Consider the following 228637-nt stretch of genomic DNA (forward strand, 5'->3'; position numbering starts at 1 on the left):
CACCCGAAACCGCGCATCCTCGGCAGCCAGAGCGCCGTGGTCACCGGCCCCAAAGGTGAAGAAATCCACTGCGATCAATACGGCCGCGTCAAAGTGCAATTCCACTGGGACCGCGAAGGTCAGGCCGACGACAAAACCAGCTGCTGGCTGCGGGTTTCCTCAGCGTGGGCCGGCGCGCAATACGGCGGCATCGCTATCCCGCGCATCGGCATGGAAGTCCTCGTCACCTTCCTCGAAGGCGACCCCGACCAACCGCTGATCAGCGGCTGCCTGTACCACAAGGAAAACACCGTCCCCTACGCCCTGCCGGCGAACAAGACGCGCAGCACCTTCAAGACCTTGAGTTCGATGGGCGGCGGCGGCTTCAACGAACTGCGTATCGAAGACAAAAAAGGCCAGGAACAAATCTTCCTGCACGCCCAGCGCGACTGGGACGAAAACATCGAGCACGACCAGAAGATTCGCGTCGGCAACGAGCGCCACGACACCGTCGAAAAGAACAGCTACACGGAATTCAAAGCCGAAGAACATCACACGGTTTATGCAGATCGCAAGGTCGAGGCGCAGGCCAGTGATCACCTGACGGTGGGTGTGAATCAGCACATCAAGATCGGCACCGGACAGTTCATCGACGCGGGTCAGGAAATCCACCTGAGCAGCGGCATGAAAGTGGTGATGGAGGCTGGCGCGGAGCTGACGCTGATTGGTGGTGGGAGCTTCATCAAGATCGACAGCGGCGGCGTGACCATGAGCGGGCCGGTGATCAACATCAACTCTGGGGGTGGACCGGGTAGCGGGACTGGCGCGGCACCGTTGTTGCCGGGGCCGTTGAAGCAGGCGGATGCGGATAAGGCTGGGCAGGTATTGGTGCCGGCGCAACGGCAGGCGTTGATGCGAGGAACTCCGCGTTGTGAAATTTGTGAAAAAGCCGCCGCTGAAACTGCGAAGGAAGCCGCAAAGTGAGTAATGCATCCAACGCCAACTTCCTGTTGATCGACGGCGTATTGCGCCCCGACGCAATCGCCAGTCTGTATCAGCTCGGCGAACCGTTAGAAATTGAACCTTTGTACATCGGAACGCGGTGGACGGATCTGAAAGACTTGGGGCCGATATTGGTGAAGCCTTCAGGCTCAACCAGCATGATTAACCAGACGTATCAGAACACTTCCAATCAGATGGACGCGACCCTTATATCCAGCCGCGCCACCATGAGTGTCGTCGCGGATCACCTCAGACGGTTCATCGCGCCTCCCGATGTATTGGGAGGCAGCGCGATGCTCCGCTTTGCTGACCCGTTAGTAACACGGCATTGGCTAGGTAGTTATCAAGGTGAGCACCTCAATGCGGTACTCGGCCCGGTCGAATCGTGGTCAGTGCCCAGAAAATCGCACTCATGGGAGTCATCCACGCCGACTCAATGGATTAATTTTCTCCGCTCCTCCCGACCAGCGGACTGGCAGGACAAATACGCCCATTTGGGACCAGCTCAACTGGATTCACTTGGTCGGGCCGCGCGCTGGCAGTTCATGGAGCGCCTGCACGAAAACCTTGAGCAATATCATCCTCGACCTCTTTCGAGTCTGGAAGTTAGCGAGCGCACCCTGTGGTTTGATGAACGACTGGATGAAGCCGAAGCTTGGGGACTATCAAGCGAACGCAGCCTCGCTATCTGGGTCGAATACAGCCTGCGCTGGGGTGCAGGATTTACCGAGCGCCCCAGTGGGCCTTATCAGGATTGGTTGGCGCGCACCCCTGACGCCCCCCGACTAGCGCCAGAAATACGTATCCAGCAGATGGACGACGACTGCCTGGACATCGAAATCGACAAGGAAGTGTGATGACTCAGCCCGCGACTGACGCCCAACTGAAACAGGCCAACCGCAACCAGAAGTTCACCAATGCCCCGATGGGGTCGGGACAGTGCTCACTGATGGCCGGTGAAGTCGCCATATTCCCGGTGCGCTACGCGGTGGATGAATCGCCAGCAAAAGGTAGCAGCCAAGGCCCAAATCCACTTCCGCAAAAATGGTCAGGCAAGCCGTCCGAACTCAAGACCCGCAGTTATACCCTTCGCCAACTTCGTGATGGTTGGCTGTATGTGTGGGACAGTGCCGACAAGACCTTCCACGAGTACGAGGTCAAAGGGAATCAGTTCACGCGGCACAAATGGACCGACGGACAACTGAATCAGGATGCGCGGAACAACCCGGGCGAAACACATCCGTACCTGCTCTATCCCCGCCGTAATCAATTACGCATCGCTTATTCGCCCGTCCAATGGACTTGGCGCATGTGCGAACTGATGCGAAATAGCAAGACGGAACAGAACCAATGGATGCGGAAAGTCGATCTGGCGGGCTTCTGCACGAGTGGCAACGTCGGCCATGGCGGCCCGATAACCGAACTCGGTAAAAGCGTGTCGGACATCCTCGCCGCTGGCGAAAGTGCCCCCACCTTCGCAACCACCCTTCTGCCCACCAAAGCCCCGGAAAAGGGTGGCCCGTTTAAGCCAGCATTCGAAGAAGCACTTGTACGTGGCAAAGTCCCTGAACAGGACACAGCGTTATTCGTGGCACTGGACGACCCGCTGGCGATTATTGATGACTTGACCATGAACTTGGCCGGCAGACTCATGGAGCAGAGTCAGTTCGAAAGTCTCAATCAACACAAGCTGCAAAGTGCGATCGCGGTACAAAATCTGTGTGGTTTTGATACCGATGCCTTTACACCTTCTTCCATCAAGGATCCGATCAAGCGGCAAGCCTACGCCGATGATCTCTATGGTCTCCTCCGCACAAATGATGAAATGGAGCGCGGTAAGGATCTGGTAGGCGGAGATCAAGCCGCAATGGTGGAGATGGGTTCGGCGTCAGCGACCACAGCTGCCCAGATCTCATTCAAAACCAAGTGGGGACACTTACCCGATCAAAAAAAGTGGCAAACAGCTCTCGATGAATGGAACTCCAAACGCTACTGGCGTGAGGATGTGCGCTTTGACGAGGTACAGAAGTACCTGAGTCAGACCACTACCGAAGCACAACGGCTTCAAGAACATTGCAAACGTAGCGAACAGGACCTGATCACTTGGCTGGACCAACTTAGCCCCAGCGCCGAGGCGGTTTACCACGACACCGTCAATGAGGAACAATCCTGCCAACTTTTGGAAAGCGCCCATGCGCTTTACACCGTGCTGGGCAATGGAGAAAAAGGCCAGGAATGGTTGTGCAAACAGGCAAAGCAACCGAGCACACTGTTCGGCATGGCATTATTCAACTTCACTCCTGAATTGGCCAAGCTGATCAAGCAGGTGACGCACAACTTCAGTACCACCGGCAATCTGGATGACCAAGGCCGCCAAGGCGACGGTAGCGCTGCCACGTTGACGCTGGCTTCGTCCGGTGATGCCACAAGCATCGCCACACGAGTCGCTGAAATCAAAGCGGTTCTGGATCTTGAGGCGATCAAAAACAGCAAGCTCTACAAGGCCATGAGCACTGGCGCCAAGCAATCCATGACCACGCTGATCAAGGTTGCGAACAATAAGGCCAAAGACGCATGGCACGGATTGAGCATCTCGCTATTGCCAGCAATGAAACAAGATGTCGCGCTGACACTCGCAGTGCCGCAAGTGCTGATTTCCACCGAAATATCCAGCGCAACCCAGCTCGCCTTCAACTCGACCTACCAACGTGATTATCAAGCCTGGCAGTTGAAGCTCGTAACCTTGAACAAAAAAATCACGGGCGCCAAAGGTGTACTGTCCCGCCCTGGCTCAGCGTACGATCAGCGTTCGGCACGCATCTCTATTCAAGCCTTTGAAGAAGAACTGAAAGCCCTGTTCTTGACGCGCCCCAATCAAATCGTGGCAAAAGCATCGGGTAGCACTCGTCTGGATGCAGGCATTCCGAAAATCAACAACTGGCTCGCCGACCTTGGGCAATCAGAGTTGGTGGGACAGCTCAAAATTGCAGGGACACACGAGTATTTGGTGCGCACCAAAAGCTGGATGGGGCAAAACTTGGGTAATGCTTTGCCAGCGTTGCTGGTTGGTCTAAATGTGTGGAATGTTTACAACACTATCAAACAGGCACAAAACGACGGTCAATTTTCTGCCGATGATGCGCGGTTAATGGGGTCAAGCGCCGCATACGCGGCCAATGCGATTGCTGCATTATGGGTTGGGCCAGCTTGGAGCCGAGCAGGACTTATGACGGCTGAATTAGGTCAAAAAACTCGGAGTGTGGCTCAAGCATCCTATAACACTTGGTTATCAGCAGCTAAAAAAGCAGCGGCTTCCGGTGATAGTGCCAAAGCAGCGATAGCAAACGAGTTTGCAGCGACCTCGAAAGGTCTGATGTTCCGTACCATGACATGGGCCGTTTTTGGAGTTATTGCGACTGGGCTCGAGGCTTGGCAGATATCCAAAGACGTAGCAGGCGCCACTAGTGGCGAAGAAAAAACACTACTTTGGGCGAAATTTGGTGTGACTTTCGGAATGTCTTTAGTTGCAACGGCTCAATTGGCTGGTATGGCGCTCGGCCCTTTGTTCGGCTTCGCGTGGGTAATGTCCAGTCCTGTAACGATCATTTTGGCGATCCTCGGAATCGCTTATTTGATGATTACAATGGCGGCCAATCGCTACAAGCGCGATGGATTGCGGCTATGGCTATACCGTTGTAATTGGGGACACGGCGCGGAACTGGAGTGGTCAGGTGACGAGGGCCATCAAAAACAGACGCAAGCATTGTTAGAAACCTTACAGCGCCCCAGCGTATTGGGTAGAGCTTTGTATTATGGTGGCGGCAGCACGCCGCGAAAATGGCTGGGCTTCTGGGTCCAGATTCAATTGCCGTCTACATTGCAGGGACAAGAAGTGACCCTGCAACCAGCAATGGTCGAAATCAACTATTTCTCGCCAAATGAGCTCCAGATCACGAAAGAAAGCTTTTACGAACAGTTTCTCAACGGAAATTGGGTGGACCCAAAGCAGCTAGGTAAATTACCCGATGGCCCAAGCATCCAACCCAGCCCAGCGGACTTCTCTAGCTCCGACACTGACCCCCATCGTCTGTGGCAAGTGTGGATCAACTCGTCGACAGAAAGCCCTGTTCTTGAGATAGAGGTCAAATACCCGCCAGGAGTACTCCAACGCAAAGATAAACGCGGCTACATGTTTCGAGTAGCGCTCGAGTGGTCTCCAAATGACGCCGACCGAGCCAACAACGCCTTCAGCGGCGAGTTAAAGGACGACATCGTGCTAAGTAAAAAAAACACCGCCCTTTTGAAATTAGCCGTGCCTAATGGAATAGAAAAATGATTTGTACGATATTTAACAAAGCACCTGATTTGCCGCCGCAACTTCAATGGAAGTATCTTGCTGAACCTGAACTTTTGGAGTGGGCTATTCGCGCACGAAACTACAACACATTCGCGGCTAATTGCATGCTTGCGTTTATGGCCGCGCTCACTCTCGGTGGCTCATTCATTATGTATTCGGTCTATGAAGGGATGAGCCAACCATGGCGAACCCTATCTTGTGTATTTTTCTTCACTTTCATAATGTTTACGATTTCGTGCATGACCCACCAACGAGTGAATTTTGCTTATCGCTTTACCAAGTCCGGAGTTGAGTATTGCGAGTGGAAGTCCCCCGCTAAATGGACATTGACGCTCGTAAAGTGGTTTTCCGGTATCACTGCGATTATTTTCATCTTCTTGGCAACGATTGATCCAGCTTTTTTAATCGGAGCGATGATAGGCCCTGGGGGAATGGGTTTGATGTATCTAGCGATGGGGAACTCCAAAAGCTATCAGGAGTTACACACGGAATATCATCACCATTTTCTACTATGGAAAGAACTAAAAAAATTAATAATATCAACAAACAGAAACATGATCGAACTCGAATATGGTGTACCGAAGAAAAACTCCGAACATCTGGCATTAGGTAGCCTCTATATTTTCTTTGGTTCACAAAAAAAAGAAGCGATCGCTATCATTAAATCCAATTTATCACCACACGCCACTTGCACAACAGAAAAAATCGATGTTTTAAATTAGAAAATTAGATTGCCCCCCCCAAACAAGAATAACGCCACTCTTTTTCTACCCCGTATTATAGAAGGCCATTTAGATTAAAGGGGACCAGATTAAAGGTGACGAATTTATTTTTATTCACACCTATTTCTGCAGACAAATAGACCCATTCCTTTTGCTAGTTGAGCTAGCAGTTAAATATCCCGCAGGAACATTTCAGCAGAAAGGTAAAACCAGTTACCCGCTTAGGATAGCGCTGGAGTGGAGCACAAGTGAAGCTAACCGAACCGATGGGGCGTTAAGCGGTGAGTTGAAAGAAAATGACGATATCATTTCGATCAAAAACGGCATTCCAACTCTAAAACTGCCAATCCCAAATTAGATCGCGAGTCACACAATGCTCAAATTTTACAAATCGCCGCCCCTACCTCCAAGACTTCAATGGACGTATTCCGACGAACCAGAACTATTGGGCTGGACAATTCGAGCACGCAACTACAATACATTCGTCGCGAATTGCATGTTCTTCTTTATGGTGACAATCACCCTGGGCGCCTCTTTCATCATGTACTCGGTCTATGAAGGAATGAGTCAACCTTGGCGCACTTTATCCTGCATATTATTTTTCAACTTCATCGTATTTACGATTTCCTGCATGACTCACCAAAAGATGAATTTCGCATATCGCTTTACTCAATCCGGTATCGAATGCTGCGAATGGAAGGATCTCTCAAAGTGGCCCATAACCCTTTTGACATGGCTGATCGTGACCACAGGTATCACTTTCATTTTTCTCGCAACAACTGATCCAACTTATTTGATCGGAGCAATAATAGGCCCCGGGGGCATGGGATTAATATATCTAGCAATGGCCAACTCAAAAAGCTACCGAGACATGCACACTCAGCACCACCATCTTATATACGAATGGCAGGATTTCACGCAACTAGCCATTGCAATAAATCGCGAGTTAGTCGACTTGAAATTCACGCACTTCAATCAGCGCCTCGGCCGCAAAATAAGCTTTAGCATCAATATTTTTTGCGAATCGAAACAGAAAGAGATAGTTGCCAATTTCATCAAGCCTTATCTTTCACCAGGCGTGCCTTTCATCAACGCTAAGGTCAACGTCCCAATGAGCACTGACTGATTATCGACAGTCCAATCCTTGAATTAGAGGTCAAGTACCCGATAGGTACACTTCAGCGTAATGATGGACGTGGCTATCTATTTCGGTTGAAACTTGAATGGACGGCGAGTGAGGCCGACCGGGCGAGCAACGCTTTTAGTGGTGAGTTGAAGGAAAAGGACGGCGTTGTGTTGAGAACGAAGAGCACGCAATTCCTAAAGTTAGCGATCCCAAAGCGAAATATTCAATGAGCAATACAATTTTCACAGCCAGCAGAGATCCTAGCCTACCACCTAAATTGCATTGGAAACATGCCAACGAACCGGCTCAATTGGAGTGGACGGTCAGAGCACGCAATTACAACACGGTCGTGGCTAACTGTATTTTTTATTTTATGGCAGCACTCATATCCGGGGTCACTGCCATTATGTATGGCGTATACGAAGGTATGAACCAACCTTGGCGCACGCTATCCTGCGCCTTCTTCTTCATAGTTATGTTATTTATAATTTCATGCATGACCCATCAGCAAGTAAATTTCGCCTGCCGGATTTCAGAGTCTGGATTAGAGTATTGCAAATGGAAAGATTTTCCTAACTGGACTTTAACCTCATTGAAATGGCTTTCCATTGCTACAGCCATTATTTTCATTTTCCTAGCCACTATAGACCCTTCATTTTTATTCGGCGCTCTGCTTGGACCAGGAGGCATGGGATTGACGTACTTTTTTATGATAAACTCAAAAAATTATCGAGAGATGCATTCCCAATATAATTACTATGCATTTAAGTGGAGCGACTTTACACAACTTGCTATCGCGACAAACAGGGAAGTTGTCGACCTACAATACAGCGTAATACAAGATGGGCATGATCACAAAACAGAGTGGAACCTTAATATCTTCTGCAAAAAAAACCAGAAAAACCTAGTAGCAAACGTCATGAAAATCTATCTTCCCTCGGAAGTTCCATTCATTAATGCGAAGGTCAACGTACCGCTAAGCACAGAGTGAGCCCAAGATTCGCTCATTACAGATGCGCCAACACAAAACCACATCAAAAAAAGGTAATTTATTTATGCTCGTATTTTTCCAGGTAGACAAAACCGTAGCCATGGATGAATGCGGGCAAGTTAAAACGGGTGAGCTCGCTACGTTACGTTTCAAATGAGTAATTTTGATACTGGGGGGCTCCTACTGCATCGACAACGCACTCAAACACTGAACCTTGCAATACCGATTTTAGTAGTATCATGAAAAAAAACCTATTCAACTTCCATACTAAATTTGCTCTCCCCTCGCGACTCCAATGGAAATATTCAAATGAAAACGAATTACTAGCCTGGACTATTCGCGCTAGAAACTACAACATTCTCGTAGCCAATATAATGTTCTGGTCGTGCTTGACTGCAATTACGATTGGATCAGCATTAATATATAAAAGCATGGACGATGATCCTCTTTTCAGCGGAACGCTGACATTATTATTCTTCACAACAGTTAACATCGCCCTAGCATCCATGACCCATCAAAGAATGAACTTCTCTTATCGCTTCACCGAATCAGGACTGGAGTGCTGCGAGTGGAAAGACTTTCCTAAATGGATGCTGACCTTCCTAAAATGGCTAACAGCAATAACGGCTATCATGTTCATTATTCTGGCAAGCGTTGATCCTGCTTTTTTGATCGGAGCAATAGTCGGTCCTGGATGCATCGGATTAACGTACCTAGCAATGGCCAACTCAAAAAGCTACCGGGACATGCACACTCAGTACCACCATCTTACATACGAATGGAAGGATTTCACCCAGCTGGCCATTGCAACAAATCGTGAGGTAGTAGACTTGAAATTCACGCACTTCAATCAGCGACTTGGCCGCACGATAAGCTATAGCATCAATATTTTTCGCGAAAAAAAACAGAAAGAGATAGTTGCCAATTTCATCAAACCTTATCTTTCACCAGGCGTGCCTTTCATCAAGGCCAAGGTTAACGTTCCGATGAGTCATTAGCTTACGGGACGACCCGACACCGGAACTGGATCGTGTGCCAAGCTATCCGTTCGGCGACGGCAAGCCCGGCGGTCTTTACTTGCAACCCAAGGACAAAGCATGAGCACGCCACCGGCAGGCACCACGAAAAAACGGATATTTTCGCAAAACGATTACTTATCACCACTACCGATTCCCACGGGGGAGAAACCGCAAGACGTACTCAATACAATCTGGCGCAAGAACGAAAGTTTTCTCGACATCGGCAACTTTAGCGTTGGATCGGCGGCAATGGCCATGTGGCCAGCACTCATCTTGTTTTTGTCTTTGGCTTTCGTATTTAGAAATATATCACCCGACCTCAGTGTTTTTATTCTGATTGGCGGAGGGATCATCATTGGAATTCCTTCCATATTTGTAGTTCAAGGTTTATTGCGCGATGTGCCTTTACCTGTTCGCTTCAACCGCCAGCGTCGTGAGGTGTGCGTCCCGCGAGAGGGCGGCGAATACTGGATCGTCCCTTGGGAAAGCGTAACCGCAGCAGCAACGCAACAATCCTCAGTAAGTCAGGCCGGCAAAGCCACCATGGGCTTGTTAATCATTGGTTTTGAGAACCCTGATCCGCAGGCAAAAGAAGAAAACAAACATTTTTCGCTCGGTTTCAACTGTGGCGGCGGTACGACAGCTATGGCGTTGTGGGAGTGCACCCGCAGCTATATGGAAGTCGGGCCGGACGCTGTGCCTGATAGCCGAGTAGGCATTGCACCCTATGAAGAAACACAGATCGGTTCAATTATTACCGACTTGCGCAAGGGAGATCTGTTGAGTGTTTTATGGGGATATTCTGCATCACGATTCTGGGAACCTATCTCGCAGAGAAACTGCAGGATCTGAAGCTGTCGCATCCGCCCGAACTCACCTACCCCGCCATCATCGAATGGTCCAAACCGTTGCCCCCCGAGCAATGGGCCAATCGCTCCCCGGAGTTGGAGGCGGCCATCGCCAAACGAGAAGCGGAACTGCAGGCCAACGCACAAGCCGCATGACTGATGGAGGCGTCCAAACCACCGACGCCCCCAGCAACCCGCAAGATTTAAGTCAGAGCCTGCCGCACCTGCTTCTCCAACTCCACCTTCAACCCCGGCTCCAGCTTCAACTGCCGCGCCAGTTCATCCAGATAGCTCTTCTCCATGAAGTTCTCCTCATCCACCAACATCACGCTCGCCACGTACATCTCAGCCGCCATTTCCGGTGTGCTTGCCGCGCGGGCGACGTCGGTCGGGTCGAGGGGTTTGTTGAGTTCGGCGTGTAGCCAGTTCTTGAGTTCTACGTCGTTGTCGAGTTTGGTGAACTCGCCTTCGATCAGTTGACGTTCGCGGTCGTCGATGTGGCCGTCGGCTTTGGCGGCGGCGACCAGTGCCTTGAGGATGGCCTGGCTGTGTTGTTCGACTTGCGCGGGTGGTAGGCGGTCGAGAGTCTGTGGTTCTGACTGCGGGGCCTTGCCCTGTTGGGCGTTCCAGTTGCCGTAGGCTTTGTAGGCGATGACGCCCAGCGCGGCGAGGCCGCCATAGATCGCGACTTTGCCGCCGACCTTGCGCACTTTCTTGTTGCCGAGCAGCAGGCCCATGGCCCCGGCTGCCAATGCGCCGCCACCGGCGCCGGAGAGCAGGCCACCCAAGCCGCCGCTGCCGGAAGACCCGCCAAGCAAGCCGCCGAGGCCACCGGCAGAGGATTTGTTCTGAGTGCCGCCAGTCTTGTTCTGCAACATGTCCTGGCCGGACTTGAGCAGTTGATCGAGCAATCCACGGGTGTTCATGTTCCGCCTCCAAACAGGGGTAATCCGGATCAATAAGGCCGTCAGACTAGTTCGAAAGTGCCGCACACCTCAGGGCGAGTGTGCTTCCAGATGTTGCTAGAGCTGCACTTACTCGCACAACCGCAAATCGATCACTGGCGGCATGTGATGCTCAAGCACTGATGCTCGCGGGAGGGGGTGGTCAATTTGATTTCGACGTGCTTTTCGGCCAGATTACCCGTCGCGTCGAAAGGCACCGAATTCAAACTTTCAAGGAAGTCACACATGCAGATCAGCCAGGGCCAACGGTTGCCGTTATCAAAGATTCTTCAGGGACGCGCACTGACGCTCTCGATCAGGATCGACGCCGCGCAAGTGATCGACTTCGTGTGCTTTGGCGTCGATGCGCAAGGCAAGCTTTCGGATGACCGTTACATGGTCTTTTTCAATCAGCCGAGCACGCCCTGCGCCAGTATCAGAATCGCCGATGGCGGTCGGTTCGAGATCAGCCTGGATTCGCTTCCAGCGTCTATCGACCGTTTGGTGTTTACCGCCTCGATCGATGGCGCTGGCGCCCTGAAAGACATTCGCGCCAGCAGCTTCGAAGTCATCAGCCCGACCGGCGAGTCGGTTGCCAGTTCCGCATTCTCGGGTGCTGACTTTACCGGCGAGAAAGCGATCATGGTCGCCGATCTTTATCGCAAGGACGGTGAGTGGCGCCTCGCGGCCAACCTTCAGGGCTATGCCGAGGGACTGGATGCGCTGGTCAAGCACTTCGGTGGCGAAGTTGCCGAGGAAGCGTCACCCATACCGGCGAAAGTCTCTCTGGAGAAACGTGTTGGCGACGCCGCGCCGAAATTGGTCAGCCTGGCGAAGAAAGCTCAAGTCAGCCTCGAAAAAGCCAATCTCACTGAAACCAAGGCCCGCGTGGTGCTGGTGCTCGACGCAACCGGTTCCATGAACGGCCAGTATTCCCGTGGCCGGGTACAGGAAGTGCTCGACCGGGTGATCCCGCTTGCCGTTTCGTTCGATGAAGATGGCGAACTGGATTGCTGGGCATTCGCCGAGAAACCACTGCAACTCTCCCCCGTCACACTCCGCAACTATGAGCGCTTCATCGACACCGACAGCCAGGGCTGGAAAAAGTGGAATGTCGGCGGTCGCTTCAACGATGAACCGCGAGTCATTGAAAAGGTGTTGGCGTCGTTCCAGCAGTCCAATGACCAGACGCCCATGTTTGTGATCTTCATCAGCGACGGCGGCGTTTCGAAGAATCGCGAGATCACCAAGCTGATGGTGGACGCTGCCAACCTGGGGATTTTCTGGCAGTTCGTCGGCATTGGCGGCTCCAACTACGGCGTCCTGGAAAAGCTCGACACCCTGACCGGACGCGTGGTCGACAACTGCGGTTTCTTCGCGCTGGATGACTTGCATGACATCAGCGAGGAACAGCTGTACGACAAGTTGATGGCTGAATTCCCGTCTTGGCTCAAGGAAGCCAAGGCCAAAAGCATCATTCGCTGACCCGCGAAACGCTCAAAGCACATCGCGAACGCGGTGTGCTGCCCGTTTATCCATGGAATAGGGATCTCAATTGAATCAGTCTCTCAAGCCCGGCGAAAACACCACCCTCAGCAGCCCGCAGGGACAGGTGGTGGTCACGCACGCGGCAGGCGCCAATCTCGACGTCAATCTGACCGCGTTTCTGCTGACTGACACCGGCAAGGTGCTGGATGACAGCGGCATGGTGTTCTTCAACGTTCCTGAACATCCGTCCGGCGCGGCGACTTTCGCCGCGCCGGTCGTTCAGGGCAGCGTGATCAGTCACAGCATCAGTTTCGATCTGGCGCGCCTGCCCGCCAACATCACCAAAGTCGCCATCACCCTGACGCAGGACGGCAGTGCTGGCGGGTTCGAGGTGGTCAAGGAGCTGCGAGCCACAGTGATTGCCGGTGCTCAGGTGCTGGAGTTGGCACCCGAGCCATTCTCCAAAGAGACCGGGATCATCGTGCTCGATCTGTACGTGCGCAATGGCCAGTTCAAAGCGCGCTCGGTATGGCAAGGTTTCGCTTCGGGCTTGGCTGGTCTGTGTGGGTTGTACGGAGTTGAAGTCGAAGAAGAAGCGCCACCTCCGCCTCCAGCCAAACCCGTCAGCATGCAGAAGTCGCTGATCACCCTCGACAAGGTCGGCAGCAGCCACAAGGTCTCGCTGGAAAAAGGCCCGTCTGCGCCGAAAGCCATTCGAGTCAGCGCCACTTGGGTGGATAACGGTGACGACTGCGACAACGACGACCTCGATTTGCGCATCGGCATCCTGCGCCCGGATGGGCGGATGTCGATCATCCAGGCACCGGACAAGCGCGGCGAGTTTGACCTCGACCCTTACGTGTTCCATACCGGCGATGTGGTCAGCGCCAGTGCCAACGAACCGGCGGTGGAAACCGTCGACATCAATCCGGCGATCTCGCAACTGATGGGCGGCAAAGTGGCGCTGGTGTGCAGCGTGTACTCAGCGGTCGACAACGGTGCGGTTTCAGTGGCTTCCCTGAAACCGAAAATGCGCATGGAGTACGGCAACCAGATCGTCGAGTGCGCCTTCGAGTTTCCCCAAGGTCGTGATGATGACGATGATGACTTCAGCGACATGATCTACACCTACGTCATCGGTCTGATTGAAATCGACCAGGATCACATCGTACTCAGCCCGTCCGGAGCTACCTCCGAGTCTTGCAGCGAAGCCACGCCGTGGCTCACCCGCAATGGCGACAAACTCAAGCTGACGATGGACGGCCCGGAAGTGTTCAAAGGCGAGCCACTGCAAAACAGCGGTTCGAAACGCTACGTCTGATCGTTGTCGCCGATCAGTTATCTGCAAGCAAAAAAAAGCCCCCGGCAAACGCAGGGGGCTCTAGCAACCCTTTCGGGTTAGCCGATGTTCACGCCGTGTTCTTTAGCCAATGGCGCCAAGCCGCCAGCGAAGCCCTGGGCGATCGCTTTGAACTTGAACTCCTCACCGTTGCGATACAGCTCGCCGAAGATCATCGCGGTTTCGGTCGAAGCGTCTTCGCTCAGGTCGAAGCGTGCCAGCTCTTTGCCGTCAGCTTTGTTGACGACGCGGATGTAGGCGTTTTGCACCTGGCCGAAGCTCTGCTTGCGTGATTCAGCCTCGTGGATGGTCACAGCGAACACCAGCGTCTTCACTGCTGGCGCCAGGCCGGTCAGTTTGACGGTGACTTGTTCGTCGTCGCCTTCGCCTGCGCCCGACTTGTTGTCGCCCATGTGCTCGACCGAGCCATCAGCAGACTTCTTGTTGTTGTAAAAAATGAAGCTGTTGTCGTCGAGCACTTTGCGGTTTTCCCCAACGACGAAAACCGAAGCGTCGAGGTCGAATTCGGCACCGTCGGTGACGCGTGCGTCCCAGCCCAGGCCAACGATGACTTCAGTCAGGCCTGGAGCTTCTTTGGACAGGCTGACATTGCCACCCTTGCTCAGTGATACCGCCATGTTCAGATTCCTCTTGGTTGTGTGAGTCAGGCCCTGAATTCAGGGCCTTGCAAATCAATTGGCAAAATGCCGGATCTTAGAAGTTCAGACCGAAAGAATTAGCGACAGCCTTCAGGCCACCAGCATAACCCTGGCCCACAGCGCGGAATTTCCACTCGCCGTTGTTGCGATACAGCTCGGCAAACATCATAGCTGTTTCGGTGGAAGCGTCTTCAGCCAGGTCATAGCGTACGACTTCAGCACCAGATACTTCGTTCACGACACGAATGAACGATCCGCCGACCTGGCCAAAGCTCTGCTTGCGGGCTTCGGCGTCATGGATGGTCACGACAAACACGACTTTTTCGACGTCGGCCGGGACACGGCTCAGGTCAACCTTCAGTACTTCGTCGTCGCCGTCGCCAGCGCCGGTACGGTTGTCACCGGTGTGCTCAACCGAACCGTCGGCGCTCTTCAACTGGTTGTAGAAGATGAAGTCTGCGTCGCTGCGAACCTTGCCGCTTGCGCCTACCAGAAACGCGCTGGCGTCCAGGTCAAACTCGGCACCGTCGGTAGCGCGCGGGTCCCAGCCCAGGCCAACCAGAATTTTGGTCAGGCTCGGGTCGGTTTTGGTCAGGGACAGGTTGCCACCTTTTTGAAGTGTCAAAGCCATCGGTACATCTCCTTGTGGTTGATGCTGCTACTCAATTGTTTTCGGTTTGGGTTTCTTCCTGACCCGGGAAGATCAGGCTCGCCACTACGCCGATTGCCAGGACAACCATAACAATCAACAGGCTGGTGTTGGCGTCAATGGTGTAGCCGTGGTGGAACATGTGGTCGGTGGCGTTCAGGCCAAGTTTGACTGCGATGAAGAACAACAGCGCAATGACCGATTTTTCCAGATGCACCAGGTAGCGTTTCAGCGCTTCGAGCACGAAGTACATGGTCCGCAGGCCAAGAATCGCGAACAGCATGGCCGAGTAAACGATCAGCGGTTCACGGCTGACCGCGATCACTGCCGGCACCGAGTCGAACGCGAAGAGGATATCCGACACTTCCGCGACCACCAGGCACAGGAACAGCGGCGTGGCGAACAACGTGCCTTTGGCCGCCAGGGTCATGCCCTGATTTTCCGGTTTCTGCAGCTCACCTTCGAGCACCTTGCGGGTCACGAAGAAGTTATGGCCGTGCAGTTTTGGCCACACCGGGAACAGCTTCTGTGCGAAGCGATACGCCATGTGCTTGGAGTAGTCTTCTTCCTCGTCATCGTCCCCACCGGCGCGCAACATCATCACGGCCGTCCAGGCAACGATCACCGCGAAGACAATTTCCACCCACGGACCGAAAGCCAACAGGCCGGTGCCGATCGCCACGAACACGCCACGGAACACGATGGCGCCGATGATGCCCCAGTACAGAACGCGGTGACGCAGGCCATCCGGCACTTTGAACCAGGCAAAGATCGCCATGAAGACAAACAGGTTGTCGACACTCAGGACTTTTTCCAGCGCATAACCGGTGACGAACAGGCTGGCCACTTCAGCGCCGTGCTGCACGTACAGGAAACCTGCGAACGCCAGCGAAATCGCGATCCAGAAGATCGACCAGATCGAGGCCTTCATCAGCGAAATGGGCTTGTCTCCACGGTGCGTGACCATGTCCAGCAGCAGGGCGCCAACCGCCAGCCCTACAAACACCGCCATGGTCAGCGGGGGAAATCCGATTTGCGTTTCCACAGGTACCGCTCCTTAAAGATCGAAGTCAGCCGGGTTCAGACCCAGCTCGGCGCAGATCAAACGGCACGCCGCTTTTTCTTTGTCATCGAATGAGCCGTCCGATGCGCCAATGGAGCAGGCAACGCGAACCAGCAGGCGCGCAGCACCCGGGTCGTTCTTGATCTTGCCGATGACTTTCAGTGCTTCGGCCTGACCGATCTGGAAGTCGAACTCGAACTTCTCGCAATGCGTCGAGAAGGACTTGATCACATCAGCCGTATTGAACACTTTCAATTCAGGCGAGATGTTGATGAAGCCGATCATCTTCTGCTTTTCAGCCGAAGAAATATCGCCGTCCGCCGCAGCGACGATGGCACAACTGGCCGTCATCGCTTCCATGAACTTCTGGTTCTTGAATTTACCGACCTCAGTTGTCAGTTTGTCGCGAGCCGCTGCCGCGTTTTCTTTAAGCCATGCAAGCATTTGCAAATCTCCTCAAGGGGCGGGGCCGAAAAGCCCCGCCATCCGTATTATTTCGAACCGGCGCGCCAGTTCATGCCCCAGCCGTAAGCCTTGTCGACTGCCGCATGCCCACGATGGAAGTCGACGCGGCGTGAAACCTTCACCGCACCGTCAACGTTCTCGAGCATGGCAATCGCACACATGCCTTCGCGGCCACCTTCTTCATTGAGGCGTACCTCGATGTCCGGCTGGCCGGGAATGTAGATGGTCACAATGCCGTCAGTCTCTTTCCAGTTCGGCGCGCCTTCGTAGATGAAGGCGAAAATCAGAATGCGTTTGACCTCGCTCCACTTCGCGCCGTTGATGTGCATCCACTCGCCACCGGCCACCGAACCGGTGCGGTCATCGCCCTTGAGCTGGATGTAAGGCCGGCCACTGAGGCTGCCGAAGCAGTTGCCCAAGGCTTGCACCACACCTTTGTCGCCGTCCTGCAGTTCGAACAGGCAGCCAACGTCCAGGTCGACGGATTTGTTGCGGCTGAAGAAGCCGCCACCGCTGCCCTTGTTCCAGTTCAGGTTGACCTTGATCTCGCCGAAACCGCCGGCGGTTTTCTCCAGGCTGATCGACGAGCGAGTCTTGTCGAGCGTGATCTTGCTCAGACTGATCGTCGATTTCGCTGCCGGAGGTGCCGGTGCAGGTGTTGGCGCAGCCGGAACTGGCGCAGGCGTCGGCGCAGCGGCCGGAGCCGCTACTTCAACACCGAAATGCTTGGCCAAGGGTTCCAGACCACCGTTGAAACCTTGCGCAACGCAGCGGAATTTCCACTCACCCTGGCGACGATAAAACTCGCCAAGAATCAACGCGGTTTCCTTCATGCCGGTAGTCGGTAATTGGGCTTCGATGCCGCCCGAGACCGCCACGGACAATTGCGAGACGCGCTCGAAACTGGCCTTGTTCTCGTGGATCGTCGCCGACAGCGCAACCTTTTCGACCGCAGCTTCAAGCCGGCTCAGATCGACGGTGAACACCGCGCGCCCGGCTGCCGCCTCGGTCATCTGCAACACGCCACCGAGCACGCTGGTCTGGCCGTAGAAGCACATGTCGCCATCGCCACGGACTTTGCCCGAAGCGTTCAGAACGAACGCCGACACATCAATGTCGACGCCCGGAATGGGCGTGTAGTTGATATCAACGCGAAGCTGGCCGCTGGCAACCGGCGCATTACCACCAGGTACGAGAGTGGCCATCAGCGCAGCGCCTGTACGGCCAGATTGACCAGGTCGTCAGCGGTGCGCCCGCGGGTGGTTTCGCCGATGGCCTTGAAGTCCCAATCGGAACCTTTGCGCGACAGGCTCGCCATCACGATGCCGGTGTGACCGCCCTTCTCGGACAGGTTGAAACGTGCCAATTCCGATTTTTTGTCGGCATTGACGACGCGGCAGTAGGCTTTTTCGACTTTTTCGAAGGTCTGCCCGGTGAAGCTGTTCACGGTGAAAATCAGATGCTCGACGCTGGCCGGCAGACGCGACAGATCAACGTGGATGGTTTCGTCATCGCCATCGCCTTCACCGGTACGGTTGTCGCCGGAGTGCTGGATCGAGCCGTCCTGCGACTTCAACTGACGGAACCAGACCAGGTCGATTACTTGCAGGCTGCTGTCGAGCAGGATGCACGAAGCGTCGAGGTCGACTTCCCCGCCGCCGCCCATCAATTTGCCGAGAAAGCCTGCTTTCACCGGGTCCCAACCGAGGCCAAGGCTGATGCGGGTCAACGCGCTGCCGGCCGTTTTTTCCAGAGAAATACTTTGCTGTTTGCTCAGGGTAAGTGCCATCGTTACGCTCCTTGTTGATCGTCAGTGTTCACGTCGCGATCAGGTTTGACCGCGCTTTTTGCTGTCCGCAGACGTCCACGACGCCATGCAGGATGAAAGTGTCGCCAGTGCGCGTCTTGCGCCGCAGCAAGCAATTCGTGATCGCCACGGGTGTCGCCCCAGGCTTTGAGCCGGTATTCGGTCAGCGGCCCGTAGACCTCCTCCAACCGCAGAACCTTGTTCTCGCAACGGCAGTTGTTGCCGGAGATACGTCCGGTCAACTTGCCGTCGATCACTTCGAGTTCGGTACCGATCAGCTTGATGCCCAGGCGATCGGCGAAGGGTTGCAGCACCAGCGCCGGCGAGGCCGAGCACAAGGTGACTTGCGAACCTGCGGCGATCTCGCTGGCAATCGCCATCAAGCCTGTCGGGCGCATCAGTTTGGTCCAGAATGCCTCGCAGTACTTCGCCGCTCGCTGGCTCACCCACTCCGGGTCAACGCCGCTGAGAAAACGGCTGATCAACTGCGCCTTGAGCTCGTCACGGCTCATGCGGCGCGCGAGGAATCGAATGCTCGGCAGCGCAAGCGTCAGCACCCGCCGGGCGAATTCGCGTTTGCCGAATGCAAACTTCAGGAACGGTACGAAGCTGTCATGGCGGGTCAGGGTGCCGTCGAAGTCAAAGACGCAGAGCACTTTTTTCCCCGGCCGGTCAGGCCCGGTATTTGGCTGGGTCATCGAATGGCCTCGGCTAGTCGGATGGGTGTTTCACCGTGGGCAGCATCGGGTTGGCGCACGCCATGCCACTCGGCGCGTTCGAGGATTTTCATCGCCCACTGGTAATGGGTCGCCGGCTCGCACATCACATCGTTATGTTTGAACACGGCCGGGGCCACGTCGCTGACGATCAACTTTGCACTGTTGAGGTCTTCGAGGCTGACCCGCAGCGCATCCTGAATGATGCTGATCTGGCTCGGGTGAATCGCGGTCTTGCCCACCAGGCCGTGGGCGATGTCCAGTTCGAGCTCTTCACCCAGCAAATTCGGCATGGCGAGTTGTTCGAACACCGGCGCGGTCAGCGCAAAACCTTGCGAGCCCATGACCCCGGCCAACATCGGAATCACGTAGCCCATCGGCGTGCTGTACAGCGTGGTGGCCGGATTGCGCCGCAGACCGAGGCTGCCCATCAGATCGTTGCCGCCGATACGCAGAGCAATGATCCGGTGATTGAGATTGGCCTTGAGCGCCTGGCCCAGTTCGACCATCGCCACCGGATTGAACACGTCGACGGTTTCCAGGGTCGGCATCAGAAACAGCTCGGGACTGGTCACCGCCTGCTCCCAGGCGTCGAGGTTGCGCAGCGTCAGCTTCGGCACCACAAAGCCGTCGACGTGTTTCATCAATGGCCAGTCATTGAGCACCGCCGCCATCGCCGAATCGCGTGGACGCACAAACAGCACCGGGCCTTCGGCAGGCCGCCCGCCGCGCTCATCGATTGTCGACAGCAGGCGATGCAGGTTGCTCAGTGCGGTGCTGACATCGATGTCGGCAACCGCGTCTTCGAGGCATACCACCAGGGAGCGCAGTTCCGGCAGTTTGGTGGCGAACACCACATCCAGCAGATCGGCGCGCGTGGCCGGCATATACAGCGTGGCGCCCAGGGCATACGGAGAAAGCTTCTTCATCAGCTCACGCTCCGGATGATGGTCACGGCTCGGTACGGGCCGAGTGCGGCGCCGACTTCTTCAACGCAGACGCCAGCGCCTTCGGTGAGGTGCAAAAGCAATTGCACGTCGCTGTCATTGCGATCCCGCACCAGCACATGATCCGGCACCCGGCGCAGTACCGCGCGAGTCGCCTCGGCGATGCCCGGTTTGACCCGGTTCAGATTGCTGATATCGAAACGTGCGGCCAGCGACTCCACGACTTGCGTGGCGGCGGCTTGCAGTTCGCTGCGCTCGGTGGCCGTCCACGGCTTGGCTGGATGCACCGGGCCAAGCGCTTCGCGCTGCTGGTCGATGTGTTCGATGAAGTCACGGGTCACATCGTGCTCGGTCAGGTGGTCATAGACCACGCAGCCATGCAGTCCGCCATTCGCCGGCCAGATCGAGCGGGAAACCAGTCCCGAGACGGTGGCGCCCAAGATGCCCGACGGGATGACCCAGTCTTCTGCCGAGGCCGACAGCCAGGCGCGGCCGCACGGGTCGGCCAGCACCACCAGCCGCGGTTCTTGAGGGAATCGCGCGTCACCCTTGAGGCTGTGCTGGATTTCACCGGAGATCGCGCCTTTGCCGGTCCAGCCGTCAACGAACACGATGTTGTCTGCGCCGTGGGCCTGAATGATTGCTTCCAGCGCCACGATGTCGATGCCGCGATCACGCACAATGCTGATCCCGTAATGATGAGCCTCGCGGCCCATGTCGATCAGCGCCCGGCGCAGCAGCACGCCCAGCGGCAGGCCGGCGCGAACGAAGGACACCAGAACAATCGAGGGCCCTGTGCAAGACTCATTCAACGCCAGCGCCAGCGCCTGAACGTCGCTGGCCATGCGCACGCCGTTTTGCGCGAGCGCGCGCTGGTACAGCGCCTTGTGCACATCCGTCGGCGCGCTCTCGAAGCTGATCATCTCCGAATAGTGCTTCTGCTTCGTCTGAATCAGCCGCTCTTTCTCTGCGACGTCGGTGACTTCCATCTGCACCGGCTGGAGCAGAAAGTGCACGTCGTCCTGCAAATAGCTGCCGCTACCGACAGTCTTGAGCTCAGCGATAGACTCAGTCATTGAGCGCATGCCCCACAAACCGCGCCAGTTGGCTACGCGACGGGGTTGCCCACATATGGCAGGCATCCATGAAGCCGAGGTCGGTAATACTGTCGCCAAAACCCAGCACCGGTCGTTCACCGTTGATTTCACGGTCACGGCGCAACAGTTCTTCAACGGCCACGCGCTTCGACAGACCGGCAGGCAGGAAGGCCAGATTGTTGCTGTTGCCGTGGATGTGCATCCCCTCCAGCAAGCCGCGCGCCTGGACTTCAGCCAGTACGGTTTGCAGGACTTCGTCGTTGGATTCGTTGTGCTTGGTCACCACGTAGTGGCGCAGATTTTCTTCTTCAACCACCCATCCGCGCAGCGAAATGCCCAGCTCTTTACCAATGGCCAGGGTCGCGGCGCTCAGATCCGGCAGACGGCTCTGGAAGTCGGCCAGAATGACAGTCATGTGCGCCTGCCATTGCTCATCGATCTTGCCGTCGGCGCCGAGAATCACTCCGCCGTGGGAGCAGACAGCGCCCTTGTCGAAAGGCAGTTTGACCCGACTGAACGCTTCGACGCTGCGCGCAGTCACGGGCACCACGTCAGTCGAGGACAACAACCATTCCACCAGGGTCTTCTGCACCGGGTTCATGTAACCATTCGGTTGGCCTTCGATGTCGAAGGTCGCTGGATGGCGTGGCGTGCCTTCGGGCATTTTGCGCGCGGTCTGAAACAGCGTGTCGTCGAGGTCGACCAAGGCCAGCGGGCGATTACTGAGCATCGACAATCACCTCGGCATTCAGGGCGGCAACCAGTTCGGCGGGGACTGCCTGCGCCGGAGTTTCCGAGCAGATCAGCACGCGATCAAACTCGCCCGGGCGCACGTTGTAGAGAAAGTTGGGAATGCCCAGTCCGTAGTTGTCCGAGAACGACAATGCGTGACCGATGGCATGACCCAGCGCGATCGGCGAACGGCTGGTCGAGCTGAAGTGCACATCGGCGCCGGCACGTTCCAGACGTTCGGCGAGCAGGAACGGACGCCAGACAAACTCGCTGGTGCCGACTACCAGCACCCGCTCACCAGCCTTGATCTGCAGATCGGGGGCCAAGGTGTCTTCCACCTTGCGCACGCCGAGCCGGCCCCAATCGTTGTGTGCCGACAACGGCCACTCACCGGCGGCGACGGTGCCGACGGCCGGCATCTCCGGCAACGGCGCTTCGAGGTCTTCATGGAAGTCGTACGAGCCTTGCAGCAACGACACTTGATGCGCAGATTCGCCAATCGTGTCGCGCACCGCGTTCCGCGACCAGTCGGTCAGCACGCAGGTCACGACACGCTCGACCTGGGTCAGACCCGAGTCAACCAAGGCGCGGTGCAGATTGATGAAGGTCTTGCCGGTGGAGGCTTCGTCGTCGACCAGCACCAGTGAGCGCGCATTCAGCATCATTTCGCGCACATCGGGATCGACCGGCAAATGGATCAAATGGGCGCTGGCGTGGCTGTGCTCTTCTTCAAAACGAGTGAACAGTTCAGTGCCAGTGGGGTGCCGCGTGCTGACCATGTACACCGTATCGGGGCGGGTCGCACTGAACGCGCGATGCACGCCTGCACCGAGGCCGACTGCGGTCTCGGCCATGCCGATCACCAACACCGGGCCGGGCAGATCCGCTGGAATCTGCGCCGCGAGGCTTGCGAAACTTGTATTCATTGCAGAGGGGCGCACCGGGATATGGCGGCCCAGCACTTTGGACACGAACAGAAACGCACGCTTGGGATTACGGCGCTCGGCAAAGCCGAACAAGGCGTTCGGAGCGATGAGCGAATCATCTACTTTGACATCGAGTCGCCCGCGCATCAGTTGCGCGCTGAGCGTTTGTGTAACTGCGTTACTTTCCATGAGCAAATTCCTAAATCAGCGCCGTATGTTCAACCGCACGCCGGTACCAAATGTTTCAAATCAAGAGAAGTCAGAAATTCCGCGCTTCGACACGCCACATTGAAGCTTGGGCTTCACGCGCCAGTTCCGCTGTTGTGAAAGTCTTGCCGACAGATGTCTTGCTGGCCTCGACGCGGCAAGCGCCAAGGAATGAGAGGAGCAGTGGCGCCTTGACCGCAAAATTCATGTTTTGCGCATCCGGCAGGCTTGAGGTCACCAGACCGACCACCGCTCCTGAAGAGTCAAACAGTGGGCTGCCACTGGAGCCGGGTTGAATCGGGGCAGTGAACTGCAGCAGGCTCGAATCGTTGTGCAGCCCAAACAGACCTGACACCCCGCCTTGCGTCACTTGCACGCCGCCCCCGGCAAAACCGGCGAGGGGAAAGCCCAACGCCACGACATTATCGCCGAGATCGCAGCCAAAGCCTTCCTTGAACGCCACCGGCTTCAGCGGCGGACAGTCCAGCACCCGGAGCAAAGCGATGTCGTTGCGCCGATCGACCACCACGGGCTCGACACGGTAACGCCCCTCGAAGGAGGAGATGTGAATTTCCTGCATGTCCTCGATGACGTGCGCGCAAGTCAGAACGTGATTGTTCGAGACGGCAAATCCGGTGCCGGTAGCACTGCTGCGGCCGGACTCGGAGGGACTCGAGCGTCCCTTCGGATGAGCATCGTTGATTTCGAGGCCGATTCGCCGGCCGAAAGCCGCCAGACCATAGGCGGATCCTTCAGCCAGAGCGCGGAATTTCCATTGCTGATTGCGCGTGTAAAACTCGCCGATGATGATTGCCGATTCGCCGTTGTCGCGCAGATCGAGGCTGTAGTCGAGTTGGCCATCAACCTGAAAACGCAGGGTTTTGAGGTCGCTGACCGGGCCTACCGCCGAGAAGGTGTAGACGATGATCAGAACGCGATCGCTGCCGGCCGGCAATTCAGCGAGGTTCAACGCACAACCGACGTTTTCCTGATCGCCTTTCCATTCCATCCAGCCATGGGAGGTCTGGAACAGGGCGGGATCACCTGTCGGGCGGCGTTTCTCGTCCACCGGCAATATAGCGACTGCTGCATAGTCCCCGAAGGCCGAGGACTTGCCGCACTCCAGAGTCCATTGACTCCGTGCGCTCGATATTGCGGCATTTGCGCCAGGCGCCAGCACCATCATTCCCTGATCTCTCCTTGACTGCTAACGACTTGCTGCCTCATGTGCAGCGCGGCAAATTGTATCAAAAATCAATATCGCTTTAATATCAGGATGCCACAGCCGCCACAGTCACGCCTTTTACCCGGACATTCGGTCGCCAGACGGTCGCAGGCTCCGGCAAGCCCAGGCGTCGAGCCGCGAAAATGCCCGGCAGGTTGGTCCCGGTCGCCCGCGTGTAACCTATGCCACCCGAGTAGCGCGGGTTGATTTCCAGCAGATGCGGTTGGCCATCGGCGTCATCACGAGTCTGCACATTGACGATTCCGTCACAACCGAAATGCTCGGCAGCCTTGAGCGCCAGCTCGACAGCGGCGCCCTCGCGCTCGAAGGTCTGATGCACACCCGCCTTTCGACGGCTGACGAACGCTACGGGACGGCCGCCTTCGCAGACCATGTCCACCGAACACTCACTGCCTGCCATATACGGCATCATCAGCATCGGTGCCGGAGCTTCGGCTTCGCAGTAAGCACGCATGTACGTTTCAAAATTGGCTTCACGGGCATCCGGATTGGCAAAACAGCGGAACGGATCGGTATCTGCCTTGAATCGCCAGAAACCCTGACCATAGATACCGACCGCAGGTTTGACACAGACCTCACCGCTGGCGGAGAGGGTTTTATAAGCGGCGAACATTTCTTCGGCGTTCACCGCAGTGATTGCCGGCACACAAGCCAGGCCGACGCGTTCTGCTTCAGCGGTGAATCGGCTCTTGTCGTCGACCATGTCGAAGGTCGCCATGGACGTGCCGCCCGTCACCAGTTCAAGACCCGCCCGCTCGAAGCGCGCCCGTTCGATCTCGAAGACATGGCCGACGCGGCCAGCCAGAATCACTTTGATGTTGTGCTCTACTGCGGTGGCGATAACCCAGTCGATACGCTCTTCGTTATCGGTCGGCTCCATGAAACTGACGTCGGCAAGCGACGTGATTTCAGGGCGATCCTGACGATGAGAGGCAAAGATTTTTACATCCGCCGGGAGTGCCTCGCGCGCGCCGATAATGACGTCACGCTGACTCGATTGCCCTTCTAGAAACCAGATCATTTGATACTCGCTGATTGATACGCCCGCACAATAGTAACTGGATGAATATCAACTGACGGCAGATTCGCGTCATCGGGCCGCAAGATCAGTGCACGAAGGCTTTGTGAAACGGTTCGGTTGTGGAGTTTCTGCACAGGGCTTCGCATCAAGTGGGCTGCTATCTCTTGATATTCTGGTGGCGAGCCAAACGGAGCGTCCACCAGCAATACATTTCTGCATGTGAAAATTCGCCGCCACTCCCCGCCGAGGCAACGCTCGTGCGCCCGGAACGCAAACCAAAAAAAGGGGGGCAGACTCAATGTCTGCCCCCCTTTTTGCGTCACACCATCAGAACCGCGAAACACTCCGCATCGCATCCACCAGATACCTCATCGCGATCCGGTCGCTCTCCGACAACTCGCGATAGCGTTCAACCAGTTTCCGCTCTTCAGAATTCAGTCGCTTCCTGCGCCGGCCACCCAGGCACGGAAAAATTCCCAACATTTCGGTGATGCATTGCACTTTTGCCATGGACGATGTCCTTTTCAAATACTTCAGAATTTTTCGAAAACCGCATCGCCCTGCTCCTTTAAGCAGCGATTTGAGCCCTGCCGGTTGAAAGGGTTGTGACCGGCGATGCCTATAGAATAGAAAGTTAATCGGCGCTGAAAAGCAGTTTTTAGAGTAATTAGTCGAAAAAAGCAGAAATGCCCTATAAATCAGAAAAGCCTGTCGGATAAATTAACCGTAATGTCTTGTTTCATTGAGACGCTGGCACCTGCAATCAACGAATTTTGCAATCGGCGCGAACGGTTTAAGCTATCGGGCATCTGTTAATAGTCCGTTGCGTTTGGCCGAAGGCATGTCCGAACCGTAAATTCTGATCCAGCACGTGCCAGGAACGGCGCGGGATTGCTCACGACAGGTTGTACTTATGCATCGCAGGAATTTGCTCAAAGCATCCATGGCCATTGCGGCTTACACCGGTCTGTCCGCGTCCGGACTGCTCGCCGCCCGCGCCTGGGCCGCCAATGGTGGCGCCGCCGACGGCGAAGCACAGGCGTTCGATTTCGACGCCTTGAAGCGCCTGGCCAAGCAACTGGCCGGCAGCGCTTATCAGGACACCAAACAGGTGCTGCCGCCGACCCTGGCCACCATGACCCCGCAGAACTTCAACGCGATCCGCTACGACGGCGATCATTCTCTGTGGAAGGAAAACAAGGGTCAGTTGGATGTGCAGTTCTTCCACGTCGGCATGGGTTTCCGCCAGCCGGTGCGCATGTACAGCGTCGATCCGAAAACGCGGATGGCGCGTGAGGTGCATTTCCGCCCGTCACTGTTCAACTATGAAAATACTTCGGTAGACACTCAACAGCTCAAGGGTGACTTGGGTTTTGCCGGGTTCAAGTTGTTCAAGGCGCCGGAGCTGGATCGCCACGACGTAGTCTCGTTCCTCGGCGCCAGCTACTTTCGAGCCGTCGATGCCTCTGGCCAATATGGCCTGTCGGCACGCGGTCTGGCAGTCGACACCTACGCCAAGAAGCGCGAAGAATTCCCTGACTTCACCAAGTTCTGGTTCGAGACACCGGATCAGAACGCCACACGCTTCGTGGTCTATGCCCTGCTCGACTCGCCGAGCGCCACCGGTGCCTATCGCTTCGACATCGATTGCCAGGCCGAGCGCGTGGTGATGGACATCGACGCCCACATCAACGCGCGTACCGCCATTGAACAACTGGGCATCGCGCCGATGACCAGCATGTTCAGCTGTGGCAACCACGAACGGCGCATGTGCGACACCATTCACCCGCAGATCCACGACTCGGATCGTCTGGCCATGTGGCGCGGCAACGGCGAATGGATCTGCCGCCCGCTGAACAACCCGGCGACCCTGCAGTTCAACGCCTTTGCCGACACCAACCCGAAAGGTTTTGGCCTTGTGCAGAACGACCACGAGTTCGCCAACTATCAGGACACGGTCGACTGGTACAGCAAGCGCCCGAGCCTGTGGGTAGAACCGACCACCGAATGGGGCGAAGGCTCGATCGATCTGCTGGAAATTCCTACCACCGGCGAAACCCTCGACAACATCGTCGCGTTCTGGACACCGAAGAAACCGGTGGCCGCTGGTGATTCGCTGAATTACGGCTACAAGCTCTACTGGAGCGCTCTTCCGCCGGTCAGCACGCCGCTGGCTCGAGTGCAGGCTACTCGCTCCGGCATGGGCGGCTTCACCGAAGGCTGGGCACCGGGTGAGCATTATCCGAAGGTCTGGGCTCGCCGTTTTGCCGTGGACTTCACTGGCGGCGGTCTGGAGCGTCTGCCACAGGGCACCGGGATTGAGCCGGTAGTCACCTGCTCGAACGGCAAGGTGCAGGACTTCAGCGTGCTGGTACTGGATGACATCAAGGGTTACCGGATTTTGTTCGACTGGTACCCGACCAGCGACAGCGTCGAGCCGGTAGAGCTGCGGTTGTTCATCCGCACCAATGACCGCACGTTGAGCGAGACCTGGCTGTATCAGTACTTCCCGCCAGCGCCAGACAAGCGCAAATACCCGTAACAAAAAAAGCCCCGACCACTACTGGCCGGGGCTTTTACTTTTCAGCGCTGTGCTCAATCGCGCAGATCAGATTCATGGATCGGTTGATCGCGATGCGTCGCACGCTGGTATTGCGCGGGCCAGATCGCTTTGCGTCCACCCAGATCATCATCCGCATGCAGCGGCCAGTACGGATCGCGCAGCAGCTCACGGGCGAGGAAGATAATGTCAGCCTGGCAGGTTCGCAGAATGTGCTCGGCCTGCGCCGGTTCGGTAATCATGCCCACAGTGCCGGTGGCAATGCCTGACTCCTTGCGCACACGTTCGGCGAAGCGCGTTTGATAGCCCGGGCCGACCGGAATCTCGGCATTCGCCGCAGTCCCGCCCGACGACACGTCGATCAGATCCACGCCCAGCGCTTTCAAGCGTCGCGCCAGCTCCACGGTTTCGTCCGGATTCCAGCCGTCCTCGACCCAGTCGGTGGCCGACACGCGGACGAATACCGGCAATTCTTCCGGCCACACTGCCCGCACTGCTTCGGTGACTTGCAGCACCAGACGAATGCGGTTTTCAAACGAACCACCGTATTGATCGCGGCGCTGGTTACTCAGCGGAGAAAGAAACTGGTGCAACAGATAACCGTGCGCAGCGTGCACTTCGACCACGGAGAAACCGGCAGTCAAAGAACGTTTTGCGGCGTCGACAAAAGCCTGAATAACGTCGGCGATCTGCTCTTCATCCAGGGCTTTCGGTTGTGTGTGCTGCGGATCAAAAGCAATCGGCGAAGGCCCAACCGGGGTCCAGCCGCCATCATCCAGTTTGACGCTGCCATGCTTGCCGAGCCATGGCCGATGGGTGCTGGCCTTGCGCCCGGCGTGCGCCAGTTGAATGCCGGCGACGGCGCCTTGGGCGGTGATGAAACGCGTGATGCGTTGCAGTGGTGCGATCTGTTCGTCGTTCCACAGGCCAAGGTCTTCGGCGGTAATCCGTCCATCGGCGGTGATCGCCGTTGCCTCGGTAAAGACCAGTCCGGCGCCGCCAATCGCACGGCTACCGAGGTGCACCAGATGCCAATCGTTGGCCAGGCCGTCGACGCTGGAGTATTGGCACATCGGCGACACGGCGATGCGGTTGGGTAAGGTCAGTTGGCGCAGGGTATAGGGTTCAAGCAGCAGACTCATGGGGCACCTCTCAAATCAGTGGGCAGGCTCCAGGGTTCTGTTTGAAAAGTCGACGAGTGACAGGAAAGAGGTGCAGCACCCGCCCCCGCGGGCAAAAAATTCGACAAGACGTCACAAGGCCAATCAAGCAGTGCTTAGAGCCTAGTCGACAACCGGGGATCTCGGGGGGTTCCAGATGTTTCTGTGTGCGCCACCGAACCTGTGGCGAGGGAGCTTGCTCCCGCGGGGCTGCGAAGCGGCCCCAATATCGGCGCTCGGACGAATCGGGAGTCCTTCGGCCTCCAGCGGGAGCAAGCTCCCTCGCCACAAAAGCACTTTGCGCTTAACGCGGTTCGATATGGGCAATCATCAACTGCACGGTTTCATTGCCGCGAAACTCGTTCAGATCGAGCTTGTAAGCCAATTCAACCCATTTGATCGTTGGATTCGGCCAGATTTCACGGTCGATACCAAACGCGATCCCATCCAGCTTCACCGAGCCACATTCGGTTTTCAGCACCACTTTCAGATGCCGCTCACCGACCACCCGTTGCTCGACCAACTGGAATACGCCGTGGAACAGCGGCTCCGGGAAGTGCTGACCCCAAGGCCCGGCATTGCGCAGCGCACGCGCCAGTTCAAGGTGAAATTCTTCGACCGCCAGGGTGCCGTCCGACAGCAGGCGCCCGGTCAGATCTTCTTCGCGAAGTTGCCTACGCACTTCGGCGTCGAAGGCCTGCGCAAACAGCGGAAAATTCTCCTGCGGCAACGTCAGACCCGCCGCCATCGCGTGACCACCGTACTTGGCGATCAGGTCCGGATGCTGCGCGGCGACCACGCTCAACGCATCGCGAATATGAAAACCCTGCACCGAACGTCCCGAGCCTTTGAGCAAGCCGTCGCCGGCATCGGCAAAGGCAATGGTCGGACGGAAATAGCGCTCCTTCATGCGCGACGCGAGAATACCGATCACACCTTGGTGCCACTCCGGATCGAACAGGCACAGCCCGAACGGCATCGACTCGACCGGCAAGTCCTTGAGCTGCGCCAGCGCTTCACGCTGCATGCCCTGCTCGATGGATTTGCGATCCTGGTTCATGCCGTCCAGTTGCGCGGCCATTTCCCGCGCCAGCGCGGCATCGGAAGTCAGTAGGCATTCGATGCCCAGACTCATGTCGTCCAGCCGCCCTGCCGCGTTGAGGCGCGGGCCGACAATGAACCCCAGATCGGTCGAGGTGATGCGCGAAGCTTCGCGCTTGGCCACTTCGAGAATGGCTTTGATCCCCGGCCGTGCACGCCCGGCGCGAATCCGCTCAAGGCCCTGATGCACCAGAATCCGGTTGTTGGCGTCCAGCGGCACCACGTCGGCAACGCTGCCCAGCGCGACCAGATCCAGCAACTCACCGATGTTCGGCTGCGCTTGGGTCTCGTACCAGCCGAGGCTGCGCAGGCGTGCGCGCAACGCCATCAACACATAGAAAATCACCCCGACCCCGGCCAGAGATTTGCTCGGAAACTCGCAGCCAGGCTGGTTCGGGTTGACCAGCGCATCGGCCAGCGGCAGTTCATCGCCGGGCAAGTGGTGATCTGTAATGAGGACTTTAAGCCCCGCACGTTTCGCCGCCGCCACGCCTTCGACGCTGGAGATGCCGTTGTCGACGGTGATCAACAACTGCGGCTCGCGGGCCAGCGCAACTTCGACGATTTCCGGTGTCAGGCCATAGCCAAACTCAAAGCGATTAGGCACCAGATAATCGACATGCGCCGCGCCCAGCAGGCGCAGACCGAGCACACCGACGGTGCTGGCGGTCGCACCGTCAGCGTCGAAGTCGCCGACAATCAGAATGCGTTGGCGCTGCTCCAGCGCCGTCACCAGCAGATCCACCGCCGCCTCGATGCCCTTGAGCCGGGTGAACGGGATCAACTGCTTGAGGCTCTTGTCCAGTTCCGCTTCGGACTGCACGCCGCGCGCCGCGTACAGGCGGGTCAGCAGTGGCGGCAGGTCGCCGAGAAACGGCAATGTGGCGGGCAACGGACGAGGATCAATACGCATGGGGTGACAGAGGCTTCTCTTGAATACGTGGGATAAATCGGCGGTGCTGCGGACTCAGCGCTCGCCTTGCAGCCAGTTGAGCTGGACTTCGTGCTGACCACGGTCGTCGGTGACGAAAATCGTTCCTTCGCTGATCATCACGTCCCACTTGATAACGCGGGGCATGTCCTTGGCCAGGGTTTCCAGCACTTCCTGCGGCACGGATGCAATGTTGACGTTCTTCAGATTCTTGATCGCCGGAATCACCTTGGTTTCCCACACGCGCAGGCTGCCGTAAGCCAGCAGGCTGGTGCGTTCGGTGCGACGCGAGCACCAGGTCAGACGATCAGAATCAGGCTGACCGACTTCGATCCAGTGCAGAACGCGGTCGTCCAGGCTCTTTTCCCACAGCGCAGGTTCATCCACGTCCGACAGACCACGACCGAAAGACAGTTGCTCGTTGTACCAGAGCGCGTAGGCCAACAGGCGCACAGTCATGCGTTCTTCGGTCTCCGAAGGGTGACGGGCGATGGTCTGCTTGACGCTCTCGTAGACGCTGCGGTCGAGGTCGGTGAGGTTCAGTTCGAATTTATAGGTGGTGGACGGCTGGGCCATGAACGGGCTTCTAGATACGGAGAAAGTCGGCAAGTCTAACCGATGCCGTAGGCAATCAACCAATTGATGGCGATCATCCTTGCACGACTGACAGCCGGCTATGTTAAAACTCTGTATCCGCTCAGCCTTGTCCTACAGGATCTCGCATGCCGTTCGCCAACAAACCGCTCAGCGGTCTGAAAGTCATTGAATTGGGCACCTTGATTGCCGGCCCGTTTGCTTCGCGCATCTGCGGCGAATTCGGCGCCGAAGTGATCAAGATCGAATCGCCGGACGGCGGCGACCCGCTGCGCAAATGGCGCAAGTTGTATGAAGGCACCTCCTTGTGGTGGTTTGTTCAGGCGCGCAACAAGAAGTCGCTGACCCTCAACCTCAAGCACCCGGATGGGCTGGCGATCCTCAAACAACTGCTCGCCGATGCCGACATCCTGATCGAGAACTTTCGCCCCGGCGTCCTGGAAAAACTCGGGCTGGGCTGGGAAACCCTGCACGCGCTGAATCCGAAACTGGTCATGGTGCGGCTATCCGGTTTCGGCCAGACCGGGCCGATGAAGGATCAACCGGGGTTCGGCGCCGTCGGCGAATCCATGGGCGGCCTGCGCTACATCACGGGCTTCGAAGATCGCCCGCCGGTGCGCACCGGGATTTCCATCGGCGATTCGATTGCGGCGCTGTGGGGCGTGATTGGTGCGTTGATGGCGCTGCGTCATCGCGAGGTCAACGGTGGCCTTGGCCAAGTGGTTGACGTGGCATTGTACGAAGCGATCTTCGCCATGATGGAAAGCATGGTTCCGGAGTTCGATGTGTTCGGTTTTATCCGCGAGCGTACGGGCAACATCATGCCGGGCATTACGCCGTCGTCGATTCACACCAGTGCCGACGGCAAGCATGTGCAGATCGGCGCCAACGGTGATGCGATCTTCAAACGCTTCATGCTGATCATCGGCCGCGAAGATCTGGCCAATGATCCGACGCTGGCCAGCAACGACGGACGTGATCTGCGCCGCGACGAGTTGTACGGGGTGATCGATCGCTGGGTCAATTCGCTGCCGCTGCAAAACGTGCTGGACCTGCTGAATCAAGCCGAAGTGCCGGCCAGCCGAATTTTCAGCGCCGAAGACATGTTCAGCGATCCGCAGTATCTGGCCCGGGAAATGTTTTTAGAGGCCAAGCTGCCGGACGGCAAACCCTTCAAGATGCCGGGAATCGTGCCGAAACTCTCTGATACACCCGGCACCTCCGAATGGGTCGGACCGCAATTGGGTGAGCACAACGCGCAGGTACTTCACGATCTTGGCTACGACGAACAGCAGATCGCCAAATTGCGCCAAGACGGAGCCATTTAAGCTGACCTCCCCGCAGCCATCGGCCAACAACCGCGCTCACCACTGGTGGACGTGGCGCTTGTTCGGCCTGCTTTTCCTGTTGACGCTACCGAGCTGGGCGCAGGCGAAACCGACCTTGATCTGGTTGCTGCGCGACCTGCCGCCATTGACGATTTTCGAAGGCCCGAAAAAAGGTCAGGGCGTAATCGATCAATTGATGCCGATGCTGATTGCCGGCATGCCGCAGTATGAACATAGCCTGATGCGGGTCAATCGCGCCCGCGGTCTGCAAATGCTCCACGAAGCCTCTTTCACTTGCGACCCGTCGCTGATGTACAGCCAGGAACGCGCACAATGGATTGCCTTCTCGATTCCGGCATTTCGCGCCGTCACCAATGGCGTGGTCATCCGCAAGAAGGACAGCGCTGTGCTCAGTCCTTTTCTGGTCGACGGCGAAGTGGACCTCGCGGCATATCTGGCGAATGGCGAGAAGAAAATCGGAGTGGTCGCCGAGCGCAGTTACGGAGAGGTCATCGACAACTTGCTACGCCAGGCACCAGCTGATGCGCTGACCAGGCATTACGGCAATGATGCGCTGAGCAACTTGCTGTCCATGCAACGCCTCGGCCGCTTGCAAATGGTTCTGGGGTACTGGTCGGAAATCCGCTATCAGGCGCATCAGGCAGAAATCGCCGAAAACGAGCTGGAGTTCTTTCCGATTCGCGGCACGGCCAAATATCAGTCGGGACATGTCGGTTGTTCCGACACTGCCCAGGGCCGGCAGGCGATCAATGAGATCAATCAACTGCTGCGCACCCTGCCCCATGAACATCTGAATCAGCTTTATGCCGACTGGCTCGACCCGAAGATGCGCACGGATTATCTGGAGCAGGCGCGGATTTTCTTCCAGCAACAAGCCGAACAGTGAAATCCGGGCAAAAAGAAACCCCGAGAAGTGGGGAGACGACTCGGGGTTAAACGTGGCCTATATCAAAGACCCGTAACAGCAAGCGACAAGCACCGGAGCACAATGCTTGATCCTGCTGTTACGAAGTCTGACTGACCTTAGTGCAGGAAGGTTCCCACAAAAAACAAATCGGTTTCAGAGCACCGGACGCTTGTCCGCGGCCGCATTACGCAACGCCGCGATCACACAGGGCTCCAGCCGTCCTTCGGCGATCAGCACGTCGCGATGCAATCCGTCGACCACATCGGTCAACTGGCGTTTGTCGCTCAACTGCGCCTGGTTGAATTCGCGCTCCACCACGATGGCGCCGCTCCCGTTCTTCAGTGTCACCAGGCATTCGCCTTGCAGACCGCGCGGGGTCAACGTCACCTGATACGGGCTCAGAGCCTCACCGAGCAATAGACTGATACTTTCCATCTCGATCTCCACTCAATAGTCCGAAAACACAGTGCCATGGGCGTGTCCACAGTAAATGACCACCGGCCGGAGAAGAAAGTTCTGCCTGCCTCTGCGTGAAGAGTCACCGGTCTGTCAGAGCATGCATGGTGAACATGACAGAGAAATAACCAATGCTCTCAGACTTCGAGCGGATCTCGGGTGGACGCCAGGTAGTCGTCCAGCAGATCTCTCATCAACACCGCGGAGACCGGAGTGTGCAGGCGCCCGAGAAGGCTGATTCGGTGCTCGCGCAGGAACAGCTCCAGATCCGCGATCAGGCTCTGGGCTACCGGACCCAACAGAATCAACGCCAACGCCTGGTGTTGCGCGCTCAGGTGCTGGATCAGGGCCAATCCGTCACCACCCTTGATCTGTGGATTGCAGATCGCGATATCGACGGTTCCGCGACGTGCCAGCGCGCGTTTGGCCGAGGTCAGCGACGGCGCGGTCAGCACGTTGTAGATACCGATGGCATTGAGCATCTGATGCAACGCCATCAACTGAAACGGGTTGGGTTCAAGAATCAGGATTTTGAGCGAACGCATTGGACGGCCCCTGGAACGACAATTGCGCAATCTCTGCGCACTTGCCAATCACTCTAGGGCAGTCGTCTTCAGCCTCCCATCAGAAAAGTAGCCGCGCCTTATAGGACTTTTCCTATCTTCAATGCGGACATTTGCACCCGCTATCGGCGCGGCGCTGGCTGATGTCTGTCCAGCCGCCAAGTAAACCGCGCAATTTTCCATCAGCGCTGTAAAACGGCACCGTCCACTGGTAGATGTGCCGCGGGCCGCTCTTGAACAGCAACTGACGCTGACTGAAACGGGTTTTGCGCGTGTGCAGCTGCGCCATGAATTCATCATGCAACATCAAGGCTGTGGCTTTGGGCATTGCATCGACCTCAAACAGCATTCGTCCCTGCACTTGTTCCAGGCGAACCGAGAGCGCCTCTTCATAGCTGCGATTGCACATGACCAATCGGCCTTGCAAATCACGCACGAACACCGGATCGGGCATCGCGTCGATCAGTGCGCTCTGGAACGCCAACTGATCGCCCAGACCCTTTTCCGCCTCGCGGCGGTGCTTTATCTCAGCTGCCAGGCGACGGTTCCACAGCAGAGACAGCAGCCCGAATACCCCAAGCACGCCCATCGCCCAGCATCCCAATTTGATTACCCGTTCCCAGATCGAAGGGGTCGGCACCGGTGAAACACCGTCCAGCCATTTCAGGCGAATGGCGCGCAGTTCGGCCGCAGAAAAAGCCCCCAGCGCCTTATTGAGAATGCTCAACAGCTCGGGCATGCCCTTACGCACAGAAAGATGATCGGCCTCCCACTTGCCCTCCACCAGACCACCGACCTTGAGCAGGCCTGACGGAAACAGCTGCGCGCCGATCTCGTTTTCGATGGTGGCGTAAGCCTCGCCGCTTTCGACCAGTGCCCGAGCCTCGGCGTGAGTCTTCACCGAGAGAATCTGAATCGACGGATAATCGCGGCGGATCGAGTGCTCGAGCGCATGCCTGGCCGGTAGCACCAGCACGCGCTTGGCCAGTTCGCCCAGCGAGTGCACCGCCGGCTCGCCCGCTCGCCAGACAAATACCCAGCCTGCGCCACCGAACGCATGGCTGAAATCCAGAAACGCCTTGCGCTCATCGTTCACCGCCAGCGTGGTGCTGATATCAGCCTGGCCACTTTGCAGCTGTTCGAGCATGTGATGGGTGGAAAACGACTCTTGATGCACAAACTGCAGCCCGGTCATGGCGCTGATGCGTTTGAGCAGATCGTCATTCAAACCGCTCCACTGACCGCGCTCATCCTGAAACAGATACAGCGGATATTGCAGCGACGCCACCGTCACGCGGGGATTGTCGCGAATCCACTGAAGCTCCTGAGCATCCAGTTCAATGGGCTGGATATTCAGCTCCACATCATCGGCACGCATCGATAATTGCGCTGCCTGCGCGCCTTGCATACATGCCCACAGGCCCAACAAAAACAACCAGACCAGCGCTGGCTTCAATCCTGAATAAAACCGCATTGCCACTTCCTTCGTGATCGACTCACCCGTCCTTCGTGGGCGAAAACGCGAGCAGTGTGGCATGCAAAAACAACAAAGCCCGTCAGGAGACGGGCTTCAAAATGTGACAGCTTTGCGGGCTTAAAGTGGCTTGCCGCGGTTGCCATGCTGACTGACAAAGGCCTGCACGGCTTTCAGCTCGTTTGGCAGGACGGTGCAGCGCTCTTGTCTCTCAAACAAATCAGAAAGATGTGCAGGTAGTTCGAGAGCTTTTCCTACGCCGGCTTTCTCCACTGCGTCCGGGAATTTGACCGGATGCGCGGTGCCGAGGATCACCATCGGGATATCCAGACTGCGACGGCATTCGCGCGCGGCCCTGACGCCGATAGCAGTGTGCGGATCCAGCACTTCACCGGTCTGCTCGTAAACTTCGGCAATGGTTTCGCAGGTTTGCGCGTCGTCTACTGCCAGCGAATCGAACAGCTTGCGCGCTTCAGTCCAGCGTTCCTGTTCGACGCTGAAGCCGCCGCCCTGCTTGAACGAATCCATCAGCCCGGCAATCGCCGCGCCGTTGCGACCGTGCAGGTCGAACAGCAGGCGTTCGAAGTTCGACGAAACCATGATGTCCATCGACGGCGACAGCGTGGCGTGCAGGGTTTCCTTTACATACTGATTGCCGCTCATGAAGCGGTGCAGGATGTCGTTGCGATTGGTGGCGACGATCAACTGGTTGATCGGCAGGCCCATGTTGCGCGCCAGGTAACCGGCGAAGATGTCGCCGAAATTGCCGGTCGGCACCGAGAACGATACCGAACGAGCCGGGCCGCCGAGTTGCAGCGACGCGTGGAAGTAGTAAACGATCTGGGCCATGATCCGCGCCCAGTTGATCGAGTTCACCGCCACCAGACGCGTGCCCTTTAGGAAACTCTGGTCGGCGAAGCTGTTCTTGACCATTTCCTGGCAGTCATCGAAGTTGCCTTCGATGGCGATGTTGTGGATGTTCTCGCCGAAAATCGTGGTCATCTGCCGACGCTGCACTTCCGAGACACGGTTGTGCGGGTGCAGGATGAAGATGTCGACGTTTTCGCAGTGCTTGCAGCCTTCGATGGCGGCCGAACCGGTATCACCGGAGGTGGCACCGACGATCACCACGCGCTCACCGCGCTTTTCCAGCACGTAGTCGAGCAAACGACCGAGCAGTTGCAGGGCGAAGTCCTTGAACGCCAGGGTCGGGCCGTGGAACAGCTCGAGCACCCATTCGTTGCCATTCAGCTGACGCAGCGGTGCAACGGCGCTGTGCGAGAACACACCGTAGGTTTCTTCGAGAATCTTTTTGAAGTCGGCGTCTGGAATGCTGCCGGTGACGAACGGACGCATAACGCGAAAGGCCAGCTCGTGATACGGCAGGCCGGCCCAGGAAGCGATTTCTTCCTGAGTAAAACGTGGCAGGACTTCCGGGACGTACAGACCGCCGTCGGTGGCAAGACCGGCCAGCAGGACATCTTCGAAATTCAGGGCCGGTGCCTGGCCGCGGGTACTGATGTAACGCATGACTGACTCCAATGGACAGTGTCCGTTGTGCCGGGCCTGCGCGCAGGCCCGGTGAACGATATCGGCTTAGTTCAGGTGCTCGACGCGGATCCGCACAACCGGACCGACCACGCCGGCCAACGCTTCGAGCGCTGCGATCGCATCGTTGATGTGTTGTTCCAGCACGCGATGGGTCAGCAGGATCATTGGCACCAGGCCGTCGTGTTCTTCGACTTCCTTCTGCATGATCGACTCGATGTTGATACCGCGCTCCGACAGAATGCTCGCCACCTGAGCCAGTACGCCCGGATGGTCCTTGGCGTGAATGCGCAGGTAATAGGCGCTTTCGCAGGCTTCGATTGGCAGGATCGGATGCGCCGACAGCGAGTCCGGCTGGAAGGCCAGGTGCGGTACGCGGTTTTCCGGGTCGGAGGTCATGGCGCGAACCACGTCCACCAGGTCGGCGATTACCGACGAAGCCGTTGGCTCCATGCCGGCGCCGGCACCGTAGAACAGCGTCGAACCGGCAGCGTCACCGTTGACCATCACTGCGTTCATCACGCCGTTGACGTTGGCGATCAGACGATCGGCCGGGATCAGCGTCGGGTGTACGCGCAACTCGATACCGCTGGCGGTGCTGCGCGCCACGCCGAGGTGCTTGATGCGGTAGCCCAGCGCTTCGGCGTAGTTGACGTCAGCGGTGGTCAGCTTGGTGATGCCTTCGGTGTAAGCCTTGTCGAATTGCAGCGGAATGCCGAACGCGATCGAAGCCAGAATCGTCAGCTTGTGCGCCGCGTCGATGCCTTCAACGTCGAAGGTCGGATCGGCTTCGGCGTAACCCAGTGCTTGCGCCTCGGCCAGCACGTCTTCGAAGGTGCGACCCTTCTCCCGCATCTCGGTGAGGATGAAGTTGCCGGTGCCGTTGATGATGCCGGCGACCCAGTTGATGCGGTTGGCGGACAGGCCTTCACGGATCGCCTTGATCACCGGAATGCCACCGGCCACAGCCGCTTCGAACGCCACGATCACGCCTTTCTCGCGTGCCTTGGCGAAAATTTCATTACCGTGAACGGCAATCAGAGCCTTGTTCGCGGTGACCACATGCTTGCCATTCTCGATGGCCTTGAGTACCAGCTCGCGGGCGACGGTGTAGCCGCCGACCAGCTCTATGACGATGTCGATCTCAGGGTTCGTGGCCACTTCGAAGACATCGTTGGTAATCGCAATACCGGTCGTCTGGAACTGAGGCTTTGGCGTGCGCATGGCAATTTGTGCCACTTCGATTCCACGCCCGGCACGACGAGCAATTTCCTCGGCGTTGCGCTGAAGTACGTTGAAGGTTCCGCCACCGACGGTCCCTAACCCACAGATGCCTACTTTGACCGGTTTCACTGTGAACTCCCCATAAAACGGCCGACGCAAGGCCGGCCGTGAAAACAGCCGCAGGTTCGCGGCTCTCTATTGATGGCCCGGCAAGGTTGCTACCGGACCACGCTCGTCACGGCTGAGCGTGACGATGCGAATTTACTTCGCGCCCAGCGCCAGTTTGGCGACTTGTGGCGCAGGCTGGTAGCCCGGAATCACTTGTCCGTCAGCCAAAACGATGGCCGGTGTGCCGTTCACGCCAATCGACTGACCGAGGGCGAACTGCCTGGAAACCGGGTTTTCGCACTTGGCGGCCTTGATTTCCTTGCCATCGACCATTTTGTCCATGGCAGCTTTCTTGTCTTTGGAACACCACACAGCCTGCAGTTGCTCGTCACCGGGCGAACCCAGGCCCTGGCGCGGGAACGCCACGTAGCGCACTTCGATGCCGCGCTTGTTCAGTTCCGGCACTTCGGCGTGCAGTTTGTGGCAGTACGGGCAAGTGGTGTCGGTGAACACGGTGATGTGCGATTTGGTTTCGCCCACAGCCGGGTAGACCACGGTTTCGGCAACCGGGATTGCGTTGACCAGTTTCGACACGCCCAGACGCTCGGTTTTCTCAGTCAGGTTGACCGGTTTACCGTCCTTGAGCTGAAACATGTTGCCCTGAACGATGTACTGGCCATCGGCGCTGGCATAAAGCACGCGACTGCCTTGGAGTCTGACTTCGTACAGACCCGACAACGGGCTGGCAGAAATGCTTTCTACCGGGACTTCGAGCTGGAGGTTTTCCAGGCTTTTACGGATGGCTTTGTCGGCCGCATCATCGGCGACGGCAAAGGTGCTGACCAACGCAATGGCTGCGGCGGCGAAAATCTGGGTCAGACGCATGTGAACTCCTGAAGGCGGACAAATGGAACAGTCAGAACGCCCGTGCCGGAACACCGGGTCATAACCGCCCATCGTGCAAACCGGCAAAGCCTACCACAGAAGGCTGGCAGGGCCGAATGCGCCGGTTGTAAGACATTTCTGTATCAGCCGCGCGGGTGGTGTTTGGCGTGCAGATCCTGCAACCGCGCCCGGGCGACATGCGTGTAAATCTGTGTGGTCGACAGATCGCTGTGCCCCAGCAGCATCTGCACCACGCGCAGATCGGCGCCGTGGTTGAGCAAATGTGTGGCAAACGCGTGGCGCAAGGTGTGCGGCGACAGCGACTTGCCGATCCCCGCGACCTTGGCCTGATGCTTGATGCGGTGCCAGAAAGTCTGCCGCGTCATCTGTTCCCCGCGCTGGCTGGGAAACATTACATCGCTCGGGCGCCCGCCAAGCAGCTCGGCGCGCCCGTCGCGCAAGTAACGCTCGACCCACACAATCGCTTCCTCGCCCATCGGCACCAGCCGTTCCTTGCTGCCCTTGCCCATCACCCGCAACACGCCCTGGCGCAGGTTGACCTGCTCCAGCGTCAGACTGATCAACTCGGTCACGCGCAAACCGCAGGCATACAGAACCTCGAGCATGGCGCGGTCACGCTGGCCGATGGCTTCGCTCAGATCCGGCGCTTTCAACAAGGCTTCGACATCCGCTTCCGACAGCGATTTGGGCAACGGCCTACCCAACTGAGGCATATCGATGCGCAAGGTCGGATCGACAGCGATCAATTTTTCCCGTAGCAGATAGCGATAAAAGCCACGCACACCGGAGAGAAATCGCGCGGTGGAGCGCGGTTTGTAGTTCTGCTCCAGACGCCACGCCAGGTGATCGAGGATCAGCTCACGTCCAGCGTTGACCAGTTCAAGATTTTTCTCCTGCAACCAGCCGTTGAATAAAGCGAGATCGCTGCGGTAGGCGCCGCGCGTGTTGTCGGAGAGGCCCTTCTCCAGCCACAGGGCGTCGAGAAACTGGTCAATCAGCGGATGGTCGATAGCGGGCATCGGAAACTCAGGCAAACCGGCAATTACGGCTACGGAAGATAAATCGCGGGCAACAAAAAAGCAGCCCGTAGGCTGCTTTTTTCTGCATCGGAAGCTGGACTTAAGCCAGTTTTTCCTTGATGCGAGCTGCTTTACCCGACAGATCGCGCAGGTAGTACAGCTTGGCTTTACGTACGTCACCGCGACGTTTGACAGCCATGCTGTCGATTTGCGGCGAGTAGGTCTGGAACGTACGTTCTACGCCAACACCGTTGGAGATTTTACGAACGGTGAATGCACTGTTCACGCCGCGGTTACGCTTGGCGATTACAACGCCTTCGAACGCTTGCAGACGGGAACGGTCGCCTTCCTTCACTTTAACCTGAACGACAATGGTGTCGCCCGGGGCAAAGGTAGGGATTTCTTTGGTCATCTGCTCTGCTTCGAGTGCAAGGATGATTTTGTTAGTCATGCTGTGCTCCTAAGGTAAGTCGTCGGACTTACCATCGATACGTTGTTAACTATCGTCCCGCTCGCGGATGTATTCCTCGAGCAGCTTCTTCTCTTCTCCAGAAAGCGAGCGGCTTTCCAGAAGATCGGCGCGTCGTTCATAGGTCCGACCAAGGGACTGCTGTAAACGCCAACGCCGGATGTGCGCGTGATTGCCACTTAGCAACACGTCGGGAACACGCTGATCCGCATACACCTCAGGTCGGGTGTAATGCGGGCAATCCAGCAAACCATCCGTAAAGGAATCTTCCTCGGCGGAGTCCGCATGCCCTAAAGCTCCAGGCAGCAGCCGTGTAACCGCATCGATCAGGACCATCGCCGGCAGCTCGCCGCCAGACAGTACATAGTCGCCAATCGACCACTCTTCATCGACATGAGCATCTATAAAACGCTCGTCAATGCCTTCATAGCGGCCGGCAATCAGGATCAATGCATCCTCTTTTGCCAGTTCGCGTACCGCCGACTGATTCAGTTGACGGCCTTGGGGGGACAGGTAAATCACCTTCGCCGCCTCCCCGGCTGCTGCCTTGGCCTGAGCCAGAGCATCTTCCAGGGGTTTGATCTTCATCACCATGCCCGGACCACCGCCAAACGGGCGATCGTCCACAGTGTGATGCCGATCCGTCGTGTAATCCCGCGGATTCCAACAGGTCAGCTGCAAGAGCCCCTGTTTGACCGCTCGACTGGTGATGCCGTAGTCGCCGATGGCGGAAAACATCTCGGGAAACAAACTGATCACTTCTACGCGCAAATTAGCCACGTTTAGAAGTCCGCGTCCCAATCCACCTTCATCTCGCCCGCTGCCAGGTCGATGGCCAACACGCATTGCTCCGTATAGGGCAACAGGCGTTCGCGATCATCCAGGCTGCCAGCGCAAGGCTTGACTACCATGACATCGTTGGAGCCGGTTTCGAGCAGGTGATCGATTTTCCCGAGCAATTGCCCGAGTGTGTCGATGACCTTCAGACCTTCGAGCTGGTACCAGTAGTACTCGCCGTCGGTCAGATCAGGGAACAGGTTGCGCGGCACGCAGATTTCATAACCGGCCAGAAGACGAGCTTCTTCACGATCATCGAGACCCTTGAGCTTTGCGACCAGGAATTTGTCATTCCCGCGTCCGCTGACCAGCTCTACCTGTTTCACATTACCGTCACGCTTGAGCGTCCAGGTTTTGTACTGCAACAGGTTTTCAGTTGGATCAGTAAAGGAATACACCTTCACTTCGCCGCGAACGCCATGAACAGAATAGATTTTGCCGATAACGATCAAATCATCAGCAACAGCTGGCGTCGCGTTCATATTGCTCAGGCCGCAGCCTTAGATGCATCCTTCAACAACTGAGCTACACGCTCAGAAGGTTGTGCACCAACGCTCAGCCAGTAGGCTACGCGCTCTTGGTTCACGGACAGACGAACTTCTTGACCACGAGCAACAGGGTTGAAGAAACCAACCTGTTCCTTGTGCGAACCGTCGCGCGGGTTGCGGCTGTCGGTTACGGTCAAGTGGTAAAACGGGCGCTTTTTGGAGCCGCCAAGGGCAAGACGGATTGTTAGCATGTGAACATCGTTCCTGTAGTCGGTGCTGCAAATCTAAAGGCACAGCGGGCATGGGTGCCCGAAAGGCCGCATATTCTAAGGAATATCCGGACTTTTGCAAATGCCTTTTTCCGGCGCCCTATCGAACGCCATCCGGATTTGCTATAGAGCCGTCGTTGAAAACGGCCGGTCAGCTCCCGCCGAGTGCGGGTTTGCTGTAGATCCCGCTTCCATGCGGGACTGCGCCGGTGCGACGACCGGCGAGTTCTTTTACATCTTTGGCATGCCGCCGCCGGGCAACATTCCGCCCATGCCGCGCATCATTTTGGCCATTCCGCCTTTTGCGGAGAACTTCTTCATCATCTTTTGCATCTGCTTGTGCTGCTTGATCAAGCGACCGATGTCCTGCACCTGAGTGCCGGAACCGATGGCGATCCGGCGTTTGCGCGAACCGCTGATCAGCTCAGGGTCACGGCGCTCGGCCGGAGTCATCGAGTTGATGATGGCTTCCATCTGCTTGAATTGCTTCTCTGCTGCAGTCTGAGCATTGCCCATTTGCGACAGATTGACGCCGCCGATGCTCGGCAGTTTGTCCATGAGTCCGCCGAGGCCGCCCATGTTCTTCATCTGTTGCAGCTGATCGCGGAAGTCTTCGAGGTCGAAGCCTTTACCTTTCTTCAGCTTTTTGGCCAGTTTGTCGGCCTTGTCTTTATCGAGGGTCGCTTCGGCCTGTTCGATCAGGCTGAGCACGTCGCCCATGCCGAGAATCCGCGAGGCGATCCGCTCCGGGTGGAACGGTTCGAGCGCTTCGCTCTTCTCGCCCATACCGATGAACTTGATCGGCTTGCCGGTGATGGCGCGTACCGACAGTGCGGCACCGCCACGGGCGTCGCCATCGACCTTGGTCAGGATCACACCGGTCAGCGGCAGTGCATCACCGAAGGCCTTGGCCGTGTTGGCGGCGTCCTGACCGGTCATGGCGTCAACCACGAACAGGGTTTCGACCGGGTTGATCGCGGCGTGCAACGCCTTGATCTCGCCCATCATCTCTTCGTCGATGTGCAGGCGACCGGCGGTATCGACGATGACCACATCGATGAATTTGAGTTTTGCTTCTTTAATAGCCGCGTTGGCGATGTCGACCGGCTTCTGGCTCAGGTCGGACGGGAAGAAGGTGACACCAACTTCACCGGCCAGCATTTCCAGCTGCTTGATCGCCGCAGGACGGTAAACGTCCGCCGACACAACCATCACCGACTTCTTTTTGCGCTCTTTAAGGAAGCGCGCAAGTTTGCCGGCGGTAGTGGTTTTACCAGCACCCTGCAAACCGGCCATCAGCACGACGGCTGGCGGCACGGCGCTCAGGTTCAAGTCTTCGTTGGCCGCGCCCATCAGGCTTTCGAGTTCGGCCTGGACGATTTTCACGAACGCCTGGCCCGGTGTCAGGCTGCGCGACACCTCGGTGCCGACTGCGCGTTCCTTGACCGAATTGACGAAGTCCTTGACCACCGGCAGGGCGACATCGGCTTCGAGCAACGCCATGCGCACTTCGCGCAGGGTGTCTTTGATATTGTCCTCGGTCAGCTTGGCCTTGCCGGTGACATGGCGCAGCGTCTGCGAGAGACGGTCGGTTAAGTTTTCAAACATTGCGCGATCCTTTCAGGCCCTGTGTAGACCGGGATAATGGCGGCCCAGACCGGAATCAACATGTGCTCGGCGAGCCTGCGGCGTGGGCAGGTCGCGGATTATAGCGAAGACTGCGGCTGGCGGACACCTCGCCGTCAGTTGATGTAGTCTTTCGTGCCGTGGCGGTTCTATGCCAAACTCAACGCCTTTCGGGCTTGCCTAACAGGATTTATGCTCCCCTTGTCACCCAGCTTATTGACCACCCTCGCCGCCGCCCTTCTATACGCCGCTGCGACTCTCTATCAGGGCACCCGCCTGGCCACTGGCGCCAAGGCGAACAAGCGCCTGCTGGTTGCGCTCGGCGTGTTCGCCATCGTGGCCCACAGCGCCAGCTTGCTGACTCACCTGCTGACGCCGATCGGTCTGGGCCTGGACTTTTTCAGCGCCTCAAGCCTGATCGCTGCGGCGGTGATCGCTCTGACCCTGCTGGCCTGCTCGCGCATCCCGGTGGAAAACCTGCTGATTCTGCTGTTCCCGTTGGGTGCAGTGACGGTGTTGCTGGCGCAGTTCGCACCGACCGGCACCGTGCAGATCATCGATGAAGAGCCGGGCATCCTCGCGCATATTCTGTTGTCGATCCTTGCCTACGGCATGTTCACCATCGCGGTGTTCCAGGCGTTGCTGGTGCTGGTGCAGGATCACCAGCTCAAGCACAAGCACCCCTCCGGACTGATCAAGAACTTCCCGCCGTTGCAGACCATGGAAAGCCTGCTGTTCGGCTTTCTCTGGGCCGGCTGGGCGTTGTTGTCGCTGTCGCTGATCTCCGGCTGGCTGTTCGTCGAGAACCTGTTTGCCCAGCATCTGGTGCACAAGACCCTGCTGGCGTGCCTGGCCTGGATCGTGTTCAGCGTGCTGCTGTGGGGCCGCAACCGTCTCGGCTGGCGCGGTCACAAAGCGATTCGCTGGACCCTCGCCGGTTTCTGCCTGCTGATGCTTGCGTATTTCGGCAGCAAACTGGTTCGTGAATACATCCTGCATATCTGACGAGCGAGATTAATGGACGCTTTGCCCATAGGGCCGATGCTCGCAGTATTCGCATTGCTGATTCTCTGGTCAGCACTGTTCACCGCAGTTGAAAGTGCACAGCAGCATTTGCTGGCGCAGCGCACCGCCTCGCGCGCCAGCGACAAACCGCTGGCCAGGTTGAGCTTTCCGCTCGCCAGCCTGATCTTCTGCAACACTCTGTGCCGCGCGCTTGCCGTAATACTGGCGACGCTGCTGGCAATCTTTCTCTGCGAAGAAAATGGCCCGTGGGCAGCCTGCCTCGGTGCTGGCGCGGTGCTATTGGTGTTCGCCGATTACTTCCCGCGCGCCCTCGCCCAGCGGTACCCGGATGCGGTGTTGTCGTTCGGCAACAGCCTGCTCGCGGTGCCGCTGAAAATCGTCTACCCCGCCGCCTGGCTGTTGAATGCTGTCAGTCGTTTGTTGCTCAAGCCGTTCTCGCGCAAGGTCGCAGTGGTGCAGCAGAGCGAAGACGAAGAGCACTCGGATCGCCATGATGACTCTGAGCATCCAGCCAGCCGCCCACACCCGGTATCGGGCATTCATGCGTTGGAAAACATCACAGTCAACGACATTCTGGTGCCCCGCAGTGAAGTCGACGGAATCAATCTCGACGACCCGATCGACGAGATCATCGAACAACTGCGCGGCAACCGCCGCACGCGCCTGCCGGTGTTTCACAGCGACATCAATCAGGTCGAAGCGGTGCTCAACACCCGGCAGATCCGCCATTTGCTGGCGGATGCCAGCCTGACCCGCGAAGCGCTGCTGGCGGCGAGTCACGAACCGTACTTCGTACCGGAAAGCACCCCGCTGCAACTGCAATTGCTCAACTTCCACAAGCAGCAACGGCGCTTGGGCATGGTGGTCGATGAATACGGCGAAGTGCTGGGAATCGTCACTCTCGAAGACATTCTCGAAGAAATCGTCGGCGAATTCGAAAGCGAGCACAGCCTCGACAATCCGCACATCAATCCGCAAGACGACGGGCGCATGATCATCGACGGCGCTGCTTCGATCCGCGAGTTGAATAAATGCCTCGGCTGGCACCTGCCGAGCGACGGCCCGAAGACCCTCAACGGGCTGGTGACCGAAGCGCTGGAAACCATTCCGGCCAGCGCGGTGTGCGTGAAGATCGGCCGTTATCGGCTGGAGATTCTCGAGACCGAGGACAACCGGGTGAGCAAGGTTTTGATCTGGCATACCTCGTCTGTTCAGGCACTCGCGCCGACACGCTAGATCGCCCTTGTTTGATCGTTAGGCTCCTTCCTATAATCGCGGTGCTTACCCAAGCGCCGCCGAACCGCGTGTTTACCCTGCACCCGACAGGTTCCGGCAAGTCCATCGAAGATTTCCGCTGCACTGCGACGACTGTTCCTACCGGATACAGCGCTCGCGTCTGATCCCACATCCCTGGGTGCTCGACCATAATAATTCGCTCCAACGGAGCTCATGACTGTCAGGGATCACCGCATGACGACCAGTACCGCTTACAGCGACAACGCGCCTGCCCAACCGACCAACTCCGCGACCCGCGTGGCCACGGCGAGTTTTATCGGCACGGCCATCGAGTTCTACGACTTCTACGTTTACGCAACCGCTGCTGCGCTGGTGATCGGGCCGGTGTTCTTTCCGCAGACGTCCGGCACGGCGCAGATGCTCTCGGCGTTTCTCACTTTCGGCATTGCCTTCCTCGCCCGCCCGTTGGGTTCGGCGCTGTTCGGCCACTTTGGTGACCGCATCGGGCGCAAGTCGACATTGGTCGCTTCGCTGCTGCTGATGGGCGTGTGTACGACGTTGATCGGCGTGTTGCCGGGCTACGCGACCATTGGGGCCTGGGCGCCAATTCTTCTCTGCGTGCTGCGATTCGGCCAAGGGCTGGGACTTGGCGGTGAATGGGGCGGTGCTGCTTTATTGGCTACCGAGAACGCACCCAAGGGCAAACGCGCATGGTTTGGCATGTTCCCGCAGCTCGGCCCTTCGATTGGCTTCCTCGCTGCCAATGGTCTGTTCCTGACCCTGGCCATGACCTTGGACGACGAACAGTTCCGCAGTTGGGGCTGGCGCATTCCATTCCTGCTCAGCGCAGCCTTGGTCATGGTTGGCCTGTACGTGCGCTTGAAGCTGCATGAAACGCCAGTGTTCGCCAACGCCATCGCTCGTCAGGAACGAGTGAAAGTGCCGTTGGTCGAGCTGTTCACTCAGTATTGGGCCCCGACCCTGCTGGGCGCGGCGGCAATGGTGGTGTGCTATGCGCTGTTCTACATCTCGACGGTGTTTTCCCTGAGTTACGGGGTATCCACGTTGGGCTACAGCCGCGAAACCTTCCTCGGCTTGCTGTGCTTCGCTGTGTTGTTCATGGCGGCCGCCACACCGCTGTCGGCTTGGGCCAGCGACCGCTATGGACGCAAACCGGTACTGATCGTCGGTGGCGTGCTGGCGATTCTGTCGGGGTTTCTGATGGAACCGTTGCTGACTCAGGGATCGACCTGGGGCGTGGCGCTGTTCCTGTGCATCGAGCTGTTTCTGATGGGCGTGACATTTGCCCCGATGGGCGCGCTGCTGCCGGAGTTGTTCCCCACGCACGTGCGTTACACCGGCGCATCAGCGGCCTACAACCTCGGCGGCATTGTCGGAGCCTCGGCGGCGCCGTTCTTTGCGCAGAAACTGGTGGCGATGGGTGGTTTAAGTTACGTCGGCGGGTATGTGTCGGTGGCAGCGGTGCTCAGCCTGATTGCTGTGCTGTGCTTGAAAGAGACGCGCGATAACGATCTGAATCGGGTTGCCTGACAGACCGCCATCGTCGGATCGCCGCCCGGACCAAGCCCGCTCCCACAGGGATTTCTGTTGGTCACAAATTTTGTGTACGACAAAAAAACTGTGGGAGCGGGCTTGCCCGCGATGGATGCGACTCGGTTTACAGCTCTACGACAACAGCCTGAGCAGCACGGGTCGCCTTGGCACGCGCAGCCTCGATCGACTCATCCCGCGCCAGCGCCACACCCATGCGGCGTTGACCATTCACCTCTGGCTTGCCGAACAGACGCAGCGCCGTATCAGGCTCACTCAGGGCGGCTCCAAGATTGGCGAAAGCCGTCTGAGTCGACTGCCCTTCCACCAGAATCACTGCCGAAGCCGATGGGCCGAACTGACGGATCAGCGGCACCGGCAGACCGAGAATCGCCCGCGCGTGCAATGCGAATTGCGACAGATCCTGAGAAATCAAAGTCACCAGACCGGTGTCGTGCGGACGCGGCGAAACTTCGCTGAACCACACCTGATCGCCTTTGATGAACAGCTCGACGCCGAACAGACCGCGGCCACCCAACGCTTCGGTGACCGCTTTGGCAACCCGCTCGGACTCAGCCAACGCCACCGGACTCATGGCCTGTGGCTGCCAGGATTCCTGATAGTCACCCTTCTCCTGACGGTGGCCGACCGGCGCACAGAACGTAGTGCCACCAATGTGGCGTACGGTCAGCAGGGTGATTTCGTAGTCGAAATCGATGAAGCCTTCGATGATCACCCGACCCTTGCCGGCGCGCCCGCCCTCTTGCGCGTAATCCCAGGCTTTCTGCACGTCATCGGTACTGCGCAGCAGGCTCTGACCTTTGCCCGAGGAGCTCATTACCGGTTTGACCACGCACGGGAAACCCAGGTCTGCAACGGCTTTGCTGTAGTCCTCGAAGGTGTCGGCGAAGTGGTACGGTGAGGTTGGCAGGTCCAGCTCTTCCGCAGCCAGACGACGGATGCCTTCGCGGTTCATGGTCAGTTGCGCAGCACGCGCGGTCGGGATCACGGTGAAGCCTTCAGCTTCCAGTTCGACCAGGGTCGCGGTGGCGATGGCTTCGATTTCCGGCACGATGAAGTGCGGTTTCTCGGCTTCGATGACTGCACGCAGGGCAGCGCCGTCGAGCATGTTGATCACATGACTGCGATGCGCGACTTGCATGGCCGGCGCATTGGCGTAACGGTCAACGGCAATCACTTCCACGCCCAGGCGCTGCAGTTCGATTACCACTTCCTTGCCCAACTCACCACAGCCACACAGCAATACGCGGGTCGCGGTCGGCGACAATGGAGTTCCGATACGGGTCATCTGAAAGTCCTCAAGGAAGCGGATCATCGAGGAAAGCGACGCCATGCGCGCTTTCCAGAGGGAGAAAGCGCGGCATTTTACATGAACCGCGAGGTTTGGCTTCAGCCAGCGACAGCCTGTTTGCGCTCGCGCCAGGCCATGATCAGCCAGACGGCGGTGACGCCGGCAAATTTCGAGACCAGCGCGGTGATGATCACCGGCGGGGTCAGCAAGTCGATCATGCCGAAGAAGATGAAAGTGTCGAGAGGGATGCTCAGTGCCGAACTTATCCACAAGCGATCACGCAGGGGCCGTTTAGTGATGCTGAACACCAGCCAGTCGATGCACTCGGAGACCGCGAACGCCGTCGCGCTGGCCAGTGCGATGGATGGATCGGAGGTGATGTAAGACAGCACCAATGCCGCCAACATGGCAATGATTGCGCCGTGGCCGAAGCGGGTTTGCACCATGTCGCGCAGCACGAACACCAGACCACCCCAGGCCGACCAGATGATGTCCAGGTGGGGCGCGGTGGAAAAGGCGAAGTTGATCAGCACGACGCTGCTGATGTAAGCGATCAGGAAGAGCATGGAGGTGGCCTTGGAATTTGGCGCACAGGTTACTGGAGCGGTAGATCAAGAGCTACCCCCTCACCCCAGCCCTCTCCCTCAGGGAGAGGGGGAAAGGGAGCCGATCTCCAATGGTTTTAAAATCTGAGTTCGACTCGATAATTCAGGTCGATGTAGCTCAAGAGTACTACTCGGTCAGTCCCATCCCCTCCGGGAAAGGGGGAAGGGAGCCGATCTCCATTGGTTTTAAAATCTGAGTTCGACTCGATAATTCAGGTCGATGTAGCTCAAGAGTACTACTCGGTCAGTCCCCTCTCCCCCGGGAGAGGGTTAGGGTGAGGGGCCACTCCAGAGCCGATCACAACTTCGAGGGCAACATCCAGACTAACCCACTCGCCTTCGCCCGCTCATGACACAACCCCAGCACCACACGCCGCTCGTCATTGCTCATCCGGCTCCAGCGCGTGATCTCTTCAACCGAACGCTGGCACCCCGTGCAGATATCGTCATCGTCCAGCGCACAAATATTCACGCAGGGCGACGCCACCGGCCGTTCAACCGTATTCATTCTTCCTGCTCAACCAGATCGCGCGCATACCGTTGCGAGTTATGCACATAGTGCGCGGCGCTGGCTTCGAGCATCTTCTTCTGCTGCTCGGTCAGTTCGCGCACAACCTTGCCCGGCGACCCCATCACCAGCGAGCCATCGGGAATTTCCTTGCCTTCGCCGATCAGCGAGTTGGCGCCGATGATGCAGTTCTTGCCGATCTTTGCGCCGTTGAGGATTACAGCGTTGATGCCGATCAGGCTGTAGTCGCCAACCGTACAGCCGTGGAGCATGGCGTTATGGCCGATGGTCACGCCGGTGCCAATGGTCAGCGGGTAGCCCATGTCGGTGTGCATCACCGTGCCGTCCTGAACGTTGCTGTTCTTGCCGATCAGGATCAGCTCGTTGTCGCCACGCAGTACCGCGTTGAACCAGACGTTGGCGCCCTCTTCCAGTTTGACCTTGCCTACCAGCACGGCATTGGGCGCAACCCAGCTCTGCGGATGGGTCTCGACACGGGCGTCGCCCAAGCGGTATTTCATCTTGTTTTCCTCAGGCTCACGGTGGTTTCAACTGTTGATAAAGGTTTTCGGCGGTTGATGCAGGCTGATCTTCGCGTCATAGAGCAGGTTGATCAATTCGACGATCATGATCGCCGTCAGTCCCCAGATCTTGTATTCGCCATAGCGGTAACTCGGGACATACCAACTGCGCCCCTGATAATCGATGCGATGGGTGTGTTCGCGCGGGTCCTTGCGAAAGAACTCCAGCGGCACGCTGAACACTGCAGCGATCTCGGCATCGTTGGGTCGGTACTCGACGAAATCGGGAATCACCCCGACGTAAGGCGTGACTCTGATCCCATGCAATGAGATCAGCGGACTCAGCGGGCCGATCACTTCCACCAGCCCCGGCGGCAGGCCGATTTCTTCTTCGGCTTCGCGCAGCGCGGTGAAGATCAGATCGGGGTCTTCGGGGTCGCGGCGTCCGCCCGGAAAAGCCACTTCACCACCATGGGTCGAGAGCCCGCTGGCGCGCAGGGTGAGCACCAGTTCCGGTTCGTCACTGCGAGTAATCGGCACCAGGACGGCGGCCTCGGGGAAACGTTTGTCGGTCTCCAGCGTGCGCGGCGTGTGATTGCTTACCCGGTGCAGTAGCTCGTCCAGCATAAGTGTTCTCGATCTGTGCCTTACCCGGCATCATGCACCAATCATTGCGAGCGCCCAAGCCCCGAACAGAGGGCATGTCGCTAAATGGCAACTTGCCGACTGCCACCGCTGCACGCCAAGATAGGCCGAGCATTCAGGAACCCCAGCATGAAATTTTGCAGCCAGTGTGGCAACCCGGTGACCCAGCGCATTCCCGAAGGCGATTCGCGGCTGCGCTTTGTCTGTGACAGCTGTCAGACCATTCACTATCAGAACCCCAACATCGTCGCCGGTTGCGTCGCGACCTGGGGCAAAAAAGTGTTGTTATGCCGGCGCGCCATCGAGCCACGACTTGGTTACTGGACGCTGCCGGCCGGTTTCATGGAGAACGGTGAGACCATCGAACAGGCCGCCATCCGCGAAACCGCCGAAGAAGCCTGCGCCCGGGTGCGCAATCTGAGCATTTACACGCTGATCGACGTGCCGCACATCAGTCAGGTGCATGTGTTCTTCCGCGCCGAACTGGCGGATCCGGACTTCTCTGCCGGCCCCGAGAGTCTTGAAGTGCAATTGTTCGACGAAGCGGACATTCCATGGGACGAGCTGGCTTTCCGCACGGTGGGTCGTACCTTAGAATGCTTCTTCGCTGATCGGCGTGCCGAGGAGTATCCGGTACGTTCGGAGTCGATCCCGCCGCTCGCGCAGCCAGCCATCACTTGATTTCAGCAGCGACCGGCCGATAACCAGCCAGCGCAGCCCGCGACAGCGCCTGCATGACATCTATAAATAAAGTATCTGCTTCACTTCTGGGGAATCGTTTCAATGCGCTGGTTGCTTGCCCTGTTCTGCCTGTCGTTCGTCACCGTCTCCCAAGCGTCATTCGTGACCACTGTGACGCCTTCGAACACCCCGTTCATCGAGAAGGTCCTGGTGCTCAAATCGGCGCATCAACTGCAGTTGATTACCGACGGCAAGCCGCTGAAGACCTATCGCATTTCCCTCGGCAAGGGTGCGAAAAAAGGTCCGAAACTGATTGAAGGCGATAAACGCACACCGGAAGGTTTCTATTGGATCGACTGGCGCAAGACCAGCGAAAAATTCAACCTGTCGATGCACATTTCTTATCCCAACATCAGCGACTCGGCCCGCGCCCGTCGCGAAGGTGTCGAGCCTGGCGGGATGATCATGATCCACGGCACACCGGATTCCGAAGAGAATCCCGAGGATCTGTTCCATACCCTCGACTGGACCGACGGCTGCATCGCCATGCGCAACGTCGACATGCGTGAAGTGTGGAATCTGGTGCCGGACGGCACGATGATCGAGATTCGCCCATAAATACCGACCACTGGTCACCCGCAAAAAAATAAATCAAAAGATCGCAGCCTTCGGCAGCTTCTACAGGGGTGATACCACTCTCAACTGTAGGAGCTGCCGAAGGCTGCGATCTTTTGCTTTTTCAAGCCCACCTCTAATACCACTTAAGACCAACCACCTTAAAACCCGCCATTTTATTGGGCTACAGGCAAATTCCCCACGTTGACATGGTATTCAAGTGGTATTAATTTCCGCCCCACAAGCGAGCCACAACAATCCAATACTCGCGCCGGAAATGCCCTACATGAACGACTTCCACGCCCTACGCCCCGACGACTCCCAGCCGACGCCGCTGTACCTGCAACTGGCGCGCAATCTGGAAGCGGCGATCCATGCCGGCCAGTGGAAATCCGAACAGGCGATGCCGTCCGAGCGCAATCTCAGCGAGCAACTCGGCATCTCCCGAGTCACCGCACGCAAAGCCCTGGAAGTCCTGCTCGATCAAGGTCTGATTCGTCGTCTGCAAGGTTCCGGTACCTTCATCACCCCGCGTCTGGAGCAACCGCTCTCGCGCCTTTCAGGTTTCAGCGAGATGCTGCGGCTCAAGGGTTTCGTGCCGAGTTCGCAGTGGCTGGAGCGCGAAATCACCCTGCCGACCCACGAAGAACTGATCCGCCTGAGCCTGTCGCCGAACGACAAAGTGGCGCGCATGAAACGCCTGCGCAAAGCCGACGACACCGTCATGGCGATCGAGATGAGTACCCTGCCCGCCTCGATCATGCCCAAGCCGCAAGTGGTCGGCGACTCCCTCTACGAATACCTCGACAGCATCGGCAAACCGATCGTGCGCGCCTTGCAGCACATTCAGGCGATCAACGCCTCGGACGAATTCGCAGCGCTGGTCGGCATCGCCCCCGGCACCGCCATGTTGCTGATGACCCGGGTCGGCTACCTCGAAGACAACACGCCCATCGAAGTCACCGACACCTATTGCCGCAACGATTACTACGACTTTGTTGCAGAGCTGCGCCGATAAGCGCTGCGCAGATAACAGCGAGAACCGATCATGTCCGAAGACAACATCCTCACCGCCCATGGCTGGGTTCGCGGCCGGCTGATTCACGCACACGGCAAAGTCGTGTCGATCGAAGGCGTGCCTTGCGATCCGGCGGATAACGACCTGCCGTATCTGCTGCCGGGCTTCATCGATCTGCACGTCCACGGCGGTGGCGGCAAAGACATCATGGAAGGCGCCAGCGCGTTCAAGACCATTACCAGGACCCACGTGCGTTTTGGCACCACGTCACTGCTGGCCACCACCATGACCGCGCCGAGCGCCGAGATTTCCAGCGTCCTGAAAGAGGTCGGCGAATTCTGCGAACAGCGCCCGAAAGGCAGTGCCCGCGTGCTCGGGGTGCACCTGGAAGGCCCGTACATCAACCCCGGCAAACTCGGGGCGCAACCGAATTTCGCGCACACCGCGCTGATGGCCGAAGTCGAAGAATATCTGGCGCTGGCGCCGATCCGGGTGATCACCATCGCCCCGGAAATTGCCGGGCATGACGCGTTGATTCGCGAACTGAGCAGCCGTGGCATCCGCATGCAGATCGGCCACACCCTCGGCAGTTACGAAGAAGGCGTTGCCGCGCTGGAAGCAGGCGCCACCAGCTTCACCCATTTGTACAACGCCATGAGCCCGCTGCATCACCGCGAGCCGGGAATTGTCGGCGCGGCGCTGGCGCACGCCAAGTTTGCCGAGCTGATTCCAGACTTGCTGCACGTGCACCCCGGCGCCATCCGCGTGGCCCTGCGCTCAATCCCGTGCCTGTATTGCGTGACCGATTCGACCGCCGCCGCCGGAATGCCCGATGGCGAGTACAAGCTCGGCAGCCACACCGTGACCAAATGCCTGGGCGGCGTACGCCTGCCGGACGGCACGCTGGCCGGTAGCACCCTGACCATGGATCAGGCACTGCGCAATCTGGTGAAGATCGGCTTGCCGATTGCCGAGGCTTCGCAACGTCTTTCGCAATTCCCCGCCGACTACCTCGGCATCACCGAACGCGGGCGCCTCGAACCGGGTGCCTGGGCCGACTGCGTGCGGCTGGATCGCTCACTCACACTGACCGCCGTCATGGTCGAAGGAGAAGACATTGACTTCAAAAATGCTTGAAGAGGCGCTGTCCTCGTTCGAGGCCGTGCAAGCCCAACTGCAACAGCTCGACCCGCAACTGATCGAGATCGCCGGACGCCTGCGCCGCCAGCCACCGCAAGTGGCAATGACCGTCGCCCGTGGCAGCTCCGACCATGCGGCGAGCTACTTCGCCTACCTGACCATGCAACAGCTTGGTGTGCCGGTCGCATCGTTGCCGATGTCGGTGGTGACCATGCAGCAGGCGCCGCTGAAGGTCAGCGGTCAGGCAGTGTTTGCCTTTTCGCAGTCGGGGCAGAGTCCGGATCTGGTCAACAGCCTGCGTCTGCTGCGCAAGCGTGGCGCGCTCAGCATCGCCATGGTCAACGCCGACGCGTCGCCCTTGGAAGCCGCGTGCGAATTCAGCGTGCCGCTGCTCGCAGGTGTTGAAAGCAGCGTCGCCGCGACCAAGAGTTTCATCGCCACCCTCAGTGCCAGCGCCCGTTTGATCGCGCACTGGAAAGAGGACAGCGAATTGCTGGAGGCGCATAACGCACTGCCTGAAGGTCTGCGCGATGCGGCGCAACAAGATTGGAGCGTGGCGATTGAAGCGCTGCGTGATTGCGAACGCTTGATGGTGATCGGGCGTGGCGCCGGCTTCGCCATCGCTCAGGAAGCAGCATTGAAGTTCAAGGAAACCTCGGCAATCCAGGCCGAAGCCTTCAGCAGCGCCGAAGTCCGTCACGGCCCGATGGCCCTGATCGACGAGCACTACCCGCTGCTGGTGTTCGCGCCACGCGGTGCCGAGCAGGCGGGTCTGCTCAGTCTGGCGGCCGAGATGCGCCAACGCGGCGCGCGTGTGTTGCTAGCGGCACCGGATGACGTACTTGAACGCGACCTGACGCTGACTCGTGCCGAACACCCGGCCCTTGATCCGATTCTGGCAATCCAGAGCTTCTACGTGATGGCCGCAGGTCTCGCAGTAGCCCGTGGCATGGACCCGGATCAGCCACGGCACCTGAGCAAAGTCACGCGTACGCACTGAGTCCGAACCACACCGTTTTCCTGATGAGACCGAGCCATGCAAAACAACAACAATAAAGAGCTGACCCTCAGCGCCCCGCTCAGCGGCCCGGTGCTGACGCTGGGCAAAGTCCCGGACGCGGTGTTCGCCAGTGGCGCGATGGGCGACGGTATTGCCATCGATCCGCTGAATGACACGCTGCATGCACCCTGCGCTGGCGTGGTGATTCACGTCGCCCGCACCGGCCATGCGCTGACCCTACGCGCCGACAATGGCGCGGAAATTCTCCTGCATCTGGGCCTCGATACCGTCGAATTACAGGGCGATGGGTTCACGGTGCTGGTCAAGGAAGGCGCGCGGGTGAGCAATGGCCAGCCGTTGTTGCGCTATGACCTGGACAAGGTCGGCCAGCAATGCAAAAGCCTGATCAGCTTGTTGATACTGACTAACGGCGAGCGTTTTCAGGCGCGGCCGATCACCTTGAAAACCGTGAAAGTCGGCGAGCCATTACTGCACATCGTGTCGCGAGAAAACACATCAGTAAATGCCGACGTATCGGATGGGCCAGAGGCGAAAGGACAGGTGCGAATCGCCCATCGCGGCGGTCTGCATGCGCGTCCGGCGGCGCTGATCCGTCAGACGGCACAAGGTTTCAGCAGCCAGTCACAACTGCACTTCGCCGGCAAATCCGCGCCGTGCACCAGCCTGATCGGTTTGATGGGGCTGGCGATTGGTGAACAGGATGAAGTGCAGGTCAGCTGTCAGGGGCCGGATGCCGAGGCGGCTTTGCAGGCGTTGCTCTCGGCACTGGCGACCGCCCTCCCCGACGATCATCACGCCGATGCTCCGGTCAGTGTCGCTACGAACAAACGTCCAGCCGAAGCGGGTGTGCTGCACGGCGTGTGCGCCGCGCCGGGATTGGTCGGCGGGCCGCTGTTTCGCTTGCACGCGATCAAACTTCCGAGCGATGCCGGTGGCAATGATCCGGTGCAACAAAAGCAAGCGCTCGACCTCGCACTGAAGCAAGTGCGCAGCGATATCGACGCAACCCTGAACCAGGCACAGAAACACAGAAACACCGACGAAGAAGCGATCTTCGCCGCGCATCTGGCACTGCTGGAAGACCCCGCACTGCTCGACGCCGCATTCCAGTCCATCGAACAGGGCAGCGCCGCGACTCACGCCTGGAGCCAATCCATCGACGTGCAATGCGAGGTGCTGCTGAACACCGGCAGCGCACTGTTGGCCGAACGCGCCAACGACCTGCGCGACCTCAAGCAACGCGTACTTCGCGCTCTGCTCGGCGAGGCCTGGCATTACCAAGTGCCGGCCGGCGCGATCGTCGCAGCGCACGAACTGACCCCGTCGGATTTGCTGCAACTCAGCGCGCAAGGCGTCGCCGGGTTGTGCATGGCCGAGGGTGGCGCGACTTCGCATGTGGCGATCCTCGCTCGCGGCAAAGGCCTGCCGTGCATGGTCGCTCTGGGTTCGTCGCTGCTCGATCAGGCACAAGGCCAATCGGTGGTACTCGACGCCGATGGCGGACGCCTCGAATTGGCCCCAAGTGCCGAGCGTCTTGCCGAAGTCCAGCAAGCGCAAATCGACCGGCAACAACGCCGCGCCGCACAACAGACTCAAGCACATCTGCCAGCAGAAACGCGCAACGGCGTGCACATCGAAGTCGTCGCGAATGTCGCCTCCAGCCATGAAGCAGCGGACGCCTTCGCCAATGGCGCCGATGGCGTCGGCCTGCTGCGCACCGAATTTCTGTTTGTCGACCGCCAGACCGCGCCCGACGAAAACGAGCAACGCGCCGCTTATCAAGCCGTGCTCGATGCGATGGGCGACAAGTCAGTGATCATCCGCACCATCGACGTCGGCGGCGACAAGCAACTCGACTACCTGCCGCTGCCGGTCGAAGCCAACCCGGTACTCGGTCTGCGCGGGATTCGTCTGGCTCAGGCGCGTCCGGAAATTCTTGATCAGCAACTGCGCGCGCTGCTGCAAGTCAGCCCGTTGCAGCGCTGCCGGATCCTGTTGCCAATGGTCACTGAAGTCGACGAACTGCTGCACATCCGCCAGCGCGTCGATCAGTTGTGCGTTGAACTGGGCATCAGCCAACGCCCGGAAATCGGCGTGATGATCGAAGTGCCGGCCGCCGCGTTGCAGGCCGAGCAACTGGCCGAACACGCGGACTTTCTGTCGATTGGCACCAACGATCTGTCGCAATACACCCTGGCGATGGATCGCGACCACGCCGGTTTGGCCGCGCGCGTCGATGCGTTGCACCCGGCGTTGCTGCGCCTGATCGCCATGACCTGCGCAGGCGCGGCGGTTCACAAGCGCTGGGTTGGCGTGTGTGGCGCATTAGCCTCGGATCCGCTGGCGACGCCAGTGTTGATCGGCCTCGGCGTCAGTGAACTGTCGGTGAGCCCGGTGCAGATCGGCGAGATCAAGGATCGCGTGCGCCAGTTGCACCAAGCCGAATGCCAGCGCCTCAGCCACGACTTGCTCAAGCTGAGCAGCGCCGCTGCGGTGCGTCACGCCTGTCATCAACATTGGCCTCTGCGCTAACAAAAACAACAAGGACCCACGCCATGTACCAACTCTTTATCGAAGGCCTGCAACGCCTCGGCCGTGCGCTGATGCTGCCGATTGCGATCCTGCCCATCGCCGGCCTGCTGTTGCGCCTGGGCGACACTGACCTGCTGAACATCGCGATCATCCACGACGCCGGTCAGGTGATCTTCGCCAATCTGGCGATGATCTTCGCCATCGGCATCGCCGTCGGTTTCGCCAAGGACAACAACGGCACGGCGGGTCTGGCCGGGGTCATCGGATATCTGGTGATGATCTCGACGCTCAAGGTGCTCGACGCGAGCATCAACATGGGCATGCTCGCCGGGATCGTCAGCGGCCTGATGGCCGGCGCGCTGTACAACCGCTTCAAGGACATCAAGCTACCGGAGTATCTGGCGTTCTTCGGTGGACGGCGTTTCGTGCCGATTGTCACCGGATTCGCAGCGGTGGGTCTGGGCGTAGTGTTCGGCTACATCTGGCCGCCGATCCAGCACGGCATCAACAGCTTCGGCACCCTGATGATGGAAAGCGGCAGCATCGGCGCGTTCGTGTTCGGCGTGTTCAACCGCCTGCTGATCGTCACCGGCCTGCACCACATCCTCAACAACATGGCGTGGTTCGTGTTCGGCAACTTCACCGACCCGACCACCGGCGCTTTGGTGACGGGCGATCTGTCGCGCTACTTCGCCGGCGATCCGAAGGGCGGCCAGTTCATGACCGGCATGTTCCCGATGATGATCTTCGGCCTGCCCGCCGCGTGCCTGGCGATGTATCGCAACGCGCTGCCAGAACGGCGCAAAGTGATGGGCGGGATCTTCCTGTCGATGGCGTTGACCTCGTTCTTGACCGGGGTGACCGAGCCAATCGAATTCGCCTTCATGTTCCTCGCACCGCTGCTGTATCTGCTGCATGCGCTGCTGACCGGGTTGTCGATGGCCATCACCAACGCACTGAACATCCATTTGGGCTTCACCTTTTCCGGTGGCTTCATCGACATGGTGCTGGGTTGGGGTCGCTCGACCAATGGCTGGCTGGTGATTCCGGTCGGGCTGGCTTACGCCGTCATCTACTACGTGGTGTTTGATTTCTGCATTCGTCGTTTCAATCTGAAAACGCCGGGGCGTGAGGATGTAGCGACTGCGGAGAAAGTCGTGTTCGCTGAAAACGAACGCGCCGGGGCGTATATCAAGGCATTGGGTGGCGCTGAGAATCTCGTGACTGTTGGCGCGTGCACCACGCGGCTGCGGCTGGAAATGGTAGATCGCAACAAGGCTTCGGATGCAGAGCTGAAAGCGCTGGGCGCGATGGCTGTGGTGCGACCGGGCAAGGGCGGGAGTTTGCAGGTGGTGGTCGGGCCGCTGGCGGACAGCATTGCCGATGAGATTCGCCTGGCGATGCCGGCGCTGGGACGTGCGGTGGTGGCTGCGCCTGTTGCTGCTGTCGTTGAAACTGCTTCGAAGCCTGCCGCCGTGGCAGCGACAGAAGCACAGCAATGGCTGAATGCGCTGGGTGGTGGCGGGAATGTGCTGCAGCTGAATTGCATTGCCATGAGCCGGATTCGCTTGCAGTTGGCCGATGGCAAAGGGTTGTCTGAGGCTCGGTTGAAAGAGCTGGGTTGTCAGGGTGTCAGTCAGCTTGAGGGTGGAGTTTGGCATTTGCTGGTTGGCGACAAAGCGCCGAGTTTGAGTGGCGCGTTGGAGGCATTGGTGAATCGTGGTGAGGTGGGCGCGAGGGTATAAATAATCGTTGGCTGGTCGGGCCTCATCGCCAGCAGGCTGGCTCCCACAATTGGAATTGGGAGCATTCAGTCAAAGATTGGTCGGCTGTCAGACCGCTATCGCTGGCAAGCCAGCTCCCACAGTTTGATGTGTGTACCGCCCCCAAGGCGCAAGCTGTCCCACTGAACAGGATAAGCGTTAGCCTGGGAGCAGTTCTTGATCTTGCATCGCCGTCAACTGTCAGATCTGACAGTTGACGGCAAACCCACCCGCCCTTAGTTTCGTCCTGACAGGGCGTACTTCAAACGTAGCCGTCGCCTTACTGATTCTTCATTCAAATGAAGCAAAGCGAGGTTGCCATGGGAAAGTCAGCAAAAACCAAATCACTTGAAAGCAAATTGACGGCTGCACAAGTTGAGCGCGCGAAAGACGACTTCAAACGCTATGACGCAAACGGCGATGGCACGTTAAGTACAAGTGAGTTCAGGAAAGCCCTTGAGCCCTATCTCACGCCAGAAGACCTGAAGGCGCTGATGAAGGAAGTGAATCCCAACGCCGACGGCAAGATCAGTTGGACAGAGTTTCTTGAAGATTACGTCAGGGATCTGTGATCTGGGCGGCAAGCGAGAATAGTGAGCCTCCGAGTACCGAGGCCACGCCATCTGATGTGAGTGCAGGTAGCGCCGACGTGAAATATCGAGGTGAATTCAAATTCTGAAAAACACCCAAATCCGCCCCAGCTTCTGCCCCACCACCACTCAACAGGATGAGCGTTAGCTCGGCAGCAGCTCTTGATCTACAGCGCCCCGTCGGCAGGCTTCGTTCCGGGATTCATCCGGGGGTGGGCGCGCAGCGCCGTTCGACGCAGTCGAACACATCGAGAGGAGGTGCAGCGCAGCAAACCGGAGGCGATGCCCCCGGATGGATCCCGGAGCGAAGGAACCCCGAGCTTTAGCGAGCGGGCCGAACCTTGGGGCACAGCGTTTTGGTTACTTTTGGGCGTCTGCAAAAGTGACTCGCCGTAAGGGCGAAACCGCCAGCCGCAGCCCCCAAAAAAACGGATATTCACCCAGTCAGCCAGAACATGGTCGCCTGTCAGGGCGCCATCGCTGGCAAGCCAGCTCCCACAGTGAAATGAGGTCGCCCGCCAAATCGCAGGCAACAAAAAACCCGCAGACAATCACTCATCTGCGGGTTTCTTGTAATAAGCGGCTATCAGATATCTTCCAGCCGCCACACTTCATAAGCCGGCGTCTCATACGGATGACTAAGCCTCAACGCAGCCACAACAGCCACAATCAACTCATCCGCCACAACAAGCTCAACCTTCCACTCTTCAACCACTTCAACCTGACCCACTTCCCCGATAAACGGCTGACTCCCGTCCAACGCACGAAATTGGCCTTGCCCCAGCACCTGCCAGGCACAGCTGTCGTAGTCACCGATGCGCCCACCGCCAGCAGCGAAGACGGCGGTTTTCACCGTCTCCACGTGGCTGTCAGGGACAAAGAAGGCAAGCTTGTACACGAGCCTTAGTTCACCCAGACGCGAGCATTACGGAACATACGCATCCACGGTGCGTCTTCGTTCCAGTCTTCCGAACGCCACGAGTTCTGCACTGCGCGGAACACCCGCTCCGGGTGCGGCATCATGATCGTCACGCGGCCGTCGCGGCTGGTCAGGCCGGTGATCCCGCGCGGCGAGCCGTTCGGGTTAGCCGGGTACTTTTCGGTGACCTTGCCGTGGTTGTCGACGAAACGCATCGCTACGCAACCGGACAGATCGGCTTCCAGCAGTGCTTCTTCGCTGGAGAACTCGGCATGCCCTTCACCGTGTGCGATAGCGATCGGCATACGCGAACCGGCCATGCCTTGCAGGAAGATCGAGTTCGATTCCTGAACCTGAACCATCGCCACGCGCGCTTCGAACTGCTCGGAGCGGTTACGCACGAAGTGCGGCCAGAACTCGCTGCCCGGGATCAGTTCGTGCAAGTTGGACATCATCTGGCAACCGTTGCACACGCCGAGGGTGAAGCTGTCGTTACGCTCGAAGAAACCCTGGAAAGCGTCACGGGCACGGCTGTTGAACAGTGCCGACTTGGCCCAGCCTTCACCGGCACCGAGTACGTCGCCGTAGGAGAAACCGCCGCACGCCACCAGACCTTTGAACTCGTTCAGGTCGACACGGCCAGCGAGAATGTCGCTCATGTGCACGTCGATCGCGTTGAAACCGGCGCGGTCGAACGCTGCGGCCATTTCCACCTGACCGTTGACGCCCTGCTCACGCAGCACGGCAACCTGTGGGCGGATGCCTTTCTTGATGTAAGGCGCGGCGATGTCCTGGTTGACGTCGAAGCTGAGTTTGACGCTCAGGCCCGGGTTGTCTTCTTCCAGCAGCACGTCGAACTCTTGCTCGGCGCACTCGACGTTGTCACGCAGACGCTGGATCTGGTAGCTGGTTTCAGCCCAGGTGCGTTGCAGCAGACGACGCTGACCTTCGAATACGGTGTCGCCATTGAAGGTAATGTTGATCTGGCCGTTGTTCATCGGCTGACCGATCACCGATACGCAGTCGCCGAGACCTGCCGCGCTGAACTGCGCGAGGATATCCGGCGTCGCGTCCTGACGAACCTGAATCACAGCGCCCAGTTCTTCGTTGAACAGGATCGCGGCGATGTCGGCAGACGTTTCGGCCAGACCATCGAGGTTCAGGCTCAGACCGCAGTGGCCGGCGAAAGCCATTTCCACGGTGCTGGTCAACAGACCACCGTCGGAACGGTCGTGGTAAGCCAGCAGATGACCGTCGGCGTTCAGGCCCTGGATCACAGCGAAGAAGGCTTTGAGGTCTTCGGCATCATCGACATCCGGCGCTTGCGAACCGAGCTTGCCGTGCACCTGAGCGAGAATCGAAGCGCCCATGCGGTTCTGACCACGACCGAGGTCGATCAGAATCAGGTCGGTGGTGCCCTTGTCCATGCGCAGTTCCGGCGTCAGGGTCTGACGGATGTCAGCCACGGGCGCAAAACCGGTCACGATCAGCGACATCGGCGAAGTCACGGTCTTGTCGACGCCTTCGTCGTTCCAGCGTGTGGCCATGGACATCGAGTCCTTGCCCACCGGAATGGTGATGCCCAGCTCCGGGCACAGCTCCATGCCGACCGCTTTGACGGTGTCGTACAGACGCGCGTCTTCACCCGGGTGACCGGCGGCGGACATCCAGTTCGCCGACAGTTTGATGTCGGAGATCTTGTTGATGCGCGAAGCGGCAATGTTGGTCAGGGTTTCGCCAATGGCCATGCGGCCCGACGCCGGAGCGTCGAGCAGAGCCAGCGGAGTACGCTCGCCCATGGCCATGGCTTCACCGGTGTAAACGTCGAAACTGGTAGCGGTCACGGCAACGTCTGCCACCGGAACCTGCCACGGGCCGACCATTTGGTCACGGGCCACAAGGCCGGTGATGGTGCGGTCGCCGATGGTGATCAGGAAACTTTTGCTGGCCACGGCCGGGTGATGCAGCACGCGCTCGATGCATTCGCCGATGTCGAGAGTGCTAGGGTCGAAATCATCGCCCAACTCAGCTTCGCGAACCACCGAACGGTGCATGCGCGGCGCCTTGCCCAGCAATACTTCCAGCGGCATGTCCACCGGGTCGTTGCCGAAGTGGCTGTCGGTGACAGTCAGTTGCGGCTCGGCAGTGGCCTCGCCGACTACGGCAAACGGGCAACGCTCACGTTCGCAGATCGCCTGGAAGCGCTCGAAGTCTTCAGGACCGACGGCCAGAACATAACGTTCCTGGGATTCGTTGCTCCAGATTTCGTGCGGGGCCATGCCCGGCTCGTCGTTTGGAATGTTGCGCAGTTCGAAACGGCCACCGCGGTCGCCGTCGTTGACCAGTTCCGGGAAGGCGTTGGACAGACCGCCCGCCCCCACGTCGTGGATGAAGCTGATCGGGTTCTTGTCGCCCAACTGCCAGCAGCGGTCGATAACTTCCTGGCAGCGACGCTCCATCTCAGGGTTTTCACGCTGAACGGAGGCGAAGTCCAGATCCGCCGAGCTGGTGCCGGTGGCCATCGACGAGGCAGCACCGCCACCCAGACCGATCAGCATCGCCGGTCCGCCAAGTACAATCAGCTTGGAGCCGACAACGATCTCGCCTTTCTTGACGTGTTCTTCACGGATGTTGCCCATGCCGCCGGCCAACATGATCGGCTTGTGGTAACCGCGAACTTCGTCACCGTGCGGGGTGCTGATCGACTGTTCGAAGGTACGGAAGTAGCCGGTCAGGGCCGGACGCCCGAATTCGTTGTTGAACGCAGCGCCGCCGAGCGGGCCTTCGATCATGATGTCCAGCGCGGTAACGATGCGCTCAGGCTTGCCGTACGGCACTTCCCACGGCTGTTCGAAGCCCGGAATTTGCAGGTTGGATACGGTGAAACCGGTCAGGCCGGCCTTCGGCTTGGCGCCGCGACCGGTTGCACCTTCGTCACGAATCTCGCCGCCGGAACCGGTGGCTGCACCCGGGAACGGGGCAATCGCGGTCGGGTGGTTGTGGGTTTCAACCTTCATCAGGATGTGCACCGGCTCCTGCACCGCGCCGTACTGGCGGGTTTCAGGATTCGGGAAGAAGCGGCCGGCAACGTTGCCGACGATCACCGAAGCGTTGTCCTTATAAGCCGACAGAACGCCTTCGCTGTGCATGACGTAGGTGTTCTTGATCATGCCGAACAGGCTTTTTTCCTGGCTCTGGCCGTCGATGTCCCAACTGGCGTTGAAGATCTTGTGACGGCAGTGCTCGGAGTTGGCCTGGGCGAACATCATCAGTTCGATGTCGTGCGGATTGCGCTTGAGACCGGTGAAGGCGTTGATCAAATAGTCGATCTCGTCTTCAGCCAAAGCCAGACCCAGCTCGGTGTTGGCTTTCTCCAGCGCGGCGCGACCGCCGCCGAGGATGTCGATCGCGGTCAGCGGCTTCGGCTCGGCGTGGCTGAACAGGCCGGCAGCCTGCTCAAGGTTGCCGAGGACGATTTGCGTCATGCGGTCATGCAATACATCGGCAATCTGCTGGGCTTCGGCGTCGCTGAACTGACCGGCAACGTAGAACGCGATACCGCGCTCGAGACGCTGGATCTTGCTCAGGCCGCAGTTGCGAGCGATGTCGCTGGCCTTGCTCGACCACGGCGAGATGGTGCCGAAACGCGGCAACACCAGGAACAGGCGGCCGGTCGGCTCTTGAACCGGAACACTTGGACCGTACTTCAGAAGGCGCGCAAGCACCTGCTGTTCGTCGCCGGTCAGGACGCCGGTGACTTCGGCGAAGTGGGCGAATTCAGCATACAAGCCGCTGACAGCCGAAACCTTCTGGCTCAGTTGCTCAAGGAGTTTGCTGTGGCGAAAGGCAGAAAGGGCAGGAGCGCCGCGCAGGATCAACATCTTCGGGACAGCCTCGGGAAGGGGTGTGCTTTGAGGCCGTGCATTCTAGCCTAAACCGCCCTCAACATCACCCGAAACGCTACGCACGGTTGCACTCGGATGTCGATCTGTGTTTCTGCCTCGCGGGTCAGATTTATCGAGCGTATGCGGGCGGCTTATTTTTGTTGTAACAAAACGCCCTGAAGGCCCATTTACGCGGGGTTTTTGCCGGTTTTGTGATCGCTAGCAGACCTGCCCTGCGCTGTCGAGATATGGCGCCCGTTGTCCTTTGCGTATACTGCGCACATGTTTTCCCCAACGGCTTTGCGTCCGCGGTACGCCAAATGGCTGATCGCTACCGGACTCTTCCTGATGCTCAGTGGCTGTGTTGATAAACCCAACACACTTGAGCGCGTAAAGGAGGATGGCGTGCTGCGGGTCATTACCCGAAACAGCCCCGCCACCTACTTTCAGGATCGCAGCGGCGAAACCGGCTTCGAATACGAGCTGGTGAAGCGCTTCGCCGACGATTTGGGGGTCGAGCTGAAGATCGAAACTGCAGACAACCTCGACGACCTGTTCAACCAGATCGGCAAACCCAACGGCCCGGTACTGGCCGCCGCCGGACTGGTCAGCAGCGAGCAGCGCAAACAGCAGGTACGGTTTTCCCACTCCTACCTTGAAGTCACCCCACAGATCATCTACCGCAACGGTCAATCACGCCCGACCGATGCAGGCGATCTGGTCGGCAAGAAGATCATGGTGCTCAAGGGCAGTACCCACGCCGAGCAACTGGCCGAGCTGAAACTGAAAAATCCGGCGATCGAATACGAAGAGTCTGACGCGGTTGAAGTAGTTGATCTGCTGCGCATGGTTGATGAAGGACAGATCGACCTGACGCTGGTCGACTCCAACGAAGTGGCAATGAATCAGGTGTACTTCACCAATATCCGCGTGGCCTTCGACCTTGGCGACGCGCGCAGTCAGAGCTGGGCAGTCGGCCCCGGCGAAGACAACAGCCTGCTCAACGAGATCAACAGCTATCTGGACAAGGTGCAGAAGAACGGCACCCTGCAACGCCTGAAAGACCGTTACTACGGTCACGTCGATGTCCTCGGCTATATGGGCGCCACCACCTTCGCCCAACATTTGCAGCAGCGCCTGCCCAAGTACGAACAGCACTTCAAAGCCTACGCCAAGAAAGAGAAAGTCGATTGGCGTCTGCTCGCCGCTATCGGCTATCAGGAATCACTGTGGCAACCGGCAGTCACGTCGAAGACCGGCGTGCGCGGTCTGATGATGCTCACCCAGAACACCGCGCAGGCGATGGGCGTGTCGAACCGCCTCGATCCGAAGCAGAGCATCATGGGCGGTGCGAAGTACCTGGCTTATATGAAGGATCAGCTCGACGATTCGATTCAGGAACCGGATCGCACGTGGTTCGCGCTAGCAGCCTACAACGTCGGCAGCGGTCATCTGGATGACGCGCGCAAACTGGCGACCAAGGAAGGCTTGAATCCGGACAAGTGGCTGGACGTGAAGAAAATGCTCCCACGTCTGTCGCAGAAGCAGTGGTACAGCAAAACCCGCTATGGCTACGCCCGGGGCGGCGAGCCGGTACATTTCGTAGCGAACATCCGTCGCTACTACGACATCCTGACCTGGGTGACCCAGCCGCAGCTTGAAGGCGATCAAGTGGCCGAGGGCAACTTGCACGTACCGGCGATCGACAAGTCCAAGCCCGCCCAAGAACCCGCCCCGCTCTGATTTTCGCTGTCTCACAGGACGCCATCGCGGGCAAGCCACGCTCCCACAGTGATCACCGAACCTGTGGGAGCGTGGCTTGCCCGCGATGGAAGCGCCGCCGATATCAGCCTTTCAACGCGGCAGCCAGAATCAACGCTTTCATTTCAGCAACAGCAGACTTGAAGCCCACAAACAACGCATGCGCCACCAGCGCATGGCCAATGTTCAATTCGTTGATACCCTTGATCGCCGCCACGGCTTCAACGTTGTGATAGTGCAAACCGTGGCCAGCGTTAACGATCAAACCCTGAGCCAGACCAAACGCCACACCGTCCGCCACACGCTTCAATTCTTCAGCCACTTCGGTCGGCGTTTCAGCATCGGCGTAACGCCCGGTGTGCAGCTCGATGGCCGGCGCACCAACGCGTTTCGACGCGGCAATCTGACGCTCGTCAGCATCGATGAACAGCGACACTTCGCTGCCGATCTTCGACAAGCGCTCGACTGCCGCCCTGATTCGCTCTTCCTGCCCCGCTACATCCAGACCACCTTCAGTCGTCAGTTCCTGACGGGTTTCAGGCACCAGGCAGATGTGCGCCGGACGGATACGCTCGGCGAACGCCATCATTTCTTCGGTGACGCCCATTTCGAAGTTCATACGGGTTTGCAGTACATCCTTGAGCAGCAACACATCGCGCTCCTGGATGTGGCGGCGATCTTCACGCAGATGCACGGTGATGCCATCGGCGCCCGCCTCTTCCGCGTCCAGCGCAGCCTTGACCGGATCCGGATAGCGCGTGCCACGGGCCTGACGCAGGGTGGCGACGTGGTCGATGTTCACGCCAAGAAGAATGCGATTGCTGGTGGTCACGGATGCGCTCCTGAATTGAGAGATTCGGCGCACAGCATACGGTGAGATCAGGGCTTGCGAAACAGCTCGCGACTGACGAGCGGACGACCGCCCAGGTGAACGGCCAATGCCTGACGCATCAAGCGCTTGGCGGCGGACAGTGCGCCGGGGGCCGACCAGTCGGCCTCGGCCATGGCCAGCAGTTCTGTGCCGTTGAACAGGCCCGGCTGCAACAGGTAGACTCGCTCAAGTCCGGCGTCGACTTGTAAGCGATAGAGACCGTCCGCAGCGACGAGTTCGCCGTGAATATCGGTGTTCAGCGAGAAGCCATATCCGAGGTCATCCAGCAGACGCCACTCGAAGGAACGCAGCAGCGGCTCCAGCGGCCGACCTTCGGCCAAGGCCAGTAATGTCGCAGCGTAGTGATCGAACACCGACGGCAACGGATCCTCAGCCGGCAGCAGGCGGATCAGCAGTTCGTTGAGATACAAACCGCTGAACAATGCCTCACCGACCAGCCAGGTCGGCGTGCCGACCCCTTCCATGCGCCCGACATTCTTCAATTCACCCTTGCCACGAAATTCGACTTCCAGCGGCACGAACGGCCGCGCCATCGTCCCGGCCTTGCCCCGCGCACTGCGCAGCACCGCCCGCAGCCGACCTTGCGGCGTGAGGAAATCCACCAAGGCGCTGGTTTCGCGGTAGGCGCGACTGTGCAGAACGTATGCAGGCTGCGCGGGAGGTGGGGTTGAGGACATCGGTAGTCCGAATCTCTAGGAGATGTTTCTGCAGGAACCAATCCATTGTGGCGAGGGAGCTTGCTCCCGCTGGGTTGCGAAGCAGCCCTAAGATCAGCGATAGAAATCGGTCAGACATACCGCGCTGCCTGACTTTACGACTGCTCCGCAGCCGAGCGGGAGCAAGCTCCCTCGCCACAGAAGCCCGCCCCCACAGTGAAACCGAGGTTTACAGGTCGCCGTAACCCAGCGAACGCAGTGCGCGCTCGTCATCGGACCAGCCGCCCTTCACCTTGACCCACAGGTTGAGCATGATCTTGGAGTCGAACAGCAGCTCCATGTCCTTGCGCGCTTCGGTGCCGATGCGTTTGATGCGCTCGCCCTTGTCGCCAATGATGATTTTCTTCTGGCCGTCACGCTCAACCAGGATCAGCGCGTGGATGTGCAGCGTCTTGCCCTGCTGCTTGAACTCTTCGATTTCCACGGTGATCTGGTACGGCAGCTCGGCGCCCAACTGACGCATGATTTTCTCGCGTACCAGTTCGGCGGCGAGGAAACGGCTGCTGCGGTCGGTGATCTGGTCTTCCGGGAAGAAGTGATCGTTTTCCGGCAGGTGGTCGGCGATGACCTTTTCCAGCGCGTCGAGGTTGTGCCCGTGCTGCGCCGAAATCGGAATGATCTGCGCGTTCGGCAGCTGTTCCTGCAACCACGACAAGTGCGGCATCAGCTCGGCTTTGTCTTCGATGCGGTCGGTCTTGTTCAGCGCGACGATCAGCGGGCCGGTCACGTACTGCACGCGCTCCAGGACCATCTGGTCTTCATCGGTCCACTTGGTGCGGTCGACCACGAAGATCACCACGTCGACGTCTTTCAACGCCGCCGAAGCAGTCTTGTTCATGTAACGGTTGAGCGCCTTTTCGCCACCCTTGTGCATGCCCGGGGTGTCGACGTAGATCGCTTGCACATCACCTTCGGTCTTGATCCCGAGCATGTTGTGGCGAGTGGTCTGCGGCTTGCGCGAAGTGATCGCGAGCTTCTGACCAAGGATATGGTTCAGCAGCGTGGACTTGCCCACGTTGGGACGGCCGACGATGGCAACATAGCCACAGCGAGTTGCGTTTGTATCAGTCATTGCCATTCTCCACACCCAGGGCAATCAGTGCTGCGGCGGCCGCTACCTGTTCGGCAATACGACGACTCACACCCTGACCTCGGCTTTTTTCATTCAATAGGACAACTTCGCACTCGACGAAGAACGTACGGCAGTGCGGCTCGCCCTGGATATCCACCACTTCGTAACGTGGCAGGTCGCAACCGCGCGATTGCAGAAATTCCTGCAAACGGGTTTTCGGATCCTTGTTGGTATCGACCAGCGTCAGGCCTTCAAATTCGCCGGCCAGCCAGGCCAGAACGCGTTCACGCGCCATGTCCATGCCAGCGTCGAGATAGATTGCACCGATCAACGCTTCGAGGGCATCGGCCAGAATCGATTCGCGACGGAAACCACCGCTTTTCAATTCGCCGGAACCCAGACGCAGGTACTCGCCCAGATCGAAACCGCGAGCCAGTACAGCCAACGTCTCACCTTTCACCAGGCGCGCACGCAATCGCGACAACTGGCCTTCGCGGGCCAGCGGGAAGCGGTCGAACAAGGCTTCACCGGCGACAAAGTTGAGAATCGCATCGCCGAGGAATTCCAGACGCTCGTTGTTGCGTCCGGCAAAGCTGCGATGCGTAAGGGCCAGGACCATCAGTTCCTGATCCTTGAAGGTGTAACCGAGCTGGCGCTCGAGACGGCTTAGAGAAACGCTCACGGTTTACCCACGCTGAGTTCGTGGCTGGATTCCACCGCCATCGCCGGGATACGGCGCAGCCTTGGGACAATTAACGCTGTGTTCAAAAATAATGTCCTGAATATCGTGGCTTCATGCCTTGGAGCCGATTATGTCGACGCCAGAAATGCATTCGGCGCTGTGTTCAACAGCGCCGTGTGTGATTACTTGATCAGGCCGACCCGCGAGAAATTCGGCAGGTGGCTGAGTTTCGGTTCCGGCCAGCTCATCCAGACCGCGAAGGCCTTGCCGACGATATTCTGGTCGGGAACCATGCCCAACAGATCCTTGGGAATGTTCGGGTCATCCCAGTAACGACTGTCGTTCGAGTTGTCGCGGTTGTCGCCCATCATGAAGTAGTGCCCGGCGGGCACGGTCCAAGAACGGTCCGGGGTAGCGCGATAACGGCTCATTTCCTTGCGGATCAGGTGCTCGGCTTCGCCAAGTTTTTCCTTATAGAGCTCTGCGCTGCCCAGCGTGCCCGGCTCGGAGCCAACCAGTTGCTCGGCAATCGACTGACCGTTGACGAACAAATGCTTGTCAGCAGTGTAGCGAATCGTGTCGCCCGGCAGGCCGACCACACGCTTGATGTAGTTGACGTTCGGGTCGCTCGGATAGCGGAACACCATCACATCGCCGCGCTGCGGATCACCGACTTCGATGATTTTCTTGTCGATCACCGGCAGGCGGATCCCGTAAGAAAACTTGTTCACCAAGATGAAGTCGCCAACGTCCAGGGTCGGTTTCATCGAACCCGACGGAATCTGGAACGGCTCCACCAGAAACGAACGCAATACCAACACGATGAACAGCACCGGAAAGAACGACTTGCCGTATTCGACCAGCAGCGGTTCCTTGTTCAGCTTCTCGACCACCACCACATCAGGCTGGCTGACGCTGCCCTGATAAGAGGCAATCGCCGAACGCCGACGCGGTGCCAGGATCAACAGATCGAGCAACGCCAACAGGCCGCAGACGAACACGGCGATGACCAGCAACAGCGGGAAATTTAGTGACATAGGACCTAACTATCCAACCTGAGCACGGCGAGGAAGGCTTCTTGTGGAATTTCCACGTTGCCGACCTGTTTCATGCGTTTTTTACCGGCCTTCTGCTTTTCAAGCAGCTTTTTCTTACGGCTTACATCACCGCCGTAGCACTTGGCCAATACGTTCTTTCTGAGTGCCTTGACCGAAGTTCGCGCAATGATCTGCCCGCCGATGGCGGCCTGGATCGCTACGTCGAACATCTGACGAGGAATCAGTTCTTTCATCTTCTCGGTCAACTGGCGACCTTTGTAGTGCGCGTTATCCTTGTGCACGATCAACGCCAGGGCGTCGACCTTGTCACCGTTGATCAGCACATCCAGTTTCACCAGATTAGCCGACTGATAACGATCGAAATGATAGTCCAGCGAAGCATAGCCGCGACTGGTGGACTTCAGACGGTCGAAGAAGTCCAGGACCACTTCGTTCATCGGAATATCGTAAGTGACCTGCACCTGATTGCCGAGAAACAGCATGTCGTGCTGCACACCGCGTTTCTCGATGCACAGGGTGATAACGTTGCCCAAGTGCTCTTGCGGAACCAGGATGTTGGCCCGCACGATCGGTTCGCGCATGTCCTCGACAGATGAGATGTCCGGAAGCTTCGACGGGTTATCAACGTAAATCGTTTCACCGGTTTTCAGCAGCAATTCGAAGATTACTGTTGGCGCCGTGGTGATCAGGTCCAGGTCGTACTCGCGCTCGAGGCGCTCCTGGATGATTTCCATGTGCAGCATGCCGAGGAAGCCGCAACGGAAGCCGAAGCCCAGGGCGTCGGAGCTTTCCGGGGTGTACTGCAGCGACGAGTCGTTCAGGGTGAGCTTCTGCAACGCTTCGCGGAAATCCTCGAAGTCGTCGGAGCTGACCGGGAACAGACCGGCGTAAACCTGTGGCTGGATGCGTTTGAAGCCGGGCAGCACTTCAACGTCCGGGGTCGAACTCAGGGTCAGGGTGTCACCGACCGGTGCACCGTGAATGTCCTTGATGCTGGCAATGATGAAGCCCACTTCGCCGGCTTTCAGGTCAACTGTGGCAGTGTGTTTCGGGTTGAATACACCCACGCTGTCGACCAGATGGATCTTGCCGGTGGATTTCACCAGAATCTTGTCACCCTTCTTCACTCGGCCGTGGCGCACACGCACCAGGGAAACAACACCCAGGTAGTTGTCGAACCAGGAGTCGATGATCAACGCTTGCAGCGGATCTTCGATGTTGCCGGTCGGCGCAGGAATGGTGTGCACCAGACGCTCAAGCACTTCGTCGACACCCAGGCCGGTTTTGGCGCTGCAAGTGACGGCGTCGGTGGCGTCGATGCCGATGATCTTCTCGATCTCGTCCTTGACGCGATCCGGATCGGCCTGTGGCAGGTCGATCTTGTTCAGCACCGGCATGACCTCGAGGCCTTGCTCGATGGCGGTGTAGCAGTTGGCCACGGACTGGGCTTCAACGCCTTGACCAGCGTCGACCACCAGCAGCGCACCTTCACAGGCCGCCAGGGAACGGCTGACTTCGTAGGTGAAGTCAACGTGGCCCGGGGTGTCAATGAAGTTCAGCTGATACTTGATGCCGTCTTTGGCCGTGTAATACAGGGTGACGCTGTGGGCCTTGATGGTGATCCCGCGTTCACGCTCCAGATCCATGGAATCCAGTACCTGGGCTTCCATTTCGCGCTCAGCCAGGCCGCCGCACATCTGGATGAAGCGATCGGCCAGCGTCGACTTGCCATGGTCAATGTGGGCGATGATGGAGAAATTGCGGATATGACTCAAATCACTCACGGATCAACACTCAAAAAGGCTGCAGGCAAGGCCCGCCGAAAAATAGCCGGGAATTGTACCTGATACACGGCGCAAGCGTCACGTTCGCCTGTCACCCGGATTGCATGCAAAAACGCCCCGATCTGTCGACCGGGGCGTTTTCATTGGCTACAACTGTGGTGAAACCTTGTTCATCAACCGGCTCGGCGCAATAGCCAGACACCCGCCAGCGCACAGACAGCCGCCGGCACCAGCACCGCGAACAGCGGCGAGAAACCGAACACCAGGCTGGATGGGCCGAGCAAATCCTGGACGATGCGGAAGGTAAAACCTACCAGCACACCAGTGAACACGCGCTGACCAAGGGTCACCGAACGCAGGGGACCGAAGATGAACGAGATCGCCATCAGTACCAGAGCGGCGGTCACCAGCGGCTGCAACACCTTGACCCAAAACGCCAGCCAGTAGCGACCGTTGCTCAGGCCCTGCTCGGACAGATAGTGGATGTAGCCCCACAAACCGGTGATCGACAGCGACTCCGGCGCCATGACCACGGTGCTCAGCAGTTGCGGGCTGAGCGCCACGTCCCAACGCTCGACCGGCGCGTTGACCACTTCGGTGCTGCGCTCATGGAACACCGTCGTCGTGACGTCGGACAGCTGCCAGTGATCGGTATCGAACTCGGCGCGTTTGGCGAAGCTCGAACTGAGCAGATGACGCTCTTTGTCGAAGTGATAGCGGGTCACACCATACAGACGACCGTTCGGCTGTACCGAGTTGATGTGAATGAACTCCTCGCCCTGGCGGTGCCACATGCCGTGCTTGGCACTTTGCGCATCGCCGCTGCCCTGAGCCAGCGAGCGATTGGCCTGGGCCATGCTTTCAGTGGCCGGCGCAACGTATTCGCCGATCAGCACGCCAGCCAGCATCAACACCAGCATCGGCTTCATTACCGCCCAGACGATGCGCCCGATGGATACACCGGCCGCACGCATCACGGTCAGTTCGCTGCTGCTGGCCAGACTGCCGAGGCCGATCAGGCAACCGATCAGCGCGGCCATCGGCAGCATGTCGTACATGCGCCGTGGTGCGGTCAACAGCACGAAGCTCAGCACGTCGACCAAGGTGTAGGTTTCGCTGACGTCGCCCATCTCGTCGATGAACGCGAACAGGGTCGCCAAACCAAGAATGATCGCCAGCACCGCAATAATTGCGATGAAAACACTGCTGCCGATGTAGCGGTCGAGTTTAACCACGGGCCACCTCCAGCGCAGCGCTGCGGCGACTTGCCATCTTCAGCCTTAGAGGTTCCCAGTACAGCAGGGCGATACCGATGGCCAGGAAGATCGCATGCACCCACCACAAGCCAAGGGCCGGTGGGATCTTGCCCTTCTCGAGTGCGCCGCGAGCGGCAATCAGGATGGTCAGGTAAGCCATATAAAGAAGAATCGCCGGCAGCAACTTGAGGAAACGCCCTTGACGCGGGTTGACTCGCGAGAGCGGCACCGCCATCAGGGTCACGATAAATACCAGCAGCGGCAGCGACAGGCGCCATTGCAGCTCGGTTTTCGAGCGAATGTCATCACTGCCAATCAGCGACGAAGTCGGCATCGCATCGCGGTCGGTGACTTCTTCGCTGACGTCTGGCTTGGGCAGCAGCACGCCATAGGTTTCGTAATGGATCGCGCGATAATTGGCCTGGCCCGGGCTGCCGTCGTAGCGGTAGCCGTTGTCGAGGATCAGGTAGCGGTTACCGTCGGAATGGATCTCCTGACGACCCTTTTCGGCCACCAGTACGGAAATCCCGCGATCTTTTTCGTTGGCACCGAGGTTCTTCTGCGAGATGAACACACCACCGAGATTCACCCGGTCGTCACTCAGCGTTTCGGTGTAAGTCACCCGCGTACCGTCGCGCAGTGCCTGGAAGCGGCCCGGCTCAAGCGTATCGAATTCGGTCAGCGCGTCCTGCTTGTTCAGCAGCAACTGGAACTGATTGGCGCCTTGCGGGGCCAGGCTCAGACTCAGCCAGGCAACGACCAGTGCGACCAGGGTCGCCGGAAACAGGGTCATGCGAAACAGACGCTGCTGGCTCATGCCGGTGGCCGAGAGCACGGTCATTTCACTTTCCAGGTACAACCGGCCGTACGCCAGCAGGATCCCGAGAAATAGGCCCAGCGGCAGGATCAGTTGCAGGAAACCCGGCAGACGAAAGCCCATGATCAGGAACAGCGAGCCCGGATCGAGCTGGCCGGCAGCGGCCTGCGCCAGGTATTTGATGAAGCGACCGCTCATGATGATGACCAACAACACGGCGCTCACGGCGCTCAGGGTCAACAGGACTTCGCGGGAAAGATAACGGAAGACGATCAAACCAGACACTCCAGGGTTGTCAGGCTAAGGCGGCCAAACAAGCAAACATATCAGCCGGCCCGCAACGCAGAGCCGCCGAAAAAAGATGCGGCATTATCCTGTGATTGGGGTCGCCTGTCACTGCGCACACTCATCCAAGCGTGCAATCGGTTTGCAGATCGTACAACCGAGGGTTGTCAGGCGCGGTGAGCGAGGTTCAAACTGCCGCGTCTGTCGCGGGCACTGACCTGCGCTTCTTCTATCTATAAGCAGGCGGCTGCGCACATCGCAGAACGCCTGTGTTGACCATTCATTAGGGATCCGGACATGGAACTGGTTGTAAAAAGCGTTAGCCCAGAAACGTTGAAAACCGCCACCCTGGTAGTTGCCGTCGGCGAAGGCCGCAAGCTCGGCGCCGCCGCCAGACTGGTCGACGAAATGAGCGGTGGCGCCATCAGCGCCGTGCTCAAGCGTGGCGATCTGGCCGGCAAGGTCGGTCAGAGCCTGCTGCTGCACAGCCTGCCGAACCTCAAGGCCGAGCGCGTTTTGCTGGTCGGTGCAGGTAAAGATGAAGAACTCGGCGACCGCCCATTCCGCAAAATCATCGCCGGCATCCTCAACACCCTGAAGGGCCTGAATGGCAGCGATGCAGTTCTGGCACTCGATGAAATCATTGTTAAAAATCGCGACAGCTACGGCAAAACCCGTCTGCTGGCCGAAACGCTGGTCGACGGCGAATACACGTTCGACCAGTTCAAAAGCCAGAAAGCCGAACCGCGCGCGCTGAAAAAAATCACCCTGCTGACCATCAAAGCCGCTCAGGCCGAAGTCCAGCGAGCCGTGACCCACGCCACTGCAATCGCCAACGGCATGGCCTTCACCCGTGATCTGGGCAACCTGCCGCCGAACATCTGCCATCCGACGTTCCTTGGCGAGCAAGCCAAGAACCTGGGTAAAGAATTCAAGGATCTGAAAGTCGAAGTCCTCGACGAGAAGAAGATCAAATCACTGGGCATGGGTTCGTTCTACGCCGTCGGCCAGGGCAGCGAACAGCCGCCACGCCTGATTGTCATGCAATACAACGGTGGCAAGAAATCCGAGAAGCCATACGCGCTGGTTGGCAAAGGCATCACTTTCGACACCGGCGGCATCAGCCTGAAACCGGGCGCCGGCATGGACGAAATGAAATACGACATGGGCGGCGCAGCCAGCGTGTTCGGTACTCTGCGTGCCGTACTTGAGCTGAAACTGCCGATCAATCTGGTGTGCATCCTCGCTTGCGCGGAAAACATGCCGAGCGGCAATGCGACCCGTCCGGGCGACATCGTCACCACCATGAGCGGCCAGACCGTGGAAATCCTCAACACCGACGCCGAAGGCCGTCTGGTGCTGTGCGACGCCCTGACCTACTCCGAGCGTTTCAAGCCGCAGGCAGTGATCGACATCGCCACCCTGACCGGCGCTTGCGTGGTTGCGCTGGGCGCCCACACGTCGGGCCTGCTGGGTAACAACGACGAACTGATCGAGCAACTGCTCAGCGCTGGCAAAACTGCTGACGACCGCGCCTGGCAACTGCCGCTGTTCGATGAGTATCAAGAACAGCTGGACAGCCCGTTTGCCGACATCGCCAACATCGGCGGGCCGAAGGCCGGCACCATCACCGCTGCATGCTTCCTGTCGCGCTTCACCAAGAACCTCAACTGGGCGCACCTGGACATCGCGGGCACCGCATGGACCAGCGGCGGCAAGGACAAGGGCGCCACTGGCCGTCCGGTGCCACTGCTGACCCAATACCTGCTGGATCGCGCCAAAGCCTGACACCGATGACTGCGGGCGGCGTTTCTATATAGAAGCGCCGCTTGCAGCTCAGGAACCGCAATGACCAAAGTCGACTTTTACATCCTGCCCAGCGCCGATCCTTCGGCACGCCTGGACTTTGCCTGCAAGCTCACCGAGAAAGCCTGGCGCATGGGCCATCGCATCTACCTGCATTGCAGCGATGCGGCTCAGCGTGATGAGCTCGATGCGCGCCTGTGGACGTTCAAGGGCGAAACCTTCGTACCGCACGGCCCTGCCGAAAGCGAACCGGACGGCCTGATTGTGCTGGGATTGGGCGAGGACTGCGGCCAGCACGCAGACTTGCTGGTCAATCTCGACTTGAAAGTCCCGGCCTTCGCCAGCAAATTCGCCCGTGTGGCGGAAGTGGTGGTGGAAGACCCGGCGATCCGCGCGGCGGCCCGGGACAGTTTCCGTTTCTACCGGGAACAGGGCTATCCTCTGCAAGACCACCGTTTACAGCGACTCTGAGCATTCCAATGGACACTCCGAAACCGCAGCAAAAGTCCGCACACCTGCTGGACGATCTCGAATCGATCCGTCAGTTGCTCGGCGATGACAACCTGCAACCACCGCTGCTGACCGACACGGTCGAGGATGGCGAGCAGGAGCAGATTCCTATGTTGTTCGATTCGGTAAGCGCGCAAGCGCCAGCCGTCGAGCCGACTCCTGCACCAACCCCTGCAACGGCCGCGCCCGTAGTTAAAGGCCCGGACGCCCTGCTGCATCTGGACAGCGAATTGCGCGCCGCTGCGCAACTGATCATGCAAGACGTAATCGACGATTTCGCTCCGCATATCGAAACCGAAATCAAACGCCGCCTCGATGCGCGGATGGAACGCCTGCTAAGCCAATACGAATAATCCGGCCATTTGGGGGCTTTTGTGGCGAGGGGATTTATCCCCGTTCGGCTGCGGAGCAGTCGTAAAACCTGTGCACTGGGTTTGTCTGACAGATCTCTGGGGCCGCTTCGCAGCCCAACGGGGATAAATCCCCTCGCCACAAAGGTTTACTCCAAACATTAGTCTCCAGCCAGTCCTCCCCCGCTCGCCCTCGGCCCCATGCCCCGCTATACTTCCCGGCTTTTCCTGAATAAATGCCAATAGGGTCCCGCCGCGCATGGATAAGACCTACCAGCCGCACGCCATTGAAACTTCCTGGTACAACACCTGGGAGTCCGAGAACTACTTCGCCCCGCAAGGCGCGGGCGACTCCTACACCATCATGATCCCGCCGCCGAACGTCACCGGCAGCCTGCACATGGGTCACGGTTTCAACAACGCGATCATGGACGCCCTGATCCGTTTCCGCCGCATGCAGGGTCGCAATACCCTGTGGCAGCCGGGTACCGACCACGCCGGTATCGCCACGCAGATGCTGGTCGAGCGTCAACTCGAAGCCAAAGGCCAGAGCCGCCACGACCTCGGTCGCGAAAAATTCCTCGAGAAAATCTGGGAATGGAAAGATGAATCCGGCGGCAACATCAGCCGGCAGATCCGCCGCCTCGGCTCGTCCGTAGACTGGAGCCGCGAGCGCTTCACCATGGACGACGGCCTTTCGGAAGCGGTGAAAGAAGCGTTCGTGCGCCTGCACGAAGACGGTCTGATCTATCGCGGCAAGCGTCTGGTCAACTGGGACACCAAGCTGCACACGGCGATTTCCGACCTCGAAGTGGAAAACCACGACGAGAAAGGTTTCCTGTGGAACCTCAAATACCCGCTGGCCGATGGTGCGAAAACCGCTGAGGGCAACGACTTCCTGATCGTCGCGACCACGCGTCCGGAAACCATGCTCGGCGACTCCGCCGTCGCGGTGAACCCGAACGACGAGCGTTACAAAGCCCTGATCGGCAAGTTTGTCGAGCTGCCGCTGGTCGGTCGCCGCATCCCGATCATCGCCGACGATTACTGCGACCCTGAATTCGGCACCGGTTGCGTGAAAATCACCCCGGCCCACGATTTCAACGACTACGAAGTCGGCAAGCGCCACAACCTGCCGCTGATGAACATCTTCGACAAGAACGCGCACGTGCTGCAGGCCTGTCAGGTGTTCAACCTCGACGGCACGCTGAACGAAAGCATCGACGGCAAGATCCCGGCTGAATATGTTGGTCTTGAGCGTTTCGAAGCACGCAAGCAGATCGTTGCCGCGTTCGACGCCTCCGGCCTGCTGGTGAGCATCGACGATCACAACATGAAGGTGCCGAAAGGCGACCGTTCCGGCACTGTGATCGAACCGTGGCTGACCGACCAGTGGTACGTGTCCACCAAGCCTTTGGCTGAGCCTGCGATTGCAGCCGTTGAAGACGGTCGTATCCAGTTCGTGCCGAAACAGTACGAAAACATGTATTTCTCGTGGATGCGTGACATCCAGGATTGGTGCATCAGCCGTCAGCTGTGGTGGGGCCACCGGATTCCGGCCTGGTACGACGAATCGGGCAAGGTCTACGTCGGTCGCGACGAAGCGGAAGTCCGTGCCAAGCACAACCTCGGCGCCGACGTGACGCTGCAACAGGACAACGACGTTCTCGACACTTGGTTCAGTTCGGGTCTGTGGACCTTCTCCACCCTCGGCTGGCCGGAAAAGACCGAATTCCTGAAGAAATTCCACTCCACCGACGTGCTGGTCACCGGTTTCGACATCATCTTCTTCTGGGTTGCCCGGATGATCATGATGACCATGCACCTGGTGAAGAATGAAGACGGCACGCCGCAAGTTCCGTTCAAGACTGTCTACGTGCACGGTCTGGTGCGTGATGGCCAAGGCCAGAAGATGTCCAAGTCCAAGGGCAACGTCCTTGACCCGCTGGACATCATCGACGGCATCGAGCTGGAAGACCTTGTGCAGAAACGCACTTCCGGCCTGATGCAGCCGAAACTGGCGAAGAAGATCGAGAAGCAGACCCGCGACGAGTTCGCCGACGGCATCGCCAGCTACGGCACCGACGCCCTGCGCTTCACCTTCTGCTCGCTGGCGTCCACCGGTCGCGACATCAAGTTCGACATGGGCCGCGTCGAAGGCTATCGCAACTTCTGCAACAAGATCTGGAACGCCGCGCGTTACGTTCTGGACAAGGGCGAAGACTGCGGCCAGAACGGCGAAGCCTACGAGCTGTCGCTGGCGGATCGCTGGATCATCTCGCAGCTGCAACGCACCGAAGCCGAAGTGACCCGCCAACTGGATCAGTTCCGTTTCGACCTCGCGGCGCAAGCCTTGTACGAGTTCATCTGGAACCAGTACTGCGACTGGTACCTCGAACTGTCCAAGCCAGTGCTGTGGGACGAAAACGCCCCGGTCGAGCGCCAGCGTGGCACCCGCCGCACACTGGTTCGCGTACTGGAAGTGGCGCTGCGCCTGGCGCATCCGTTCATGCCGTTCATCACTGAAGAAATCTGGCAACGCATCGCGCCGCTGGCCGGTATTCAGGGCAAGACGATCATGCTCCAGCCTTGGCCAGTGGCCAACGAAGAGCGCATTGATCCGGCAGCCGAGAGCGACATCGAGTGGCTCAAGGAACTGATGCTCGGCACGCGCAACATTCGTGGCGAGATGAACATCGGCCCGGGCAAGCCGTTGCCGATCTATCTGAAAAACGTCAGCGCTGAAGATCAGCGTCGGTTGACCGAGAACGAAGCGCTGCTGAAGAAGCTCGCGCGTCTGGAATCGATCACAGTGCTGGCGGCCGGCGAAGAAGCTCCACTGTCCGCCACCGCGCTGGTGGGCGAAATGGAAGTGCTGGTGCCAATGGCCGGTCTGATCGACAAGGCGGCCGAGCTGGCCCGTCTGGACAAGGAAATCCTGCGTCTGCAGGGTGAAGTCCAGCGCGTTGGCGGCAAGCTGTCCAACGCCGGTTTCGTTGACAAGGCCCCGGCCGAAGTCATCGACAAGGAACGCGCCAAACTGGCCGAAGCCGAACAGGCTCTGGGCAAGCTGGCCGAGCAACACGCGCGGATTGCCAGCCTGTAACGGCAAACCGCAATGAAAAAGGGAGGCCCGCAACGGCCTCCCTTTTTTATATCGGTTGCATCACTCCGGACACGTTCCGCCACCCGGCACCCCAATAGCAACTTTTACGAGCGACGGTGGGGATTGGACGATACTGCCGTCGGGTTGCGTAATGGTCCAACTCTCAAGCAATGAACCAAACTCACCGATCGGTTTGATTGTGGTCGAATATGGAGAAATGTTGAAGTCCGCGAACGTAATTGGTGACGTTACCTTTACGGTGAACTCCGCATCCGTTCCCGCAATAGGATTTGTGCCATCGAGTCCTTGGCAGGCCTGAGAAGTCAGAGTAATGAGGGCACCTGCCATCACATTTTCTGGCAACTCGACCTGTACTCGAATGCCTTCCACAGGACTGGGGATAGTCGCGCAATTGATATAGTTGTGCAGGTTAGCATCTAAAAACTTGGCGGGAGGCAACTCGCTCATGAATATCACTCCAGAAAACACTTTAAGTTAAATAAGATTTGCCCTCCCAGTAAACCCAATGATGATGCTTGCTCCAACTGACATATATGACAGGTATTCAAGACTTATTCGGAATAAAAAACTTGCCGCGCAAGTGATTTGCACTCGTTTGCTCGGCCACGGTTCAGATGTGGGACAATGGCCGCCAATTTCAGCCATACCCGAATCGACCACGCCCATGAACGCCCCCCGCACACCTCGCCCCGCGCGCAAGAAGCCTGATTCCGCCACCCCGGCCAAGCCCGTGGAGCCGCGTAAAGAGGCCAGCCTGCACCCACGTAATCGCCATCAAGGTCGTTACGACTTCCAGGCGCTGATCAAAACCACGCCGGAACTGGCGAAGTTCGTGATCATCAATCCGTACGGCAAGGAAAGCATCGACTTCGCCAGCCCGGATGCGGTGCGCGTGTTCAACCGGGCGCTGCTCAAGTCGTTCTATGGCATCCAGCATTGGGATATTCCCGCCGATTACCTCTGCCCACCGGTCCCGGGCCGTGCCGACTACGTGCACTTCCTGGCTGACATGCTGGCCAACGTTAACGACGGCGTTGTCCCGCGCGGTGCAATCGTCAACGTGCTGGATATCGGCATGGGCGCCAACTGCGTGTATCCGCTGATTGGTAACAGCGAATATCGCTGGCACTTCCTTGGCTCGGAAATCGATCCGACCGCCGTGGCCGCCGCCAAAGCTATCGTTCAGTCCAACGACCTGAACAAGGTCATCCAGCTGCGCCTGCAAGAGAACCGCAAGCACATCCTGATCGGCCTGCTGGAGCCGGGCGAGCGTTTCGACCTGACCATGTGTAATCCGCCGTTCCACGCTTCGATGGACGAAGCGACCAAGGGCAGCGAGCGCAAATGGCGCGCACTCGGCCGCGCCGACCCGCAACGCAAGTTGCCGGTGCTGAACTTCGGTGGCCAGTCGGCTGAACTGTGGTGTGAAGGTGGGGAAGCACGTTTCGTGACGCAACTGATCGCCGAGAGCGCGAACTTCCAGCACAAGGTGCTGTGGTTCAGCACACTGGTGTCGAAAGCTTCGAACCTGCCTGCGATCGAAACGGCGCTGAAGAAGGCCGGTGTTCTGGAAAGCCAGGTTGTGGAAATGTCCCAGGGCCAGAAGCAAAGCCGCTTCGTCGCCTGGACCTTCCAGACCAAATCCGAACAGCAGATCTGGCGTCGCGACCGCTGGGTTCGCAAGGGCTGAGTTGTTCCAAGCCCGAAGCCGCGATCATTCGCTGCTTCGGGTTTATAAAATCAGCAGGCACAAAAAAACCGTGCCCGGATCACTCCGGTGCACGGTTTTTTATTGCTGCGTCTTACTTGTTCACAGCGTCGGTCAGGCCTTTGGCCACAACCAGCTTGATCACTTTCTTGGCAGCGATTTCGATGGCAGCGCCAGTCGAAGGGTTACGGCCGGTGCGGGCAGGACGCTCGGTCACTTTCAGCTTGCCGATGCCTGGCAGGGTGATTTCGTGGCCGTTTTCCAGCTGATCGGCAACGATTTGGCCCAGTTGGTCCAGAGCGGCACGCGCGGTGGTTTTCGGCGCGTCGATAGCTTCAGCGATGTCGGCGATCAGTTGGTCTTTAGTAAGAGCCATGTAGTGTTCCTTCCCTATCAAATTCATATGGATTGCAGAGTGCAGTGTCAGCCATCGAGCCCGATCTTCTGGATCTGGCACCCTCGGCGATAACCGCGACGAGTCGGGTTATAGATACCGAAATCAGGGTTTGGTTCGACCTGACAAATGCTGAATGCACGCTTAACGCAGTGACTTCGCGTAAGACCGGGCAAAACTAGCACAGCGACAAGGAAATATCCGCCTCTAGCTACCCAAATGGTCAGGTTTATTGCGCTAAATCGTTAAATAAATGCATAAGGGCTGCCGAGTGACCCGGATTTGCCCCTCAGCCCGCGCCAAATCCAGTGGTTGCGGTACACTGAGCGCTTTTTCGGGGGAGCCTGCCCTCCTCCCATTCACCAGCCGAGAAGCCCATGCCGATCCGTCATTGCATCGTCCATTTGATCGACAAAAAACCCGACGGCACGCCCGCAGTTCTGCACGCTCGTGACTCCGAACTGGCCGAGTCCGCGGCCATCGAGAACATGCTCGCCGACCTCAACGAGAGCTATAACGCCAAACAGGGCAAAGCCTGGGGCCTGTTTCATCCGGAGTCCGGCGCGTTTCCGTTCAGCGGCTGGCTGAAGGAATACCTTGAAGGTGGTCAGGACTTCACAGCGTTCAGCCGCGTGGCAGTGGAGCACCTGCAGAAACTGATGGAAGAATCCAACCTGTCGGTCGGTGGCCACGTGCTGTTCGCCCACTATCAGCAGGGTATGACTGATTACCTCGCAATTGCGCTGCTGCACCACAGCGAAGGCGTGGCGGTAACCGATCAGCTCGACGTGACGCCATCGCGGCATCTCGACCTCGGCCAATTGCACCTTGCGGCGCGAATCAATGTGTCCGAGTGGCAGAACAACAAGCAATCCAAGCAATACATCTCGTTCATCAAAGGCAAGAACGGCAAAAAGGTTTCGGAGTACTTCCGCGACTTCATCGGCTGCCAGGAAGGCGTCGACGGCCCGGGCGAGACCCGCACCCTGCTCAAGGCCTTCAGCGATTTCGTCGAGAGCGAAGATCTGCCGGAAGAATCCGCACGCGAAAAAACCAAGACACTGGTCGATTACGCCAGCAGCCAGGCCAAACTTGGCGAACCTATGGGCCTGGAAGAACTCTCGGAGCTGATCGACGAAGAACGCCCGAAAGCCTTCTTCGACCATATCCGCAACAAGGATTACGGCTTGTCGCCAGAAATCCCGGCCGACAAACGCACCCTTAACCAGTTCCGCCGCTTTACCGGCCGCGCCGAAGGCCTGTCGATAAGCTTTGAAGCGCACCTGCTGGGCTCGAAGATCGAGTACGACGAAGAAGCCGGCACTCTGATCATCAAGGGCCTGCCGACCTCGCTCACCGATCAGCTGAAGCGTCGTAACTGATGCTCGGCAATGTGCTGAAAAAAGTTCTGCTGGTACTGATCGTGGTCGTGGTCTATCAGAACTGGGGCAAGATCGAGCGGGTGTTCAATCCGTCGCAGATGGTTTCGGAGCAAGTCCGCGCCAACGCTGACGTCGTGCTGTACACCACCGACTGGTGCGGCTACTGCAAGCAGACCAAGCGTTTTCTCGATGCCAAGGGGATTGCCTACAAGGAATTCGACATCGAGAAGGACGCCGAGGCGCGCGAGGCGTATGAAGCGTTGGGCGGACGCGGGATTCCGTTGATCGACGTGAATGGAACGTTGATTCGCGGGTTTGACCCGGATGAGATTCTGGCTGCGCTGAAATGAATGAGGGAGCCAATTGGCTCCCTCATTCAGTTTGCTCAGTGTTTTTCGATGCGGAAACCGAAACGCGGGAAGTGCACATGCACCACTCCGCCACGTTCGTCTTCGCGGCGCAGGATCAATTCCTCACGCCCAGCGAACAACAACTCCCCGGCAACCGGATCAACACCGTAATCAGTCGCCGCGATCACTACCTGCTGCCCCGCAACAAAGCCGTTCGGATCAACGAACTGCTCATCCGGCAAAGCCGCTGGTGGCGCATTACGCGCAACCTCCAGCGCGGCATCAGCAGTCATCTCACTCGCCGCGCCATGGCCGAAACCCTGCACCCGGCCGAACCACGCCGCCACAGCTGGATAATCATCAACAAACGGCGCCGTCACGTGCGTCGCCTTCAAGAACCACATCGGATGTGCCAAAGCGAAATCGGCAATCGACGGCTCACCAAACAGGAAGTCGCCCTGCTCGCGCTGCAACTGCTGCTCCAGTCGCGCCATGATCGTTGGCCATTGATGCTTGGCCTGCTCGGCAGACAGGCGCGTCGCGCTGCCACCCGAGAACAGCGCGGCACGATCAGCGATGAACGCCTTGATCGCTTCCGGCGGCAGCTTGCCGAAACGCACCGCCACCGATTCCGGTTGGAACACCAGGCTCACCGCATGCTGAAACACCACCGAATCAGCCCACGTCGCGAAACTCGCGGTGATCATTTCCTGCCCCTGCGGGAAGAACGCCGGCGAGGCTTTTTCCTGCTCCAGACGCCGGGCGATCAATGCGGTGTCGCAATAGATGTCAGCGCCAATCTGCAACACCGGTGTCTTGCGGTAACCACCGGTCAGCGCGGTCAAGTCAGGCTTGGGCATCACCGGCGAGATGTGCACCGAACGCCAGGACAAGCCTTTGAAACCCAACAGTAGACGGGCCTTTTCGGCGAATGGAGAGGTCGGGTAATGATGCAGAATCAACTCGGACATGCTCGGCTCCGCCGCACAAAAAGTGAGTCTGCAGCTTAACGCGCATTTAGATAGCAGCCTACAGATCTGGCTGATGGGAACCTATCAGTCAGATTGATAAGGTGCTCAAGATTTACCGAGCTAAAAAACCGCCTCGGCCGAAACCGGGGCGGTTGTTCTCACACCGATAAACCTTACGTCAGGTCATCAAAGTGATCTCGCAGGAACTCGTAAAAGCGGAACGCTTTAAACGATCTCCATACGAGGCTCAGAGTACGCAGCAAAAGCTTCATACGTTTTGGCCTCCAGTCGGTGGCCAAACCTCCAGCGTGCTTACCGGACCATGTACGCCTTTGGAATACACGCCAGCGTATTCAGTGAGGCGGCCGATTGTGATCCCTCCGAGCCATCATTCCGGCACGGGTGCAACTCCGTGTCAGAGGGCGTGAGATCGGTTCGCCAATCGACTTGGCCTCAGTGACTGCACTGTCATGCGAGCGGACGAATAGTAATCAGATTCTTGAACTGGCTTTTAAACAAATCGAACCAGAAAAGCATTCTCTGGAATGATTGCTTGAAGGCTTGCCCGGCGCCGAAAAGGCGAATAAGCTTCGTCCACGCCAGTGTATTCAGTGAGATGCACCAAGCTCGGCCGCAAACCGATGCTTACGGAAAAAACCGCCCCGCAAGGCGGTTTTTTTTGCCATCAATTTTGTAGCCACTGCCTCGTAGAACAGCGAGGTCTACCTCGACTGATAGGAAGCCACCAAGCATTCCTTGGCACTCTTCCTGAGCTTCTTGATCAACCTTTCCTGACGCAACGCATCGCTCTTGTCCCGGCACAACTCGGTATACACCAACGCCATCGCCGGACTCGACAGGAAAAACCGCGCGCCCTTGCCGCTCTGATGTTTGGCAAAGCGGCGCACGGGATCATCGCTGATCCCGCAGTACAGCGAGCCGTTGGCCGCGCGTACGAGGTAGACGAACCAGGATTTGCTCACAGGTTTGTCGGCTTCGAGAGGATTTTCGCTGAGGCTGGTCACTTGAGGATCAAGGCGTGGAGGAAACAGGCCGCGATCTTATCAGCGACTGGCCTGAAAAGCCTTCAGGCCTTTCAGCGCCTGAGCGCGCACCGCGTTGTGCACTACTGGCGTCCAGCCCAATAGCAGCCCTTTGAAACCCAACGCCTGACGCGACCAGCGCCACAGATCGAAGTGGTCGTGGTGCTCGCAGATCTTGCCGTCGCGAAACACGAAGCGCGCCTGGATATCATTGACCACCGTGTTGCCGGTCTGGCTGAACAGGTAGGTCGCCACCCAATGCGCGCCGCCAGTGCGCTCATCGGCGCGGACGTTGTCGAAGGTCAGGGAGAAATCCCTGGCGCGGGTGGTGAGCATGCGCCACATATCGCCGGCATCGCGCCCGCGCAGTTCACCGAAAGCCGGGTCGCTGAACACTACATCGTCGCTGTAGCAGGCAGCCATCCCTTCGGCGTCGAGACGCTGGAACGCCTCGTAGAAGCGGGTGATCAGGGCGCTGTGGGCTTCACTCATGGGCAAACTACCTTTGGTTGCAAAATGATGGCAGACGATTGCCAGCACGATAGTCTGCAAACGCGGGAAACACTATCGGCATTCGCGCTCCGAATACCGACAGTGCGGATGCTTCAGATCTTCTCGCTTTCGACCTGCACGTACAGCGAGCGCCCGGCACCGAGTCCGGCAATGATCGCACCAAGACCGATGATGCCGAAAATCCAGCCCACGGCATTCCAGCCGCCAGTCCAGTCGTGCACGATGCCGACCGCGAACGGCCCCATCGACGCCAGGGTGTAGCCGAAGCCCTGCGCCATGCTCGACAGATTGGCCGCGACATGCGCATCACGCGAGCGCAGCACGATCAACGTCAACGCCAGACTGAACGCACCGCCCTGCCCCAACCCGAGCAGAATCGCCCAGCCCCACAGGCCTTCAATCGGTGCGTACAGGCAACCGAACAGACCGCCGAGCGTCATCGCCATCACCACCACGATGGCCAGACGCTGATCCTTGCCACGCGTCGCCAGCCAGGGTGCTGCCAGTGAGCTGGCGAGCTGAACGATCACCGAACAGGACAACACCAGTCCCGCTTGGGTCGGTGTCAGCCCGCGACCAATCAGGATCGAAGGCAACCAGCCGAATACGATGTAGGCCAGCGACGATTGCAGGCCCATGTACAGCGTGACTTGCCAGGCCAGCGGATCACGCAACAGACCGCGCACTCGATAAGCCACATTGTGCGCGCCATGTTTCTGCCCGACTTGCGGCAACCAGAACACCGCCGCAACCAGCGCCGGAATCACCCAGAAACCCAGGCCTACAGCCCAGCTGTGGTCGAAGTGTTCGCTTAACGGCACGGTCGAACCCGCCGCCATCGCCGCACCGAGACACAGGGCCATGGTGTACACGCCAGTCATGGTGCCGGCGTGTTTGGCGAAATCGCGTTTGACGATACCCGGCAGCAATACGCCGATGATGCCGATACTCGCGCCGCCCAACACGCTGCCCGCAAACAGGCCGATTTCTCCGAAATTGCTGCGCAGGATAATCCCGCCAGCCAGCGTCAGAACAATCCCCAGTACAACGCGTTCGGCGCCAAAACGCCGCGCCAGAATCGGCGCCATCGGCGCGAACAGACCAAGGCACAGCACCGGCAAAGTCGTCAGCAGGCCGGCGTGTGCAGCCGACAAACCCAGGCTTTTCGACACGTCAGTGAGCAGCGGCGCCATGCTCGACAGCGCCGGGCGCAGGTTCAACGCGACCAGGATAAGACCCAGCAGCAATAGCCATGGCCGGCGCACCAGCGGATGACTTTGCTGCACTTGCTCGTCGTCGGCCTCGGCGTCGATCAGCAGCTCTTCCAGCTCTGCGGTGCGTTTGGGGGCTGTGGATATCTCACTGCGGGGCATGGTTTTCTCGGTTTCAAGGTTCATTGATCAACTGCCTGGATAAGGCTTTTGCCCGTTCCGGATCGCGCTGTTCGACCGCATCTAGCAACTCGATGTGCAGATCGAACACTTCTTGGCGACGCGGGACGATGTTCAAGGTCTGGCGCAACTGCGCGCCGACGATGCTGGAGAAATAGCGGTACAACTCACTGAGCGCCGGGTTGTGCGCGGCGTCCACCAGTCCCTGGTGAAACACCAGATCACACGCGACGTAGGTGTCGAGATCGCCGTGGTAGTGACAACCGCTGGTACCGAGCGCCTCACGCAACGCCACCAGATCTTCATCAGTGCGGCGCAATGCAGCCAGACCGATGGCCTCGACTTCGAGGATGTGCCGGGTTTCCCGCGCATGATCCAGCGAGCAGCGCGACAGTGCCTTGAGCGTGTCCATCGGATCGACCACCGCCCGCAGATAACTGCCGTCGCCCTGACGGATCTCGATCAATCCAGAGAACGCCAATACACGCATGGCTTCGCGCACGGTGTTACGGCTGATGCCCAGCTCTGAGCTGAGCTCAGGCTCGGTCGGCAAGCGCTGACCGACAGCCCATATGCCATCGGTGATGCGCTGGCGTAGCTGATCCAGGGCCTGATCGACCAAGGATCGCTTAATAAGTGGAGAAATGTCTGACATGGGATTCGCCTTTTCATCCAATCATCGGATGAATTTTCTGACATGTTAGTCAGCTTCGTGTAGGACGGCAACCGCCTAGGGTCAGATGGAGAGAAAAGGAGCGGGATTTTCGATTAGTCAAAATTACCCTTTAAGGGTAATTTCAGGGACAGGTGCAAGATTGCTTATGGAGAAGAACACCCCTCATTACGACTTGACCGTAGTCAAGACGGAAGTTGTTAGACGAGGCAAAGCCGCCTTCACAAGGCAGGCGCTCGAAACCGCCAAGGATATGGGCATGTCGCATCAATTAATGACGCAAGTGATCTGTTCGCTCGAACGTCGAATGCTTTACAAATCCATGACGTCCTACGCCAACCATCGCAACTGGCACGACGTCTACCACACAACGTTTCGTGACTTGGAGATTTACATCAAAGTGACTTACTGCCCCGGCGGTGGGCCCCCGGTAATCTCCTTCAAGGAGAAAAACATATGAATGAAAGACAATGCGTGAGCTGTGGTACCGACGACGGAATGAGTCATTTTCAAGGTCGCAGTCTCACAGTGAATTACAAACAGTTTTCGCGGCTCGTGCATGATATTGCCGGCTGGGAGTGCAGGGTTTGCGGTGAAATCATCTTTGACGATGGCACCGACAGCGCTGAGCGCTATGTGGACGCTGGCGACCGGCTGCTTGAGGACTCTTTCAGGATAATAGGAGGCGAGATGAAGCGAATTCGCCGCAAGCTGCACCTCACGCAACGAAACGCAGTGAAGTTGTTATCGGGAGGTGGACATAATGCATTTTCGCGCTACGAGCGGGGAGAGCTTCCTCCACCTCAGCCGTTATTCACACTAATGAGGCTTCTGGATCGTCATCCGCATTTGCTCGCTGAAATACAAGGGCTCAATGAAGGTAGCGAACTCACGCAACTGATGGCAGCTCGCCACCCCGAATCGGAACCTGTTTTAGCCTCCTGATCTCCAGCCAAAAATAAACCCGGAACTGAGTCCGGGTTTATTTCATTGCCTGCATCCGATCAATGCAGAATCTGACTCAGGAACAGCTTTGTACGCTCATTCTGCGGGTTATCGAAGAAGTCGTTCGGCGCTGCCTGTTCAACGATCTCGCCCTTGTCCATGAAGATCACGCGGTTGGCCACGGTCCGCGCGAAACCCATTTCGTGGGTTACGCAGAGCATGGTCATGCCGTCTTCCGCCAGACCGATCATGGTGTCGAGAACCTCTTTCACCATCTCGGGATCAAGCGCCGAAGTCGGCTCATCGAACAGCATGATTTTCGGTTTCATGCACAGCGCACGGGCAATCGCCACACGCTGTTGCTGACCGCCGGACAGTTGCCCCGGAAACTTGTGCGCCTGCTCCGGAATGCGTACGCGTTCCAGGTAATGCATGGCGATTTCCTCGGCCTTGCGCTTGGGCATCTTGCGCACCCACATCGGCGCCAGGGTGCAGTTCTGCAGGATGGTCAGGTGCGGGAACAGGTTGAAGTGCTGGAACACCATGCCGACTTCACGGCGGATCGCCTCGATCTGCTTGAGGTCATTGGTCAGCTCGACACCGTCAACCACGATGCGGCCCTGCTGGTGTTCTTCCAGACGATTCAGGCAGCGGATGGTGGTGGATTTGCCGGAGCCCGACGGGCCGCACAGCACGATACGCTCGCCCTGTTTGACGTTGAGATTGATGTCTTTCAGTACGTGGAACTGGCCGTACCACTTGTTCACGCCCTGCATCTGAATAATGCCTTCAGGGCTCACAGGCTTTTTGATTGCTTCGCTCATTACAGAACTTCCCAAATTAGGTAGCGACTTAGCGCTTGTGGCCAGTGTCGAGCTTGCGTTCCAGATGCATGGAATAGCGCGACATACCAAAACAGAAAATCCAGAACACCAGGGCGGCGAACACGTAGCCTTCGGTGGCCATGCCCAGCCATTTCGGATCGGCAGCGGCTTGCTTGACGCTGTTGAGCAGGTCAAACAGGCCGATGATGATCACCAGACTGGTGTCCTTGAACAGCGCAATGAAGGTGTTGACGATGCCGGGAATAACCATCTTCAGGGCTTGCGGCAGAATCACCAGGCCCATCGAACGCCAGTAGCCCAGGCCCATCGCCGCCGCTGCTTCGTATTGACCTTTGGGGATCGCTTGCAGCCCGCCGCGCACCACTTCGGCGACGTACGCCGACTGGAACAGGATCACGCCGATCAGCGCTCGCAGCAGCTTGTCGAAGTTCATGCCTTCGGGCAGGAACAGCGGCAGCATCACCGAGGACATGAACAGCACGGTGATCAACGGCACGCCGCGCCAGAACTCGATGAAGGTCACGCAGACCACGCGGATCGCCGGCATGTTCGAACGGCGACCGAGGGCCAGGACGATGCCCAGCGGCAATGCGCCGGCGATACCGACAGTGGCGATCACCAGGGTCAGCATCAGGCCGCCCCACTGGCTGGTCGCCACCTGAGTCAGACCGAACACACCGCCGTGCAGCAGACACCAGGCCACGATCGGGTAGATCACCAGAAAGCTCAGCCCGTACACCGCTTTGTGCGCGACGCGCTTGATGAACAACGGCGCGACGCCAATCACCGCCAGCCACACGGTCAGGTCAACGCGCCAGCGCAGATCGGCCGGGTAGTAGCCGTACATGAACTGGCCGAAACGCTGCTGAATGAACACCCAGCAGGCGCCCTCCTTGGTGCAGTCGGCGCGGGTGGTGCCGACCCAGTTGGCGTCGATGATCGCCCAGCTGAGAATCGGCGGCACGATCAGGTAAATCAGGTAGAACGCGAACAGCGTCAGCAGCGTGTTGAGCCAGCTGGAGAACATGTTCGCGCGCATCCACGCCACCACGCCGATGCTGCTGCTCGGTGGGGGCATGTCGGGTTTGAAAGTATGAGTACTCATGCGCTTTTCCTTACCGCTCGATCAGCGCAATGCGCTTGTTGTACCAGTTCATCAGCAGGGAAATGCTGATACTGATCGCCAGGTACACGCTCATGGTGATGGCAATCACTTCGATCGCCTGACCGGTCTGGTTGAGCACGGTGCCGGCGAACAGCGAAACCATTTCCGGATAACCGATACCGGCCGCCAGCGAGGAGTTCTTCGCCAGGTTCAGGTATTGGCTGGTCAGCGGTGGAATGATCACGCGCAGGGCTTGCGGAATGATCACCTTGCGCAAGGTCGGGCCGTTGCGCAGTCCCAGCGAACGCGCCGCTTCGGTCTGGCCGTGGCTGACCGACTTGATCCCGGACCGTACGATCTCGGCGATGAACGCCGCGGTATAAACAGTCAGGGCCAGAGTCAATGCCAGCAGTTCCGGGATCAGCACCCAGCCGCCCACGAAGTTGAAGCCTTTGAGCTGCGGCATTTCCCAGTGCAGCGGCGCGCCGAAGATCAGTGCGCACAGCGCCGGAATCACTACGAGGATGGCCAGGCCAACCCAGAATTTGTGAAACGGGACACCGGTTTCTTCAAAACGCCTGGTCGCCCAGCGGTTCATCAGCACGATGGCGACGATAGCTACCACGACGCTGATCACGAACGCCCAGAAACCGTCCGCCGCCAGCGCGCCCGGCATGTTCAGGCCACGGCTGCTGACGAAAAAGGTGTCGCCGAAGTTGTGACTGTTGCGCGGCCCCGGCATGGTCAGGAACACCGCGAAGTACCAGAACAGGATTTGCAGCAGCGGCGGAATGTTGCGGAAAACTTCCACATACACGGTCGCCAGTTTGCTGATGATCCAGTTCGGCGAGAGACGTGCCACACCGATGATGAAACCGAGCAAGGTTGCCAGGATCACGCCGATGAACGTCACCAGCAAGGTGTTGAGCAGACCGATCACGAATACCCGGGCATAGCTGTCCGATTCGGTGTAGTCGATCAGGTGTTGAGCGATGCCGAACCCGGCGCTGCGCTCCAGAAAGTCGAAGCCGGAGGTGATGCCCCGGTGTTGCAGGTTGGTCTGAGTGTTATCGAACAGATACCAGCCCATCGAGACCACCGCGACAATGGTGATGATCTGGAATAGCCACGCACGCACTCGTGGATCGCTGAGGCTGAACCTCTGCTTTGGTGCGCCGATTGAATTTTGCATGAAGTGCCCCGAAAGAAATGGAACAGAACATCACCCGGCGGTTGGCCCGCCGGGTGATAGAACCATTAGCGCACTGGTGGTGCGTACTGAATGCCGCCGTTGTTCCACAGCGCGTTCAGGCCACGGTCGATTTCCAGCGGAGTGCTCTTGCCGAGGTTTTTCTCGAAGATTTCGCCGTAGTTACCGACTTGGGAAACGATTTTCACCACCCAGTCCTTCGGCAGTTTCAGATCCTTGCCGTACTCACCGTCGCCGCCCAGCAGACGTGCAACGTCCGGGTTCTTGGTCGACTTGGCTTCTTCCAGTACGTTTTTCGACGTCACGCCGGCTTCTTCAGCGTTGAGCAGCGCATAGCCGACCCAGCGCACGATCGCCAGCCACTCGTCATCGCCGTTACGCACGACTGGGCCCAGCGGTTCTTTGGAAATGGTTTCCGGCAGAACCACGTAGTCCTTCGGCGTAGCCAGTTTGCTGCGCTGAGCGAACAGTTGCGATTTGTCCGAGGTCAGTACGTCGCAACGACCGGATTCCAGCGACTTGGCACTTTCATCGGAGGTGTCGAAAGTGATCGGGGTGTACTTCAGGCCATTGGCGCGGAAGTAGTCGGACACGTTCAGCTCGGTGGTGGTACCGGCCTGGATGCAGATGGTTGCACCGTCCAGTTCCTTGGCACTTTTCACGCCCATCTTGCTGTTGGCCAGGAAGCCCACGCCGTCGTAGTAAGTGATGAAGCCGGGGAATTTCAGGCCCATGCCCGCGTCACGCGAACTGGTCATGGTGGTGTTGCGCGACAGGATGTCGATCTCGCCCGATTGCAGCGCGGTGAAGCGCTCTTTGGCATTCAACTGACTGAATTTGACCTTGGTCGCGTCGCCGAAAACCGCTGCGGCCACAGCACGGCAGACGTCAGCGTCGATCCCGAGGATCTTGCCGGTCGAATCCGGTACCGAGAAACCCGGCAGACCGTCGCTCACGCCACACTGCACGAAACCTTTCTTCTGCACGGCATCCAGGGTTGCACCCGCCTGAGCGAACCCGCTGACACCGAGTACTGCTGCAGCAGTCACGATGGCCAGGGTGGATTTCAACATCTTCATTCAAACCTCCAGTTTTGCTCTTGTTGTGTCGGAGCTTGAGTTCCGTCGCACCCTTTTGAGGCGTTGCTGACCCGTGTTGGCTTTTTTTAGGGTCAACCGACGCAGAACCTTCGCTATGAGTCTAGTAGGAGACAATCCACATCATGGACAACTCACTTCTCACCATCGGCCGAACGGGCTGTAGCCCTTTCACGTTCGCTAAGCCCGTAGCGGTCATTGGCGAACATCCATCACCGGATTCTTTGCTTTCCCCCCGCCCGACGTTCACTGATAGTGTTACCGCCGGGCGCGAGATCAACTGCGCGAATTCTTCATAGCAAAGCCCGTACCACACTGGTCGCCGATACGACTGTGCGACAGGTCAATAGCAAAACTTGTAACCTTGCGACATCTTCTTAACGGATCACCCCGACGCGCACCTCAATCACGCACTTAATGAGAGCGCCCGCACATATTTGGAGCAGCCATGACCGAGCCCTTGATTCTTCAGCCTGTTAAGCCCGCAGACGCCTGCGTGATCTGGCTGCACGGCCTCGGCGCCGACCGCTACGACTTCCTGCCGGTGGCCGAGGCTCTGCAGGAAAACTTGTTGAGCACACGCTTTGTATTGCCACAGGCGCCTACTCGTCCCGTGACCATAAATGGCGGATATGCCATGCCGAGCTGGTACGACATCAAGGCCATGAGCCCGGCGCGAGCCATCAACCGTGATGAGCTGGAAGCATCCGCCGATCACGTCATCGAATTGATCGAACAACAGCGCGCCAGCGGAATAGACGCCTCGCGGATTTTTCTCGCCGGGTTCTCCCAAGGTGGCGCCGTGGTTTATCACAGCGCTTTTCTGCGCTGGCAGGGACCGCTGGGTGGGGTGATAGCGCTGTCGACGTATGCGCCGACTTTCAGTGATGAACTGCAGTTGTCCGCCAGTCAGCAGCGGATTCCGGTACTGGCGCTGCACGGCCAGTTCGACAACGTGGTGCAGAACTCGATGGGCCGCACGGCGTATGAGTATCTGAAGGCTCATGGTGTCACCGTGACATGGCAGGAATACCCAATGGAGCACGAAGTGTTACCCGAGGAAATTCGCGATATCGGCGTGTGGCTGCACGAACGCCTGCGCTGATCAGTTCTGCAATAAAAGCCCTTTGATCATCCCACTACGCCGCGCCCGATTCTTGCATTACACTGGCCGGCGTACATTCCTTAACCAATTGATGAGATGACCGTGCTCAAAGCACTCAAGAAAATGTTCGGTAAAAGCGAGGCTGAGCAGCTCGCGCCAGTTCCCAGTGCGCCATCCCGCACTCCCGGTCATCAAAGCGATGCCCCTCAAGCTGACCGCCACGTTCCGGTAGCGGCCCCCAAACGCGAACCTCGGCCAGCACCGGCCACGCCTGTTGTTGATGCTCCAGTTGCCGAGCCAGCACACAGCGAAGCGCCGAAACCGGCCAGACCGCGTCGCGAACCGAAGCCCAAGGCGCCGGTGATCCCGTGGAAACTCGAAGACTTCGTCGTCGAACCACAGGAAGGCAAAACCCGTTTCCACGATTTCAAATTGTCCCCGGAACTGATGCATGCCATCCAGGACCTGGGCTTCCCGTATTGCACGCCGATCCAGGCGCAGGTGCTGGGTTTCACCCTCGCCGGCAAAGACGCCATCGGCCGCGCCCAGACCGGTACCGGCAAAACCGCCGCGTTCCTGATCTCGATCATCACCCAGCTGCTGCAGACCCCGCCGCCGAAAGAGCGCTACATGGGTGAGCCACGCGCACTGATCATCGCGCCAACCCGCGAGCTGGTGGTGCAGATTGCCAAAGACGCCGCGGACCTGACCAAGTACACCGGCCTCAACGTCATGACGTTCGTTGGCGGCATGGACTTCGACAAGCAGCTCAAGCACCTCGAGGCGCGCCACTGCGACATCCTCGTGGCCACGCCGGGCCGTCTGCTCGACTTCAACCAGCGCGGCGACGTGCATCTGGACATGGTCGAAGTGATGGTGCTGGACGAAGCCGACCGCATGCTCGACATGGGTTTCATCCCGCAAGTGCGGCAGATCATTCGTCAGACGCCGCCGAAGAACGAGCGTCAGACGCTGCTGTTCTCCGCGACCTTCACCGAAGACGTGATGAACCTCGCCAAGCAATGGACCACCGACCCGTCGATCGTCGAGATCGAGTCGCAGAACGTGGCCAGCGAAAACGTCGAGCAACATATTTACGCGGTAGCAGCCGCCGACAAATACAAACTGCTCTACAACCTCGTCACCGACAACGGTTGGGAGCGGGTGATGGTCTTCGCCAACCGCAAGGATGAAGTGCGGCGCATTGAAGAACGTCTGGTGCGTGATGGCGTCAACGCCGCGCAACTGTCCGGCGACGTGCCGCAGCACAAGCGCATCAAGACTCTGGAAGGTTTCCGCGAAGGCAAGATCCGCGTACTGGTTGCCACCGACGTCGCCGGTCGCGGCATCCACATCGACGGCATCAGCCACGTGATCAACTTCACCCTGCCGGAAGTCCCGGACGACTACGTGCACCGCATCGGCCGTACCGGTCGCGCCGGCGCCGATGGTGTGTCGATCAGCTTCGCCGGAGAAGATGACTCTTATCAGTTGCCTTCGATCGAAGAGAAGCTGGGCCGCAAGATCAGCTGTGAAACACCGCCGACGCATCTGTTGCGTGCGGTTGAGCGCAAGCGTCCCGAGTAAGCGAAGCGATAAAGGAAAGCGCAGCCGGCAACGGACTGCGCTTTTTTTTCGTCTGGATATTGTTCGCCTCGACTAAAAGTCCATAATGGACAAATTAGTTTATATCCAGACGGCGGAGCCGACATGTCCAGTACGCCTTACGTGATCGACCAGACCCAGGCCCGCGAGTTGCTGGCGCGGATTGATGTGCCGCAGATCCTGCGCAACCTGTTCCGTGATCTGGCGGCCGGGCACGCAGTGCAACCGGCGCAGCAACTGGTGGAATTTCCACAGGGCGCCGGGGATTTCATCAATTATCTGGGCGTACTCGCCGAGGACGGCGTGTACGGGGTCAAGACTTCGCCGTACATCGTGCGCGAGCAAGGCCCGCTGGTGACCGCGTGGACGCTGTTGATGTCGATGAAGACCGGCCAACCGCTGCTGTTATGTGATGCCGGTGAGCTGACCACCGCACGCACGGCGGCGACCACAGCGGTGGCAGTCGATGCCCTTGCGCCGTTGAACGCACAACGCCTGGCGATCATCGGCAGCGGCAAGGTCGCCCAGGCGCACCTGCATTACGTCAAAACATTGCGCGACTGGCAGAGTATTACGTTCTATTCGCCAAGCCTGAGCTCCGACGCCGAAACCGCGAAACTGCTGAAATCCCTCGATCCACGCCTGACCATCGCCGCCAGCCGCGAAGCCGCCATCGCCGATGCTGACGTGATCATGCTCTGCACTTCGTCCGCCGGCCCGGTGATTGACCCGGCGAACCTGAGCAAACCGGCGCTGATCACTTCGATCAGCACCAACGCTGCACGCGCTCACGAAGTGCCGCCGCACAGCCTCAACGACATGCAGGTGTTCTGCGACTATCGTCTGACCACCCCGGGTTCGGCGGGTGAGATGTTGATTGCCGCTGAACAACACGACTGGAATCCCGATTCAATCCTCGGTGACCTCGCGGACCTGCTCAGCGAAAAAGTGCAGCGCCCGGAATATCACCGCCACGTATTTTTCCGCTCGATTGGCCTGGGCCTGGAAGACATCGCCCTGGCCAATGCGGTTTACCAATTGCAGCGCTGACAGCGGAGATCATCATGAGCCACGCAGATTTCATCATCATCGGCGGCGGGATTGCCGGCGCTTCCAGCGGTTTCTGGTTGTCGCCGCACGGCAAGGTGATCGTGCTGGAGCGCGAATCGCATCCGGCCTATCACTCCACCGGCCGTTCGGCCGCGCTGTTCACTGCCGCGTACGGCACGCCGCAGGTGCGCGCGCTGACTCAGGCCAGTCGCGCGTTTTTCGATAACCCGCCCAGCGGATTTTGCGAACATCCACTGCTGACCCCACGCGGCGAGATGACCGTGGATTTCACCGGCGATCCGGCCGAGCTGAACAATCAATACCTGAGCGCCAAAGCCACGGTGCCGGAGATGCAACTGCTCAGCGCCGACGAAGCCTGCGCACGGCTGCCGATCCTGCGCCGGGAAAAAGTCCACGGCGCGATCTACGATCCGTCCGCCAGCGACATCGACACCGACGCGCTGCATCAGGGTTATCTGCGCGGTATTCGCCGCAACAAAGGCGAAGTGCACACCGATTGCCAGGTGCTGGGCCTGAGCCGCGATGCCGAAGGCCTATGGCAGGTCGAGACCAACGGCCAGACGTTCAGCGCCCCGGTTGTTATAAATGCCGCAGGCGCGTGGGCCGACAAGGTCGGTGCATTGGCCGGCGCCCAGCCGTTGGGCCTGCAACCGAAGCGCCGCGCCGCGTTCATCTTCGCCGGCCCCGAAGGCGTGGATATTCATCACTGGCCGATGCTGGTCAGCCTCGATGAATCGTTCTACATGAAGCCCGACGCGGGCATGTTCCTCGGCTCGCCGGCCAACGCCGACCCGGTGGAACCGCATGACGTGCAGCCTGAAGAACTGGACATCGCCATGGGCATTTACCAGATCGAAGAAGCCACAACGCTGACCATCCGCCGCCCGACCCGCACCTGGGCCGGTTTGCGCAGCTTCGTCGCTGACGGTGACTTGCTCTGCGGTTTCGATCCGCAGGTACCGGGGCTGTTCTGGGTCGCCGCGCAGGGCGGTTACGGCATTCAGACGTCTCCCGCCATGGGCCAGGCCAGTGCGGCATTGGTGCGCGGTGAAGCACTGCCCGAACACCTGCAGCAGTTCGGTCTGAACGCCGCGATGCTCGCCCCTGCCCGCCTGCGCGGATGACGCGCGCGACCGATTGCGGCACACTCGCAGCGCCCCTGTGCACGGGGCGCTGACGCTTTCTGGAGCTACACAATCATGACCGCCGCCGAAACCAAACCCGAGCTGAAAGACGCTGCGCTGGACAACTTCCGCGCCATCGCCGACGCCATCGCCACGCTGTTCTATCCCCACGCCGAAGTGGTGCTGCACGACCTGCGCACGCAGAAGGTCGATTACATCGCCAACAACCTGTCGAAACGCGAAATCGGCGACGATTCGGCGCTGGAAGACATGCTCAGTGAAGACGTCAGCGAACGGAACATCGGCCCGTACGAAAAGCTCAACTGGGACGGACAGAAGATTCGCAGCCTGAGCAGCGTATTGCGCGACAGCGAAGGGCGTCCGCTGGCGGTGCTGTGCATCAATCTGAATATTTCGCTGTTCGAGAATGCCAAGGCTGCGCTGGATCTGTTTCTCTCGCCGAGCAAACTGATTCCGCAACCGGACTCACTGTTTCGCGATGACTGGCAGGAGCGCATCAACACCTTCCTGCACAACTGGCTGCGCGAACGGCAGCTCAGCCTGAGCGTGCTGACGCGTGATCACAAACGGGAATTGGTGTTGGCGTTGCACGCCGAGGGCGCGTTCAAAGGCAAGAGTGCTTCGAACTATGTGGCGAATGTGCTGAACATGGGGCGGGCGACGGTGTACAAGCATTTGAAAGAGTTGAAGGGCTGAACTTTATTGGCTGGTCTGGCCTCATCGCTGGCAAGCCAGCTCCCACAGGTTCAGCGGTGTACATGAATCCTGTGTACGACCCGGATACTGTGGGAGCTGGCTTGCCAGCGATAGCGGTGTGTCAGTCGCCGTAGATGTCGGACTTGAAATACTTGTCGGAAATCTTCTGATATTCGCCACTCGCGCGAATGCCATCAATCGCGCTGTTCAGCTCGGACACCAATTCAGTGTTGCCCTTGCGCACCGCAATCCCCGCGCCCTCGCCCACATATTTCGGATCTTTCAATTCCGGCCCGACAAACGCGTAACCCTTGCCACGCGGCATGTTCAGGAAGTCATTGAGCGGAATGGTGTCGGCAAAAATCGCGTCGAGGCGACCGGCCGCCAGGTCCATATAAATCTCTTCGTTGTTGCTGTAACGCTTGACGTTGATGCCCTTCGGCTCGAACACCTCGGTCGCATAACGATCAGTGGTAGTCGCGCGCTGCACGCCGACGTTTTTGCCCTTGAGGCTCGCGTACTGGTCATCGACTGTCGCGCCGTCCTTCATCACCAGCCGCGAGGAGGTGAAATAGTATTTGTGGGTGAACTCCACGGACTTCTTGCGGTCTTCGTTGATGGTCATGGACGACAGCGCCAGGTCGATTTTCTTCACTTTGAGGGAAGGGATCAGACCGTCGAACTCGCCCTCGACCCACACGCATTTGGCCTTCATCTGCGCGCACAAGGCGTTGCCGATGTCGTAGTCGAAACCGACGATCTCGCCTTTGTCAGTCTTGGAGGCAAACGGTGGATAGGCGGCTTCGATACCGATGCGCAGGGTTTTCTCGGCGGCAAACACGCTGCTGCACGCCAACAGGCTGAGGGCCAGACCGGTAATGAGGGGGAGTTTCTTCATGTTCATTCTCTCGCGGGTTGTTGTTGGTTTGGCAAGATGAAAGAGGAGCAACAGCAAACTATTTTGTACTTATAAATCCATACTGGACTTATAGGTACAAGCCGTCAATCGGGGAGAAGAGTGTGTCTGCGAGGTTTTTGGTGTGGGAGATGGCCTCATCGCTGGCAAGCCTGCTCCCACAGGGTTCAGCGGTGTACAAAAAATATGTGCACGACGCAAAACACTGTGGGAGCTGGCTTGCCAGCGATGACTGACTGAAGAACGCTACAGAGCTATTTGTTCCAGCGATCCGCCGCCGCATGATCACTGTCCCGCCCCTCGACCCAACGCGGGCCGTCACTGGTGTTTTCTTTTTTCCAGAACGGCGCACGGGTTTTCAGGTAGTCCATGACAAACGCGCAGGCATCGAACGCAGCCTGACGGTGGGCACTGGCGGCGGCGACGAACACGATCGGTTCGCCCGGCTCCAGCGCGCCGATGCGGTGCAGCACTTCGAGTTTCAACAGCGGCCAGCGCTGTTCGGCTTCAAGAGCAATTTTGCCCAAGGCCTTTTCGGTCATGCCTGGATAGTGTTCAAGAAACATCCCGGCCACATCCAGCCCATCGTTGAAGTCGCGCACGTAGCCGACAAAACTCACTACCGCGCCAACACCGACATTCGCCGCATGCATCGCGTTGACCTCGGCACCGGGATCGAACGGTTCGGACTGCACCCGAATCGCCATCGTTCAGCCTCCGGTCACAGTGGGGAAAAACGCCACTTCGTCGCCATCGACCACTGGCTCATCGAGTTGGCACAGGTCTTCATTACGCGCGCACATCAGGTTCTGCTCGCTCAATACCTCTGAGCCGTCACGCTTGGCCAGCAGCGCGCGCACGTCATCGACGCTGGCGAAATCGCCTTCAACCTGCAGCGAGTCCACACCGAGCGCTTCACGGTAACGGGCGAAAAATTTCACAGTCAGCTTCATGCCTGATCCGCCTGGAAGTGCCCGCTCTTGCCGCCGACCTTCTCCAGCAGGCGCACGCTTTCGATGGTCATGCCGCGATCCACAGCCTTGCACATGTCATAAATGGTCAGAGCCGCGACGCTGGCGGCGGTGAGTGCTTCCATCTCCACACCGGTCTGCCCGGACAGTTTGCAGCGGGCGACGATGCGCACGGCGTCTTCACCTTCGGCGCTGAGTTCGACTTTGACGCCGGTCAGCATCAGTGGATGGCACAGCGGAATCAGATCGCTGGTTTTCTTCGCCGCTTGAATGCCGGCAATGCGCGCCACGGCAAATACGTCACCCTTGGGATGGCCGCCGCTGACGATCATCTGCAACGTTTCGGGGAGCATGCGCACCAGCGCTTGAGCCGTCGCCTCACGGAACGTCACGGCTTTTTCGGTGACGTCGACCATGTTGGCGCGACCTTGGGAATCGAGATGAGTCAGCACGGGATTACTCCTGATCAGGAGCGCCGATTGTAAACCTGCGGGTCAATTTCCCGCACATAAAAAACCGGGCGGCTTTTCGGCCGCCCGGTTTTTTGTGCCGAGTTACAAATGCGTTTCGGCGTATTCGGCCAGGATCGAACGCGGCACCCCTTGCAGGGTGATGTGCACACCGTTAGGGAAATCCTTGAAGCGTTCCGTCAGGTAAGTCAGCCCGGAACTGGTCGCGGACAGGTAAGGGGTGTCGATTTGTGCGAGGTTGCCCAGGCACACCACTTTCGAACCGGCGCCGGCACGGGTGATGATGGTTTTCATCTGGTGCGGCGTGAGGTTCTGGCATTCGTCGATCAGGATCAGGCTCTGCTGGAAGCTGCGACCGCGAATGTAGTTGAGCGATTTGAACTGCAACGGGACTTTGCTGAGGATGTAGTCGACGCTGCCATGGGTGTTTTCATCATCCATGTGCAAGGCTTCGAGGTTGTCGGTGATGGCGCCCAGCCAAGGCTCCATTTTTTCCGCTTCGGTGCCCGGCAGAAAGCCGATTTCCTGGTCCAGGCCCTGCACGCTGCGGGTGGCGATGATGCGGCGATAACGTTTGCTGACCATGGTCTGCTCGATCGCAGCAGCCAGCGCCAGAATGGTTTTACCCGAGCCGGCGGCGCCGGACAGGTTGACCAGATGAATGTCCGGGTCGAGCAGTGCGTACAGCGCCAGGCTCTGGTAGATATCACGCGGTTTCAGGCCCCAGGCTTCCTGGTGCAACAGGGGTTCCTGATGCAGATCGAGAATCAGCAGCTTGTCTTCGTCGATCTCCTTGATCCAGCCGACGAAACCCTGTTCGTCGATGATGAACTCGTTGATATGCACCGCCGGCAGGTTGTCGATCATCCGCACCTGGTGCCAGGTACGACCGTGGTCCTGGCGGGTTTCGACATTTTTCACCAGATCCCAGAAGGAGCCGGTCATGTTGTGGTAGCCGTTGGGCAGCAGCGACACGTCGTCGACCAACTGGTCGGTGCTGTAGTCTTCGGCCGCGATCCCGCAGGCGCGCGCCTTGAGGCGCATGTTGATGTCTTTGGTGACCAGCACCACCGGTTTTTTCGGCTCGCGGGTGTGCAGGTCGATCAGTTGGTTGATGATTTTGTTGTCGTTCAGATGCTCAGGCAGAATCAGGTTCGACTCGGCCTGCTTGCTCATCAGAATTGACAGCAAGCCCTTCGGCCCTCCCTTGCCGCGCTGGATCGGCACACCCAGTTCGACGTCTTCGGGTGAAGCATCGCCCAAGGTTTTGTCGATCAATCGAATCGCCTGGCGACATTCAGCGGCCACGCTGTGATGCCCGCTCTTGAGCTTGTCCAGCTCTTCAAGCACGGTCATCGGGATCGCGACGTGGTGTTCTTCGAAATTCAGCAGGGCGTTTGGATCGTGAATCAGTACGTTGGTATCGAGTACATAAAGGATTGGCTGGTTGGAAGGGCTACGTCCGTGATCATCCATACTCGGTCACCTTTGTCAGAGCCATTCGACGCAATACCGCTACAGTGCTGCGCCTCGAAGTGACTGCCGATTCATCTGCCGGGCTTTTATTGAAAGAGGCAGGTGACTTGCACACAAACTGGGTCTTGGGAGACGCCACCTGTGTTGCAGGTTTCGGCGGTCTGTCTTCGTAATACTCCAAAACCTGTGACAGGAAAAAGCACTTTGACGCTTTTTTGAAGTTTATTTTGCAAAGTGACGAATAGCCCTTGGCGGACTGCCCGGCCCCCGTTAGAGTCGGAAGTCCGCCTGCATCGATTTCTGCAAAAAAATCACCCCAAGCCCAATGTTTCCGGGCTTTCGTCGTTTCTCAGCGAAACGCGTCCTGACAGTCTTCCCAGCCGATACCGCTCTGCGACGTTTGCGTGATCAGCCACGGCATCGCGGTCTTCACCGCGTCCTGTTTCATGTTGAAATTGATCACTCCGTGACGCCACAACAGCATCAAGGTCAGTACGCGTTGCGCACTGGCGGTGCCCTTGAGTTTGCCGGCGCCGTCCTGCGCATCGATGTCCCACAGCGCCACTTGCAGGCCCTGGCTGTTGAAAAAATCCTGTGCATCGCTGCGGCGCTGGCCATCCGGCGGACGGAACAGCGGCACGTAGTTTTCCGGCAATTTGTTTTTCACCAGATCGGCACTGCGCCGCACCGAGTCCTGCCAGTCCTGCCAGTGGCTGTGACTGCGGAACTCCCAGCCCTGCACGCCAACGCATTGCTGCGAGAATGAGGCTTGCAAGCTGGCGGCCGAACGCTCGCCGAGTCGCGCCTGAATATCCTTGCCCAACATGAAGAACGTGGCGCTCATGTTTGACTTGCGCAGGTATTCGGTCAGCCAGTTGGCATTGTCCGGTTGCGCGTTGGCGGCGCTGTCGAAGGTCAGCAGAAACAGCCGGTCGTGCATTGCGTCGCCACTGCGCTCGTAGTCGCCAAAACGATCGACTTCGCTGGTGGTCTGCGGTGACAGTGCGGCTTTGCGCATCAGCTCGTCCAGATACTGCAAATGGAAGATCCGGCTCGGTTCGGCCCATTTGATGTAATAGCTGTCGTCGCCAAGCTGAAACTTGCCGGCTTCTTCACGCAAAGTGGCCATGTCTTCGACGAGGAAGCAGAACGAGGCGTCCTGATCGCAGCTCTGCTGGGCGAAGTTGTAGCCGGCAAGCAGACGCTGCCACAGGCGCTCGCGCAGGCTGTTGATTGCGTCCAGATTGATCGTGCGCAGGCCCAGGCGTTGCGCCAGTGCGGCTTCGGTCATCGATTCGGTGCCGAGCAGGCCGCGGGCGAACATCAGGATTTCGGCGCGCGAGGCGACGTCGAACAGGGTCGGGTTGTCGAGTTTTTCCGGCCAGGTGTTGCGATCCAGCGTTGCGATGTCGCCGGGTGCCGCAATGGCCCCGCAGCTCAACAGCCACGCGGTGAATAAAAGAACAATGCGCAATGGGACGTCTCCATAACAAAACCCGCGCGGCACTATAGCTGATGTGCAAGGTTCGAGGACGCTGCCCTCACCCGATGGAAAAATCCCCCAGCCGTCGCAAATGTGCGCACTAACACATACCTATAACCCCCATAGCTGGAGTCAACGCAGCCAACCCCCTAGAATCGCCCCCACGATTAAAGGAGACGACTTCATGCTGATGGTGATTTCCCCCGCCAAGACCCTCGATTACCAAACACCGCCGGCGACCCAGCGTTTCACCCAGCCGCAGTACCTCGACCATTCCCAGGAGCTGATCCAGCAATTGCGCGAGCTGACGCCGGCGCAGATCAGCGAGTTGATGCACGTCTCCGACAAGATCGGCGGTCTGAACGCGGCGCGTTTTGGCAGCTGGACGCCAGCGTTCACCCCGGAAAACGCCAAGCAGGCGTTGCTGGCGTTCAAGGGCGACGTGTACACCGGCCTCGACGCTCAATCATTCAGCGAAGCCGACTTCGATTACGCACAACAACACCTGCGCATGCTCTCCGGGCTGTACGGCCTGCTGCGCCCACTCGACCTGATGCAGCCGTATCGTCTGGAAATGGGCACCAAACTGCCCAACGCGCGCGGCAAGGATTTGTACGCGTTCTGGGGCACACGCATCAGCGACTGGCTGAACGAAGCGCTGGCCGATCAGGGCGATGACGTGTTGCTGAATCTGGCGTCCAACGAATACTTCTCGGCGGTCAAGCGCAACGCGCTGAACGCGCGGATCATCAACACCGAGTTCAAGGACATGAAGAACGGCCAATACAAAATCATCAGTTTCTACGCCAAAAAAGCCCGAGGCCTGATGAGCCGTTTCGTGATTCAGGAACGCATCAACGATCCCGCCGCCCTCAAGCAGTTCGATGCTCAAGGTTATCGCTTCAGTGCCGAACAGTCTAAACCGGACAATCTGGTGTTTCTGCGCGATCACGCCCCCGAATAAAGCATGCCCATTGCACGACTCTTTAATAGAAGAGTCGTGCACCTCGCACGATGTCAAAAAACCCTCGCTAGTTTCCGCCGTTTTCTTGGCGCCATAAAACTACGCCCCTGTTTTCTAATTTTAGTTTCACTCGACACTTGTCATTTTTTTCAGTAGTGGCACGCAAATTTTTTCTCTGTAGTGGCACAAAAATATCGACCTTGATTACGACCCCGGTATTAAAGGGCGAAATCGAAAGTGCTATCAATATGAGAGCAGTGCCATCTTTCTCAATATTTCAAAAAATTTCAGACTGAGCGATCAGCGGACAGGAACTATGTCCAAATGCGTAGCTCATACCACCGGTAACGATTCTCGCCGAGTTTGTACGAGATAACTTACGCACAGATGAAAGCCATGTAACCAAGTTGTCACGACTACTTGAATAGATGACTCACTAGTCTGAACGAAGAACGAAGGACAGGAGATATGCAGCATTACTATCCCCTGCGAGGCCAAGACTGCGCCCCTATCAACGTGCTCGCCTGAGCACTCAACCGATTGATCTATTGGCATTTTTCCAGAGATCGAGCGTGAAACACCGGTGCACCAATACCCAAAAAATGTGGATTGGCTGCATTACAGGGCAAGTCATAACTACAAGGCCTGGTTGCGCACACCTTGAGTGCACTTATTTAGACACTCGCAACTTTGTATGCCTGCACACGGCATTGCGGCGCCAGTAAGGCGCACTTGCGAGTGCACTATGACCGCTGAACACCATTAACTCCGGCCATCTAACGGCCTGATATATACAGAGGTAATTGCGATGCGCATCAGCATATTTGGTTTGGGTTACGTTGGCGCGGTATGTGCCGGTTGCCTGTCTGCACGGGGCCATGACGTAATTGGCGTCGATGTTGCCAAAGACAAGATCGACATGATCAACGCTGGCAAATCTCCCATTGTTGAACCAGGTTTGGGCGAACTGCTGCAGCAAGGTATTCAGACCGGTCGTCTGCGCGGTACTACCAACTTCGCCGAAGCGATTCGCGATACTGACCTGTCGATGATCTGCGTCGGCACGCCAAGCAAGAAGAACGGCGATCTGGAACTCAACTACATCGAAGCGGTATGCCGCGAGATCGGTTTTGTCCTGCGTGACAAGACCACCCGCCACACCATCGTGGTGCGCAGCACCGTGCTGCCGGGCACCGTCGCAAACGTTGTCATCCCGATCCTCGAAGACTGCTCCGGCAAGAAGGCCGGCGTTGATTTTGGCGTCGCGGTCAACCCTGAGTTCCTGCGTGAATCCACCGCCATTGCCGACTACGACCTGCCACCGATGACCGTCATCGGCGAGTTCGACAAGGCTTCGGGCGACGTTCTGCAATCGCTGTACGAAGAGCTCGACGCACCGATCATCCGCAAGGACATCGCTGTCGCCGAAATGATCAAGTACACCTGCAACGTCTGGCACGCGACCAAAGTGACCTTCGCCAACGAGATCGGCAACATCGCCAAAGCCGTCGGCGTCGATGGTCGTGAAGTGATGGACGTGGTCTGCCAGGACAAGACCCTCAACCTGTCGCAGTACTACATGCGTCCAGGTTTCGCCTTCGGCGGTTCGTGCCTGCCAAAAGACGTGCGTGCGCTGACCTATCGCGCCGGTTCGCTGGACGTCGAAGCACCGCTGCTCAACTCGCTGATGCGCAGCAACGTCTCGCAAGTGCAGAACGCCTTCGACATCGTCGAAAGCCATGACAAGCGCAAAGTCGCCCTGCTCGGTCTGAGCTTCAAGGCCGGCACCGATGACCTGCGCGAAAGTCCGCTGGTGGATCTGGCCGAAATGCTCATCGGCAAGGGTTACGACCTGAGCATCTACGACAGCAACGTCGAGTACGCCCGTGTCCACGGCGCGAACAAGGACTACATCGAGTCGAAGATCCCGCACGTATCGTCGCTGCTCAATGCCAACTTCGACGACGTGATCAACAACTCCGACGTGATCATCCTCGGCAACCGCGACGAGAAATTCCGTGCGCTGGCGCAACAGGCACCGCACGGCAAACAGGTCATCGACCTGGTGGGTTTCATGGCCAAAGCCACCGACGCCGGCACCCGTACCGAAGGCATCTGCTGGTAAGTCAGCAGCAAGCCTCTAGCTTCCAGCCGCAAGCACACGCTTGTGGCTGGAAGCCTCCATCACCTTCGGATGACGGTTATGTCGAACAAGCTCAAACATTTTTTTCTGCAAGCTGCCGGCTGGCTTTTGTTTTTAAGCCTGCTGATGGGCCTCGCCTTGATGCTGCCCGCGTCCACATTCGACTCCGAGTCGAAGGACTTCATTTTTCTGATTGGCGCCGTGGGTATCTGGCGCTACTCGATGGGTGCCACGCACTTTGTGCGCGGCATGATCTTTCTGTACATCGTCTACCCGCACCTGCGCCGTAAAGTGCGCAAGCTGGGGGCTGCGGCCGACCCGTCGCACGTGTACCTGATGGTCACCAGTTTTCGTATCGACGCGTTGACCACCGCGCAGGTTTACAGCTCGGTGATCCGCGAAGCGATCGACTGCGGCCTGCCCGCGACCATGGTCTGCTCGATCGTGGAAATGTCCGATGAGCTGCTGGTGAAAAGCCTGTGGGCGCGGATGAATCCGCCGGATCGGGTCAAGCTCGACTTCGTGCGCATTCCCGGCACCGGCAAGCGCGATGGCCTGGCCTACGGCTTCCGTGCAATCTCGCGGCACCTGCCGGATGACCGCGCTGTGGTGGCCGTGATCGACGGCGACACCGTGCTCGCCGAGGGCGTAGTGCGCAAGACCGTGCCGTGGTTCCAGCTGTTCGGCAACGTCGGCGGCCTGACCACCAACGAGTTCTGCGAAGTGCGCGGCGGCTACATCATGAGCGAGTGGCACAAGCTGCGCTTCGCCCAGCGCCACATCAACATGTGCTCGATGGCCCTGTCCAAACGCGTGCTGACCATGACCGGTCGCATGTCGGTATTTCGCGCCAGCGTAGTGACCAACCCGGACTTCATCGCCGACGTTGAAAGCGACTCGCTGCAACACTGGCGCCTGGGCCGCTTCAAGTTTTTGACCGGCGACGACAAGTCGAGCTGGTTCAGCTTGATGCGCCTCGGTTACGACACCTTTTACGTGCCGGACGCGGCGATCCACACCGTGGAACACCCGCCGGAAAAGAGCTTCATCAAGGCCAGCCGCAAGCTGATGTTCCGCTGGTACGGCAATAACCTGCGCCAGAACTCGCGTGCCCTGGGCCTCGGTATGAAACGCCTCGGTGCGTTCACTTCGCTGGTGCTCTTCGACCAGCGCGTATCGATGTGGACCTCGCTGCTCGGGCTGACCGTGGCGATCATCGCCAGCTTCAAGTACGGCAGCGCGTTCATCCTCGTGTACCTGCTGTGGATCGGCATTACCCGCCTGATTCTGACCTTGCTGCTGTCGTGTTCCGGCCACCGTATCGGCCCGGCTTACCCGGTGATTCTCTATTACAACCAGATCGTCGGCGCGCTGGTGAAGATCTACGTGTTCTTCCGCCTCGATCAACAATCCTGGACGCGCCAGCCCACTTCCCTGACCCGTGATCTCGCCAGCTTTCAACGTTGGTTCAACACTTGGTCGTCTCGGACCATGACCTTCTCCGCCGGCAGCATTTTTGTCGCCGTGCTGCTGATGATGGTCTGACCCGCCCCTATTGAATTAACAAGGAAATCGCCAATATGAATACCGCCGTCAACGCCAACGTAGTGCATGAATCCGAAGCCCAGCGCCAACACGCCCGCGTGAAAATCCCGGCCAAGCTGCGTTTCTTCGGCCCTGACCGGACGCCGCTGGAAACCCGCGTGCTGGATCTGTCGGCCGGTGGCCTGGCGTTCAACGCCGGCCAGATGCCGCTGACCATCGGCGAGGTGCACAAGGCACGCCTGCAATTCGTCATCGACAACCTCGGCCTGGCCATGGACGTCGAACTGCAAGTGCGCTCCTTCGACCGCCAGACCGGCCGCGTCGGTTGCCAGTTCCAGAACCTCGACCAGCAGGATATTTCGACCCTGCGCCACCTGATCACTTCGCACCTGGCCGGCGACATCGTCAGCATCGGCGAAGTGCTCGCGACGCTGCAGCGTGACAATTTCACCAAGGCGCGCAAGGTCAAGGACGGTGGCCACGGCATGACTCCGTTCGGGCGTCTGAAAGCCGTGACCTTCAGCGCCGGCATCTTCGTGGTTGGTCTGGTGGCATTCGGTTTCATCGCCAAATCGGTGTACGGCATGTACTTCGTCAGCCATGCGCAGGCCGGTCTGGTCAGCGTGCCGGGGATGAACATCACCATGCCGCGCGACGGCACTGTGCAGAGTCTGGTCAAGGCTGACGGCGTTGCCGCCAAAGGCGCACCACTGGCGACCTTCAGCACTAGCATGCTCGACATCCTCAAGGGCCATCTGGAAGAAGATCAACTGGCACCGGCCAAGGTTGAAGAACTGTTCGGCAAACAAATGACCGGCACTCTGACCTCGCCGTGCGATTGCACCGTAGCCCAGCAACTGGTGGCCGACGGTCAATACGCGAGCAAAGGTGATGTGATTTTCCAACTGGTGCCGCGCAACACCCAGGCCACCGTTGAGGCGCGCTTCTCCTATCGCCAGTTCAGCGATGTGCGTCCGGGCACTCACGTCAGTTTCCAGATCGCCGGCGAAGATCAAACCCGCACCGGCAAGATCGTCAGCAGCACCAGCCTGAAAAGCGCCGATCTGTCCTCCGATATCCGCGTGCAGATCCAGCCTGATGAGCCGCTCGACAGCAGCCTCGCCGGCCGCCCGGTGGAAGTGAACAGCGACCGTGGCCCGAACCTGAACTGGCTGATCGACAAAGCCATGGCTTCCGGTCTTTAAGTCGAGGACATGCCTGTGACCTTTTTCCTGAAAACACCACAATCCCTGTGGGAGCTGGCTTGCCAGCGGTGGGATCACTGCGGTCTTGCTGGAATACCGAGTCGCCTGAATCGCTGGCAAGCCAGCTCCCACAGGGGCCATATCGTCTGCTCGCTGGCATTGGCAGTGTCTCTCGCCGGTTGCGCCGGCCTGCCCGACCAGCGTCTGGCCAACGAAGCGCTCAAGCGCGGCGACACCGCAACTGCGGCGCAGAACTATCGGCAACTGGCGGATCTGGGATACAGCGAAGCCCAGGTCGGTCTGGCCGACATTCAGGTCGACAGCCGCGACCCCGCGCAAATGAAGCAGGCCGAAGCCACCTACCGCGCGGCGGCCAGCGTGTCGCCGCGTGCTCAGGCGCGTCTCGGTCGCTTGCTGGTGGCCAAGCCTGGCTCGACCGAAGCCGAGCATCAGGAAGCCGAAATCCTGCTGAAGAAAGCCGCCGCCAACGGCGAAGGCAACACGCTGATCCCGCTGGCGATGCTCTATCTGCAATACCCGCACAGCTTCCCGAACATCAATGCCCAGCAGCAGATCGACCAGTGGCGCAAATCCGGTTACCCGGAAGCGGGCCTGGCGCAAGTGCTGCTGTATCGCACCCAAGGCACTTACGACCAGCATCTGGATGACGTGGAAAAGATCTGCAAAGCCGCGCTCAACAGCACCGACATCTGCTACGTCGAACTGGCCACGGTCTATCAGAAACGTGCCCAGCCCGAGCAACAGGCCGAGCTGATCAAGCAACTGCAGGCCGGTCACAGCCGTGGCACGGTCAGTGCTCAGCGCGTCGACAGCGTCGCCCGCGTGCTGGCCGATTCGACCCTGGGCAAGACCGACGAAAAAACCGCGCAGTCGCTGCTCGAGCCAATCGCTCCGGGCCACCCGGCATCCTGGGTCACCCTCGCGCAATTGCTCTACGACTACCCGGAACTGGGCGACGTCGAGCAGATGATGAAGTACCTGGAAAACGGCCGCGCCGCCGACCAGCCGCGCGCCGAACTGTTGCTCGGCAAGCTCTACTACGAAGGCAAAATGGTCCCGGCGGATGCCAAGGTCGCCGAGGAACATTTCCAGAAAGCTGTCGGCCGTGAAGTCGCCGCCGACTACTACCTCGGCCAGATCTATCGCCGTGGCTATCTGGGCAAGGTCTATCCGCAGAAAGCGCTCGACCATCTGCTGACCGCCGCGCGCAACGGCCAGAACAGCGCCGATTTCGCCATCGCCCAATTGTTCTCCCAAGGCAAAGGCACCAAGCCCGACCCGCTCAACGCTTATGTATTCAGCCAATTGGCCAAAGCGCAAAACACCCCGCAGGCGGATGAGCTGGCGACCACCCTCGCCGCGCAACTGCCGCCCGAGCGTCTGGCCGAAGCCCGGCGCCTGCTGCAACAAGAGCAGGCCAGCCGTGGCGCGCTGAACCAGAACACGCTGCAACTGCACGCCCTGCAAGAAGAAGACGGCGAGGAAAAACTATGAAGCTCAATCCATTCGTGAAGGCCGGCATTGGCCTGACTTTCGCGCTGATCTGGTCCTGCCCGACACTCGCCGCGATGACTGAAAGCAAAAACTTCGGCCTCGAAGTGAAGGTCACCGGCCAGTCCGAAGACGACCGTGATCTGGGTACTGCCAGCGGCGGCGACGTCAACGGCGTCGGCCTCGACCTGCGTCCATGGGTCTACGGCGAAAGCGGCGCGTGGAGCGCCTACGCCATGGGCCAGGCCGTGACCTCGACCGACATCATCGAGACCGACACCCTGCAGCAGTCGGACAGCGACGCCACCCAGACCACCGACAGCGGTGATCGCAAGACCAAGAAAAACTACCTGGCCATGCGCGAATTCTGGGTTGGCTACAGCGGCCTGACGCCGTATCCCGGCGAGATGCTCAAGCTCGGTCGCCAGCGCCTGCGCAATGACGACGGCCAGTGGCGCGACAGCAATATCGAAGCGCTGAACTGGACCTTCGACACGACTCTGCTGCGCGCCAACGCCGGTGTCGCCGAACGCTTCAGCGAATACCGCACCGACTTGAAAGAGCTGGCGCCGAAAGACAAGGATCGCCTGCACGCCTACGCCGATGCGGCTTACCAGTGGACACCGGGCAACTGGGTCGGCATTCGCGGTCACCACACCCACGATGACGGCAAACTCGACTATCCGGAACCGGGCGTTGCCGGTGATTCGCTGGACAAGAAAGAGAATGGCGACATCAGTTGGCTCGGCCTGACCGCCGACAGCGACGCCTATAACTGGCGCAACACCAACACCGTCAACTACTGGGGCAGCATCACCGGCATGAGCGGCGACCGTGACACGGTCAACGCGTTGAACGCCGATGGCACGCGTCCGACCCAGGCCAAGCGCAGCGATGACGTCAACGGCTGGGCCACCGACATCGGCATGCGTCTGCGCCTCGATCCGCAATGGCAAGTCGGCGCAGCCTATGCCCGCGCCAGCGCTGATTACGAGCAGACCGGTCTGGAAAGCAACCGCTCGAACTACACCGGTACGCGTTCACGAGTACACCGTTTCGGCGAAGCGTTCCGTGGCGAAATGAACAACATGCAGACCGCGACCTTGTTCGGTTCGTGGATGCTCAACGACGAGTACGACGCCAGCCTGATCTACCACAAGTTCTGGCGTGTCGACGGCAACAAGCCGGTCGGCAGCAACGGCATCAACGCGGTCGAGAACAACACCGACGACGGCACTGGCGCGATCCTCTCCAGCACTTCGTTGCCGCTGGAAGATGGCAACAAGGATCTGGGTCAGGAGATGGATCTGGTCGTCACCAAGTACTTCAAGCAAGGCCTGTTGCCGGCGGCGTTGAGCCAGTCGATCGATGAGCCGTCGGCGCTGGTGCGTTTCCGTGGCGGCGTGTTCAAGCCTGGCGATGCCTACGGCAAGCAAGTCGATTCGTACATGCACCGCGCGTTCGTCGACGTGATCTGGCGCTTCTGATGCTGACCGCCAAGGGAGTGCCCGACATGAACAGTGCCCGTAAAGGCTCACTCAGCCTGCTGGCCGGCGCGATGCTGCTGGCCTCGGCCGGCGCCTTCGCCACAGTGGAGCCGGCGAAACCGGTGACCACCGCGAAAGAGCTGCAGCAAGCCAAGACTTACACCGTCAGCAGCGCGCCGACCGAGGCGCTGAATCTGGCCGCACCGAAACTGCCGGACATTTCCGGCTACACCGCCGAAGCCGCTGCCGCGAAAATCGTCCGTAGCAAAGCGGGCAAGGTCAGCGTGCGCCGAATGATGCAGGAAGACGCCCTGAAGGATTTCATCGGCGGCGACAACAAGATGGCCGAATGGGTGGTGCGTCAGCACGGCATCCCGCAGGCGATCTTCGTTGACGACGGCTACATGAACCTCAAGGAACTCGCGCAGAAACTGCCCAAGCAGTACTTCAGCGAAACCGCGCCGGGCGTGTATCTGTCGAAGTTGCCGATCGTGGTCGGCCGTAAAGGCATCCTCGAAATCGACGGTCAGACCCAGGAATTGCGCCTGTCGCAAGAGGCCGGTTCATTCCTGGTCAACGACGGGCAGCTGTTCGTGCGCGATACCAAAATCACTGGCTGGCGCGAGAAGGAAAACGGCCCGGCAACTTTCCGTTCGCCGAAAGAATTCCGTCCGTTCCTGCTGGCCTGGGGCGGCACCGAGACTTACATCGTCAACAGCAAGATGGCCAGCTTCGGCTACGCCAACAGTAAGTCGTACGGCGTAAGTATTTCCCAGTACACGCCGAACATGGCCAAGGTGCTCAAGCGTCCCGAGCCGACTGGCTGGATCGTCGGTTCCGAGTTCTCGGACATGTGGTACGGCTTCTACTGCTACGAGACCCGCGACTTCGTGGTCAAGGGCAACACCTACAAAGACAACATCGTTTACGGCATCGACCCGCACGACCGTTCCCACGGGCTGATCATTGCCGAGAACACCGTCCACGGCACGAAGAAGAAGCACGGCATCATCATTTCCCGTGAAGTGAACGACAGCTTCATCTTCAACAACAAAAGCTACGACAACAAACTCTCGGGCCTGGTGATCGACCGTAACAGCGTCAACAACATCATCGCCTACAACGAGATCTACCAGAACCACACCGACGGCATCACCCTCTACGAGTCTGCCGACAATCTGCTGTGGGGCAACAAGGTCATCAGCAACAAACGCCACGGCATCCGCATTCGGAACAGCGTGAACATTCGCCTGTACGAAAACATCGCCATGGCCAACGGCCTGACCGGGGTCTACGGCCACATCAAGGATCTGAGCGATACCGACCGCGACATCAAGCTCGATCCGTTCGACGCCCAGGTGTCGCTGATCGTGGTCGGCGGTGAACTGGCGGCCAACGGCAGCGGGCCGCTGTCGATCGATTCGCCGTTGAGCGTCGAGCTGTATCGCGTATCGATGCTGGCGCCGACCAAATCCAGCGGCATCAGCTTCAACGGCATCCTCGGCGAGCGCCAGGATGAAATTCTTGACCTGTTGGTGCGCCAGCAGAAAGCCGTGCTGATCGACCCAGTCGAACGCCAGACCGAAATGCAGGACTGAGGATAATTTTATGCACCCACACTTGATCAAATTACTCAGCCTGTCGGCCCTGACCGTGGGCATTCTGGCGGCCAGCAACGGCGCCCGCGCGGACGAAGTCAAAGCGCCGCAATTCACTGCCGAGCCGTGCTGCAATCTGTGCCCGGCAGCGCATGACGCGAAGAACTACACCACGCGTTATCAGCAGAACTTCACCACGCTGGTGCAGGCGCAGGGCGACTGGTTGTTCCGGACTCAGGAAGATTTGCGCACCGAATTCAACACCACCCCGGCCGGCTACAAGCGCCTGCAGCAGTTGCACGATGCCTTCAAGAGCAAAGGCGTCGAGTTGGTGATTGTCTATCAGCCGACCCGGGGTCTGGTGAATCGCAACAAGCTCAACCCGCAGGAAAAAGCCGCGTTCGATTACGACAAGGCACTGAAGAACTACAAGACCATGCTCGGCCGTTTCGCGCAGATGGGTTATGTGGTGCCGGACTTGTCGCCACTGACCAACGAGTCGCTGCCGGACACCCTGCCCGCCCACGACTTCTACTTCCGTGGCGACCAGCACTGGACGCCATACGGCGCCCAGCGCACGGCGAAAATCGTTGCCGAGAAGGTCAAGCAGATCCCGGCATTCGCCGACATCACCAAGCGTGAATTCGAGACCAAGCGCTCCGGGCGCATGGGCAAGACCGGCACCCTGCACAACATGGCCGGGCAACTGTGCGGCACCAGTTACGCGATCCAGTACATGGACCAGTTCACCACCGAACCGAAAGGCGAAGCGGGCGACGGCGACCTGTTTGGTGATTCCGGCAATCCGCAGATCACCCTGGTCGGCACCTCGCACAGCGGCAAGAACTACAACTTCGCCGGTTTCCTTGAGGAAGCCCTCGGCGCCGACATCCTCAACGTCGCGTTCCCCGGCGGTGGTCTGGAAGGTTCGATGTTGCAGTATCTGGGCAGCGACGAATTCCAGAAAACCCCGCCGAAAATTCTCATCTGGGAATTCTCGCCGCTGTATCGCCTCGACCAGGAAACCATCTACCGCCAGATGATGGCGCTGCTGGATAACGGCTGCGAAGGCAAAGAAGCACAGATGACCGGCAACACCACGCTCAAGCCGGGCAGCAAACAAGAACTGCTGGTCAACAGCAAAAACCTGAACCTGCAGAACAGCAGCCATCAGGTGGACATCCGCTTCGCCGATCCCTCGGTGAAAACCCTGCAAGCCACCCTCTGGTACATGAACGGTCGCCACGAGGACATCAAGATCGAGAAACCGGAAACCTCCGATACCGACGGTCGTTTCGCCTTTGAGTTGCGCACGGACGAAGACTGGGCCTCGCAAAATCTGCTGGCCGTCGAAGTCCAGGGCCCGGAAGCGGGTGCCGCGCCACAGAAAGTCGAAGCGAAAATCTGCAAACGCAACGTATTCCCGGGCGCTGGGCAACAAACTGCTCAGGCCGGGCAATGAGGTCTGCTATGCGAAATCCGAAATTGAAATCCTTGTTGGCGCCAACGCTGCTGAGCCTGGCGATGTTCGCCGGGGCCACGCAGGCCGCCGCGCCACTGCGTCCGCCTCAGGGCTACTTCGCGCCTGTTGAAAAATTCAAGACTGGCGATCACAGCGAAGGCTGCGATGCGCTGCCGACGCCGTACACCGGCCCGCTGCAATTTCGCAGCAAATACGAAGGCTCGGACAAGGCCCGTTCGACCCTGAACGTGCAGTCGGAAAAAGCCTTCCGCGACACCACCAAGGACATCACCACGCTGGAACGCGGCACCGCCAAACGCGTGATGCAGTTCATGCGCGACGGTCGCCCGGAGCAGCTCGAATGCACGCTGAACTGGCTGACCGCGTGGGCCAAGGCTGACGCGTTGATGTCCAAAGACTTCAACCACACCGGCAAATCGATGCGCAAATGGGCGCTGGGCAGCATGGCCTCTTCGTACATTCGCCTGAAGTTCTCCGACTCGCATCCGCTGGCCCAGCATCAGCAGCAAGCGCAGGTGATCGAGGCGTGGTTCAGCAAGATGGCCGATCAGGTGGTCAGCGATTGGGACAACCTGCCGCTGGAAAAAACCAACAACCACTCGTACTGGGCCGCCTGGTCGGTGATGGCAACTTCTATCGCCACCAACCGTCGCGACCTGTTCGACTGGTCGGTGAAGGAATACAAGGTCGGCGTCAATCAAGTCGATGCCGACGGCTTCCTGCCCAACGAACTCAAGCGCCAGCAACGCGCCCTCGCCTATCACAACTACGCCCTGCCGCCGCTGGCGATGATCGCCAGTTTCGCGCAGGTCAATGGTGTGGATCTGCGTCAGGAAAACAACGGCGCGCTGAAACGTCTGGGTGACCGGGTGCTGGCCGGGGTGAAAGACCCCGATGCCTTTGAAGAAAAGAACGGCAAAAAGCAGGACATGGACGACCTCAAGGTTGACTCCAAATTCGCCTGGCTCGAACCGTTCTGCACGCTCTACACCTGCCCGGCGGATGTGATCGAGAAGAAGCGCGAGATGCAGCCGTTCAAGACCTTCCGGCTTGGCGGGGATCTGACCAAGGTCTATGACCCGTCCCATGAAAAGGGCGACAAAGGCTCATGAATCAAAAGCCCCTCACCCTAACCCTCCCGAAACGTCGGACCGCCCGGAGGGAGAGGGGACTGACCGAGGTGGATGTGCGAAATCCGCCAACCTGAAATACCGAGCCGATCTCAGGCGTTGAAAACACCCGAGATCAGGCTCCCCAGGCTGCACAGAAATACCGAGTCGATCTCCTTTTCTGAAAACCATGGAGATCAGGCTCCCTCTCCCTCCGGGAGAGGGCGGGGGGTGAGGGGCGCGGTCGCAAGGCCACCCGCAACCTTCGAAGAAACACCGTTGCACCCCTCCACTACCACGGGGGGTTTGGGGGGGCTTTGGCCCTTGACTGTTGGTTAAAACTGGAGAGATCGGGATGGTATTTTCATCCAACGTGTTCCTGTTTCTGTTCTTGCCGATCTTTCTCGGCATGTACTACCTGAGCGGAATTCGTTATCGCAATCTGCTGCTGCTGCTCGCCAGCTACGTGTTCTACGCGTGGTGGCGGGTGGACTTCCTGGCGCTGTTCGCCGCTGTGACGTTGTGGAACTACTGGATCGGCCTGAAAGTCGGCGCCGCCGGCGTGCGGACCAAACCGGCCCAGCGCTGGCTGTTGCTCGGCGTGGCAGTGGATCTGTGCATCCTCGGCTACTTCAAATACGCCAACTTCGGCGTCGACAGCATCAACGCGATGATGACTTCGGTCGGTCTGTCGCCGTTCATCCTGACCCACGTGCTGTTGCCGATCGGTATCTCGTTCTACATCTTCGAGTCGATCAGCTACATCATCGACGTGTATCGCGGCGACACCCCGGCCACGCGCAACCTGATCGACTTCGCAGCGTTCGTGGCGATCTTCCCGCACCTGATTGCCGGCCCGGTCCTGCGTTTCCGCGACCTCGCCGACCAGTTCAACAACCGCACGCACACCCTCGACAAGTTCTCCGAGGGCTGCACGCGGTTCATGCAGGGTTTCATCAAGAAGGTGTTTATCGCCGATACCCTGGCGGTGGTCGCCGACCACTGCTTCGCCCTGCAAAACCCGACTACCGGCGATGCCTGGCTCGGTGCGCTGGCGTACACCGCGCAACTGTATTTCGACTTCTCCGGCTACAGCGACATGGCGATTGGTCTGGGCTTGATGATGGGTTTCCGCTTCATGGAAAACTTCAAACAGCCGTACATCAGCCAGTCGATCACCGAGTTCTGGCGTCGCTGGCACATCAGCCTGTCCACCTGGCTGCGTGACTACCTGTACATCACCCTTGGCGGTAACCGCAAAGGCACGTTGATGACCTATCGCAACCTGTTCCTGACCATGCTGCTCGGTGGTCTGTGGCACGGCGCGAATATCACTTACATCGTCTGGGGCGCCTGGCACGGCATGTGGCTGGCGATTGAAAAAGCGCTGGGCCTGAACACCTCGCCGCGCAGCCTCAACCCGGTCCGCTGGGCACTGACGTTCCTGCTGGTGGTGATGGGCTGGGTGATCTTCCGCGCAGAGAACCTGCACGTTGCCGGGCGCATGTACGGCGCGATGTTCAGCTTCGGCGAATGGTCGTTGTCGGAGCTCAATCAGGCCAGCCTGACCGGCCTGCAAGTCGCGACGCTGGTGGTGGCCTACGTGACGCTGGCGTTCTTCGGCCTGCGTGATCTGTACACCAATCAGCCACCGGCCAAGGTCAAGCCAGACGTCAACGTCGCGGCCGACGGCCCTGCCACTGCAACGCCTGGAATGATCAAAGCAGTACCCGGCGACAACCCGGCGAGCATCCACGAACCCGGCTACATCGTCGGCGTCGACGCCCAGGTGCAACCGGCGTACTGGACGGCTGACTGGTCGCGCTACGCAATGCGCGCAGCGATTCTGCTGCTGTTCATTGCCTCGATTCTCAAACTCTCGGCGCAAAGCTTCTCGCCGTTCCTTTACTTCCAGTTCTGAGGGATCTGACATGACCCGCTCATTACGCATTTTCTACATCGCGCTATTTCTGGTCACTCTGCTGGTGCTCGGCGTGTGGTCGGTGCGCAGCTTCTTCGGCTTCAGCACCAACGCCGACGCGACCGTGCTCAACGGTCGCTGGAGCAAAGCCGTGGAAACCCATTACGACGACGAATTCCCGATCAAGCGTCTGGGCACCAATCTCTGGGCCGCGCTGGATTTCAAACTGTTCAACGAAGGTCGTCCGGGCGTCGTGCTTGGTCGCGATCAATGGTTGTACAGCGATGAGGAATTCAACCCGATCGTCAACGAAGAGCTGAACCTGCAAGGCAACTACGCGCTGGTTGAAGGCGTGCGCCAGACCCTTAAAGAAAAAGGCGTGAAACTGGTGATGGCGATTGTGCCGGCCAAGGTTCGCCTGTACCCGGAGCACTTGGGTGAGGTGAAACCGGCGAGCATCCACGCCAACCTTTACGAGGATTTCCACGCCCGGGTCGCGGCGGACAAGATCCTTGCGCCTGATCTGCTCAAACCATTCCAGCAGGCTAAAGAGAACGGTCAGCAAGTGTTCCTGCGCACCGACACGCACTGGACGCCGGAGGGTGCGGAAATCGCCGCCAACACCCTGGCCAAGACCATCGCTGAAAAATTCCCGCTCAGCGGTGAGCCGCAGCGCTTCGTCACGACGCCAGCAGAGAAGGTCACGCACAAGGGCGACCTGCGTCTGTTCCTGCCGCTCGATCCGCTGTTCGAAAACCTGATGCCGGCGCCAGAGCCACTGCAAAAGCGCAACACCGTCGCGGCCGGCGATCAGCCTGCCGGTGACGACGCACTGTTCGCCAACAGCGAAGTACCGGTCGCACTGATCGGCACCAGCTACAGCGCCAACCCGAACTGGAACTTCGTCGGTGCGCTCAAGCAAGCGCTGCACAGCGACGTGGTCAATTACGCCGAAGACGGCCACGGCCCGATTCTGCCGATGCTCAGCTATCTGAAAAGCGATGACTTCAAGAACAGCCCGCCACAGGTGCTGATCTGGGAGTTTCCTGAACGTTATCTGCCTGTGAACAACGAAATCGGTGACGCCGACCCGCAGTGGGTCGCAGAGCTTAAACAAGCCGGCGCACGCCAACAAAACGTAGCTGCAAACACTAAATCCGAGACGCCCGACCGGGCGCAAAACTGAAAGAGAGGTACACCATGACTTTCACTACTACTCCTCGCCGTCTCGCTAAAAGCTTCGCACTGGTTGCTGGCCTCAGCGTGCTCTCCGTACCCGCATTCGCCGGTGGCGACGCCGCGCTGTACGGCCCGACTGCGCCGAAAGGCTCGAGCTTCGTGCGCATCTACAACGCCAGCAACGCTGAAGTCAGCGCCACCGTTGGCAGCACCAACCTCAGCGATGTTGCGCCATTGGCCAGCAGCGACTTCAGCTTCATGCCGGGTGGCGATTACAGCGCCAAGGTCGGCAGCCAGACCCTGCCGGTGAAACTCGCCGGTGATCACTACTACACCCTGGTCAACAACGCTTCCGGCGCACCGCAACTGATCGAAGAACCGCCGTTCAAGAACAAGCAGAAGTCCCTGGTGCGCGTGCAGAACCTCACCGATAAGCCGCTGACCCTGAAGACTGCCGACGGCAAGACTGAAGTGGTCAAGACCGTGGCGGCCAAGGGTCGTGGCGAACGTGAAATCAACCCGGTGAAAGTCAGCCTGGCGCTGTACGAAGGCGACAAGAAAGTCGGCGACGTGAAGCCGGTTGCCTTGGAGCGCGGCGAAGCAGCAGTGCTGTACGTCACCGGTTCGGGCAGCAGCCTGTCGCCAGTCTGGGTGAAACGCCCGGTGTCGACCCGCTAACCAATTTTTCCCGAACTGACCCGGTTCCCTGTGGGAGCTGGCTTGCCAGCGATGCAGACACCTCGGTTCTGCAGATACATCGAGGTGATGCCATCGCTGGCAAGCCAGGCTCCCACAGGGACCGAGGTGAGAGTTCGGATATGTGACAAAAACAAGAGTGAAACGACACAGCGTTCGTGCCTCTAACCAATCGATTTTATGGAGTAACAATATGATTCCGGTGATCTTGTCAGGTGGTAGCGGCTCACGTCTTTGGCCGCTTTCGCGTAAACAATTCCCTAAGCAATTCCTCGCCCTGACCGGCGAACACACGCTGTTCCAGCAAACCCTGGAACGCCTGGTGTTCGAAGGCATGGACACCCCGATCGTGGTCTGCAACAAGGACCACCGCTTCATCGTCAACGAGCAACTGGCCAGCCGCAAACTGGAAACCCAGCGCATCCTGATGGAACCGTTCGGCCGCAACACCGCGCCAGCCGTGGCGCTGACCGCGATGATGCTGGTCAATGAAGGTCGTGACGAACTGATGTTGGTGCTGCCAGCCGACCACGTGCTGGAAGACCAGAAAGCCCTGCAACGTGCGCTGGCCCTGGCCACCGTCGCCGCCGAAAACGGCGAGATGGTGCTGTTCGGCGTACCTGCTACCAAACCGGAAACCGGTTACGGTTACATCAAATCCACCGCAGACTCGCTGCTGCCGGAAGGTGTCAGCCGCGTCTCGCACTTCGTCGAAAAACCTGACGTCAAACGCGCCACCGAATACGTGGAGTCCGGCGGTTACTACTGGAACAGCGGCATGTTCCTGTTCCGCGCCAGCCGCTTCCTCGAAGAACTGAAAAAGCACGATCCGGACATCTACGACACCTGCCTGCTGACCCTGGAGCGCAGCGAGCAAGATGCCGACACCGTGACGCTGGACGAAGCGACTTTCGCCTGCTGCCCGGACAACTCGATCGACTACTCCGTCATGGAAAAAACCCAGCGCGCCTGCGTTGTGCCGCTGACTGCCGGCTGGAGCGATGTGGGTTGCTGGGCGTCGCTGTGGGAGGTCAACGAGAAAGACGCTAACGGTAACGTCACCAAGGGCGACGTGGTGATTCAGGACAGCAAGAACTGCATGATCCACGGCAACGGCAAACTGGTGTCGGTGATCGGTCTGGAAAACATCGTGGTGGTCGAAACCAAGGACGCGATGATGATCGCGCACAAGGACTCGGTCCAAGGCGTGAAGCAGATGGTCAACACGCTCAACGAGCAGGGCCGCAGCGAAACCCAGAACCACTGCGAAGTCTATCGTCCGTGGGGCTCCTACGATTCGGTAGATATGGGCGGGCGCTTCCAGGTCAAGCACATCTCGGTCAAACCGGGCGCGTGCCTGTCGCTGCAAATGCACCACCACCGCGCCGAACACTGGATCGTGGTCAGCGGCACCGCCGAAGTGACCTGCGATGACAACGTGTTCCTGCTCTGCGAAAACCAGTCGACCTACATCCCGATCGCCTCGGTGCATCGCCTGCGCAACCCGGGCAAGATCCCGCTGGAAATCATCGAAGTGCAGTCGGGCTCGTACCTGGGCGAAGACGATATCGAGCGTTTTGAAGATATCTACGGTCGCTCGACTCCACTGGAGCGCGGCGTGTCGGTGAAAACCATCGCGCAGTAAGTGTTCAGTAACACAACAAGCCCTCGCCCAGCCCGCTGCGTCCCCTATCCGCAGCGGGTTGGGCAGGGGCTTTTTTACGCTACTTTTTTGGCCCCCAATCTTATGGCGATAGCCGCCGATCGCGGATTGACGGCGGCTGTCCTGACTTTCTGAATCTCATGCGTGTCCACCATCCGCGCCAACGATTTAATGGTCAGATAGGTTCCAATACCACGTAATTTGAAAGGTCGGAAAACCTCGGCTGACTCAGCCGATTCACCCGCGAAATTCTCAGCTCCCGGCTGCGACAGTGGATGCGCAAGTACGTTGCTGACACCAACCGTGCGCTCTCCGCCCTTCGTTGACGCAATACTCAGTTCAGCAATGCCGTAAATCACTTTGTCCTGATCTTTCTTTTCGACATCGTCCCGATTGATCAATGCGAAGAAACGGTGGGTGACCGTTTTCTCCTCCGATACACGGGGCTCGCTTGCATACTTGAGAGAGGAGGAGGTCATCTCGGCAATCTCTTTTCCCAATTCAAAATTCTGCGCCGCGCTGATATCTCTGCTCTGCGGATCTCGCCGCATCGAGTTGTGGTACATCTCACGGAATTGGCGCCGAAACAGCCTCAGGTGGTGCAACAGCTCACCCTTGTTTACTGAAAACTCAGGTCCCTCGCCCACTTCAACCATTGTGAAGTCCGAAGAATTTCGGTACTCCCCGCTTGCCGGATCGAGCCTGGCCACATGTGCTTGAGCGGAAAGCAGCTTGAGGGCCAATCTCACTCGAATGCCCACGTTTGCTTCGTAGGTTCCGGTTTCGGCTTGCAGACCCAGCACGTCGATCATCGTGAGTGGATTGTTGCGCACCATCCGATAAAGGTTCGGTCCATCCGAATGACCGGCAGGATCGGCGCTGGCCCAACGTTGTAGAAACGGGATGTAATAAAGAAAACCGTAGTAATACAGCCCGCTGGCATCACGCTCGTTGGCCGAGTAGCGCACGAATTTGTAGCTGAGTTCACCGTCCTGCCAGGCTGTTGTGCCGAATGGGTGGAATCTTTCCCGGTTGATGATCGTGCCGTCAGCGGCCGTTTCCAGGCTGACCGACCCCAGATGATCAGCGCAACAGTAGCGATATTGATGATTACCCACTGCCGGCGGACTGTCCCAGACCAACACCCGAACACTGTTCAGGCCACCGTCGACATTAATGACCTGAAGCATTTCACTGGTGCCAGTGTCGCTGCGCAATTCCAGACCACCAGACAGGTAACGCACTTCGGCGATCACTGAGCGGGCGTTTGTGTGCAGTGAGCGAATCTTTCGCACGCGCTGGCCACTGCCGTCGTAGACATAGATTTCGCTGTCGTCGAGGCCGGAGGCGCGCTCCACCGGGCTGACCGATTGCAGTTGATTGCGTAAATTCCAGCGTAGCGAGCGACCTTTATCGATTTCCAGCAAGTTGCCCCGGCGGTCATAAGCGGCAGCGATTTGCGCTTCGCTTGGCGGCACATCACCTTCCCAGGGCAAGCAGCGATTGCTGTAGCGCGCGGCCTGCAACTTGCGCCCGTGGCTTTGCGGCCCGACGTGGGTCAGCTTCAATAAATTACCGGCCGTGTCGTAATCGAAGGTCTGCTGATAGTTGCCGATGGCCGCCGGATCAGCACGACCGATCGATTGCGGCCCCTGACTGACGCTCCCCGCTTCCCAGCCGAATGCGTGGATCAGTTGATACAGACTGTCGTAGTCAAAGCGGCTGACCGGATCAATGCGCTGGCTGGCGAAGTAACGGATGGGCAGCGCCTTGTCTTCGATGCTCAAGACATTGCCCATGCGGTCATAGGCGTAGATCAAATGCTGCAGAACCGCACCACTGTGCTTGTCCTCACGCGATATCAGACGCCCGTCTGCAGCACGGTAGCTCAGCCTGGTCTGCACGCCGTTGCCTGCAGTTTCGCGCTCGACATTGCCATAGGCGTTGTACTCGATCGCGCTGACCACAGTTTTTTCAGGTTGGCCTTTTGGCTGCAGGCGAGATTCGCGCAAGTGACCATCAACGGTCTGGGAGAAGGACTGACGGTTGCCCTTGGCATCCGTCTGCTCAAGCACATCGCCCAGGGCGCCGTAACGCCATTGCGTCGTCGCACCTGGTGGAGCTTCCAACAGCCGCTCACGCTCGGCTGGCAGTTGCGGCCAGTCGAGGAGGCGCGGATCAAGTGTGTAACGCCGGGTGTTTTCCGTGCACTGCCCGCCGAGCGCGAATGCGTCGAAACGCATTTGACCCGCCGTGTCGTAGTGATCGATCAACTGGCCATACTGATTGCGCTGCTGATCACCCACACCAGGAGCGCCGTAGGTAAACCGCTCGACACAGCCACGAGGCTGCCCGACCCCTTGTTCGAATACCGCAACCGGGCGCAGGGAGGGATCATATTGAATTTCCACCACCGTCTCACGACTGTCGAAACCCGACCGCAGCTCCCCGCCCAGACCATACAGACTGAATTGCGCCCCGGCGTCGACACTCACGGTGCACAGTGCTGCTGCGTCCAACGAATACACCGTTTGCTGATTCGGCGGCGTGGCGGGATCGCCCGCCTGCAACGCCCACAACCGAGCGTCCCACCGCTGCACCGGCCGCCCGGCAGCATCGTGGCAGGTACGTTCGACCCGTGGCTCGACAGCTGCCCCCTCAATCGCACGCCAGTAATCGACCGAGCGAATCGGCAAGCCGCGCGGGTCAACGACTGTCAGCTTGGGAGTGTTGAAGTGCATCACCGCTTCCTGGAAAAATTCCTCGCTTCAATGCTTCTACACCGGCAGGCAGGGAATTGGCGCCTGTCAGAAATTACAGTCCCGACCAACGGTGCTTCGATATCTGCGAATGTCCATTCCCGCGCCCCTTAGGTAGGATGGTCGTCACGAGTTCAAGGAGCGTTCCAACATGTTCATCGGCGTCTTGCTGATCATCACCTGGCTGATCCTGTTGCTGCGCTACCCGGCCAAAGCCTTGCCGGTTTCAATGGCGGCCGCCGTCGGGTTGGGGTTGGTGGCGATGTGGGTGGTGTGGCTGGACAATCGCGAGGTCAAGCAACTGGCGCGCCTTGAGCTGCGCATCAGTTATGCCCCGGAGCAGTGCCCGGCGGATCGTCCGCTGCAACTTAAAATGAATAATGGCAACGACGTGCCGCTGACCGAACTGCGTTGGCGCATCGCGGCTTATGCGCCGGGCGACACGGTCAATCTGGCCGACAATCAATACACTGCCCCGCGCTATCGCGGCCCCGGCGAATTGCAGGCCGGCGGCAATTGGGAAGACTGTTTGCCGCTGCCGCCGCTGCGCCCCGGTTATCGCCCGCAAACCCTGGAGTTTCGCGCCGAGCGCTTGCAGGGTAGTTTCTCCGACTGATCCCCTTCCTCACACGTCTGCACAAGGAATGCGCCATGCCCGTTGCGTTGATTACCGGTTGTTCCAGCGGCATCGGCCGTGCCCTTGCCGATGCGTTCAAGAGCGCTGGTTATGAAGTCTGGGCAAGTGCGCGCAAGGCTGAAGATGTCGCTGCGCTTAATGCAGCAGGGTTCATCGCGGTGCAGCTCGACGTCAACGACGGCGCGGCGCTGGAGCTTTTGGGTGAGCGGATCAATCAGCAACATGGCGGCCTCGATGTTCTGGTCAATAACGCGGGTTATGGCGCGATGGGGCCGCTGCTCGATGGCGGCGTCGCGGCGATGCAGCGACAGTTTGAAACCAATGTGTTTTCGATTGTCGGCGTGACGCGCGCGCTGTTCCCGGTGCTTCGTCGGGCCAAGGGCCTGGTGGTGAATATCGGCAGCGTTTCCGGGGTTCTGGTCACGCCGTTCGCTGGCGCCTATTGCGCGTCGAAAGCGGCAGTGCATGCACTCAGCGATGCATTACGGATGGAGCTGGCGCCGTTCGGCATTCGCGTGATGGAGGTGCAGCCGGGGGCGATTGAATCGAGTTTCGCCAAGAATGCCGGGCATGAAGCCGAGCAGTTGATCAACGAACAATCACCGTGGTTTCCGTTGCGCGAGGGCATTCGCGCACGGGCCAAGGCTTCGCAAGACAAACCGACGCCGGCGCGTGAGTTTGCTGCCGAGTTGCTCAAAGCCGTGCAGCAGAGCAAGCCGCCACGGATGATCCGGATCGGTAACGGCAGCCGGGCGTTGCCGTTGTTGGCGACGCTGCTGCCGAAAGGCTTGCTGGAGTCGGCGTTGATGAAGCGGTTTGGTTTGCGTGGGCAGCTCTGACACCGAGTTGACCCAATCGCGGGCAAGCCCGCTCCCACAGGTTTTGGGGGGTAACCAAATATCCCGAACGACGCAAAAATTGTGGGAGCGTGGCTTGCCCGCGATGAGGTCCGATCAGCCAACACAAATCTCAAGCCCAACCCTTCATGAAATCAATAAACGCGCGCACCTTCAGCGGCAGGTGCCGGGTGTCCGGGTACAGCGCGTACACCCCTTGCGGGGCAAAACGAAAATCCACCAGCAAGCGCTGTAACCGTCCGGCGTCCAGATCCTCCTGAATCAGCCATTGCGGCAAAATCGCCACGCCTTGCCCGGTCAACGCGAATGCCCGCAACGTTGCCGAGTTGTCGGCGACGATTGCGCTGGTGCCTGGTTTCGGCTGATAGAAATGCTCGGTGCCGGCCGGGTCGGTGACGCTCATTTCCGGCACGCGCGCATGGCCCAGCGCAGGCATCGACTCCAACACCGCCAGCGTGTCGACCGGCGCGAAACGCTCGACCAGCCCCGGCGCCGCCACCGCAAACACCTCGAACGTCGACAACTGTACCGCGCGCAGATTGGAGTCGTGCATGCGCCCTAGGCGTATCGCCATGTCAAATCGTTCGGAGATCAGATCGGCGTGGGTCGAGGAAGTGGACAAGTGAATATTCAACTGCGGTTGCTGCTGACGAAACACCTCCAGCGCCGGCACCACCTGCGCCAGCGCAAACTCCACGGTGGTGGTGATGCGCAGCGTGCCCTTGAGTTGTGAATGCTCCGACCGCGCTTCCTCGATGGCCAGTCGCGCCTCGTCCAAGGTGCGTAAACAGCGCCGGTAAAAGCGCTCGCCGGCATCGGTCAGCGCCAGCTGCCGGGTGTTGCGCGTGAGCAAGGTCACGCCCAACTCTTCCTCCAGCCGCTTGAGGTTGAAGCTCACTACTGCGCGAGTCTGCCCCAGCGTATCGGCGGCAGCCGTCAGCGATCCGGCCTCGACCACGGCTTTGAAGGTGTCAAAACGATCCAGGCTGACCATGCTCGCAGCGCTCCTTGTCAAAATTATTTTGACAAACTAACAGCCAAACCAGCGTTTTCCTAACTCCAGAAGCGCCCTACCCTGCACACCTCATCACAGGGAAGTTGCCATGGCCTACCGCTCGAAAGTCGCGTTGGTGTATCTGTTGGGGTTCGCTCTCGACCTGCTGAACATGTTCGCCGCGAGCATTGCCTACCCGGACATCGCCCGGCAATTGCAGGCATCGGTGACGCAACTGGCGTGGATCACCAACGCTTACATGCTCGGGCTGACACTGATCATTCCGCTGAGTGTGTGGCTGGCCGCGCGGGTCGGCGAGCGCCGGCTGATCCTCGCTTCGTTGCTGGTATTCGGCGTAGCGTCCGGACTGGTGGCCCAGGCCGGTTCGATTGAAAGCCTGATCGGCTGGCGGCTGTTGCAAGGGCTGGGCGGTGGATTGCTGCTGCCGGTCGGTCAGGCCTTGGCCTATCGCGAGTTTCCGGCGACGCAACGCGCGCACTTCACTGGCGTGGTTTTGCTGGTGGCGCTGATGGTGCCGGCGCTGTCGCCAGCGGCCGGCGGGTTGATCGTTCAGACATTGTCATGGCGCTGGATTTTTTACCTGAACATGCCAATGGCGTTACTGGCTTTCGGACTCGGCCTGCTCTGGTTGCAACCCGACCAACCGACACGCGAACGCCCGACCCTTGATGCTCGCGGTCTGCTGCTGGCGGTCTCGGCCCTGAGTCTGTTGTTGGTTGCCGTGAGCCTGGCGAGCGCAGCCGCAACTCGTAACCTCGCGGGCGGTGTGCTGCTGTTCAGCGGCGTGATCCTGTGGATATATCTGCGCGATGGCTGGCACAAACCCGGTGCGGTGCTTGATCTGCAACTGATCAGGAACCCGTCCCTGCGCCTGGCGATGCTGATCTACCTGTTTGTGCCGGGCATCTTCACCGGCACCAACATGATTGCCGTGTTGTACCTGCACGAGCTCGGTTTCGGCGCGGCGCAAACCGGCGCGCTGATGCTGTCCTGGGCGGCGGCCTCGGGTGTGGCGATCATGCTTGGCAAACGCAGCTTCAACCGCGTCGGTCCCAAACCGTTGCTGATCGCCGGCATGCTGTTGCAATGCCTTGGGATTGTTGTGCTGATGCAGATTGAACAACCCGCAGGTGGCCCGCTGATCATTGCCTACGCGCTGATGGGGCTGGGCGGCAGTCTGTGTAGCGTAACCGCGCAGACCTTGGCGTTTGTCGGCATCGCGCCGGAGAAAATGGGCCACTCCAGCGCCCTGTGGAACATCAATCGCCAGCTCGGTTTCTGCCTCGGCGCAGCGCTGCTCAGCTCACTGCTCGGGGCCTTGGGCGCCAACGGCTTCGAATATTGCTTCCTCGCCGCCGCGCTGCTCACGCTGTTGCCAATGGTCGCCGTGCTGCGTTTCGATGCGAGCAAAGTGCTCGCGCTGCTGACCTCTCCACCCCTTCCGGAAAAATCCACATGACTGACTACACCGAATATTTTGACGAAGTGATTCAGGCGCACGAGGCGATCGAACGATGGTTTGCCGTGGCGCAAGACGAGGCTGAACTGGAGCGATTGCTGACGCGTTTTTCGCCACGCTTTTGCATGGTCTCGCCGCTGGGCCGGGTGCTGGATTTCGAGGCCTTGCGCGCGTTATTTCAAATGGCCGGAGGCAAGAAGAGCGGGTTCCGGATCGCGCTCAGCGAGCTGCACGGGATTGCCATCCATGAACACGGAGCGACGGTGAGTTACCGCGAGCAGCAGACCGATGCGAGCGGCTTGCATACGGATCGGCGCTCGACCGTGGTGTTTGAAAAACTCGCATCCGGGCAGATTATCTGGCTGCATCTGCACGAGACGTTTTGCAGCGTCTAGTCGTTCGGCAATTTCCTGCAAGACCGAGTCGCCTGCATCGCGGGCAAGCCACGCTCCCACAGGTTTTGCGGTGTTCAGGAATTTTGAGTACGCCAACAATCCTGTGGGAGCGGGCTTGCCCGCGATGGCAGCAACTCGGTCGATCAGTTATCCACAGAAGCCTGATTCACCACCACCGTGCAAGTAATCCCCGCTGCCAGCAAGACTCCTTCCGGCACATGATCAATGTGAATCCGCACCGGCACCCGTTGCGCCAGCCGCACCCAGTTGAAGGTCGGGTTCACATCGGCGATCAGTTCACGGCTTTCCGGATTGTCGCGATCGTAGATGCCGCGCGAAATACTTTCCACATGACCCTTAAGCGTTTCGCCGCTCATCAACTGCATGTCGGCTTTATCGCCAACCCGAACATGCGGCAGTTTGGTTTCTTCGAAGAAACCGTAGACCCAGAACGAGTTCATGTCGACCACGGCCATTTTCGCTTCGCCAATGCGCGCGTAGTCGCCGCGATGCACGTTGAGGTTGGTCACATAACCGTCGACAGCAGCGCGCACTTGCGTGCGTTTGAGGTTGAGTTCAGCGGCTTCCAGCTGTGCCTGGGCGTGTTGATAATCGGCCAGCGCCGAGTCGGCGATGTTGCTGGCGTCGTCGCGGTTTTCTTTGGAGATCACCAGCGCGTCCATGTCGGCGCGACGGTGGGCGTTTACCTTGCGCATTTCCCACGTTGCCTTGCGCGAAGCCACCAGCGACTGCGCTTGCTTGACGGCAATGCGGTAGTGCTCGGGGTCGATCTGCATCAGCAAATCGCCCTTCTTCACCAACTGGTTGTCGCGCACCGGCACGTCGATCACCTCGCCAGTGACGTCGGCGGCCACGTTGATGATGTCGGCGCGCACGCGTCCGTCACGGGTCCACGGCGTGTCCATGTAATGCACCCACAACGTGCGGCCGATCCACAGCGCCAAAGCCAGCACCAACAGGGTCGCCAGCAGGCTGAAAAACTTTTTCATCAGATCGTTCTCAACGGTAGACAGTCAGCGCCAGCGCGCCGAACAGACAGAAAAAAAGGCTCAAACGCAGCAGCGCCGGGTGCCAGAAGAAACGGTACAGATCGAACCCGGACAGAAAACGATCCAGCGCCCAGGCCAACGCCGCAGCGATGAAAAACATCAGGGTCATGGTCGGCATGTACACGCCGTGGAACGCAATTTCACGAGGCATGGGCAAGTCCTTCGGGCTTGGCGACGGTGTAGGCCGAAAGCGGCGATTGCGGGTCGAGCAATGAGGTGCGGATGAAGTGCAGGTAGCTCTTTACCCGGCGCAACGCCGAGGTGTCGAAATGCGGCGCGAACGGCTCGTCGGTGGCTGCGACACGGCTGATCGCGTGGTCCACCGCGACCAGTGCGCGTTCGAGATTGCTCGTATTCGGTTGCAGAAACAGCCGCACCAACGAACGGCCCATCACGCGGATCGCCTGGCGCCACGGCTGCGACTCGGCATACGCCGGATGCACCGGCAGAATTGCCTGCTCCTTGCGCAACTCGATCACCGCGTGACCGACTTCAAGCACCACGAACATCCAGCGCAGCAGATTTTGCTGCACCTTCGGCTCACCTGCCGCCAAGCCGTAAGCCTGATGCAGCAGATCGCGGGTGCGGCTTTCAAAACGCGAAGTCAAACCTTTGAGTTTGCCGCTGATCGCATACACCACTTGCCCGCGCAGATCCTGCTCCAGACGTTTCCACAACCAGCGACTGTTCGGCGGCAGGATGATCGCGCCGGCAGCGGCGCACACCAGCATGCCGATGACCATGGCGATGTAATCGTTGATGAAAGTGTACGGGTTGTAGATAGTCAGATTGTCCGGCACCGAACCGGTGCTGAAAAAGATCAGCAGGCCGAGACCGACTCCGGCGTATTGCGCGCGCGAAGTCAGGAACGAACCGAGCACGATCACTGGCACGAGCATCACGCATAGCAGCGGGAAACCATCGATCCACGGGAAGATGAAAAACATCTCGACGAAGCCGATCAGCGCCCCGAGAAAGGTGCCGCAAGCCATCTGAAACGCCATGCGTTTCGGATTCGGGGTCGCGGCAGACAGGCCCACGGTGGCGGCGGCAATCATGGTCATGGTCGCGCCACTCGGCCACGCGGTGGCGACCCAATAACTGCCGAGCACAATCAGGATGAACGACGCGCGAATCCCCGATGCCGCTGCGGCCCACCAGTTGGTTTGCGGGGAGAACGGCTCATCCCAGCGCTCGCGCTCGTGGCTGTGTTCGGCCAGAGAGGCGTGGGTCTGTGCATAACTGTGCAGCTCGTCGACGAAGCGATACAGCAGTTCGTAAGCGGTGTGGAAATCCAGCTGCTCGGCGTCGCTTGGATCGCTCTGCTGAAACTCAGCGCGCAAGGCCCGCACGCGCGCCGGCAAGCCTGCCTTGTAGGACGCAAGCGCCGTCACCAGACGCGCCGCATCGGGGCTGGTCAGCGAGCGGCCGCTGAAGCCGTCGAGCACTTCGGCCAGCTCCTGCAAACCCGGTTGGATCGCCGCTTCAACATGATCCGCGCCGTTGCGCCGCAGGCGTTCGAGCAGCTGATGCAAGGCGTTGAAGCGCGTGGTGATGCTCATGAATTCGCTGTTCAGGCGACTGAGCCGACCGTTGCGCCGACGCATGTGCGGGTCTTCGAACACGGTCACGCTGCGCAAGCCTTCAAGGCCGACGGCTTCGGCGATGAAACGCACGTTGGTCGCTTCGAACGCTTCAGGTTGGCTGCGCCCGCGCAGACCATCGGTGACGAACAGCGCAAACACGCCGAAGCGCTGATACAAGGCGTTGCGCATCGCCGCGCTGGCGGTCTGCGGCAGGATCGCGGCGCTGATCACGGTGGCGCAGAGAATCCCCAGCGAGATCTCCAGCACCCGCCAAACTGCCGCCATGAACGCACCGTCGGGATGCGCCAGCGCTGGCAGGCCGACCATCGCAGCGGTGTAGCCGGCCAACACAAAACCATAAGCGCGGAAGTTGCGGCAGCGGGTTGCGCCAGCCGTACAGACACCGACCCAGATCGCCAGCGAACCGAGGAACAATTCGGTGTTCTGCGCGAACAGGGCGATCAGCGTGACCATCATCGCCGACCCAGCCAAGGTGCCGAGAAAGCGATAGAAACTCTTGGCGAACACCTGACCGCTTTGCGGCTGCATGACGATAAACACGGTGATCATCGCCGTGCGCGGTTGCGGCAATTCCAGACGCATCGCCAGCCACAGGGTGAGGAAAGCGGCGAGCAACACCTTGAAGATGTAGACCCAGGTCACGCCATCGCTGCGCGCCCAGTCGAAGAAACCGCGACGCCATTCGAGCGAGTAGAGCCAGCGCAGAGGGGCGGGCAAGGGAGTCATGAAGTTTGGCTCAGTGATCCAGGATTACAGAATTTTCTGTGGCGAATGCAAAACCTGTGGCGAGGGAGCTTGCTCCCGCTTGAGTGCGCAGCACTCACAGGATTTTTGGGGCCGCTTCGCTGCCCAGCGGGAGCAAGCTCCCTCGCCACAGGGGGTAGTTTCAACGCAGGAGTGCCGGGGTTTTCGGGGCTTGGGTTTGTTCGGCGGTTGGCGCGTCGTTGCCGGCGTCGAGACCTCCGCCCAATGCAGTCACGAGTTCCGCGTGAGCACTCAGCCGCGCCGCCTGCACTTGCTGCTGCACTTGTTGCTGTTTGAACAGCAAAGTCTGGGCGTTGAGCACGTTGAGGTAATCAGTGAGCCCACGCTGATAAGCGATCAGCGCAATGTCGTAGGTCTTCTGCGCGGTGGCCACGGACTCGGCGGCGAATGCTTGCTGCTTGTCCATCGATTCGCGGCGGATCAACTGGTCGGAGATGTTCTTCAGCGCATTGATCAGCGTCTGGTTGTAATGCGCCACGGCGAAGTCGTAACCGGCGGATGCTTCACCGAGTTCAGCGCGCAATCGGCCGCCGTCGAAGATCGGCAGCGAGATAGCCGGACCGACGTTGTAGGTGAGCTTCTTGCCAGTCAAAAACTCCAGCGCGCCACCGCCAGTGGCCATGTAACCGAGGCTGCCGACCAGATCAACGTTTGGATAGAACCCCGCGTGTGCCACATCGATTCCGCGTGCTTGCGCCGCGACTTGCCAGCGACTGGCGACCACGTCCGGACGCTGGCCGAGCAGTTCGGCCGGCAGCGCCGACGGCAGTTTCAGCGCAGCACCGAGCGCCAAAGTTGGCCGTTGCAATTGCGCGCCCTCCCCCGGCCCTTTACCTGCGAGGGCGGCGAGTTGGTTGCGGCTCAGGGCAATTTCCTCGTCGAGCGCATCCAGCTGCCGATGGGTTTCCGGCAACGGCGTTTGCGCCTGGCTGACTTCGAAGTGCGTGCCGATCCCGCCGTTCAAGCGCTTTTGCGCGAGATCGAGAATCTGCTGTTGCTGCCTGAGCGTCGCGGCAACGATGTCGCGCTGGGCGTAATGCAGCGACATCTCGATGTAGGCGCGCACGACGTTGTTCTGCAATTCGAGTTGAGCCAGACGCGCTTCGGCAGCGCTCATGTGCGCCAGATCCACGGCACGTTCGCTGCTGTTCTTTTCCCGGCCCCAGAGGTCGAGGGCGTAACTGAAACCCAGCGCTGCGTTGTTGTCCCAAGTGGTGGTGGTGGCCAACTCGCCCGGACCGTAGAACTGATCGGTCGGCCAGTTGTGGCGTTTAAGCGTCGACTCACCGTTGATCTGCAACGACTCGGCGGCCTCGGCAACGCCGGCCAGGGATCTGGCCTGACGCACCCGCGCGGCGGCCATCGCCATGCTCGGGCTGCCTTGCACGGCCAGATCAATCCAGCGATTCAGTTGTGGGTCGCCGTAGGCTTGCCACCATTGCGCAGTCGGCCAGTTTGCATCACGGGCGGCGTGGGCGATGGCCTCGTCGGTGGCCAGTGAATTGGCTTCCAGCGCCTTGCCCTGCGGGGCAATTCCTTGGGTACCGATGCAGCCGCTGATGAACAGGGTAAAAGCCAGAACACTGAGCGGCATAAGCGCTCTGTTGATGCGACGCGGCACTGCTGCGAATTCCTGAGAGGGGAGATGTTTCGAGGTGGGCGCAATTCTAGGGGGGCGCCTTTGCGGCGATAAGCTGGGATTCCTGTGAATCTTTGTTACCGTTAACGCGATAATCCCTTGGTCGGGGTCTCAGCCTCGAAACTTCGTGTCACAATTTGCCATCTGCCTTGAGAGCACCCCATGGACACTTTGCAAAACATGCGCGCCTTCAGTTGCGTGGCCGAAGCCGGCAGCTTCACCGCCGCCGCCGTGCAACTCGACACCACCACCGCCAACGTTTCGCGCGCGGTCTCCAACCTTGAGGCCCACCTGCAAACCCGCCTGCTCAACCGCACCACACGGCGCATCGCCCTGACCGAGGCTGGCAAACGCTACCTGCTGCGTTGTGAACAGATCCTCGCCTACGTCGAAGAAGCCGAAGCCGAAGCCAGCGACGCCCACGCACGCCCGGCCGGACAGCTCAAAGTGCACACCATGACCGGCATCGGCCAGCACTTCGTGATCGACGCCATCGCCCGCTACCGCAAGACCCACCCGGACGTGACCTTCGACCTGACCCTGGCCAACCGCGTCCCGGACCTGCTCGACGAAGGCTACGACGTGTCCATCGTGCTCGCCAGCGAACTGCCGGACTCGGGTTTCGTCTCCCAACGCCTGGGCATCACCTACAGCATCGTCTGCGCCTCCCCGGCCTACGTGAAAGCCAACGGCTGCGCACAAAAACCCAGCGACCTGCTCAACCACGCCTGCCTGCGCCTGGTCAGCCCGGTGATCCCGCTGGAAAAATGGGCCTTCGACGGCCCGGAAGGCCAGGAAATGGTCACCATCAACAGCTCACCGTTCCTGGTCAACTCCGCCGACGCCATGAAAACCGCGATCACCAGCGGCATGGGCGTCGGTGTATTACCGGTATATGCGGCGATAGAGGGCCTGCGCAACGGCACACTGGTGCGGGTAATGCCCAACTATCGCTCGCAAGAACTGAACCTGTACGCGATCTACCCATCGCGGCAGTATCTGGATGCGAAGATCAAGACCTGGGTGGAATACATGCGTGGCTCGTTGCCGGAAATACTGGCGGCGCATCAGGCGGAATTGGCGGCGTACGAGTTGAGTGGGAGTCTGGCGGGCGCGCGGGTTGCGAATTGATTATTGGCGGCGAGTGCTGGAAATTCACAGTAGTCGCACTCGATTATAGCGATCAAGTCTAGCCAACTGTCATTTCTGACAGTTGGCAGGATAGTTCTTCGACATGACACTTTGTGACGTAATTTCATAGTTCATTCGAGGAGCATCACCTATGTTCGCTGATATCAAAACACGTGCAGACGTTGGCACTCTTGCCGCTCAAATTCACGGATTCAAGTTTCCCGACTTTCAAGGTCAGGTCTCGTTTTTTTTTCGACGGCGATTCCATAGGAATTTATCTAATCGCCAAGCAACAACTTAGTAAAACCGAATGGAATGAAATTGGTCTCGTCGTTTCTCAGGACATCCAGGCTATACGCTATGAGCTACCCAACGCTGCCGTTAAGATCGCCCCCAACTTTCGAGAAGTCTGGATGGATGAACACGGTGAAACTCACAGCAGAAACTACGTAACCGACAAGAATTCAGGTCATTTCACCGTTAAAAAGTTTGATCGAAAGACAGGTGAATTCGAAGCCGAATTCAACGTCAGTGTTTTAGATGAAGGCAAAGGCCACCAAGCAATTGGCAAAATCAAAGTCGATAGGTGGAGCGAAGTTTAAAGGCGGAAAACATCAATTCCTCACTGCCGTCATCACAGTAGGCAGTGAGGTTCACAATGGTAAATGCCCCCTCACCCTAACCCTCCCGAAACGTCGGACCGCCCAGAGGTAGAGGGGACTGACCGAGGAGCCCACAAGAAATACGCCGACGTGAAATACCGAGTCGATTTCAAGTTTTGAAAAGCCCATCACCATTATTTCCCCCCAGCGGCGAAGCCGCCCCAATCAACACAATGAGCGTTAGCTCGCGTACCGCTCTTGATCTCAAGGCCCCGTCGGCCGGCTGAGTGGAGGGGTTCATCCGGGGGGAACATCGAGAGGAGGTGCAGCGCAGCAAACCGGAGGCGATGCCCCGGATGAACCCCGGAGCGAAGGAACCCCGAGCCCCGGCGAGCGGGCCGAACGTTGGGGCAAAGCCTTTTGCTTACTTTTTGGCGTTTGAAAAAGTGAGTCGCTGTAAAAGCGAAACCGCCAGCGCCCGCACCCGAAGGAACGGATATTCACTCAAACACCCCAAAGCATGGTCGGCCCAGAGGCCGCCAAGACAACACAAAACAGAAATGTTAGCTTGCTTGGCACCCAGACGCCCGACGAGTCCTCAGCAATGAAAAAAACAGTCCTGGCCTTCAGCCGCATCACCCCACCCATGATCGAACGCCTGCAACAGGACTTCGACGTCATCGTCCCCAATCCGAAAAACGGCGACATCAACGCCCAGTTCAATGAAGCCCTGCCCCACGCCCACGGCTTGATCGGCGTCGGGCGCAAACTCGGCCGCGCACAACTTGAAACCGCCGCAAAACTCGAAGTGGTCTCCAGCGTCTCGGTCGGCTACGACAACTACGACCTCGCCTATTTCAACGAGCGCGGGATCATGCTCACCAATACCCCCGACGTGCTCACCGAAAGCACCGCCGACCTGGCCTTTGCGCTGATCATGAGCAGCGCCCGACGCGTCGCCGAACTGGATGCCTGGACCAAGGCCGGCCAGTGGCAAGCCAGCGTCGGCGCACCATTGTTCGGCTGTGACGTGCACGGCAAAACCCTGGGCATCGTCGGCATGGGCAACATCGGCGCGGCCATCGCCCGCCGTGGGCGCCTGGGCTTCAACATGCCGGTCATCTACAGCGGAAACAGCCGCAAGACTGAACTCGAGCAAGAACTCGGCGCACAATTTCGCAGCCTCGATCAACTGCTCGCCGAAGCCGACTTCGTCTGCCTGGTAGTGCCGCTCAGTGACAAGACCCGTCACCTGATCAGCCATCGCGAGCTGGGGTTGATGAAGCCGGGCGCGATTCTGGTGAATATCTCCCGAGGCCCGGTGGTTGATGAACCGGCGCTGATCGAAGCGTTGCAGAACAATCGCATTCGCGGTGCAGGCCTGGATGTCTACGAAAAAGAGCCGCTGGCAGAATCGCCGCTGTTCCAGCTGAAAAACGCTGTGACCCTGCCACACATCGGCTCGGCAACCAATGAAACCCGCGAAGCCATGGCCAATCGCGCGCTCGCCAACTTGCGCAGCGCCCTGCTGGGTGAGCGACCGCAGGACTTGGTGAATCCGCAAGTCTGGCGCGGCTGAATCAAACAGGGCAAGTACAGCACTGTACTTGCCCTGTTCAAAGTTTGCAGATACATACCTTGCAAACCAACCTGACACCGAAATAGTGACTACCGCTATAAACTCTCCTGACTTATCGAAACCACGATAAAACAATGGAGAACAATATCCGTGAACACATTGAGTACCGATCAATTAATCCGTTATAGCAAAATACTCCTGATGGCTTACATCAGCTTCTTCGGCTTGCTGGTGATGTACAGCAACTTCACCGACTACGCTTCCAACTATGAGTATGTCGGACATGTTCTGAGCATGGATACGACCCTGGTTAATCCGAACATACGATATCGGGCGATCGAATCACCGATGATGCACCACCGAATCTACTGGTTCATCATCACCATGGAAGTGACCTACACGGCCTTTTGCCTGCTAGGCACCTATCAACTGTTTCGAAAGCGCAATGACCCTGCAGAAATGTTCCACGATGCTAAAAAATTTTCAATTATCGGCCTGTTAATCGCGATATTTATTTATTACGTATGCTTGCAAATAGTTGGAGTTGAATGGTTCAACATGGACACTTCAAAAACCTGGAACGCCAAGGACTGGGCGCGGCACATTGTCGATTTCATGTTGCCGCTGCTGATTTTTATTGCACTGAAAACCGAGCGCTGAACGTGGAGCGCTCAATTTCCTGATTATCTCAGGCCAACTTTCCATGACTCGAAGCAACCGGGGGGCGTGGTTTACGAAACACCAGCACATTACCCAGCATCACCAACACCAGACCGCCCAGCGCTGGCGCTGTCCACTGGTAGCCTTCGGCAAATGCCGAGACATTCAGCGCCACCACTGGGAACAACACGGTGCAGTAAGCGGCGCGCTCCGGCCCCATCCGGCCGACCAGCGTCAGGTACGCGGTGAAACCGATCACCGATCCCGGGATCACCAGATACAGCAGCGCACCGACGTAACGCGGTGACCAATCCATGTCAAAGGGAATGCCTTTGACCAGACACCACGCCGTGAGCATCGCCGCGCCGTAAGCCATGCCCCAGGCGTTGGTCGTCAGCGGTTTGAGACCGGCCTTCTGTTGCAGGCTCGAGAGCATGTTACCGGCCGAAAAACACAACGTGCCGCACAGCGCCAAACCGAGGCCGAGCAAGGTTTGCGGGGTGGCCTGATGCCCGGCCAGTTCCGGCCAGAACAGCAAACCGAGACCACCCAGCCCCAGCGCGCCGCCCATCAGCACATTGCGTGCGATGCGCTGGCCGAAGAACACCCGCGCATTCAGCGCGTTCCACAAGGTCGCGGTGGAAAACACCACCGCTACCAGACCGCTGGGGATCCATTGGCTGGCGGTCAGGAAACACATGAAATTGACGCAGAACAGGCACAAGCCCTGCGCCACGCAGATCACATGCCCGCGACGGTTCATCGGTTGCAAGCGCCGGCTCAACAGCAACAGAACGAACAGCACCAACGCGGCGAGGCCGAAGCGATAGACGATCGACACCGGAATCGCCACCACGCCCAGTTGCCATTTCAAGGCAATCCAGGTGGTGCCCCAGATCAGCACGGTCAGCAGGTACAACGACAGGTTCATGGTGGACACTCCTCAATTGGCGTTCAGTGTCCGCCCGCGGTGTTCGATCGCACTTGCATAAACTTGCGCTTTTGTCGGCGCGCAGGCTGGCAGCGCAGGGCCTACGGAGTAGGATGCAAGGCGATGGAGAGAACCAATATGGCCGCCCTGGATTCACTGCAAGTCTTTCAAGCCCTCAACCGCTCGCCGAACGCTCGCCTTGTGCACAGCGCCGAGCTCGGTGACGGCTTGTCTGCCGCTTTGTGGACCAACCACCACGACGCGCAGGAATACGAAGCGCCGAGTCATCACACGCTGTCCTGCTATATCGCGGGTGGCACTGGCACATTTCGCCGAGGTCAGCCGGGCCAAAAGGGTGGGCCGGACAAGCTATGCATTCTGCCTGCCGAGCATGAATCCGGCTGGGTGATCAACGGCGATATCCGCCTCGCGCATCTGTACTTCAGCGCCGAACAGTTTGCGGTGGGCTGTGTGACCTTGCTCGATCGCGAACCTCGCGAATTGCAGTTGCGCGAGCAGACATTTCTCGATGATCCGCAACAGGCCAAACGCTTTCGCCAGTTGATCAGCCTCAACTGGGATGAGCCGGGCGAGCGTCTGCTGACCAGCAGTCTGGCGCATGAATTGATCAGCCATACGTTGCTCAGCCAAGTCGGGATTCGTCAGGGTTTGCGCCTGAAGGGTGGACTGGCGGCGCATCAACGCCGACAGTTGGTGGAGTTCATCGACAGTCAGTTGGCCGAGCCAATCAGCCTCGGGCAACTGGCCGGTTTGTGCGCGTTGTCGGAATACCACTTTGCGCGGATGTTTCGGATGAGTTTTGGCTTGCCGCCGCATCAGTATCTGCTGGCACGCAGGTTGAGCCGGGCGCGGCAGTTGTTGCGCGGGACGCGGTTGCCGTTGGGGGAGATTGCGCTGGCTTGCGGTTTTGCCAGTGCCAGTCATTTCACTAACCGGTTTCGGCAGGTATTGGGTGGGACGCCCGGCGAGTATCGCCAGGCGTTTTTGCGCTGAAGCCTTTTCCCCTCACCCTAGCCCTCTCCCAAAGGTAGAGGGGACCGATACGGGGATATTGGGGAAATACGCCGACCTGAACGTGCCGCGCTGAATCCATAATCGCCTCGATCTTTCAGGTCGATGTACAACGCCAGACACCTCGGTCGGCCCCCTCTCCCTTCGGGCGGTCCGACGTTTCGGGAGGGCTGGGGTGAGGGTAGCTTTTGATCTGCCCTCAGAACTCCAGCGTGCTCGAAAGCGAAACCTGCCGCGAATCCCCCATCGACACAAAAAACCGGCTCGCCGAAGACGTGTAATAAGTCCGGTCAAACAGGTTCTTCACGTTCAGTTGAAACTTGACCTTCTGCCCTTCGACTTTGGTGTCGTACGTAGCAAACGCGTCAGCCACGGTATAGCTCGGCAGATCAAAATCATTCACCGCATTGCCCGCCCGTTCACCGACATAACGCGCACCTGCGCCGACGCGCAATTGATCGCCGCCAAGCACACTGCCGAAGTCATACACCGCCGACAGCGAGCCGGTATTCTTCGCCACGTTTTGCAGTCTCTTGCCTTTGTAATCCGGATCCTCGGTGACTTCAGCATCGGTGTAGGCGTAGCTGCCGATCATGCTCCAGCGCTCGCTGAGCTGGCCGCTCAGATCAACTTCCAGACCGCGCGAACGCACTTCACCGGCCGCGCTGTAAATTGTCGTCGGTCCTTCTGAGTTGGCTACCAGCACGTTGCGTTTCTTGATGTCGAACAACGCGATGTTGCCAGTGATGCTGCCCGGCATGTCGAGGCGTGCGCCCAGCTCCCACGACTTGGCCTCTTCCGGCGCAATGCTGCCGTCGAGTACGGTGCTGCTGCCGCTCAGCGGGGCGATGGTCGAGTTGGGTTTGAACGATTCGGTGTAGCTGCCGTAGAACGACAACGCGTCGGTGTAGCGATACACCAGACCTGCGCGCGGCACCCATTTCTGGCCGTTGCTGTCGGTGTTGGCCTTGAACGGCACGCCTTTGCCAGCGTACTGGTCGTACTCCTGAAAACGTCCGCCAGCCACCAGAATCCACTTGTCGGTGAGGTGGATCGAGTCCTGCAAAAATATCGAATCGCTGCGCAGTTCATCGGTCTGTGCGCTGTCGGCGGCACTGACGGTGCTGCCGGCGACTTCGCGGCCGTAGACCGGGTTGACGTAGCTGAAGGTGCTCAGGCTTTTTTGGCGGATCAGGTCGGCACGGTAGATCTTGCGGTACTCGTCGTCGACGCCGAACACCAGGTCATGCTGCATGCCCAGCACGTTGACCTTGCCTTCGAGGCTGGCAGTGGTGAAACGGTCGGTGCTGATCGCGTTTTGCGTGCCGTCCATGCTGCGCGTCAGCGTGCCTTTTTTGGTGTCGATCGCAGTCACGCGCACCTGGCTCGCATCGTAGGTTTCGCGGTTCCAGCTGTAGCCGAAGTGCGCTTTCCAGTCGTCGTTGAGTTCGTGATCGGCCTCGAAATGGTACAGATCCGAACGCCCTTCCATGTCATTGAACGGCTCGTCGAGGCGCTCGTTGCGCGAGATGTCCAGCGGATGATTGGTGCGCGGATCAATCACCGTGCCCCGGTCGAACGGAGTAAGAAATTCGCGATGCTCGTAAGCGAACAACAGCTTGGTGCGTTCGCCAAACCAGGCAATCGACGGCGCGATCAGCGATTCACGGTGGGTGCCGAAATTGCGCCAGTAATCTTCGTCTTCGTGATCGAGCACCATGCGGTAGGCAAGGCCGGAATCGCCCAATGCGCCGGTGCTGTCGAAGCTGCCGCCACTGCCATTTTTGCCATCGCCGTAGGTCGAGCCGCGCAAGGTCAACGCGTTGTATTGGGTCAGTTCAGGCTTCTTGCTGACCATGTTGACCACGCCACCCGGGTCCTGGATTCCGTAGAGCAGCGAGGCCGGGCCTTTGAGCACTTCGACGCGATCGACCGTGGCGTTCATGCCGCGTCCCTGCACCACCGGCATGCCGTCGCGCATGATCGAGCCGTTGCGGTTGTCGCCAAAACCGCGCGTCATCACCGAGTCCTGGGTGCTGGCCAACGTGTTGCCCTGGGTGATGCCGCTGACGTTGTCCAGCGCATCGTCGAGATTGCGCGGTGCCTGATCGCGGATGACCTGGGCCGGGATCACGTTGATGGTCTGCGGGATTTCCTGCAGCGAAGCCGAAGAGCGCATCACCGACGTGGTCGCCGGCGGCTGATAGCTCATCGACGAATTGACCTGCGAAGTGATGGTGGTGGCGCCGAGGGTCAGCGCACCGGCAGTCGGTTGCGGTTCGAGGGCGAAGGTGTGGCTGTCGGTGCGACGGAAGTTCAGGCCCGAGCCGCTCAGCAGACGTTGCAGCGCCTGCTCGGCGCTCATCTGACCAGTGACCGCTGGCGCAGTGAGACCGTACGGCGCTTCATCGGTGTAAACCACGCTTTGGCCGGTCACGCGGCTGAAGTCGCTCAAGGCCTGCGGTAGCGGTTTGGCGCTCAGGGAAAAACTGAACTGCTTCTGCGGCTGGCTGCTGACGGTTTCCGCGGCGAGAGCCACGCTCAGTGGCAACAATGCCATCGCCGAAACGCTCAGCACTGATGCACCGAACCACTGTTTGACCGAACCCGATTTTGCCCTGGACTTCATTGCTAATGACCTGTGTAGAACCGCAACGGATGCGAATGACTCGCAGTTTCAGTCACTACACGGATGAGCTCCGGGTTTACCTCACTACAATTGTGAAAATATTTTCAGCGCAGGATGATCAGCGTTCCGAGTACCTGATGCTGCTCGAATCCCAACACCCCTTGCAGCGAACTCAGAACCGCCTGCGGATCCTTGCTCGGGAAACTGCCGCTGACCTTGCGCGCCGCCAGTTCATCGTTGAGCAGCACGATTCGGCCGGGGTAATGACGGCGCAGATCCTGCACGACGTCGGCCAGCGTGGTCTTGTAGTAAGTCAGCCAGCCCTGACGCCAGGCCAGTTGCGCGGCGCTGTCCACGGCATGCAATTTTTCCGCATTGCCCTGGCCGTACGCGACTTGTTGGTTGGCGGTAAGAATCTGTTGTTGAGCGCCAGGGGTTGCGCTCACGCCGACGCGCCCGGACAGCACCGAGACTTGCGCACCCTGCGGTTGCAGACGCACTTCGAATTGCGTGCCGAGCACGCGCGCCTGACCTTTCTCGGCCTCGACCACAAACGGCTCGCCAGTGTGGGTGACGGTGAAAAATCCGGCGCCACGGCGCAGTTGCACATGGCGCTCACCGTGACTGAAATCCACCGCAATGGCGCTGTCGGCATCCAGCGTCACTTGCGATTGATCGGCCAGCGTGACCGTGCGGATTTCACCGGGAGCCGACACGTAATCGGCGCCCAGATCATCGACCCAACGCTGCGGCTGCCAACCGCTGCCGAGGCTGATCATGAGCACCAGACACGCGGCCATTGCCAGCGCTCCAGCCCAACGCCGAATCTGCGGACGCCGCGGTCGATCCATCGCATTGAGCAACGACTGCAACGCCAGCGAATCTTCATCGGCCAAGGTGCGCGCCGGCTCTTCGCTCAGTTCCCAGACCACTTGCGCCTGGGAGTAGGCCTCGGCGTGGGCCGGATCGGCGCGCAGCCAATGGCTGAACGTCAGTTGATCGCCAGCGCTTGGGCGGTCGTGCAGCAGGCTCAGCCAGGCCAAAGCGGCCTGCTCCTGCGCGGGCGTCGGCGTGACGCGATCCATGTGATTCACGGTGCTTTCCTTCGCATGCGTGGCGCGGGTTCGCGCAGGCTGGCCTTGCAGGCCTCGAGGGCGCGCATCATATGTTTTTCCACGGCGCTTTGGGACAGGCCCATGGCTTTGGCGATCTCGGCGTACTTGCGCCCGTGGATGCGGTTGAGCAAAAAGATCTGTCGCGTGCGCTCGGGCAAGGCGCGCAGTGCCGCCTCGACATGGCGCAAATCGTTGCCTGCTTCCAGCGCCGCTTGCGGTTCGCTGGCGCTACTGTCAGGTTCATCCGGTTGCCAGCCTTCATTGACGCGCACCCGCGCGCCTTCACTGCGCAAATGATCGATGGCGATGTTGCCGGCACAACGCAAAAGATAGGTGCTGAGTTCTTCGACCTGCACCAGCGGCCGGCGCCAGAAGCGCAGAAACAGATCCTGCACCAGATCCGCCGCTGTCGCCCGACAGCCGACGCGCCGGCTGACCAACGCTTCCATCTGCGGGCGCTGCGAGAGAAACACCTGAAGGAAATGCGCACGCGCCCCGCTCGGCTCATCGTCGCGCGATTCCGGGGGATGGCTGATCAGCATTTCAGTTGAATGCCCATGCAGCGACCGGGCTGGCCAGCAGACTCACGCCCGCCAAGGCGAGCGCCAGACGGGGGCGGTACGGCAGCAACAGCACCAGCGCCAAAGCGCTGATCATCAATACGGCGAACCAGTCGACCAGACCGAAGCTCCAGCCGTTAATGCTGACTGCTGCCCACAGCGACAAACCCAGCAGCAACCATCCACCGAGATGCAGAGTGCGCCGACGCTGCGCAGTCGGCTTGTTGCCGAGCAATTGATCATGGTGACGGGGCATCGACAGACACAGTGCCGTGAAGCCGGCGTAACACAGCAAGAGCGCCAGCAACATCAGTTGACCCCTTGCTCAAGGGTGATCGGATGAGATTTTTGCGGGCGTGTTTTTTTCACGCTGACCGACTGTCCGGCGCGCTGCATTTTCCATGCGGCCCATGCGAGGAATACCCCGGTTGCCAGACAGGTCAGGTCGAAACCGGCGAGCGTCCAGTCACCATTCGCCAAGGTCACACCGAGGTGATAAGGCGTCAGCACACTCAGCAACGGCACCGCCGCAAATAACGCGCCACCGAACAGAAGCTGCTCAATCCACGCCTTGCGGCCCGGTCGCAACAACGCATGGACCAGGCTCAAACCCCAAGCGATGAAAAACGCATTGACCTCCCAATCGGCACGCCCGGCCAGACTCACCGGCAGCAGACGATTGGCCCAGAAGAACACCGCCACTGCTGCGACCAGCCCGGACATGCTGGCGATGTTCAGCACTTCCACCAGCCGCAATTCGAACGGCATCACAGCGCTTTTCGCGTGTTTGAGCTGACGTTTGCCGAGCCAGATCACCAGCCCGGTGCCGATCATCGCCGTGCCGGCCAGACCGCAAATGAAGTACATCCAACGCAGCACGGGCGCGGCGAAATGGCCCATGTGCAAACCGTAGAAAGCGCCGGCAATCGCCATCGGCACGCGTTGCTGCGGCGTTGCGCTGAGGACTTGTCCGGTCACGCCATTGAAGGTTACGGCGCTGCCGGAGTCGTGAACAACGCGGTCGGACCCGGCGCGCGACACCACCACCGATGCATTCACATCACCCGGGTTATTGACGGACACGCGCCCGACATTGCCGCCCGACCACCGCTCGCGGGCCTGAATCAACAGTGGCGTCATTGGTGCCAGATCTGCCGGTTGATTGGCCCGCTCGGGAACATTGGAAGCCGGGAAAACCTCGTCGTAAAACGCCCGGGCGTTGCTGCCATAGGAGGCGAGAATGCTCGCCGGCATGACCATCGACATGAAAATCACCAGGCTGCTGTAAGTGATCATCAGATGAAACGGCAACACCAGCACCCCCACCGCGTTATGCCCGTCGAGCCATGAGCGCTGACCTTTGCGCGGGCGGAAGGTGAAGAAGTCCTTGAAGATTTTCTTGTGGGTGATGATGCCGCTGATCAGTGCGACGAACATCACCATCGCGGCGATGGTCGAGAGCCAGCGGCCCCATGGATAGGGCATTTGGAGCTGGAAGTGGAAGCGGTAGAAAAACTCGCCGCCCATGCTTTCACGGGCCTGCACTTCGGCGCCGGTCTGCGCGTCAAGGGTCTTGCTGGTGAAGCGCCCGCGTTCGCCGGGATTGGCTGGCGTTTGCTGCCAGCGCACGGTCAGGCCGGGGTCGCGGGCGTCGGGCAAGTCGATCAGCCAGCGTGACGCGCCGGCAGCATTCTGTTGCAGATAGTGTTGCGCCAGATTCAGGCTGGCTTCGGCATTCAGCGGGCGTGCGGGAATTTCCGGCTGCATCCAGTGACTGGTTTCATCCTTGAAATACGCCAGCGTGCCGGTCAGGAAAATTGCGAACAGCAACCAGCCGAACACCAGACCGGTCCAGGTATGCAGCCAGGCCATCGACTGGCGAAAACCCTCTTTCATGCGTAACCCAATCCGCGCGCAGCGCCGGAGACCGTAGCCAGAATCACACTCGGCACCAGTAAACCAACCCATGCCGACCACGGGCTGCGGCAGGCGAAACACCAGAGCACCGCCACCAGATACACCAGAAACGAAACCGTCATGCCGGTCACCACCGCCTCGGCGCGGCTCAATGGCAGCCAAAGGGTCAGCGTGACACTCGCCAGCGCCGCGACCAGATAGCCGCCAAACACCGCCGCCAGCACCCGCGAGGTGACGGCCAGACGATAGGACATGGGAAGTGCGGCGAGTTTGGCTTTCATGTTTCGACCCTGAAACGAAAAACGTCCGGCCAACGAAGCCGAACCAACAGACGGCAATACTAATGATAAATATTCTCATACGCAAAAGCGTTTGATTGCCGCGCGTCGCCTCGACACCCTACAATGCGAACCGTTCTTGTTCTCTAACGCACGCCCAATGCGCCCGGAGTAATGCCGTTGCCACCCGCCCATCCTGTCGAATCGCTCTATCAGGCCCACCACAGCTGGCTCAACGGCTGGTTGCGGCGCAAGCTCGGCTGCCCGGAGCGCGCGGCGGATCTGGCGCAGGACACGTTTATCCGGGTGCTGACCGCTCGCGAAACACCGGTGATTCTCGAGCCGCGCGCGTTCCTTACCACGCTGGCCAAACGTGTTCTGTGCAATCACTACCGCCGCCAGGACCTGGAACGCGCCTACCTCGACACGCTCGCGCAGATGCCGGAAATGCTTGCGCCCTCGGAAGAACACAAAGCAATCATCCTGCAAACCCTGCTCGAGCTTGATCAGTTGCTCGATGGCTTGCCGCGTCCGGTCAAACGCGCTTTTTTACTGGCGCAGATCGATGGCCTGACTTATCCGCAGATCGCCGCTGAGTTGGGAATTTCCGTGGCCACGGTGAAACGTCATCTGCAGAAAGCGGCGCTCCGCTGCTACTTCGCCCTGTGAATCCGCCGATGGATTTTTCTGCGCAGGTCGCCGAACAGGCTGTGCATTGGTTGCTTGAGATGCAGCAAGGACAACTGAGTCCACGCCAGCAACTCGCGTGGCAGCAATGGCTCGATGCGCACAGTGAACATCGCCGTGCGTGGGAGCATATTCAGCGGGTCAATTCGCGCTTGCGTGGATTGTCGTCGCCACTGGCGCATGCGGCGTTGAATGCGCCGAAGTCCGGCAGCCGACGTCAGGCACTGAAACTGTTGCTGATTCTCGGTGCCGGCTCGGCCGTGACCTGGGGGGTGCGCGAGCAGAATCCATTGCCTTCGCTGCTCGCCGATTACCGCAGCCCGCTGGGTCAGCGGCGCAAAATCTCGCTCGGCTCAGGCGGCCTTTTACAGCTCAACACCGCGAGTGCCGCCGATGTTCGGGATGGTGGACTGATCCGTCTGCTCGAAGGCGAAATGTACCTGAGCGCCACGCAATCCTTTGAAGTGCAGACAGCCCACGGTGTGTTGAAGGCTCAGGGCGCGCGCCTCAACGTACGCCAGTTTGCCGAGCGCACGCAGGTCGCGCTGTTCGAAGGCCGGGTTGAACTGGTTGCGCCCGATCGTGCGCCGCTGCTGCTGCCGGTCGCCCGGCAACTGAGTTTCAGCACAACGACGGTCAGCGAAGCAAAACCGCTGGATGCCAACAGCGGCGCCTGGACTGACGGCATGCTGATCGCGGCACACATGCGTTTGGGGGATTTCCTCGACGAACTCGGGCGCTACCGTCGCGGGCAGATCAATTACGATGCGAAAGTTGCCGAACTGCTGATCTCCGGCAGTTACCCACTGGACGACAGCGAGCGGATTCTCGATCTGCTGCAAATCAGTTTGCCGGTGAAGGTGCGGCGATTTACCCGCTACTGGGTCAACGTCGAAGCCAGCGTTTGAATCCACGCAAAAATAAATGAGCCGTTTTTCAGATCTGGCGTGACAGAGAAGGAAAGCCCCCTTTGATTCAACCTTCTCAGGATCGTCCTTCATGCAGCCCACCCGCCTCACGCCTCTGGCCCGCACTCTGCGCAATCTCATCCTTGGCGCCAGCCTGAGTTTCAGCGTTCTGCCGCTGGCGCACTCCGCCGACAGCCAGGCTTACCACATTGCCCCTTCGTCTCTGGAAAATGCGTTAAACCAGTTCGGCCGTGAAGCCGGCGTGCTGATTTCTTTCGGCTCGCAAGTCACCACTGGCGTGCAAAGCCGAGGGCTGGAAGGCAGTTACACGCCGGAACAAGGTCTGAACGCGCTGCTCGAAGGCACCGGCCTGCAAGCCCGCGCCGAGGGCGGCAATGCTTTCAGCCTGCAATCATCGAACGATGCGGCGCTGGAGCTGGACACCTCGAAAGTCGTTGGCGACTGGCTGGGAGATGCGGCGCAGATCAACGTCTTCGAGCATCCGGGCGCGCGTGACGTGATCCGTCGCGAAGAGTTCGAACGCCAAGGCGCGACGCAGGCGCGTGACGTGCTCAACCGCATTCCCGGCGTCAATGCGCCAGAAAACAACGGCACCGGCAGCCACGACATGGCGCTGAATTTCGGCATTCGCGGTCTCAATCCGCGCCTGGCTGCGCGTTCCACGGTGTTGATGGACGGCATTCCGGTGCCATTCGCACCGTATGGTCAGCCGCAGCTGTCGTTCGCGCCGATCAGCATGGGCAACATGGACGCGGTGGATGTGGTGCGTGGTGGCGGCGCGGTGCGTTATGGCCCGCAGAACGTCGGTGGCGTGGTCAACTTCGTGACTCGCGCGATCCCCGATGAACCGACGGTCAAGGGTGGTTTCCAGACTGAAACCAGTCCTTCTTCAAGCCACGACGGCTTCAAGACCAGCGCCAACCTGCTGGCCGGTGGCACCAATGAAAATGGTCTGGGCGGCGCGCTGCTGTACTCCGGCACTCGTGGTGGCGACTGGCGTGAGCACAGCGATACTGAAATCGACGACCTGATCCTCAAGGGCAAATACCAGCTCGACGACGCCAACAGCTTCAACGCCATGGCACAGTATTACGAAGGCAAGGCGGACATGCCCGGTGGTCTGAACGTTGCCGATTACGACGCTGATCCGTATCAGTCCACGCGCAAGAAAGACCAGTTCTGGGGTCGTCGCACAATGTTCAATTTCGGCTATCGCTATCAGGAAGATCGCCGCGAATTCACCGCCAACACCTTCTTCACCAAGACCCTGCGCAGCGGCTATCTGGATCAGGGTTCGTTCCTGTCGCTGTCGCCGCGCGAGTATTGGGTGCGCGGTCTGGAAACCCGCTTCGCGCAAGGTTTCGACCTCGGCCCGACCAGCCATGAAGTAGGCGTTGGCTATCGCTACATCAACGAGGCCGGCCACGAGCTGCGTTATCGCACGCCGATTGCCAGCAACGAATACCCCACCACCGACAGCCGCAACGACCGCGACACCCGTGGCGGCACCGAGGCCAACGCATTCTTCATTGATGACCGCATCGATATTGGCAAGTGGACCATCACGCCGGGCGTGCGCTACGAGATGATTGAGTCGCAGCAGACTAACAATCTGACCACCGTCAAATACAAAGGCGACTACAACACCGCGCTGCCGGCGCTCAACGTGCTATATCACCTGACCGACAGCTGGAATCTGTACGCCAACACCGAAGGCTCGTTCGGCAGCGTGCAATACAGCCAGATGCCCAATCGCGTGAGCAGCGGCGAAGTGAAACCGGAGAAGGCGCGCACCTGGGAACTCGGTACGCGCTACGACAACGGCGCGTTGCGTGCGGAGATCGGTGCGTTCCTGATCAACTTCGACAACCAATACGAAAGTAACCAGACCAACGACTCGGTGATCGCTCGCGGCGAGACTCGTCATCAGGGCATCGAGACCAGCGTCAACTACGCGCTGGATGACTTGAGCCCGGCGCTGGCGGGTTTCGATGTGTACGCCAGTTACGCTTTTGTTGACGCGACCATCCGCGAGGACGGGCCGAACAAAGGCAATCGTGTGCCGTTCGCGTCGAAACACAAAGGCACTCTGGGTGTGGGTTACACCGAAGGCGCATGGAAACTGAATCTGGACAGCAGCTTCCAGAGCGACCAGTTTGCCGACAACGCCAATACCTCGAAGGAAAGCGCTGACGGCAGCACCGGCAAGATCCCCGGCTATATGTTGTTCAGCAGCCGTGCCGGGTATGACTTCGGCCCGCAATTGTCGGATTTGAATGTCGCGGTGGGGGTGAAGAATATTTTCAATACCCAGTACTTCACGCGCTCGTTTGATGACAACAACAAGGGTAAGTATGTGGGTGAGCCGCGGACTGTTTACGTGCAAACGTCGGTGGCGTTCTGAGGATTTAAAAGCCCCTCACCCTAACCCTCCCGAAACGTCGGACCGCCCGGAGGGAGAGGGGACTGACCGAGGTGTTCTTTCGAGGTACACCGACCTGAGATATCGAGTCGAACTCAGGTCTTGAAAAACATGAAGATCGGCTCCCTTTCCCCCTCGCCCCCCTGGGGGAGAGGGCTGGGGTGAGGGGGCTGGATCTCAAGCCTTGCGCAATTCCAACAACCCCACAAACCAAAACGGGCCTGCATCTGCAGGCCCGTCATCATCAGGTGAATTAAAGAATCAACGCATCAACTGTTAAGTGCTGCCTGCTCGTTCTCCAGAAATTCTTCCTCCAGCAACTTGTCGTTGGCTTTGCTCTTGAATGGCACTACCGCAGCACGTGGCTTGCCGCGCAGTTTGCCAAACAGATGATCCAGCGCGTGCTCGAGTTTTTCGGCTGCGCCGTCGATCGCCAGCTCCAGCGAATCGGCTTTATGGGTAACGGAAATCGGCTGATGACCTTTTGGCCGCGCTTCCAGTTGGCAGCGCAAATCATGCGGACCAGGTTTGTCACCGTTCTCGTCGCTCAGATGGACTTCGATACGGGTCAGGTCTTCTTCGTAACGTTCGAGCGTGCTCTCAATGGTGGTGCGTACCCACTCCTCCAGTCGTTGACTACTTTGAATATGGTTATCGCTGTTGACTTGGATTTGCATAGTTCATCCCTTATTTCAGCTAGCTCGCGAGAGGCCGTGAATATGGTTTTCGTGACCTCTTGATTACAACAATCGGCCCGACCACCAAACATTTCAACCCCTGAAAAAAGAAAAATATTCATTCGCAAAAAAAGCCGGACAACCACTCGCAGCGCTGGTAAGGTCGGGAGTTGGGTCGCCTGGTGATCTAGTAAAAAATAGTCACAATTGGCCATCACCCAACGGGTGCAAGCTGCGAAATATCCCCGCTTCTTCTACCAGCCAATCATGCACCGCACGCACACCCGGATGGCTCAACGCTCCCGGCGCGTAAAGCAGTACATAGCGTTTGTGATTGGGCACCGACAGCCCGAACGGCACGATCAATGTCCCCCGCTCCAACTCATCGTTAAGCAATGTGCGTCGCGCAATTGCCACGCCCATGCCGGCAATCGCCGCCTCGATGGTCAGGTGATTGCGATTGAACGTGTGGCCGCGCCGTACGTCGGCGCCTTCAAAGCCGATGGCATTAAGGTAAAACTCCCACTCCGCATATTCGTAGCTGCCGCGCCAGGCAGTGATGTCGTGCAGCAACGGAAAATGCAGCAGATCCGCCGGGCCATGCAACGGCGGCCGCCCGCGCAATAGACTCGGCGCGCACACCGGAAAAATCTGTTCATCGAGCAAGGCTGTGGATAACAGCCCCGGATAGCTGCCGTCGTTCAAATCGATGGCCAAATCAAAATCGCCTTCGTGCAACGGCACGCTGCTGTCTTCGGCCACCAGCCGCAGCTGAATGTCCGGATAACGCTGTTGCAAGCGTGGCAAGCGCGGAGTCAGCCACTTGCTGAGGAACGACGGAATCGAGCGCACGCGCAGAATCCCGCTGATCATGCCCGCATCCAGCCGACGCAATTCGGCGTCGATGCTGCCGTATGCCTCATTCACGGTAATGGCCAGTCGCTGGCCTTCAGCGCTCAACTCGACACCGCGCGCACGGCGATGAAACAGGCGCAGGCCCAGACGCTCTTCCAGTTGTCGGATTTGTTGGCTGACCGCACCGGGTGTGATGTGCAACTCCTCGGCACAACGGGTGAACGACAAGTGCCGCGCGGCACAGGAAAACACCTGCAGCCAGACGTAAGTCTGGGCATGCAATTGACGACTCATTATTTAGTCCTGCTAAAGGCTTGCTTAGGAAGTTTCGTTAGTCACGCTGTAGCGAGGTAGGCAGTATCGCCGACATTGCGCTTGTCCTACAAAAAATGGCAGCGATTCCCACACCATTGCTTGTAAGGCTTTAGCATGGCTATCAGTGTTTTCGATCTATTCAAAGTCGGCATCGGTCCGTCCAGTTCCCACACCGTCGGCCCGATGCGCGCCGCCGCGACCTTCGCCCAAGCCCTGATTGATCAGCATTTGCTGCTCGATGTGCAGCGTGTGGAAATCCGTTTGTACGGTTCGCTGTCCGCCACTGGCGTCGGTCACGCCACTGACCGCGCCTGTGTGATGGGCCTGATGGGCGAATGGCCGGACAGCATTGATCCGACGACCATCGACCCACGCATTCAGCAACTGCGCGAATCGGGGCAATTGTCCCTCGCCGGCCAGCGCTCGATTGCTTTCGACTGGAACACTGATCTGCTGCTGCTCGACGAGAGCCTGCCCTATCACCCTAACGCCATGTCGCTGACAGCCTTCGGCGCATCCGCGCAATTGTTCGAGCAGACGTACTACTCGGTTGGCGGCGGTTTCATCATCGAAGCGGCTGAAGCCGAATCCGGCGAAGCACCGGCCGGCGATGTGATGCTGCCGTTCGATTTTTCCAGCGCTGCCGAACTGCTCTCGCTGTGCAACCAACACAACCTGCGTGTTTCCGAATTGATGATGGCCAACGAACGTGCCTGGCGCAGTGACGCCGAAATCCGTCAGGGCCTGTTGCACATCTGGTCGGTGATGCGCGAATGCGTCGAAAAGGGCATGCGCCACGAAGGCATCCTGCCCGGCGGTCTGAATGTTCCGCGCCGGGCGGCGAAACTGCACCGCAGCCTGTTGGAAATCGGCAAACCGAACGTGATCAGCTCAACGCTGTCCGCGATGGAGTGGGTCAACCTGTTCGCCCTCGCCGTCAACGAAGAAAACGCGGCGGGCGGGCGCATGGTCACCGCGCCGACCAACGGTGCAGCCGGAATCATTCCGGCGGTTCTGCACTACTACATGAAATTCAATCCGGAAGCGTCGGACGATGATGTAGTCGCATTCTTTTTGGCTGCGGCCGCTGTCGGCATTCTGTGTAAGAAAAATGCCTCGATCTCTGGCGCCGAGGTCGGCTGCCAGGGTGAAGTGGGTTCTGCCTGCGCCATGGCCGCCGCCGGTCTGGCCGAGATTCTCGGTGCTACCCCCGAGCAACTGGAAAACGCCGCCGAAATCGGACTTGAACACAACCTCGGCCTGACCTGCGACCCGGTCGGTGGCCTAGTGCAAGTGCCCTGCATCGAGCGCAACGCGATTGCGGCGGTGAAGGCGATCAACGCCACACAAATGGCCCTGCGCGGCGACGGCAAGCACTTCATTTCCCTCGACCGGGTGATCCGCACCATGCGCGATACCGGCGCCGACATGCATGACAAATACAAAGAGACTTCACGGGGCGGCCTGGCCGTGAGCTGGGTGGAGTGCTGAGGAGCATTCCCTGACCGCCCGTAACACGTGAGCCCGAGCAAGAATAATAACGAGGCCAAAACGATGACCGATGTACGTACACCTGCTGCCGAAAATCCCGCTGTAGACCGCACAAGCAAAAGCGCAATCGCCCACAAGGGCTGGAGCAAATTCGACACCACCTGGATGCTTGGCCTGTACGGCACGGCGATTGGCGCGGGCACTTTGTTCCTGCCAATCAATGCCGGTGTCGGCGGCTTCTGGCCGCTGCTGATACTCGCGGTGCTCGCGTTCCCCATGACGTTTTTCGCGCACCGTGGCCTGACCCGCTTCGTACTGTCCGGGCGCTCTGGTGACATCACTGAAGTGGTCGAAGAACACTTCGGTATCGGTGCCGGCAAACTGATCACGCTGCTGTACTTCTTCGCGATCTTCCCGATCCTGCTGGTGTACAGCGTGGCGCTGACCAACACCCTGAGCAGTTTCCTCGAACACCAATTGCACATCGCCCCGCCACCGCGCGCGGTACTGTCGCTGGGGCTGATTCTCGGTCTGATGGCCATCGTGCGTTGCGGTCAGCAAGTCATCGTCAAAGCCATGAGCGTGCTGGTCTATCCGTTCGTCGCTGCGCTGCTATTGCTGGGCCTGAGCCTGATTCCGAACTGGAACGGCGCGTTCTTTGCCAGCGCTCAAGAGCCGATGCAGATGTCGGTGCTGTTCAAGACTCTGTGGCTGGCGATCCCGGTGATGGTGTTCTCGTTCAACCACTCGCCGATCATCTCGGCGTTCGCCGTCGATCAAAAACAGCGCTATGGCGATCAGGCCGAACGCAAAAGCAGCGGCATCCTCGCGATGGCCCACGGCATGATGGTCGTGACCGTGATGTTCTTCTGCTTCAGTTGCGTACTCGCACTGTCGCCGGCAGATTTGGCAGCGGCCAAAGCGCAGAACATCTCGATCCTGTCGTACCTCGCCAACCACTTCCAGACGCCGGTAATCGCTTACGCTGCGCCGTTGATTGCGCTGGTGGCGATCACCAAATCCTTCCTTGGCCACTACATCGGCGCCAGCGAAGGCTTTCAGGGCCTGATCGTGAAAAGCCTGCGCGGCCGTGGCCGAGTCATGTCGGCGAGCTGGCTGAACCGCGCCACCGCGCTGTTCATGATCCTCAGCTGCTGGGCCGTGGCGACCTTTAACCCAAGCATCCTCGGCATGATCGAAACGCTCGGCGGGCCGGTGATCGCCTGCCTGTTGTTCCTGATGCCGATGTACGCCATCCGGCGCGTGCCAGCCTTGCGCCAGTATTCGGGCCAGGCGTCGAACGTGTTTGTGGTGTTGATCGGCCTGATTGCACTGTCAGCGATCATCTACTCATTCCTGCCCTGAAACGGGCCGTAAATGAACAAGGCGAGCACTGGGCTCGCCTTGTTTTTGTCCGGGTTCATTGTCCGGGATTTTTCCCGGCATGCCCCTTGCTACGCCCTTAACCGCGATATTGGCGATATGGCCACGGAATGGCCGGTGGTCTGGATGGGCGAACCAACCCGAGCACGGCCGGTCAACAACTGCACGTTCAATCAGGCGGTGACGCATCATGGACAACCCCTTTCAGATCATTACCGATGCCTTCGCGCCGGACTATCAGATCAATCTGAGCATTCAGGGCCTGGACGGCAGCATCATGCTGACCCTGTCCAATAGCGGCCGCATCGTCGCGAAACGGATGATCAGCGCTGAACAGCGCAACGACCCAAAACGTTTGAAAATGCTGGTGCAAAGCATTCAGTTCGGCATCGCCATCGAGCAAGGCCACAGCGCCATGGCGATCCTCGAAGCCATGACCAGCGGCGACGGGCTGACCCCGCCACCGCCACAGATCAAAGGTCAGCCACGCCCGGTGGCCGGCCTTTAAATCTCGCCTTTTTCCACTTCCGGATGCTCACCGGAACCCGTACCGATCTTGCGTTGCGGGTGTTCGATCTTCACCGAAGGAAATTGTGACGAGGCGTAACGCACCACCAGAATCGAGAATGCCAGCAGCAGAATTCCACCGCACAGGTAGAGGATGCCCATATCTGGCGGGTTGTGGTGGGACACGTTGGAGATCAGCAGCCTCGTCAGCGCGGTGATCGCTACGTAGATGAGGAAACGCACGGGCATGTGGTTGGTCTTGACTGCGGGGTTTCCCTAATTTTCCCGAAAGAACGATTCTGGCCCTAAATTCCAAGCGCTCCCCTGGCCATTGTCAGAGCTTCATACTTTTTTAGTAACGCTCAAAATCACTGGCGCGCGCATCGCCCTCAAAGTAGCATCTAGCCACTATCTCGTATAAGACGGATATCAACGCCCAAAAGAAGAATTTATAGGGCGAAATAATTGCAGGGAGCAAATCTATGCATTTCTTCTATCCAGATAAAAGCGGCGATACTGGCACCAATCTACAGGATGCTCAGCACCCGATATTCGTATTGGCTGGTATGAGCGTTGCGGACAAGAAGTGGAACAATACACAAGAACGCCTGGACGCAATAATTTCAAATTATTTCAATAATGAAGTACCTCATAATTTTGAGATTCACTCTCATCAACTACTCTCGCCAAATGGTGAGGGCTTCTTTGAACACCACCCCATAGCAAACAGACTGCAACTGGTCAAAGACCTGCTCCAATTAATTGTAGAACTCGGGCATTATGCACATTATTACGCAATAGAAAAATCAAGCTTAATAGATGCTAACTGTCAATATCAGACAGTCTATGATACCTGCCACCCTTATCTACTATCGTTTGACTACCTAATCACCTACATGAACTGGCACATCAAAAAAATCTTGGCCAATCTGCGCGCGGGATGATAGTCATGGATGAAAAAGAAGAACACCATAGTAGTGTAGAAAAAATAATACAGAATCGCCGCTTTGAAGTCCCTGCAAACCAAAAGATTAAATGGATTGTCGAATTTAGTTACCCTATCGATTCGCGTAAAAATCCGATGATTCAGTTATCTGACCTAATTGCACTATGCGTTCGTAGATTCATGGAGATCGAGAAAGGATACAAACCTGGCATTCCCCTGCCCGTCAAAAATTTCTATGCTGAATGCTTTGATATTATTGACTCCAGAGTAAAAGGGCGTCGAGTAATTGAGCGTAATGGACGAAATTTAAATAAGCTGAACGAACACATCACTAACATGCAATGCAAGGCCAGGGCGAAATGGCGAAGATCATATGGACTACAGCGCGCATAACTCAACCAAGATAACGATCATTTAGGCGTCGCATGAGCAATCTAGATAAGTTTGAAATGCATTACTATCTGGCAGATCACTCTCACCAAATCGATGCAGTATTGAGAAACAGGTGCGAGACTGAAATTCTCGCGATAATTTTAGAGATATCCGATGCATTAGGCTTCAACATAGAGATCGTTTCCGAAGTATCGAAAGAGGGAGGCTTCAGGGAATTCTGGAAAATTATACAAGACAATTCTATATCTATAACACTAGTACTCATGCTGGCTCAAACTCTGATCACCGCAGCACCACTAATGTTAAAATCCGAAAAAGAAGAGTTAGAAAAACAGCTGATTCGACTCCAGATAGAGGAGAGTCAGCATAATCTTGAATCTCTAAAAAAAGAAGCTAAAACGAACAGCCAATCGCCTACCACCTTAAAAAAAGCAGTCTCCGCACTCTCAAAAAACCTAAAAATAATTAAGAGAAAATCAAACTTCTACGAGCTTCTAGCCAACCACAACAAAATCACACAAATAGGCGTCAACCTACTAAGTAGCGAATCTATCCTGAACGCTGATGAGACGATAGTAATACGCGAAAGATTCAAAGACTTCATCCTTAGCAGCAACAAACTGGAAGCCCAAGAGACCGAGGCAACCATAGAGATCATATCACCAGTACTGAGAGAAGGAAATTACAAATGGAAAGGTGTATACAATAAACAACCTATAAGTTTCCATATGCTAGATGTAAAGTTTAAAGACTCCGTAATACTGGACAATATCGCATTTCAACATGGCACATATATAACCTGCATCCTGCGAACCAGTCGAGAGCTTGATGAAATAGGCGATATTAAAATAACAGGGTTTGCGGTTACGACGGTCATCGAAAATATCGATGCATCATCTACAAACATAACGTCGCAGGGTAGAGAGTACCGGCAAGCTAAAAAATTTATCGACGGGCAAGGGAAGTTATTTACTTGAACTCTCATGTTGACTTTTACTAGCGACACAATATGGAAGAGTAAACCTCATTGTATTCACCCCCAAAAAATTCGTGTTGAATATCAAATGTAAATACGCCGCAAAAGGAAACCCAAATGGTAGGATTTCACAAACTTTGACAGGCATCAAAATATTACCTTTACTCCCCAAAAACCACATAGATCCACCTCAACAACTAACCTTAAAGCTTTTAGAATCCAGTATCTCACTACATTTTATACAACTCAGGTCACTTACACTGCAGACGGTTACATTCGGATAGCTGGACTCCAATATAAGCTCACGCTGAACTGCACTCTTAATGTAAACATTATGGATCAAAACTTTAGCTCCAAGTTGCGCCAAAACCGCTTCTGTAACTATCCTATCATCTAGTCTAATATCTCGCCTTTTTTTTAGTGTCAGATCCCTTCGTCCGAAAAGCCCGAGTTTATTTTGCTCAATAAACTCAACCCTTGCATTGTTGTACTTAGAAAGCCCAGCAGCGCTAGTCAGGTCAAGAACCTTATCCCTTGGCACGCTTATGAGACTTCTAACAACAGCAAAACCTAGATGAAACTTATTTCTGGCCCATTCGGCAGCATTCTCTCGTGGGCAAGAAATTCCATCCACAAAAAAATAAACACCCGTCCCCAACCAATCCTCTGGACTGGGAACTACTTGATAAGTAGAATTCACTATTGATCCTGCACCTTCGACTGAGGTGCCATGAAACCCTTCCAGAACCACTTCAGAACTAACCATGAAAAACAAAAACCTTTTGCTGTATATATTAACTGGGAGCCTTAGCAGACTGATTAAATATTACACAAGCAGATGCCAGTATGGAAGAGCTGCATTTGCTTTAATCGGTGCATCGGCAGTGGTCAGCTCTGCGTCTCTTATCGACCTAGGAATTAAGCTAGTAGATACTGCGGACACTAACAGGACGACACCCATACAAACCTGCGGTATAACGGGCTCGGACACGCTAAACTTCCTCCTGTCGATTGTAATGCTATTGCTTGCCGTGCACTTCATTAAGAAATCAACTCAAAACAAAAAACAAGCACTTGAGGAAGGGAAGCTTATCTTTGACAAAAATTCGGGCGAGATCGCCACAATTAAAAACTCGCGAATTCATGCCTATTGTGGCAGCGTTACGCAAATTTCAAATATTAGCTTAGTGGTTACCTCTGAAAACACGGACCTTAACTTAGGCTCACTAACTGGAACTTCCGTATCAGGGCGAATTAGAAATCTAGCTGCTACCCGATCTCCTGCTGGAGATGTAACACACGATAATTTAGAAAAATTCATAAGGGAATGGAAAGAAAGCAACAATAGATTTGATAACTTTCAGCTAGGAACTTGCATTGAGTGCGACTCCCCGTACGAGGCAAGATCCCGCGGCATTGAAACTATAATCTTCGCCGTCGCCATCAAGAAAAACTCCAATGGAGTTGCAACAATTGATGAAACAGCAATAAATAACATCGTACACAAAACCATCGACACAGCAATCAATAAAGATATAAAAAGCTTATTCATACCAATTTTTGGATTAGGCAGCGGCAATACTAGCCAATCCGCCATACAAATCACTTCGTCCGCAGTGAAGGCAAAACTTGACACTATCGAGCATAGTCTAGACATATATCTCGGAGTTTATCGAATTTCCGATCTAGCAGAACTATGCATGCAGGTTTCAAAAGCATAACAATGATAATCCTACCTACCGATCTTGCAAGTATAAGACATCGAAACCCCCTTATAAAAATTGGATATACCTCGGGGGTCTTCGACTTGTTTCACCGGGGACATATAAACTATCTAAACCACTGCAAATCACATTGCGAAATCCTTATCATAGGGGTAGACGCCGATGACTTAGTTTCAGCTAGAAAAGGCACACATAGACCTATTCAATGTGCAGCTATCAGGATGAACAGCGTTGCTGAGCATAGCCACTACGCGTTCATAAAAAGCTCCCCATCTGAGTTTTACACACAGCAGTTCAATCCAAATTTTTACTTTTTCTCCGAGGACAACTTTATCCCACCACAAAAATTGATAAGCATATCTAAAGACTCAAAATACGAAGGTGCTTACTTCATCCCGTACACCAGAGACACATCTACCACTAAAATCTTAGACACCCTATCTTGAATACTTACAAACTGGTTAACTCCGTTCCCCGCTAGCTCCTCATCTCCCTAGAAACCCGAAAGCACCCTAAAAGCATTTTAAATAAGCATTACGAGCAGTCAGTTAACAACCCTCGCAATGCTCACAATGCTCAATCCAGCAGGCAAACAACCGTAACTTTCCAGTGCGCCTCAGCTTTCAATTTTTTCTTTAACTGAGGGATACTTTGATGATGAGAATCGAACCACCAAGATTGAAAATGCAAGCAAAAGAACTCCGCCACAAACGTAAATAATCCCCATATCTGGTGACTTGTGATGAGATACATCGCTAATTAACAAGCGAATCAATGCAGTGACACCAATGTAAAGCAAAAACCGCAACGGCATATGATTAGTTTTAAAATAAATCCCAACCATTGCGCCTAATTCGAGATAGATGAATAGTAGCAAAATATCATCTACGGCAATATATTCTTGCCCAAGCATTCCGATGAAAGCCTTAATAGCTGCAAAGGCGGTGATCGCCCCTATGCCAAACAATGCTAAATAGTGAAACCCCTCGACGGCGAGGTTTCCCAAGCTGTTAGCACTGGCATGTAGTCTCAACCTCATGCGATCTGCCCAATTTCGACCGTCTGTCATAACCAGCTTCCCCTGATTCAAATTGCAATAAAACTGTAAAAGCGGATTTTACGCCGTAATACTCTGATTTTTCTGAGTTTTTGACGAAGCAAAAAAACCAAAAATAATGTTAGAAATGTGGACCTTCGTCTTGAAGTAAATCCCGACCATCGCTCCGAGTTCCAGATAAATGAACAGCAACAGAATGTCATCGATCTTGATGTGCCCTTCTTCGAGCATCCCGAGAAACTCGACCACTGCCGCATAGGCGGTCACCGCACCGATAGCGAACAGCGCCAGATAGTGAAAGGTCTCGACGAACAGGTTGCCCAGCGACTCCGCAAGTTGATGCACGTTTTGCCGCAGTCTCTCGGCCCAGTTGATTTTCACGATGATGTTTCCTTAGCCCGATGCGAGCGGATGATGCAGGTTGGACGTGACGGTTTTCTGCACGCGATTGTGTTCATGCAGAAATAAGGCCACGCATCATGGCGACCCGCCATAAAACCTGCGCCGTGGCGTTTGGTCGCACCTCGCCAGCAATTGCGGGCTGACAAAGCCCAAATCCGGTCTACATTAAAAAGCCACTACCCAAAGCGCAGGGATTCGCTTATCCTTTTCGCTGTATATAGATACAGTAGTCGCTAAGACAACTTAATGAAGGCATGTGAGGTGGTGAATGGCCGTCGAAGTGGTATACCGCAGCAGCCGAGATCTGGAGCGCTTGTTCATGGATAAAGCCGAAGCTGACCGTCATGACAAAATGCTCGAACTCGCCGAATTGCTGGCTGAAGTGCTGGAAAAAGCCGTTCCGTCGTTGAGTGAGCAGCAAGTGGAAGAAGTCGGGATCTTCATGGCGAAGAACCGCGATGTGTTCGCCAGAGCGTTCAAGAGCCAGCCCGATGCGTTGTCGGAGCTGATCAATGCACCGGTCGAAGCGGTTGAAGTGGCAGATGCTGCTGAACCGGCTGAATCGAGCAAACCGGCCAAGGCACCCAAGGCTGCGAAGTAATCGATGCCCGAATTGAACAGGCCCTGAGTCGCGCGACTCAGGGCCTTTTTAATGCCCGCAACATTAAAAGATCAGCGATACAGGACTTTCTCCGCCAACTCATCCGCCACCCGCGCCGGCGAACGTTTTTCCGCCTGCGCATGGGCAAACACTTCGGTCAGCCGCGAGCTTATCTTCGACAGATGCGCGGTGATGGTGCCCAGCTCCTCGCCGCGATGTTTGAGCGAAACGTAAATCAAGCCACCGGCATTGATCACATAATCCGGCGCATACAGAATGCCGCGCCGCTCGAGTTGATCGGCGACGTCCAGATGCGTCAGCTGATTGTTTGCCGACCCGGCCACCGCCGAACAGCGCAATTGCGTGACCGTGTGGCTGTTGAGTACTCCGCCCAGACCGCAGGGCGCGAGGATATCGCACGGTGTGCTGAGTAAAGCGTCATTGGCGATCGGATGCGCGTTGAGTTGCTCCATCGCCAGTTGCACCTTGCCGTGGTCGATATCGCTGACCAGCAACTCGGCCCCGGCAGCATGCAGCTGTTCGGCCAGCGCAAATCCGACATTGCCCAAGCCCTGAATCGCCACGCGCAAGCCTTCGAGATTGTCACTGCCAAGGCGCGCCATCGCCGTGGCGCGAATGCCGGCGAATACGCCCATTGCCGCGTGCGGAGCGGGGTCGCCGGCAGAGGTGGTGCTGGTGACATGTTGAGTTTGCTGCGCGATGCAATCCATGTCCGCTACTGAAGTGCCGCTGTCGATCGCGGTGATGTAGCGCCCGTCGAGTTGATCGATGCAGCGCCCGAACGCTTCGAACAGCGCGGCGCGGTTCTCCACATGCGCCGGACGCACGATCACCGCGACACCGCCACCTTGTTCCAGACCGGCCAGCGCGGCTTTGTAACTCATGCCTTGGGCCAGACGAATGGCGTCCTCGACTGCGGACTCGTCATTCGGATAGGCAAGGTAACGGCATCCGCCAAGGGCTGGCCCGAGGCGACTGTTATGGATGGCAATGACCGCCTTCAACCCGGAAACCGGGTCAACGCTGAGGTGCAGCGAATCCAGGCGAGTGCTTTGCATGAGAGCGAACATCGGCAGGCTCCCGAATCACTTCTGGTAAGTCGCCAGTATAGGCTTGCGCCTGAAAATTGCTGGAGCGCACCGGAATAAGCAGCCCCCACTATCAGAGCGTTGCGGCATATCCCGTCGGCGGTGCCGCGCAGCACTGGACGAATGCCTGAGACGGGGCTAAAACGAGGCATTCCCCGGAGATTTCGATGAGTCCGCGCCAACGTTTTTTCGAGTGCCTGCACCGTTCACCGCCCGCGCTGTTCGAAGCGGCGCTGTGGCTGGCTGCCGAGCACTCCAGAGACGTTGATCCCGAGGCGTTGCTGCAAGACTTCAAGGAGTTGCAGCAAAAGGTCAGCTATGGCTTGCCGATGTTGCCGGTCAATGAACTGGCCCAGCCGTTGTTACGGCGCATGAACGATCTGGGATTTGCCCAGGATGACTTCACGCCATTGCGCCCACAGGCCGCTTTGCTACACAAGGTGTTGCAGACCCGGCGCGGTCAGCCACTGACTCTCGCGCTGATTGCGCTGGAACTGGCGCGAGGTCTGGAAATCCCCTTGGTCGGCGTGAACTTCCCCGGACACTTCCTGCTGCGGGTGCCCGGCGCCGATCACTTGCTCGACCCGTGCGGTGGACGGCGCTTGTACCCCAACGATTGCCGGGAACTGCTGCAACGCCAATACGGCCATCACCTGCAGCTCAACGCCGAACATCTGCTGGCTGCGACGCCGTCGCAGATGCTCCAGCGTCTGTCCCGCAACCTGCGCCACTTGCATCTGACCCATGACGATTACATCGCGGCGTTGATCGACGCCGAACGCGTACTGGAAATGGGCAACGGCAACGCTGCCGATTACCTGGCGCGCGCCAGTCTGTATCAACGGCTCGACTGCCCGAACGCCGAGCGCTTCGATCTGGAACACGCGTTGCTGCTCAGTGACGACCCGATTCAGCGGCTGCGGCTGACTGAACGCCTGGGGCATCTGCCGCCAAATTCAGTGGTGCATTGAGCGTTGTCTCTGCGGGCGAACGCACCTGAATAATCAGCAACGCCGCAATCACCGCCGGGATCGCGCAGAAGAAGAAAATCTGCTCGACCGGAATGTGCATCGCCAGCAGCAAGCTGCCAAAGAGCGGCCCGAGAATCGAGCCGAAGCGCCCTACTCCCAGCGCCCAGCCAGTACCCGTGGCACGCACATGGGCCGGATAAAAGTTGCTGGCAAAGGCATTCAGCGTCAGTTGCCCACCGATGATGCAGAACCCGGCGGCGAACACGCAGGCCACCAGATAGCGCGGATTATCGTGATTGAGTCCGAGCAGAATCGTGCACAGCGCAGCGCCGGCCAGCACGCCCGAGAGCAAACGCACTTTGCGCTTCAGGCGGTCGGCAAACCAGGCCATGCAGATCGCACCCAGGGTGCCGGCGAACAGGAACATCGAGGTCACCAGATTGGCTTCGTTGAGCTTCAAACCACTTTCCAGCAGCAGCGACGGCAACCAACTGATCATGAAATACAGCAGAATCAGGCTGACAAAGAACGTCGACCAGATCAGCAACGTCGGCCGCGCATAACCATTGCGGAACAACTCCACCACCGTCAGTTTGCTGCCCTGCTCGCGTTCGTTCTGTTCGACCGAGGCAACCGGCGGCTGCCAGTCCGGCAGCATGTGCGCGGTGACTTTGCGTAAGCGGGTATACGGCGGCGCATCACGCAGCAAGCGTGGCAGAGATTCCGGCAGCATCCACCAGAGAAACGGGAACAACAGCAACGGCGTGACGCCGCCAGCGAGGAACACCGCTTGCCAGCCGAACTGGTCGATAAATCCAGCCGCGACAAAACCACCCGCCGCGCCGCCGAAGGAGAAACCGCATGCAGCCAGCGTCACCATCAGTGTGCGCAGGCGTGGCGGTGAATACTCGGACATCAAGGCCATGGCGCTGGGCATCGCGCCGCCCATGCCGATCCCGCAGATAAACCGCGCGACCATCAGCGAATTCAGCGAATTGGCGAACACCATGAGCACGGTCAGGCTGGCGTAGATCAGCACACAAGCGAGCAGAATCCGCCGCACGCCGAAGCGGTCGGCCAGCGGCGTGACAACCAGAGAACCAATGGTCAGCCCCAATAAGTTGGCACTGAATACCGGGCCGAATGCCGACTTCTCCAGACCCCAATCCTGCGCCAACGCAGGCACCACATAGCCGAGCACTTGCGCGTCGTAGCCGTCGGTGACCAGCAGCAAGGCCAGCAGAATCAACAGTAACCACTGATATCGGGACACAGGACGGGCGTCGAGTGCCGCCCGGAAGCTGGCAATCTGGTTATGCATCGCAAGGTACCTGCTTTGTTTTTATGATTTTTGTACGGCGGTGATCCTGTGGGAGCCGGGGGTTCCCACAGGTTTTTGCGGTGTGACGTTAAGGTGTATCTGGCTGATTCGCCGGGTGGGCCGTGATGAACGCCGGATGTTCCGCGGCCAGCGCAGCAACCCGACGAATCCGTGGATAAGCTTCGAGCGAAATATTGAAACGCTCCGCCGCATACAACTGCGGAATCAGATACACATCCGCCACGCACGGCCACTCGCCAAAGCAGAAACCGCTATCGCCGATCAACTGCTCGACCGTCGCCAAGCCTTGACTGATCCAGTGCCCGATCCACTCCACCACCTGCGGCTCGTCATGCCCCGACTGACGCAGGCGATTGAGCACGCTGACGTTGTGCAGCGGATGCACATCGCAACCGATCACCGCCGCCACACCGCGCACCTGCGCGCGCGCGACCAGATCGACCGGCAGCAGCGGCACCTGTGGATAACGTTCTTCCAGGTATTCGATGATTGCCGGCGACTGAATCAGCAACGCGCCCTCTTCCGTGCGCAGCGCCGGCACCCGGCCCTGCGGATTGATCGCCAGATACGCCGGTTGCCGATGTTCGCCACCGGTTGGCGCGATCAGATTGACCGGCAGCGCCTGGTAATCCAGGCCCTTCAGCGCCAACGCGATGCGCACCCGGTACGACGAGGTCGATCGGTAGTAAGTGTAGAGATCCATGACCCGCTCCCCTTACCGCGCCGCGAGCACTTTGCCGCGGCACTCGCCGAAGCCGATGGAGGCAAATCCGTCACGGGCGCAACGCGCGCGCAGGATGATTTCGTCGCCGTCTTCAAGGAATTTACGCACTTCGCCGGAAGCCAGTTCGATCGGCTTTTTACCGCCCTCGGTGATTTCCAGCAGGCTGCCGAACTGACCGTTTTGCGGCCCGGACAAAGTGCCCGAACCAAACAGATCACCGGCTTGCAACTGGCAACCGTTAACGCTGTGATGCGCGACCATTTGCGCGACAGTCCAGTACATGTAGCGGGTGTTGCTCAGGGTCAGGCGATGCGCCGGCAGATTCTGTTCACGCATGGTTTCGGTGAGCAGCAGCACTTCCAGTTCGATGTCGAACGCGCCGCCCTCCTGATCGCGCTTGTCGAACAAGTACGGTAGCGGCTGCGGATCACCTTCCGGACGCGCCGGTTGTGCCGCGCGGAATGGCTGCAGCGCTTCGGCAGTCACCACCCACGGCGAAACGCTGGTGATGAAGCTTTTCGACAAGAACGGACCCAGCGGCTGGTATTCCCAGGCCTGGATATCACGCGCCGACCAGTCGTTAAGCAGACAGAAACCGGCGATGTGTTCGGCCGCATCACCGATGGCAATCGAATCGCCCATCTCGTTGCCCTGACCGATCCAGATCCCCAGCTCCAGCTCATAGTCCAGCCGCGCACACGGGCCGAAAACCGGCTCGCTAGCACCGGCCGGCAGGGTCTGGCCTTTCGGGCGACGCACATCGGTGCCGGACGGGCGAACGGTGGACGCGCGACCGTGATACCCGATCGGTACGTGTTTGTAGTTCGGCAGCAGCGGGTTATCCGGGCGGAACAGTTTGCCCACGTTCTGCGCATGTTCGATACCGACGTAGAAGTCGGTGTAATCGCTGATGCGCGCGGGCAAATGCATCTGGCAATCAACCGCCAGCGGCAGCAGTTTTGCGCCTTGCGCTTCGATGGTGCCGCGATGGATGCTGCCTTCGCTGAACAGTTCCAGCAGACGCTCGCGCAGAGCAACACGCGCTTCGCGACCGAGATCGAAGAATGCATTCAACTGGCCGCCACGGGTGGCTTCGACTGCAGTGCGCGCAGCACCGTCGAACAAACCGGCCTCAAGTGCAACTTGCAGATCGAACACCTGGTCGCCGATGGCCACACCGCTGCGCGGCTCGCCGCCATCAATGCTGAACACGCCCAGCGGCAGGTTCTGCAAAGGGAAATCGGCGTGATCGTTGGCCGAAGCAACCCAGCTGCGGGTGATGGAATTCTGAGTCATGGGTTATCTCCGGGTCGGGTCGAACGTGGCGGGCAACGTTGCCCAGCAGGCGTCGTAACTGGATTGCAGTTGTGGGCAGTCGAGGGCAAAACGGCTCGGGCGTAGCACCTGGCTGGTCTCGAACATGAAGGCCATGGTGTTATCGATCTTGGCGGGTTTCAGCTCGGCGTTGATCGCTTTGGTGCAGGTCTCGCCGTCCGGGCCGTGGGCGCTCATGCAGCTGTGCAGCGAAGCGCCGCCGGGCACAAAACCTTCGGCCTTGGCGTCGTATTCGCCCTGGATCAGGCCCATGAATTCGTTCATCAGGTTGCGGTGGAACCAAGGTGGACGGAAGGTGTTCTCGGCCACCATCCAGCGCGGCGGGAAGATCACGAAGTCGAGGTTGGCCAGACCATGCACGCTGGTCGGCGAAGTCAGTACGGTGAAGATCGACGGATCCGGGTGATCGAAACTCACCGTGCCGATGGTGTTGAAGCGGCGCAGATCGTATTTGTACGGCACGTTATTGCCATGCCAGGCGACCACGTTCAGCGGCGAATGATTGAGTTCGGTGCCCCATAGCTGGCCGAGGAATTTCTGCACCAGCGTGGTCGGCTGCTGCAGGTTTTCGTAAGCGGCAACCGGGGTCAGGAAATCGCGCGGATTAGCCAGACCGTTGCTGCCGATCGGCCCCAGATCCGGCAGGCGTAAAGGCGCGCCATGGTTCTCGGCGATGTAGCCGCGCGCTTGCGCATCGAGCAATTCAACGCGGAATTTCAGACCGCGCGGCAGCACGGCGATTTCCAGCGGTTCGACTTCCAGCACGCCGAGCTCAGTGGCAATGCGCAGCCGCCCCATCTGCGGCACCAGCAGCATTTCGCCGTCGGCGTTGAAGAACACCCGCTCCATCGAACGGTTGGCGCAGTAGTTGTAGATGCTGATGCCGGACGGCTTATCCGCGCCGGAATTGGCCGCCATGCTGACCAGTCCATCGATGAAATCGGTCGGCTCTGCCGGGATCTCCAGCGGATTCCAGCGCAGGCGATTGGGGGTCACTTCACCCAACGGCCCGCCGGCCAGTTGCCGCTCCAGTTTGACGAATGCCGGGTGATTGGCCGATGGCTGAATCCGGTACATCCAGGTGCGCCGCGATTCGCTGCGGGGCATGGTGAACGCGGTGCCGGAGAACAGTTCGGTGTACAGACCGTACGGGGCTTTTTGCGGAGAGTTCTGGCCGACCGGCAGTGCGCCGGGCAGCGCTTCAGAGCTGAATTCGTTGCCGAAGCCGGACTGATAGACCGTTGAATCGGAGTTCATGGAGCCTCCTGAACAGGGAGTCGGCATGGCCGAACGCTCTGGAGCAGAGGTCTTGGCACGCCGGGGTTATTTTTATCGTAATTCGATTACGCATAACGTAATTTGCTCGCTATCCAGCGTCAAGCTATAAAGACGTCCATTCGTTCCGGGACACGGCAGCACCATGGAAAAAACCAGCGACAGCAACGGCAAACAGAAAGTGCGCTCGGCCGAAGTCGGCACCGACATCCTCAAGGCTTTGGCCGAGTTGTCACCCTCGACTTCGCTGTCGCGTCTGGCCGAACACGTGCAGATGCCCGCGAGCAAAGTGCATCGCTATCTACAGGCGTTGATCGCCAGCGGTTTCGCCGAACAGAACGCCGCTACCAACCATTACGGTCTGGGTCGTGAAGCTCTGCGCGTGGGCCTGGCCGCACTCAACAGTATGGACGTGCTGAAAGTCGCCGCCCTGCCCCTGTCCGAATTGCGCGACGAACTCAACGAGACCTGCTTCCTCGCGGTGTGGGGCAATCAAGGTGCGACCGTGGTGCACATCGAACCGGCGGTGCGCGCGGTCACTGTCGTTACGCAACTGGGGTCGGTGCTGCCGCTGCTCAGTTCATCGACCGGTCTGGTGTTCAGCGCTTTTCTGCCGCATCGGGAAACCGATGAACTACGTGAACGGGAAGTCGCCGTGGGCGCGCATCCGCTGGCCGACGAACAGGTCTACATAAACTTGTGCGAACAGATCCGCGAACGCGGTCTGCATCATGTGCACGGTTTGCTGATGCCGGGGGTGGATGCCTTGTCGGCGCCAGTGTTCAACGCGGTCGGTCAGGTGGCTGCGGTGTTGACCATCGTTGGCCCGACTTCGCTGTTTCATGCCGACGAAAACGGCCCGGCGGCGCAGCGGTTATTGGCTGCGACGCAGGCCGTGAGCTGGCGGATGGGTTATCAACCTGCAAGCGAGGAGCAGAACTGATCGCCAGCGGTTGATCATCCACACAGGCCGAGCGACTTGGCTCTCGCCACAGCTTGTGTGCGACGCTCGACCCCCAGCTTGCCGTGAATGCGTCGGGCATGGGTCTTCACGGTATGCAACGAGATGAACAAGGTATCGGCAATCTGCTGATTGGAGTTGCCCCCGGCGATCAGCCGCAACACTTGCAGTTCGCGTTGACTGAGCGAATGCACCTGGGGCGTTGCAATAACATCCTCTACACCCGGCGATTGCCTCGCCGCCTCCATCAGTTGCGGCTGGCGCAAGCCCAACTCGTGCAAGAGTTGCGGCGCCTGCACACGTTCGACGCGACGACAGCCCTCATTCAGGGTCTCCAGCGCCTGTTGTTTGCGGCCATCGAGCCAGAGCACTTCGGCGCAGGCCAGTTGCAGTTCGGTGGCCAGCGCCTGCATGCCGCTGGCCTGCGCTTTTTCCATCAGCGAATGAAGCATTCTCAGGCCTTCATTCGCAGACATTTCGCCGCGAACGCTGCCGAGAATCAGCAAATACTCGAGTCGGGCAATCAAATCCAGTGTCGCCGGTGGCGCCTGTCGGGCGTCGGGCTTCTGATAATGCTTGAGCACCCGTCGCAATGCTTCGCACGCCAGCCCGGCGCGACCTTGTTGCAACCAGAAATGACTGCTGACCTGTAACAGCACGCCCCGGTAGACCGTGTCCGGAATCTGCCGCTGCTGCATCAGTCGTTCGGCATCGCGCAACCGCACGAAAGCCAAGGCAAAATCGCTGCGGTTGGCGGCGAGTTGCGCCTGTCCGAGGTAGCCGTACAGCACGCGCTTATCGTGGCTGCGCAGACAGTCGTCGAGCCCGGACTGAAAAAATTCAGCCGCGCGTTCCTGCTGGCCCATCGTCAACGCCAGACGTCCGCGTCGCAGGGCGATACGGCCGAGCAACGGCGTCGGTGGATCGGCCTGCTGGCACAGCAGCTCGTGGATGTTCGCCAACAACGCTTCGGCCCGCCCGGGTGTTCCGCGCTGTTCGAGCAATTGCGCATGATCGAGTTCCAGCAAGCCCTCGAACAGCAAGGAGCCCTGGGCGCGAGCCAGGCACAAGGCTTCGCGATTGATTGCCAGCGCCTGTTCCAACTCACCGCGAAGCAACGCCTGCTGGGTCTGTCCCGACAGACACAGCAACCGTGCGGGCCAGGCATCCGCTGCGAGTACCGTCAGGGCTTGCAGAAAATGCTCACCGGCCGACTGCATGCGGCCCTGCAAATGCAATAACCAGCCCTGCTGGGTCTGCCAGCGGGCAATCAACTGTTGTTGAAGGGTGGCCGATGGCTGCGGCAGAAACCGCGCAAAATGCTCGATCCAGATGCCGGCCTGCTCAAATCGTCCGGCAAACAACAGTGCGGCGGTCACCAGGCCGATCAGTTGCGGCGAGCCAAGCATCAGCGCTTCGCCCTGTTGTTCATGCAGTCGCAACAGGAGCACGACGGTGTGTTCCTCGAACAACTGCTCAAAACTGAAATGCTGCAACAGACTGATCGCCATTTCGTACTCTTCGGCCAGCAGCGCCTGTTCGAATGCCGATTTCCAGTCCTGCTCAGCAGAAAACCACTGACACGCCCGGCGATGCCAGGAACGTCCTGTTGCCCACTGCTCGTCGCGCATCAAGCGCGACAGCGGTGGGAAAATCTGCAGCCACTCGGTCGAGTCTCGCCACGGTTCGATGAAACAGCCAAGTGCTTGCAGCGTACGCAGCAATTGCGCGCCCTCCGAGGCGCCGAACAGGTGATCGCATAGCCCGGCATTGAAACGCGGCAAGTGCGCCAGCACCCGCCAGGCCTCCGCCAGTTCTGGCGTAAGCGAGCTGAACAATTCGTGATGCAGATAATCGAGCAACGTATCCACGCGCTGCTGCGGCAGACTTTTTTGCGACCAGTCACACTTTTGCAGCAGGGCCATGCGCACCCCCGCACACCAGCCATCCGTGCGCTGCATGATCCGCGCCGCCACGCTGTCGGCCTGCTCTGCCGGCAAATGCTGCAGCACCTGGATGATCTCGCTTCGGGTAAGCGCCAGCGCCGCCCCTTCGCACTCGTACAACTCATCGTCGAGTAGCAACCGCGGCCAATTGCATTGCGGGCGCCGACGCGAGCCTAGCCACCAGGTCAGTGCCGGACTACTGACCGCCAGCAAGCGATCCAGCAAGGCATCCACTGGCGCATCTGGCAGGCGAGAAAAATCATCGATGAACAACCAGGTTGGCACCGCCCAGCGCGCCAGTGATGCAAGCAGTCCAGCTTCATCCGTCTCGGGCAGACCCAGCGCAGATGCCAACTGCCGAGAGAATTCACTGGCGCTGATTGTCGCACCTGCCAGAGGCATCCAGTGCACCGTGCAATCCGGGGGTGCCTGCAACAGGCACTCGGTTAGCAATGCGGTTTTGCCGCTGCCGGGCGGGGCGCAAATCAGCCTGACCCGCGCCGACGATTCCAGCAGTGCAGCACTCAAACGCGGACGCGGCAAATGATGGGGAGAAAGCCTGGGGAAAAATCCTCGGCGATCCACAGTGGACTGCATGGCGGTCATCGGGTGCGCCTTTTTATCGTTGTGCGCTAACCCTAGTCCTCTGCCGGGCGCTTGTTGACGAGTATTCAGCGCGCTGATTGGCGCCCATAAAAAAGGCGACCGAGCGGTCGCCTCATGCACTACGTATGTATCAGAAGCCTTACCGAACGCCCTCGGCGCGCAGGGCTGACGGCGTGTAGTCGGCAGACTTGGCTTCGAAACCGAATTCGTAGCTGTGCTTCTCTTCGTTTTTCATACCCAGCGCGATGTAGCGACCGGCAATGATGTCGTAGAGCGCTTCGAGGGTGTAGGCCTGCGCCTGCTGATCGTAGTAATACTGGGCATGACCTTCTGCGACGCGCCAGAGTTGCCCGCGACCGTCGTAATGGTCGGCCAGCGCCACCTGCCAACTGTCTTCATCGATGTACATGTGACGCTTGGCGTAGATGTGCCGCTCGTTCGGTTTGACCGTACCGACTACTTCCCAGACGCGGTGCAGTTCATAACGAGTCAGATCCTGATTGATATGCCCGGCCTTGACGATGTCGTCGTACTTGAGCTTCGGCGAATCGAGCTTGTAGCTGTTGTAGGGAATGTACATTTCCTTCTTGCCGATCAACTTCCAGTCGTAGCGATCCGGCGCACCGGAGAACATGTCGAAGTTGTCCGAAGTGCGCAGGCCGTCGGCGGCGGTGCCCGGTCCGTCATAGGCCACTTGCGGCGCGCGACGCACCCGGCGCTGGCCGGCGTTGTAGATCCACGCCAGGCGCGGTTCTTTCACCTGATCGAGGGTTTCATGCACCAGCAGCACGTTGCCCGCCAGCCGCGCCGGCGCGGTTACCGACTGCTTGAAGAAGGTCAGGACGTTGGCGGCTTTTTCCGCATCGATATCCTTCATCAGTTGCGGCACGGCGATCTCTTCTTCGAAGCGGATCGGCGTGTAGCTGCCATTGGTCTGCGGGGTGACTTGCGTGATGATGCGTTTGACGTTGCCGCCGTGGTAACGGGTGATGTGGTTCCACAACACCTCGACGCCGTTCTTCGGAATCGGAAAAGCGTAGTAGCGATTGCCAGTGAAATTGGCCAGGCCGTTGCCGTCGTTGATCGTCGTGACATTGAGCGCACTGCGCTTGGCCGATTCGTAGATTTCCGCCGGCGCGGCCACGGTTCGATGGGTGGTGTAAACCGGAATCTTGTAGGTCTCTGGATAGCGTTTGAACATCGCCACCTGACCTTCGGACAGCTTGTTTTTGTACTTGTCGACATTGGCAGCGGTGATGGTGAACAACGGTTTTTCGCTGGCGAACGGGTCGCCGAGGAAGCCTTTACTGTCCACCGCTGCGGCGTTTCTCGCGATGCCGCCGGTCCACGCCGGAATCGAACCGTCGGCGTTGCCGGCCTTCTCGGCGCCCAGCGGAGTGAGGCTGGTGCCAAGTTTGTTGGCTTCATCCGGCGACACCGCCGCCATCACATTGGCGGCCAGCAAACTCAGGGCCAGCACGCCGCATTGCAGAATCAATTTGCGCATTGCTTTCATCCTTCTCGGGCAGATCAGAAGTTCACGCCGAAGCTCAGGGCCACGAAGTCACGATCTTCGAGGACGTTGTAGTCGCCACCGAAAAAGTCGGTGTAACTGAGGCTCGCGGTGTAGGTGTTGCGGTAATCGGCATCGACCCCGACGCTGATCGCCTTGGCGCCTTCGTTGAACAATCCGTTGGGGCCATAACCGGCGACATCGTGCGACCAGGACAGGTTGGGCTTGAGGTTGATCCCGCCGATCACGTTGGCGTAATCGAGAATGGCGCGGCCGCGATAGCCCCATGAAGTCGAGGTGACGAAACCGTCCCTGTCACCGCCGAAACCGTATTGGCCGTAGACCGAGTCGCGGCCGTAACGCAGCTTGTCGCGCGACTCCAGACCACCGACCCGCACCACCGCTGCCTCGCCGACCAGCGTCAGACGCTGAGCGCCGAGTACCTGATCAAAGAAGTGCGTGAGGGTGCTCTGGATCTGCGTGACTTCCTTGCGCCGGTAGCCCTTGTTGTCCGCCCCCGGGGTGGTGGCGATTGGCGAGGCAGCGCCGCCGGCAATCGGGTTGAGCAGCGACAGGGTCAGGTCGTTGGTGCTGAGCTGCACGGGCGCGTTGGGGCGGTAGCTGATCTCGCCGGTCCATGCGGTGCCGGTGGGCAATGTGGTGGAGAAACTGGCGCCGTAGAGACGAATGTCTTCCGGGTATTCGAGGTAGTACTGGCCGCGTCCGAGCATCACGCTTTGTGCCAGGCCCGAGCCGCTGCCGGGCGCCAGGCCGTTGGCTATCCCGACCATCGCCGGCAACGCTGCCAGTGTCGACAGCCCGGCGGTCGTCGTGCCGACAGTCGGCGTGCGGCTGTGGTAGTTCATGAAGTACAGGCCATATTCGGTGTCATCGCCGAGCCAGCGCAACGCCGTGCCCCACTGCCCGGAATCCCGCGCATCGCGGTCGCCACCACGCGGGATCACTACGCCTTCGCGAGTCACCTGAATGCCTTGACCGAAGGCCGTGGTCAACGGCACCAGCGGCGCAATCGCAGGGTTACCGACGGTGTAACCGCTGTTGCAGCCGTCCGCCGCCACATCGCCGCCAAAGAACGTCCCGCAGTTGTCGAGAACGGTCTGATCCCATTCCAGTTGATAGAAGCCCTCGACGGTAAGTTGATCGGTCAGCCCCTGCGAGGCGAACAACATGTTTACCGGGATCAGGCCTTCCTTGATCTCGGCACCCGGACGGCGGAACGCCGAGACGTCGATCGGGTTGATGCTGTTGATCGAGTTGCCGATGAAAGTACTTTCGCCCCAGCTCACCACCTGCTTGCCCGCGCGCACGGTGCCGGGCAGGTCGGCGATCGAATAATTGTGATAGACGAATGCATCGAGAATCTGCGCGCCGGAGGATTTGGCGCCTTCCTTGCGGCCCTGGTCGCTGATCTGCTTGAACTCGCGGTCTTCATCCTTGAGTTCGAAGTCGTACCAGTACTTGCCACGCACGAACACACCGGTGTCGCCGTACTTCAGTTCGAGGTCGTGGATGCCTTTGAAGATTTTCGAGAAGGTTTCGCCCTTCTTGAAGTTCAGGCGCCCGTCATCACCGGTCGAGGATTGCCCGGTACCGCCATTGACCGTGCCCACCAGAGACTTGTCGGCATCGCGCATGCCCCAACTCGCGCCGACCGACAGCGACGAATCGAACGTGCCTTCGATTTCGCCGATGTTGAAAGCGACCGCGTGCGCCTGGGCACAGCAACCCAAAGCCACCGCGGCGGCCAGCGCCTGCGGTGTGAAGATGGCGCGCATTGTTGTTTTTGTCATGCGTCTTCCCCGGTGAGTGACAGAAGGCCTCACCCTACTGCCCCGCGCCGGGGACGATAAGCGCACCAAGGAGGTATTCGTATTGTCGCTCGAAAGGATGAATACCCGCTCGAAACGGGGCTTTGCGCCGTCCATGAATCCGCTGGATGAACCATGATCAGTGCGGCGGATGATGAGCCCACTGTTACATGCCCCGTAACAGTGCATGTCCGCATTTGGGGTTTTTCCTTCAGACTCATACGCTTATTCTCACCCGGTGTTCACTGACGTTGATTTGTAGCTCCTTGATCCAACGTCTTATTTGGCCGCTGCGTTTGCAGCGGCCTTTTTTATGGCTGTTTAAAAAGTCATTCCCACGATCTATGAACTCTTTCCGAGAAAGACGTCGGACCTTTCCTGCTACGCAGAAGAATTCTCTCTGTTTTGCTATTAGCCTGCGAAAAACCTGTCAAAACAACACCGTGTTACTTACGGGTTTCTCAGATTTTGTAACAGCAATTTTGATGTAACTTGAACAACCTCAAACATGCGCTGGCGACACGGACGTCACTATCGCCCGTGCTAGCGTTTCAGCGAGTTACCACGCAATTCAAAAGGACATGAATATGCAGAGACCTCCCCCCTTGTTACTTGATGAAACACGCATTAATGCACCCGCTCCAGATCATTACGACCCCTTCCAGGAAAGTAATCAGGGCTATTCCTATAGCGGCATGTTTGGGCCGGCAGGCGCCAACCATAAAACCCGCGAATTAATGTACGAAACTCAAGTCGCCCTGGAACAAGAGTTCAACGCAAAGTCCAATTTGTTACCGCAATCCATTGAGAATGAACTCGCAGCCGCACGGCTGACAGGGGCAACGAACCCTCTACCGCCAGCGGCAGCAATAGTCCGCGAACTGGATGTCCGAAATACGCTTATTCAACGCAAGTCCGCTGAACTTCACGAGCAGACCGCCGTTGCCAACCGTTTTTTCGGAAGCGATCCGCTGGGTAAAAACTTCAATGATTTTCTGAACCAGGCCTCGGCTATCCGGCGAATGAACCACGCAGGTCCGGCCGTGCGAGAGCTATGGAGTCAGTCCTATCGGGCAGCTCATGAAGCGAGGCTTCTAAACCAGACTGTCCAGTTGCTCAATCAACAACAAATCAACGTGCAGAACTGGCTGTCCGCCGTGCTGGCCAATGATCAGGCGCAAGCGGCTGCCGCTGCGCAAGAAGCCCAGCGCTTGGCCGCAGAACGTGCGCGGATCGCAGCCGAACAACAACGTCAGCGAGAACTTGCCGAGGCAATACGCCGCGAGCAGGAACAAGTCCGGGCGCGGGAACAGGCAAGGCTGGCCGCGCTCGCAGAAAAACAACACCGGGATGCTGAACAGGCTCGCCTGGCTGCCGAAGTTGCCCGAATCAATGCTGAAGCTGAAGTTCAGGAAAGAGCGCGGATTACGGCATTGAAGATCGCCTTGGCTGAAGCACAAGCCATAGCTGAAACAGCCGCACGGGAGTTGGCCGCCGAGCAGGCTCGTCTTCAAGCAGACATGGAACAGCGCATTGAGGCGATACGAGAGCGGGAGGACCGTTCGCCGGAGATGCAACGTGTTTACCCGGCGTCAGGAGTAGCGGCTTCCACCAGTCCGCATTTCTCCTTTGCTTCGACAGCCATTCGTCTTCCCCCGGCGACATCATCCGCAATTCTCAATGCACTGCGAGCCGGTTTACTGACGGTGAAAGCGACGGGCGCCGCACTGTTCGGCGGCCCGGTACTGATTGGTTTCGCGGCGCTGCTGATGCCGTCCCGTCTGGGCAACGGCGAGCGGTTTGCCATGAGCGTTCCATTGTCCGAGCTGTCATCGGAGTCTTCGCAGACATTGCGCGAAATAGCAGACCGACAAGGCACGCTGGAGATGCCCGTAGGCTTGGGCGTGCGACCGCAAGGCGCTGGCACGGAAGTGTTCGTTATATCGGCCGACGACTTCCATGTTCGCTCGAGTGTGCTTGTTCTCAATGCAGCGTATGACTTGCTGAATGATGTTTACGAGATAGCACTGCCGGGTTCACCAACGGATTTTCTTACCTGGACACCAGCCATCTCACCGAGTGATAGCTCTACTGAGTCGCCAATGGTTGAAACCGAGTCGCCGCCGTACTCCGGCGGACCGATTGTTCCGGTTGAAGGGCGACTGGACCTGCATCCGATTCTGGTCGAGGGTTGGGAACGATTCATCATTGTGTTCCCCGATGACTCGGGGATTGAGCCGCTTTATGTGGTAATCAGCGGTACTTATGAAGGAGGGAGTGAAGACGGCGAACACAGCGGCCGAGCATTCAACCCGAATGACACGGGTGGCCCGACTCTGAACCTGAATTGGACTACAGCTCTGGCTACATCAGAAGGGGAAAATATCGTGAAACTGCACATTTCCAAGTTCTCGGCATCAGCCGCCAATAAAGTAATGATCGATCGCCTTGAAAGAATTGTTCGTGGCGAGCTTGAAGCGACGGATACAGATAAGCGCTTCTACACTCATGAGCTGAGGGAGTTCGAAAGATTCAGAGCCTTGGGGTACGGAGATACCGAGCGACCTGATCCGGACTCACCAGTGTGGAACAACGTGCACACAGCAACATTGGAAGACTTTCAACTGGCGGATGATGCTTCGCTGCTTTACACACCGGAAGCACTGGCCGCCGAAGCAGAACAGGACGAACGCGATTATCAGCAACTGTTGAAGGAGATGTGGAAATGAGCGCGGTTGAACAGATTGTCAAAAACGAATCTCTGGATGACATCGTTGCTGTGTTCGCATTGACCAAGCCCAATCCGCTCCTGGACATGATGATCAGACGCTATAACCCGGACTTGCTCAAAGGCTACGGTACGTTGGAAAACGCTTACTCTCGACTATTCGCCGCACGCGTGCTGGCTATCGGTGAGAGTGGTCTGGCGGTTAAAGGACCGAACTGGACGCCTCCATCGTTCATGCTCGAAAACAAATATTCCTGATCGGCCAATCGGCCACCAAACCCGCGTTTGGTGGCCGTGCGCCCCTACAACGAATACTTCTGCAAATTCGCCATCATTTCCTTCACCGCTTCAATGTTGTCTTTCGGATGCGCCGCGCCCTCGAAATCACAAATTTGCTGCCAATGCGCCGCAACATCTTCCGGGCTGAAACCGGCACGCGGATCAAACCCGGCACCGAGGCTGCGCTCCCAACGCACCTTGCCCATCCAGCCGCCGCCGACTTCAAATAACCCGGAAGTCTCTTGGCACTGTTCACTGGCCAGATACACCACCAGCGGGCTGACCAGTTCCGGTTTCAACTGTTCGAACACTTGCGGCGGGATCAGGCCTTCGGTCATGCGTGTGCCGCCGGTTGGCGCGATGGCGTTGACCAGGATGTTGTTCTTGCGACCTTCGATGGCCAGCGTACGGGTCAAGCCGTACAGACCCAGCTTGGCCATGCCGTAGTTTGACTGGCCGAAGTTGCCGTAGATGCCTGAAGTGGAAGCCGTGAAGATCACCCGGCCATAATTTTGCTCGCGCATGTGCGGCCACGCGGCGCGGGTAACTTTGTAGGCGCCTTCGACGTGAACGCGATAGACCAGATCCCAGTCCGCGTCGTCCATCTTGTGGAAGCTCTTGTCGCGCAAGATTCCGGCGTTGTTGACCACCACATCGACACGGCCGAACACATCCAGCGCGTTCTGCACGAGTTTGTCGCCGTCGGTGACCGAGTCGTGGTTGGCTTCAGCGATGCCGCCAGCTTCGCGAATCTCTGCAACGACCCGATCGGCAGCCGAAGCATTGGCGCCCTCGCCCTGGGTCGAACCACCGAGGTCATTGACCAGCACTTTGGCGCCCTGTTTCGCGAACAACAATGCGTGGGCCCGGCCAAGACCGCCGCCAGCTCCGGTGACGATCACGACTTTATCTTCGAAACGTACAGACTCATTCATCGGGGCAACTCCAGCAGGCCTGAGGGACAGTGCTCCGGAGTGTCAGGCACGATGCTTCGGGTCACAACGAATACGGCAGAGGCTGAATGGTGCGCGATAAGGCGCAGGGATGATGATCAGTCAGGAGCAAGCCACTCGGCGCGGCGGCAACACCAGTTGATCGCGAAACTCCAGGTAATGCCTGAGCACCTGCACCGGGGCCTCGGTTTGCGGATAGTGGCCGATGCCCGGCAGCAACACGATATCTGCATCGGCAATCAGCTCGCGATACCGCTCGACCATGTGCACACCGGAGATCGGATCGACTTCGCCATCAATCACGCGCAACGGCACGTCGCCCCGCTGCATCGCCGCGACCCAGCGATCACGCTGCACCCGGCGCTCGGGAATATAGCCGATCAGCTTGTGCATGATCCGCGGCCCGCGATTGCTCTCGACCAGGCTCCAGAAATCATCCATTTCGCTTTCACTCGGCCGAGTGTTCGGGCCGAATATCTGGCGGAAACTTTTCACCAGCGCATCGCGAGTAAAGGCCCGGCCGATCATCCAGCCCAACGGGCTAAGTAACAGTTTTTGCGCCAACAATGGCCGGTGGGTTTCCGGGAACAAGCCGCCGTTGAGGAACACACAACTGGCGACTTCGATCAGTCCTTCGTAATGCCGGGCGAGCAGTTCCTGGGCGACGCTGTCGCCATAGTCGTGAGCCAGAATGTGCACCGACTCTTCGATCTGCAAATGCGCGAGCAATGCCTGTTGCAGGTCCGCCTGTTCGAGCAGGCTATAGGCGTGGTTCAGCGGTTTGGCCGAGTCGCCGAAACCGAGCATGTCGCAGGCGATGACCCGATAGCGCTGCGCCAACGGCTGCCACAGATAATGCCAATCCCAACTGGCGGTCGGAAAACCATGGATCAGCAGCAGCGGCTCACCCTGCCCGGCGCTCCAGTAACGGATCGACTGACCGCCGAAGACAAACGTCTGGCCGCGCTTGCGCCAGGCACTCAGAGGGATCTCGGCGAGAGGCATTAGAGTTTATAACCCGCGTCTTGTTGATCGAGTTTGCGCAGCAACGCCGGCCAGGCCAGCGCGCCCCCCATGCCTTGAGCACTCTTGGTCACGCCGGCGATCATCGCTTTGGCGCCGGCCAGAATCTGCGGTTCGATGGCGATCAGTTCAGCGCCGCCGGTCTGCGCCATGACCTGAATGTCGCAGGCGCGCTGGAAGGTGAACATCATCAGAAACGTGTCAGCGATGGTGCCGCCACAGGTCAGCAGACCGTGGTTGTGCAGCATCAGGAAATTGCTCTCGCCGAGGTCGGCCTGCAGGCGAGCTTTTTCTTCGTGATTCAGCGCCACGCCTTCGTAGGCGTGGTAGCCAAGGCTCGAGAGGACGAACAACGATTGCTGGCTGATCGGTAACACGCCCTGCTTCTGCGCCGATACTGCGACGCCAGATGCTGTGTGGGTGTGCAACACGCATACCACGTCGTGACGCACTTCATGCACGGCACTGTGAATGGTGTAACCGGCGGGGTTGATTTCGTAAGGGCTATCCATAAGCTTGTTGCCGGCCTGATCGACCTTGACCAGGCTCGACGCGGTGATCTCATGGAACATCAGCCCGAACGGATTGATCAGGAAATCTTCGGTGCCGGGTACCTTCGCGGAAATATGGGTGAAGATCAGATCGTCCCAGCCGTGCTGCGCGACCAGACGATAACAGGCAGCCAGATCCACACGGGTCTGCCACTCGGCGGCGCTGACTTGGTCTTTGACATTAATTGACGACTGGACGGGGGCTACGCTCACTGTATGCACCTCTGCGTTCTTATTTTTTTTTGTATGTGTCAGCAGTCTAGTCAGGTGCCAGCATTCGCGTAGTTGCATTGGCAGCCAGCTTGATGACTGAACGAGTCAGCTACGCAAACAGCCTGGATCCATGTCAACGCGCCGACGCCAACAAAGTTGCACAGCTCAGCCTTTGAGCGCTTCGATCAACTGTTCCAGCCATGGCTCGGCATCGGTTTCCGGGGTCACGCTTTCGCTGGCGTCGAGGCGCAGCATGTCCAGCACTTCGCGTACACCCAGCTCGGCGAACAGTTCACGTATCTGCTCACCGCCACCGCAAAAGGTGTCGCCGTAGCTGGCGTCGCCGAGGCCGATCACTGCGCCGGGCAGACCGCGCCATGCAGCGGGCAATTGATCACGGATGGTCGAGTACAGCGGTTGCAGGTTATCGGGCAGTTCGCCCATGCCAGTTGTCGAGGTCACGGCGAGGACCGCTTGCGGGCCAAACGCCTGCAAATCGGCAAGGCTCGCACGCGAGTTGTAGAAGGTATCAAAACCGGCGGCTTGCAACAGGTTTTGGGCATGGCGAGCGACTTCTTCGGCCGTGCCGTAGACCGAACCGGAGAGGATGGCGACTTTCATCAATCTGATCCTGAAACTGAAAAAAAGAGCGCCGATAGTAACAGTCGCGTGTGCAAAGCTGCGATTGGCTCTCAATCAGCGCTAATGGCCAGTAGACAGCGCCGGTTGATCTTCTAGAATGCCAGCCGTCGATAACCTTGAATGGATTCAATGATGATCAATGCCAGCCTGCTGCAAATGGTGATTAACGCGTCGAACGACGGAATTGTGGTGGCGGAGCGTGAAGGCAAGGATGACAACATCCTGATTTACGTGAACCCCGCTTTCGAGCGACTGACCGGCTACACCAGCGAGGAAATCCTTTATCAGGATTGCCGCTTCCTGCAATCAGGCGATCGCTATCAGGAGAACCTCACGCTGATTCGCGACGCCCTGCGCGATAACGGCTCGTGCCGCGAGATTCTGCGTAACTACCGCAAGGACGGCACTCCGTTCTGGAACGAACTGTCGCTTTCGACGGTGAAAAACGCGGACGATGGGCAGACCTATTTCGTAGGCGTGCAAAAAGACGTCACGGTTCAGGTCAAAGCTCAGCAGCGCGTGGTGCAGCTTGAAACGCAGGTGGCGGCACTCCAGGCGGAGCTCGCCGCACTCAAAGCGACGAACGGCGCAAACAAAACTGCGAACTAATTGTCATTAACTACAATCACCAATGACTTTGTAACTATTTCTTTCGAGTTGGCCATGCAACGCGACGCACTCCTGACCCAGGATGAGCTGGATTTCATCCAGACCATGCAACACAACCCGCAACTGAACGTGCGGGATGCGACGTCGAGCCTGCTGGTTAACGGCGGATCGCAGATCCGTGATTTGCTCACCCGCCTCGCGGCCCATGAGCAAGTCACCATCCAGGCCAGCTTCGAAAACCAACAGATGACCTTCCCGCTGCACTTGGTGGAAGACGAATTCCATGCACTGCATTTGCGCCTGGGTGTGCCGAGCATTTTCGAAGACGGCCCGATGGTGCGACCTTGGCGGCTGGTGCTGGACGAGCCGGTGGCCCTGGAAAATGCCAAGGGCCAGCCCGGCACGTTGTGGGTGCACGAGGTTTCGCATAAAGGCGTACTGGTGGAAGTGCGCAACAAGACCAAAGCGGCGAAGCATTTTGCCCTGTGGTTCAGCCCTTCAGGTTACGAGCGAATTTCCCTGCGCGGGACTTTCGAACGTGAAACCGAGAACGGCTTTTACGCCTATGACCTGAGCCAGACCGACACCGATGAGATCGAGCGCCTGCGCCAGTTCATCCTGCAACAACACCGCCTGACCCACCCTGCCCTGCACACCTGAGATTCAAGTATCCAGCGTACCGGCGAGAAATTGCGTCATGCGCTGACGCATGCTTGCGCCTTCATTGCCCAGACATCCAATCGATGATCCCGCCAGGCTTTCCTGCGCCAGATCTGCCGCATCACCTGCCAGCAGCAACTGACAATCAAGACTCATGGCCAGACGATTTAGCCGTCGGGGCAGCTCCGCGGTCGGCGCGTGATTGGAAAACAGCACCAGCGCCTGGGGTTTGACCTTGTCGCAAACCAGGGTGAGTTCATCGAACGGCTGGCCGGTGGTCAACACGCGAACCCCCGCATCATTGCCGCTCAGAAACAACGCGGCGACCAGCAGTTCAAGCTCCCGACACTGGCCGGCCAAGGCGCTGACGATCACTCTGCGCGGCTGGTTGCCACGCAGCGTGACAATACGCTGCAACACTCGCGCCCGCAGAAACCCGTCGTAAAACAGCCACTCGCTGGTCTGGCCGAACGAGTCCTGACGTTGCAGCAATTGCAGCCACAGCGGCATCAGGATGTCCTGGAACACCACTGGCAGCGAATAGGAAGAGAAGATCTGACCGTAGACCTGATCCAGCGCCTGGTCGTCGAAAGACCTCACTGCGCGCTGGACCTGCTCCTGCCATTGCCGGTAATCGGACTGCACCAGATCGTCGGGGATGATGTGCGCCAGCACCTTCAATGGCTCGGTCTTGGCGAGAATCTTGCCGACCTTGCTGACTGCGACGCCGCGGTCGATCCAGTCAACGATACTGCGCACACGCTCGATATCGGTCATTGAATACAGCCGATGCCCACTTTCAGTGCGCGTTGGTTGAAGCAAACCGTAGCGACGCTCCCAGGCGCGCAATGTAACCGGGTTGACGCCGGTCACGCGGGCTACTTCGCGGATGGGAAACAGGTCTGTGCTTTCGAACGTGCCGGATGCCAGCGCAGCAGGATTATCCTCGGTAATGACAGCCATCTTGCGTGCACGTCCTTGTTGGCGAATTTGGATCCCATTCTAACCCTGATGTCCGGTGACGGTTCAAGCCGTTAAATGCGACGAAAGTCGCTGGTCTAATCACGAAAATCAGGAATAATCCTTGCTTGTCGAAAACGCAGCCCTCTATCCCGGTGCTGCGTCTGGCGAAACTCCTACCCGGAGTGACGCACTTGTAATACGGAGATACACAATGTCTAGTTCCCCCGTCACGTTGATGGTTGCGCGCCGTGTCGCCGACGGTCGCTATCTGGATTTGATGAGCTGGTTGCGCGAAGGCGAACAGCTGGCCACTGATTTTCCCGGTTATCTCGGCTCCGGCGTGCTGGCTCCGCCGCCCGGCGATAACGAATTCCAGATCATTTTCCGCTTCGCCGACGAACCGACCCTGCATGCCTGGGAGCACTCGGTGTCGCGTACGGCGTGGCTGGCGCGTGGCAGCGAACTGTTCGAGCATCCCAAGGAACATCGGGTCAGCGGCATCGAGGGCTGGTTTGGTGCTGCGGGCACGCGGCCACCGCGCTGGAAACAGGCCGTGGCGATCTGGCTGGCGTTCTTTCCGGTGTCGTTACTGTTCAACTTTGTGCTCGGCCCGTTGCTCGCGGATATGAGCCTGCTGCCACGGGTATTCATCAGCACGCTGTGTCTGACGCCGTTGATGGTTTACCTGTTTATTCCGTTGTCGACCCGGATGCTCGCCAGTTGGCTGAACAGCACGCCGGTGCGCCGACTGCCCGTTGAGCCATCCACGCTAAACCGCTGAAGCCGCCCGGCGATAGGCTTACCGCTCGCGTCGCTGTTATAGTTTTTGCTCATGCAGAGACGCGAGCCGTTCATGACTACTCCCGCAGCCCCCATTCTGATCACCGGTGCCGGCCAGCGCGTCGGCCTGCATTGTGCGCAGCGCTTGCTCGAAGACGGTCATCAGGTCATTTTCACGTACCGCACTGAACGACCGGGCGTACAGACTCTGCGCGATCTCGGCGCCATCGGCCTGCACGCGGACTTCTCCAGTGAAAGCGGGATTCTGGCGTTTATCGAAACACTGAAAACCCACACCGACACCCTCCGAGGCGTCGTGCACAACGCCTCGGAATGGCTGGCGGAGACCGAGGGCAGCGAAGCCGAAGCTTTCACGCGCATGTACAACATTCACATGCTCGCGCCGTATCTGATCAACCTGCACTGCGCTGATCTGCTCAAGCGTTCGAACCCCGCCGACATCATCCACATCAGCGACGACGTGACCCGCAAGGGCAGCAGCAAACACATCGGTTATTGCGCAAGCAAGGCCGGGCTCGACAGCCTGACCCTGTCCTTCGCCGCGCGTTATGCACCAGCCATCAAGGTCAACGGCATCGCGCCGGCCCTGCTATTGTTCAATCCCGACGACGACGCGGCGTACCGCGCCAAGGCGCTGGCCAAGTCCGCGCTGGGCATCGAGCCCGGCAGCGAAGTGATCTATCAGAGCCTGCGCTATCTGCTCGACAACCCTTATGTGACGGGTACGACCCTGACCGTCAACGGCGGACGGCACGTTAAATAATACGGCCCCGCGAGGATGCTCCATGACCCGTTCCCTGCCCGAGAATTACCGCGAAATCCTCATCGGCCTCGGTGAAGACCCCGAGCGCGAGGGCTTGCTCGACACGCCCGAGCGTGCGGCCAAGGCCATGCAGTACCTTTGTCACGGTTATGAACAGAGCGTGGAGCAAATCGTCAACGGAGCGCTGTTTGCCTCCGACTCCGACGAGATGATCATCGTCGCCGACATCGAACTGTATTCGTTGTGCGAACATCACCTGCTGCCCTTCATTGGCAAGGCGCATGTGGCTTATATTCCAACCGGTAAGGTGTTAGGCCTGTCGAAGATTGCGCGATTGGTGGACATGTTCGCCCGCCGCCTGCAGATTCAGGAAAACCTCACCCGGCAAATCGCCGACGCGGTGCAGCAAGTCACCGATGCCGCTGGCGTCGCGGTAGTCATCGAGGCCAGACACATGTGCATGATGATGCGCGGTGTCGAAAAACAGAATTCGACCATGAACACCTCGGTCATGCTCGGCGCCTTTCGCGAGTCGAGCAACACCCGTCAGGAGTTCCTGCAATTGATTGGACGGAGCAAGTAAATGCCACAACTACAACCGGGAATGGCGCGCATTCGGGTCAAGGATCTGCGCCTGCGCACCTTTATCGGAATCAACGAGGATGAAATCCTCAACAAACAGGATGTGCTGATCAACCTGACCATCCTGTATGCAGCCCAAGAAGCCGTGCGCGACAACGACATCGACCACGCGCTGAACTACCGCACGATCACCAAGGCGATCATTGCTCATGTGGAAGGCAACCGTTTTGCACTGCTCGAACGCCTGACCCAAGAGTTGCTGGATCTGGTGATGACCAATGCGTCGGTGTTGTACGCCGAAGTTGAAGTCGACAAGCCGCATGCGCTGCGCTTTGCCGAGTCGGTGTCGATTACCCTGGCCGCCAGCCGCTGAGCGTGACTGGCGCATCGCCCGCCAGACTTTTATCATCCGCGCCACGATTTGATTGCACAGAGCCCAACATGACCGAGCAACAACGCCTCGAACTCGAAGCCGCCGCATTCCGCCGACTGGTCGTCCATCTGGACAGCCGCAAGGATGTGCAGAACATCGACTTGATGAACCTCTCCGGGTTCTGCCGCAACTGCCTGTCGAAGTGGTACAAGGCCGCCGCCGACGAGCGCCAGATCGAGGTCAGCCTCGACGACGCCCGCGAAGTGGTTTACGGCATGCCCTACGCCGACTGGAAAGCCCAATTTCAGCAAGAAGCCAGCGCCGAACAACAAGCGGCGTTTGCCAAAGGAAAACCCGAATGACTGACCTCAACACCTTGCGCGCCAGCCTGAACAGTGGCGAGCACGCCTTTGCCGACACTTTGTCTTTTATTGCTGCCGGCTACGACTACCAGCCTCAGGCGTTCAACAATGGTGGCGTGGAAAACGCCGCCGGGCAGAACGAAGGTTCGTGCAAGACGCTGGGTCTGGCGCTGCTCGAAGGCTTGAGTGATGCAGAAGCGCTGTTGGCGTTTGGCGAGCATTACCGCTCGGTCGTTGCAACGCCTGAGGGCAGTGATCACGGCAATATTCGTGCGTTGATCAAGCATGGTCTGGCCGGTGTGACGTTCGAAGCACAGCCGCTGACTCGTCGCTGATTCTTCAGCGATTCGCGGACGCAAAAAAACCGGCCGAAGCCGGTTTTTTTATGCCTGCGATCTTAGAACGAAGCGTTCTGCAGACCGTCGAGGTAGCGCTCGGTGTCGAGTGCCGCCATGCAGCCGGCGCCGGCCGAGGTGATGGCCTGACGATAAACGTGGTCGGCCACGTCGCCGGCAGCGAAGATCCCTTCAACGTTGGTCGCGGTGGCGTTGCCTTCACGCCCGCCCTGTACCACCAGATAGCCGTCCTTCAACTCCAGCTGACCTTCGAACAACGAAGTGTTCGGGGTGTGGCCGATCGCGATGAACACGCCGTCAACGGTGATTTCGTCGAAGCTGCCATCGTTGTTCTTCAGACGCGCACCGGTCACGCCCATGTTGTCGCCCAACACTTCGTCGAGGGTCGCGTTGAGTTTCAGCTCGATCTTGCCTTCGGCCACGCGGGCGTTGAGCTTGTCGATCAGAATCTTCTCGGCGCGGAAGGTTTCACGACGGTGGATCAGCGTGACTTTGCTGGCGATGTTGGCCAGATACAGCGCTTCTTCAACCGCGGTGTTACCGCCGCCGACCACGGCAACTGGCTTGTTGCGGTAGAAGAAACCGTCGCAGGTGGCGCAGGCCGAAACGCCTTTGCCCATGAACGCTTCTTCCGACGGCAGGCCCAGGTAACGAGCACTGGCGCCGGTGGCGATGATCAGCGCGTCGCAGGTGTAGGTGGCGCTGTCGCCGGTCAGGCTGTAAGGCTTGGAAGCGAAGTCCACCGCATTGATGTGATCAAAAACGATCTCGGTTTCAAAACGCTCGGCGTGTTCACGCATGCGCTCCATCAGCACCGGGCCGGTCAGACCGTGGACGTCGCCCGGCCAGTTGTCGACTTCGGTGGTGGTGGTCAGTTGGCCGCCGGCCTGCATGCCGGTGATCAGCAGCGGCTTGAGGTTGGCACGCGCGGCGTACACAGCAGCACTGTAACCGGCAGGGCCGGAACCGAGGATGATCACTCGCGAATGACGGACTTCAGACATGAACCTGTCTCCTGTTGACCGGCCAAGACATCAGGCGCGGACGCCGGATTGCCGGCGGAATAAAAAAGGACTGTGGATAACCTTGGGGAAGGCATGAGCTCGACAGTCCTGTAAAAAGTTGGGTGCAGCGTATCGAGGGGGGCAAGATTAAGGAAATACGGTTTAACAATCCAGCTCATAGGTGGTCTCTATGCCGACACACTGACGAGATGGACGTCTTTGTTACAGTGAATGTCGATCCAGCTGCCGCGCTTTCGCCACCCCGGCAAAGTCGGTAAGGTCGGCGCGTTTTCCCTTGCTCGGAGCACCTTATGCCCGCCCCTGTTCTGTCCGGCCCGCAATACCTGCGCGAAGGCCTCAAACTGGTTCTCAGTCCCGGCCTGCGCCTGTTCGTTTTGCTGCCGCTGGCGATCAACCTGGTGCTGTTCGTCGGATTGATCTATCTCGCCGGCCACCAGTTCAGCCTGTGGGTCGACACGCTGATGCCGTCGCTGCCCGAATGGCTGAGTTTTCTCAGCTACATCCTGTGGCCGCTGTTCGTGGTGCTGGTGGGTTTGATGGTGTTCTTCACCTTCACCATGCTCGCCAACGTGATCGCTGCGCCGTTCAACGGCTTCCTCGCAGAAAAAGTCGAAGTAGTGGTGCGCGGCACCGATGACTTCCCGGCTTTCAGTTGGGGCGAATTGATCGCCATGGTCCCGCGTACCCTGTCCCGGGAAATGCGCAAACTCGGCTACTTCCTGCCACGGGCGCTCGGCCTGTTCATCCTCTCGTTCATCCCGGTGGTGAACATCGTCGCCGCACCGCTGTGGCTGCTGTTCGGCGTGTGGATGATGGCGATCCAGTACATCGACTACCCGGCGGACAACCACAAGCTCGGCTGGAACGAAATGCTCGCCTGGCTACGCGAGAAGCGCTGGCAGAGCATGAGTTTCGGCGGGATTGTGTATCTGGTGCTGCTGATTCCGGTGGTCAACATCTTGATGATGCCGGCCGCCGTCGCTGGGGCGACACTGTTCTGGGTGCGCGAGCGCGGCGCTGAAAACCTCGTCACCCACGGCTGAGCCGGTCACAAATCCATCATCTGACCGTCACAAGCACGACATGGCCTCAGCCGACACTGAGGTCATGACGACAGCTCTAAATATCACCCTGATCAGCGAAACCTTCCCTCCGGAAATCAACGGCGTGGCCAATACCCTTGGCCGCTTGTGCGATGGATTGCGCGCGCGCGGGCATCGGGTCGAACTGGTGCGCCCGCGTCAAGGCGACGATCCGCTGCGCAGCGAGGATGAGTCGTTGCTGCTCTGTCGCGGCTGGCCGTTGCCGGGTTATCCGGGGTTGCAATGGGGTCAGTCGTCGATGCACAAGTTGCTTCGACGCTGGAAACGCCAGCGCCCGGATGTGCTGTATATCGCCACCGAAGGCCCGCTCGGGTTGTCGGCGTTGCGCGCGGCGCGGCGTTTGGGGATTGCCGTGGTCAGTGGCTTTCACACCAATTTTCAGCAGTACACCAGCCAGTACGGCTTGGGTTTGCTGACGCGTTTGCTCACGCATTATCTGCGTTGGTTTCACAATCGTTCGGCGCTGACGCTGGTGCCAAGCGTCAGTCAACGGCTGGAACTGGAGCGGCGGCATTTCGAGCGCTTGGCCTTGTTGTCCCGAGGTGTCGACAGCCAGTTGTTTCATCCGGCCAAACGTCTGGACGCGTTGCGTGAGCAGTGGGGACTGAGCGAGCGAGACATTGCGGTGATTCACGTAGGACGCCTGGCGCCGGAGAAGAATCTGGGCCTGCTCAAGCGCAGTTTCGAAAAGCTGCGCAGCTCGTATCCACAGCGCAATCTGAAACTGATCGTGGTCGGTGACGGGCCGCAACGTGCAGCGCTGGAAAAGGAATTGCCCGAGGCGATTTTCTGCGGCTCGCAGCGTGGCGAAGCACTGGCGGCGCACTATGCGTCGGGGGATGTGTTTCTGTTTCCGAGCCTGACTGAAACCTTCGGCAACGTGGTACTCGAAGCACTGGCGTCAGGGTTGGGCGTGGTGGCTTACGATCAGGCCGCGGCGGCGCAGCATATCCGTCATGGATACAGCGGCGTGCTGGCGATGCCCGGAGATGAAGACGCGTTCTGCGATGCCGCAGCCTGGTTACTGGAGAAGCACGAAACGTTGCGCTGCGTGCGCCTGAATGCGCGCCAGCATGCGAGTCGTCAGGGGTGGGCGGCGATCATCGAACAGTTTGAAAGCCATTTGCGTGGGGCGTACGAGGGGGAATTGGTTGTTCCAAATGCTCCAACATTGCCCTGAATGTTGACTGACTCGAATGCCGTCATCGCTGGCAAGCCAGCTCCCACAGGGATGTCCAGTGAACACACTTTTTGTGAACACCAGCTCCCACAGGGATCTCCAGTGAACACCTGTTTTGTGAACACCAGCTCTCACAGGAATCTGCAGTAAACACCTGTTTTGTGAACACCAGCTCTCACAGGAATCTGCAGTAAACACCTGTTTTGTGAACACCAGCTCCCACAGGGATCTGCAGTAAACACCGGTTTTGTGAACACCAGCTCCCACAGGAGATCTGCAGTGAACACCTGTTTTGTGAACACCAGCTCCCACAGGGATCTCCAGTGAACACCTGTTTTGTGGACACCGTGAAACCTGTGGGAGCTGGCTTGCCAGCGATGGCGTCGGTGAGGACGCCGGTTAAACCAGCGTCATCAACGCCTCTCGGCTGAAGGGCAGAATATCCTGCTCGCGGCCTTCGCGGACTTTCAGCGCCCAGTCCGGATCCACCAGCAGCGCGCGCCCTACCGCCACCAGATCGAACTCGTCATTGTTCAAACGTGTCAGCAGGTTTTCCAGACTGGCCGGCTGCGCGACCTTGTCAGTGTTGACCATGAATTGCAGGAACTCGCCGTCGAGGCCGACGCTGCCCACAGTGATGGTCGGTTTGCCGGTCAGTTTGCGCGTCCAGCCAGCGAGGTTCAGGTCGGATCCTTCAAACTCAGGCTCCCAGAAACGCCGTGTCGAGCAGTGGAAAATGTCCACGCCTGCGTCAGACAAAGGCTTGAGGAATTCACCCAGTGCTTCCGGGGTTTGCACCAGACGCGCGGTGTAGTCCTGCTGCTTCCACTGCGAGAAACGGAAGATGATCGGGAAACCTTCACCAACTGCCGCACGCACGGCTTGAATCAGCTCAATGGCGAAACGCGAACGGTTGGCCAGGCTGCCGCCATATTCGTCGGTACGCTGGTTGCTGCCTTCCCAGAAGAACTGGTCGACCAGATAACCGTGAGCGCCATGGATTTCCACGCCGTCCATGCCAATGCTCTGCGCATCTTTGGCAGCCTGGGCGAACGCGGCAATCACTTCCTGGATGTCCTGTTTGGTCATGCCATGCACAACGACCTGGCCGTCCTTGAGCTTTTCCGACGGGCCATAACCCGGCACGCTCGCATCCGGCTCGGTGCCGATGCGGCGCACGCTGCCGACGTGCCACAGCTGCGGAACGATCTTGCCGCCCTCGGCATGTACCGCATCGACGACTTTTTTCCAGCCAGCCAACGCGGCTTCACCGTAGAAGTGCGGCACGTTCGGGTAGCCGTTGGACGCTTGATGGCCGACGGTGGTGCCTTCAGTGATGATCAGGCCGACACCGGCCGCCGCGCGCCGACGATAGTATTCGATGACTTTGGAATTGGGCACGCCCCCCGGAGAAAACGAGCGGGTCATCGGCGCCATGACCACACGGGTCGGCAGTTCGAGAGTACCGAGGTGGAACGGTTTGAACAGGGCTTGGACGGGCATCGGGGAGCTCCACAGAGATGGCTTTATGACGGCGATAATATGGATGCCCGAGTCCGTTGAACAGCACTATTGATTTTGGTGATTAAGGATTAGAAACGAAAAGATCGCAGCCTGCGGCAGCTCCTACACGTGATCTATGTAGGAGCTGCCGAAGGCTGCGATCTTTTGATTTTGACCTGACGCTTTAGCTCAGCGCTTTTTCGATAGCCGCGATGACCGTCGGATCATCCGGCGCCGTGCGCGGCGAGAACCGGGCCAGCACGCGGCCGTCCTTGCCGAGCAGAAACTTTTCGAAGTTCCAGGTGATGTCACCGGGAAACTCCGCGCCCTCGCCCGCCAGCAGACGGTACAGCTGATGACGCTCGTGGCCGTTGACTTCGAGCTTGCTCGACAACGGAAAACTCACGCCATAGTTAAGGCTGCAGAACTCCGAAATCTCTTTCTCGGAGCCTGGCTCCTGACCGGCAAACTGGTTGCACGGCAGGCCCAGCACGGCGAAGCCTTTGCCTTTGTATTGCTGATAAAGGTTTTCCAGCGCCGCGTACTGTGGGGTCAAGCCGCATTTGGAGGCGACGTTGACCACCAGCACGACTTGGCCCTTGAAGGGTGCCAGCGGTAGCTCCTGACCATCCAGGGCTGTCAACTTAAGGTCGTGAAAAGCACTCATGACGAACTCCAGATTCCCGTTTTCTACTCGAAACAGCCACTTGGCGAGGCCACCAAGGACAGCCGCGGACTAAAAAGGCGCCCCTCGGGCGCCTCTCCAGTTCTCTGAGCTTAGCGCAGAAATCAGTGCTGATGGCCACCTTCGCCATGCACGTGACCATGAGCCACTTCTTCCTGGCTGGCGTCACGGATGTCGATGACCTTCACTTTGAAGTTCAGACGCTGACCGGCCAACGGGTGGTTGCCGTCAACGGTGACGTCGTCGCCGTCGAGGTCGCGGATGGTCACGATCTGCATCTGGCCGTCCGGCGCCGAAGCGTGGAACTGCATGCCGACTTCCAGCTCGTCAACACCTTCGAACATGCTGCGGCTCAGAGTGCTGACCAGTTCGGCAGCGTATTCGCCGTAAGCATCTTCCGGCTCGACGGCAACTTGCAGTTCGTCACCAACGGTTTTGCCTTCCAGGGCTTTTTCCAGACCTGGAATGATGTTGCCTGCGCCATGCAGGTAGACCAGCGGAGCGCCGCCGGCGGAGCTGTCGATGACCTCACCAGCGTCGTTGGTCAGGGTATAGTCGATGGAGACAGCCTTATTGGCGGCGATCAGCATGGGGCGAGACCTTTTGCAGAAGAATGAAGAACGGACAAGTCTAAACAAGGATTTGCCCGAAAGCGAACAGAACCCGGACAAACGGGGCGGATTGGCGCCTGCGACGATCACCGGCTTCCATCAGGACGAGGATGGCCACTGGGTCGTCGAACTGTCTTGCGGCCACACACAACACCTGCGCCACCAGCCACCGTGGCAATCGCGGGCCTGGGTGCTCGACCCGGCGCAGCGTATTGAAAAAATAGGCCAACCCTTTGCTTGCGGTTGGTGCGCACAAGGCTCGGTTAGCGCTAACCTTGGCGACTGAATTTCGGCAGATCGGCATAGGTCATAGAAAGCTGATCGCCATTGCGCTCCCTTAGAGAATCCGCATGCAAACTTTTTTTATCGCGCCCACCGATTTTGGTGTGGGTCTGACCTCGATCAGCCTTGGGCTGGTACGCACGCTTGAGCGCGCCGGGCTGAAAGTCGGTTTCTTCAAGCCGATTGCCCAGCCGCATCCGGGCGACACCGGCCCTGAACGTTCCACCGAACTGGTGGCACGCACCCACGGCCTGAAGCCGCCGCAGCCGCTGGGTCTGGCGCATGTCGAGCGCATGCTCGGCGACGGTCAGCTCGACGAGTTGCTGGAAGAAATCATCACCCTTTATCAGCAGGCTGCCATCGGCAAAGACGTGCTGATCGTTGAAGGCATGGTGCCGACGCGCAGCGCCAGCTATGCCGCGCGGGTCAATCTGCACTTGGCGAAAAGCCTGGATGCCGAGGTGATTCTGGTCTCCGCGCCAGAAAACGAAGTGCTGACAGAGCTGTCCGGGCGCGTCGAGTTGCAGGCACAACTGTTCGGCGGACCGAAAGATCCGAAGGTCCTCGGCGTGATTCTCAACAAGGTCAAGACCGATGAGAGCATGGAGGCCTTCGCCACACGCCTGAAAGAACACTCGCCCTTGCTGCGCAGCGGTGATTTCCGCCTGCTCGGCTGCATTCCGTTTCAGCCGGAACTGAATGCCCCGCGCACCCGCGACGTCGCTGATCTAATGAACGCGCAAGTGCTCAATGCGGGCGACTACGAAACCCGGCGCATGACCAAAATCATCATCTGCGCGCGCACCATGCGCAACACCGTCGAGCTACTCAAGCCCGGTGTACTGGTGGTGACACCGGGCGACCGCGACGACATCATCCTTGCCGTCAGCCTTGCCGCGATGAACGGCGTGCCGTTGGCCGGCCTGCTGCTGACCAGTGACACCCTGCCCGATCCGCGCATCATGGATCTGTGCCGGGGCGCGTTGCAGGCCGGTTTGCCGGTGTTGTCGGTGAGCACCGGCTCCTACGACACCGCCAACCAGCTCAATGGCCTGAACAAGGAAATCCCGATCGATGACCGCGAGCGCGCCGAGATCATCACCGATTTCGTCGCCAGCCACCTCGACGCCAACTGGCTGCACCAGCGTTGCGGCACACCGCGCGAGATGCGCCTGTCGCCGGCGGTGTTCCGCTATCAACTGATTCAACGCGCCCAAGCGGCAAACAAACGCATTGTTCTGCCGGAGGGCAGCGAGCCGTTGACCGTACAGGCGGCGGCGATCTGTCAGGCGCGCGGCATTGCCCGCTGCGTGCTGCTGGCGAAACCGGAAGACGTGCAAGCGGTGGCGCGCGCCCAAGGCATTGAGCTGCCGGAAGGCCTGGAGATTCTTGATCCGGACCTGATCCGCGAACGCTACGTCGAACCGATGGTATCGCTGCGCAAGAGCAAAAGTCTCAACGCGCCGATGGCCGAACAGCAGCTCGAAGACACCGTGGTAATCGGCACCATGATGCTCGCGCTGGACGAGGTCGATGGTCTCGTCTCCGGAGTCATCCATTCCACGGCCAACACCATCCGTCCCGCTCTGCAGCTGATCAAAACCGCACCGGGCTGCACGCTGGTGTCGTCGGTGTTCTTCATGCTGTTTCCCGAAGAAGTGCTGGTTTACGGCGACTGCGTGATGAACCCGCACCCGAGCGCCATTGAACTGGCAGAGATCGCGCTGCAAAGCGCGGACTCGGCGGCCGCATTCGGCATCACCCCGCGCGTGGCTATGATCAGCTATTCCAGTGGTGATTCGGCCAGTGGTGAAGAAGTCGAGAAAGTCCGCGAGGCGACCCTGCTCGCTCACGAACAACAGCACTCGCTGCTGATCGACGGCCCGTTGCAGTACGATGCCGCCGCCAACGAAACCGTGGCCCGGCAACTGGCGCCGAACAGCCAGGTGGCCGGTCGCGCCACGGTGTTCGTGTTCCCTGACCTGAACACCGGCAACACCACACACAAAGCCGTGCAGCGCAGCGCCGACTGCGTCAGTCTCGGGCCGATGCTGCAAGGCCTGCGCAAACCGGTGAACGATCTGCCGCGCGGCGCGCAGGTCGATGACATCGTCTACACCATCGCCCTGACCGCGATTCAAGCCGCCAACCGACCTATGGATGTATAAATGCTGGCCTTCCTCCCTGCCCCGTTACGCGGCGTGATTGCCGCACTGCTGTTGGCACTCAACACCATTCTGCTGTGCTCGTTCCTGTTTCTGGTGGCGCTGTTCAAGGTGCTGCCGTTCGCCTTGGCCCGGCGCTTCACGCGCTGGCTGATGGGCCACACTCACGAAGCGTGGATCAGCAACAACAAAGCCTGGATGAACCTGGTCTGCCGCACCCGCTGGCACCTCAGCGGCCTGCAAGGTCTGGATTATCAGCACTCGTACCTGATCACCAGCAACCACCAGAGCTGGGTCGACATCATGGTCCTGCAATACGTGCTCAACCGCCGGATCCAGCCGCTGAAGTTTTTTCTCAAGCAAGAGCTGATCTGGGTGCCGGTGATCGGTCTGGCCTGGTGGGCGCTGGGCTTTCCGTTCATGAAGCGCTACTCCAAGGCGTACCTGGAAAAGCACCCGGAGAAGAAAGGCAAAGACCTCGAAACCACGCGCAAGACTTGCGCGAAATTTCGCAATAACCCGGTGGGCATTTTCAACTTTGTCGAAGGCACGCGCTTCACCGAGGGCAAGCATGCGCAGCAGAAGTCGCCGTTCAAATATTTGCTCAAGCCCAAGGCTGGCGGTATTGCGTTTGTGCTGGATGCCATGGGTGAACAGCTGGAGTCGATCGTCAATGTGACCATCCATTATCCGGGCGGGCGTCCGGGTTATTGGGACTTGCTGTGCGGCAATGTGCGTGACGTGGTGGTGCACTTTGAAGAGCTGAAAATTCCGCCTGCATTCATCGGCAAAAACTACGATCAGGACGGCGAGTACCGCCTGCAATTCCAGGGCTGGATCAATCAGCTGTGGCAGGACAAGGATGCGTTGCTCGAACAAATGCACCGCGAGTATCCAAGTACTTAAGATCAAAAGATCGTCCGAAGGCTCGGGCCGCGATCGGACGATCTTTTAGCAATCTCAAGACAACAAAAAACCCGCCGATGATCACTCATCGGCGGGTTTTTCAGTTTGCGGCTAACGCTTAGATCGCGCCACGCTTGCGCAGCAGATCGAGCACTTGCTTGACGCTGTCTTCCAGCGACAGCGACTGGGTGTCGATCACCAGATCGGCGTCCAGCGGCACGTCGTACGGGAAGGATTCGCCCGGGATGTTGTCACCACCTGCGGCGTACAGTCCTTGCGGATCACGCTCGGCGCAAACGGCTGGTGAGGCCTGAACGTAGACCGTCAACAGACGCTCCTTGCCGATCAGATCCTTGGCCTGCTCGCGACCTTCAGCGCTCGGTGCAACGAATGCCGCCAGCGTCAACAGACCGGCCTCGTTGAACTGACGCGCCACGTGCGCAGCACGGCTCCAGTTTTCGGTACGACCGGCGCGATCCTGTGGCAGCCCCTTGTTCAGGTCATGGCGCAAGTTCTGGCCATCCAGCACGAACACCGCACGACCGAGGTCGAACAACTTGCGCTCGACCGCGTAGGCCAGCGTGCTTTTGCCGGCGCCCGACAAGCCGCTGAACAGTACAGTCGCCGGCTGCTGGCCAAAGCGCTGAGCGCGCTCCTCAGTTGCTACGTGCGCCAGTTTGCCGTGATGCGTCGCGGTGCCGTGAGTCAATGGCTGAGCCACGATCATGCCGGCGCCGACGGTGCCGTTGGTCAAACGATCGATGATGATGAACGCGCCAGTGGTGCGGTTGCTTTCGTAACCGTCGAGGGCGATCGGCGCATCGAGCGCGATCCTGACCTTGCCGATTTCGTTGAGCTGCAACGCGCTCGCCGGGCCTTCTTCGAGGGTGTTGACGTCGACCTTGTTGACGATGCTGGCAATCGAGCCCGGCACGTAACTGGTGGCACGTTTGATGTCGTATTTCTTGCCCGGCAGCATCGGCTCTTCAGCCATCCACACCAGCATCGCTTCAAAGCTGTCGGTGACCGGCGGCACGTTGTCGGCGTGGACCAACAGGTCGCCACGGGAGATGTCGATCTCGTCTTCCATGGTCAGCGTCACCGCTTGACCTGGACCTGCGTGTTCCAGTTCACCGTCGAAGGTGACGATGGATTTCACGCGGCTGCTCTTGCCCGACGGCAGGACAACAACTTCGTCGCCCTTCTTGACGATGCCGCTGGCGAGGGTGCCGGCGAAGCCACGGAAGTTCAGGTTCGGACGGTTGACGTACTGCACCGGGAAACGCAGATCGGTGAAGTTGCGATCGCCCGCCACTTCCACGGTCTCGAGAATTTCCATCAGCGACTGGCCGGTGTACCACGGCGAGCGCTCGGATTTGTTCACTACGTTGTCGCCCTTCAGCGCCGACATCGGCACGAAGTGCATGCTGGTCGGCTTGAGCTTCAAGCCTTCGGCGAATTTCAGGTAGTCGGCCTTGATCGACTCGAACACACCCTGGTCGAAATCTTTCAAGTCCATCTTGTTGATGGCGACCACGATGTGTTTGATGCCGAGCAGCGAGGCGATGAAGCTGTGGCGACGAGTCTGGGTCTGCACACCGTAACGCGCGTCGACCAGGATGATCGCCAGGTCACAGGTGGACGCACCAGTGGCCATGTTGCGGGTGTACTGCTCATGGCCCGGCGTGTCGGCGATGATGAATTTGCGTTTGGCGGTGGAGAAATAGCGGTAAGCGACATCGATGGTGATGCCCTGCTCACGCTCGGCCTGCAGGCCATCGACCAGCAATGCCAGGTCGATGTCTTCGCCAGTGGTGCCAACTTTTTTCGAGTCGCGGGTAATCGCTTCGAGGTGATCTTCGTAGATCATTTTCGAGTCGTGCAGCAGGCGCCCGATCAGGGTGCTCTTGCCGTCATCGACGTTACCGCAGGTCAAAAAGCGCAGCAGCTCTTTACGTTCGTGCTGGCCCAGGTAGGCGAGGATGTCCTCGCTGATCAAATCAGATACGTGCGACATGACAACCCCTTAGAAATAACCCTGACGTTTTTTGTCTTCCATAGAGCCTGCGCCATCGTGGTCGATGACCCGGCCCTGGCGCTCGGAAGTTCGCGTCAGGAGCATTTCCTGAATGATGTCCGTCAGGCTCTCGGCCTCGGACTCCACTGCGCCCGTCAACGGGTAGCAACCAAGGGTACGGAAACGCACTTTCTTTTTGACGATACGCGCTTTGTCTTCATCAGACAGATGCTCAAGGATGCGCTCGTCGTCGATCATGATCAGCGTGCCGTTCTTCTCGATCACTTCGCGCTCGGCTGCAAAGTACAGCGGCACAATCGGGATGCCTTCGAGATAGATGTACTGCCAGATGTCCAGCTCGGTCCAGTTCGACAACGGGAACACACGAATGGATTCGCCCTTGTTGACCTTGCCGTTGTAGACGTTCCACAGCTCCGGGCGCTGATTTTTCGGATCCCAGCGATGCTTGCTGTCGCGGAACGAGTACACGCGCTCTTTGGCACGGGATTTCTCTTCATCGCGACGGGCACCGCCGAACGCTGCGTCAAAACCATGCTTGTCGAGCGCCTGTTTCAGGCCCTCGGTTTTCATGATGTCGGTGTGCTTGGCGCTGCCGTGGGTGAACGGATTGATGTTCTGCGCCACGCCGTCCGGGTTGATGTGGGTGATCAAGTCCAGACCCAGTTCTTCGACCATCTTGTCGCGGAACTTGTACATCTCCTGGAATTTCCAGCGAGTGTCGACGTGCATCACCGGAAACGGCAGTTTGCCCGGGAAGAACGCCTTGCGTGCCAGGTGCAGCATCACGGCGGAGTCTTTACCGATGGAGTACAGCATCACCGGGTTATCGAACTCGGCTGCCACCTCGCGGATGATGTGGATGCTTTCCGCCTCCAGCTGTTTCAGATGCGTCAGTTTGTCGACCATGGCTACTCACGAAAGCTTTCTTATGAACGGCCAGCGGGCCGTGTTCGAGCGGGGAATCCTAGCACAGCGGCCTGCTTCTAATCAGGACGTGAACTAGATCGAAAGGGTATATCAATATGCCCGCCCGTTTGGCTGCTCAGATCGGATTCGGGCAATCGATGAAGATATGCTCGACGGCGAAACGCTTGGCCAGATAGTCGCCCAGCGCCTGCACGCCGTAGCGTTCGGTGGCGTGATGACCGGCGGCGATGAAGCTGATGCCGTTCTCGCGGGCGCTGTGGAAGGTTTGCTCGGAGGCTTCGCCGCTGAGGAACAGATCGACGCCGGCAGCGATGCCCTGATCGATGTAACCCTGACCACCACCGGTGCACCAGCCGACCCGGCGAATCATCCCGCTGCCTTCGATCAACAGCGGCTCGCGGCCCATGACCTCTTGCACGCGACGGGCGAAATCCCTTGGGGTCATCGGCTCTTTCAATGAGCCAACCAGACCGACAATCTTCAGATTGTCCGGATCCAGCGGCCCTTCGACGGTGATGTCCAACTGACGCGCCAACTGCACGTTGTTACCGACCTCCGGATGCAGGTCCAGCGGCAGGTGATAGGCGAGCAAGCTGATGTCGTGCTTGAGCAGCGTCTTCAAGCGGCGCTGCTTCATGCCGGTGATGCACGGGTTCTCGCCTTTCCAGAAGTAACCGTGATGCACCAGCACCAGATCGGCTTGCGCCTCGACCGCGGCATCGAGCAACGCCTGGCTGGCGGTGACGCCGCTGACAATGCGCATTACTTGCGGACGGCCCTCGACCTGCAGGCCATTCGGGCAGTAATCGGCAATTTTTGCACTGGCGAGGTAACGGTCGGCTTCCTCGACCAGGGTGCTCAAAGCGACGGCCATGAAAGACTCCTAAATATCCCGTTCAGAGGCACGCGCGGCCTCGTATAATGCGCGTCATTATGGGCGGTCTGACTTCGCCTGCAACCTTTCCAGGACGTGCTTAATGTTCAAGGCGCTGCGTTTTTTCGGCTGGCCGCTGTTGGCCGGTGTGCTTATCGCTCTGTTGATTATTCAGCGATACCCGCAGTGGGTGGGGCTGCCGAGCCTTGACGTCAACCTGCAACAGGCGCCGCAAACCACCAGCGTGCAGCAGGGGCCGGTGTCCTATGCGGATGCGGTGACCATCGCCGCGCCGTCGGTGGTCAACCTGTACACCACTAAAGTCATCGCCAAACCGGCGCATCCGCTGTTCGAGGATCCGCAATTCCGCCGGTTCTTCGGTGACAACTCGCCGAAGCAGAAGCGCATGGAATCGAGCCTCGGCTCCGGCGTGATCATGAGCCCGGAAGGCTACATCCTGACCAATAACCACGTTACCAGCGGCGCCGACCAGATCGTCGTCGCGCTCAAGGACGGCCGTGAAACCCTCGCCCGAGTGATCGGCAGCGATCCGGAAACCGACCTCGCTGTTCTCAAAATCGATTTGAAAACCCTGCCGTCGATCACTGTCGGGCGCTCGGACAACATCCGCATCGGCGACGTCGCACTGGCCATCGGCAACCCGTTCGGTGTCGGCCAGACCGTGACCATGGGCATCATCAGCGCCACCGGGCGCAACCAGTTGGGCCTGAACAACTACGAAGACTTCATCCAGACCGACGCGGCGATCAACCCGGGCAACTCCGGCGGCGCACTGGTGGATGCCAACGGCAACCTCACCGGCATCAACACTGCAATCTTCTCCAAGTCCGGCGGTTCGCAAGGCATCGGTTTTGCGATTCCGGTGAAGCTGGCGATGGAAGTGATGAAGTCGATCATCGAGCATGGCCAGGTGATTCGCGGCTGGCTCGGGATTGAGGTGCAGCCGCTGACTCAGGAACTGGCGGAGTCGTTCGGCTTGTCCGGGCGTCCGGGGATTGTCGTGGCGGGGATCTTCCGTGACGGCCCGGCGCAGAAGGCTGGCCTGCAATTGGGCGACGTGATTCTGAGCATCGATGGCGAGCCGGCCGGTGATGGTCGGCGCTCGATGAATCAGGTGGCGCGGATCAAACCGACCGATAAAGTGACGATTCAGGTGATGCGTAACGGCAAGGAGCTGAAGCTCAGCGCCGAAATCGGCCTGCGCCCGCCACCGGCGCCGGTGAAGGAAAAAGAACCCGAGTAAGACTGTGTTCGCGCCGGGCGCGCGAATACAAGACATTCTCAAAAGGCATGTTATATTGTTTCAATCACTGAATTGGAACAACATAACATGTCGTCTCGAACAAAGGCCTCCTTGCTCGGCCTGACCCTTGGTTTGCTCGGCGAGCCCGCCTTCGCCGAAGAAGCGCAAACCCTCGAACTCGACGCCATCAGCGTCACTTCCGAATACGAATCCGCGAGCGGCCCGGTCAGCGGCTATCGCGCGACTCGCTCGGCCAGCGCGACCAAAACCGACACGGCAATCCGCGACATCCCGCAAGCCATCAGCGTGATACCTGCCAGCGTGCTCAAGGATCTCGGCAGTACCAGCGTCGAACGCGCGCTCGATTTCGCCGGTGGCGTATCCAAACAGAACAACTTCGGCGGCCTGACGCTGTACGAGTACAGCATTCGCGGCTTCACCACATCGGAGTTCTACAAGGACGGTTTCAGCGCCAATCGTGGTTACCCGAGCACGCCGGACGCGGCCAATATCGAGCGCATCGAAGTGCTCAAAGGCCCCGCCGCCAGTCTCTATGGCCGGGGCGATCCGGGCGGCACGGTAAACATCGTCAGCAAGAAGCCACAGCCTCAGGCCTTCACCACGCTGCAGACCAGCGCCGGCAGTTGGGATCGCTATCGCACCGCACTCGACGTCAATACGCCGCTGGATGAGCAAGGGGATGTGCTATCGCGGATCAACCTCGCGGTCGAGAACAACAAGAGCTTCCGCGATCACGTCGACAGTCAGCGCGTGTTCGTCGCGCCCTCGATCAGTTGGCAACTGAACCCGGACACGTCGCTGTTGGTGGAAAGCGAGATCGTGCGCCACAGCTCGACGTTCGACCGGGGCATCGTTGCGCCGAACAATAAATGGAGCGGTGTCTCGCGCTCGACTTTCCTCGGCGAACCGAATGACGGCGACATCGACAACCACAACAACATGCTGCAAGCCGCGCTTGAGCATCAGCTCAATGACACCTGGAAACTGCGCCTCGCCAGCCATTACAAGGAAGGCAAGCTCTGGGGTTTCGCCTCCGAATCGCGGCCACTGAATGCTGACGGCCACACAGTCAATCGCCGCTATCGCGAGCGTGACAACAACTGGCACGACAGCATTACTCAACTGGAATTGCGTGGGTTATTCGACGTCGGCAGTTGGCAGCACGAGTTGTTGATCGGCAGCGAGTACGAGAACTACCGCAAGGACGAACGCGTCACCACCATCGCTGGCAGCCCGTATGCCATCGACATCTACAACCCGGTCTACGGCCAGCCCAAGCCCAACGGCGCACGTTCGGGCACTGACTTCTTCGAGCACGTCGAAAGCCATGCCTTGAATGTGCAGGATCAAATAGTCTTCAGCGACAAACTGCGCGGGATGGTCGGTGCGCGCTTCGAGCATTTCGATCAACGCATTGACGATCACACCCGCGACACGCGCAGCCGCCAGACTCACGATGCACTGACGCAACGCGCCGGCCTGCTCTATCAATTGACCCCGCAAACCGGCGTGTTCGCCAATGCCTCGACCTCGTTCAAACCGAACAATGGCCTCGACGCCGGCGGTAAGTCCTTCGACCCGGAACAAGGCGTCGGCTACGAGATCGGCTTCAAGAACGAACTGTTCGACGAACGCCTGAGCAGCACCCTCGCGTTTTTCCACATCGACAAGGAAAACGTGCTCGCGGTCGATCCGGGCACCGACAGCAGCCGCGCGATGGGCAAGGCACGCAGTCAGGGTTTTGATCTGCAGGTGACCGGGCAAGTGACCGACGCAGTGCGAGTGATCGGTGCCTTCGCTTACATCGATGCCGAAGTGACCAAGGGCGATGCAGCAATTCCTGCCGGCAGCCGCATCCTCGGCGTGGCCAAGCGCAGCGGCAGTTTGCTTGGGGTTTACGAATTTCAGGACGGCCGCCTGCGCGGCTCGGACGTCGGCGCTGCGTTCACTTATGTCGGTGATCGCTCTGGCGAAGCTGGCAGCGATTTCGAGTTGCCGGCGTATCACACCGTCGATCTGCTGGCGCATTACAAGGCCACTGACAACGTCACCGTCGGCCTGAATCTGAACAACCTGTTCGACGAAAAATACTACGAGCGCTCGTACAGCAATTACTGGGTCAATCCCGGCGAGCCGCGCAACTTCACCGTCAGCCTGACCCTCAACCTGTAAGGACGTCACCATGCACCACGGCAAACTCTTATTGATCATCGCTGCGTTGTTCACTACTCAAGCATCGGCCCATGGCCTGTGGACCGAACAACGGCGCGGCAATATCGAAGTGGTCTACGGCCACGGCGCCGAAGACAACGCGTTCAAGGCGCAGAAAATCAGCGGCGCGTGGGCGTATGACGTCAGCGGCAAGATGATTCCGGTCAACGTGCAGCGCCTGCCCGATCATGCGCGCCTGCAACCCCTAAAGCCCCCAGCAGTACTGGCCGTAGACTTGAACAATGGCATGTGGTCGCAAACGGCAGACAAGAAGTGGATCAACCAGGGGCGCAGCAAAGTGCCGGGCGCAATCGAGGCGACCGAGACGTTCAAATACAGCCTGGCGATCTATCAGCCGGGGGCGAAATTGCCCAAGCTCGATCAGATCAAATTGCTGATCCTGCCGGAGGTCGATCCGCTCACCGTGGGACCGGGGAACTCATTGCCGGTGCGGGTGTTGCTGGACGGCAAACCGGCGGCGGGGATCAAGTTGATTGGCGACTATCGCAATGCGCCGAATACGCTGAGCACCGAGACCGACAAGGACGGGCGGGCGCAGGTGTTGGTGCGCAATGAAGGGTTGAATGTGATTGCGGCGCAGGTTGAGGTGGCGGTGAAGGACAGCCCTGATGTTAATAGTCGCGGGCTGTTTAGTTCGTTGACGTTTTTGGGGGAGGCTCATCACGAGTGATGGTGGATGGGTTTCCGAAATTTTTGTTCAATCCGAAAACTATCCCCCTCACCCCAGCCCTCCCGAAACGTCGGACCGCCCCCAAGGGGGCGAGGGAAAGGGAGCCGATCTCCTTGCTCTTCGAAACCGGCGTTCGACTCGGTATCTCAGGTCGATGTAGCTCTGAAGCATCCCCCTATCAGTCCCCTCTCCCCCCGGGAGAGGGTTAGGGTGAGGGGCTCTTGCCTTTAAAGGTCGCCAAGCCCGTCGATCAACGCCTGATTCTGCTCAGGTGTACCGATGGAAATCCGCAAGAACTGCGCAATCCGCTCTTGCTTGAAGTGCCGCACGATAACCCCCTGCTCACGTAACTTGGCCGCCAGCCCCGCCGCATCGTGCTGCGGATGCCGGGTAAAGATGAAGTTGGCCGCCGACGGCAGCACTTCAAATCCTTTGGCCTGCAACTGGGCAATCACCCACTCGCGGCTCTCGATCACCAGCGCGCAGGTCTTGTCAAAATACTCGCGATCTTCGAAAGCCGCAGCGGCGCCGACATTCGCAAGGCGATCCAGCGGATAGGAGTTGAAACTGTTCTTGATCCGCTCCAGCGCCTCAATCAGATCAGGATGCCCGACCGCCAGGCCAACCCGCAGTCCGGCCAGCGAACGCGATTTGGACAGGGTCTGGCTCACCAGCAGGTTTGGATAGCGATCCACCAGACTGATCGCCGTCTCCCCTCCAAAGTCGATGTATGCCTCGTCGACAACCACCACCGAATCCGGGCTGGCCTTGAGGATTTGCTCAACCGCGTCCAGCGCTAACAGGCAACCCGTCGGCGCGTTCGGATTGGGGAAAATGATCCCGCCGTTCGGTTTGGCGTAATCGGCCGGATTGATCTGGAACTGCGCGTCCAGCGGCACCGCGTCGAACTGGATGCCGTACAGACCGCAGTAAACCGGATAGAAGCTGTAGCTGATATCCGGGAACAAGATCGGCTGATCGTGCTGCAGCAAGCCGTGGAAAATGTGCGCCAGCACTTCGTCCGAACCATTGCCGAGGAACACCTGATTGCTCTGCACACCGTAATATTTCGCCACAGCATTTTTCAGCAGATCGCTGTTCGGATCCGGGTACAGGCGCAGGTTGTCATTCAGTTCGGTTTGCATCGCGGCCAGAGCTTTGGGCGATGGGCCGTACGGGTTTTCGTTGGTGTTGAGCTTGACCAGTCTGGTCAGCTTCGGCTGCTCGCCCGGCACGTAAGGCACCAGATCCTTGACGAAGGGGCTCCAGAATTTACTCATGCTCAGTTCCCCTGCTTGTCGTCAAGAATGCGGTATTCGGCGCTGCGCGCGTGGGCGCTCAGCGATTCGCCACGGGCGAGGATCGAAGCGGTCTTGCCCAGTTCGGAAGCACCTTCCTCGGAGCAGAAGATGATCGACGAACGCTTCTGGAAGTCATACACCCCCAGCGGCGAGGAGAAGCGCGCTGTGCCAGAGGTCGGCAATACGTGGTTCGGGCCTGCGCAGTAATCGCCCAGCGCCTCGCAAGTGTGGCGACCCATGAAGATCGCGCCAGCGTGGCGGATCTGCGGCAGCCAGGCCTGCGGGTCGGCGACCGACAGCTCAAGGTGTTCCGGCGCGATGCGGTTGGCGACTTCGATGGCTTGCGCCATGTCGCGCACGTGGATCAGTGCACCACGGCCATTGATCGAGGTTTCGATGATGGTCGCGCGATCCATGGTCGGCAGCAGCTTGTCGATGCTCGCCGCGACCTTGTCGAGGAACTCGGCGTCCGGGCTGACCAGAATCGCCTGGGCGTCTTCGTCGTGCTCGGCTTGCGAGAACAGGTCCATGGCGATCCAGTCCGGATCGGTCTGACCGTCGCAGACTACGAGGATTTCCGACGGGCCGGCGATCATGTCGATGCCGACCTGACCGAACACGTGGCGCTTGGCAGTGGCAACGTAGATGTTGCCGGGGCCGACGACTTTGTCCACCTGCGGCACGCTTTCGGTGCCGTAGGCCAGCGCGGCAACCGCTTGTGCGCCGCCGATAGTGAACACGCGATCGACGCCAGCGATACACGCCGCCGCCAGCACCAGCTCATTGACCTCACCACGCGGAGTCGGCACGACCATGACCACTTCGGTCACGCCGGCTACCTTGGCCGGAATCGCGTTCATCAATACTGACGACGGATACGACGCCTTGCCGCCCGGCACGTACAGACCGGCGCGATCCAGCGGCGTGACCTTCTGGCCAAGCACGGTGCCGTCTTCCTCGGTGTAACTCCAGGAATCCTGTTTCTGTTTTTCGTGATAGCTGCGCACGCGGGCGGCGGCTTTTTCCAAGGCTTCGCGTTGCGGCACAGTGATGCGCGTCAGCGCCAGTTCCAGGCGCTCGCGCGGCAGGATCAAGTCAGCCATCGAATTGACTTTGAGGCCGTCGAACTTCTCGGTGAACTCGACCAGCGCCGCATCGCCGCGCTCGCGCACAGCCTTGATGATGTCCAGCACGCGCTGATTGACCGAGTCGTCGGACACGCTTTCCCAGCTCAGCAGATGATCCAGATGACGTGCGAAATCCGGGTCGGCAGCGTTGAGTCGGCGAATTGCAGTCGGTGCGGTCATAGCGAGAGCCTCATAGGAATGGCAAAAACTCAGGCGCCCTAACTTAGCAGTCGTTTCCGCTTGGGCACCTGAGTTTCTGGCTATGAGGCGGATAGACGGGCGCGACTCAAAGTCGCGCAGGTAAATCAGCCGCGGTGTCGCGACTCCACTGCTTGACGCAGGGTGTCGATCAACGCCTGGATTCGGGCGTGTTGCATTTTCATCGAAGCCTTGTTGACCACCAGACGCGAGCTGATCGTGGCGATCAGTTCCTGAGGTTCCAGGCCATTGGCGCGCAAGGTGTTGCCGGTGTCGACCACGTCGATGATCTTGTCGGCCAGACCGATCAGCGGCGCCAGTTCCATCGAGCCGTAGAGCTTGATGATGTCGACCTGGCGGCCCTGTTCGGCGTAGTAACGCTTGGCGACGTTTACAAACTTGGTCGCCACACGCAGACGGCCCTTGGGCTCGACCGCACCGATCTTGCCGGCGGTCATCAGTTTGCACTGGGCAATCTGCAAGTCCAGCGGCTCGTACAGACCCTGGCCGGTGTATTCCATCAGCACGTCTTTACCGGCCACGCCGAGGTCGGCCGCGCCATGCTCGACATAGGTCGGCACGTCGGTGGCGCGCACGATCAACAGACGTACGTCCGGCTGAGTCGTGGGGATGATCAGCTTGCGGCTCTTGTCCGGATTCTCGGTCGGCACGATGCCCGCTTCAGCAAGCAGCGGCAGAGTGTCGTCAAGGATGCGGCCCTTGGACAGTGCGATGGTCAACATGGGAAACGTCAGTCCTTATCAAGGTACTCATGTCCGGTCGCAATCGGCGCCGGACACACATCGAGGCTGTCTAAAAGATCAGCCTCGATTCAGAACGAATTCAACGGACACGTCCCTGTGTCCACATGCAGCAATTAACCCGGAACGCGACGAATCTTGGCGCCCAGCATCTGCAGTTTCTCTTCGATGCACTCGTAACCACGGTCGATGTGGTAGATGCGGTCGATCAGGGTATCGCCTTCGGCAACCAGTGCCGAGATCACCAGGCTGGCCGACGCACGCAGGTCGGTGGCCATGACTGGCGCGCCCTTGAGCTTGTCGATGCCGGTGACGATGGCGGTGTTGCCTTCAACCTGGATATGCGCGCCCATGCGGTGCAGTTCGTACACGTGCATGAAACGGTTTTCGAAGATCGTCTCGATCACTGCACCGGTGCCTTCAGCAATGGCGTTGAGCGAGATGAACTGCGCCTGCATGTCGGTCGGGAAAGCCGGGTACGGCGCAGTGCGCACGTTCACTGCTTTCGGACGCTTGCCGTGCATGTTCAACTCGATCCAGTCTTCACCGCAGGTGATTTCTGCGCCGGCTTCACGAAGTTTTTCCAGAACGGCTTCGAGGATGGTCGGATCAGTGTCCTTGACCTTCACGCGGCCACCGGTGACCGCTGCGGCCACCAGGTAGGTGCCGGTTTCGATACGGTCAGGCATGACTTTGTAGAAAGCCGAACCCAGACGCTCGACGCCATCGATGGTGATGGTGTCGGTGCCGGCACCGGAAACCTTGGCGCCCATGGCATTCAGGAAGTTCGCCAGGTCAACCACTTCAGGCTCGCGGGCAGCGTTCTGCAACACGCTGCGGCCCTTGGCCAGAGCCGCGGCCATCATGATGTTTTCGGTACCGGTCACACTGACGGTATCGAAGAAGAAGCTTGCACCGCGCAGGCCACCTTCAGGCGCCTTGGCCTTGATGTAGCCGCCTTCGACGTCGATCACTGCGCCCATGGCTTCGAGGCCACGGATGTGCAGGTCAACCGGACGCGAACCGATCGCGCAACCGCCAGGCAGTGCGACTTCGGCTTCACCGAAACGCGCGACCATCGGGCCCAGTACCAGGATCGATGCACGCATGGTTTTCACCAGTTCGTACGGAGCGATCAAAGTCTTGATGGTACGCGGGTCGATTTCGACGCTGAGCTTCTCGTCGATCACCGGCTCGATGCCCATCCGACCGAACAGCTCGATCATCGTGGTGATGTCGTGCAGGTGCGGCAGGTTTGCCACCGTCACCGGGCCATCGCACAGCAGCGTGGCGGCGAGGATCGGCAGGGCAGAGTTCTTTGCCCCGGAAATGCGGATCTCGCCATCAAGACGAGCGCCACCAGTAATAATCAATTTATCCATAACAATCTCGACGCCCTTAGGCTCAGGTGCGCTCGGCCCAGGCCGCGCTGCTGAAAAATTTCATAGTGACCGCGTGGATGCTGCCATCAGCGATCCATGGGTTCAAATGGGCATAGATGCTCTGCTGACGCTTGACCGGGCTTAACGCCGCCAGTTCATCGCTGATCACGTTCAGCTGAAAGTTGCAGCCTTCGCCTTCAACTTCCACCTGGATTCCGGGCAGATTTGCTTCAAGGAAGCTCTTCACTTCTACGGCCTGCATGCTCAACCTCAATCGGCGCCCTGTGCGCACGGGTCGCACATCATACAAAAAAGCCCCGCGCCTGCGAACCCCGCGTGGCAGGACTCTGACGGGGGGCTGATTTACTGATGCGGGTTCAGGGTTGCGCCAACAGCTCGGTCAGCTCGCTGACCTGAGCAATTTCACGCATGTCTTCGGGCATCGCGCGGATGCTCACGGCCTTGCCGGCCGCTTGCGCATCACGCATGAAGCACAGCAGCAACGACAAACCGACGCTACTGGACTTCTGCACTGCCGAGCAATCGATCACCAACGACGCGGCTTTGCTGGACTTGATCAGTGCCTGACCTTCCTTGCGCAAGGCCGGGCCGGTGCGATAGTCCAGCACGCCGCTGAGCGACAGCTCGTCGACATCACTCATACGTACTGCCGCCTCATTCATTGCGCTTGCTTCTCGGCAGCTTGCTCGGTGGTCTGCTTGGCCTTGGCCACTTCCCCGGCCCAATTGTTGATGGTCTTGTCGAGGTCGTTGCCATTGCGCTGCATCGCGTCAGCAAACTGATCACGGAACAGCTTGCCAATGTTGATGCCGTTGATGATCACGTTGCGCAGTTTCCACTCGCCGTTGATCTTCTCCAGCGTGTACTGCACCGGATACACCGCGCCACTGCTGCCCTTGACGGTCATGTTGACGCTGGTGCGATCGCCCGACTCGTCCTTGGCAGGATCGACGGTAATGCCCTGGTTGTTGTACTCGAGCAAAGCGTTGCCGTAGAACTGGAACAGGCCTCTCTTGAAGTTCTCTTCGAACGTCTTCATCTGCGCGGGGGTGGCCTTGCGCGAATACTTGACGGTCATGATGCTCTTGGAAATGCCTTCGGCATCCACGACTGGCCCGACGATGGTGTTCAGCGCCGTGTAGAAGTCAGTCGGATCCTGCTTGTACTTTTCTTTGTTGGCGGCCAGATCAGCCAGCAACCGGCTGGTCGTGTCCTGAACCAGTTCGTGCGCCGAAGGTGCCGCCACGGCGTTAGCCACCAGCGGCAATGCCGCGAGTAACACCAACAGGCCACGTCGCAAGGTAGAGATCATTCAAAAGCTCCTCATTTGGCGTCTTTGCTAACGGTATTGAGCAGGAATTTACCAATCAGGTCTTCCAGTACCAGGGACGACTGCGTGTCATGAATGGTTCCACCATCCTTGAGCGGGGTGTCTTCGCCGCCCACACTGATACCGATGTATTTCTCGCCCAACAGGCCAGCGGTCAGGATAGACGCTGTGGAGTCAGTCGGCAGGTTGTCGACGCTCTTGTTCACTTGCAGGGTAACCCGACCGGTGAAGCTGTCGCGATCCAGATCGATTGCAGTGACCTTGCCGATGGTTACACCGGCCATGGTCACTTTGGCTCTGACAGTCAAACCGGCGATATTGTCGAAATAGGCGTAAAGCTTGTAGGTATCGGTGGTCGACGTCGGAGACAGGCCACTGACCCGCAACGCAAGCAGCAGCAAAGCCAGGATCCCTGCCAGCAGGAACAGGCCGACACCGATTTCCAGGGTGCGGTTTTGCATCAGAAATCTCCAAACATCAAAGCGGTCAGAATAAAGTCCAGACCGAGCACTGCCAGTGAGGCATATACCACGGTCTTGGTAGTGGCACGACTGATCCCCTCGGAAGTGGGCTCACAGTCATAGCCTTGGAATACGGCGATCCAGGTAACGACGAAGGCAAAAACCGCGCTCTTGATGACGCCATTAAGCACATCATCGGCGAAGTTCACGCTGTTTTGCATGTTCGCCCAGTACGAGCCTTCATAAACGCCCAGCCAGTCCACAGCCACCCACGAACCGCCCCAGATACCGACCACGCTGAAAATCATTGCCAGCACTGGCAGGGAAATGAAACCGGCCCACAGACGCGGGGCAATGATGTACTTGAGCGGGTCGACACCGATCATCTCAAGACTGGACAGCTGTTCGGTGGACTTCATGTTGCCGATTTCGGCGGTCAACGCCGAACCGGCGCGCCCGGCGAACAACAGCGCGGTGACTACCGGCCCCAGTTCACGCAACAGCGTCAGCGCAACCATTTGCCCCACTGCCTGCTCCGAACCGTAGCTCGACAGAATGCTGAAACCCTGCAGCGCCAAAACCATCCCGATGAAGATGCCGGATACAACGATGATCACCAGCGACATCACGCCAACCGAGTGCAGTTGCTTCACCAGCAAACCGAAACCGCCGCCAATACCACCACGGCCAAGCAAGGCATGAAACAGGAACACGGTTGCGCGACCGAACACCGCAATGCCGTCGATCGCGGCATGGCCGAACCGACGCACGCGCTCAATTAATGAAATTCTGCGCATCAGCGACGCTTCCCCAGAAGATCTGCGCGGTAATCCGTCGCTGGAAAGTGATATGGAACCGGACCGTCAGGGTCGCCGGTCATGAACTGACGGATGCGCGGGTCGTCCGAGTTCATCAACTCGTCCGGCGTGCCCTGCCCCAATACCTGACCATCACCGACTACATATATATAGTCGGCAATGCTCGCGGTTTCGGCCAGATCGTGGGAGACCACGATGCTGGTGATCCCCAGCGCATCATTGAGCAGGCGAATCAGGCGCACCAGCACGCCCATGGCGATCGGATCCTGACCGACAAAGGGTTCGTCGTACATGAGAATTTGCGGATCGAGCGCAATCGCCCGGGCCAGCGCAACGCGGCGCTTCATGCCGCCGGACAACTCGTCGGGCATCAATTCGATGGCCCCGCGCAGCCCCACCGCCTGCAGTTTGAGCAGGACGATGTCGCGGATCATTTCTTCCGGCAACTCGGTATGAACGCGCAGGGGAAATGCAACGTTCTCGAACACATCGAGATCGGTGAACAGCGCGCCGCTCTGAAACAGCACACCCATGTGCTTGCGCGCATCGAACAGATCACTGCGCGACAGCGTCGGCAGGTTCTGTCCGTTGACCCAGACTTCGCCTTGGGAAGGACGCAACTGGGCGCCCATCAACCGTAGCAGCGTGGTCTTGCCGCACCCGGAAGGTCCCATGATGCCGGTGACCTTGCCGCGTGGAATGCGGATATCGACGTTATTGAAAATGCTCCGCGCACCGCGCTTGAAGGAGACTCCCTTCAGCTCGACCGCGTAGGCGTTATCGGCACTCATCTAAACTCCTTGCGATGCAGCCTCTCACTCGGACGCCAGACTTTCTGAAGAAAGCACTTACATCCCGGGCAGGCCGAACTGGCGGCGAACTATATCACTGCAAAGGCCAAGCGCCCAAGGGTTGAACCGGCAGGCATTCACCGATATGAGGGGTCTGCCCCGGCTTTTCAGGCGTTTTGGTAACGAGTAATGACAAAGCACGACGAACTTGCGTGAGGCTTTGCAACATAACCGCTATAATCGCCGCCTTTTCATCGGGCTATACGATTTCTGACATGAGCCAATCCAGCGACCTGATTCAATCTGCACAACGCACCATTCGCCTCGAAGTGGAAGCCGTACAAGGCTTGTTGCCCCATATCGACGCCGATTTCGTACGCGCTTGCGAGATGATTCTGGCCAGCAAGGGCCGTGTCGTCGTGGTCGGCATGGGCAAATCCGGGCACATCGGCAACAAGATTGCCGCCACCCTGGCCAGCACCGGCACCACGGCGTTTTTCGTGCATCCGGCCGAAGCCAGCCATGGAGACATGGGCATGATCACCCGCGACGACGTGATCCTCGCCCTGTCGAATTCCGGCTCGACCAATGAAATCGTCACCCTGCTGCCGCTGATCAAACGCCTGGGCATCCAGTTGATCAGCCTGACCGGCAACCCGAACTCGCCGCTGGCCAAGGCCGCCGAAGTGAACCTGAATGTTCACGTCGAGCACGAAGCATGCCCGCTGAACCTCGCGCCAACCTCCTCGACCACCGCAGCACTGGTGATGGGCGACGCTCTGGCCGTGGCGCTGCTGGAAGCTCGCGGCTTTACCGCTGAAGACTTCGCCTTTTCCCACCCTGGCGGTGCATTGGGCCGGCGCCTGCTGCTGAAAGTCGAAAACGTCATGCACGCCGGGCAAGAGCTGCCGCAGGTACAGCGCGGCACCCTGTTGAGGGACGCGCTGATGGAAATGACCCGCAAGGGCCTGGGCATGACGGCAATTCTCGAAGCCGACGGCAAACTCGCCGGGATATTCACCGACGGCGATTTGCGCCGCACGCTGGATCGCAGCATCGACGTGCACACCGCCACCATCGATCAGGTGATGACCGCACACGGCAAGACCGCCCGCCCCGACATGCTCGCCGCCGAGGCCCTGAAAATCATGGAAGACCACCGGATCAACGCATTGGTAGTGGTGGACAAGGAAGATCGCCCGATCGGCGCATTCAACCTCTCCGATCTGCTGCGTGCAGGAGTGATGTAAATGAGCAACGATCTGCTGCAACGCGGCAAAGCGATCAAACTGGCGGTTTTCGACGTCGACGGCGTCCTTACCGACGGCCGCCTGTATTTCCTCGAAGACGGCAGCGAATTCAAGACTTTCAACACCCTCGACGGTCAAGGCATCAAAATGCTGATGAACGCCGGCGTGCAGACCGCAATCATCAGCGGCCGCAAAACGCCTGTGGTTGAACGTCGGGCGAAGAATCTGGGCATCCCGCACCTGTTTCAGGGGCGCGAAGACAAACTGGTGGTTCTTGACGGTCTTCTGGAACAACTGGGCCTAAGCTATGAACAGGTCGCCTACCTCGGTGACGACCTGCCGGACCTGCCGGTGATCCGCCGCGTAGGCCTGGGCATGGCCGTAGCCAACGCCGCAGCGTTTGTGCGCGAACACGCCCACGGCGTTACCCAGGCCCGTGGTGGCGAAGGTGCTGCGCGCGAGTTCTGCGAACTGATCCTGAGCGCTCAGGGCCACCTCGATGCGGCCAATAACGCTTACCTGTGAGTCGAATCATGTTTAGCAAAAAGTTTCGCAACATCCTGGTGTTCGGTTGCATCGCCGCGATCTTCGGTGCGGTCGGCTACTGGAACATCAGTCCGGAGCGCTTTCTCGACAAGCCCGTAGTCTCGGCAGCAGAGAGCCCGATCGACTGGTATGCGACCAACACCCGTACCGTGCAGTACCTCGAAGACGGCAAAGTGCAGTACGACATGACGTCCGAGAAGGCCGAGCACGTGAAGGTGACCGACATTACTCTGGTCACCAAACCTGATCTGAACATGTTCCGCGGGACTGATTTTCCGTGGCACGTGACCAGTGAGCGCGGCGAAGTGAATTCCGGCGGTACCGAAGTCGAACTGATCGACTCGGTACGCGTACAGCGCAGCGACGAAAAAAACCGCAGCACCCTGATCACCAGCACTCGCATGACGGTGTTCCCTCAGCAGCAATATGCGCAGACCCAGCAACCCGTTAGAATCGACGGCGCTGGCGGTGTATCGACTGGCGTGGGAATGAAAGCGTATTTGAAGGAAAGCAGGATACACCTGCTATCGAACGTAAGAGGACAGTATGAGGCTCGTTAAAACCCTCCCTATTTTGCTCAGCCTGGGCGCAGCACTGGGAAGCGTGAGCGCCTGGGCTCTGCCGAACGATCAATCGCAGCCAATCCGCATTCAGGCCGACGATGCCCAGCTGGACGACAAGAATGGCATCGCCACCTATAAAGGTGACGTGATCATTACCCAAGGTTCGATGATCGTTAAAGGCAACACCGTGACCATCACCCGTACCGCTGCCGGCGATATCGATGTGGTGACCTCGGTGGGCAACCTCGCCTACTTCGAGCAACTGCAAACTGCTGGTGACACCAAGCCTGTACAGGGCTGGGGTGTGACCATTCAGTACCACGCTGCGCAAAACCGCGTCGTGCTGATCGACAAGGCCAAGGTTGTCGACAAAGACAACAACACCACTCAGGGCGAAAAAATCGTCTATGACACGGTGAAGAAGCTGGCCAGCGCTGGTCGTGCTACCGGCAACAAGGTCACCGAGTCGCGTCCGCGCATTGACATGGTGATCCAGCCCAAGCCGAAAAACGACGAGAAAAAGGCCAAGTAATGGCAACTCTGAAAGCTCAGCATCTGGCCAAGGCTTACAAAAGCCGTCAGGTCGTGCGCGACGTCAGCCTGTCGATCGACAGCGGGCAGATCGTCGGCCTGCTCGGCCCTAACGGCGCCGGCAAGACCACCTGTTTCTACATGATCGTCGGCCTGGTCCAGGCCGATCAGGGCCGCGTCCTGATCGACGATCTGGACGTCAGCCACCAGCCAATGCACGGCCGTGCGAAGGCCGGTATCGGCTATTTGCCGCAAGAAGCGTCGATCTTCCGCAAGCTGTCGGTGGCCGACAACATCATGGCCATCCTCGAAACGCGTCAGGAGCTCGACAAGGCCGGCCGTCGCAAAGAGCTGGAAAGCCTGCTGCAGGAATTCCACATCAGCCACATCCGCGACAACCTCGGCATGAGCCTGTCGGGTGGTGAACGTCGCCGGGTCGAAATCGCCCGCGCGCTGGCCACCGCACCGAAATTCATCCTGCTCGACGAACCGTTCGCCGGTGTTGACCCGATTTCGGTCGGCGACATCAAGCAGATCATCCATCACCTCAAGGCCAAGGGTATCGGTGTGTTGATCACCGACCACAACGTCCGTGAGACGCTGGACATCTGCGAAACTGCCTACATCGTCAACGACGGTCAACTGATCGCCGAAGGCGACTCGGCCACCATCCTCGCCAACGATCTGGTGAAGGAAGTGTATCTGGGTCACGAGTTCCGCCTGTGATCATTGGGGTGTCCTCGCACGAGCCTGGGCATCCCTGCGATTTTCTTGGTTTAATTGTTACGGTGCTCTAGGCAAACACTTCAGTTTCAGGCATATAATTTGCTTAAGTTTGGCGCTCCGGCGCCCTGTAGTGGATGGCGCATAGCGCCGGCGAATAAGGTGTTAAGCCCCTGCCATGAAACCATCGCTAGTCTTGAGAATGGGCCAGCAGCTGACGATGACACCGCAGCTGCAACAGGCCATCCGCCTGCTCCAATTGTCGACCCTGGATCTGCAACAGGAAATCCAGGAGGCTCTGGAATCCAATCCGATGCTCGAACGCCAGGAAGAAGGCGAAGACTTCGACAACTCCGATCCCCTCGCCGACAACGTCGAGCAGAAGCCCAACACCGAAACCCAGGAACCCTCTTTTCAGGAAAGCGCCCCGACGGTGGACAACCTCGAGGAAGGCGACTGGAACGAGCGCATCCCCAACGAATTGCCCGTCGATACTGCCTGGGAAGACGTCTACCAGACCAGCGCCAGCAGCCTGCCAAGCAACGACGATGACGAGTGGGACTTCACCACGCGTACCTCCGTCGGTGAAAGCCTGCAAAGCCATCTGCTGTGGCAGTTGAACCTCGCGCCGATGTCCGACACCGATCGCCTGATCGCCGTGACCCTGATCGACTGCATCAACAATCAGGGCTACCTCGACGAGACCCTCGAAGAAATTCTCGACGCCTTCGATCCCGAGCTCGATATCGAGCTGGATGAAATCGAAGCCGTGCTGCACCGCATCCAGCAATTCGAGCCAGCCGGCATCGGCGCACGCAACCTCAGCGAATGCCTGCTGCTGCAACTGCGTCAGCTACCCGCTAAAACGCCGTGGCTGGTCGAAGCCAAGCGTCTGGTCAGCGACTACATCGATCTGCTAGGCAGCCGCGATTACAGTCAGCTGATGCGGCGCATGAAGCTCAAGGAAGACGAGCTGCGCCAGGTCATCGAGCTGGTGCAAAGCCTCAATCCGCGTCCGGGTTCGCAAATCGAATCGTCCGAAGCCGAGTACGTGGTGCCGGACGTCATCGTGCGCAAGGACAACGAGCGCTGGCTGGTCGAACTGAACCAGGAATCCGTGCCGCGCCTGCGGGTCAACGCGCAGTACGCAGGTTTCGTCCGCCGTGCCGACACCAGCGCCGACAACACTTTCATGCGCAATCAGTTGCAGGAAGCGCGCTGGTTCATCAAAAGCCTGCAAAGCCGCAACGAAACCCTGATGAAAGTCGCCACGCAGATCGTCGAGCACCAGCGCGGCTTTCTGGAATACGGCGACGAAGCGATGAAGCCGCTGGTCTTGCATGACATCGCTGAAGCGGTCGGCATGCACGAATCGACGATTTCCCGCGTGACCACGCAGAAATTCATGCATACCCCGCGCGGTATATATGAACTGAAATACTTTTTCTCGAGCCACGTCAGCACCTCCGAAGGCGGTGAATGCTCGTCCACGGCGATCCGCGCGATCATCAAAAAACTGGTTGCCGCGGAAAATCAGAAAAAGCCGTTGAGTGACAGCAAGATCGCTGGTTTACTGGAGGCACAAGGCATTCAGGTGGCTCGCCGCACCGTCGCCAAGTACCGCGAATCTCTCGGGATCGCGCCTTCGAGCGAACGCAAGCGGTTGATGTAAGCCACGTTACAGCGTTCCAGTGGCAGGCTTTTCGGCCTGCCGCTTTATGCACTGGCAACGAAGGAGAAGCTGTATGCAAGTCAACATCAGTGGACACCAACTGGAAGTGACCGAACCTCTGCGCGACTACATCAACGAGAAACTTCAACGATTGGAGCGCCATTTCGACAAGATCACCAACGTGCAAGTCACGATGTGTGTCGAAAAGCTCAAGCAGAAAATCGAAGCCACCTTGCATATTCCCGGCAGTGAGGTCGTCGCAAACGCGGAACATACCGATATGTACGCAGCGATCGACGCATTGACCGACAAGCTCGACAAACAACTCAAAAAGCATAAGGAAAAGACCCAGAGCCTGCTTCAAGGCGCGACGGGTCGATAACCCCCCATTCCATGATCCGACTTGAAAGTATCCTGACCCCCGGCCGTTCCCTCGTGAACGTGCCGGGCGGCAGCAAAAAGAAAGCCCTCGAGCAAATTGCCAACCTGATCGCCCGGGAAGTTCCGGATCTGGAGATGCAAGATGTCTTCGAGGCTTTGATTGCCCGTGAAAAACTCGGTTCTACCGGTTTTGGCAACGGCATCGCCATCCCTCATTGCCGCCTCAAGGGCTGCGAATCCCCTATCAGCGCCTTGATACACCTGGAAGCTCCGATCGATTTCGACGCCATCGATGGTGCTCCGGTTGACCTGCTGTTCGTGCTGCTGGTCCCCGAAGCTGCCACCGATGCACACCTGGAACTGTTGCGACAGATTGCCAGCATGCTCGACCGCAAGGACGTCCGCGAAAAACTGCGTAGCGCCACCAGTAACCAAGCCTTGTATCAGGTTGTCCTCGACGAGCAGAACGGGCAGTAATCATGCGTTTGATCATCGTCAGTGGCCGCTCCGGCTCGGGTAAAAGTACCGCTCTGAATGTCCTTGAGGACAACGGCTACTACTGCATCGACAATCTGCCGGCCGGCCTGCTGCCGGAACTGGCCGAACGCGCGCTGATTCACACCGAGTTGGCACAGCCACTGGTGGCGGTTTCCATCGACGCGCGTAATCTGCCGAGCCATCTCTCACGCTTTCCCGAGCTGCTTGAAGAAGTGCGCGGCCGGCACATCCAGTGCGATGTGTTGTATCTGGATGCCGATGAGGAAACCCTGCTCAAGCGCTTCTCGGAAACCCGTCGCCGCCACCCGCTGAGCAACGCCAACCGCTCGCTGGCCGAAGCCATCGATGACGAGACCGCCCTGCTCGGGCCGATCGCCGACCTGGCCGATCTGAAGGTCAACACCACCAACCTGAACCTGTACCAGCTACGCGATACCATAAAATTGCGCCTGCTGAACCAGCCTGAGCCGGGTACCGCGTTTCTGGTCGAGTCGTTCGGCTTCAAACGCGGCATGCCGGTGGATGCGGATCTGGTGTTCGACGTACGCTGCCTGCCCAACCCGTACTGGAAACCCGAGCTGCGCGCGCAGTCGGGTCTCGACGCACCGGTGGCCGAGTATCTGGCGGCACAGCCGGACGTCGAAGAGATGTACCAGGACATCTACGCTTATCTGTTCAAATGGCTGCCACGTTTCGCCGCAAGCAATCGTGCCTACGTCACTATTGCCATTGGCTGCACCGGCGGCCACCACCGCTCCGTCTACCTGACCGAACGTCTGGGTCAGGCGCTGCAGAAAACCCTGAAGAACGTCCAGGTTCGCCACCGCGACCTCAGCTAAAGGATTCACATCGCGATGCCTGCTCTGGAAATCGAAATCATCAACAAACTGGGCCTGCATGCCCGTGCGTCGGCGAAGTTCGTCGGCGTGGCCGGTCAGTTTCCGGATTGCACCATCAGAGTGGGCCGCACGCCGGAAACCACCGTGGATGGAAAAAGCATCATGGCGATGATGATGCTCGCTGCCGGCAAAGGCACGAAAATCTACCTGAGTACCGAAGGGCATCAGGAAGATGAAGCGCTGCAAGCACTGGTGGATCTGATCAACAACTACTTCGACGAAGGCGGTTGATCGCTCAACCCAACGCCGTATCCATCACCATCATCAGGCAGAAGCCGATCAACAAGCCGAGGCTTGCCAGTTTGTCGTGACCATTGCGCCGCGACTCCGGGATGACTTCGTGCGTGACCACCAGCAACATCGCCCCGGCCGCCAGCGCCAATCCCAACGGCAACAACACCTGCGCCAGACTGACCAACCAGGCGCACAGCAGAGCGAACACCGGTTCGACCAGCCCTGACGCCGCGCCGATCAAAAACGCCCTGACCCGCGACATCCCTGCCCCGGCCAACACCAGCGCAATCACCAAACCTTCCGGCACATCCTGCAATGCGATGCCCATCGCCAGGCTATCGGCATCCGGCATTGCGCCGCCGGCTGATACGCCGACCGCCATGCCTTCCGGGATGTTATGCGCGATGATCGCGAAGACGAACAGCCAGATACGCGGTGGAATTACCGGGTGCTCAAGCGTGCCAACGAGCATTTCCGGTGAAGCACCCGACACCTTGCGATCAACCAGATACAGACCGAATGCACCGAGCATGATCCCGAAGCAGATCAGGCCACTGGCGCCCCAAGGCGTCATGCCAAGGCTCTCTGCCGCAGCAATTCCCGGCACGATCAGCGAAAACGCCGTCGCCGCCAGCATCACCCCGGCGCCGAAACCGAGCAGTGTGTCGCCCAGCGCCTGCGGCATATTGCGAATCACCAGCACCGGCACCGCACCAAGCGCGGTGCCCAGCGCGCAGAGCGCCCCGCCCTGCAATGCTCGTGACAGCCTCGGCTCCAGATCCAGCCATTGCAGTCCGTGAGCGACCAGCAAGGTCATGCCCGCCAACAGCAACAGCGAACCGATTGCGTAACGGAACATACGCCCACTTCCGCTCACCAGTGTTTCAGTGCCCATAGTCAGCCTTGGATTGTTTTTATAGAAGACTTAAACCAGCGCCGCCTGATAGCGCGCAGCGACTTGCGGCCAATTGATCACGTTGTAGAACGCGTTGATGTATTCCGGCCGACGGTTCTGGTAACGCAGGTAATAGGCGTGCTCCCAAACGTCGAGACCGAGAATCGGCGTGTTGCCGTTCATCAACGGGCTGTCCTGATTACCGCTGCTTTCCACCACCAGTTGGTTATCCGGGGTCACGCTGAGCCACGCCCAGCCACTGCCGAAACGCGTCAGCGCAGCCTTGGTGAAGGCGTCTTTGAAACTGTCGAGACCGCCGAGTTGTTCATCGATGGCTTTGGCCAGCGCGCCGTCCGGTTTGCCGCCGCCATTGGGCACCATGACTTCCCAGAACAGCGAATGATTGGCGTGACCGCCGCCCTGGTTGATCACCGCCGCACGCAGTTTCTCTGGCAATTGCTGGACGCTGGCGACCAGTTTTTCCACCGGCCATTCGGCGTACTCTGTGCCCTCGACCGCGGCGTTGAGGTTGTTGATGTAGGTCTGGTGATGCTTGGTGTAGTGGATCTCCATGGTCTGCGCATCGATGTGCGGTTCCAGTGCGTCGTAGGCGTAAGGCAATGCAGGCAGAGTAAAAGCCATTTCAATGGACTCCATGCTGATGAGAGGCGGACAGTCGACGCGCATTGCCAGTGTGCGGGTGCAGCAGACGCTGGGTGCGCGGGTATTCACCGTGATCGCTGATGAAATTCAGCAGTTCGACGTAGGTCTTGCTGCTCTGGCGCAGCGCCGCTTCACGCAGTGCGAGGCGCTGACGTTCGTCCTGCATGGTCTGCAACAGCCGTTGATGGATCGCGCAGAGGTACTCGGCGCTCTCCTCCGGCTGATTCAGGCGCAGGTGCAGATCAGCCAGGTTGTGATGGGAGATGACGCAAGCCGCCACTGCTTCGTCGGCATCCGCCCAGCGTTCGAACAGCACCTGCGCCAAGGCCAGTGCTTGCAGATACGCCTCGCGGGCATCAATCAGCTCGCCCAGCATGAAGCAGCGATTAGCCCGTTCGATCGTGCGTTTCCAGTGCTCCATGGTGAGCCTCCAAAGCGGTTGCGGGGGTTACACGCCGCCAGCGGTGAGTTTCAGCCAGCTCTCTAATGAGATTTATTATTAGATGATAATGAGAAGCAAAACAAGGCTGCGATCTTTTTGATCCACAATAAAAAAGGCGCGCCACCCAATCGGATGGCGCGCCTTTTTCTAAAACTGCGGAGGCTTAGCTGCCCGCGACAGTCATCTTCTCGATCAACACCGAGCCAGTGCGAATATTGCTGCGCAGTTCCAGATCATTCCCCACTGCAACAATCTGCTTGAACATGTCGCGCATGTTGCCGGCGATGGTCACTTCCTGCACCGCGAACTGGATTTCACCGTTCTCGACCCAGAAACCCGCCGCGCCGCGTGAGTAATCGCCGGTGACCATGTTCAAGCCATGGCCCATCAATTCTGTGACCAGCAGGCCACGCCCCATGCGCCGCAGCAACGCCGCCTGGTCTTCATCACCGTGGGTGACGAACAGGTTGTGTACACCGCCAGCGTTGGCGGTGCTCGGCATGCCGAGTTTGCGACCGGAGTACGTGCCAAGGATGTACGAGACCAATTCGCCTTTTTCGACGAACGGTTTGGCGTAGGTCGCCAGACCGTCACCGTCGTACGAGGCACTGCCCATCGCGCGCATCAGGTGCGGACGCTCGTCGATGGTCAGCCATTCCGGGAACAGCTTCTGTCCCAGCGTGCCTTCGAGGAACGACGACTTGCGATACAGACTGCCTCCGGAAACTGCCGACAGGAAACTGCCGAACAACCCGCCCGCCAGTTCAGCGGAAAACAACACCGGCACTTCACAAGTAGGCACCGGACGCGCGCCCAGACGGCTCGCAGCCCGTTGCGCAGCGCGCTGACCGATGCTGATCGGATCGGCCAGCAACTCGCCCTGACGGCTCACGTCGTACCAGTATTCGCGCTGCATCTGGCCATCGGCCTCGGCGATCATCACGCAGCTCAGGCTGTGGCGGGTCGACGCGTAACCACCGATAAAGCCGTGGCTGTTGCCGTACACGCGGCAGCCCTGATGGGTGCTCAGCGTGGTGCCGTCGGCATTCTTGATGCGTGGATCGGCGTCGAACGCAGCCGCTTCACAGATCAAAGCCTTCTCGATGGCCTGCTCCGGGGTGATATCCCACTTGTGGAACAGGTCGAAATCCTGCTGCTCGCGCGCCATCAACGCGGCGTCAGCCAAACCGGACGCTTCGTCTTCGGAAGTGTGCTTGGCGATGGCCAGTGCGGCGGCCACAGTCTCGCGAATCGCATCGGGGCCGGTGGCGGACGTACTCGCCGAGCCTTTGCGCTGGCCGACATACAGAGTGATGCCGAAGCCCTGATCGCGGTTGAACTCGACCGTTTCGACTTCGCGCTGGCGTACCGAAGTCGACAGCCCCTGCTCCAGCGACACGGCTACTTCGCAGGCGCTGGCACCCTGACGCTTGGCTTCGGCGATGATCTGCTCGACTTGTTCCTGCAGTGCCGGCAATGCCTGCGGGCCGACGCTTTCAACTGCACTCATGCTCATCTCCACTCAAATTCTGCTTTCGGCTGGGGCCATCGAGCGACCGGGCCGGACAAGCGGCCCCCGACTGGTTATCATGGCGGCGTTTCTTTGCGGACTGCCACCATGGTTGATTCTTACGACGACTCCCTCGATACGGGAGAAAAAAGCAAATCTCAGGTCAAACGCGAGCTGCATGCTCTGGTTGACCTTGGCGAGCGCCTTACAACACTCAAGCCTGACTTGGTTGCGAAACTGCCTTTGACCGACGCTATGCGTCGTGCCTTGGCCGATGCGCCCAAGCACACCGCGAATATCGCGCGGAAACGGCATCTACAGTTCATCGGCAAACTGATGCGCGATCAGGACACTGACGCAATTCTGATCTTGCTCGATCAACTCGACGCCTCAACTCGTCAGTACAACGAGCGTTTCCACAATCTCGAACGCTGGCGTGACCGCCTGATCGCCGGTGACGACGCCGTGCTGGAGAAATTCGTCATCGATTACCCGGATGCCGATCGCCAGCAACTGCGTTCCCTGATCCGTCAGGCTCAGCATGAGGTTGCGCAAAACAAAGCGCCTGCCTCAAGCCGTAAAATCTTCAAGTACATCCGTGAGCTGGACGAGACTCAACGCGGTCTGCGTTGATGTTCGCCATCGGGTGGCCGCATCGCGCGCCACCCGAGGCTCCATCCCTTTTTACCCGCCCGTGCCACCTACGGTGATCGCGTCGATCTTCAGCGTCGGCTGACCCACGCCCACCGGCACCGATTGCCCATCCTTGCCGCAAGTCCCCACGCCGCTGTCCAGCGCCAGATCGTTACCGACCATCGACACCCGGCTCATCGCCTCAGGGCCGTTGCCGATCAACGTCGCGCCTTTGACCGGAGCGGTAATTTTGCCGTCCTCGATCAGATACGCCTCGCTGGTGGAGAACACGAACTTGCCGCTGGTGATATCAACCTGACCGCCACCAAGGTTGGCGCAGTAGATGCCCTTCTTCACC

General features: G+C 58.7%; 214 protein-coding genes and 5 pseudogenes (1 of these 219 cut by a window edge). 103 read left to right on the forward strand and 116 right to left on the reverse strand.

What is annotated here, in order from left to right; translation table 11 throughout:
- From tssI to ACP7BN_RS05300, 8 genes and pseudogenes are all read left to right on the forward strand, one after another.
- Positions 1-963 (forward strand): type VI secretion system tip protein TssI/VgrG (tssI, locus tag ACP7BN_RS05265; protein WP_426202221.1); only part of this gene is annotated, 963 nt, incomplete at its 5' end.
- Positions 960-1838: a DUF4123 domain-containing protein gene (locus ACP7BN_RS05270; RefSeq protein ID WP_426202223.1), complete on the forward strand. Its 879-nt coding sequence runs from the start codon at positions 960-962 to the stop codon at positions 1836-1838. The genes tssI and ACP7BN_RS05270, both read left to right, overlap by 4 nt.
- Positions 1838-5317, forward strand: coding sequence for a T6SS effector BTH_I2691 family protein (locus ACP7BN_RS05275; RefSeq protein ID WP_426202226.1), 3480 nt, complete (start codon positions 1838-1840; stop codon positions 5315-5317). The genes ACP7BN_RS05270 and ACP7BN_RS05275 overlap by 1 nt, the downstream gene beginning before the upstream one ends.
- The gene (locus ACP7BN_RS05280) at positions 5314-6060 is read left to right on the forward strand and encodes a hypothetical protein (protein ID WP_426202229.1); all 747 of its coding nucleotides are present in this window, start codon (positions 5314-5316) and stop codon (positions 6058-6060) included. Before ACP7BN_RS05275 ends, ACP7BN_RS05280 begins: the two co-directional genes overlap by 4 nt.
- A gap of 373 nt (positions 6061-6433) precedes the next feature.
- Positions 6434-7186 (forward strand): hypothetical protein, encoded by a 753-nt coding sequence (locus tag ACP7BN_RS05285; protein WP_426202231.1) that lies wholly within the window; start codon positions 6434-6436, stop codon positions 7184-7186.
- Positions 7187-7412: 226 nt separating this feature from the next.
- Positions 7413-8177 carry a hypothetical protein gene (locus tag ACP7BN_RS05290; protein ID WP_426202233.1) on the forward strand — a complete coding sequence of 255 codons (765 nt, stop codon included), beginning with the start codon at positions 7413-7415 and terminating at the stop codon, positions 8175-8177.
- Positions 8178-8608: 431 nt separating this feature from the next.
- Positions 8609-9175: a hypothetical protein gene (locus ACP7BN_RS05295; RefSeq protein ID WP_426202235.1), complete on the forward strand. Its 567-nt coding sequence runs from the start codon at positions 8609-8611 to the stop codon at positions 9173-9175.
- Positions 9176-9274: 99 nt separating this feature from the next.
- Positions 9275-10200 (forward strand): annotated as a pseudogene (locus tag ACP7BN_RS05300) (hypothetical protein).
- Positions 10201-10247: 47 nt separating this feature from the next.
- Here ACP7BN_RS05300 and ACP7BN_RS05305 read toward each other — a convergent pair.
- Entirely contained in the window at positions 10248-10970 is a 723-nt protein-coding gene (locus ACP7BN_RS05305) for a tellurite resistance TerB family protein (RefSeq protein ID WP_426202237.1), read from the reverse strand.
- A 264-nt stretch (positions 10971-11234) separates the two neighbouring features.
- Here ACP7BN_RS05305 and ACP7BN_RS05310 point away from each other — a divergent pair, with 264 nt between their 5' ends.
- Complete coding sequence (locus ACP7BN_RS05310; RefSeq protein ID WP_426202239.1) at positions 11235-12473, forward strand: vWA domain-containing protein; 1239 nt, start codon at positions 11235-11237, stop codon at positions 12471-12473.
- A gap of 70 nt (positions 12474-12543) precedes the next feature.
- A complete protein-coding gene (locus tag ACP7BN_RS05315; protein WP_426202241.1) occupies positions 12544-13797 on the forward strand; it encodes a TerD family protein in 1254 nt (417 codons plus the stop codon).
- A gap of 77 nt (positions 13798-13874) precedes the next feature.
- Here ACP7BN_RS05315 and ACP7BN_RS05320 read toward each other — a convergent pair whose 3' ends face one another.
- The 14 genes from ACP7BN_RS05320 to ACP7BN_RS05385 form a co-directional block, all read right to left on the reverse strand.
- Positions 13875-14453 (reverse strand): TerD family protein, encoded by a 579-nt coding sequence (locus ACP7BN_RS05320; RefSeq protein WP_426202243.1) that lies wholly within the window; start codon positions 14451-14453, stop codon positions 13875-13877.
- A gap of 76 nt (positions 14454-14529) precedes the next feature.
- A complete protein-coding gene (locus ACP7BN_RS05325; protein WP_426202245.1) occupies positions 14530-15105 on the reverse strand; it encodes a TerD family protein in 576 nt (191 codons plus the stop codon).
- A 31-nt stretch (positions 15106-15136) separates the two neighbouring features.
- The gene (locus ACP7BN_RS05330) at positions 15137-16135 is read right to left on the reverse strand and encodes a TerC/Alx family metal homeostasis membrane protein (protein WP_426202728.1); all 999 of its coding nucleotides are present in this window, start codon (positions 16133-16135) and stop codon (positions 15137-15139) included.
- A 45-nt stretch (positions 16136-16180) separates the two neighbouring features.
- On the reverse strand, positions 16181-16630 hold the full coding sequence (locus ACP7BN_RS05335; RefSeq protein WP_420647802.1) for a tellurite resistance TerB family protein: 450 nt from the start codon (positions 16628-16630) through the stop codon (positions 16181-16183).
- Positions 16631-16677: 47 nt separating this feature from the next.
- The gene (locus ACP7BN_RS05340; protein WP_426202247.1) at positions 16678-17856 is read right to left on the reverse strand and encodes a TerD family protein; all 1179 of its coding nucleotides are present in this window, start codon (positions 17854-17856) and stop codon (positions 16678-16680) included.
- The gene (locus ACP7BN_RS05345) at positions 17856-18440 is read right to left on the reverse strand and encodes a TerD family protein (RefSeq protein WP_420647800.1); all 585 of its coding nucleotides are present in this window, start codon (positions 18438-18440) and stop codon (positions 17856-17858) included. The genes ACP7BN_RS05340 and ACP7BN_RS05345 overlap by 1 nt, the downstream gene beginning before the upstream one ends.
- A 2-nt stretch (positions 18441-18442) precedes the next feature.
- Positions 18443-19156, reverse strand: coding sequence for an HAD family hydrolase (locus ACP7BN_RS05350; protein ID WP_420647799.1), 714 nt, complete (start codon positions 19154-19156; stop codon positions 18443-18445).
- The gene (locus ACP7BN_RS05355; RefSeq protein WP_426202249.1) at positions 19153-20103 is read right to left on the reverse strand and encodes an HpcH/HpaI aldolase/citrate lyase family protein; all 951 of its coding nucleotides are present in this window, start codon (positions 20101-20103) and stop codon (positions 19153-19155) included. Before ACP7BN_RS05355 ends, ACP7BN_RS05350 begins: the two co-directional genes overlap by 4 nt.
- Positions 20103-21197, reverse strand: a complete 1095-nt coding sequence (locus tag ACP7BN_RS05360) for a cysteine protease StiP family protein (protein ID WP_426202250.1) — start codon at positions 21195-21197, stop codon at positions 20103-20105. The genes ACP7BN_RS05355 and ACP7BN_RS05360 overlap by 1 nt, the downstream gene beginning before the upstream one ends.
- Positions 21190-21948, reverse strand: coding sequence for a trehalose phosphatase (locus ACP7BN_RS05365; protein ID WP_426202253.1), 759 nt, complete (start codon positions 21946-21948; stop codon positions 21190-21192). Before ACP7BN_RS05365 ends, ACP7BN_RS05360 begins: the two co-directional genes overlap by 8 nt.
- Entirely contained in the window at positions 21938-23065 is a 1128-nt protein-coding gene (locus ACP7BN_RS05370; protein WP_426202255.1) for a phosphoribosyltransferase domain-containing protein, read from the reverse strand. The genes ACP7BN_RS05365 and ACP7BN_RS05370 overlap by 11 nt, the downstream gene beginning before the upstream one ends.
- Positions 23066-23135: 70 nt before the next feature.
- Positions 23136-24269 carry a trypsin-like peptidase domain-containing protein gene (locus tag ACP7BN_RS05375; protein ID WP_426202256.1) on the reverse strand — a complete coding sequence of 378 codons (1134 nt, stop codon included), beginning with the start codon at positions 24267-24269 and terminating at the stop codon, positions 23136-23138.
- A gap of 85 nt (positions 24270-24354) precedes the next feature.
- Positions 24355-25350: an ATP-grasp domain-containing protein gene (locus ACP7BN_RS05380; RefSeq protein WP_426202257.1), complete on the reverse strand. Its 996-nt coding sequence runs from the start codon at positions 25348-25350 to the stop codon at positions 24355-24357.
- 327 nt (positions 25351-25677) lie between these two features.
- The gene (locus tag ACP7BN_RS05385) at positions 25678-25860 is read right to left on the reverse strand and encodes a hypothetical protein (RefSeq protein ID WP_420647792.1); all 183 of its coding nucleotides are present in this window, start codon (positions 25858-25860) and stop codon (positions 25678-25680) included.
- Positions 25861-26263: 403 nt separating this feature from the next.
- Here ACP7BN_RS05385 and ACP7BN_RS05390 point away from each other — a divergent pair, with 403 nt between their 5' ends.
- Positions 26264-27892, forward strand: a complete 1629-nt coding sequence (locus ACP7BN_RS05390; protein ID WP_426202259.1) for a glucan biosynthesis protein D — start codon at positions 26264-26266, stop codon at positions 27890-27892.
- Between the two features lie 53 nt (positions 27893-27945).
- Here ACP7BN_RS05390 and ACP7BN_RS05395 read toward each other — a convergent pair whose 3' ends face one another.
- The 3 genes from ACP7BN_RS05395 to ACP7BN_RS05405 all read right to left on the reverse strand — a co-directional run bounded on the left by ACP7BN_RS05395 (position 27946) and on the right by ACP7BN_RS05405 (position 31678).
- A complete protein-coding gene (locus tag ACP7BN_RS05395; RefSeq protein ID WP_426202260.1) occupies positions 27946-29052 on the reverse strand; it encodes an NADH:flavin oxidoreductase/NADH oxidase in 1107 nt (368 codons plus the stop codon).
- Between the two features lie 322 nt (positions 29053-29374).
- Complete coding sequence (gene recJ / locus ACP7BN_RS05400) at positions 29375-31084, reverse strand: single-stranded-DNA-specific exonuclease RecJ (protein WP_426202262.1); 1710 nt, start codon at positions 31082-31084, stop codon at positions 29375-29377.
- Between the two features lie 54 nt (positions 31085-31138).
- The gene (locus ACP7BN_RS05405) at positions 31139-31678 is read right to left on the reverse strand and encodes a YaeQ family protein (RefSeq protein ID WP_420647788.1); all 540 of its coding nucleotides are present in this window, start codon (positions 31676-31678) and stop codon (positions 31139-31141) included.
- 146 nt (positions 31679-31824) lie between these two features.
- Here ACP7BN_RS05405 and ACP7BN_RS05410 point away from each other — a divergent pair, with 146 nt between their 5' ends.
- Complete coding sequence (locus ACP7BN_RS05410; RefSeq protein WP_426202264.1) at positions 31825-33024, forward strand: CaiB/BaiF CoA transferase family protein; 1200 nt, start codon at positions 31825-31827, stop codon at positions 33022-33024.
- Entirely contained in the window at positions 32972-33931 is a 960-nt protein-coding gene (locus ACP7BN_RS05415) for a TIGR02285 family protein (RefSeq protein WP_426202266.1), read from the forward strand. The genes ACP7BN_RS05410 and ACP7BN_RS05415 overlap by 53 nt, the downstream gene beginning before the upstream one ends.
- A gap of 174 nt (positions 33932-34105) precedes the next feature.
- Here ACP7BN_RS05415 and ACP7BN_RS05420 read toward each other — a convergent pair whose 3' ends face one another.
- The 12 genes from ACP7BN_RS05420 to ffh all read right to left on the reverse strand — a co-directional run bounded on the left by ACP7BN_RS05420 (position 34106) and on the right by ffh (position 44921).
- Positions 34106-34387 (reverse strand): DUF3509 domain-containing protein, encoded by a 282-nt coding sequence (locus ACP7BN_RS05420; protein WP_426202267.1) that lies wholly within the window; start codon positions 34385-34387, stop codon positions 34106-34108.
- Between the two features lie 158 nt (positions 34388-34545).
- Positions 34546-34953, reverse strand: a complete 408-nt coding sequence (locus ACP7BN_RS05425; protein ID WP_426202270.1) for a response regulator — start codon at positions 34951-34953, stop codon at positions 34546-34548.
- Between the two features lie 118 nt (positions 34954-35071).
- Positions 35072-36445, reverse strand: coding sequence for a transporter substrate-binding domain-containing protein (locus ACP7BN_RS05430; RefSeq protein WP_426202272.1), 1374 nt, complete (start codon positions 36443-36445; stop codon positions 35072-35074).
- 120 nt (positions 36446-36565) lie between these two features.
- Complete coding sequence (gene thrC, locus ACP7BN_RS05435) at positions 36566-37975, reverse strand: threonine synthase (RefSeq protein ID WP_426202274.1); 1410 nt, start codon at positions 37973-37975, stop codon at positions 36566-36568.
- A 66-nt stretch (positions 37976-38041) separates the two neighbouring features.
- Positions 38042-39346, reverse strand: coding sequence for a homoserine dehydrogenase (locus ACP7BN_RS05440; protein WP_426202276.1), 1305 nt, complete (start codon positions 39344-39346; stop codon positions 38042-38044).
- Between the two features lie 132 nt (positions 39347-39478).
- On the reverse strand, positions 39479-40210 hold the full coding sequence (dsbC, locus tag ACP7BN_RS05445; RefSeq protein ID WP_426202278.1) for a bifunctional protein-disulfide isomerase/oxidoreductase DsbC: 732 nt from the start codon (positions 40208-40210) through the stop codon (positions 39479-39481).
- Positions 40211-40353: 143 nt separating this feature from the next.
- Positions 40354-41250: a site-specific tyrosine recombinase XerD gene (gene xerD / locus ACP7BN_RS05450; RefSeq protein ID WP_426202279.1), complete on the reverse strand. Its 897-nt coding sequence runs from the start codon at positions 41248-41250 to the stop codon at positions 40354-40356.
- Between the two features lie 100 nt (positions 41251-41350).
- The gene (gene rplS / locus ACP7BN_RS05455; RefSeq protein WP_003175895.1) at positions 41351-41701 is read right to left on the reverse strand and encodes a 50S ribosomal protein L19; all 351 of its coding nucleotides are present in this window, start codon (positions 41699-41701) and stop codon (positions 41351-41353) included.
- A 45-nt stretch (positions 41702-41746) separates the two neighbouring features.
- Entirely contained in the window at positions 41747-42499 is a 753-nt protein-coding gene (trmD, locus tag ACP7BN_RS05460) for a tRNA (guanosine(37)-N1)-methyltransferase TrmD (protein WP_426202281.1), read from the reverse strand.
- A gap of 2 nt (positions 42500-42501) precedes the next feature.
- Positions 42502-43038, reverse strand: coding sequence for a ribosome maturation factor RimM (gene rimM / locus ACP7BN_RS05465; protein WP_420647777.1), 537 nt, complete (start codon positions 43036-43038; stop codon positions 42502-42504).
- Positions 43039-43043: 5 nt separating this feature from the next.
- Positions 43044-43295, reverse strand: coding sequence for a 30S ribosomal protein S16 (gene rpsP, locus ACP7BN_RS05470; protein ID WP_010463010.1), 252 nt, complete (start codon positions 43293-43295; stop codon positions 43044-43046).
- 249 nt (positions 43296-43544) lie between these two features.
- Positions 43545-44921 carry a signal recognition particle protein gene (gene ffh, locus ACP7BN_RS05475; RefSeq protein WP_420647776.1) on the reverse strand — a complete coding sequence of 459 codons (1377 nt, stop codon included), beginning with the start codon at positions 44919-44921 and terminating at the stop codon, positions 43545-43547.
- 210 nt (positions 44922-45131) lie between these two features.
- Between ffh and ACP7BN_RS05480 the strand changes: the two genes are divergently transcribed.
- From ACP7BN_RS05480 to ACP7BN_RS05490, 3 genes are all read left to right on the forward strand, one after another.
- On the forward strand, positions 45132-45944 hold the full coding sequence (locus ACP7BN_RS05480) for a cytochrome C assembly family protein (RefSeq protein WP_426202284.1): 813 nt from the start codon (positions 45132-45134) through the stop codon (positions 45942-45944).
- A 12-nt stretch (positions 45945-45956) separates the two neighbouring features.
- Positions 45957-47201: a transporter associated domain-containing protein gene (locus tag ACP7BN_RS05485; RefSeq protein ID WP_426202286.1), complete on the forward strand. Its 1245-nt coding sequence runs from the start codon at positions 45957-45959 to the stop codon at positions 47199-47201.
- A gap of 234 nt (positions 47202-47435) precedes the next feature.
- Positions 47436-48752: an MFS transporter gene (locus tag ACP7BN_RS05490; protein ID WP_426202288.1), complete on the forward strand. Its 1317-nt coding sequence runs from the start codon at positions 47436-47438 to the stop codon at positions 48750-48752.
- Positions 48753-48879: 127 nt separating this feature from the next.
- Here ACP7BN_RS05490 and purT read toward each other — a convergent pair whose 3' ends face one another.
- The 5 genes from purT to ACP7BN_RS05515 all read right to left on the reverse strand — a co-directional run bounded on the left by purT (position 48880) and on the right by ACP7BN_RS05515 (position 52325).
- Positions 48880-50061, reverse strand: coding sequence for a formate-dependent phosphoribosylglycinamide formyltransferase (purT, locus tag ACP7BN_RS05495; RefSeq protein ID WP_426202730.1), 1182 nt, complete (start codon positions 50059-50061; stop codon positions 48880-48882).
- A gap of 101 nt (positions 50062-50162) precedes the next feature.
- Entirely contained in the window at positions 50163-50630 is a 468-nt protein-coding gene (locus ACP7BN_RS05500; protein ID WP_426202290.1) for a preQ0 transporter, read from the reverse strand.
- A 337-nt stretch (positions 50631-50967) separates the two neighbouring features.
- Positions 50968-51177, reverse strand: coding sequence for a DUF1289 domain-containing protein (locus ACP7BN_RS05505; RefSeq protein ID WP_420647770.1), 210 nt, complete (start codon positions 51175-51177; stop codon positions 50968-50970).
- Positions 51174-51698, reverse strand: a complete 525-nt coding sequence (locus tag ACP7BN_RS05510; protein WP_007944857.1) for a gamma carbonic anhydrase family protein — start codon at positions 51696-51698, stop codon at positions 51174-51176. Before ACP7BN_RS05510 ends, ACP7BN_RS05505 begins: the two co-directional genes overlap by 4 nt.
- A gap of 27 nt (positions 51699-51725) precedes the next feature.
- The gene (locus ACP7BN_RS05515; RefSeq protein ID WP_426202292.1) at positions 51726-52325 is read right to left on the reverse strand and encodes a CoA pyrophosphatase; all 600 of its coding nucleotides are present in this window, start codon (positions 52323-52325) and stop codon (positions 51726-51728) included.
- Between the two features lie 147 nt (positions 52326-52472).
- On the opposite strand from ACP7BN_RS05515, the gene ACP7BN_RS05520 reads away from it, so the two are divergent.
- The 8 genes from ACP7BN_RS05520 to ACP7BN_RS05555 all read left to right on the forward strand — a co-directional run bounded on the left by ACP7BN_RS05520 (position 52473) and on the right by ACP7BN_RS05555 (position 61685).
- Complete coding sequence (locus tag ACP7BN_RS05520; RefSeq protein WP_426202294.1) at positions 52473-53024, forward strand: NUDIX hydrolase; 552 nt, start codon at positions 52473-52475, stop codon at positions 53022-53024.
- A 102-nt stretch (positions 53025-53126) separates the two neighbouring features.
- Positions 53127-53642, forward strand: a complete 516-nt coding sequence (locus tag ACP7BN_RS05525; protein ID WP_426202296.1) for a L,D-transpeptidase family protein — start codon at positions 53127-53129, stop codon at positions 53640-53642.
- Between the two features lie 283 nt (positions 53643-53925).
- On the forward strand, positions 53926-54657 hold the full coding sequence (locus tag ACP7BN_RS05530) for a GntR family transcriptional regulator (protein ID WP_420647765.1): 732 nt from the start codon (positions 53926-53928) through the stop codon (positions 54655-54657).
- 30 nt (positions 54658-54687) lie between these two features.
- Complete coding sequence (gene nagA, locus ACP7BN_RS05535) at positions 54688-55794, forward strand: N-acetylglucosamine-6-phosphate deacetylase (protein WP_426202298.1); 1107 nt, start codon at positions 54688-54690, stop codon at positions 55792-55794.
- Positions 55775-56797, forward strand: a complete 1023-nt coding sequence (locus ACP7BN_RS05540; RefSeq protein WP_420647763.1) for an SIS domain-containing protein — start codon at positions 55775-55777, stop codon at positions 56795-56797. Before nagA ends, ACP7BN_RS05540 begins: the two co-directional genes overlap by 20 nt.
- A gap of 36 nt (positions 56798-56833) precedes the next feature.
- Complete coding sequence (gene ptsP, locus ACP7BN_RS05545) at positions 56834-59350, forward strand: phosphoenolpyruvate--protein phosphotransferase (RefSeq protein ID WP_426202300.1); 2517 nt, start codon at positions 56834-56836, stop codon at positions 59348-59350.
- Positions 59351-59373: 23 nt separating this feature from the next.
- The gene (gene nagE, locus ACP7BN_RS05550) at positions 59374-61095 is read left to right on the forward strand and encodes an N-acetylglucosamine-specific PTS transporter subunit IIBC (RefSeq protein WP_426202302.1); all 1722 of its coding nucleotides are present in this window, start codon (positions 59374-59376) and stop codon (positions 61093-61095) included.
- Between the two features lie 317 nt (positions 61096-61412).
- Positions 61413-61685 carry an EF-hand domain-containing protein gene (locus tag ACP7BN_RS05555; RefSeq protein WP_426202304.1) on the forward strand — a complete coding sequence of 91 codons (273 nt, stop codon included), beginning with the start codon at positions 61413-61415 and terminating at the stop codon, positions 61683-61685.
- A 604-nt stretch (positions 61686-62289) separates the two neighbouring features.
- Here the strand turns inward: ACP7BN_RS05555 and ACP7BN_RS05560 are convergent.
- Together ACP7BN_RS05560 and purL are read right to left on the reverse strand one after the other, a co-directional pair.
- On the reverse strand, positions 62290-62601 hold the full coding sequence (locus ACP7BN_RS05560) for an NGG1p interacting factor NIF3 (protein WP_426202306.1): 312 nt from the start codon (positions 62599-62601) through the stop codon (positions 62290-62292).
- Positions 62602-62606: 5 nt separating this feature from the next.
- Positions 62607-66503 carry a phosphoribosylformylglycinamidine synthase gene (gene purL, locus ACP7BN_RS05565; RefSeq protein ID WP_426202308.1) on the reverse strand — a complete coding sequence of 1299 codons (3897 nt, stop codon included), beginning with the start codon at positions 66501-66503 and terminating at the stop codon, positions 62607-62609.
- Positions 66504-66788: 285 nt separating this feature from the next.
- Here purL and mltF point away from each other — a divergent pair, with 285 nt between their 5' ends.
- Positions 66789-68249: a membrane-bound lytic murein transglycosylase MltF gene (mltF, locus tag ACP7BN_RS05570; protein WP_426202310.1), complete on the forward strand. Its 1461-nt coding sequence runs from the start codon at positions 66789-66791 to the stop codon at positions 68247-68249.
- Between the two features lie 103 nt (positions 68250-68352).
- Here the strand turns inward: mltF and pdxJ are convergent, their stop codons facing one another.
- The 8 genes from pdxJ to lptF form a co-directional block, all read right to left on the reverse strand.
- On the reverse strand, positions 68353-69099 hold the full coding sequence (gene pdxJ / locus ACP7BN_RS05575) for a pyridoxine 5'-phosphate synthase (protein ID WP_426202312.1): 747 nt from the start codon (positions 69097-69099) through the stop codon (positions 68353-68355).
- Positions 69100-69146: 47 nt separating this feature from the next.
- Entirely contained in the window at positions 69147-69836 is a 690-nt protein-coding gene (gene recO / locus ACP7BN_RS05580; protein ID WP_426202314.1) for a DNA repair protein RecO, read from the reverse strand.
- A 208-nt stretch (positions 69837-70044) separates the two neighbouring features.
- Positions 70045-70947: a GTPase Era gene (era, locus tag ACP7BN_RS05585; protein ID WP_020799458.1), complete on the reverse strand. Its 903-nt coding sequence runs from the start codon at positions 70945-70947 to the stop codon at positions 70045-70047.
- The gene (rnc, locus tag ACP7BN_RS05590; RefSeq protein WP_420647756.1) at positions 70940-71629 is read right to left on the reverse strand and encodes a ribonuclease III; all 690 of its coding nucleotides are present in this window, start codon (positions 71627-71629) and stop codon (positions 70940-70942) included. Before rnc ends, era begins: the two co-directional genes overlap by 8 nt.
- 182 nt (positions 71630-71811) lie before the next feature.
- The gene (gene lepB / locus ACP7BN_RS05595; protein ID WP_426202318.1) at positions 71812-72666 is read right to left on the reverse strand and encodes a signal peptidase I; all 855 of its coding nucleotides are present in this window, start codon (positions 72664-72666) and stop codon (positions 71812-71814) included.
- 5 nt (positions 72667-72671) lie between these two features.
- A complete protein-coding gene (gene lepA, locus ACP7BN_RS05600; protein WP_402814531.1) occupies positions 72672-74471 on the reverse strand; it encodes a translation elongation factor 4 in 1800 nt (599 codons plus the stop codon).
- 173 nt (positions 74472-74644) lie between these two features.
- Entirely contained in the window at positions 74645-75706 is a 1062-nt protein-coding gene (lptG, locus tag ACP7BN_RS05605) for an LPS export ABC transporter permease LptG (protein WP_426202320.1), read from the reverse strand.
- Positions 75699-76820, reverse strand: a complete 1122-nt coding sequence (gene lptF / locus ACP7BN_RS05610; RefSeq protein ID WP_426202322.1) for an LPS export ABC transporter permease LptF — start codon at positions 76818-76820, stop codon at positions 75699-75701. Before lptF ends, lptG begins: the two co-directional genes overlap by 8 nt.
- 306 nt (positions 76821-77126) lie before the next feature.
- Between lptF and ACP7BN_RS05615 the strand changes: the two genes are divergently transcribed.
- From ACP7BN_RS05615 to ACP7BN_RS05630, 4 genes are all read left to right on the forward strand, one after another.
- Entirely contained in the window at positions 77127-78617 is a 1491-nt protein-coding gene (locus tag ACP7BN_RS05615; protein WP_426202324.1) for a leucyl aminopeptidase, read from the forward strand.
- Positions 78618-78677: 60 nt separating this feature from the next.
- Entirely contained in the window at positions 78678-79106 is a 429-nt protein-coding gene (locus ACP7BN_RS05620) for a DNA polymerase III subunit chi (RefSeq protein WP_426202327.1), read from the forward strand.
- Between the two features lie 8 nt (positions 79107-79114).
- Positions 79115-79498, forward strand: coding sequence for a DNA polymerase III subunit chi (locus tag ACP7BN_RS05625; RefSeq protein ID WP_426202329.1), 384 nt, complete (start codon positions 79115-79117; stop codon positions 79496-79498).
- Positions 79499-79754: 256 nt separating this feature from the next.
- Entirely contained in the window at positions 79755-82601 is a 2847-nt protein-coding gene (locus ACP7BN_RS05630) for a valine--tRNA ligase (protein WP_426202331.1), read from the forward strand.
- A gap of 60 nt (positions 82602-82661) precedes the next feature.
- Here ACP7BN_RS05630 and ACP7BN_RS05635 read toward each other — a convergent pair whose 3' ends face one another.
- Positions 82662-83069: a hypothetical protein gene (locus tag ACP7BN_RS05635; protein WP_426202333.1), complete on the reverse strand. Its 408-nt coding sequence runs from the start codon at positions 83067-83069 to the stop codon at positions 82662-82664.
- A 217-nt stretch (positions 83070-83286) separates the two neighbouring features.
- Here ACP7BN_RS05635 and rlmF point away from each other — a divergent pair, with 217 nt between their 5' ends.
- Entirely contained in the window at positions 83287-84312 is a 1026-nt protein-coding gene (rlmF, locus tag ACP7BN_RS05640) for a 23S rRNA (adenine(1618)-N(6))-methyltransferase RlmF (protein WP_426202336.1), read from the forward strand.
- Positions 84313-84424: 112 nt separating this feature from the next.
- On the opposite strand, the gene ACP7BN_RS05645 is transcribed toward rlmF, so the two are convergent.
- On the reverse strand, positions 84425-84706 hold the full coding sequence (locus ACP7BN_RS05645) for an HU family DNA-binding protein (RefSeq protein ID WP_420647745.1): 282 nt from the start codon (positions 84704-84706) through the stop codon (positions 84425-84427).
- A 395-nt stretch (positions 84707-85101) separates the two neighbouring features.
- Between ACP7BN_RS05645 and yejK the strand changes: the two genes are divergently transcribed.
- Together yejK and ACP7BN_RS05655 are read left to right on the forward strand one after the other, a co-directional pair.
- Complete coding sequence (gene yejK / locus ACP7BN_RS05650) at positions 85102-86106, forward strand: nucleoid-associated protein YejK (protein WP_420647744.1); 1005 nt, start codon at positions 85102-85104, stop codon at positions 86104-86106.
- Positions 86106-86456, forward strand: coding sequence for a glutaredoxin family protein (locus ACP7BN_RS05655; protein WP_420647743.1), 351 nt, complete (start codon positions 86106-86108; stop codon positions 86454-86456). The genes yejK and ACP7BN_RS05655 overlap by 1 nt, the downstream gene beginning before the upstream one ends.
- A 35-nt stretch (positions 86457-86491) precedes the next feature.
- On the opposite strand, the gene ACP7BN_RS05660 is transcribed toward ACP7BN_RS05655, so the two are convergent.
- The 5 genes from ACP7BN_RS05660 to ACP7BN_RS05680 form a co-directional block, all read right to left on the reverse strand.
- Complete coding sequence (locus ACP7BN_RS05660; RefSeq protein ID WP_426202339.1) at positions 86492-87427, reverse strand: glutathione S-transferase family protein; 936 nt, start codon at positions 87425-87427, stop codon at positions 86492-86494.
- A 722-nt stretch (positions 87428-88149) separates the two neighbouring features.
- Positions 88150-88452, reverse strand: a complete 303-nt coding sequence (locus ACP7BN_RS05665; RefSeq protein ID WP_426202341.1) for a GIY-YIG nuclease family protein — start codon at positions 88450-88452, stop codon at positions 88150-88152.
- Between the two features lie 39 nt (positions 88453-88491).
- The gene (locus tag ACP7BN_RS05670) at positions 88492-88962 is read right to left on the reverse strand and encodes a nuclear transport factor 2 family protein (RefSeq protein ID WP_420647740.1); all 471 of its coding nucleotides are present in this window, start codon (positions 88960-88962) and stop codon (positions 88492-88494) included.
- 113 nt (positions 88963-89075) lie between these two features.
- Positions 89076-90380, reverse strand: a complete 1305-nt coding sequence (locus tag ACP7BN_RS05675) for a CynX/NimT family MFS transporter (protein WP_426202343.1) — start codon at positions 90378-90380, stop codon at positions 89076-89078.
- A complete protein-coding gene (locus tag ACP7BN_RS05680; RefSeq protein WP_426202346.1) occupies positions 90370-91029 on the reverse strand; it encodes a FadR/GntR family transcriptional regulator in 660 nt (219 codons plus the stop codon). Before ACP7BN_RS05680 ends, ACP7BN_RS05675 begins: the two co-directional genes overlap by 11 nt.
- Before the next feature lie 166 nt (positions 91030-91195).
- Here ACP7BN_RS05680 and ACP7BN_RS05685 point away from each other — a divergent pair, with 166 nt between their 5' ends.
- Together ACP7BN_RS05685 and ACP7BN_RS05690 are read left to right on the forward strand one after the other, a co-directional pair.
- Positions 91196-91507 (forward strand): type II toxin-antitoxin system MqsR family toxin, encoded by a 312-nt coding sequence (locus ACP7BN_RS05685; RefSeq protein ID WP_426202348.1) that lies wholly within the window; start codon positions 91196-91198, stop codon positions 91505-91507.
- Positions 91504-91992 (forward strand): type II toxin-antitoxin system MqsA family antitoxin, encoded by a 489-nt coding sequence (locus tag ACP7BN_RS05690; protein ID WP_426202350.1) that lies wholly within the window; start codon positions 91504-91506, stop codon positions 91990-91992. Before ACP7BN_RS05685 ends, ACP7BN_RS05690 begins: the two co-directional genes overlap by 4 nt.
- A 59-nt stretch (positions 91993-92051) precedes the next feature.
- Here the strand turns inward: ACP7BN_RS05690 and ACP7BN_RS05695 are convergent, their stop codons facing one another.
- From ACP7BN_RS05695 to ACP7BN_RS05710, 4 genes are all read right to left on the reverse strand, one after another.
- Entirely contained in the window at positions 92052-92816 is a 765-nt protein-coding gene (locus ACP7BN_RS05695) for an amino acid ABC transporter ATP-binding protein (protein WP_150603734.1), read from the reverse strand.
- Between the two features lie 28 nt (positions 92817-92844).
- Positions 92845-93942, reverse strand: a complete 1098-nt coding sequence (locus tag ACP7BN_RS05700) for an amino acid ABC transporter permease (RefSeq protein ID WP_426202353.1) — start codon at positions 93940-93942, stop codon at positions 92845-92847.
- Between the two features lie 10 nt (positions 93943-93952).
- Positions 93953-95134, reverse strand: coding sequence for an amino acid ABC transporter permease (locus ACP7BN_RS05705; protein WP_426202355.1), 1182 nt, complete (start codon positions 95132-95134; stop codon positions 93953-93955).
- 65 nt (positions 95135-95199) lie between these two features.
- Positions 95200-96231 carry an amino acid ABC transporter substrate-binding protein gene (locus ACP7BN_RS05710; protein ID WP_420647734.1) on the reverse strand — a complete coding sequence of 344 codons (1032 nt, stop codon included), beginning with the start codon at positions 96229-96231 and terminating at the stop codon, positions 95200-95202.
- Between the two features lie 466 nt (positions 96232-96697).
- Between ACP7BN_RS05710 and ACP7BN_RS05715 the strand changes: the two genes are divergently transcribed.
- From ACP7BN_RS05715 to ACP7BN_RS05735, 5 genes are all read left to right on the forward strand, one after another.
- The gene (locus tag ACP7BN_RS05715) at positions 96698-97354 is read left to right on the forward strand and encodes an alpha/beta hydrolase (protein ID WP_426202357.1); all 657 of its coding nucleotides are present in this window, start codon (positions 96698-96700) and stop codon (positions 97352-97354) included.
- 96 nt (positions 97355-97450) lie between these two features.
- A complete protein-coding gene (gene rhlB, locus ACP7BN_RS05720; protein ID WP_420647732.1) occupies positions 97451-98941 on the forward strand; it encodes an ATP-dependent RNA helicase RhlB in 1491 nt (496 codons plus the stop codon).
- A 123-nt stretch (positions 98942-99064) separates the two neighbouring features.
- Positions 99065-100009, forward strand: coding sequence for an ornithine cyclodeaminase family protein (locus ACP7BN_RS05725; RefSeq protein WP_426202360.1), 945 nt, complete (start codon positions 99065-99067; stop codon positions 100007-100009).
- 14 nt (positions 100010-100023) lie between these two features.
- On the forward strand, positions 100024-101154 hold the full coding sequence (locus ACP7BN_RS05730) for an NAD(P)/FAD-dependent oxidoreductase (RefSeq protein WP_426202362.1): 1131 nt from the start codon (positions 100024-100026) through the stop codon (positions 101152-101154).
- 75 nt (positions 101155-101229) lie between these two features.
- A complete protein-coding gene (locus ACP7BN_RS05735; protein WP_426202364.1) occupies positions 101230-101871 on the forward strand; it encodes a helix-turn-helix transcriptional regulator in 642 nt (213 codons plus the stop codon).
- Positions 101872-101992: 121 nt separating this feature from the next.
- Here ACP7BN_RS05735 and ACP7BN_RS05740 read toward each other — a convergent pair whose 3' ends face one another.
- From ACP7BN_RS05740 to ACP7BN_RS05765, 6 genes are all read right to left on the reverse strand, one after another.
- Positions 101993-102769 carry an ABC transporter substrate-binding protein gene (locus ACP7BN_RS05740; protein WP_426202366.1) on the reverse strand — a complete coding sequence of 259 codons (777 nt, stop codon included), beginning with the start codon at positions 102767-102769 and terminating at the stop codon, positions 101993-101995.
- 272 nt (positions 102770-103041) lie between these two features.
- Positions 103042-103494 (reverse strand): molybdopterin synthase catalytic subunit MoaE, encoded by a 453-nt coding sequence (gene moaE / locus ACP7BN_RS05745; RefSeq protein WP_426202369.1) that lies wholly within the window; start codon positions 103492-103494, stop codon positions 103042-103044.
- A gap of 3 nt (positions 103495-103497) precedes the next feature.
- On the reverse strand, positions 103498-103740 hold the full coding sequence (locus ACP7BN_RS05750; RefSeq protein WP_426202371.1) for a MoaD/ThiS family protein: 243 nt from the start codon (positions 103738-103740) through the stop codon (positions 103498-103500).
- The gene (gene moaC, locus ACP7BN_RS05755) at positions 103737-104210 is read right to left on the reverse strand and encodes a cyclic pyranopterin monophosphate synthase MoaC (RefSeq protein ID WP_210701472.1); all 474 of its coding nucleotides are present in this window, start codon (positions 104208-104210) and stop codon (positions 103737-103739) included. Before moaC ends, ACP7BN_RS05750 begins: the two co-directional genes overlap by 4 nt.
- 102 nt (positions 104211-104312) lie before the next feature.
- On the reverse strand, positions 104313-105704 hold the full coding sequence (locus tag ACP7BN_RS05760; RefSeq protein ID WP_420647724.1) for a PhoH family protein: 1392 nt from the start codon (positions 105702-105704) through the stop codon (positions 104313-104315).
- Between the two features lie 349 nt (positions 105705-106053).
- Positions 106054-107178: a polysaccharide deacetylase family protein gene (locus ACP7BN_RS05765; RefSeq protein WP_426202374.1), complete on the reverse strand. Its 1125-nt coding sequence runs from the start codon at positions 107176-107178 to the stop codon at positions 106054-106056.
- Between the two features lie 193 nt (positions 107179-107371).
- Here ACP7BN_RS05765 and yaaA point away from each other — a divergent pair, with 193 nt between their 5' ends.
- The 13 genes from yaaA to ACP7BN_RS05830 all read left to right on the forward strand — a co-directional run bounded on the left by yaaA (position 107372) and on the right by ACP7BN_RS05830 (position 125674).
- Entirely contained in the window at positions 107372-108151 is a 780-nt protein-coding gene (gene yaaA / locus ACP7BN_RS05770; protein ID WP_426202376.1) for a peroxide stress protein YaaA, read from the forward strand.
- Positions 108152-108959: 808 nt separating this feature from the next.
- Positions 108960-110276 (forward strand): nucleotide sugar dehydrogenase, encoded by a 1317-nt coding sequence (locus ACP7BN_RS05775; protein ID WP_426202379.1) that lies wholly within the window; start codon positions 108960-108962, stop codon positions 110274-110276.
- 78 nt (positions 110277-110354) lie between these two features.
- Entirely contained in the window at positions 110355-111839 is a 1485-nt protein-coding gene (gene alg8, locus ACP7BN_RS05780; RefSeq protein ID WP_426202381.1) for a mannuronan synthase, read from the forward strand.
- A gap of 35 nt (positions 111840-111874) precedes the next feature.
- Positions 111875-113044: a PilZ domain-containing protein gene (locus ACP7BN_RS05785; RefSeq protein WP_420647719.1), complete on the forward strand. Its 1170-nt coding sequence runs from the start codon at positions 111875-111877 to the stop codon at positions 113042-113044.
- 9 nt (positions 113045-113053) lie between these two features.
- A complete protein-coding gene (gene algK / locus ACP7BN_RS05790) occupies positions 113054-114559 on the forward strand; it encodes an alginate biosynthesis TPR repeat lipoprotein AlgK (protein WP_426202384.1) in 1506 nt (501 codons plus the stop codon).
- Entirely contained in the window at positions 114556-116043 is a 1488-nt protein-coding gene (locus ACP7BN_RS05795; protein ID WP_426202386.1) for an alginate export family protein, read from the forward strand. Before algK ends, ACP7BN_RS05795 begins: the two co-directional genes overlap by 4 nt.
- Positions 116044-116069: 26 nt before the next feature.
- Positions 116070-117641, forward strand: a complete 1572-nt coding sequence (gene algG / locus ACP7BN_RS05800; protein WP_420647716.1) for a mannuronan 5-epimerase AlgG — start codon at positions 116070-116072, stop codon at positions 117639-117641.
- Positions 117642-117651: 10 nt separating this feature from the next.
- A complete protein-coding gene (locus ACP7BN_RS05805; protein ID WP_426202388.1) occupies positions 117652-119103 on the forward strand; it encodes an alginate O-acetyltransferase in 1452 nt (483 codons plus the stop codon).
- A gap of 8 nt (positions 119104-119111) precedes the next feature.
- A complete protein-coding gene (locus ACP7BN_RS05810; protein ID WP_426202390.1) occupies positions 119112-120236 on the forward strand; it encodes a mannuronate-specific alginate lyase in 1125 nt (374 codons plus the stop codon).
- Between the two features lie 352 nt (positions 120237-120588).
- Positions 120589-122154 (forward strand): MBOAT family O-acyltransferase, encoded by a 1566-nt coding sequence (locus ACP7BN_RS05815; protein WP_426202392.1) that lies wholly within the window; start codon positions 120589-120591, stop codon positions 122152-122154.
- A gap of 10 nt (positions 122155-122164) precedes the next feature.
- Complete coding sequence (locus tag ACP7BN_RS05820; protein ID WP_426202394.1) at positions 122165-123340, forward strand: alginate O-acetyltransferase; 1176 nt, start codon at positions 122165-122167, stop codon at positions 123338-123340.
- A gap of 14 nt (positions 123341-123354) precedes the next feature.
- Positions 123355-124011 (forward strand): alginate O-acetyltransferase AlgF, encoded by a 657-nt coding sequence (locus ACP7BN_RS05825; protein ID WP_402808027.1) that lies wholly within the window; start codon positions 123355-123357, stop codon positions 124009-124011.
- 211 nt (positions 124012-124222) lie between these two features.
- Positions 124223-125674, forward strand: coding sequence for a mannose-1-phosphate guanylyltransferase/mannose-6-phosphate isomerase (locus ACP7BN_RS05830; RefSeq protein ID WP_426202396.1), 1452 nt, complete (start codon positions 124223-124225; stop codon positions 125672-125674).
- 74 nt (positions 125675-125748) lie between these two features.
- On the opposite strand, the gene ACP7BN_RS05835 is transcribed toward ACP7BN_RS05830, so the two are convergent.
- Positions 125749-128433: an RHS repeat domain-containing protein gene (locus ACP7BN_RS05835; protein ID WP_426202398.1), complete on the reverse strand. Its 2685-nt coding sequence runs from the start codon at positions 128431-128433 to the stop codon at positions 125749-125751.
- 169 nt (positions 128434-128602) lie between these two features.
- Between ACP7BN_RS05835 and ACP7BN_RS05840 the strand changes: the two genes are divergently transcribed.
- Both ACP7BN_RS05840 and ACP7BN_RS05845 read left to right on the forward strand, forming a co-directional pair.
- Positions 128603-129067 carry a multidrug transporter gene (locus ACP7BN_RS05840; protein WP_420647709.1) on the forward strand — a complete coding sequence of 155 codons (465 nt, stop codon included), beginning with the start codon at positions 128603-128605 and terminating at the stop codon, positions 129065-129067.
- A gap of 35 nt (positions 129068-129102) precedes the next feature.
- Positions 129103-129927 (forward strand): SDR family oxidoreductase, encoded by an 825-nt coding sequence (locus ACP7BN_RS05845; protein WP_426202400.1) that lies wholly within the window; start codon positions 129103-129105, stop codon positions 129925-129927.
- A 130-nt stretch (positions 129928-130057) separates the two neighbouring features.
- On the opposite strand, the gene ACP7BN_RS05850 is transcribed toward ACP7BN_RS05845, so the two are convergent.
- Positions 130058-130939 carry a LysR family transcriptional regulator gene (locus ACP7BN_RS05850; RefSeq protein ID WP_426202402.1) on the reverse strand — a complete coding sequence of 294 codons (882 nt, stop codon included), beginning with the start codon at positions 130937-130939 and terminating at the stop codon, positions 130058-130060.
- Positions 130940-131048: 109 nt separating this feature from the next.
- Between ACP7BN_RS05850 and ACP7BN_RS05855 the strand changes: the two genes are divergently transcribed.
- Together ACP7BN_RS05855 and ACP7BN_RS05860 are read left to right on the forward strand one after the other, a co-directional pair.
- The gene (locus tag ACP7BN_RS05855; protein WP_426202404.1) at positions 131049-132419 is read left to right on the forward strand and encodes an MFS transporter; all 1371 of its coding nucleotides are present in this window, start codon (positions 131049-131051) and stop codon (positions 132417-132419) included.
- Positions 132416-132814, forward strand: a complete 399-nt coding sequence (locus tag ACP7BN_RS05860; RefSeq protein WP_426202407.1) for a DUF4440 domain-containing protein — start codon at positions 132416-132418, stop codon at positions 132812-132814. Before ACP7BN_RS05855 ends, ACP7BN_RS05860 begins: the two co-directional genes overlap by 4 nt.
- 143 nt (positions 132815-132957) lie before the next feature.
- Here the strand turns inward: ACP7BN_RS05860 and ACP7BN_RS05865 are convergent, their stop codons facing one another.
- The 4 genes from ACP7BN_RS05865 to ACP7BN_RS05880 all read right to left on the reverse strand — a co-directional run bounded on the left by ACP7BN_RS05865 (position 132958) and on the right by ACP7BN_RS05880 (position 137877).
- Positions 132958-133824 (reverse strand): efflux RND transporter periplasmic adaptor subunit, encoded by an 867-nt coding sequence (locus tag ACP7BN_RS05865; protein WP_426202409.1) that lies wholly within the window; start codon positions 133822-133824, stop codon positions 132958-132960.
- 10 nt (positions 133825-133834) lie between these two features.
- Complete coding sequence (locus ACP7BN_RS05870) at positions 133835-134035, reverse strand: DUF1656 domain-containing protein (protein WP_420647702.1); 201 nt, start codon at positions 134033-134035, stop codon at positions 133835-133837.
- Positions 134025-136217 carry an FUSC family protein gene (locus tag ACP7BN_RS05875; protein WP_426202411.1) on the reverse strand — a complete coding sequence of 731 codons (2193 nt, stop codon included), beginning with the start codon at positions 136215-136217 and terminating at the stop codon, positions 134025-134027. Before ACP7BN_RS05875 ends, ACP7BN_RS05870 begins: the two co-directional genes overlap by 11 nt.
- 160 nt (positions 136218-136377) lie before the next feature.
- Positions 136378-137877 (reverse strand): efflux transporter outer membrane subunit, encoded by a 1500-nt coding sequence (locus ACP7BN_RS05880; protein WP_426202413.1) that lies wholly within the window; start codon positions 137875-137877, stop codon positions 136378-136380.
- A 180-nt stretch (positions 137878-138057) separates the two neighbouring features.
- On the opposite strand from ACP7BN_RS05880, the gene ACP7BN_RS05885 reads away from it, so the two are divergent.
- The 4 genes from ACP7BN_RS05885 (at position 138058) to ACP7BN_RS05900 (ending at position 141867) form a co-directional block, all read left to right on the forward strand.
- Positions 138058-139026 carry a LysR family transcriptional regulator gene (locus ACP7BN_RS05885; protein WP_420647699.1) on the forward strand — a complete coding sequence of 323 codons (969 nt, stop codon included), beginning with the start codon at positions 138058-138060 and terminating at the stop codon, positions 139024-139026.
- Positions 139027-139199: 173 nt separating this feature from the next.
- Positions 139200-139628: a hypothetical protein gene (locus ACP7BN_RS05890; protein ID WP_426202415.1), complete on the forward strand. Its 429-nt coding sequence runs from the start codon at positions 139200-139202 to the stop codon at positions 139626-139628.
- A gap of 604 nt (positions 139629-140232) precedes the next feature.
- Entirely contained in the window at positions 140233-141207 is a 975-nt protein-coding gene (locus ACP7BN_RS05895) for a 2-hydroxyacid dehydrogenase (protein ID WP_426202418.1), read from the forward strand.
- A 150-nt stretch (positions 141208-141357) separates the two neighbouring features.
- Positions 141358-141867 carry a DUF2165 family protein gene (locus ACP7BN_RS05900; protein ID WP_426202420.1) on the forward strand — a complete coding sequence of 170 codons (510 nt, stop codon included), beginning with the start codon at positions 141358-141360 and terminating at the stop codon, positions 141865-141867.
- A 28-nt stretch (positions 141868-141895) separates the two neighbouring features.
- Here the strand turns inward: ACP7BN_RS05900 and ACP7BN_RS05905 are convergent, their stop codons facing one another.
- Positions 141896-142798, reverse strand: coding sequence for a DMT family transporter (locus ACP7BN_RS05905; RefSeq protein ID WP_426202422.1), 903 nt, complete (start codon positions 142796-142798; stop codon positions 141896-141898).
- 138 nt (positions 142799-142936) lie between these two features.
- Here ACP7BN_RS05905 and ACP7BN_RS05910 point away from each other — a divergent pair, with 138 nt between their 5' ends.
- Complete coding sequence (locus ACP7BN_RS05910) at positions 142937-143812, forward strand: helix-turn-helix domain-containing protein (protein ID WP_426202425.1); 876 nt, start codon at positions 142937-142939, stop codon at positions 143810-143812.
- Between the two features lie 217 nt (positions 143813-144029).
- Here the strand turns inward: ACP7BN_RS05910 and ACP7BN_RS05915 are convergent, their stop codons facing one another.
- The 6 genes from ACP7BN_RS05915 to ACP7BN_RS05940 all read right to left on the reverse strand — a co-directional run bounded on the left by ACP7BN_RS05915 (position 144030) and on the right by ACP7BN_RS05940 (position 150332).
- Positions 144030-146459 carry a TonB-dependent siderophore receptor gene (locus tag ACP7BN_RS05915; protein WP_426202427.1) on the reverse strand — a complete coding sequence of 810 codons (2430 nt, stop codon included), beginning with the start codon at positions 146457-146459 and terminating at the stop codon, positions 144030-144032.
- Between the two features lie 104 nt (positions 146460-146563).
- Complete coding sequence (locus ACP7BN_RS05920; RefSeq protein ID WP_426202430.1) at positions 146564-147553, reverse strand: FecR family protein; 990 nt, start codon at positions 147551-147553, stop codon at positions 146564-146566.
- The gene (locus ACP7BN_RS05925) at positions 147550-148116 is read right to left on the reverse strand and encodes an RNA polymerase sigma factor (RefSeq protein WP_420647692.1); all 567 of its coding nucleotides are present in this window, start codon (positions 148114-148116) and stop codon (positions 147550-147552) included. Before ACP7BN_RS05925 ends, ACP7BN_RS05920 begins: the two co-directional genes overlap by 4 nt.
- A 1-nt stretch (position 148117) precedes the next feature.
- A complete protein-coding gene (locus ACP7BN_RS05930) occupies positions 148118-148444 on the reverse strand; it encodes a DUF3325 domain-containing protein (protein WP_426202433.1) in 327 nt (108 codons plus the stop codon).
- Positions 148444-150030 carry a PepSY-associated TM helix domain-containing protein gene (locus ACP7BN_RS05935; RefSeq protein WP_426202435.1) on the reverse strand — a complete coding sequence of 529 codons (1587 nt, stop codon included), beginning with the start codon at positions 150028-150030 and terminating at the stop codon, positions 148444-148446. Before ACP7BN_RS05935 ends, ACP7BN_RS05930 begins: the two co-directional genes overlap by 1 nt.
- A complete protein-coding gene (locus tag ACP7BN_RS05940) occupies positions 150027-150332 on the reverse strand; it encodes a DUF3649 domain-containing protein (RefSeq protein ID WP_420647689.1) in 306 nt (101 codons plus the stop codon). The genes ACP7BN_RS05935 and ACP7BN_RS05940 overlap by 4 nt, the downstream gene beginning before the upstream one ends.
- A 171-nt stretch (positions 150333-150503) precedes the next feature.
- Between ACP7BN_RS05940 and ACP7BN_RS05945 the strand changes: the two genes are divergently transcribed.
- The 3 genes from ACP7BN_RS05945 to fecA all read left to right on the forward strand — a co-directional run bounded on the left by ACP7BN_RS05945 (position 150504) and on the right by fecA (position 154349).
- Positions 150504-150998: a sigma-70 family RNA polymerase sigma factor gene (locus ACP7BN_RS05945; RefSeq protein ID WP_426202437.1), complete on the forward strand. Its 495-nt coding sequence runs from the start codon at positions 150504-150506 to the stop codon at positions 150996-150998.
- Entirely contained in the window at positions 150995-151924 is a 930-nt protein-coding gene (locus ACP7BN_RS05950; protein ID WP_426202439.1) for a DUF4880 domain-containing protein, read from the forward strand. The genes ACP7BN_RS05945 and ACP7BN_RS05950 overlap by 4 nt, the downstream gene beginning before the upstream one ends.
- 91 nt (positions 151925-152015) lie before the next feature.
- The gene (fecA, locus tag ACP7BN_RS05955; RefSeq protein ID WP_426202440.1) at positions 152016-154349 is read left to right on the forward strand and encodes a TonB-dependent Fe(3+) dicitrate receptor FecA; all 2334 of its coding nucleotides are present in this window, start codon (positions 152016-152018) and stop codon (positions 154347-154349) included.
- A gap of 287 nt (positions 154350-154636) precedes the next feature.
- Here fecA and ACP7BN_RS05960 read toward each other — a convergent pair whose 3' ends face one another.
- Together ACP7BN_RS05960 and ACP7BN_RS05965 are read right to left on the reverse strand one after the other, a co-directional pair.
- Entirely contained in the window at positions 154637-155044 is a 408-nt protein-coding gene (locus tag ACP7BN_RS05960; RefSeq protein ID WP_426202442.1) for an HPF/RaiA family ribosome-associated protein, read from the reverse strand.
- A gap of 201 nt (positions 155045-155245) precedes the next feature.
- Positions 155246-156193 (reverse strand): LysR substrate-binding domain-containing protein, encoded by a 948-nt coding sequence (locus ACP7BN_RS05965; protein ID WP_420647684.1) that lies wholly within the window; start codon positions 156191-156193, stop codon positions 155246-155248.
- Between the two features lie 135 nt (positions 156194-156328).
- On the opposite strand from ACP7BN_RS05965, the gene ACP7BN_RS05970 reads away from it, so the two are divergent.
- The 3 genes from ACP7BN_RS05970 (at position 156329) to ACP7BN_RS05980 (ending at position 159596) form a co-directional block, all read left to right on the forward strand.
- Positions 156329-157705, forward strand: a complete 1377-nt coding sequence (locus ACP7BN_RS05970) for an L-serine ammonia-lyase (protein WP_426202444.1) — start codon at positions 156329-156331, stop codon at positions 157703-157705.
- A 63-nt stretch (positions 157706-157768) separates the two neighbouring features.
- Positions 157769-159070 (forward strand): HAAAP family serine/threonine permease, encoded by a 1302-nt coding sequence (locus tag ACP7BN_RS05975; RefSeq protein ID WP_426202445.1) that lies wholly within the window; start codon positions 157769-157771, stop codon positions 159068-159070.
- 208 nt (positions 159071-159278) lie between these two features.
- Positions 159279-159596, forward strand: coding sequence for a DUF3509 domain-containing protein (locus ACP7BN_RS05980; RefSeq protein ID WP_426202448.1), 318 nt, complete (start codon positions 159279-159281; stop codon positions 159594-159596).
- On the opposite strand, the pseudogene ACP7BN_RS05985 reads toward ACP7BN_RS05980, so the two are convergent.
- A pseudogene (locus ACP7BN_RS05985) lies at positions 159593-159856 on the reverse strand (phosphate-starvation-inducible protein PsiE); the annotation flags it as partial. The gene ACP7BN_RS05980 and the pseudogene ACP7BN_RS05985 sit on opposite strands and share 4 nt — an antisense overlap.
- Positions 159857-160077: 221 nt before the next feature.
- Between ACP7BN_RS05985 and ACP7BN_RS05990 the strand changes: the two are divergent.
- Both ACP7BN_RS05990 and ACP7BN_RS05995 read left to right on the forward strand, forming a co-directional pair.
- Positions 160078-160934: pseudogene (locus tag ACP7BN_RS05990) on the forward strand (DUF3800 domain-containing protein).
- Between the two features lie 32 nt (positions 160935-160966).
- Positions 160967-161911: a hypothetical protein gene (locus ACP7BN_RS05995; RefSeq protein WP_426202450.1), complete on the forward strand. Its 945-nt coding sequence runs from the start codon at positions 160967-160969 to the stop codon at positions 161909-161911.
- A gap of 189 nt (positions 161912-162100) precedes the next feature.
- On the opposite strand, the gene ACP7BN_RS06000 is transcribed toward ACP7BN_RS05995, so the two are convergent.
- The gene (locus ACP7BN_RS06000; protein ID WP_426202453.1) at positions 162101-162676 is read right to left on the reverse strand and encodes a hypothetical protein; all 576 of its coding nucleotides are present in this window, start codon (positions 162674-162676) and stop codon (positions 162101-162103) included.
- On the opposite strand from ACP7BN_RS06000, the gene ACP7BN_RS06005 reads away from it, so the two are divergent.
- Together ACP7BN_RS06005 and ACP7BN_RS06010 are read left to right on the forward strand one after the other, a co-directional pair.
- Complete coding sequence (locus ACP7BN_RS06005) at positions 162675-163631, forward strand: hypothetical protein (RefSeq protein WP_426202454.1); 957 nt, start codon at positions 162675-162677, stop codon at positions 163629-163631. The two genes, ACP7BN_RS06000 and ACP7BN_RS06005, sit on opposite strands and share 2 nt — an antisense overlap.
- Positions 163632-163633: 2 nt before the next feature.
- Positions 163634-164080 (forward strand): adenylyltransferase/cytidyltransferase family protein, encoded by a 447-nt coding sequence (locus ACP7BN_RS06010; protein ID WP_426202456.1) that lies wholly within the window; start codon positions 163634-163636, stop codon positions 164078-164080.
- A 170-nt stretch (positions 164081-164250) separates the two neighbouring features.
- Here the strand turns inward: ACP7BN_RS06010 and ACP7BN_RS06015 are convergent, their stop codons facing one another.
- Together ACP7BN_RS06015 and ACP7BN_RS06020 are read right to left on the reverse strand one after the other, a co-directional pair.
- On the reverse strand, positions 164251-164703 hold the full coding sequence (locus tag ACP7BN_RS06015; RefSeq protein WP_426202458.1) for a phosphate-starvation-inducible protein PsiE: 453 nt from the start codon (positions 164701-164703) through the stop codon (positions 164251-164253).
- 126 nt (positions 164704-164829) lie between these two features.
- Positions 164830-165072: pseudogene (locus tag ACP7BN_RS06020) on the reverse strand (phosphate-starvation-inducible PsiE family protein); the annotation flags it as partial.
- 289 nt (positions 165073-165361) lie between these two features.
- On the opposite strand from ACP7BN_RS06020, the pseudogene ACP7BN_RS06025 reads away from it, so the two are divergent.
- Positions 165362-165601, forward strand: a pseudogene (locus ACP7BN_RS06025) (YebG family protein); the annotation flags it as partial.
- Positions 165602-165765: 164 nt separating this feature from the next.
- On the opposite strand, the gene ACP7BN_RS06030 reads toward ACP7BN_RS06025, so the two are convergent.
- Complete coding sequence (locus ACP7BN_RS06030) at positions 165766-166785, reverse strand: Glu/Leu/Phe/Val dehydrogenase dimerization domain-containing protein (protein ID WP_420647679.1); 1020 nt, start codon at positions 166783-166785, stop codon at positions 165766-165768.
- 185 nt (positions 166786-166970) lie between these two features.
- Between ACP7BN_RS06030 and ACP7BN_RS06035 the strand changes: the two genes are divergently transcribed.
- Positions 166971-167774 carry a SirB1 family protein gene (locus ACP7BN_RS06035; protein WP_426202461.1) on the forward strand — a complete coding sequence of 268 codons (804 nt, stop codon included), beginning with the start codon at positions 166971-166973 and terminating at the stop codon, positions 167772-167774.
- Here the strand turns inward: ACP7BN_RS06035 and ACP7BN_RS06040 are convergent.
- The 4 genes from ACP7BN_RS06040 to hmgA form a co-directional block, all read right to left on the reverse strand.
- Positions 167698-169095 (reverse strand): MFS transporter, encoded by a 1398-nt coding sequence (locus tag ACP7BN_RS06040; protein WP_426202463.1) that lies wholly within the window; start codon positions 169093-169095, stop codon positions 167698-167700. The two genes, ACP7BN_RS06035 and ACP7BN_RS06040, sit on opposite strands and share 77 nt — an antisense overlap.
- Before the next feature lie 88 nt (positions 169096-169183).
- Positions 169184-169819, reverse strand: a complete 636-nt coding sequence (gene maiA / locus ACP7BN_RS06045; protein ID WP_420647676.1) for a maleylacetoacetate isomerase — start codon at positions 169817-169819, stop codon at positions 169184-169186.
- Positions 169820-169831: 12 nt separating this feature from the next.
- Positions 169832-171136, reverse strand: coding sequence for a fumarylacetoacetase (fahA, locus tag ACP7BN_RS06050; RefSeq protein ID WP_426202465.1), 1305 nt, complete (start codon positions 171134-171136; stop codon positions 169832-169834).
- 3 nt (positions 171137-171139) lie between these two features.
- On the reverse strand, positions 171140-172432 hold the full coding sequence (gene hmgA, locus ACP7BN_RS06055; protein ID WP_426202467.1) for a homogentisate 1,2-dioxygenase: 1293 nt from the start codon (positions 172430-172432) through the stop codon (positions 171140-171142).
- Between the two features lie 163 nt (positions 172433-172595).
- On the opposite strand from hmgA, the gene ACP7BN_RS06060 reads away from it, so the two are divergent.
- On the forward strand, positions 172596-173393 hold the full coding sequence (locus ACP7BN_RS06060; protein ID WP_420647673.1) for an IclR family transcriptional regulator: 798 nt from the start codon (positions 172596-172598) through the stop codon (positions 173391-173393).
- 14 nt (positions 173394-173407) lie between these two features.
- Here ACP7BN_RS06060 and ACP7BN_RS06065 read toward each other — a convergent pair whose 3' ends face one another.
- The 3 genes from ACP7BN_RS06065 to ACP7BN_RS06075 all read right to left on the reverse strand — a co-directional run bounded on the left by ACP7BN_RS06065 (position 173408) and on the right by ACP7BN_RS06075 (position 179287).
- Entirely contained in the window at positions 173408-175963 is a 2556-nt protein-coding gene (locus ACP7BN_RS06065; RefSeq protein ID WP_426202469.1) for a LuxR C-terminal-related transcriptional regulator, read from the reverse strand.
- Between the two features lie 139 nt (positions 175964-176102).
- Positions 176103-177470, reverse strand: a complete 1368-nt coding sequence (locus ACP7BN_RS06070; protein WP_426202471.1) for a DUF1329 domain-containing protein — start codon at positions 177468-177470, stop codon at positions 176103-176105.
- A gap of 23 nt (positions 177471-177493) precedes the next feature.
- The gene (locus ACP7BN_RS06075; RefSeq protein WP_426202473.1) at positions 177494-179287 is read right to left on the reverse strand and encodes a DUF1302 domain-containing protein; all 1794 of its coding nucleotides are present in this window, start codon (positions 179285-179287) and stop codon (positions 177494-177496) included.
- Positions 179288-179892: 605 nt separating this feature from the next.
- Between ACP7BN_RS06075 and ACP7BN_RS06080 the strand changes: the two genes are divergently transcribed.
- The gene (locus tag ACP7BN_RS06080; protein ID WP_426202475.1) at positions 179893-182034 is read left to right on the forward strand and encodes an S-type pyocin domain-containing protein; all 2142 of its coding nucleotides are present in this window, start codon (positions 179893-179895) and stop codon (positions 182032-182034) included.
- The gene (locus ACP7BN_RS06085) at positions 182031-182291 is read left to right on the forward strand and encodes a hypothetical protein (RefSeq protein WP_420647667.1); all 261 of its coding nucleotides are present in this window, start codon (positions 182031-182033) and stop codon (positions 182289-182291) included. Before ACP7BN_RS06080 ends, ACP7BN_RS06085 begins: the two co-directional genes overlap by 4 nt.
- A gap of 44 nt (positions 182292-182335) precedes the next feature.
- Here ACP7BN_RS06085 and ACP7BN_RS06090 read toward each other — a convergent pair whose 3' ends face one another.
- From ACP7BN_RS06090 to ACP7BN_RS06105, 4 genes are all read right to left on the reverse strand, one after another.
- On the reverse strand, positions 182336-183247 hold the full coding sequence (locus ACP7BN_RS06090) for an SDR family oxidoreductase (protein ID WP_426202479.1): 912 nt from the start codon (positions 183245-183247) through the stop codon (positions 182336-182338).
- A gap of 120 nt (positions 183248-183367) precedes the next feature.
- The gene (locus tag ACP7BN_RS06095; protein WP_426202481.1) at positions 183368-184270 is read right to left on the reverse strand and encodes an alpha/beta fold hydrolase; all 903 of its coding nucleotides are present in this window, start codon (positions 184268-184270) and stop codon (positions 183368-183370) included.
- Positions 184270-185052, reverse strand: a complete 783-nt coding sequence (locus ACP7BN_RS06100; RefSeq protein WP_426202483.1) for a class II aldolase/adducin family protein — start codon at positions 185050-185052, stop codon at positions 184270-184272. The genes ACP7BN_RS06095 and ACP7BN_RS06100 overlap by 1 nt, the downstream gene beginning before the upstream one ends.
- 165 nt (positions 185053-185217) lie before the next feature.
- Positions 185218-185673, reverse strand: a complete 456-nt coding sequence (locus ACP7BN_RS06105) for a flavodoxin (RefSeq protein WP_426202485.1) — start codon at positions 185671-185673, stop codon at positions 185218-185220.
- Between the two features lie 153 nt (positions 185674-185826).
- Here ACP7BN_RS06105 and ACP7BN_RS06110 point away from each other — a divergent pair, with 153 nt between their 5' ends.
- On the forward strand, positions 185827-186303 hold the full coding sequence (locus ACP7BN_RS06110; RefSeq protein WP_426202488.1) for a PAS domain-containing protein: 477 nt from the start codon (positions 185827-185829) through the stop codon (positions 186301-186303).
- 54 nt (positions 186304-186357) lie between these two features.
- Positions 186358-186963 carry a hypothetical protein gene (locus ACP7BN_RS06115; protein ID WP_426202490.1) on the forward strand — a complete coding sequence of 202 codons (606 nt, stop codon included), beginning with the start codon at positions 186358-186360 and terminating at the stop codon, positions 186961-186963.
- Between the two features lie 3 nt (positions 186964-186966).
- Here the strand turns inward: ACP7BN_RS06115 and ACP7BN_RS06120 are convergent, their stop codons facing one another.
- Complete coding sequence (locus ACP7BN_RS06120; RefSeq protein WP_426202492.1) at positions 186967-187926, reverse strand: MerR family transcriptional regulator; 960 nt, start codon at positions 187924-187926, stop codon at positions 186967-186969.
- 211 nt (positions 187927-188137) lie between these two features.
- Between ACP7BN_RS06120 and ACP7BN_RS06125 the strand changes: the two genes are divergently transcribed.
- From ACP7BN_RS06125 to ACP7BN_RS06150, 6 genes are all read left to right on the forward strand, one after another.
- Positions 188138-188707 (forward strand): antibiotic biosynthesis monooxygenase, encoded by a 570-nt coding sequence (locus tag ACP7BN_RS06125; protein ID WP_420647661.1) that lies wholly within the window; start codon positions 188138-188140, stop codon positions 188705-188707.
- A 72-nt stretch (positions 188708-188779) separates the two neighbouring features.
- Positions 188780-189490 (forward strand): dihydromonapterin reductase, encoded by a 711-nt coding sequence (gene folM, locus ACP7BN_RS06130; RefSeq protein ID WP_426202493.1) that lies wholly within the window; start codon positions 188780-188782, stop codon positions 189488-189490.
- A gap of 22 nt (positions 189491-189512) precedes the next feature.
- Positions 189513-190073 (forward strand): GTP cyclohydrolase I FolE, encoded by a 561-nt coding sequence (folE, locus tag ACP7BN_RS06135; protein WP_420647659.1) that lies wholly within the window; start codon positions 189513-189515, stop codon positions 190071-190073.
- Entirely contained in the window at positions 190074-190445 is a 372-nt protein-coding gene (folX, locus tag ACP7BN_RS06140; protein WP_016771653.1) for a dihydroneopterin triphosphate 2'-epimerase, read from the forward strand.
- A gap of 68 nt (positions 190446-190513) precedes the next feature.
- Positions 190514-190807 (forward strand): DUF1244 domain-containing protein, encoded by a 294-nt coding sequence (locus ACP7BN_RS06145; protein ID WP_426202496.1) that lies wholly within the window; start codon positions 190514-190516, stop codon positions 190805-190807.
- A complete protein-coding gene (locus tag ACP7BN_RS06150) occupies positions 190804-191142 on the forward strand; it encodes a HopJ type III effector protein (RefSeq protein WP_426202498.1) in 339 nt (112 codons plus the stop codon). Before ACP7BN_RS06145 ends, ACP7BN_RS06150 begins: the two co-directional genes overlap by 4 nt.
- Before the next feature lie 62 nt (positions 191143-191204).
- Here ACP7BN_RS06150 and trxB read toward each other — a convergent pair whose 3' ends face one another.
- On the reverse strand, positions 191205-192167 hold the full coding sequence (gene trxB, locus ACP7BN_RS06155) for a thioredoxin-disulfide reductase (RefSeq protein ID WP_426202500.1): 963 nt from the start codon (positions 192165-192167) through the stop codon (positions 191205-191207).
- Positions 192168-192478: 311 nt separating this feature from the next.
- On the opposite strand from trxB, the gene cysZ reads away from it, so the two are divergent.
- Positions 192479-193231: a sulfate transporter CysZ gene (cysZ, locus tag ACP7BN_RS06160; protein ID WP_420647655.1), complete on the forward strand. Its 753-nt coding sequence runs from the start codon at positions 192479-192481 to the stop codon at positions 193229-193231.
- A gap of 40 nt (positions 193232-193271) precedes the next feature.
- Entirely contained in the window at positions 193272-194471 is a 1200-nt protein-coding gene (locus ACP7BN_RS06165) for a glycosyltransferase family 4 protein (RefSeq protein ID WP_426202502.1), read from the forward strand.
- A 399-nt stretch (positions 194472-194870) separates the two neighbouring features.
- Here ACP7BN_RS06165 and ACP7BN_RS06170 read toward each other — a convergent pair whose 3' ends face one another.
- The 3 genes from ACP7BN_RS06170 to ACP7BN_RS06180 form a co-directional block, all read right to left on the reverse strand.
- Positions 194871-195974 carry an NADH:flavin oxidoreductase gene (locus ACP7BN_RS06170; RefSeq protein ID WP_426202503.1) on the reverse strand — a complete coding sequence of 368 codons (1104 nt, stop codon included), beginning with the start codon at positions 195972-195974 and terminating at the stop codon, positions 194871-194873.
- A gap of 184 nt (positions 195975-196158) precedes the next feature.
- Complete coding sequence (locus ACP7BN_RS06175; protein WP_420647652.1) at positions 196159-196641, reverse strand: glutathione peroxidase; 483 nt, start codon at positions 196639-196641, stop codon at positions 196159-196161.
- A gap of 122 nt (positions 196642-196763) precedes the next feature.
- Positions 196764-197249, reverse strand: coding sequence for an FKBP-type peptidyl-prolyl cis-trans isomerase (locus ACP7BN_RS06180; RefSeq protein ID WP_420647651.1), 486 nt, complete (start codon positions 197247-197249; stop codon positions 196764-196766).
- Between ACP7BN_RS06180 and ACP7BN_RS06185 the strand changes: the two genes are divergently transcribed.
- From ACP7BN_RS06185 to ACP7BN_RS06195, 3 genes are all read left to right on the forward strand, one after another.
- Entirely contained in the window at positions 197218-197556 is a 339-nt protein-coding gene (locus ACP7BN_RS06185; RefSeq protein ID WP_426202506.1) for a DUF3565 domain-containing protein, read from the forward strand. The genes ACP7BN_RS06180 and ACP7BN_RS06185 overlap by 32 nt on opposite strands.
- A 64-nt stretch (positions 197557-197620) precedes the next feature.
- A complete protein-coding gene (pta, locus tag ACP7BN_RS06190; RefSeq protein ID WP_420647649.1) occupies positions 197621-199720 on the forward strand; it encodes a phosphate acetyltransferase in 2100 nt (699 codons plus the stop codon).
- The gene (locus tag ACP7BN_RS06195) at positions 199721-200623 is read left to right on the forward strand and encodes an acyltransferase (protein WP_426202508.1); all 903 of its coding nucleotides are present in this window, start codon (positions 199721-199723) and stop codon (positions 200621-200623) included.
- Between the two features lie 118 nt (positions 200624-200741).
- Here ACP7BN_RS06195 and cysN read toward each other — a convergent pair whose 3' ends face one another.
- The 3 genes from cysN to ACP7BN_RS06210 form a co-directional block, all read right to left on the reverse strand.
- Entirely contained in the window at positions 200742-202640 is a 1899-nt protein-coding gene (gene cysN / locus ACP7BN_RS06200) for a sulfate adenylyltransferase subunit CysN (protein ID WP_426202510.1), read from the reverse strand.
- Positions 202641-202649: 9 nt separating this feature from the next.
- Positions 202650-203567 carry a sulfate adenylyltransferase subunit CysD gene (cysD, locus tag ACP7BN_RS06205; RefSeq protein WP_007912374.1) on the reverse strand — a complete coding sequence of 306 codons (918 nt, stop codon included), beginning with the start codon at positions 203565-203567 and terminating at the stop codon, positions 202650-202652.
- A gap of 136 nt (positions 203568-203703) precedes the next feature.
- Positions 203704-204462 (reverse strand): Nif3-like dinuclear metal center hexameric protein, encoded by a 759-nt coding sequence (locus ACP7BN_RS06210; protein ID WP_426202512.1) that lies wholly within the window; start codon positions 204460-204462, stop codon positions 203704-203706.
- Between the two features lie 103 nt (positions 204463-204565).
- Between ACP7BN_RS06210 and algW the strand changes: the two genes are divergently transcribed.
- The 3 genes from algW (at position 204566) to ACP7BN_RS06225 (ending at position 208649) form a co-directional block, all read left to right on the forward strand.
- The gene (gene algW, locus ACP7BN_RS06215; protein WP_420647645.1) at positions 204566-205726 is read left to right on the forward strand and encodes a Do family serine endopeptidase AlgW; all 1161 of its coding nucleotides are present in this window, start codon (positions 204566-204568) and stop codon (positions 205724-205726) included.
- A gap of 87 nt (positions 205727-205813) precedes the next feature.
- Entirely contained in the window at positions 205814-207919 is a 2106-nt protein-coding gene (locus tag ACP7BN_RS06220) for a TonB-dependent siderophore receptor (RefSeq protein ID WP_426202514.1), read from the forward strand.
- 10 nt (positions 207920-207929) lie between these two features.
- On the forward strand, positions 207930-208649 hold the full coding sequence (locus tag ACP7BN_RS06225; protein WP_426202516.1) for a DUF4198 domain-containing protein: 720 nt from the start codon (positions 207930-207932) through the stop codon (positions 208647-208649).
- Between the two features lie 227 nt (positions 208650-208876).
- Here the strand turns inward: ACP7BN_RS06225 and hisC are convergent, their stop codons facing one another.
- The 10 genes from hisC to ACP7BN_RS06275 all read right to left on the reverse strand — a co-directional run bounded on the left by hisC (position 208877) and on the right by ACP7BN_RS06275 (position 216839).
- Complete coding sequence (gene hisC / locus ACP7BN_RS06230; RefSeq protein WP_426202517.1) at positions 208877-209929, reverse strand: histidinol-phosphate transaminase; 1053 nt, start codon at positions 209927-209929, stop codon at positions 208877-208879.
- A gap of 2 nt (positions 209930-209931) precedes the next feature.
- Positions 209932-211257 (reverse strand): histidinol dehydrogenase, encoded by a 1326-nt coding sequence (gene hisD, locus ACP7BN_RS06235; protein WP_426202518.1) that lies wholly within the window; start codon positions 211255-211257, stop codon positions 209932-209934.
- A gap of 125 nt (positions 211258-211382) precedes the next feature.
- A complete protein-coding gene (hisG, locus tag ACP7BN_RS06240; protein WP_420647640.1) occupies positions 211383-212018 on the reverse strand; it encodes an ATP phosphoribosyltransferase in 636 nt (211 codons plus the stop codon).
- A gap of 134 nt (positions 212019-212152) precedes the next feature.
- Complete coding sequence (gene murA, locus ACP7BN_RS06245; protein ID WP_150595035.1) at positions 212153-213418, reverse strand: UDP-N-acetylglucosamine 1-carboxyvinyltransferase; 1266 nt, start codon at positions 213416-213418, stop codon at positions 212153-212155.
- A 22-nt stretch (positions 213419-213440) separates the two neighbouring features.
- The gene (locus ACP7BN_RS06250; RefSeq protein WP_420647639.1) at positions 213441-213680 is read right to left on the reverse strand and encodes a BolA family protein; all 240 of its coding nucleotides are present in this window, start codon (positions 213678-213680) and stop codon (positions 213441-213443) included.
- A gap of 115 nt (positions 213681-213795) precedes the next feature.
- Entirely contained in the window at positions 213796-214101 is a 306-nt protein-coding gene (locus ACP7BN_RS06255; protein WP_420647638.1) for an STAS domain-containing protein, read from the reverse strand.
- On the reverse strand, positions 214098-214751 hold the full coding sequence (locus ACP7BN_RS06260; RefSeq protein WP_420647637.1) for an MlaC/ttg2D family ABC transporter substrate-binding protein: 654 nt from the start codon (positions 214749-214751) through the stop codon (positions 214098-214100). The genes ACP7BN_RS06255 and ACP7BN_RS06260 overlap by 4 nt, the downstream gene beginning before the upstream one ends.
- An 11-nt stretch (positions 214752-214762) precedes the next feature.
- Positions 214763-215230: an outer membrane lipid asymmetry maintenance protein MlaD gene (mlaD, locus tag ACP7BN_RS06265; protein ID WP_420647636.1), complete on the reverse strand. Its 468-nt coding sequence runs from the start codon at positions 215228-215230 to the stop codon at positions 214763-214765.
- The gene (gene mlaE, locus ACP7BN_RS06270) at positions 215230-216027 is read right to left on the reverse strand and encodes a lipid asymmetry maintenance ABC transporter permease subunit MlaE (protein ID WP_420647635.1); all 798 of its coding nucleotides are present in this window, start codon (positions 216025-216027) and stop codon (positions 215230-215232) included. The genes mlaD and mlaE overlap by 1 nt, the downstream gene beginning before the upstream one ends.
- Positions 216027-216839 carry an ATP-binding cassette domain-containing protein gene (locus tag ACP7BN_RS06275; protein ID WP_420647634.1) on the reverse strand — a complete coding sequence of 271 codons (813 nt, stop codon included), beginning with the start codon at positions 216837-216839 and terminating at the stop codon, positions 216027-216029. The genes mlaE and ACP7BN_RS06275 overlap by 1 nt, the downstream gene beginning before the upstream one ends.
- 275 nt (positions 216840-217114) lie before the next feature.
- Between ACP7BN_RS06275 and ACP7BN_RS06280 the strand changes: the two genes are divergently transcribed.
- The 10 genes from ACP7BN_RS06280 (at position 217115) to ACP7BN_RS06325 (ending at position 224133) form a co-directional block, all read left to right on the forward strand.
- Positions 217115-218089, forward strand: a complete 975-nt coding sequence (locus ACP7BN_RS06280; RefSeq protein WP_426202522.1) for a KpsF/GutQ family sugar-phosphate isomerase — start codon at positions 217115-217117, stop codon at positions 218087-218089.
- Positions 218090-218614, forward strand: coding sequence for a KdsC family phosphatase (locus tag ACP7BN_RS06285; RefSeq protein ID WP_420647632.1), 525 nt, complete (start codon positions 218090-218092; stop codon positions 218612-218614). It begins immediately after the preceding gene.
- Positions 218615-218622: 8 nt separating this feature from the next.
- Positions 218623-219195 carry an LPS export ABC transporter periplasmic protein LptC gene (gene lptC, locus ACP7BN_RS06290; protein WP_420647631.1) on the forward strand — a complete coding sequence of 191 codons (573 nt, stop codon included), beginning with the start codon at positions 218623-218625 and terminating at the stop codon, positions 219193-219195.
- Entirely contained in the window at positions 219182-219730 is a 549-nt protein-coding gene (gene lptA / locus ACP7BN_RS06295) for a lipopolysaccharide transport periplasmic protein LptA (protein ID WP_426202524.1), read from the forward strand. Before lptC ends, lptA begins: the two co-directional genes overlap by 14 nt.
- On the forward strand, positions 219730-220455 hold the full coding sequence (gene lptB / locus ACP7BN_RS06300) for an LPS export ABC transporter ATP-binding protein (RefSeq protein WP_007953572.1): 726 nt from the start codon (positions 219730-219732) through the stop codon (positions 220453-220455). Before lptA ends, lptB begins: the two co-directional genes overlap by 1 nt.
- Positions 220456-220630: 175 nt before the next feature.
- Positions 220631-222124: an RNA polymerase factor sigma-54 gene (locus ACP7BN_RS06305; RefSeq protein ID WP_420647629.1), complete on the forward strand. Its 1494-nt coding sequence runs from the start codon at positions 220631-220633 to the stop codon at positions 222122-222124.
- A gap of 73 nt (positions 222125-222197) precedes the next feature.
- Positions 222198-222506, forward strand: coding sequence for a ribosome hibernation-promoting factor, HPF/YfiA family (gene hpf / locus ACP7BN_RS06310; protein ID WP_047299778.1), 309 nt, complete (start codon positions 222198-222200; stop codon positions 222504-222506).
- A gap of 11 nt (positions 222507-222517) precedes the next feature.
- Positions 222518-222982 carry a PTS IIA-like nitrogen regulatory protein PtsN gene (gene ptsN / locus ACP7BN_RS06315; RefSeq protein WP_426202527.1) on the forward strand — a complete coding sequence of 155 codons (465 nt, stop codon included), beginning with the start codon at positions 222518-222520 and terminating at the stop codon, positions 222980-222982.
- Between the two features lie 2 nt (positions 222983-222984).
- On the forward strand, positions 222985-223842 hold the full coding sequence (gene rapZ / locus ACP7BN_RS06320) for an RNase adapter RapZ (protein WP_420647627.1): 858 nt from the start codon (positions 222985-222987) through the stop codon (positions 223840-223842).
- Between the two features lie 15 nt (positions 223843-223857).
- Positions 223858-224133, forward strand: a complete 276-nt coding sequence (locus ACP7BN_RS06325; protein ID WP_426202528.1) for an HPr family phosphocarrier protein — start codon at positions 223858-223860, stop codon at positions 224131-224133.
- Positions 224134-224137: 4 nt separating this feature from the next.
- On the opposite strand, the gene ACP7BN_RS06330 is transcribed toward ACP7BN_RS06325, so the two are convergent.
- The 4 genes from ACP7BN_RS06330 to pmbA all read right to left on the reverse strand — a co-directional run bounded on the left by ACP7BN_RS06330 (position 224138) and on the right by pmbA (position 227646).
- A complete protein-coding gene (locus tag ACP7BN_RS06330; RefSeq protein WP_426202530.1) occupies positions 224138-225031 on the reverse strand; it encodes a ZIP family metal transporter in 894 nt (297 codons plus the stop codon).
- Positions 225032-225061: 30 nt separating this feature from the next.
- A complete protein-coding gene (locus ACP7BN_RS06335; RefSeq protein ID WP_426202532.1) occupies positions 225062-225673 on the reverse strand; it encodes a superoxide dismutase in 612 nt (203 codons plus the stop codon).
- 1 nt (position 225674) lies between these two features.
- Positions 225675-226115, reverse strand: a complete 441-nt coding sequence (locus tag ACP7BN_RS06340) for a hypothetical protein (RefSeq protein WP_426202534.1) — start codon at positions 226113-226115, stop codon at positions 225675-225677.
- Between the two features lie 184 nt (positions 226116-226299).
- On the reverse strand, positions 226300-227646 hold the full coding sequence (pmbA, locus tag ACP7BN_RS06345; RefSeq protein WP_426202536.1) for a metalloprotease PmbA: 1347 nt from the start codon (positions 227644-227646) through the stop codon (positions 226300-226302).
- Between the two features lie 108 nt (positions 227647-227754).
- Here pmbA and yjgA point away from each other — a divergent pair, with 108 nt between their 5' ends.
- The gene (gene yjgA, locus ACP7BN_RS06350; RefSeq protein ID WP_420647621.1) at positions 227755-228279 is read left to right on the forward strand and encodes a ribosome biogenesis factor YjgA; all 525 of its coding nucleotides are present in this window, start codon (positions 227755-227757) and stop codon (positions 228277-228279) included.
- Positions 228280-228330: 51 nt separating this feature from the next.
- Here the strand turns inward: yjgA and tldD are convergent, their stop codons facing one another.
- Positions 228331-228637 carry the 3' end of a metalloprotease TldD gene (tldD, locus tag ACP7BN_RS06355; RefSeq protein WP_426202538.1) on the reverse strand. The gene runs 1136 nt beyond the window's last position, so the window shows 307 of its 1443 coding nt (coding positions 1137-1443); its start codon lies beyond the right edge, outside the window; the stop codon is at positions 228331-228333.

It is taken from the genome of Pseudomonas sp. TWP3-1, assembly GCF_049896625.1.
Taxonomy (GTDB): domain Bacteria; phylum Pseudomonadota; class Gammaproteobacteria; order Pseudomonadales; family Pseudomonadaceae; genus Aquipseudomonas.

Excerpts from the sequence above, each read along its gene's own strand:
- ACP7BN_RS05275 (WP_426202226.1), top strand. The coding sequence starts at position 1,838 with ATGACTCAGCCCGCGACTGACGCCCAACTGAAACAGGCCAACCGCAAC.
- ACP7BN_RS05280 (WP_426202229.1), top strand. The coding sequence starts at position 5,314 with ATGATTTGTACGATATTTAACAAAGCACCTGATTTGCCGCCGCAACTT.
- ACP7BN_RS05285 (WP_426202231.1), top strand. The coding sequence starts at position 6,434 with ATGCTCAAATTTTACAAATCGCCGCCCCTACCTCCAAGACTTCAATGG.
- ACP7BN_RS05290 (WP_426202233.1), top strand. The coding sequence starts at position 7,413 with ATGAGCAATACAATTTTCACAGCCAGCAGAGATCCTAGCCTACCACCT.
- ACP7BN_RS05295 (WP_426202235.1), top strand. The coding sequence starts at position 8,609 with ATGGACGATGATCCTCTTTTCAGCGGAACGCTGACATTATTATTCTTC.
- ACP7BN_RS05305 (WP_426202237.1), bottom strand. The coding sequence starts at position 10,970 with ATGAACACCCGTGGATTGCTCGATCAACTGCTCAAGTCCGGCCAGGAC.
- ACP7BN_RS05310 (WP_426202239.1), top strand. The coding sequence starts at position 11,235 with ATGCAGATCAGCCAGGGCCAACGGTTGCCGTTATCAAAGATTCTTCAG.
- ACP7BN_RS05320 (WP_426202243.1), bottom strand. The coding sequence starts at position 14,453 with ATGGCGGTATCACTGAGCAAGGGTGGCAATGTCAGCCTGTCCAAAGAA.
- ACP7BN_RS05325 (WP_426202245.1), bottom strand. The coding sequence starts at position 15,105 with ATGGCTTTGACACTTCAAAAAGGTGGCAACCTGTCCCTGACCAAAACC.
- ACP7BN_RS05330 (WP_426202728.1), bottom strand. The coding sequence starts at position 16,135 with ATGGCGGTGTTTGTAGGGCTGGCGGTTGGCGCCCTGCTGCTGGACATG.
- ACP7BN_RS05335 (WP_420647802.1), bottom strand. The coding sequence starts at position 16,630 with ATGCTTGCATGGCTTAAAGAAAACGCGGCAGCGGCTCGCGACAAACTG.
- ACP7BN_RS05340 (WP_426202247.1), bottom strand. The coding sequence starts at position 17,856 with ATGGCCACTCTCGTACCTGGTGGTAATGCGCCGGTTGCCAGCGGCCAG.
- ACP7BN_RS05345 (WP_420647800.1), bottom strand. The coding sequence starts at position 18,440 with ATGGCACTTACCCTGAGCAAACAGCAAAGTATTTCTCTGGAAAAAACG.
- ACP7BN_RS05350 (WP_420647799.1), bottom strand. The coding sequence starts at position 19,156 with ATGACCCAGCCAAATACCGGGCCTGACCGGCCGGGGAAAAAAGTGCTC.
- ACP7BN_RS05355 (WP_426202249.1), bottom strand. The coding sequence starts at position 20,103 with ATGAAGAAGCTTTCTCCGTATGCCCTGGGCGCCACGCTGTATATGCCG.
- ACP7BN_RS05360 (WP_426202250.1), bottom strand. The coding sequence starts at position 21,197 with ATGACTGAGTCTATCGCTGAGCTCAAGACTGTCGGTAGCGGCAGCTAT.
- ACP7BN_RS05365 (WP_426202253.1), bottom strand. The coding sequence starts at position 21,948 with ATGCTCAGTAATCGCCCGCTGGCCTTGGTCGACCTCGACGACACGCTG.
- ACP7BN_RS05370 (WP_426202255.1), bottom strand. The coding sequence starts at position 23,065 with ATGGAAAGTAACGCAGTTACACAAACGCTCAGCGCGCAACTGATGCGC.
- ACP7BN_RS05375 (WP_426202256.1), bottom strand. The coding sequence starts at position 24,269 with ATGATGGTGCTGGCGCCTGGCGCAAATGCCGCAATATCGAGCGCACGG.
- ACP7BN_RS05380 (WP_426202257.1), bottom strand. The coding sequence starts at position 25,350 with ATGATCTGGTTTCTAGAAGGGCAATCGAGTCAGCGTGACGTCATTATC.
- ACP7BN_RS05385 (WP_420647792.1), bottom strand. The coding sequence starts at position 25,860 with ATGGCAAAAGTGCAATGCATCACCGAAATGTTGGGAATTTTTCCGTGC.
- ACP7BN_RS05390 (WP_426202259.1), top strand. The coding sequence starts at position 26,264 with ATGCATCGCAGGAATTTGCTCAAAGCATCCATGGCCATTGCGGCTTAC.
- ACP7BN_RS05395 (WP_426202260.1), bottom strand. The coding sequence starts at position 29,052 with ATGAGTCTGCTGCTTGAACCCTATACCCTGCGCCAACTGACCTTACCC.
- recJ (WP_426202262.1), bottom strand. The coding sequence starts at position 31,084 with ATGCGTATTGATCCTCGTCCGTTGCCCGCCACATTGCCGTTTCTCGGC.
- ACP7BN_RS05405 (WP_420647788.1), bottom strand. The coding sequence starts at position 31,678 with ATGGCCCAGCCGTCCACCACCTATAAATTCGAACTGAACCTCACCGAC.
- ACP7BN_RS05410 (WP_426202264.1), top strand. The coding sequence starts at position 31,825 with ATGCCGTTCGCCAACAAACCGCTCAGCGGTCTGAAAGTCATTGAATTG.
- ACP7BN_RS05420 (WP_426202267.1), bottom strand. The coding sequence starts at position 34,387 with ATGGAAAGTATCAGTCTATTGCTCGGTGAGGCTCTGAGCCCGTATCAG.
- ACP7BN_RS05425 (WP_426202270.1), bottom strand. The coding sequence starts at position 34,953 with ATGCGTTCGCTCAAAATCCTGATTCTTGAACCCAACCCGTTTCAGTTG.
- ACP7BN_RS05430 (WP_426202272.1), bottom strand. The coding sequence starts at position 36,445 with ATGCGGTTTTATTCAGGATTGAAGCCAGCGCTGGTCTGGTTGTTTTTG.
- thrC (WP_426202274.1), bottom strand. The coding sequence starts at position 37,975 with ATGCGTTACATCAGTACCCGCGGCCAGGCACCGGCCCTGAATTTCGAA.
- dsbC (WP_426202278.1), bottom strand. The coding sequence starts at position 40,210 with ATGCGTCTGACCCAGATTTTCGCCGCCGCAGCCATTGCGTTGGTCAGC.
- xerD (WP_426202279.1), bottom strand. The coding sequence starts at position 41,250 with ATGCCCGCTATCGACCATCCGCTGATTGACCAGTTTCTCGACGCCCTG.
- rplS (WP_003175895.1), bottom strand. The coding sequence starts at position 41,701 with ATGACTAACAAAATCATCCTTGCACTCGAAGCAGAGCAGATGACCAAA.
- rimM (WP_420647777.1), bottom strand. The coding sequence starts at position 43,038 with ATGAACGCGACGCCAGCTGTTGCTGATGATTTGATCGTTATCGGCAAA.
- rpsP (WP_010463010.1), bottom strand. The coding sequence starts at position 43,295 with ATGCTAACAATCCGTCTTGCCCTTGGCGGCTCCAAAAAGCGCCCGTTT.
- ffh (WP_420647776.1), bottom strand. The coding sequence starts at position 44,921 with ATGTTTGAAAACTTAACCGACCGTCTCTCGCAGACGCTGCGCCATGTC.
- ACP7BN_RS05480 (WP_426202284.1), top strand. The coding sequence starts at position 45,132 with ATGCTCCCCTTGTCACCCAGCTTATTGACCACCCTCGCCGCCGCCCTT.
- ACP7BN_RS05485 (WP_426202286.1), top strand. The coding sequence starts at position 45,957 with ATGGACGCTTTGCCCATAGGGCCGATGCTCGCAGTATTCGCATTGCTG.
- ACP7BN_RS05490 (WP_426202288.1), top strand. The coding sequence starts at position 47,436 with ATGACGACCAGTACCGCTTACAGCGACAACGCGCCTGCCCAACCGACC.
- purT (WP_426202730.1), bottom strand. The coding sequence starts at position 50,061 with ATGACCCGTATCGGAACTCCATTGTCGCCGACCGCGACCCGCGTATTG.
- ACP7BN_RS05500 (WP_426202290.1), bottom strand. The coding sequence starts at position 50,630 with ATGCTCTTCCTGATCGCTTACATCAGCAGCGTCGTGCTGATCAACTTC.
- ACP7BN_RS05505 (WP_420647770.1), bottom strand. The coding sequence starts at position 51,177 with ATGAATACGGTTGAACGGCCGGTGGCGTCGCCCTGCGTGAATATTTGT.
- ACP7BN_RS05510 (WP_007944857.1), bottom strand. The coding sequence starts at position 51,698 with ATGAAATACCGCTTGGGCGACGCCCGTGTCGAGACCCATCCGCAGAGC.
- ACP7BN_RS05515 (WP_426202292.1), bottom strand. The coding sequence starts at position 52,325 with ATGCTGGACGAGCTACTGCACCGGGTAAGCAATCACACGCCGCGCACG.
- ACP7BN_RS05520 (WP_426202294.1), top strand. The coding sequence starts at position 52,473 with ATGAAATTTTGCAGCCAGTGTGGCAACCCGGTGACCCAGCGCATTCCC.
- ACP7BN_RS05525 (WP_426202296.1), top strand. The coding sequence starts at position 53,127 with ATGCGCTGGTTGCTTGCCCTGTTCTGCCTGTCGTTCGTCACCGTCTCC.
- ACP7BN_RS05530 (WP_420647765.1), top strand. The coding sequence starts at position 53,926 with ATGAACGACTTCCACGCCCTACGCCCCGACGACTCCCAGCCGACGCCG.
- nagA (WP_426202298.1), top strand. The coding sequence starts at position 54,688 with ATGTCCGAAGACAACATCCTCACCGCCCATGGCTGGGTTCGCGGCCGG.
- ptsP (WP_426202300.1), top strand. The coding sequence starts at position 56,834 with ATGCAAAACAACAACAATAAAGAGCTGACCCTCAGCGCCCCGCTCAGC.
- nagE (WP_426202302.1), top strand. The coding sequence starts at position 59,374 with ATGTACCAACTCTTTATCGAAGGCCTGCAACGCCTCGGCCGTGCGCTG.
- ACP7BN_RS05555 (WP_426202304.1), top strand. The coding sequence starts at position 61,413 with ATGAAGCAAAGCGAGGTTGCCATGGGAAAGTCAGCAAAAACCAAATCA.
- purL (WP_426202308.1), bottom strand. The coding sequence starts at position 66,503 with ATGTTGATCCTGCGCGGCGCTCCTGCCCTTTCTGCCTTTCGCCACAGC.
- mltF (WP_426202310.1), top strand. The coding sequence starts at position 66,789 with ATGTTTTCCCCAACGGCTTTGCGTCCGCGGTACGCCAAATGGCTGATC.
- recO (WP_426202314.1), bottom strand. The coding sequence starts at position 69,836 with ATGTCCTCAACCCCACCTCCCGCGCAGCCTGCATACGTTCTGCACAGT.
- era (WP_020799458.1), bottom strand. The coding sequence starts at position 70,947 with ATGACTGATACAAACGCAACTCGCTGTGGCTATGTTGCCATCGTCGGC.
- lepB (WP_426202318.1), bottom strand. The coding sequence starts at position 72,666 with ATGTCACTAAATTTCCCGCTGTTGCTGGTCATCGCCGTGTTCGTCTGC.
- ACP7BN_RS05615 (WP_426202324.1), top strand. The coding sequence starts at position 77,127 with ATGGAACTGGTTGTAAAAAGCGTTAGCCCAGAAACGTTGAAAACCGCC.
- ACP7BN_RS05620 (WP_426202327.1), top strand. The coding sequence starts at position 78,678 with ATGACCAAAGTCGACTTTTACATCCTGCCCAGCGCCGATCCTTCGGCA.
- ACP7BN_RS05625 (WP_426202329.1), top strand. The coding sequence starts at position 79,115 with ATGGACACTCCGAAACCGCAGCAAAAGTCCGCACACCTGCTGGACGAT.
- ACP7BN_RS05630 (WP_426202331.1), top strand. The coding sequence starts at position 79,755 with ATGGATAAGACCTACCAGCCGCACGCCATTGAAACTTCCTGGTACAAC.
- ACP7BN_RS05635 (WP_426202333.1), bottom strand. The coding sequence starts at position 83,069 with ATGAGCGAGTTGCCTCCCGCCAAGTTTTTAGATGCTAACCTGCACAAC.
- rlmF (WP_426202336.1), top strand. The coding sequence starts at position 83,287 with ATGAACGCCCCCCGCACACCTCGCCCCGCGCGCAAGAAGCCTGATTCC.
- ACP7BN_RS05645 (WP_420647745.1), bottom strand. The coding sequence starts at position 84,706 with ATGGCTCTTACTAAAGACCAACTGATCGCCGACATCGCTGAAGCTATC.
- yejK (WP_420647744.1), top strand. The coding sequence starts at position 85,102 with ATGCCGATCCGTCATTGCATCGTCCATTTGATCGACAAAAAACCCGAC.
- ACP7BN_RS05655 (WP_420647743.1), top strand. The coding sequence starts at position 86,106 with ATGCTCGGCAATGTGCTGAAAAAAGTTCTGCTGGTACTGATCGTGGTC.
- ACP7BN_RS05660 (WP_426202339.1), bottom strand. The coding sequence starts at position 87,427 with ATGTCCGAGTTGATTCTGCATCATTACCCGACCTCTCCATTCGCCGAA.
- ACP7BN_RS05670 (WP_420647740.1), bottom strand. The coding sequence starts at position 88,962 with ATGAGTGAAGCCCACAGCGCCCTGATCACCCGCTTCTACGAGGCGTTC.
- ACP7BN_RS05675 (WP_426202343.1), bottom strand. The coding sequence starts at position 90,380 with ATGAACCTTGAAACCGAGAAAACCATGCCCCGCAGTGAGATATCCACA.
- ACP7BN_RS05680 (WP_426202346.1), bottom strand. The coding sequence starts at position 91,029 with ATGTCAGACATTTCTCCACTTATTAAGCGATCCTTGGTCGATCAGGCC.
- ACP7BN_RS05685 (WP_426202348.1), top strand. The coding sequence starts at position 91,196 with ATGGAGAAGAACACCCCTCATTACGACTTGACCGTAGTCAAGACGGAA.
- ACP7BN_RS05690 (WP_426202350.1), top strand. The coding sequence starts at position 91,504 with ATGAATGAAAGACAATGCGTGAGCTGTGGTACCGACGACGGAATGAGT.
- ACP7BN_RS05695 (WP_150603734.1), bottom strand. The coding sequence starts at position 92,816 with ATGAGCGAAGCAATCAAAAAGCCTGTGAGCCCTGAAGGCATTATTCAG.
- ACP7BN_RS05700 (WP_426202353.1), bottom strand. The coding sequence starts at position 93,942 with ATGAGTACTCATACTTTCAAACCCGACATGCCCCCACCGAGCAGCAGC.
- ACP7BN_RS05705 (WP_426202355.1), bottom strand. The coding sequence starts at position 95,134 with ATGCAAAATTCAATCGGCGCACCAAAGCAGAGGTTCAGCCTCAGCGAT.
- ACP7BN_RS05710 (WP_420647734.1), bottom strand. The coding sequence starts at position 96,231 with ATGAAGATGTTGAAATCCACCCTGGCCATCGTGACTGCTGCAGCAGTA.
- ACP7BN_RS05715 (WP_426202357.1), top strand. The coding sequence starts at position 96,698 with ATGACCGAGCCCTTGATTCTTCAGCCTGTTAAGCCCGCAGACGCCTGC.
- rhlB (WP_420647732.1), top strand. The coding sequence starts at position 97,451 with ATGACCGTGCTCAAAGCACTCAAGAAAATGTTCGGTAAAAGCGAGGCT.
- ACP7BN_RS05725 (WP_426202360.1), top strand. The coding sequence starts at position 99,065 with ATGTCCAGTACGCCTTACGTGATCGACCAGACCCAGGCCCGCGAGTTG.
- ACP7BN_RS05730 (WP_426202362.1), top strand. The coding sequence starts at position 100,024 with ATGAGCCACGCAGATTTCATCATCATCGGCGGCGGGATTGCCGGCGCT.
- ACP7BN_RS05735 (WP_426202364.1), top strand. The coding sequence starts at position 101,230 with ATGACCGCCGCCGAAACCAAACCCGAGCTGAAAGACGCTGCGCTGGAC.
- ACP7BN_RS05740 (WP_426202366.1), bottom strand. The coding sequence starts at position 102,769 with ATGAAGAAACTCCCCCTCATTACCGGTCTGGCCCTCAGCCTGTTGGCG.
- moaE (WP_426202369.1), bottom strand. The coding sequence starts at position 103,494 with ATGGCGATTCGGGTGCAGTCCGAACCGTTCGATCCCGGTGCCGAGGTC.
- ACP7BN_RS05750 (WP_426202371.1), bottom strand. The coding sequence starts at position 103,740 with ATGAAGCTGACTGTGAAATTTTTCGCCCGTTACCGTGAAGCGCTCGGT.
- ACP7BN_RS05760 (WP_420647724.1), bottom strand. The coding sequence starts at position 105,704 with ATGGATGATCACGGACGTAGCCCTTCCAACCAGCCAATCCTTTATGTA.
- yaaA (WP_426202376.1), top strand. The coding sequence starts at position 107,372 with ATGCTGATGGTGATTTCCCCCGCCAAGACCCTCGATTACCAAACACCG.
- ACP7BN_RS05775 (WP_426202379.1), top strand. The coding sequence starts at position 108,960 with ATGCGCATCAGCATATTTGGTTTGGGTTACGTTGGCGCGGTATGTGCC.
- alg8 (WP_426202381.1), top strand. The coding sequence starts at position 110,355 with ATGTCGAACAAGCTCAAACATTTTTTTCTGCAAGCTGCCGGCTGGCTT.
- ACP7BN_RS05785 (WP_420647719.1), top strand. The coding sequence starts at position 111,875 with ATGAATACCGCCGTCAACGCCAACGTAGTGCATGAATCCGAAGCCCAG.
- algK (WP_426202384.1), top strand. The coding sequence starts at position 113,054 with ATGCCTGTGACCTTTTTCCTGAAAACACCACAATCCCTGTGGGAGCTG.
- ACP7BN_RS05795 (WP_426202386.1), top strand. The coding sequence starts at position 114,556 with ATGAAGCTCAATCCATTCGTGAAGGCCGGCATTGGCCTGACTTTCGCG.
- algG (WP_420647716.1), top strand. The coding sequence starts at position 116,070 with ATGAACAGTGCCCGTAAAGGCTCACTCAGCCTGCTGGCCGGCGCGATG.
- ACP7BN_RS05805 (WP_426202388.1), top strand. The coding sequence starts at position 117,652 with ATGCACCCACACTTGATCAAATTACTCAGCCTGTCGGCCCTGACCGTG.
- ACP7BN_RS05810 (WP_426202390.1), top strand. The coding sequence starts at position 119,112 with ATGCGAAATCCGAAATTGAAATCCTTGTTGGCGCCAACGCTGCTGAGC.
- ACP7BN_RS05815 (WP_426202392.1), top strand. The coding sequence starts at position 120,589 with ATGGTATTTTCATCCAACGTGTTCCTGTTTCTGTTCTTGCCGATCTTT.
- ACP7BN_RS05820 (WP_426202394.1), top strand. The coding sequence starts at position 122,165 with ATGACCCGCTCATTACGCATTTTCTACATCGCGCTATTTCTGGTCACT.
- ACP7BN_RS05825 (WP_402808027.1), top strand. The coding sequence starts at position 123,355 with ATGACTTTCACTACTACTCCTCGCCGTCTCGCTAAAAGCTTCGCACTG.
- ACP7BN_RS05830 (WP_426202396.1), top strand. The coding sequence starts at position 124,223 with ATGATTCCGGTGATCTTGTCAGGTGGTAGCGGCTCACGTCTTTGGCCG.
- ACP7BN_RS05835 (WP_426202398.1), bottom strand. The coding sequence starts at position 128,433 with ATGCACTTCAACACTCCCAAGCTGACAGTCGTTGACCCGCGCGGCTTG.
- ACP7BN_RS05840 (WP_420647709.1), top strand. The coding sequence starts at position 128,603 with ATGTTCATCGGCGTCTTGCTGATCATCACCTGGCTGATCCTGTTGCTG.
- ACP7BN_RS05845 (WP_426202400.1), top strand. The coding sequence starts at position 129,103 with ATGCCCGTTGCGTTGATTACCGGTTGTTCCAGCGGCATCGGCCGTGCC.
- ACP7BN_RS05850 (WP_426202402.1), bottom strand. The coding sequence starts at position 130,939 with ATGGTCAGCCTGGATCGTTTTGACACCTTCAAAGCCGTGGTCGAGGCC.
- ACP7BN_RS05855 (WP_426202404.1), top strand. The coding sequence starts at position 131,049 with ATGGCCTACCGCTCGAAAGTCGCGTTGGTGTATCTGTTGGGGTTCGCT.
- ACP7BN_RS05860 (WP_426202407.1), top strand. The coding sequence starts at position 132,416 with ATGACTGACTACACCGAATATTTTGACGAAGTGATTCAGGCGCACGAG.
- ACP7BN_RS05865 (WP_426202409.1), bottom strand. The coding sequence starts at position 133,824 with ATGAAAAAGTTTTTCAGCCTGCTGGCGACCCTGTTGGTGCTGGCTTTG.
- ACP7BN_RS05870 (WP_420647702.1), bottom strand. The coding sequence starts at position 134,035 with ATGCCTCGTGAAATTGCGTTCCACGGCGTGTACATGCCGACCATGACC.
- ACP7BN_RS05875 (WP_426202411.1), bottom strand. The coding sequence starts at position 136,217 with ATGACTCCCTTGCCCGCCCCTCTGCGCTGGCTCTACTCGCTCGAATGG.
- ACP7BN_RS05885 (WP_420647699.1), top strand. The coding sequence starts at position 138,058 with ATGGACACTTTGCAAAACATGCGCGCCTTCAGTTGCGTGGCCGAAGCC.
- ACP7BN_RS05895 (WP_426202418.1), top strand. The coding sequence starts at position 140,233 with ATGAAAAAAACAGTCCTGGCCTTCAGCCGCATCACCCCACCCATGATC.
- ACP7BN_RS05905 (WP_426202422.1), bottom strand. The coding sequence starts at position 142,798 with ATGAACCTGTCGTTGTACCTGCTGACCGTGCTGATCTGGGGCACCACC.
- ACP7BN_RS05910 (WP_426202425.1), top strand. The coding sequence starts at position 142,937 with ATGGCCGCCCTGGATTCACTGCAAGTCTTTCAAGCCCTCAACCGCTCG.
- ACP7BN_RS05915 (WP_426202427.1), bottom strand. The coding sequence starts at position 146,459 with ATGAAGTCCAGGGCAAAATCGGGTTCGGTCAAACAGTGGTTCGGTGCA.
- ACP7BN_RS05925 (WP_420647692.1), bottom strand. The coding sequence starts at position 148,116 with ATGCTGATCAGCCATCCCCCGGAATCGCGCGACGATGAGCCGAGCGGG.
- ACP7BN_RS05930 (WP_426202433.1), bottom strand. The coding sequence starts at position 148,444 with ATGTTGCTGGCGCTCTTGCTGTGTTACGCCGGCTTCACGGCACTGTGT.
- ACP7BN_RS05935 (WP_426202435.1), bottom strand. The coding sequence starts at position 150,030 with ATGAAAGAGGGTTTTCGCCAGTCGATGGCCTGGCTGCATACCTGGACC.
- ACP7BN_RS05940 (WP_420647689.1), bottom strand. The coding sequence starts at position 150,332 with ATGAAAGCCAAACTCGCCGCACTTCCCATGTCCTATCGTCTGGCCGTC.
- ACP7BN_RS05945 (WP_426202437.1), top strand. The coding sequence starts at position 150,504 with ATGCCGTTGCCACCCGCCCATCCTGTCGAATCGCTCTATCAGGCCCAC.
- fecA (WP_426202440.1), top strand. The coding sequence starts at position 152,016 with ATGCAGCCCACCCGCCTCACGCCTCTGGCCCGCACTCTGCGCAATCTC.
- ACP7BN_RS05960 (WP_426202442.1), bottom strand. The coding sequence starts at position 155,044 with ATGCAAATCCAAGTCAACAGCGATAACCATATTCAAAGTAGTCAACGA.
- ACP7BN_RS05965 (WP_420647684.1), bottom strand. The coding sequence starts at position 156,193 with ATGAGTCGTCAATTGCATGCCCAGACTTACGTCTGGCTGCAGGTGTTT.
- ACP7BN_RS05970 (WP_426202444.1), top strand. The coding sequence starts at position 156,329 with ATGGCTATCAGTGTTTTCGATCTATTCAAAGTCGGCATCGGTCCGTCC.
- ACP7BN_RS05975 (WP_426202445.1), top strand. The coding sequence starts at position 157,769 with ATGACCGATGTACGTACACCTGCTGCCGAAAATCCCGCTGTAGACCGC.
- ACP7BN_RS05980 (WP_426202448.1), top strand. The coding sequence starts at position 159,279 with ATGGACAACCCCTTTCAGATCATTACCGATGCCTTCGCGCCGGACTAT.
- ACP7BN_RS05995 (WP_426202450.1), top strand. The coding sequence starts at position 160,967 with ATGAGCAATCTAGATAAGTTTGAAATGCATTACTATCTGGCAGATCAC.
- ACP7BN_RS06005 (WP_426202454.1), top strand. The coding sequence starts at position 162,675 with ATGAAAAACAAAAACCTTTTGCTGTATATATTAACTGGGAGCCTTAGC.
- ACP7BN_RS06000 (WP_426202453.1), bottom strand. The coding sequence starts at position 162,676 with ATGGTTAGTTCTGAAGTGGTTCTGGAAGGGTTTCATGGCACCTCAGTC.
- ACP7BN_RS06010 (WP_426202456.1), top strand. The coding sequence starts at position 163,634 with ATGATAATCCTACCTACCGATCTTGCAAGTATAAGACATCGAAACCCC.
- ACP7BN_RS06015 (WP_426202458.1), bottom strand. The coding sequence starts at position 164,703 with ATGACAGACGGTCGAAATTGGGCAGATCGCATGAGGTTGAGACTACAT.
- ACP7BN_RS06030 (WP_420647679.1), bottom strand. The coding sequence starts at position 166,785 with ATGTTCGCTCTCATGCAAAGCACTCGCCTGGATTCGCTGCACCTCAGC.
- ACP7BN_RS06035 (WP_426202461.1), top strand. The coding sequence starts at position 166,971 with ATGAGTCCGCGCCAACGTTTTTTCGAGTGCCTGCACCGTTCACCGCCC.
- ACP7BN_RS06040 (WP_426202463.1), bottom strand. The coding sequence starts at position 169,095 with ATGCATAACCAGATTGCCAGCTTCCGGGCGGCACTCGACGCCCGTCCT.
- maiA (WP_420647676.1), bottom strand. The coding sequence starts at position 169,819 with ATGGATCTCTACACTTACTACCGATCGACCTCGTCGTACCGGGTGCGC.
- fahA (WP_426202465.1), bottom strand. The coding sequence starts at position 171,136 with ATGACTCAGAATTCCATCACCCGCAGCTGGGTTGCTTCGGCCAACGAT.
- hmgA (WP_426202467.1), bottom strand. The coding sequence starts at position 172,432 with ATGAACTCCGATTCAACGGTCTATCAGTCCGGCTTCGGCAACGAATTC.
- ACP7BN_RS06060 (WP_420647673.1), top strand. The coding sequence starts at position 172,596 with ATGGAAAAAACCAGCGACAGCAACGGCAAACAGAAAGTGCGCTCGGCC.
- ACP7BN_RS06065 (WP_426202469.1), bottom strand. The coding sequence starts at position 175,963 with ATGACCGCCATGCAGTCCACTGTGGATCGCCGAGGATTTTTCCCCAGG.
- ACP7BN_RS06070 (WP_426202471.1), bottom strand. The coding sequence starts at position 177,470 with ATGCGCAAATTGATTCTGCAATGCGGCGTGCTGGCCCTGAGTTTGCTG.
- ACP7BN_RS06075 (WP_426202473.1), bottom strand. The coding sequence starts at position 179,287 with ATGACAAAAACAACAATGCGCGCCATCTTCACACCGCAGGCGCTGGCC.
- ACP7BN_RS06080 (WP_426202475.1), top strand. The coding sequence starts at position 179,893 with ATGCAGAGACCTCCCCCCTTGTTACTTGATGAAACACGCATTAATGCA.
- ACP7BN_RS06085 (WP_420647667.1), top strand. The coding sequence starts at position 182,031 with ATGAGCGCGGTTGAACAGATTGTCAAAAACGAATCTCTGGATGACATC.
- ACP7BN_RS06090 (WP_426202479.1), bottom strand. The coding sequence starts at position 183,247 with ATGAATGAGTCTGTACGTTTCGAAGATAAAGTCGTGATCGTCACCGGA.
- ACP7BN_RS06095 (WP_426202481.1), bottom strand. The coding sequence starts at position 184,270 with ATGCCTCTCGCCGAGATCCCTCTGAGTGCCTGGCGCAAGCGCGGCCAG.
- ACP7BN_RS06105 (WP_426202485.1), bottom strand. The coding sequence starts at position 185,673 with ATGAAAGTCGCCATCCTCTCCGGTTCGGTCTACGGCACGGCCGAAGAA.
- ACP7BN_RS06110 (WP_426202488.1), top strand. The coding sequence starts at position 185,827 with ATGATCAATGCCAGCCTGCTGCAAATGGTGATTAACGCGTCGAACGAC.
- ACP7BN_RS06115 (WP_426202490.1), top strand. The coding sequence starts at position 186,358 with ATGCAACGCGACGCACTCCTGACCCAGGATGAGCTGGATTTCATCCAG.
- ACP7BN_RS06120 (WP_426202492.1), bottom strand. The coding sequence starts at position 187,926 with ATGGCTGTCATTACCGAGGATAATCCTGCTGCGCTGGCATCCGGCACG.
- ACP7BN_RS06125 (WP_420647661.1), top strand. The coding sequence starts at position 188,138 with ATGTCTAGTTCCCCCGTCACGTTGATGGTTGCGCGCCGTGTCGCCGAC.
- folM (WP_426202493.1), top strand. The coding sequence starts at position 188,780 with ATGACTACTCCCGCAGCCCCCATTCTGATCACCGGTGCCGGCCAGCGC.
- folE (WP_420647659.1), top strand. The coding sequence starts at position 189,513 with ATGACCCGTTCCCTGCCCGAGAATTACCGCGAAATCCTCATCGGCCTC.
- folX (WP_016771653.1), top strand. The coding sequence starts at position 190,074 with ATGCCACAACTACAACCGGGAATGGCGCGCATTCGGGTCAAGGATCTG.
- ACP7BN_RS06145 (WP_426202496.1), top strand. The coding sequence starts at position 190,514 with ATGACCGAGCAACAACGCCTCGAACTCGAAGCCGCCGCATTCCGCCGA.
- ACP7BN_RS06150 (WP_426202498.1), top strand. The coding sequence starts at position 190,804 with ATGACTGACCTCAACACCTTGCGCGCCAGCCTGAACAGTGGCGAGCAC.
- trxB (WP_426202500.1), bottom strand. The coding sequence starts at position 192,167 with ATGTCTGAAGTCCGTCATTCGCGAGTGATCATCCTCGGTTCCGGCCCT.
- cysZ (WP_420647655.1), top strand. The coding sequence starts at position 192,479 with ATGCCCGCCCCTGTTCTGTCCGGCCCGCAATACCTGCGCGAAGGCCTC.
- ACP7BN_RS06165 (WP_426202502.1), top strand. The coding sequence starts at position 193,272 with ATGGCCTCAGCCGACACTGAGGTCATGACGACAGCTCTAAATATCACC.
- ACP7BN_RS06170 (WP_426202503.1), bottom strand. The coding sequence starts at position 195,974 with ATGCCCGTCCAAGCCCTGTTCAAACCGTTCCACCTCGGTACTCTCGAA.
- ACP7BN_RS06175 (WP_420647652.1), bottom strand. The coding sequence starts at position 196,641 with ATGAGTGCTTTTCACGACCTTAAGTTGACAGCCCTGGATGGTCAGGAG.
- ACP7BN_RS06185 (WP_426202506.1), top strand. The coding sequence starts at position 197,218 with ATGGAGACAGCCTTATTGGCGGCGATCAGCATGGGGCGAGACCTTTTG.
- ACP7BN_RS06180 (WP_420647651.1), bottom strand. The coding sequence starts at position 197,249 with ATGCTGATCGCCGCCAATAAGGCTGTCTCCATCGACTATACCCTGACC.
- pta (WP_420647649.1), top strand. The coding sequence starts at position 197,621 with ATGCAAACTTTTTTTATCGCGCCCACCGATTTTGGTGTGGGTCTGACC.
- ACP7BN_RS06195 (WP_426202508.1), top strand. The coding sequence starts at position 199,721 with ATGCTGGCCTTCCTCCCTGCCCCGTTACGCGGCGTGATTGCCGCACTG.
- cysN (WP_426202510.1), bottom strand. The coding sequence starts at position 202,640 with ATGTCGCACGTATCTGATTTGATCAGCGAGGACATCCTCGCCTACCTG.
- cysD (WP_007912374.1), bottom strand. The coding sequence starts at position 203,567 with ATGGTCGACAAACTGACGCATCTGAAACAGCTGGAGGCGGAAAGCATC.
- ACP7BN_RS06210 (WP_426202512.1), bottom strand. The coding sequence starts at position 204,462 with ATGGCCGTCGCTTTGAGCACCCTGGTCGAGGAAGCCGACCGTTACCTC.
- algW (WP_420647645.1), top strand. The coding sequence starts at position 204,566 with ATGTTCAAGGCGCTGCGTTTTTTCGGCTGGCCGCTGTTGGCCGGTGTG.
- ACP7BN_RS06220 (WP_426202514.1), top strand. The coding sequence starts at position 205,814 with ATGTCGTCTCGAACAAAGGCCTCCTTGCTCGGCCTGACCCTTGGTTTG.
- ACP7BN_RS06225 (WP_426202516.1), top strand. The coding sequence starts at position 207,930 with ATGCACCACGGCAAACTCTTATTGATCATCGCTGCGTTGTTCACTACT.
- hisC (WP_426202517.1), bottom strand. The coding sequence starts at position 209,929 with ATGAGTAAATTCTGGAGCCCCTTCGTCAAGGATCTGGTGCCTTACGTG.
- hisD (WP_426202518.1), bottom strand. The coding sequence starts at position 211,257 with ATGACCGCACCGACTGCAATTCGCCGACTCAACGCTGCCGACCCGGAT.
- hisG (WP_420647640.1), bottom strand. The coding sequence starts at position 212,018 with ATGTTGACCATCGCACTGTCCAAGGGCCGCATCCTTGACGACACTCTG.
- murA (WP_150595035.1), bottom strand. The coding sequence starts at position 213,418 with ATGGATAAATTGATTATTACTGGTGGCGCTCGTCTTGATGGCGAGATC.
- ACP7BN_RS06250 (WP_420647639.1), bottom strand. The coding sequence starts at position 213,680 with ATGCAGGCCGTAGAAGTGAAGAGCTTCCTTGAAGCAAATCTGCCCGGA.
- ACP7BN_RS06255 (WP_420647638.1), bottom strand. The coding sequence starts at position 214,101 with ATGAATGAGGCGGCAGTACGTATGAGTGATGTCGACGAGCTGTCGCTC.
- ACP7BN_RS06260 (WP_420647637.1), bottom strand. The coding sequence starts at position 214,751 with ATGATCTCTACCTTGCGACGTGGCCTGTTGGTGTTACTCGCGGCATTG.
- mlaD (WP_420647636.1), bottom strand. The coding sequence starts at position 215,230 with ATGCAAAACCGCACCCTGGAAATCGGTGTCGGCCTGTTCCTGCTGGCA.
- mlaE (WP_420647635.1), bottom strand. The coding sequence starts at position 216,027 with ATGCGCAGAATTTCATTAATTGAGCGCGTGCGTCGGTTCGGCCATGCC.
- ACP7BN_RS06275 (WP_420647634.1), bottom strand. The coding sequence starts at position 216,839 with ATGAGTGCCGATAACGCCTACGCGGTCGAGCTGAAGGGAGTCTCCTTC.
- ACP7BN_RS06280 (WP_426202522.1), top strand. The coding sequence starts at position 217,115 with ATGAGCCAATCCAGCGACCTGATTCAATCTGCACAACGCACCATTCGC.
- ACP7BN_RS06285 (WP_420647632.1), top strand. The coding sequence starts at position 218,090 with ATGAGCAACGATCTGCTGCAACGCGGCAAAGCGATCAAACTGGCGGTT.
- lptC (WP_420647631.1), top strand. The coding sequence starts at position 218,623 with ATGTTTAGCAAAAAGTTTCGCAACATCCTGGTGTTCGGTTGCATCGCC.
- lptA (WP_426202524.1), top strand. The coding sequence starts at position 219,182 with ATGAGGCTCGTTAAAACCCTCCCTATTTTGCTCAGCCTGGGCGCAGCA.
- lptB (WP_007953572.1), top strand. The coding sequence starts at position 219,730 with ATGGCAACTCTGAAAGCTCAGCATCTGGCCAAGGCTTACAAAAGCCGT.
- ACP7BN_RS06305 (WP_420647629.1), top strand. The coding sequence starts at position 220,631 with ATGAAACCATCGCTAGTCTTGAGAATGGGCCAGCAGCTGACGATGACA.
- hpf (WP_047299778.1), top strand. The coding sequence starts at position 222,198 with ATGCAAGTCAACATCAGTGGACACCAACTGGAAGTGACCGAACCTCTG.
- ptsN (WP_426202527.1), top strand. The coding sequence starts at position 222,518 with ATGATCCGACTTGAAAGTATCCTGACCCCCGGCCGTTCCCTCGTGAAC.
- rapZ (WP_420647627.1), top strand. The coding sequence starts at position 222,985 with ATGCGTTTGATCATCGTCAGTGGCCGCTCCGGCTCGGGTAAAAGTACC.
- ACP7BN_RS06325 (WP_426202528.1), top strand. The coding sequence starts at position 223,858 with ATGCCTGCTCTGGAAATCGAAATCATCAACAAACTGGGCCTGCATGCC.
- ACP7BN_RS06330 (WP_426202530.1), bottom strand. The coding sequence starts at position 225,031 with ATGGGCACTGAAACACTGGTGAGCGGAAGTGGGCGTATGTTCCGTTAC.
- ACP7BN_RS06335 (WP_426202532.1), bottom strand. The coding sequence starts at position 225,673 with ATGGCTTTTACTCTGCCTGCATTGCCTTACGCCTACGACGCACTGGAA.
- ACP7BN_RS06340 (WP_426202534.1), bottom strand. The coding sequence starts at position 226,115 with ATGGAGCACTGGAAACGCACGATCGAACGGGCTAATCGCTGCTTCATG.
- pmbA (WP_426202536.1), bottom strand. The coding sequence starts at position 227,646 with ATGAGTGCAGTTGAAAGCGTCGGCCCGCAGGCATTGCCGGCACTGCAG.
- yjgA (WP_420647621.1), top strand. The coding sequence starts at position 227,755 with ATGGTTGATTCTTACGACGACTCCCTCGATACGGGAGAAAAAAGCAAA.